This window comes from Aminipila luticellarii, assembly GCF_004103735.1.
GTDB classification, from domain to species: Bacteria; Bacillota; Clostridia; order Peptostreptococcales; family Anaerovoracaceae; genus Aminipila; species Aminipila luticellarii.
Genome location: NZ_CP035281.1, coordinates 1,960,835 through 2,191,520, shown reverse-complemented (window position 1 = coordinate 2,191,520; position 230,686 = coordinate 1,960,835). Strand labels below are relative to the sequence as shown.

At 42.9% G+C, this 230,686-nt stretch carries 226 protein-coding genes, 1 tRNA gene, 2 other RNA genes, 5 pseudogenes, 1 CRISPR repeat array, 1 riboswitch and 1 other annotated feature (2 of these 237 cut by a window edge); of the genes and pseudogenes, 199 read left to right on the top strand and 35 right to left on the bottom strand.

The features are described 5' to 3' along the window. Together EQM06_RS10205 and EQM06_RS10200 are read left to right on the top strand one after the other, a co-directional pair. Positions 1-990, top strand: partial view of an aldo/keto reductase gene (locus EQM06_RS10205; RefSeq protein ID WP_128746340.1) — the 3' portion only. The gene continues 150 nt to the left of window position 1, outside the view; only the last 990 of its 1,140 coding nucleotides appear in the window; the start codon falls outside the window, past its left edge; its stop codon occupies positions 988-990. An 82-nt stretch (positions 991-1,072) separates the two neighbouring features. Then, positions 1,073-1,651 (top strand): O-acetyl-ADP-ribose deacetylase, encoded by a 579-nt coding sequence (locus tag EQM06_RS10200; RefSeq protein WP_128746339.1) that lies wholly within the window; start codon positions 1,073-1,075, stop codon positions 1,649-1,651. 50 nt (positions 1,652-1,701) lie between these two features. Here the strand turns inward: EQM06_RS10200 and EQM06_RS10195 are convergent, their stop codons facing one another. Next, positions 1,702-2,040 (bottom strand): winged helix-turn-helix transcriptional regulator, encoded by a 339-nt coding sequence (locus EQM06_RS10195; protein ID WP_128746338.1) that lies wholly within the window; start codon positions 2,038-2,040, stop codon positions 1,702-1,704. A gap of 144 nt (positions 2,041-2,184) precedes the next feature. Here EQM06_RS10195 and EQM06_RS10190 point away from each other — a divergent pair, with 144 nt between their 5' ends. Both EQM06_RS10190 and EQM06_RS10185 read left to right on the top strand, forming a co-directional pair. After that, entirely contained in the window at positions 2,185-2,871 is a 687-nt protein-coding gene (locus tag EQM06_RS10190) for an SDR family NAD(P)-dependent oxidoreductase (protein WP_128746337.1), read from the top strand. A gap of 93 nt (positions 2,872-2,964) precedes the next feature. Continuing rightward, the gene (locus tag EQM06_RS10185) at positions 2,965-4,467 is read left to right on the top strand and encodes an FAD-dependent oxidoreductase (RefSeq protein ID WP_205666548.1); all 1,503 of its coding nucleotides are present in this window, start codon (positions 2,965-2,967) and stop codon (positions 4,465-4,467) included. Between the two features lie 65 nt (positions 4,468-4,532). On the opposite strand, the gene EQM06_RS10180 is transcribed toward EQM06_RS10185, so the two are convergent. Further along, positions 4,533-5,093, bottom strand: coding sequence for a TetR/AcrR family transcriptional regulator (locus EQM06_RS10180; protein WP_128746336.1), 561 nt, complete (start codon positions 5,091-5,093; stop codon positions 4,533-4,535). A 256-nt stretch (positions 5,094-5,349) separates the two neighbouring features. Between EQM06_RS10180 and EQM06_RS10175 the strand changes: the two genes are divergently transcribed. After that, positions 5,350-6,444, top strand: a complete 1,095-nt coding sequence (locus tag EQM06_RS10175) for a lipocalin-like domain-containing protein (RefSeq protein WP_128746335.1) — start codon at positions 5,350-5,352, stop codon at positions 6,442-6,444. 58 nt (positions 6,445-6,502) lie between these two features. Here EQM06_RS10175 and EQM06_RS10170 read toward each other — a convergent pair whose 3' ends face one another. After that, positions 6,503-7,438: a ketopantoate reductase family protein gene (locus EQM06_RS10170; protein ID WP_128746334.1), complete on the bottom strand. Its 936-nt coding sequence runs from the start codon at positions 7,436-7,438 to the stop codon at positions 6,503-6,505. Positions 7,439-7,709: 271 nt separating this feature from the next. Here EQM06_RS10170 and asnS point away from each other — a divergent pair, with 271 nt between their 5' ends. The 4 genes from asnS to radA all read left to right on the top strand — a co-directional run bounded on the left by asnS (position 7,710) and on the right by radA (position 13,883). Then, positions 7,710-9,107, top strand: a complete 1,398-nt coding sequence (gene asnS, locus EQM06_RS10165) for an asparagine--tRNA ligase (RefSeq protein WP_128746333.1) — start codon at positions 7,710-7,712, stop codon at positions 9,105-9,107. Positions 9,108-9,119: 12 nt separating this feature from the next. Beyond that, positions 9,120-10,133, top strand: coding sequence for an asparaginase (gene ansA / locus EQM06_RS10160; RefSeq protein ID WP_128746332.1), 1,014 nt, complete (start codon positions 9,120-9,122; stop codon positions 10,131-10,133). A gap of 166 nt (positions 10,134-10,299) precedes the next feature. Then, positions 10,300-12,258: an elongation factor G gene (locus tag EQM06_RS10155; RefSeq protein WP_128746331.1), complete on the top strand. Its 1,959-nt coding sequence runs from the start codon at positions 10,300-10,302 to the stop codon at positions 12,256-12,258. Between the two features lie 236 nt (positions 12,259-12,494). After that, positions 12,495-13,883, top strand: coding sequence for a DNA repair protein RadA (radA, locus tag EQM06_RS10150; protein ID WP_128746330.1), 1,389 nt, complete (start codon positions 12,495-12,497; stop codon positions 13,881-13,883). A 147-nt stretch (positions 13,884-14,030) separates the two neighbouring features. Here radA and EQM06_RS10145 read toward each other — a convergent pair whose 3' ends face one another. After that, complete coding sequence (locus EQM06_RS10145; protein WP_128746329.1) at positions 14,031-15,377, bottom strand: APC family permease; 1,347 nt, start codon at positions 15,375-15,377, stop codon at positions 14,031-14,033. A 227-nt stretch (positions 15,378-15,604) separates the two neighbouring features. Here EQM06_RS10145 and EQM06_RS10140 point away from each other — a divergent pair, with 227 nt between their 5' ends. From EQM06_RS10140 to EQM06_RS09945, 41 genes and pseudogenes are all read left to right on the top strand, one after another. Beyond that, positions 15,605-16,276, top strand: a complete 672-nt coding sequence (locus EQM06_RS10140) for a response regulator transcription factor (protein WP_128746328.1) — start codon at positions 15,605-15,607, stop codon at positions 16,274-16,276. A 2-nt stretch (positions 16,277-16,278) separates the two neighbouring features. Further along, positions 16,279-17,715: a sensor histidine kinase gene (locus EQM06_RS10135; protein WP_128746327.1), complete on the top strand. Its 1,437-nt coding sequence runs from the start codon at positions 16,279-16,281 to the stop codon at positions 17,713-17,715. A gap of 135 nt (positions 17,716-17,850) precedes the next feature. After that, the gene (locus EQM06_RS10130) at positions 17,851-18,324 is read left to right on the top strand and encodes a CarD family transcriptional regulator (RefSeq protein WP_128746326.1); all 474 of its coding nucleotides are present in this window, start codon (positions 17,851-17,853) and stop codon (positions 18,322-18,324) included. An 85-nt stretch (positions 18,325-18,409) separates the two neighbouring features. Then, positions 18,410-19,513 carry a PIN/TRAM domain-containing protein gene (locus tag EQM06_RS10125; protein ID WP_128746325.1) on the top strand — a complete coding sequence of 368 codons (1,104 nt, stop codon included), beginning with the start codon at positions 18,410-18,412 and terminating at the stop codon, positions 19,511-19,513. A 7-nt stretch (positions 19,514-19,520) separates the two neighbouring features. Then, a pseudogene (gene ispD, locus EQM06_RS13425) lies at positions 19,521-20,168 on the top strand (2-C-methyl-D-erythritol 4-phosphate cytidylyltransferase); the annotation flags it as partial. 6 nt (positions 20,169-20,174) lie between these two features. Continuing rightward, positions 20,175-20,660, top strand: a complete 486-nt coding sequence (gene ispF, locus EQM06_RS13420) for a 2-C-methyl-D-erythritol 2,4-cyclodiphosphate synthase (protein ID WP_334295836.1) — start codon at positions 20,175-20,177, stop codon at positions 20,658-20,660. 17 nt (positions 20,661-20,677) lie between these two features. Next, entirely contained in the window at positions 20,678-22,405 is a 1,728-nt protein-coding gene (locus EQM06_RS10115; RefSeq protein WP_128746323.1) for a proline--tRNA ligase, read from the top strand. A 3-nt stretch (positions 22,406-22,408) separates the two neighbouring features. Next, positions 22,409-23,017 carry a trimeric intracellular cation channel family protein gene (locus EQM06_RS10110; protein ID WP_128746322.1) on the top strand — a complete coding sequence of 203 codons (609 nt, stop codon included), beginning with the start codon at positions 22,409-22,411 and terminating at the stop codon, positions 23,015-23,017. Positions 23,018-23,027: 10 nt separating this feature from the next. Further along, positions 23,028-23,543: an NUDIX domain-containing protein gene (locus EQM06_RS10105; protein ID WP_128746321.1), complete on the top strand. Its 516-nt coding sequence runs from the start codon at positions 23,028-23,030 to the stop codon at positions 23,541-23,543. Between the two features lie 72 nt (positions 23,544-23,615). Next, positions 23,616-24,104, top strand: a complete 489-nt coding sequence (locus tag EQM06_RS10100) for a peptidylprolyl isomerase (protein ID WP_128746320.1) — start codon at positions 23,616-23,618, stop codon at positions 24,102-24,104. Positions 24,105-24,452: 348 nt separating this feature from the next. Further along, a complete protein-coding gene (locus tag EQM06_RS10095) occupies positions 24,453-25,754 on the top strand; it encodes a M23 family metallopeptidase (RefSeq protein ID WP_128746319.1) in 1,302 nt (433 codons plus the stop codon). A gap of 137 nt (positions 25,755-25,891) precedes the next feature. Continuing rightward, positions 25,892-27,289 (top strand): cysteine--tRNA ligase, encoded by a 1,398-nt coding sequence (gene cysS / locus EQM06_RS10090; protein ID WP_128746318.1) that lies wholly within the window; start codon positions 25,892-25,894, stop codon positions 27,287-27,289. A 90-nt stretch (positions 27,290-27,379) separates the two neighbouring features. Then, entirely contained in the window at positions 27,380-27,793 is a 414-nt protein-coding gene (locus EQM06_RS10085; protein ID WP_128746317.1) for a Mini-ribonuclease 3, read from the top strand. A gap of 25 nt (positions 27,794-27,818) precedes the next feature. Beyond that, the gene (gene thyA / locus EQM06_RS10080; protein WP_128746316.1) at positions 27,819-28,649 is read left to right on the top strand and encodes a thymidylate synthase; all 831 of its coding nucleotides are present in this window, start codon (positions 27,819-27,821) and stop codon (positions 28,647-28,649) included. A 65-nt stretch (positions 28,650-28,714) separates the two neighbouring features. Then, complete coding sequence (locus EQM06_RS10075) at positions 28,715-29,200, top strand: dihydrofolate reductase (protein ID WP_128746315.1); 486 nt, start codon at positions 28,715-28,717, stop codon at positions 29,198-29,200. Between the two features lies 1 nt (position 29,201). Next, positions 29,202-29,957 (top strand): 23S rRNA (guanosine(2251)-2'-O)-methyltransferase RlmB, encoded by a 756-nt coding sequence (gene rlmB / locus EQM06_RS10070; RefSeq protein ID WP_230974954.1) that lies wholly within the window; start codon positions 29,202-29,204, stop codon positions 29,955-29,957. Continuing rightward, positions 29,941-30,555 (top strand): RNA polymerase sporulation sigma factor SigH, encoded by a 615-nt coding sequence (sigH, locus tag EQM06_RS10065; RefSeq protein ID WP_128746313.1) that lies wholly within the window; start codon positions 29,941-29,943, stop codon positions 30,553-30,555. The genes rlmB and sigH overlap by 17 nt, the downstream gene beginning before the upstream one ends. Positions 30,556-30,747: 192 nt before the next feature. Continuing rightward, positions 30,748-31,863, top strand: coding sequence for a hypothetical protein (locus EQM06_RS10060; protein WP_128746312.1), 1,116 nt, complete (start codon positions 30,748-30,750; stop codon positions 31,861-31,863). After that, positions 31,860-32,123 (top strand): hypothetical protein, encoded by a 264-nt coding sequence (locus tag EQM06_RS10055; protein WP_128746311.1) that lies wholly within the window; start codon positions 31,860-31,862, stop codon positions 32,121-32,123. The genes EQM06_RS10060 and EQM06_RS10055 overlap by 4 nt, the downstream gene beginning before the upstream one ends. Before the next feature lie 280 nt (positions 32,124-32,403). Continuing rightward, positions 32,404-32,480 (top strand) — tRNA-Thr (locus tag EQM06_RS10050). Positions 32,481-32,629: 149 nt separating this feature from the next. Further along, positions 32,630-33,823 carry an elongation factor Tu gene (tuf, locus tag EQM06_RS10045; protein ID WP_128746293.1) on the top strand — a complete coding sequence of 398 codons (1,194 nt, stop codon included), beginning with the start codon at positions 32,630-32,632 and terminating at the stop codon, positions 33,821-33,823. Positions 33,824-33,984: 161 nt separating this feature from the next. Continuing rightward, a complete protein-coding gene (locus EQM06_RS10040) occupies positions 33,985-34,887 on the top strand; it encodes a GDSL-type esterase/lipase family protein (protein ID WP_230975051.1) in 903 nt (300 codons plus the stop codon). 16 nt (positions 34,888-34,903) lie between these two features. Beyond that, entirely contained in the window at positions 34,904-35,407 is a 504-nt protein-coding gene (locus EQM06_RS10035) for a DUF4358 domain-containing protein (protein ID WP_128746309.1), read from the top strand. 11 nt (positions 35,408-35,418) lie between these two features. Beyond that, entirely contained in the window at positions 35,419-36,867 is a 1,449-nt protein-coding gene (locus EQM06_RS10030) for an MBOAT family O-acyltransferase (protein WP_128746308.1), read from the top strand. 12 nt (positions 36,868-36,879) lie between these two features. Further along, positions 36,880-38,022, top strand: a complete 1,143-nt coding sequence (locus EQM06_RS10025) for a DHHW family protein (RefSeq protein ID WP_128746307.1) — start codon at positions 36,880-36,882, stop codon at positions 38,020-38,022. 229 nt (positions 38,023-38,251) lie between these two features. After that, the gene (locus EQM06_RS10020) at positions 38,252-38,755 is read left to right on the top strand and encodes a PaaI family thioesterase (RefSeq protein WP_128746306.1); all 504 of its coding nucleotides are present in this window, start codon (positions 38,252-38,254) and stop codon (positions 38,753-38,755) included. A gap of 221 nt (positions 38,756-38,976) precedes the next feature. After that, positions 38,977-39,138: a 50S ribosomal protein L33 gene (rpmG, locus tag EQM06_RS10015; RefSeq protein WP_128746305.1), complete on the top strand. Its 162-nt coding sequence runs from the start codon at positions 38,977-38,979 to the stop codon at positions 39,136-39,138. Between the two features lie 12 nt (positions 39,139-39,150). Beyond that, positions 39,151-39,393, top strand: coding sequence for a preprotein translocase subunit SecE (gene secE, locus EQM06_RS10010; RefSeq protein ID WP_128746304.1), 243 nt, complete (start codon positions 39,151-39,153; stop codon positions 39,391-39,393). Positions 39,394-39,409: 16 nt separating this feature from the next. After that, on the top strand, positions 39,410-40,057 hold the full coding sequence (gene nusG, locus EQM06_RS10005) for a transcription termination/antitermination protein NusG (RefSeq protein ID WP_128746303.1): 648 nt from the start codon (positions 39,410-39,412) through the stop codon (positions 40,055-40,057). Between the two features lie 17 nt (positions 40,058-40,074). Continuing rightward, a complete protein-coding gene (rplK, locus tag EQM06_RS10000; protein ID WP_128746302.1) occupies positions 40,075-40,500 on the top strand; it encodes a 50S ribosomal protein L11 in 426 nt (141 codons plus the stop codon). 68 nt (positions 40,501-40,568) lie between these two features. Further along, complete coding sequence (gene rplA / locus EQM06_RS09995; protein WP_128746301.1) at positions 40,569-41,267, top strand: 50S ribosomal protein L1; 699 nt, start codon at positions 40,569-40,571, stop codon at positions 41,265-41,267. 20 nt (positions 41,268-41,287) lie between these two features. Further along, positions 41,288-41,405 (top strand) — a sequence feature (ribosomal protein L10 leader region). Between the two features lie 52 nt (positions 41,406-41,457). Beyond that, complete coding sequence (gene rplJ, locus EQM06_RS09990) at positions 41,458-41,961, top strand: 50S ribosomal protein L10 (protein WP_128746300.1); 504 nt, start codon at positions 41,458-41,460, stop codon at positions 41,959-41,961. Between the two features lie 85 nt (positions 41,962-42,046). Beyond that, complete coding sequence (gene rplL, locus EQM06_RS09985; protein WP_128746299.1) at positions 42,047-42,415, top strand: 50S ribosomal protein L7/L12; 369 nt, start codon at positions 42,047-42,049, stop codon at positions 42,413-42,415. 315 nt (positions 42,416-42,730) lie between these two features. Next, the gene (gene rpoB, locus EQM06_RS09980; protein ID WP_128746298.1) at positions 42,731-46,426 is read left to right on the top strand and encodes a DNA-directed RNA polymerase subunit beta; all 3,696 of its coding nucleotides are present in this window, start codon (positions 42,731-42,733) and stop codon (positions 46,424-46,426) included. 17 nt (positions 46,427-46,443) lie between these two features. After that, a complete protein-coding gene (gene rpoC, locus EQM06_RS09975; protein ID WP_128746297.1) occupies positions 46,444-50,100 on the top strand; it encodes a DNA-directed RNA polymerase subunit beta' in 3,657 nt (1,218 codons plus the stop codon). A gap of 177 nt (positions 50,101-50,277) precedes the next feature. Next, positions 50,278-50,700, top strand: a complete 423-nt coding sequence (gene rpsL, locus EQM06_RS09970; RefSeq protein WP_128746296.1) for a 30S ribosomal protein S12 — start codon at positions 50,278-50,280, stop codon at positions 50,698-50,700. A 301-nt stretch (positions 50,701-51,001) separates the two neighbouring features. Then, positions 51,002-51,472, top strand: coding sequence for a 30S ribosomal protein S7 (rpsG, locus tag EQM06_RS09965; protein ID WP_128746295.1), 471 nt, complete (start codon positions 51,002-51,004; stop codon positions 51,470-51,472). Positions 51,473-51,518: 46 nt separating this feature from the next. Continuing rightward, positions 51,519-53,582 carry an elongation factor G gene (gene fusA, locus EQM06_RS09960; protein ID WP_128746294.1) on the top strand — a complete coding sequence of 688 codons (2,064 nt, stop codon included), beginning with the start codon at positions 51,519-51,521 and terminating at the stop codon, positions 53,580-53,582. A gap of 30 nt (positions 53,583-53,612) precedes the next feature. Beyond that, entirely contained in the window at positions 53,613-54,806 is a 1,194-nt protein-coding gene (tuf, locus tag EQM06_RS09955; protein ID WP_128746293.1) for an elongation factor Tu, read from the top strand. Positions 54,807-54,947: 141 nt separating this feature from the next. Next, positions 54,948-55,517, top strand: a complete 570-nt coding sequence (gene yfcE, locus EQM06_RS09950) for a phosphodiesterase (RefSeq protein ID WP_128746292.1) — start codon at positions 54,948-54,950, stop codon at positions 55,515-55,517. A gap of 63 nt (positions 55,518-55,580) precedes the next feature. After that, positions 55,581-56,501: a pseudouridine-5'-phosphate glycosidase gene (locus EQM06_RS09945; protein WP_128746291.1), complete on the top strand. Its 921-nt coding sequence runs from the start codon at positions 55,581-55,583 to the stop codon at positions 56,499-56,501. Positions 56,502-56,543: 42 nt separating this feature from the next. On the opposite strand, the gene EQM06_RS09940 is transcribed toward EQM06_RS09945, so the two are convergent. Continuing rightward, entirely contained in the window at positions 56,544-57,407 is an 864-nt protein-coding gene (locus EQM06_RS09940; protein ID WP_128746290.1) for a YitT family protein, read from the bottom strand. 343 nt (positions 57,408-57,750) lie between these two features. Between EQM06_RS09940 and EQM06_RS09935 the strand changes: the two genes are divergently transcribed. The 8 genes from EQM06_RS09935 (at position 57,751) to recR (ending at position 66,804) form a co-directional block, all read left to right on the top strand. Then, a complete protein-coding gene (locus EQM06_RS09935) occupies positions 57,751-60,069 on the top strand; it encodes an ATP-dependent helicase (RefSeq protein WP_128746289.1) in 2,319 nt (772 codons plus the stop codon). A gap of 17 nt (positions 60,070-60,086) precedes the next feature. After that, positions 60,087-62,123, top strand: coding sequence for an NAD-dependent DNA ligase LigA (gene ligA, locus EQM06_RS09930; protein WP_330548325.1), 2,037 nt, complete (start codon positions 60,087-60,089; stop codon positions 62,121-62,123). Next, a complete protein-coding gene (locus tag EQM06_RS09925; RefSeq protein ID WP_128746288.1) occupies positions 62,116-63,120 on the top strand; it encodes an AIR synthase family protein in 1,005 nt (334 codons plus the stop codon). The genes ligA and EQM06_RS09925 overlap by 8 nt, the downstream gene beginning before the upstream one ends. 44 nt (positions 63,121-63,164) lie before the next feature. Further along, a complete protein-coding gene (locus EQM06_RS09920) occupies positions 63,165-63,848 on the top strand; it encodes a hypothetical protein (RefSeq protein ID WP_128746287.1) in 684 nt (227 codons plus the stop codon). A gap of 79 nt (positions 63,849-63,927) precedes the next feature. Further along, positions 63,928-64,137: signal recognition particle sRNA large type (ffs, locus tag EQM06_RS09915), an RNA gene on the top strand. 50 nt (positions 64,138-64,187) lie between these two features. After that, positions 64,188-65,798 (top strand): DNA polymerase III subunit gamma/tau, encoded by a 1,611-nt coding sequence (dnaX, locus tag EQM06_RS09910; protein WP_128746286.1) that lies wholly within the window; start codon positions 64,188-64,190, stop codon positions 65,796-65,798. 18 nt (positions 65,799-65,816) lie between these two features. After that, a complete protein-coding gene (locus tag EQM06_RS09905) occupies positions 65,817-66,179 on the top strand; it encodes a YbaB/EbfC family nucleoid-associated protein (protein ID WP_128746285.1) in 363 nt (120 codons plus the stop codon). Between the two features lie 22 nt (positions 66,180-66,201). Beyond that, the gene (gene recR, locus EQM06_RS09900; protein ID WP_128746284.1) at positions 66,202-66,804 is read left to right on the top strand and encodes a recombination mediator RecR; all 603 of its coding nucleotides are present in this window, start codon (positions 66,202-66,204) and stop codon (positions 66,802-66,804) included. On the opposite strand, the gene EQM06_RS09895 is transcribed toward recR, so the two are convergent. Then, on the bottom strand, positions 66,805-67,065 hold the full coding sequence (locus EQM06_RS09895) for a DUF2508 family protein (protein WP_205666547.1): 261 nt from the start codon (positions 67,063-67,065) through the stop codon (positions 66,805-66,807). Positions 67,066-67,159: 94 nt separating this feature from the next. Between EQM06_RS09895 and EQM06_RS09890 the strand changes: the two genes are divergently transcribed. The 6 genes from EQM06_RS09890 to EQM06_RS09865 all read left to right on the top strand — a co-directional run bounded on the left by EQM06_RS09890 (position 67,160) and on the right by EQM06_RS09865 (position 74,951). After that, positions 67,160-67,426, top strand: a complete 267-nt coding sequence (locus EQM06_RS09890; RefSeq protein WP_128746282.1) for a pro-sigmaK processing inhibitor BofA family protein — start codon at positions 67,160-67,162, stop codon at positions 67,424-67,426. 491 nt (positions 67,427-67,917) lie between these two features. Then, the gene (nifJ, locus tag EQM06_RS09885) at positions 67,918-71,451 is read left to right on the top strand and encodes a pyruvate:ferredoxin (flavodoxin) oxidoreductase (RefSeq protein ID WP_128746281.1); all 3,534 of its coding nucleotides are present in this window, start codon (positions 67,918-67,920) and stop codon (positions 71,449-71,451) included. Positions 71,452-71,595: 144 nt separating this feature from the next. Then, positions 71,596-72,345: an ABC transporter ATP-binding protein gene (locus EQM06_RS09880; RefSeq protein ID WP_128746280.1), complete on the top strand. Its 750-nt coding sequence runs from the start codon at positions 71,596-71,598 to the stop codon at positions 72,343-72,345. Then, entirely contained in the window at positions 72,342-73,349 is a 1,008-nt protein-coding gene (locus tag EQM06_RS09875) for an ABC transporter permease (protein WP_128746279.1), read from the top strand. Before EQM06_RS09880 ends, EQM06_RS09875 begins: the two co-directional genes overlap by 4 nt. Positions 73,350-73,365: 16 nt before the next feature. Beyond that, positions 73,366-74,319, top strand: coding sequence for an HlyD family secretion protein (locus EQM06_RS09870; protein ID WP_128746278.1), 954 nt, complete (start codon positions 73,366-73,368; stop codon positions 74,317-74,319). Positions 74,320-74,336: 17 nt separating this feature from the next. Continuing rightward, positions 74,337-74,951 (top strand): TetR/AcrR family transcriptional regulator, encoded by a 615-nt coding sequence (locus tag EQM06_RS09865; RefSeq protein WP_164914428.1) that lies wholly within the window; start codon positions 74,337-74,339, stop codon positions 74,949-74,951. On the opposite strand, the gene EQM06_RS09860 is transcribed toward EQM06_RS09865, so the two are convergent. Both EQM06_RS09860 and EQM06_RS09855 read right to left on the bottom strand, forming a co-directional pair. Further along, positions 74,921-75,589 carry a prepilin peptidase gene (locus EQM06_RS09860; RefSeq protein ID WP_128746276.1) on the bottom strand — a complete coding sequence of 223 codons (669 nt, stop codon included), beginning with the start codon at positions 75,587-75,589 and terminating at the stop codon, positions 74,921-74,923. The two genes, EQM06_RS09865 and EQM06_RS09860, sit on opposite strands and share 31 nt — an antisense overlap. 90 nt (positions 75,590-75,679) lie before the next feature. Next, positions 75,680-77,086, bottom strand: a complete 1,407-nt coding sequence (locus tag EQM06_RS09855) for a citrate/2-methylcitrate synthase (RefSeq protein ID WP_128746275.1) — start codon at positions 77,084-77,086, stop codon at positions 75,680-75,682. A gap of 256 nt (positions 77,087-77,342) precedes the next feature. Here EQM06_RS09855 and uvrB point away from each other — a divergent pair, with 256 nt between their 5' ends. From uvrB to fba, 7 genes are all read left to right on the top strand, one after another. Then, the gene (gene uvrB, locus EQM06_RS09850; protein ID WP_128746274.1) at positions 77,343-79,319 is read left to right on the top strand and encodes an excinuclease ABC subunit UvrB; all 1,977 of its coding nucleotides are present in this window, start codon (positions 77,343-77,345) and stop codon (positions 79,317-79,319) included. A gap of 67 nt (positions 79,320-79,386) precedes the next feature. After that, on the top strand, positions 79,387-82,227 hold the full coding sequence (gene uvrA, locus EQM06_RS09845; protein ID WP_128746273.1) for an excinuclease ABC subunit UvrA: 2,841 nt from the start codon (positions 79,387-79,389) through the stop codon (positions 82,225-82,227). A gap of 118 nt (positions 82,228-82,345) precedes the next feature. Beyond that, on the top strand, positions 82,346-83,779 hold the full coding sequence (locus EQM06_RS09840; protein WP_128746272.1) for a nicotinate phosphoribosyltransferase: 1,434 nt from the start codon (positions 82,346-82,348) through the stop codon (positions 83,777-83,779). A gap of 204 nt (positions 83,780-83,983) precedes the next feature. Further along, complete coding sequence (locus EQM06_RS09835; RefSeq protein WP_128746271.1) at positions 83,984-84,721, top strand: polyphosphate polymerase domain-containing protein; 738 nt, start codon at positions 83,984-83,986, stop codon at positions 84,719-84,721. Further along, positions 84,714-85,394 (top strand): DUF4956 domain-containing protein, encoded by a 681-nt coding sequence (locus tag EQM06_RS09830; RefSeq protein WP_128746270.1) that lies wholly within the window; start codon positions 84,714-84,716, stop codon positions 85,392-85,394. The genes EQM06_RS09835 and EQM06_RS09830 overlap by 8 nt, the downstream gene beginning before the upstream one ends. A gap of 18 nt (positions 85,395-85,412) precedes the next feature. Then, on the top strand, positions 85,413-87,605 hold the full coding sequence (locus EQM06_RS09825) for a carbohydrate-binding domain-containing protein (RefSeq protein WP_164914427.1): 2,193 nt from the start codon (positions 85,413-85,415) through the stop codon (positions 87,603-87,605). A 70-nt stretch (positions 87,606-87,675) separates the two neighbouring features. Then, positions 87,676-88,605, top strand: a complete 930-nt coding sequence (fba, locus tag EQM06_RS09820) for a class II fructose-1,6-bisphosphate aldolase (RefSeq protein ID WP_128746268.1) — start codon at positions 87,676-87,678, stop codon at positions 88,603-88,605. Positions 88,606-88,653: 48 nt separating this feature from the next. Here fba and EQM06_RS09815 read toward each other — a convergent pair whose 3' ends face one another. Continuing rightward, entirely contained in the window at positions 88,654-89,097 is a 444-nt protein-coding gene (locus EQM06_RS09815) for a hypothetical protein (protein WP_128746267.1), read from the bottom strand. 118 nt (positions 89,098-89,215) lie between these two features. On the opposite strand from EQM06_RS09815, the gene EQM06_RS09810 reads away from it, so the two are divergent. Next, positions 89,216-89,497 (top strand): hypothetical protein, encoded by a 282-nt coding sequence (locus EQM06_RS09810; RefSeq protein ID WP_128746266.1) that lies wholly within the window; start codon positions 89,216-89,218, stop codon positions 89,495-89,497. 85 nt (positions 89,498-89,582) lie between these two features. Here the strand turns inward: EQM06_RS09810 and EQM06_RS09805 are convergent, their stop codons facing one another. Further along, entirely contained in the window at positions 89,583-90,071 is a 489-nt protein-coding gene (locus EQM06_RS09805) for a hypothetical protein (RefSeq protein ID WP_128746265.1), read from the bottom strand. Positions 90,072-90,210: 139 nt separating this feature from the next. Between EQM06_RS09805 and EQM06_RS09800 the strand changes: the two genes are divergently transcribed. The 6 genes from EQM06_RS09800 to ssrA all read left to right on the top strand — a co-directional run bounded on the left by EQM06_RS09800 (position 90,211) and on the right by ssrA (position 93,329). Then, a complete protein-coding gene (locus EQM06_RS09800) occupies positions 90,211-91,179 on the top strand; it encodes an RluA family pseudouridine synthase (RefSeq protein WP_128746264.1) in 969 nt (322 codons plus the stop codon). Positions 91,180-91,190: 11 nt separating this feature from the next. Further along, entirely contained in the window at positions 91,191-91,700 is a 510-nt protein-coding gene (lepB, locus tag EQM06_RS09795; protein WP_128746263.1) for a signal peptidase I, read from the top strand. A 66-nt stretch (positions 91,701-91,766) separates the two neighbouring features. Next, positions 91,767-92,234 carry an SsrA-binding protein SmpB gene (gene smpB / locus EQM06_RS09790; RefSeq protein WP_128746262.1) on the top strand — a complete coding sequence of 156 codons (468 nt, stop codon included), beginning with the start codon at positions 91,767-91,769 and terminating at the stop codon, positions 92,232-92,234. A gap of 17 nt (positions 92,235-92,251) precedes the next feature. Then, complete coding sequence (locus EQM06_RS09785) at positions 92,252-92,548, top strand: hypothetical protein (RefSeq protein WP_128746261.1); 297 nt, start codon at positions 92,252-92,254, stop codon at positions 92,546-92,548. Between the two features lie 162 nt (positions 92,549-92,710). Then, positions 92,711-92,953: a permease of phosphate ABC transporter gene (locus EQM06_RS09780; RefSeq protein ID WP_128746260.1), complete on the top strand. Its 243-nt coding sequence runs from the start codon at positions 92,711-92,713 to the stop codon at positions 92,951-92,953. A 4-nt stretch (positions 92,954-92,957) separates the two neighbouring features. Continuing rightward, positions 92,958-93,329: a transfer-messenger RNA gene (gene ssrA, locus EQM06_RS09775) on the top strand. Positions 93,330-93,396: 67 nt separating this feature from the next. On the opposite strand, the gene EQM06_RS09770 is transcribed toward ssrA, so the two are convergent. The 4 genes from EQM06_RS09770 to EQM06_RS09755 all read right to left on the bottom strand — a co-directional run bounded on the left by EQM06_RS09770 (position 93,397) and on the right by EQM06_RS09755 (position 96,436). Then, positions 93,397-94,551: a tyrosine-type recombinase/integrase gene (locus EQM06_RS09770; RefSeq protein ID WP_128746259.1), complete on the bottom strand. Its 1,155-nt coding sequence runs from the start codon at positions 94,549-94,551 to the stop codon at positions 93,397-93,399. Between the two features lie 153 nt (positions 94,552-94,704). Next, positions 94,705-95,583 (bottom strand): Abi family protein, encoded by an 879-nt coding sequence (locus EQM06_RS09765; protein ID WP_205666546.1) that lies wholly within the window; start codon positions 95,581-95,583, stop codon positions 94,705-94,707. A 219-nt stretch (positions 95,584-95,802) separates the two neighbouring features. Beyond that, a complete protein-coding gene (locus tag EQM06_RS09760; protein WP_128746257.1) occupies positions 95,803-96,027 on the bottom strand; it encodes a hypothetical protein in 225 nt (74 codons plus the stop codon). A gap of 16 nt (positions 96,028-96,043) precedes the next feature. Next, entirely contained in the window at positions 96,044-96,436 is a 393-nt protein-coding gene (locus tag EQM06_RS09755; protein WP_128746256.1) for a helix-turn-helix domain-containing protein, read from the bottom strand. 154 nt (positions 96,437-96,590) lie between these two features. On the opposite strand from EQM06_RS09755, the gene EQM06_RS09750 reads away from it, so the two are divergent. The 3 genes from EQM06_RS09750 to EQM06_RS12905 all read left to right on the top strand — a co-directional run bounded on the left by EQM06_RS09750 (position 96,591) and on the right by EQM06_RS12905 (position 97,266). Then, a complete protein-coding gene (locus tag EQM06_RS09750; protein ID WP_128746255.1) occupies positions 96,591-96,794 on the top strand; it encodes a helix-turn-helix transcriptional regulator in 204 nt (67 codons plus the stop codon). A gap of 79 nt (positions 96,795-96,873) precedes the next feature. Continuing rightward, positions 96,874-97,077 (top strand): helix-turn-helix domain-containing protein, encoded by a 204-nt coding sequence (locus EQM06_RS09745; protein WP_128746254.1) that lies wholly within the window; start codon positions 96,874-96,876, stop codon positions 97,075-97,077. 42 nt (positions 97,078-97,119) lie between these two features. Beyond that, positions 97,120-97,266, top strand: a complete 147-nt coding sequence (locus EQM06_RS12905) for a hypothetical protein (RefSeq protein WP_164914426.1) — start codon at positions 97,120-97,122, stop codon at positions 97,264-97,266. Here EQM06_RS12905 and EQM06_RS09740 read toward each other — a convergent pair. Further along, the gene (locus EQM06_RS09740) at positions 97,263-97,397 is read right to left on the bottom strand and encodes a zinc ribbon-containing protein (protein WP_128746253.1); all 135 of its coding nucleotides are present in this window, start codon (positions 97,395-97,397) and stop codon (positions 97,263-97,265) included. The two genes, EQM06_RS12905 and EQM06_RS09740, sit on opposite strands and share 4 nt — an antisense overlap. 92 nt (positions 97,398-97,489) lie before the next feature. Between EQM06_RS09740 and EQM06_RS12900 the strand changes: the two genes are divergently transcribed. From EQM06_RS12900 to EQM06_RS09525, 45 genes are all read left to right on the top strand, one after another. Then, positions 97,490-97,651: a hypothetical protein gene (locus tag EQM06_RS12900; protein WP_164914425.1), complete on the top strand. Its 162-nt coding sequence runs from the start codon at positions 97,490-97,492 to the stop codon at positions 97,649-97,651. A gap of 11 nt (positions 97,652-97,662) precedes the next feature. Next, entirely contained in the window at positions 97,663-97,929 is a 267-nt protein-coding gene (locus tag EQM06_RS09735) for a stage V sporulation protein S (RefSeq protein WP_128746252.1), read from the top strand. Between the two features lie 9 nt (positions 97,930-97,938). After that, positions 97,939-98,133, top strand: a complete 195-nt coding sequence (locus EQM06_RS09730) for a hypothetical protein (protein WP_128746251.1) — start codon at positions 97,939-97,941, stop codon at positions 98,131-98,133. A 13-nt stretch (positions 98,134-98,146) separates the two neighbouring features. Further along, on the top strand, positions 98,147-98,425 hold the full coding sequence (locus tag EQM06_RS13560) for an AbrB/MazE/SpoVT family DNA-binding domain-containing protein (RefSeq protein WP_164914424.1): 279 nt from the start codon (positions 98,147-98,149) through the stop codon (positions 98,423-98,425). Next, the gene (locus EQM06_RS13270; protein WP_269140031.1) at positions 98,426-98,554 is read left to right on the top strand and encodes a hypothetical protein; all 129 of its coding nucleotides are present in this window, start codon (positions 98,426-98,428) and stop codon (positions 98,552-98,554) included. It begins immediately after the preceding gene. Positions 98,555-98,570: 16 nt separating this feature from the next. After that, on the top strand, positions 98,571-98,903 hold the full coding sequence (locus EQM06_RS09720) for a hypothetical protein (protein WP_128746250.1): 333 nt from the start codon (positions 98,571-98,573) through the stop codon (positions 98,901-98,903). A gap of 14 nt (positions 98,904-98,917) precedes the next feature. Beyond that, positions 98,918-99,292: a DUF3846 domain-containing protein gene (locus tag EQM06_RS09715; protein WP_128746249.1), complete on the top strand. Its 375-nt coding sequence runs from the start codon at positions 98,918-98,920 to the stop codon at positions 99,290-99,292. 219 nt (positions 99,293-99,511) lie between these two features. Further along, a complete protein-coding gene (locus EQM06_RS09710) occupies positions 99,512-100,429 on the top strand; it encodes a recombinase RecT (protein ID WP_230974953.1) in 918 nt (305 codons plus the stop codon). After that, positions 100,410-101,285 carry a PD-(D/E)XK nuclease-like domain-containing protein gene (locus EQM06_RS09705; protein ID WP_164914423.1) on the top strand — a complete coding sequence of 292 codons (876 nt, stop codon included), beginning with the start codon at positions 100,410-100,412 and terminating at the stop codon, positions 101,283-101,285. The genes EQM06_RS09710 and EQM06_RS09705 overlap by 20 nt, the downstream gene beginning before the upstream one ends. After that, complete coding sequence (locus EQM06_RS09700; RefSeq protein WP_128746247.1) at positions 101,269-101,541, top strand: hypothetical protein; 273 nt, start codon at positions 101,269-101,271, stop codon at positions 101,539-101,541. The genes EQM06_RS09705 and EQM06_RS09700 overlap by 17 nt, the downstream gene beginning before the upstream one ends. 22 nt (positions 101,542-101,563) lie before the next feature. Beyond that, positions 101,564-102,370: a DUF4373 domain-containing protein gene (locus EQM06_RS09695; RefSeq protein ID WP_128746246.1), complete on the top strand. Its 807-nt coding sequence runs from the start codon at positions 101,564-101,566 to the stop codon at positions 102,368-102,370. Next, complete coding sequence (locus EQM06_RS09690) at positions 102,354-103,109, top strand: ATP-binding protein (RefSeq protein ID WP_164914421.1); 756 nt, start codon at positions 102,354-102,356, stop codon at positions 103,107-103,109. The genes EQM06_RS09695 and EQM06_RS09690 overlap by 17 nt, the downstream gene beginning before the upstream one ends. Then, on the top strand, positions 103,106-103,774 hold the full coding sequence (locus EQM06_RS09685; RefSeq protein WP_128746244.1) for a hypothetical protein: 669 nt from the start codon (positions 103,106-103,108) through the stop codon (positions 103,772-103,774). The genes EQM06_RS09690 and EQM06_RS09685 overlap by 4 nt, the downstream gene beginning before the upstream one ends. After that, positions 103,749-104,186 carry a RusA family crossover junction endodeoxyribonuclease gene (locus EQM06_RS09680; protein ID WP_205666545.1) on the top strand — a complete coding sequence of 146 codons (438 nt, stop codon included), beginning with the start codon at positions 103,749-103,751 and terminating at the stop codon, positions 104,184-104,186. The genes EQM06_RS09685 and EQM06_RS09680 overlap by 26 nt, the downstream gene beginning before the upstream one ends. Positions 104,187-104,228: 42 nt before the next feature. Then, a complete protein-coding gene (locus EQM06_RS09675) occupies positions 104,229-104,552 on the top strand; it encodes a nucleoside triphosphate pyrophosphohydrolase family protein (protein WP_128746243.1) in 324 nt (107 codons plus the stop codon). A 114-nt stretch (positions 104,553-104,666) separates the two neighbouring features. After that, entirely contained in the window at positions 104,667-105,161 is a 495-nt protein-coding gene (locus EQM06_RS09670) for a hypothetical protein (protein ID WP_128746242.1), read from the top strand. Positions 105,162-105,185: 24 nt separating this feature from the next. Beyond that, positions 105,186-106,208: a hypothetical protein gene (locus EQM06_RS09665; protein WP_128746241.1), complete on the top strand. Its 1,023-nt coding sequence runs from the start codon at positions 105,186-105,188 to the stop codon at positions 106,206-106,208. Positions 106,209-106,210: 2 nt separating this feature from the next. After that, positions 106,211-106,723: a hypothetical protein gene (locus tag EQM06_RS13005; protein ID WP_205666544.1), complete on the top strand. Its 513-nt coding sequence runs from the start codon at positions 106,211-106,213 to the stop codon at positions 106,721-106,723. A 1-nt stretch (position 106,724) separates the two neighbouring features. Further along, complete coding sequence (locus EQM06_RS09655) at positions 106,725-107,069, top strand: hypothetical protein (RefSeq protein ID WP_128746240.1); 345 nt, start codon at positions 106,725-106,727, stop codon at positions 107,067-107,069. Between the two features lie 25 nt (positions 107,070-107,094). Further along, positions 107,095-107,421, top strand: coding sequence for a hypothetical protein (locus tag EQM06_RS09650; protein ID WP_128746239.1), 327 nt, complete (start codon positions 107,095-107,097; stop codon positions 107,419-107,421). A gap of 16 nt (positions 107,422-107,437) precedes the next feature. Then, positions 107,438-107,803: a hypothetical protein gene (locus EQM06_RS09645; protein WP_128746238.1), complete on the top strand. Its 366-nt coding sequence runs from the start codon at positions 107,438-107,440 to the stop codon at positions 107,801-107,803. Between the two features lie 2 nt (positions 107,804-107,805). Continuing rightward, positions 107,806-108,183 (top strand): hypothetical protein, encoded by a 378-nt coding sequence (locus EQM06_RS09640; RefSeq protein WP_128746237.1) that lies wholly within the window; start codon positions 107,806-107,808, stop codon positions 108,181-108,183. Continuing rightward, positions 108,180-108,539 (top strand): hypothetical protein, encoded by a 360-nt coding sequence (locus tag EQM06_RS09635; RefSeq protein WP_128746236.1) that lies wholly within the window; start codon positions 108,180-108,182, stop codon positions 108,537-108,539. The genes EQM06_RS09640 and EQM06_RS09635 overlap by 4 nt, the downstream gene beginning before the upstream one ends. Continuing rightward, positions 108,536-108,745: a hypothetical protein gene (locus EQM06_RS09630; protein ID WP_128746235.1), complete on the top strand. Its 210-nt coding sequence runs from the start codon at positions 108,536-108,538 to the stop codon at positions 108,743-108,745. Before EQM06_RS09635 ends, EQM06_RS09630 begins: the two co-directional genes overlap by 4 nt. A 79-nt stretch (positions 108,746-108,824) precedes the next feature. Continuing rightward, positions 108,825-109,397 carry a hypothetical protein gene (locus tag EQM06_RS09625; RefSeq protein WP_128746234.1) on the top strand — a complete coding sequence of 191 codons (573 nt, stop codon included), beginning with the start codon at positions 108,825-108,827 and terminating at the stop codon, positions 109,395-109,397. Between the two features lie 308 nt (positions 109,398-109,705). Continuing rightward, a complete protein-coding gene (locus EQM06_RS09620) occupies positions 109,706-110,509 on the top strand; it encodes a hypothetical protein (RefSeq protein ID WP_128746233.1) in 804 nt (267 codons plus the stop codon). 54 nt (positions 110,510-110,563) lie between these two features. Beyond that, a complete protein-coding gene (locus EQM06_RS09615; RefSeq protein ID WP_128746232.1) occupies positions 110,564-110,980 on the top strand; it encodes a hypothetical protein in 417 nt (138 codons plus the stop codon). 99 nt (positions 110,981-111,079) lie between these two features. Continuing rightward, a complete protein-coding gene (locus EQM06_RS09610; protein ID WP_128746231.1) occupies positions 111,080-111,310 on the top strand; it encodes a YdbC family protein in 231 nt (76 codons plus the stop codon). A gap of 9 nt (positions 111,311-111,319) precedes the next feature. Beyond that, entirely contained in the window at positions 111,320-111,646 is a 327-nt protein-coding gene (locus EQM06_RS09605; protein WP_128746230.1) for an HNH endonuclease, read from the top strand. A gap of 111 nt (positions 111,647-111,757) precedes the next feature. Then, the gene (locus EQM06_RS09600) at positions 111,758-112,108 is read left to right on the top strand and encodes a P27 family phage terminase small subunit (protein WP_128746229.1); all 351 of its coding nucleotides are present in this window, start codon (positions 111,758-111,760) and stop codon (positions 112,106-112,108) included. After that, positions 112,105-113,934, top strand: a complete 1,830-nt coding sequence (locus EQM06_RS09595; protein WP_230974952.1) for a terminase large subunit — start codon at positions 112,105-112,107, stop codon at positions 113,932-113,934. The genes EQM06_RS09600 and EQM06_RS09595 overlap by 4 nt, the downstream gene beginning before the upstream one ends. After that, a complete protein-coding gene (locus EQM06_RS09590) occupies positions 113,935-115,140 on the top strand; it encodes a phage portal protein (protein WP_128746227.1) in 1,206 nt (401 codons plus the stop codon). It abuts the gene before it with no gap. Next, a complete protein-coding gene (locus EQM06_RS09585) occupies positions 115,137-115,721 on the top strand; it encodes an HK97 family phage prohead protease (protein WP_128746226.1) in 585 nt (194 codons plus the stop codon). The genes EQM06_RS09590 and EQM06_RS09585 overlap by 4 nt, the downstream gene beginning before the upstream one ends. After that, positions 115,712-117,388, top strand: coding sequence for a phage major capsid protein (locus tag EQM06_RS09580; RefSeq protein WP_128746225.1), 1,677 nt, complete (start codon positions 115,712-115,714; stop codon positions 117,386-117,388). Before EQM06_RS09585 ends, EQM06_RS09580 begins: the two co-directional genes overlap by 10 nt. Before the next feature lie 14 nt (positions 117,389-117,402). Beyond that, entirely contained in the window at positions 117,403-117,672 is a 270-nt protein-coding gene (locus tag EQM06_RS09575) for a hypothetical protein (RefSeq protein WP_128746224.1), read from the top strand. A 5-nt stretch (positions 117,673-117,677) separates the two neighbouring features. Continuing rightward, positions 117,678-118,016 carry a phage head closure protein gene (locus EQM06_RS09570; protein WP_128746223.1) on the top strand — a complete coding sequence of 113 codons (339 nt, stop codon included), beginning with the start codon at positions 117,678-117,680 and terminating at the stop codon, positions 118,014-118,016. Continuing rightward, the gene (locus EQM06_RS09565) at positions 118,003-118,407 is read left to right on the top strand and encodes an HK97 gp10 family phage protein (protein ID WP_205666543.1); all 405 of its coding nucleotides are present in this window, start codon (positions 118,003-118,005) and stop codon (positions 118,405-118,407) included. The genes EQM06_RS09570 and EQM06_RS09565 overlap by 14 nt, the downstream gene beginning before the upstream one ends. Continuing rightward, a complete protein-coding gene (locus EQM06_RS09560; RefSeq protein WP_128746221.1) occupies positions 118,391-118,696 on the top strand; it encodes a hypothetical protein in 306 nt (101 codons plus the stop codon). The genes EQM06_RS09565 and EQM06_RS09560 overlap by 17 nt, the downstream gene beginning before the upstream one ends. A gap of 12 nt (positions 118,697-118,708) precedes the next feature. After that, the gene (locus EQM06_RS09555) at positions 118,709-119,530 is read left to right on the top strand and encodes a major tail protein (RefSeq protein ID WP_128746220.1); all 822 of its coding nucleotides are present in this window, start codon (positions 118,709-118,711) and stop codon (positions 119,528-119,530) included. A 10-nt stretch (positions 119,531-119,540) separates the two neighbouring features. Further along, on the top strand, positions 119,541-119,912 hold the full coding sequence (locus tag EQM06_RS09550; protein ID WP_128746219.1) for a hypothetical protein: 372 nt from the start codon (positions 119,541-119,543) through the stop codon (positions 119,910-119,912). A 227-nt stretch (positions 119,913-120,139) separates the two neighbouring features. Continuing rightward, positions 120,140-122,440 (top strand): phage tail tape measure protein, encoded by a 2,301-nt coding sequence (locus EQM06_RS09545; RefSeq protein WP_128746218.1) that lies wholly within the window; start codon positions 120,140-120,142, stop codon positions 122,438-122,440. After that, positions 122,437-122,985: a distal tail protein Dit gene (locus tag EQM06_RS09540; RefSeq protein ID WP_128746217.1), complete on the top strand. Its 549-nt coding sequence runs from the start codon at positions 122,437-122,439 to the stop codon at positions 122,983-122,985. Before EQM06_RS09545 ends, EQM06_RS09540 begins: the two co-directional genes overlap by 4 nt. Further along, complete coding sequence (locus EQM06_RS09535) at positions 122,985-123,383, top strand: phage tail fiber protein (RefSeq protein ID WP_128746216.1); 399 nt, start codon at positions 122,985-122,987, stop codon at positions 123,381-123,383. Before EQM06_RS09540 ends, EQM06_RS09535 begins: the two co-directional genes overlap by 1 nt. Positions 123,384-123,393: 10 nt before the next feature. Beyond that, positions 123,394-123,927, top strand: coding sequence for a phage distal tail protein (locus EQM06_RS09530; protein WP_128746215.1), 534 nt, complete (start codon positions 123,394-123,396; stop codon positions 123,925-123,927). Then, a complete protein-coding gene (locus EQM06_RS09525) occupies positions 123,927-125,774 on the top strand; it encodes a phage tail spike protein (protein ID WP_128746214.1) in 1,848 nt (615 codons plus the stop codon). The genes EQM06_RS09530 and EQM06_RS09525 overlap by 1 nt, the downstream gene beginning before the upstream one ends. Here EQM06_RS09525 and EQM06_RS09520 read toward each other — a convergent pair. Next, positions 125,771-126,265 carry a stalk domain-containing protein gene (locus tag EQM06_RS09520; RefSeq protein ID WP_128746213.1) on the bottom strand — a complete coding sequence of 165 codons (495 nt, stop codon included), beginning with the start codon at positions 126,263-126,265 and terminating at the stop codon, positions 125,771-125,773. The genes EQM06_RS09525 and EQM06_RS09520 overlap by 4 nt on opposite strands. A gap of 79 nt (positions 126,266-126,344) precedes the next feature. Between EQM06_RS09520 and EQM06_RS09515 the strand changes: the two genes are divergently transcribed. The 14 genes from EQM06_RS09515 to cas2 all read left to right on the top strand — a co-directional run bounded on the left by EQM06_RS09515 (position 126,345) and on the right by cas2 (position 137,619). Then, positions 126,345-127,364, top strand: coding sequence for a pyocin knob domain-containing protein (locus tag EQM06_RS09515; RefSeq protein ID WP_128746212.1), 1,020 nt, complete (start codon positions 126,345-126,347; stop codon positions 127,362-127,364). Positions 127,365-127,372: 8 nt separating this feature from the next. After that, a complete protein-coding gene (locus tag EQM06_RS09510; protein ID WP_128746211.1) occupies positions 127,373-127,633 on the top strand; it encodes a hypothetical protein in 261 nt (86 codons plus the stop codon). Between the two features lies 1 nt (position 127,634). Continuing rightward, entirely contained in the window at positions 127,635-127,763 is a 129-nt protein-coding gene (locus EQM06_RS13265) for a hypothetical protein (RefSeq protein ID WP_269140030.1), read from the top strand. 117 nt (positions 127,764-127,880) lie between these two features. Beyond that, the gene (locus tag EQM06_RS09505) at positions 127,881-128,111 is read left to right on the top strand and encodes a hypothetical protein (RefSeq protein ID WP_128746210.1); all 231 of its coding nucleotides are present in this window, start codon (positions 127,881-127,883) and stop codon (positions 128,109-128,111) included. Beyond that, entirely contained in the window at positions 128,093-128,824 is a 732-nt protein-coding gene (locus tag EQM06_RS09500; RefSeq protein ID WP_128746209.1) for a M23 family metallopeptidase, read from the top strand. Before EQM06_RS09505 ends, EQM06_RS09500 begins: the two co-directional genes overlap by 19 nt. 9 nt (positions 128,825-128,833) lie before the next feature. Continuing rightward, positions 128,834-129,040 carry a hypothetical protein gene (locus EQM06_RS09495; RefSeq protein WP_128746208.1) on the top strand — a complete coding sequence of 69 codons (207 nt, stop codon included), beginning with the start codon at positions 128,834-128,836 and terminating at the stop codon, positions 129,038-129,040. Next, the gene (locus EQM06_RS09490; RefSeq protein ID WP_128746207.1) at positions 129,030-129,278 is read left to right on the top strand and encodes a phage holin; all 249 of its coding nucleotides are present in this window, start codon (positions 129,030-129,032) and stop codon (positions 129,276-129,278) included. Before EQM06_RS09495 ends, EQM06_RS09490 begins: the two co-directional genes overlap by 11 nt. Positions 129,279-129,745: 467 nt before the next feature. Further along, positions 129,746-132,088, top strand: a complete 2,343-nt coding sequence (cas3, locus tag EQM06_RS09485) for a CRISPR-associated helicase Cas3' (RefSeq protein WP_128746206.1) — start codon at positions 129,746-129,748, stop codon at positions 132,086-132,088. Between the two features lie 13 nt (positions 132,089-132,101). Beyond that, positions 132,102-132,869, top strand: coding sequence for a type I-C CRISPR-associated protein Cas5c (gene cas5c / locus EQM06_RS09480; protein ID WP_330548324.1), 768 nt, complete (start codon positions 132,102-132,104; stop codon positions 132,867-132,869). Continuing rightward, complete coding sequence (cas8c, locus tag EQM06_RS09475; protein WP_164914420.1) at positions 132,869-134,821, top strand: type I-C CRISPR-associated protein Cas8c/Csd1; 1,953 nt, start codon at positions 132,869-132,871, stop codon at positions 134,819-134,821. Before cas5c ends, cas8c begins: the two co-directional genes overlap by 1 nt. Continuing rightward, positions 134,802-135,635: a type I-C CRISPR-associated protein Cas7/Csd2 gene (gene cas7c, locus EQM06_RS09470; protein ID WP_128746204.1), complete on the top strand. Its 834-nt coding sequence runs from the start codon at positions 134,802-134,804 to the stop codon at positions 135,633-135,635. Before cas8c ends, cas7c begins: the two co-directional genes overlap by 20 nt. Further along, positions 135,632-136,291 carry a CRISPR-associated protein Cas4 gene (cas4, locus tag EQM06_RS09465; protein ID WP_128746203.1) on the top strand — a complete coding sequence of 220 codons (660 nt, stop codon included), beginning with the start codon at positions 135,632-135,634 and terminating at the stop codon, positions 136,289-136,291. Before cas7c ends, cas4 begins: the two co-directional genes overlap by 4 nt. After that, positions 136,288-137,316 carry a type I-C CRISPR-associated endonuclease Cas1c gene (cas1c, locus tag EQM06_RS09460; protein WP_128746202.1) on the top strand — a complete coding sequence of 343 codons (1,029 nt, stop codon included), beginning with the start codon at positions 136,288-136,290 and terminating at the stop codon, positions 137,314-137,316. Before cas4 ends, cas1c begins: the two co-directional genes overlap by 4 nt. 12 nt (positions 137,317-137,328) lie before the next feature. After that, positions 137,329-137,619, top strand: a complete 291-nt coding sequence (cas2, locus tag EQM06_RS09455) for a CRISPR-associated endonuclease Cas2 (protein WP_128746201.1) — start codon at positions 137,329-137,331, stop codon at positions 137,617-137,619. A 166-nt stretch (positions 137,620-137,785) separates the two neighbouring features. Next, positions 137,786-143,254: a CRISPR direct-repeat array (repeat unit 33 nt; unit sequence GTCGCTCCTCGCAAGGGGAGTGTGGATTGAAAT). Between the two features lie 57 nt (positions 143,255-143,311). Here cas2 and EQM06_RS13510 read toward each other — a convergent pair. Both EQM06_RS13510 and EQM06_RS13505 read right to left on the bottom strand, forming a co-directional pair. Next, a pseudogene (locus EQM06_RS13510) lies at positions 143,312-143,905 on the bottom strand (IS3 family transposase); the annotation flags it as partial. 41 nt (positions 143,906-143,946) lie between these two features. Next, on the bottom strand, positions 143,947-144,234 hold the full coding sequence (locus EQM06_RS13505; RefSeq protein WP_408608671.1) for a transposase: 288 nt from the start codon (positions 144,232-144,234) through the stop codon (positions 143,947-143,949). Positions 144,235-144,443: 209 nt separating this feature from the next. Between EQM06_RS13505 and EQM06_RS09445 the strand changes: the two genes are divergently transcribed. The 4 genes from EQM06_RS09445 to EQM06_RS09430 all read left to right on the top strand — a co-directional run bounded on the left by EQM06_RS09445 (position 144,444) and on the right by EQM06_RS09430 (position 150,794). Continuing rightward, a complete protein-coding gene (locus EQM06_RS09445; protein ID WP_128746200.1) occupies positions 144,444-145,703 on the top strand; it encodes an Nramp family divalent metal transporter in 1,260 nt (419 codons plus the stop codon). Between the two features lie 202 nt (positions 145,704-145,905). Then, complete coding sequence (locus EQM06_RS09440; protein ID WP_128746199.1) at positions 145,906-148,275, top strand: glycyl radical protein; 2,370 nt, start codon at positions 145,906-145,908, stop codon at positions 148,273-148,275. Positions 148,276-148,287: 12 nt separating this feature from the next. Further along, positions 148,288-149,223, top strand: a complete 936-nt coding sequence (locus EQM06_RS09435) for a glycyl-radical enzyme activating protein (RefSeq protein WP_128746198.1) — start codon at positions 148,288-148,290, stop codon at positions 149,221-149,223. Between the two features lie 59 nt (positions 149,224-149,282). Further along, complete coding sequence (locus EQM06_RS09430; protein WP_128746197.1) at positions 149,283-150,794, top strand: amino acid permease; 1,512 nt, start codon at positions 149,283-149,285, stop codon at positions 150,792-150,794. 71 nt (positions 150,795-150,865) lie between these two features. Here EQM06_RS09430 and EQM06_RS09425 read toward each other — a convergent pair whose 3' ends face one another. Further along, positions 150,866-152,719 carry an AraC family transcriptional regulator gene (locus EQM06_RS09425; protein WP_128746196.1) on the bottom strand — a complete coding sequence of 618 codons (1,854 nt, stop codon included), beginning with the start codon at positions 152,717-152,719 and terminating at the stop codon, positions 150,866-150,868. Positions 152,720-152,957: 238 nt separating this feature from the next. Here EQM06_RS09425 and EQM06_RS09420 point away from each other — a divergent pair, with 238 nt between their 5' ends. The 5 genes and pseudogenes from EQM06_RS09420 (at position 152,958) to crcB (EQM06_RS09405) (ending at position 155,514) form a co-directional block, all read left to right on the top strand. Continuing rightward, the gene (locus EQM06_RS09420; RefSeq protein ID WP_128746195.1) at positions 152,958-153,845 is read left to right on the top strand and encodes an aldo/keto reductase; all 888 of its coding nucleotides are present in this window, start codon (positions 152,958-152,960) and stop codon (positions 153,843-153,845) included. A 71-nt stretch (positions 153,846-153,916) separates the two neighbouring features. Then, a riboswitch (Fluoride riboswitch) is annotated at positions 153,917-154,016 on the top strand. Between the two features lie 140 nt (positions 154,017-154,156). Then, positions 154,157-154,375: pseudogene (locus EQM06_RS13260) on the top strand (DUF190 domain-containing protein); the annotation flags it as partial. Further along, the gene (locus EQM06_RS09415) at positions 154,361-154,735 is read left to right on the top strand and encodes a DUF190 domain-containing protein (RefSeq protein WP_269140044.1); all 375 of its coding nucleotides are present in this window, start codon (positions 154,361-154,363) and stop codon (positions 154,733-154,735) included. The pseudogene EQM06_RS13260 and the gene EQM06_RS09415, both read left to right, overlap by 15 nt. 19 nt (positions 154,736-154,754) lie before the next feature. Further along, positions 154,755-155,147 (top strand): fluoride efflux transporter CrcB, encoded by a 393-nt coding sequence (gene crcB / locus EQM06_RS09410; protein WP_128746193.1) that lies wholly within the window; start codon positions 154,755-154,757, stop codon positions 155,145-155,147. Further along, on the top strand, positions 155,140-155,514 hold the full coding sequence (gene crcB, locus EQM06_RS09405) for a fluoride efflux transporter CrcB (protein ID WP_128746192.1): 375 nt from the start codon (positions 155,140-155,142) through the stop codon (positions 155,512-155,514). Before crcB (EQM06_RS09410) ends, crcB (EQM06_RS09405) begins: the two co-directional genes overlap by 8 nt. On the opposite strand, the gene EQM06_RS09400 is transcribed toward crcB (EQM06_RS09405), so the two are convergent. Next, positions 155,496-157,184: a S8 family peptidase gene (locus tag EQM06_RS09400; RefSeq protein WP_230974951.1), complete on the bottom strand. Its 1,689-nt coding sequence runs from the start codon at positions 157,182-157,184 to the stop codon at positions 155,496-155,498. The genes crcB (EQM06_RS09405) and EQM06_RS09400 overlap by 19 nt on opposite strands. Before the next feature lie 49 nt (positions 157,185-157,233). Next, positions 157,234-158,958, bottom strand: a complete 1,725-nt coding sequence (locus EQM06_RS09395; protein ID WP_230974950.1) for a S8 family peptidase — start codon at positions 158,956-158,958, stop codon at positions 157,234-157,236. A 160-nt stretch (positions 158,959-159,118) separates the two neighbouring features. On the opposite strand from EQM06_RS09395, the gene EQM06_RS09390 reads away from it, so the two are divergent. Both EQM06_RS09390 and EQM06_RS09385 read left to right on the top strand, forming a co-directional pair. Further along, positions 159,119-159,505, top strand: coding sequence for a BlaI/MecI/CopY family transcriptional regulator (locus EQM06_RS09390; protein ID WP_128746191.1), 387 nt, complete (start codon positions 159,119-159,121; stop codon positions 159,503-159,505). A 4-nt stretch (positions 159,506-159,509) separates the two neighbouring features. Further along, positions 159,510-162,656 carry a M56 family metallopeptidase gene (locus EQM06_RS09385; RefSeq protein ID WP_164914419.1) on the top strand — a complete coding sequence of 1,049 codons (3,147 nt, stop codon included), beginning with the start codon at positions 159,510-159,512 and terminating at the stop codon, positions 162,654-162,656. A gap of 214 nt (positions 162,657-162,870) precedes the next feature. On the opposite strand, the gene feoB is transcribed toward EQM06_RS09385, so the two are convergent. Then, positions 162,871-165,018, bottom strand: coding sequence for a ferrous iron transport protein B (gene feoB / locus EQM06_RS09380; RefSeq protein ID WP_128746189.1), 2,148 nt, complete (start codon positions 165,016-165,018; stop codon positions 162,871-162,873). A 19-nt stretch (positions 165,019-165,037) separates the two neighbouring features. Then, complete coding sequence (locus EQM06_RS09375; RefSeq protein ID WP_128746188.1) at positions 165,038-165,280, bottom strand: FeoA family protein; 243 nt, start codon at positions 165,278-165,280, stop codon at positions 165,038-165,040. A gap of 137 nt (positions 165,281-165,417) precedes the next feature. Here EQM06_RS09375 and EQM06_RS09370 point away from each other — a divergent pair, with 137 nt between their 5' ends. Then, a complete protein-coding gene (locus EQM06_RS09370; RefSeq protein ID WP_128746186.1) occupies positions 165,418-165,909 on the top strand; it encodes a metal-dependent transcriptional regulator in 492 nt (163 codons plus the stop codon). Between the two features lie 15 nt (positions 165,910-165,924). Here the strand turns inward: EQM06_RS09370 and EQM06_RS09365 are convergent, their stop codons facing one another. Both EQM06_RS09365 and EQM06_RS09360 read right to left on the bottom strand, forming a co-directional pair. Next, the gene (locus EQM06_RS09365) at positions 165,925-166,662 is read right to left on the bottom strand and encodes a response regulator transcription factor (protein ID WP_128746184.1); all 738 of its coding nucleotides are present in this window, start codon (positions 166,660-166,662) and stop codon (positions 165,925-165,927) included. A 71-nt stretch (positions 166,663-166,733) separates the two neighbouring features. After that, entirely contained in the window at positions 166,734-167,945 is a 1,212-nt protein-coding gene (locus EQM06_RS09360) for a sensor histidine kinase (protein ID WP_128746182.1), read from the bottom strand. Between the two features lie 293 nt (positions 167,946-168,238). On the opposite strand from EQM06_RS09360, the gene pduB reads away from it, so the two are divergent. Genes pduB through eutM form a run of 5 tightly spaced genes read left to right on the top strand, consistent with a single transcriptional unit; the run spans position 168,239 to position 173,526 of the window. Then, the gene (pduB, locus tag EQM06_RS09355; RefSeq protein WP_128746180.1) at positions 168,239-169,021 is read left to right on the top strand and encodes a propanediol utilization microcompartment protein PduB; all 783 of its coding nucleotides are present in this window, start codon (positions 168,239-168,241) and stop codon (positions 169,019-169,021) included. 15 nt (positions 169,022-169,036) lie between these two features. After that, positions 169,037-169,813 (top strand): MIP/aquaporin family protein, encoded by a 777-nt coding sequence (locus EQM06_RS09350; RefSeq protein ID WP_128746178.1) that lies wholly within the window; start codon positions 169,037-169,039, stop codon positions 169,811-169,813. A 21-nt stretch (positions 169,814-169,834) separates the two neighbouring features. Then, the gene (locus tag EQM06_RS09345; protein ID WP_128746176.1) at positions 169,835-172,381 is read left to right on the top strand and encodes a glycyl radical protein; all 2,547 of its coding nucleotides are present in this window, start codon (positions 169,835-169,837) and stop codon (positions 172,379-172,381) included. Continuing rightward, entirely contained in the window at positions 172,381-173,172 is a 792-nt protein-coding gene (locus EQM06_RS09340) for a glycyl-radical enzyme activating protein (RefSeq protein WP_128746174.1), read from the top strand. Before EQM06_RS09345 ends, EQM06_RS09340 begins: the two co-directional genes overlap by 1 nt. A 48-nt stretch (positions 173,173-173,220) precedes the next feature. Next, positions 173,221-173,526, top strand: a complete 306-nt coding sequence (eutM, locus tag EQM06_RS09335) for an ethanolamine utilization microcompartment protein EutM (RefSeq protein WP_128746172.1) — start codon at positions 173,221-173,223, stop codon at positions 173,524-173,526. A gap of 89 nt (positions 173,527-173,615) precedes the next feature. Here eutM and EQM06_RS09330 read toward each other — a convergent pair whose 3' ends face one another. Next, entirely contained in the window at positions 173,616-173,882 is a 267-nt protein-coding gene (locus EQM06_RS09330; protein ID WP_164914418.1) for a hypothetical protein, read from the bottom strand. Between the two features lie 102 nt (positions 173,883-173,984). After that, a complete protein-coding gene (locus EQM06_RS09325) occupies positions 173,985-175,280 on the bottom strand; it encodes an AraC family transcriptional regulator (protein ID WP_128746168.1) in 1,296 nt (431 codons plus the stop codon). A 205-nt stretch (positions 175,281-175,485) separates the two neighbouring features. Between EQM06_RS09325 and EQM06_RS09320 the strand changes: the two genes are divergently transcribed. The 12 genes and pseudogenes from EQM06_RS09320 (at position 175,486) to EQM06_RS09260 (ending at position 188,661) form a co-directional block, all read left to right on the top strand. Next, positions 175,486-176,133, top strand: a complete 648-nt coding sequence (locus EQM06_RS09320; RefSeq protein WP_128746166.1) for a cobalamin B12-binding domain-containing protein — start codon at positions 175,486-175,488, stop codon at positions 176,131-176,133. Between the two features lie 38 nt (positions 176,134-176,171). Then, a pseudogene (mttB, locus tag EQM06_RS13165) lies at positions 176,172-177,659 on the top strand ([trimethylamine--corrinoid protein] Co-methyltransferase). Between the two features lie 18 nt (positions 177,660-177,677). Next, positions 177,678-179,093, top strand: a pseudogene (mtbB, locus tag EQM06_RS09305) ([dimethylamine--corrinoid protein] Co-methyltransferase). Positions 179,094-179,285: 192 nt separating this feature from the next. Further along, positions 179,286-179,957 carry a cobalamin B12-binding domain-containing protein gene (locus tag EQM06_RS09300; RefSeq protein ID WP_128746160.1) on the top strand — a complete coding sequence of 224 codons (672 nt, stop codon included), beginning with the start codon at positions 179,286-179,288 and terminating at the stop codon, positions 179,955-179,957. 68 nt (positions 179,958-180,025) lie between these two features. Beyond that, positions 180,026-180,745 (top strand): hypothetical protein, encoded by a 720-nt coding sequence (locus tag EQM06_RS09295; RefSeq protein WP_128746158.1) that lies wholly within the window; start codon positions 180,026-180,028, stop codon positions 180,743-180,745. Next, positions 180,742-182,559: an ASKHA domain-containing protein gene (locus EQM06_RS09290; protein ID WP_128746157.1), complete on the top strand. Its 1,818-nt coding sequence runs from the start codon at positions 180,742-180,744 to the stop codon at positions 182,557-182,559. Before EQM06_RS09295 ends, EQM06_RS09290 begins: the two co-directional genes overlap by 4 nt. A 43-nt stretch (positions 182,560-182,602) precedes the next feature. Continuing rightward, entirely contained in the window at positions 182,603-183,625 is a 1,023-nt protein-coding gene (pylB, locus tag EQM06_RS09285; protein WP_128746155.1) for a methylornithine synthase PylB, read from the top strand. Then, complete coding sequence (pylC, locus tag EQM06_RS09280; protein ID WP_128746153.1) at positions 183,622-184,746, top strand: 3-methylornithine--L-lysine ligase PylC; 1,125 nt, start codon at positions 183,622-183,624, stop codon at positions 184,744-184,746. Before pylB ends, pylC begins: the two co-directional genes overlap by 4 nt. 85 nt (positions 184,747-184,831) lie before the next feature. After that, complete coding sequence (pylSc, locus tag EQM06_RS09275) at positions 184,832-185,674, top strand: pyrrolysine--tRNA(Pyl) ligase large subunit (protein ID WP_128746151.1); 843 nt, start codon at positions 184,832-184,834, stop codon at positions 185,672-185,674. A gap of 71 nt (positions 185,675-185,745) precedes the next feature. Then, complete coding sequence (gene pylD / locus EQM06_RS09270; RefSeq protein WP_164914417.1) at positions 185,746-186,558, top strand: 3-methylornithyl-N6-L-lysine dehydrogenase PylD; 813 nt, start codon at positions 185,746-185,748, stop codon at positions 186,556-186,558. Between the two features lie 38 nt (positions 186,559-186,596). Beyond that, positions 186,597-187,097 carry a pyrrolysine--tRNA(Pyl) ligase small subunit gene (pylSn, locus tag EQM06_RS09265; protein WP_330548323.1) on the top strand — a complete coding sequence of 167 codons (501 nt, stop codon included), beginning with the start codon at positions 186,597-186,599 and terminating at the stop codon, positions 187,095-187,097. A gap of 169 nt (positions 187,098-187,266) precedes the next feature. Next, entirely contained in the window at positions 187,267-188,661 is a 1,395-nt protein-coding gene (locus tag EQM06_RS09260) for an MFS transporter (protein ID WP_330548322.1), read from the top strand. A gap of 18 nt (positions 188,662-188,679) precedes the next feature. Here the strand turns inward: EQM06_RS09260 and EQM06_RS09255 are convergent, their stop codons facing one another. Further along, positions 188,680-189,123 (bottom strand): Lrp/AsnC family transcriptional regulator, encoded by a 444-nt coding sequence (locus EQM06_RS09255; RefSeq protein ID WP_128746147.1) that lies wholly within the window; start codon positions 189,121-189,123, stop codon positions 188,680-188,682. Between the two features lie 138 nt (positions 189,124-189,261). Between EQM06_RS09255 and EQM06_RS09250 the strand changes: the two genes are divergently transcribed. Continuing rightward, the gene (locus EQM06_RS09250) at positions 189,262-189,678 is read left to right on the top strand and encodes a carboxymuconolactone decarboxylase family protein (protein WP_128746145.1); all 417 of its coding nucleotides are present in this window, start codon (positions 189,262-189,264) and stop codon (positions 189,676-189,678) included. Between the two features lie 99 nt (positions 189,679-189,777). Here EQM06_RS09250 and EQM06_RS13365 read toward each other — a convergent pair whose 3' ends face one another. Then, positions 189,778-190,629 carry a cell wall hydrolase gene (locus EQM06_RS13365; protein ID WP_330548321.1) on the bottom strand — a complete coding sequence of 284 codons (852 nt, stop codon included), beginning with the start codon at positions 190,627-190,629 and terminating at the stop codon, positions 189,778-189,780. Positions 190,630-190,834: 205 nt separating this feature from the next. On the opposite strand from EQM06_RS13365, the gene pgeF reads away from it, so the two are divergent. From pgeF to dltD, 17 genes are all read left to right on the top strand, one after another. Beyond that, entirely contained in the window at positions 190,835-191,548 is a 714-nt protein-coding gene (gene pgeF, locus EQM06_RS09240; protein WP_128746143.1) for a peptidoglycan editing factor PgeF, read from the top strand. A 150-nt stretch (positions 191,549-191,698) separates the two neighbouring features. Next, entirely contained in the window at positions 191,699-193,000 is a 1,302-nt protein-coding gene (locus EQM06_RS09235; RefSeq protein WP_128746141.1) for a 5-bromo-4-chloroindolyl phosphate hydrolysis family protein, read from the top strand. A 25-nt stretch (positions 193,001-193,025) separates the two neighbouring features. After that, positions 193,026-194,189 (top strand): toxic anion resistance protein, encoded by a 1,164-nt coding sequence (locus EQM06_RS09230; protein WP_128746139.1) that lies wholly within the window; start codon positions 193,026-193,028, stop codon positions 194,187-194,189. 27 nt (positions 194,190-194,216) lie between these two features. After that, positions 194,217-196,730: a DUF4127 family protein gene (locus EQM06_RS09225; protein ID WP_164914416.1), complete on the top strand. Its 2,514-nt coding sequence runs from the start codon at positions 194,217-194,219 to the stop codon at positions 196,728-196,730. A gap of 175 nt (positions 196,731-196,905) precedes the next feature. Further along, positions 196,906-197,754, top strand: a complete 849-nt coding sequence (locus EQM06_RS09220) for an efflux RND transporter periplasmic adaptor subunit (protein ID WP_128746135.1) — start codon at positions 196,906-196,908, stop codon at positions 197,752-197,754. Positions 197,755-197,770: 16 nt separating this feature from the next. Next, entirely contained in the window at positions 197,771-198,430 is a 660-nt protein-coding gene (locus EQM06_RS09215; RefSeq protein WP_128746133.1) for an efflux RND transporter periplasmic adaptor subunit, read from the top strand. A 13-nt stretch (positions 198,431-198,443) separates the two neighbouring features. Further along, on the top strand, positions 198,444-199,982 hold the full coding sequence (locus tag EQM06_RS09210) for a DHA2 family efflux MFS transporter permease subunit (RefSeq protein ID WP_128746131.1): 1,539 nt from the start codon (positions 198,444-198,446) through the stop codon (positions 199,980-199,982). Positions 199,983-199,998: 16 nt separating this feature from the next. Next, on the top strand, positions 199,999-200,475 hold the full coding sequence (locus tag EQM06_RS09205; protein WP_230974949.1) for a MarR family winged helix-turn-helix transcriptional regulator: 477 nt from the start codon (positions 199,999-200,001) through the stop codon (positions 200,473-200,475). 113 nt (positions 200,476-200,588) lie between these two features. Further along, positions 200,589-201,902: a dynamin family protein gene (locus EQM06_RS09200; protein ID WP_164914415.1), complete on the top strand. Its 1,314-nt coding sequence runs from the start codon at positions 200,589-200,591 to the stop codon at positions 201,900-201,902. Between the two features lie 32 nt (positions 201,903-201,934). Beyond that, positions 201,935-204,214 carry a sensor histidine kinase gene (locus tag EQM06_RS09195; protein WP_164914414.1) on the top strand — a complete coding sequence of 760 codons (2,280 nt, stop codon included), beginning with the start codon at positions 201,935-201,937 and terminating at the stop codon, positions 204,212-204,214. A 10-nt stretch (positions 204,215-204,224) separates the two neighbouring features. Further along, the gene (locus EQM06_RS09190; RefSeq protein ID WP_128746125.1) at positions 204,225-205,619 is read left to right on the top strand and encodes a sigma-54-dependent transcriptional regulator; all 1,395 of its coding nucleotides are present in this window, start codon (positions 204,225-204,227) and stop codon (positions 205,617-205,619) included. Positions 205,620-205,798: 179 nt separating this feature from the next. Further along, positions 205,799-207,145, top strand: a complete 1,347-nt coding sequence (locus EQM06_RS09185) for an APC family permease (RefSeq protein WP_128746124.1) — start codon at positions 205,799-205,801, stop codon at positions 207,143-207,145. A gap of 45 nt (positions 207,146-207,190) precedes the next feature. Then, positions 207,191-207,892 carry a cysteine hydrolase family protein gene (locus tag EQM06_RS09180; protein WP_128746122.1) on the top strand — a complete coding sequence of 234 codons (702 nt, stop codon included), beginning with the start codon at positions 207,191-207,193 and terminating at the stop codon, positions 207,890-207,892. Between the two features lie 261 nt (positions 207,893-208,153). Beyond that, positions 208,154-209,674 (top strand): D-alanine--poly(phosphoribitol) ligase subunit DltA, encoded by a 1,521-nt coding sequence (gene dltA, locus EQM06_RS09175; RefSeq protein WP_128746120.1) that lies wholly within the window; start codon positions 208,154-208,156, stop codon positions 209,672-209,674. Continuing rightward, positions 209,671-210,834, top strand: a complete 1,164-nt coding sequence (gene dltB, locus EQM06_RS09170) for a D-alanyl-lipoteichoic acid biosynthesis protein DltB (protein ID WP_128746118.1) — start codon at positions 209,671-209,673, stop codon at positions 210,832-210,834. Before dltA ends, dltB begins: the two co-directional genes overlap by 4 nt. 1 nt (position 210,835) lies before the next feature. Further along, positions 210,836-211,066, top strand: coding sequence for a D-alanine--poly(phosphoribitol) ligase subunit DltC (gene dltC, locus EQM06_RS09165; RefSeq protein WP_128746116.1), 231 nt, complete (start codon positions 210,836-210,838; stop codon positions 211,064-211,066). A gap of 4 nt (positions 211,067-211,070) precedes the next feature. Further along, on the top strand, positions 211,071-212,258 hold the full coding sequence (gene dltD, locus EQM06_RS09160) for a D-alanyl-lipoteichoic acid biosynthesis protein DltD (RefSeq protein ID WP_128746114.1): 1,188 nt from the start codon (positions 211,071-211,073) through the stop codon (positions 212,256-212,258). Between the two features lie 246 nt (positions 212,259-212,504). Here dltD and EQM06_RS09155 read toward each other — a convergent pair whose 3' ends face one another. After that, positions 212,505-213,284: a YibE/F family protein gene (locus EQM06_RS09155; protein WP_128746112.1), complete on the bottom strand. Its 780-nt coding sequence runs from the start codon at positions 213,282-213,284 to the stop codon at positions 212,505-212,507. Beyond that, complete coding sequence (locus EQM06_RS09150; protein WP_128746110.1) at positions 213,278-214,405, bottom strand: YibE/F family protein; 1,128 nt, start codon at positions 214,403-214,405, stop codon at positions 213,278-213,280. Before EQM06_RS09150 ends, EQM06_RS09155 begins: the two co-directional genes overlap by 7 nt. 151 nt (positions 214,406-214,556) lie before the next feature. Here EQM06_RS09150 and EQM06_RS09145 point away from each other — a divergent pair, with 151 nt between their 5' ends. The 6 genes from EQM06_RS09145 (at position 214,557) to epsC (ending at position 220,592) form a co-directional block, all read left to right on the top strand. Next, positions 214,557-215,600, top strand: coding sequence for a LacI family DNA-binding transcriptional regulator (locus EQM06_RS09145; protein ID WP_128746108.1), 1,044 nt, complete (start codon positions 214,557-214,559; stop codon positions 215,598-215,600). Positions 215,601-215,620: 20 nt separating this feature from the next. Beyond that, positions 215,621-216,028: a D-ribose pyranase gene (gene rbsD / locus EQM06_RS09140; protein ID WP_128746106.1), complete on the top strand. Its 408-nt coding sequence runs from the start codon at positions 215,621-215,623 to the stop codon at positions 216,026-216,028. 11 nt (positions 216,029-216,039) lie between these two features. After that, positions 216,040-217,533, top strand: coding sequence for a sugar ABC transporter ATP-binding protein (locus EQM06_RS09135; protein WP_128746104.1), 1,494 nt, complete (start codon positions 216,040-216,042; stop codon positions 217,531-217,533). Between the two features lie 5 nt (positions 217,534-217,538). Then, positions 217,539-218,501: a ribose ABC transporter permease gene (rbsC, locus tag EQM06_RS09130; RefSeq protein ID WP_330548320.1), complete on the top strand. Its 963-nt coding sequence runs from the start codon at positions 217,539-217,541 to the stop codon at positions 218,499-218,501. Positions 218,502-218,574: 73 nt separating this feature from the next. Further along, positions 218,575-219,483, top strand: a complete 909-nt coding sequence (rbsB, locus tag EQM06_RS09125; RefSeq protein WP_128746102.1) for a ribose ABC transporter substrate-binding protein RbsB — start codon at positions 218,575-218,577, stop codon at positions 219,481-219,483. A gap of 206 nt (positions 219,484-219,689) precedes the next feature. Continuing rightward, positions 219,690-220,592 carry a serine O-acetyltransferase EpsC gene (gene epsC, locus EQM06_RS09120; protein ID WP_230974948.1) on the top strand — a complete coding sequence of 301 codons (903 nt, stop codon included), beginning with the start codon at positions 219,690-219,692 and terminating at the stop codon, positions 220,590-220,592. Positions 220,593-220,697: 105 nt separating this feature from the next. Here the strand turns inward: epsC and EQM06_RS09115 are convergent, their stop codons facing one another. Next, entirely contained in the window at positions 220,698-221,795 is a 1,098-nt protein-coding gene (locus EQM06_RS09115; protein WP_128746100.1) for an HD-GYP domain-containing protein, read from the bottom strand. A 182-nt stretch (positions 221,796-221,977) separates the two neighbouring features. Here EQM06_RS09115 and EQM06_RS09110 point away from each other — a divergent pair, with 182 nt between their 5' ends. Then, on the top strand, positions 221,978-222,583 hold the full coding sequence (locus tag EQM06_RS09110; RefSeq protein WP_128746098.1) for a HutD/Ves family protein: 606 nt from the start codon (positions 221,978-221,980) through the stop codon (positions 222,581-222,583). 85 nt (positions 222,584-222,668) lie between these two features. On the opposite strand, the gene EQM06_RS09105 is transcribed toward EQM06_RS09110, so the two are convergent. Further along, entirely contained in the window at positions 222,669-223,682 is a 1,014-nt protein-coding gene (locus tag EQM06_RS09105) for a threonine aldolase family protein (RefSeq protein ID WP_128746096.1), read from the bottom strand. 347 nt (positions 223,683-224,029) lie between these two features. Here EQM06_RS09105 and EQM06_RS09100 point away from each other — a divergent pair, with 347 nt between their 5' ends. From EQM06_RS09100 to EQM06_RS09090, 3 genes are all read left to right on the top strand, one after another. Further along, on the top strand, positions 224,030-225,631 hold the full coding sequence (locus tag EQM06_RS09100; protein WP_128746094.1) for a CTP synthase: 1,602 nt from the start codon (positions 224,030-224,032) through the stop codon (positions 225,629-225,631). A gap of 129 nt (positions 225,632-225,760) precedes the next feature. Continuing rightward, complete coding sequence (locus EQM06_RS09095; RefSeq protein ID WP_128746092.1) at positions 225,761-226,138, top strand: BlaI/MecI/CopY family transcriptional regulator; 378 nt, start codon at positions 225,761-225,763, stop codon at positions 226,136-226,138. 13 nt (positions 226,139-226,151) lie between these two features. After that, positions 226,152-228,683 (top strand): M56 family metallopeptidase, encoded by a 2,532-nt coding sequence (locus EQM06_RS09090; RefSeq protein WP_128746090.1) that lies wholly within the window; start codon positions 226,152-226,154, stop codon positions 228,681-228,683. Positions 228,684-228,728: 45 nt separating this feature from the next. On the opposite strand, the gene EQM06_RS09085 is transcribed toward EQM06_RS09090, so the two are convergent. Then, complete coding sequence (locus tag EQM06_RS09085; RefSeq protein ID WP_128746089.1) at positions 228,729-228,974, bottom strand: helix-turn-helix domain-containing protein; 246 nt, start codon at positions 228,972-228,974, stop codon at positions 228,729-228,731. Between the two features lie 154 nt (positions 228,975-229,128). Between EQM06_RS09085 and EQM06_RS09080 the strand changes: the two genes are divergently transcribed. Continuing rightward, positions 229,129-230,022, top strand: a complete 894-nt coding sequence (locus tag EQM06_RS09080; RefSeq protein WP_205666540.1) for a GGDEF domain-containing response regulator — start codon at positions 229,129-229,131, stop codon at positions 230,020-230,022. Positions 230,023-230,067: 45 nt separating this feature from the next. Here the strand turns inward: EQM06_RS09080 and spoIIID are convergent, their stop codons facing one another. Continuing rightward, entirely contained in the window at positions 230,068-230,325 is a 258-nt protein-coding gene (spoIIID, locus tag EQM06_RS09075; protein ID WP_128746085.1) for a sporulation transcriptional regulator SpoIIID, read from the bottom strand. A 268-nt stretch (positions 230,326-230,593) separates the two neighbouring features. Between spoIIID and EQM06_RS09070 the strand changes: the two genes are divergently transcribed. After that, positions 230,594-230,686 carry the 5' end (the start) of a response regulator transcription factor gene (locus EQM06_RS09070; protein ID WP_128746083.1) on the top strand. The gene runs 612 nt beyond the window's last position, so only the first 93 of its 705 coding nucleotides appear in the window; its start codon is at positions 230,594-230,596; its stop codon lies beyond the right edge, outside the window.

Genomic DNA, 230,686 nt, shown 5'->3' with positions numbered 1-230,686 from the left:
CACTTCGGAGCCTGTGAAAAGGCATTCGGTGAAACCGTTGCAAAGCGTTATCCGCGAGAACAGTTTGATGTAGCAACAAAGATGCCACTTGCAATCTTACAAAGTAAGGAGCAACAGGAGCAGATATTCCAGGAGCAGCTTACACGCTGCGGTGTTTCCCATTTTGATTATTACCTTTTACACAGCGTGGACGTCAAAACCTACAAGACTGCAAGGAAACTGGATAGTTTTAATTTTCTGCGCAGGATAAAAGAATCGGGGAAAGCTAAAAAAACAGGCTTTTCTTTCCATGACACGCCCGATCTGCTGGACGAGATACTGACTGAAAATCCTTATGTAGATTTTGTGCAGCTGCAGATCAACTATTTGGACTGGGACGATATTGCCATCCAGTCGGAAAAATGCCATGCAGTAGCCAAAAAACATGGTAAAGCGATTGTTGTTATGGAGCCTGTAAAGGGCGGAGCACTGGCAAATGTTCCCAAGGATGCCGAGCACATTTTGAGGGAGTATAACCCTACGTTATCCCCGGCTTCGTGGGCGGTGCGATTTGCTGCAAGCCAAGAGAATGTTTTCATGGTGTTATCCGGAATGTCGAACTTGGAGCAGCTGAATGACAACGTGAGCTATATGGAGGATTTCAAGCCGTTATCGGGTGAAGAACAAGCTGTCTTGAATCAGGCCATAGATAAAATCAGAGAAGGCATTAAAATCCCTTGTACCGCTTGCCGCTACTGTGAAACCCATTGCCCAAAAAATATCGCTATTCCTGAATATTTTACCCTATATAATACATTTGAACTGGCGACTGACAAGGATATGGCCATTCAAACCGGTTATTACTTGCAGCTACAGGGCACCCGGGGCAAGCCGGATGATTGCATCAAGTGCCGCAAATGCGAGGAAATTTGCCCACAGCATCTTAAAATCCCCGAATACCTTCAGGAGGTGTCGGAGGGCTTTGCAGGTGCTATGAGATTATGGTCATAAAGTTGAAAAAAATCTGTTATTGAGTTATGATTATCGTAGTTGGAATAAGTTTTTCTTATGGAATAAGGAGCTGATAAAAGTGATGATAGATGAAAATAAAGAGCCAAAGCCAGAGAACCATATATGTTTTGATATTGGTGACATAACGAAGTTAAATTGTGAATGCATTGTAAATGCAGCTAATAAAAGTTTGCTGGGCGGAGGCGGAGTCGATGGAGCAATTCATAGAGCAGCCGGTAAAGAATTGCTTGAGGAATGCCGCACGTTATATGGCTGTGAAACTGGAGAAGCAAAGATTACAAAAGGATATAACCTAAAAGCAGATTACATTATTCATACAGTTGGACCGATTTATTCAGGGAAAGAGCAAGATGAAGTTGATCTGGAAAGCTGTTACAGAAATTCTCTTGAACTCGCAAAGAAATATGGCGTTCATAGTATTGCATTTCCGGCAATTTCAACAGGGGTATACGGATACCCATTAGAAAAAGCAATTCCTATTGCCATTGGTAGTGTGATAAATTGGCTCGCTGAAAATAAAGACTATGGAATGAAAGTCATTTATTCCTGCTTTAATCCGAACACTTATAATATGTTTCAGGAATATCTTACATCAAATGCCATAGAACTGTCAGAGATAAAAAATCGCATAATCGAATAATTGTTAAAAATCAGAGGATGAAAGATTTGTTCACCAAGGGGATGCTGTCCTCAACGCATTTCCTCAGAAGAGCTCTGATGAAGCCACTTCATTCCCCATTCACTCATTTTAATGAAAACCTCTTCGAAGTCACTGCCCTTTTCTGTTAAGGCATACTCCACAGTTATTGGCGCAGCCGAATGAACCGTCCGCGTTACAATACCGTTTGCTTCAAGGTTCTTTAAGACATCGGACAGCGATTTTGTGCTGATTCCTAAATCATTGCGTATTTCATTAAACCGTTTGGGTCCTGTGTGTAATTCACATATGATGGCAAAGGACCATTTGCCGCCAAAAATATCTATAATCTGCCTTATGAATCTTGCACAAGGATGATCCGCGTTTCTCATGCTGCACCTCACAATCGAATGTTTATACAGTAAGTGTACTAAAAGTAACTTAGTTAAAATATTTTGCGTGGTTTACATTTTATATTACCGCGATATAATAAAATTGTCAATAATCCAATAAACGTTTGAAAGGATGGTGTTATAATGAAAACAATGGTAATTGCAGGCGCCGGAAAAGGGCTGGGGTTATCTCTAGCGAAGGTTTTCGGGAAAGGAGATTTTCAAATTGCACTAATAGCGCGAAATGAAGAAAAGCTTCAGTCCATGGTGAATGAATTGAATACTCAAGGAATCGAGGCTTCTTATTATCTTGCGGACCTAACGAAAAAAGAAGCGGTTGAGAAGGCCATGGCTGATATTAAAGCAAAATATGGAGCAATAGACGTTATGGAACTCAGCCCGGTACCGACAACATCCCTTCCTGCCACGGCGGTGGACACGACGGTAGAAAATGCCACAGCTCCCTTTGAAGGGTTTGTAATAAGTGCGATTAATGTAGTCAACAGCCTGCTTCCGGATATGCTGGAACGCAGCGAAGGAGCATTGCTTTTTACCACAGGATTGTCTGCCCTGTATCCAATGCCTATGCTGGGCAACATTGGTATCGCCATGGCAGGATTGCGTAGCTATATCGCTAACTTGCATACAGAATTATCTCCCAAGGGGATTCTGGTGGCGCACCGTTCATTAGGACTGATGATAAAAGCGGGAACAAGTTCTGTAAATGACCCCGACATGATTGCAAAGATGTGGTATCAGGTATATACGGAAAAGCTTGACGGTGAACAGGAATACCCTAAAGGCGTTACCCCGAAAACAATGGTGTTTTGACACGATATTTCGGCCGACAAAGTATTTACGAACTTAAAAAACATAGCGTTTTATTATTGAATTTTCCCTATCAACTTAAGGAGGTTTATTAACATGACAGACAAAATGAATATTTCAACAGGTACTTATACGGAACATGTCCCTTCATTTTTGGAAAAGCCGGCACCAATTAGCGATGTTGCGGGGATAAAAGAATTTGATCTCGTGGTTGTTGGTGCGGGTTCCTCCGGTATACCTGCAGCATTAGCAGCGGCTGAATCAGGGGCCAAAGTTGCCGTTGTTCAGAAAGAAGCTACGGCAGCTGCAAATGGCAATATTGGTGCGGGAATTAATTTAGGCAAAAGTGACTCCGCCGACTTAGCTCATTTAGCAACTCACTTGGAAAAGGATTCTGATAACCGTCCAAAGAGAGAATTGATTGAACTCTGGATTCAAAACTCCGGGGAAGCGATCAGTTGGCTGCTCGAGAAAGGACAGGAGGCCGGTGCACAGATTTTTGACTTGGGCAACGGTGCACAGGCGGAATTAATTAAGGAAAATAACTATAAAATTGATTTTGTATCGTCCTTTTTCGGACCTAAACCCTATGATACAGGTGCGGGAATGAGAGATCTCGCCGAATTGGCCGTTAAAAAGGGAGTCAAATTTTTCTATGATACCCCAGCCAGGCAGCTTGTTAAAGACGGCGATAGGATCATTGGTGTGATTGGCGAACAGGATGGAAAATATATTCAATTCAACGCAAAAAAAGCCGTGATCATCGCAACTGGCGATTATCAAAATGATGAAGCAATGAAGAACTATTACTTGCCTGATGCCATAAATCTGGAGAATAAGCGAACCGGCAGAACGGGCGATGGTCATAAGATGATTGTTTGGGCAGGCGGTAAAATTGAAAATATAGCTCACACAAAAATGTGTCACGACATGGATTCAGGCCCAATGTGGGATATGCCATTCTTACGTGTCAAGAAGGACGGGAATCGTTTCTGCAATGAAACCTTAGGGATGTCAGTAATGTGCAATTATCTGCTGTCCAAAGAAGATAGCGGAAACTATTATCAAATATTTGATTCTGCTTATATGGAAAAAATGAAGGATTTTTCCGGCACATTAACGAATCCGGAAGACTTGAAGAACTTCATGCCGGAAGAAGATATAGAACACAAAGGCGTGATGCCGCAATTAATTGCAACCTTCAAGGCCGATACGTTGGAAGAATTAGCAGATAAATTAAAAATTGATGACAAGACAGCCTTTATAGATACCGTTAAGCAGTATAATGCAATGGCTGGAGCTGGGGAAGATACTGCCTTTGGCGTTCCAGCGAAATATATGAAAGCGATAGATACACCGCCATATTATGGAATCCATAAACACATTAGGTTTACTCATGCTGATTCAGGTGTTGAAGTCAATGGAAAACTGCAGTGCTTAACACCGGAGGGGAAACCAATTCCAGGACTTTATGCAGCCGGTAATGTCGCTGGCAACTTTTATGGAGCTAATGATTATCCTTTAACGATCGGCGGTTTGAACTTAGGCCATAACTATACTGAAGGATATTTTTTGGGTAAGAATTGGACTAACCTTTAGTAATCGTATTCTTTAATTAACGGCTTCTGAATAAGAGCGTATTTCAGAATTATAAAAAGATTAATTTATTTTGTATAAACAAAATCATACAGCCCATATTTAATTACATTCTGAAACAAAGGTTTCATAATATTTTCATCAATACTAAAATCACTGTTATACCAGGTTCTCAGTAATTCAGATGCCCCTGCTGTTACATAAATAAATAACAGATCGGCCTGTTCAGAAGAAATGTTACTTTCCTTCCGCCATATGGGGATGACGATGCTTTTTAAGGAATCCAGAATAAACTGGATTCCTTTTCTGGTACTTTTGTCATGAAACATAAAATAGAATAAATCTTTGTTTTCTTTTATACAATGGAACAATGCATCAGTTACTTCTTCAAAATCCATGTCATAGCGGTACTTTGACATAGCTTCCAAAAAACGCTTTGCCATATCCATTTCAAGGTATTCTAAGTAGTCATAATAGTCTTGATAATGGGTATAGAACGTAGACCGGTTAATATTTGCTTTGTCGCAGATATCTTTTACTGTGATATGATGCAGATCCTTTTCTTTTAGCAATTCGTAAAAACATTTATCAATATTACTGAGTGTTTTTTCTATTCGGCGATCTGCCATAATTACCCCTTCCCCACATATTCCTTTTCGGTGTTGGTTATACTACAGAAATTAGAATATTGCATATTGTTTTGCTTCTGTTATGATTATACAATAATTCTCGAGAGAATCAACAGGTGTTTGATTATGGAAGGAGAATTCTGATGGAGAAAAAATATGAGGTTCTTTTTACAGCTTCGGATATTGGAACCTTAAAGAGTGCTGTTTGGAGAGCCAACGATATTGCGGTAACATTATAGATAGAGGGGTCATCATTATGAGTAAGATAATACCGGCATATTTTGCAGAAACATCAGCAGATTATAAAAAATATGGGATACAGAAAGATTCTGTTGAACAGTGGGAGGATGGACTCCGCACAGAAGGGAAAAAAGGTGAATTTGAATGGTGGTATTTTGATACTAAATTAGAAGATTCCTCTTCTCTGGTTATTACATTTTTTACAGATTCTTATGTATCTGTAAAAGATGGATTTGAACCATACGTATCCCTTCACTTAACGCGGCCAGACGGACTGGAGATTGAAGAAGAGTTTAAGGTAGACCCGAAGAAATGCAGTTTTTCAAAAGAGCATTGTCATGCGGTAATAGGGGATAGTGTATTTGAGGGAGATTTACACACGTATCATATCTTCTATAAATCCGAAAAGGTCAATATCAATGTTACTCTGACCGGGAATGTCCCGGCGTGGAGACATGGAACCGGATATATCGCATATGGAGATAATGACTATTTTGCATGGATTCCATGTGTCCCGGAAGGAGATGTCTATGCAGAAATTACTATGGATGGAAAAACAGAGAAGTTATCCGGTACCGGTTATCATGACCATAACTGGGGAAACACCGCAATGTTCAAATTAATGCATCACTGGTATTGGGGAAGAGCAAAGGTCGGGGAATATCAGGTGATCAGCAGTTATATTACTGCTCAGAAAAAGTATGGATATGAACATTTTCCAATCTTTATGATCGCAAAGGGCGGCAGGATTCTTGGAGATGAGAATAAATATCTTTCGTATAGAGAGGAAGATGCAGCTTTTGATGAGGTGACAGGAAAACATTACTATAAGTCACTGATTTATGATTACGATGACGGCGAGCAGCATTACATTGTAACTTATAAAATGGAAGAACATTTGGAAAAGAAGGATCTTACAGCAGGAATTGATGGAAAGCCGGCATCCAGATTCAAAAGACTGGGAATGAAAATGGCAGGGCTTGCTCCGACTTATAACCGGCTTGGGGGAACCGTTACAGTTGAAAAAATAGAAAACGGTAAAGTGAACGAAAGCGTTTCAGCCCCTTCTATATGGGAACTGATGTACTTTGGTCTGGATGCGGATGTATAGAACGGAGTCAAAAAATAAAAACGTATAGCAATGAAAAAGCAGGAGAGCCATACTATCCTTAATTTTCAATGGGGGTGCTGCTATATTCCGCCTCTATTGCTTTGACCTTGTCATATAAATACTGATTGGCCGGGACGAGGATACCGTGCTTTTTTGCCAGTTTTAGCACTGTTCCGGCAAAGATCTCTAACTCAGAGGGACGTTTTGCCACCCCATCCTGACGCATGGAGGGCATCCCTTCCTTCGACAGGGTTCCAATAAGTGCTACATATTCATTTAAATCCTTCTCCCCGATCTGAACGCCCTCTGCCAGACCAATGGCAATGACTTCTCGCATGGCGGCTATCATGGTTCGGTTTGCTTCTCCTGCGGCCATACAGCCGCCATAATTGGTCTGATACACCATACAGGATTGATTGACGCCCACATTCAGCATAAATTTTCCCCACATCCGTTGAATGATGTCCTCATCCGTCTGATAGGGCATGCCGATTTCATTAAAATAAGCTTGGACTGCCTCTAAATTTTTCCGCTCGCAAGCTTCTTTCACCCCAATGCGCAGCTCGCCCATTTGGGTAAAGGTCAGTTCGTTTCCAAATTTTACAGCATCCATACCTTGAGCCACCGTGTCAATTAAATGCTCTCGTCCATATCTCTTTGCAAGCATATCTTCGCTGGAAATGCCATTGAGCACGGACAGAATAACTGTATTTTCACCGACACAGCCGGCCATCCCCTCTATCGCTGATTCCAGACCGGTATATTTCACGGCCACAATCAGCAAATCCACCGGTTTCATGTCCTTAAAGTCATAAATATGTAATTTATATGGTTTTTTGTTTTTATAAAATATCTGATCTTTATATTTCTTCACCCGTTCCGTATCCATTGCATAACAGACACTCTGAGAACCTTTTTTGTCCATGATATAAGTACCGTATAAAAGCCCCAGGGCACCCATTCCCACAATGGCGGTGGTCTCAATTTTCTTCATATTCCATATCCTCCTATATCAGCTGCAATTATATTATATATAAACTGTCGGCACAGTTCAATTTTTTTACTGAAATTGAGGCCGGCATAATTTGATTGACCTTTTGCCTGCCATAGCAACTATATATTTTACGTAATTTTATATTCCCGGGATTTATGCCGGGAATACAGGACATAATGATTAGATAGCCCTTGCACAAGGACTCTTTTTCATATACAATAAATCTATACAGCCTTTTAAGGCACAGAAAAAGAACGAGGAGTTTAGAGAAATGGAAAAAGATATACAGATCAGAGAGCTTTACAGAAACACAGACGCTTATGCCGACAAAGAAGTGCTTATAAGAGGATGGGTAAGAACGAACAGAAGCTCCAATAAATTTGGATTTATCGAGCTGAACGACGGCTCATTTTTTAAATCCGTTCAAATTGTTTATGAACAGGATGGGATAGAGAATTTTGATAAGATTGCCAAAGCACCGATTGCTGCAGCTTTAATGGTCAGAGGAACGTTGGTTCGGACCCCGGAAGCAAAGCAGCCCTTTGAAATAAAAGCGAAAGAAGTGGTTATAGAAGCTGGGGCTGATGCGGATTATCCCCTTCAAAAGAAGAGACACAGTCTTGAATTCTTAAGAGAAATTGCACATTTGAGACCCAGAAGCAATACCTTTTCTGCGGTTTTTCGAGTGAGGTCTTTAGTGGCTTATGCCATTCACCAGTTTTTTCAGGAACAGAATTTCGTATATGTTCATACCCCTATCGTGACGGGAAGCGACTGTGAGGGTGCCGGAGAAATGTTCCGGATAACGACTTTGGATATGGAAAATCCCCCTAGGACTGAGGATGGAAAGATTGATTACAGTCAGGATTTCTTTGGCAAGGAAACCAGTTTGACCGTGAGCGGACAATTAGAAGCGGAGACCTTTGCATTGGCATTCCGAAACGTATATACCTTCGGACCCACATTCCGGGCGGAGAATTCCAATACGGCCAGACACGCTTCCGAATTTTGGATGATCGAACCGGAAGTAGCCTTTGCAGACTTGACGGATAACATGGATTTGGCAGAAGCTATGATTAAGTATATTATTCATTATGTTCTTGAAAATGCTCCGGAAGAGATGGAATTTTTCAATAGCTTTGTGGACAAAGGGCTGATCGACAGATTGACCAATATTATCAGTAATGATTTTGCCCGTATCTCTTATACGGAAGCAGTGGATCTACTGCTTCAATCCGGAAAAGAGTTTCAATATCCGGTGGAATGGGGGATTGACTTACAGACAGAGCATGAACGGTATATTACGGAGGAAATCTTTAAAAAGCCTGTATTTGTAACAGACTATCCAAAAGAGATCAAAGCCTTCTATATGAGATTAAACGATGATAATAAAACCGTTGCTGCCTGTGACCTTCTGGTTCCGGGCGTGGGGGAAATCATCGGCGGAAGCCAGAGAGAGGAACGATACGATGTTCTTGTGGCACGTATGAAGGAACTTGGTCTTAAGGAAGAAGATTACTGGTGGTATATGGATCTCAGAAAATACGGCGGAGTGAAGCATGCGGGATATGGCTTGGGATTTGAAAGAATTATCATGTATGTGACCGGCATGGGCAATATCCGAGACGTACTGCCGTTCCCTAGAACGCCAAAAACAGCTGAATTCTAAAGGAGAAATGAATTGAAAAATAGAATCTGTATTATTTATACAGGCGGTACGATCGGAATGAAAGAAACACCCTACGGCTATGCTCCCGTACCCGGATATATGGAGAAAACCTTGCGGAGCATGCAGGAGTTTAAAGAAGCGGAAGTGCCTGACTATGATTTTATTGAATATGCGCCGCTTTTGGACTCCTCTAACATTACGGTTGAAAATTGGAATCAGATCGGAAAGGATATACGGGAACGGTACTGCGATTACGACGGCTTCGTCGTGATGCACGGAACAGATACCATGGCGTATACGGCGTCCGCTTTATCCTTCATGCTGCAGGGCTTGTCAAAGCCTATTATTCTCACGGGCTCACAAATCCCACTCTGTAAAGTTAGGAGCGATGCCAGAGAGAATTTGATCACTTCTATGATTATTGCGGCGGAGTACAGTATTCCGGAGGTGTGTATTTATTTCGGCGGAAAGCTGATCAGAGGGAATCGGTCTACGAAAGTCAGCTCCGATATGCTCATTGCTTTTGATTCACCTAATTACGGTCCCTTAGCTGAGGCCGGTGTAAATATTACACTGCATCAGAAACGAATTCGGGCGGAGAGCAAAGAACTGACCTTCTGTCCCTTCGAGAACAATCAAATTGCCGTATTGAAGATTTTTCCGGGCATCCAGTTTGAAATCTTTGAAAATATTATGACGGATAAATTGAAAGGTATTGTAATAGAAGCCTTTGGTGCAGGAAATATACCGCAAAACGATGATTCCATGATCCGAATGCTGCAAAAGGCAAAATCCAATGGAACCTATATCATTGTATGCACCCAGTGCCCCAGAGGATCGGCGACAATCGGACAGTATGAAACCAGCAAGCACCTTGCGGAAGCCGGAGCTATCTGCGGTTTCGATATGACCGTAGAGGCAGCGGTCACCAAATTATATTATCTGCTGAGCAGGCAGTATGAGCCGAAGGAGATTCGGATTCTCATGGAAAGCGATATTCGGGGCGAGCTGTCCCGCGACGTCTAGAACACAACAACTGAACAGAAGTATCGAGCAAAATCGTCAGATAAATCAAATATTCTGACGATTTTATTTGCCATATATAAGCTCCAATGTTATAATGAGGGGGTAATGGGTCGTGTATACAACACGGCAGACATTGCAAAAAAATAAATTTTGGGAGGACTTATTTATGAAGGGCTATACGAGCGATACTATTAGAAACGTTGCACTTGTTGGACATGGCGGATGTGGTAAGACTACATTTTTGGAATCAGCTTTATTGGCAACAGGCGTAATTAACCGACTTGGCAGAGTTGAAGACGGAAATACAGTATCTGACTACGACAAGATGGAAATTGAAAAAGGCTATTCAATTAACACTTCTGTCGTTCCGATTGAATGGAAAGATAGCAAGATAAACTTTATTGATACCCCAGGATATTTCGATTTTATTGGTGAAGTCAATGCGGCACTGCGAGCTGCGGAAGCAGCTGTGATCCTGGTGGATGCAGGTGCAGGTATTCAGGTAGGAACCGAGCAGGCTTGGAAAGCTTGTGAACGATATAAGAAACCAAGATTTATTGTTATAAATAAAAGAGATAAAGATGAGTTTGATTTTTATAAGACCTTTGATGAATTAAAAGCAAAATTTGGCGATACACTGATTCCTTTCAGCTGGCCGCTTTCAGCAGAAATCGATGAAGGCCTGAAAGAAGCCATTGCCATGACGGATGATGCATTAATGGACAAGTATTTTAACGGAGACGAATTTACAGATGATGAGATCAGAAAGGGCTTGAGACACGGCATTGCTGACGGAGTTATCGTTCCCGTCTGCTCTTCGGCTTTCTCGCTGGGGCATGGGATCGAAGGTCTGCTTGACCTGCTCATTACATATGTACCGACTCCTTTGGAGCACGGCCCTTACTATGGATTTAATGATCAAAATGAACATATAGAAAGAGTATCTGTGGTGGATGCTCCCATGTCGGCCTTTGTGTTTAAGACCATTGTTGACCCTTTTGTCGGTAAGATTTCCATCATGAAGGTTATCACGGGCAAGATCAATTCCGGTACGGAGGTTTTAAACGAGAGAACAGGCAAGGTTGAAAAATTGGGGAAGTTGTTCTTCCTCAGAGGAAAGAACCAGTTGGAGCTGAATTATGCGGAGGCCGGAGATATCGTTGCCGTGGCAAAGCTCCAGTACACTCTATCAGGAGACACGCTGTGTGATAAGAGTGATGTGATAAGGTATCTACCTTTGGACTATCCGGAACCTTCCTATTTTATCGCTATTGAAGCGGTAGACAAAGGAGATGAGGAGAAGATGGGAACCGGGCTGAACAAGCTGAGAGAGGAAGATCCGTCTTTTATGGTCACCAGAAATAATGAAACGCATCAGACGTTGTTGGGGGGCCAGGGAGAAATTCAGCTGGGGATCATCATCGCGAAACTGAAAGACCGATTTGGGGTTTCCGTAAAGACCGTCCCTCAGAAAATTGCGTACAGAGAAACCATTAAAGGACAATCGGACGTTCAGGGCAAACATAAAAAACAATCCGGCGGAGCAGGACAATATGGGGATGTACACATCCGGTTCTCTCCTTCCGATCAGGAATTTGAATTTTCTGAGCAACTATTTGGCGGTTCTATTCCTAAAAATTATGTTCCCGCCGTTGAGAAAGGCTTGATTGAGTCCTTGCAGAAGGGACCGCTTGCAGGCTGTAAAGTGGTCAATGTAAAAGCGGTGCTTTACGATGGATCGTATCACGATGTGGATTCAAACGAAATCTCCTTTAAAATAGCTGCTGCCTTAGCCTTTAAAAAGGGAATTGTGGAAGCAAAGCCTTGTCTTTTGGAGCCGGTCATGCATCTGGAAATCACGGTTCCCGATGACTATATGGGAGATGTCATGGGCGATATGAACAAGAGAAGAGGAAAAATCCTTGGAATGGAGCCGATTCAGGGCGGCGGACAGAAGCTTCTGGCAGAAGCTCCGCAGGCAGAGGTCTTTGATTACTCCGTATCCTTACGAGCCATGACACAGGCAAGAGGATCCTTTACACAAAGATTTGAACGGTATGAAGAAGTACCGGCACATTTGGCAGAAAAAATTATTGCAAAACATAAAGCGGAAATGGAAGCATAATAGAGTAGTAGGTTTAAAATTTTTTCATTTACATTCCTCGTTTATAAATAAACAGGTCAAAAAGGGAGCAACAAGGTTTGCTCCTTTTTTGTGTTGAAAAGTATCCTTTCCGATCAGGGAAATCCACTTTTCCCTTGGCATTTTATTCAATATAAATTATACTGAAAGAATAAAACCAATAGAATGACAAAAGTAAAAACAGCATGGCAGCTGCTTAGAATATAAAGAGGTAAAAAATGAAAAAGGCAAAAACAGTATTTGTATGTCAGGAATGCGGATATGAATCGGCAAAATGGATGGGACAGTGTATTTGCGGAGCATGGAACTCCATGGTGGAAGAAAAGGTTCTTCCGGTCAATGAAAATGACAGCCGAAGCCGAAGCATATCGGGAGCGGGCGGGCATACCGGACAAAGAGTAAAAGCAACAAAGCTTTCAGACGTTCAATCAGGAAGCTTTTCCAGAATGGATACCGGTATTCGGGAGCTGAACCGGGTCTTGGGAGGAGGCTTGGTGAAAGGCTCCCTCACCTTGATATCCGGCGAACCCGGCATCGGAAAATCGACGATTATCATACAGGCAGCTTCTAACATCGCCGAGCGGTATGGAAGGGTCTTATATGTGTCCGGAGAAGAATCTGAGGAGCAGATAAAAATGCGCGGTGACAGAGTATGCAAAGGGGATATGACCAACTTATTTTTGCTGGCTGAAACCAGTATGGAAAACATTGCGGCTGTTACAGAAGAATTAAAGCCGGAATTTATGATCATAGATTCCATACAGACCATGTACTCACCAGAACTGGATTCGGCTCCCGGGAGTGTTTCGCAGGTTCGTGCCTGCGGAAATGAATTGATGAAAATGGGAAAGGTAAAAAATATTCCGATTTTTATCGTAGCCCATGTGACGAAATCGGGAGAATTAGCCGGACCGAAAATCGTGGAGCATTTGGTAGACTGTGTTTTAAATTTCTCCGGAGAGAGAAATCAGGAATTAAGAATACTGAGATGCTTTAAGAACCGATTTGGTACAACCAGTGAGATCGGTGCTTTTGAGATGATGGAGGAAGGACTGGTTGAAATTGAAAACTTATCCAAGACCTTTCTGGAAGGAATGGAGGATGGAGCAGAGGGAGCTGTCGCTACGGCAGTTTACGAAGGGACGAGACCTCTGCTTTTAGAGATTCAGGCCTTGACCGCTCCCACGAATATTGGATTTGCAAGAAGAACGGCCATCGGCATCGATACCAACCGGTTAAATATGCTGCTGGCTGTTCTGGAAAGAAAAGCGGGCTTGTCCTTGATCAATCAAGATGTCTATGTGAATGTGGTGGGGGGTATAAGACCCGAGGGAACTTCTACAGATCTGGCGGTCGCACTGGCTATCTATTCTTCCTTCAAGGGACAGGTCGCTTCCGGCAAGACTTTGGCATTGGGAGAAATCGGCTTAACGGGAGATTTAAGATCCGTTCAGAACTGTGAGAAAATTGTAAGAGAAGCCAGCAGAATGGGATTTTCAAAAATTATTCTGCCGAAAAAAAATGAAGCGGCAATGAAAGAGCCGCCTGAGAATGTAAAGCTTGTAGGAGTTGCCAACATCCGGGAAGCCATTTCCCAGTTTGCATAAGATCCGGTACAGCCTGGCGTAAAGAAGCGAGTTTACCGCTTTGGTCTTTTCGACCTCCAATTTTAATCCTTTATATACAAAAGAGCGGGATAGGAAACCATAGCGTTCCTGTCCCGCTCTTTTGTATGAAACTAAAAGCAATTCTGCCTATTTCTTTTTGTTAAGTACGGCTCCGATAAGCATGATAATCGCAAATACGATCAAGTATGCAACAACGGCGATGCCGTGGGAGAAACAAGCAGCAACGATCATAAACACGCATCCGATGATAGCCAGTATCGGCATAAGGAAACGTTTAAATGCAGATAAATCGGTTTCCTTTTTGATCATCATAAGGAAGATCGGAACATACAGTGCGTAAATAGATACGATCGGAAGCTCCGATGAGTCGAAGCAGAAAAATCCGAACCATTTGGGGTCTGCCAGGTTTGCACCATAAAAGTACAGCAGCCAGCCGGCACATAACAGTACGCCTAAAACAGAAGAATTGGTAGGCATGTTGGTCACTTTATCCACCTGTCCGAACACCTCTGGATGAGGTCCTTCATTTCTCGAGGCGATGGAATAAATCCCTCTGGAACAGCCCAGCATTAGCCCGTTCAACGTGCCCAGACATGAAATAATGACAAATACAAAAATCAGTGTTCCGCCGACATTCGTAAACAGTGTTTCAAATGCAAGCTTCGCTCCTGCTTCTCCTCCGGCCATCATGACTTTATTGGTAACAGCTCCCGCAAGGCCTACATAGTAAAGAATGTATACGGCCATAATAATAAAGGTTCCGCAGACTAAAGCAATCGGTAAGTTCTTTTTAGAGTCTTTTAATTCGGCATTAATGCTGGTAGCAACGATCCAGCCTTCATAGGCAAAGGCTGTGGCAACAACTGCTGTAAACAGGGCATGTGACTGATTCACCTCTGTTACCACGTTTGTGAAATTCTGTGCAGTCATTCCGGTTTTCAGCCCTACGATGGTTCCGATAACGGCCATTAAAAATAACGGAATTAACTTGATAACTGTGGTCGACACCTGAAACTTACCGGAAAGCACAGGGGATAAGGTATTCAGCGCATAGCTGGCAATCAGGAAAAAGCATGCCATGGTCATACAGGGACCGCCCACAATGTCAAAGCCAAACAACACGCAGGTATATCTGGCAGATACCCAGGCCAGCACGGAGGTAAGCGTAGGGTAATAAATGAGTGCCATGAACCAGCCTACATAATATCCGTAGGTGCTGCCCATGGTGGCCTCTGCATAATCCACGATACCATTTACGTATTGATATCTTGTTGCCATAACGGCAAAGGTATATGCGCAGGCAATCATGATCAGGCCTCCGATCACCCAGGCAAGAATACCAAGAGGAAGGTTGCCACCAGTGGCATTAAGTACCTTTTCTGCTTTAAAAAAGACACCGCTTCCTATGACTATTCCTACAACCATTGCAATGGCAGTAATGAGGCCATATTTCTCTTTTAATTCGGTTTTCATTTTTTTCTCCCATTTCTTAAAAATATTAGTTTAAAAAACAAATAATAATAAAATTATTTTAACATTCAGACAAAAAATAAACAACAAAAAATTTGAACAATTCTGTTAGAATATGTGATAAAATTACATAGAATATCTTTATTTTTATCACAAATCCATCACTTTAAACCTTTAAGATATTTATAATAAAAGCAGATGGAGATGAAAAATAATAAAAGAGGTACATGATGAGTAAATTGTTAGTCGTGGATGACGAAGTTAAAATCCGAGAAGTCATAAGAGAATATGCTGAATTTAACAACTATGAGGTGGATGAAGCTGCAGATGGAATGGAAGCAATAGGACTTTGCAAATTAAACGAATATGATTTAATTATTCTTGATGTGATGATGCCGAAGCTGGATGGATTTTCCACCTGTAAGGAGCTTAGAAAGTTTAAGGATACACCGGTGATCATGCTTTCAGCCAGAGGGGAGGAGTATGACAAGTTGTTCGGCTTTGAATTGGGGGTAGACGATTATGTAGTTAAGCCATTCAGTCCCAAGGAACTGATGGCAAGAGTCCATGCAGTGCTGACGAGGAAGGCTTCCGCACAGCCGGAGGAACAGGATGTTCTTAATTTTAAAGGGTTATCCATCAATATTCCTGCAAGGACGGTTCTTGTAGACGGTGAAAAGATTGAACTGACCCCAAAGGAATATGACCTTTTGTTTTATTTGGCTAAAAATTGCAATCTGGCATTGTCCAGAGACAAGCTGTTATCGGATATCTGGGGATATGATTTCTTCGGTGATGATCGGACCATCGATACCCATATAAAAAACTTAAGAAATAATCTGGGACCATATAGAGATTTTATTGTTACTTTGCGAGGCGTGGGATATAAATTTGAGGCGTAGAAATGAAAATAAAGCTATCGAAAATACATTTTGATAAGAATAGCATAAACTTTAAGCTGTGGGCTTATTTTGTTCTGTTTGCTGCTTTATTGCTATCTCTTTTATGGCTTTTGCAGATTTTCTTTTTAAATACGTATTATCAGGAAATGAAGATAACGGAGACCAACAGAGTGGCCAACGTCATTGCGGAGAAATATGGAAAGGAAGACTTTGTGGACACCATCAGATCCCTGTCCGTATCCAATGATATGTATATCCAGATCGAAACGGATGACGCCATCTTGTTTTCTCCGGGGAATGAGTCGGGCAGGATGCCGATTTATATGTATCTGCCCGAAATGAGCACGGTTCGAAAAATGTTGTTTCAGGACAACCGCGAGAGCGCTTCTGTGATTATACCGGAAAAAAATCCCGGTCATGGAGATAAAAAAACCTTAGCTTATGCAAGCTTTTTAAAAAAATCACCGGATGAGAAAGTTATTCTGTATATTTTCTCTCCTTTGTTCCCGGTGGATTCCACAGTGGGAATCCTAAGGAACCAACTGATGTATGTGACCATTATTTCCTTGGGAATTGCTTTCAGCCTATCCTTATATCTGTCTAACAGGATTTCAAAACCAATACGGAGCATCACAAAATCTGCGGAAAGGCTGGCGGCGGGAGAGTATGGCGTTCCTTTTTCAGGCGGTCACTATACCGAGATCATACAGCTGGCAGATACCCTAAATATGACATCGGTTGAACTAAAGAAAACGGATGCGCTTAGAAAGGATTTGATTGCCAATGTTTCCCACGATTTAAGAACTCCTTTGACCATGGTCAAATCCTATGCGGAAATGATCCGGGATATTTCCGGAGATAATCCGGAAAAGAGAAATGCCCATTTGGAGGTCATTATTGAAGAGGCAGATCGGTTAAACCTACTGGTTACGGATATGCTGGATCTTTCCAGACTGCAGACGCACGTAACTCCTTTGGAGAAAAGGGAATTTGATCTTTCTGAGGCGGCTCGAAGCATTGTAAACGCTCTGGGAATCTATGAAAGCCGGGAGGGGTATCGATTCATTCTGGAGAGCCCGGAGGAGAAAGTTCTTGTCAAGGCGGACGAAAATCAAATAAAGCGGGTCATATCCAATTTGCTTAACAACGCCGTCAAATACTGCGGGGAAGACAAAGAGGTTCATGTAAAGATCTTAGATGAAGGCGGTGCGGTAAGGTGTGAGGTTTCCGATCATGGGATGGGTATTGCTCCTGATGAGCTGGATCAGATCTGGGAGCGATATTATAAAGCCAGCACCAACCACGTCCGGGAGGTAAAGAGTACAGGGCTCGGCCTGTCCATCGTCAAAGAAATTATCCTTTTGCACGGTGGCCGTTACGGCGTAGAAAGTGAAAAGGGAGTAGGCAGTACCTTTTACTTTGAATTGGATAAAGCGTAAGGTAAATTTTTGCAGAGGAATTAGCAATTTTATTATTGACAAAAAAAAAACGGTGTGATAAGATTAAAAATTCATATACTTGACATAGACCGAGCCGATAATATATACTAGAGGTATATATTGGAGGGATTGTTTATGTATACCGTGGGAGATAAAGTCGTATATCCGATGCATGGCGCAGGAGTCATAGAAAAAATAGAAGAGAAAAAAATTCTAGGCGAGACAAGAAAATATTACATCTTGAAGTTGCCTTGCGGGGATATGAAAGTAATGATTCCTGTAGAGAACAGCAACGACGTTGGGGTGCGTGAAATTATTTCTGAGGAAGAGCTAAAGGGGGTTCTTTCCGCCTTAAAAGATGATTCAAGCCAGATGCCAAGCAACTGGAACCGAAGGTATCGTGAAAATATGGAAAAATTAAAGACAGGCGATGTTATGGAAGTCGCCGAAGTCGTCCGAAACTTGGTTCGCATGGACAGACAAAAAAAGTTGTCTACAGGGGAGAAAAAGATGCTGACCAATGCAAAGCAGATTTTGCTCAGTGAAATTATTCTGGTTAGGGATATCGGACAAAACGAAGCAAACGATATTATTGACAGGGCAATTTAATCTTCGCCGGATTCGATACTATCTTGAGCTATAAAACCTCAAGCTCTCTTGAGGGAAAAACAGATTTGAAGGGGGGTGAAACAGGATGTTGAAGAAACTAATACGGATCATTCTGACTGTCGTTGGTGCCATGGTGGGATATGGTGTGTTCTTATTAAGTGAATTTATGTATGGCTTATCAGGAACTTCTTTGGAAAGTAAATTCACAGAAACACAGTTAGCGGTAACTGCGCTATGTTTTGCTATTATTTTTGGAATTTTATTTTTTAGAGCAGCCCCTAGTCTCGGCAAGCACAGCGTCAAGGTTGCAAAAGGAATTGAGTCCGATCTGCAAGGTGTTTCTACAAATGAAATTGTATCAGGAACTTTTGGATTGATCGTCGGTCTGGTCATTGCTTTTTTAGTGAGCCAGATTTATGCAACCATCCAATTTTTTTATATCGGTACCATTTTAAGCATCGTTACGTATCTCATCATGGGATATCTAGGTGTGATCATTGCGACCAAGCGGTTCAAGGATATAACTGGGGCGTGGCTGGCAAGGAGCAAAGGAGGACAATCCTCCAAATCTAAAAGTAAGCTGGCGGATGCCACTCCGAAGATTCTGGATACAAGCGTAATCATTGACGGAAGAATTGCTGACATCATGAAAACGGGATTCATTGAAGGAAATATTGTGATTCCGGAGTTTGTATTGCTGGAGCTGCAGCATATTGCAGATTCATCAGATGGACTGAAAAGAAACAGAGGTCGCAGAGGCCTGGATATTTTAAATAAGATTCAGGAGGAATATGGTATTGATATTTACAATACCGCCTCAGAAAAATCTCTGGATGAAATTCCCGAAGTGGATGTCAAGCTTTTGAAGCTTGCACAGATCATGAATGGCAAGGTTGTTACAAATGACTTTAATCTGAACAAGGTGGCGGGGATAAAGGGAGTAAAGGTCCTGAATATTAATGAACTGGCCAACACGTTGAAGCCGGTAGTGCTTCCCGGGGAAGATATGAAGCTTTTCATGGTAAAGGAAGGAAAAGAAAGCAATCAGGCAGTCGCTTATCTGGATGACGGAACGATGATTGTTGTTGAAGACGGAAGAAGATATATCGGACAGAATATAACGGTTACTGTAACAAGCGTACTGCAAACGTCCGCGGGACGTATGATCTTTGCAAAACCAAAGAGATAAGATATATATGTATAAAAATCAAAAGATAGCTGTAATAATAGCCGCTGCCGGATTTGGAAAACGGATGGGCAGCGGTATTCCAAAACAATTTTTAGAAATAGAAGGGAAGCCTGTGCTTGTTAAGACTGCTCTAGCTTTTAGCCGGAATCAGTATGTTGACGGCTTTTTTGTCGTTACGGCAAAAGAATTTGCAGAGAAGACCCAAGAACTCTTGAAAGGCATAGAAAAATTTCAAGGAGTGGCCGAAGGGGGAGCCGAACGGCAGGATTCTGTATATAATGGACTAAAGCTTCTTCCTGAGGATATCGGTTGTGTGCTGGTGCATGACGCAGCCAGACCTTTCGTGACGCAGGAGATTATTAATGCTGTCATTGAAAAGACAGTGGAAGAAGGTGCGGCCGTAGCCGCTGTTCCTGTAAAGGATACCATAAAGATGGTGAATGAAAGCGGCCGGCTGTCCTGTACCTTACCCAGGAATCAGCTAAAAAGCATACAGACTCCCCAGGGCTTTCAGAGAGAATGGATTGTAAAAGCGTACAGTCAGGCTTTTTCTGAGAAATTTTACGGCACGGATGATGCCGTATTGGTTGAACGGGCCGGATTTCCCATATGTCTGGTGGATGGAGACTATACCAATATTAAGATTACAACGAAAGAGGATATGCCGATGGAATACAGAGTGGGCACTGGATATGACGTACATCGATTTGATAAGGAGAGACGCTTAATTTTGGGAGGAGTGGACATTCCCTTTGAGTTGGGTCTGGCCGGACATTCCGATGCGGATGTTTTAGTGCATGCGGTTATGGACGCCCTGCTGGGGGCAGCGGCACTGGGTGATATAGGAAAACATTTCCCGGATACGGATGAAAGATATAGAGGCATTTCAAGCATGAAGCTGTTGGAACAAGTCTTACAGCTCTTGGAAGCAAGTGGATATTGCATAGGCAATATCGATGCGACCATCATAGCACAGGAGCCTAAGCTGATGCCTTTTATAGAGGATATGAAAATAAATATTGCTGAAACTTTAAAAATAAGTCATAATAAAGTGAATATAAAAGCGACGACAACAGAGAGGCTGGGCTTTACCGGACGAAAAGAAGGTATTGCTTCAGAAGCTGTATGCATATTGAATAAAATTTGAAGGAGATCTTATAGAAAATGAAATTATCGAACATGCATTTGAAGACTTTAAGAGAAGTGCCAAATGAAGCTGAAATTGCCAGCCACATTTTACTTTTAAGAACAGGGATGATTCGAAAGCTGGTATCGGGAGTATATGGATTTATGCCTCTCGGCTGGCGTTCCGTAAGAAAAATCGAGGAGATTGTCAGACAGGAAATGGATGCCAAGGGCGCACAGGAAATACACATGTCTGCGGTACAGCCTGCGGAACTTTGGATGGAATCCGGCCGATGGTTCAAATATGGGCCGGAGCTTTGGAGATTGAAAGACAGAAACGGCAGAGAATTTTGCCTGGGGCCGACTCACGAAGAGATTTTTACAGATATTGTAAGGAGTGACGTAAATTCTTACAGGCAGCTGCCGTTAAATTTGTATCAAATTCAGACGAAGTACAGAGACGAAGCCAGACCGAGATTCGGATTAATGAGAAGCAGAGAATTCGTTATGAAGGATGCGTACTCTTTCGACAGAACGTTTAAGGATCTGGATAAGAGCTATGACGATATGTATGATGCCTATGAAAAGGTCTTCACCAGGTGCGGATTAAATTTCAGACCGGTGGAAGCAGACACCGGAGCCATAGGGGGGAGCAATTCTCATGAATTTACAGCATTATCAGAGGTTGGAGAAAGTGAGATCGCATACTGTGAAAAATGTAATATGGCGGCGACCACAGAAAAAGCAGCATGCGTAGATGCTCCGGCGTCAAATGAAAAGGAACTGCCTTTGGAGGAAGTTCATACTCCGGGAACCAAGACCATTGAAGAGGTCGCTGATTTCTTAAAGCTGGATAAGACCCAGACCCTGAAAGCCTTACTTTTTGTGACCTATGATGACGATGGAAAAGAAAAGGGCTATGTGGCAGCTTTTATACGAGGCGACAGAGAATTGAACAGGACTAAGCTGGTAAATGCCCTGAATATTCCGGAGCATGCCATTGAATTTGCAGATGAAGCTAAAATGGCGGCAGTAACCGGGTGCGTAGGAGGATTTACAGGTCCTGTAGGTCTGCACGACTGTAAGATCGTAGTAGACAGTGAGATACCCGGCCTTAGGAACCTTTGTGCCGGTGCCTGCAAAGCGGATTACCATATGAAAAATGTCAATTACGGCAGAGATTATAACGCGGATATCGTTGCGGACATTAAGCTGCTGAAGGTTGGAGATCCGTGTCCAGTATGCGGAGCACCTGTGAAACATGCCAGAGGAATTGAAGTCGGGCAGGTATTCAAGCTGGGAACAAAATACAGCGAATCTATGGGGGCATATTATAAAGATGAAAATCAAAAAGATCAGCTGATTGTTATGGGATGCTATGGTATTGGTGTGACAAGAACGCTGGCTGCCATTGTAGAGCAGCATCACGATGAGAACGGTATTATTTGGCCTATGTCCGTTGCCCCATATCATGTGATCATTACGCTGGTCAATCCGGAGGATGAAGTACAGTCCAAGGTGGCTGACGATATGTATCAAAAGCTTTTAAAAGCCGGTATCGAAGTGCTTCTTGACGACAGAAAGGAAAGACCCGGCGTAAAGTTCAAGGATGCGGATTTACTTGGGATCCCGATCCGAATCACGGTAGGCCGCGGGGCTGCCAGCGGACAGATTGAATATAAGCGAAGAAGTGAAACGGAAAAAGAAGAGATTTCTGCAGCAGAGGCCATCGCCAGGGCCATCCGGACCGTTGAGGAGGAGAAGTAAGGAATGGAATTCCTTTCTCTGATGGAACTAATAGGAACTGTAGCTTTTGCAGCGGCAGGGGCACTGACAGCCATTGACAGAGAGCTGGATTATTACGGCATATCCATTTTTGCCATCGTAACGGCAGTCGGAGGCGGAATCGTCCGGGATGTGATAATCAACGTTCCGCCTGTTTCTCTGGTGAATCCCCTTTATGTTATTATCAGCCTGATTACAACGGTCATTGTTATTACAGGTTATAACAAGATTGTTCAATATCAAAACGTAGTCATGTTTTGCGATGCGATCGGTCTGGCAGCCTTTACGGCTATCGGTGCGGAAGCAGCATTGATGAACGAGGTGTATATGCCCCTTGTGGTCATAACATTAGCTGTTTTGACCGGAACAGGCGGTGGTGCTATAAGAGATGTAATATGCGGAGACATTCCATATGTTTTCAGGCAGGAAGTATATGCGGTAGCCTCTATTTTCGGAGCGGTAATTTTTATGGCGGTATATCCGTATTTCGGAAAATTTGCGGCGGTATATGTTTCTTTTGGTGTGACGCTTGCTACCAGATTAATATCCATGAAGTTTGATCTACATCTAAAAAAGGTTGCGAAGCAAGGATAGGAGTACAGTTATGTGGACCGGTGGAGTACGAGTAATTATATTTGATGAGGATAAAAGGATCTTAATGGTCAGACAGCATCATGAAAACAAAGATATCTGGATGCTGCCGGGAGGTGCTATCGAGGATTACGAGGATGCACGGCAGGCAGCAGCACGGGAAGTGAAAGAAGAGACCGGTCTGGATGTGACCATCGAAAAAATGGTCTGGCATGTAGAAGAGGTTTCGGAAAACCGGGGACAACGGTTCGTAAACTTTTTCCTTGCAAAAAGATGCGGCGGAAATCTGGAGCTTGGATATGATCCCGAACTTTTCGGTCAGGAACAGGTGATGAAGGAAGTAAGGTTTATTTCCAGAGAAGAGCTTAAGAATTTAGAAAATGTGTACCCGGATTATCTGAGGGAAGAGATTTGGGACTTTACCGATTATTTTTTCGGACTGGAAAAGTTTGAAGGACATTTGGAAAGTGAAGTGCTGTCGGTTTTAAAAAAGAGAGATAAAACATATGACAGCTTTAAGTTAAGATAACAAAAGATGGATAAAGACCTGACCGACGGTCAGTGCTATGACCATAAATATATTGTAGTAGGAGAAAAATGTATGAAAAAAATTGTCACGATTGAAATGGAAAACGGAGATATCATGAAAGGAGAGCTATATCCTGAAATCGCACCGGAGACCGTAAAGAACTTTGAGACTCTGGCAAAGGATGGATTCTATGACGGGCTTATTTTTCACAGAGTCATTCCGGGCTTTATGATTCAGGGCGGAGATCCTACCGGCACGGGTATGGGCGGTCCGGGTCATACGATTAAAGGAGAATTCGCGGCGAATGGTTTTGAAAACAATTTAAAACACACAAAGGGCGTTTTGTCTATGGCACGGGCTATGGATCCGGATTCAGCAGGATCCCAGTTTTTTATCATGGTCGAGGATGCACCTCATTTGGATGGACAGTATGCTGCTTTCGGGAAAATCACAGAAGGATTGGATGCTGCGGATAAAATCGTGCATACAAAAAGAGACATTTCAGACAAGCCAATGGAAAAACAGGCTATGAAAAAAATCACGATTGAAGAAATGGAATAATTTTATACTTTTCAGAGGATTAAAAAGGAAAATACCGCAAATAAGTGACAGGATTGTTACACTATTGTAATATATTAATACTTTGAGAAGCTTATTAAATTTTTAACGATACGGCTTGGTGAAAACCTTGTGCATATTGAATTTACAATATGTACGAGGTTTTTTTTATAAGATGTTTCTGTGAAGAAACAAGCATAAGGCTTGACTTTGTTGTAACAATCCTGTAACATGGCAAGGTAGCTGAAAATAATATGCTATAAGAGATTCTAAAAATACGGCACATCTCTTTGAAAGGGGATAATAGAAAAAAGCTAGGAATAACTAGTAAGGAAAAAAGGAATTTAGACTATGAATGTAAAAATAAAAAATGCCATGAGTGTTATGAAAGATAATTGTACCTTAGAAAAAATGAAACAGGTCACTAAAGATTTTTCAAAGCAACAAAAGACCATTGCCGGCGGAACAGTGGGCGTACTGGTCATTGCAGCAATTCTTTCCGTGGCACCGATCCCTCAGGGGTTATCGGCAGACATGGGAAGTAAGGCTATTGTTCAGCAAAAGACTGTCGGTCTTGAAAAGGCCGCAGATGATATACAGTGGCTGATCCGTATCGGAGGGAAAACCGTGTTGGCGGTAGATACGGAAAAGGATGCCAAAGCCGTTTTTGAAGGCGTGAAATCCTATTATCTAAGTAATAAATCGGATCCGAACGCAACGGTTGTTTTTGATAAGGAGTTTGGCTGGGATTCCTATGATGCCAAGGCACAAGGCGGAGAAGCCGCTTGGGTCATGAATGTTCCAGATGCAATCGCTTATATCATAAAAGGAACAGCCACCCCTAAAACGTATGTTGTTCAGGGCGGAGATACCGCTTGGGATATCGCTGTAAAAAATGGAGTGTCTCCGGAAGAACTGGAAAAGATGAATCCTGGAATCAGCACTTCCAATTTACAGATCGGTTCGGTAGTCAATTTATATGAATCCAAACCTTTTATAGCGATTACGACAACGGAAACTGTAGTAGGAACGGAAACCATACCGTATGAGACGACGTATGAGGACAGCTCTTCTTTGTATAAAGGCCAGTCTAAAGTAAAGACGGCCGGCGTAGCGGGAAGTAAGCAGGTCACTTCTCAGGTAGTCAAACAAAATGGCGTAATAGTTGCATCTAATGTGCTAAGCGAACAGGTTTTAGCTCAGCCGCAGAATCAGGTTTCCTTAAAGGGAACCGGGGCTGCTCCGATTTATCTGGCAAGTACAGGAGCTACAGGCAAATTCAGCGGTGTATTGAGTGCTCCGATGAGCCATATTGAGGTATCTTCCGGTTATGGAGCAAGCAGAGGCAGCAGGAGGCATGCCGGAGTGGATTTAAGAAATCCGGCAGGCACACCGTTTGGAGCTGCTGCAGATGGCGTAGTTATTTATGCAGGGTATTCCGGGTCGTATGGTAATATTGTAAAGGTAGATCACGGCGGCGGTCTCCAGACGTATTATGCACATTGCAGCAGCATGTGCGTTTCCGCCGGACAAAGGGTTACGAAAGGTCAGACCCTCGGCACAGTGGGAAGTACAGGAAATGCCACAGGAAATGTCCTTCACTTTGAAGTCCGAGTCAATGGTGCAGCACAAAACCCACTCAATTATATTTAAACTTGTTTTAATTGTAGTGAAATGGGTATACAACTTAAGAAGATTATTGTATAATTTTAGGGCAGGTTTACCTGCCCTATGTTTTTATCCAATAGGAAAAATCGCTGAAAGCGATGGGAAGGAAAAGGAGTGCCACTATGAAAATATATAATACATTAACGAGAAAAAAAGAGGAATTTGTTCCGATTGATGAAAATGAGATCAAGATATATGTTTGTGGACCGACAGTGTATAATTACTTCCACATAGGAAATGCGAGACCTTTTGTAGTGTTTGATACCCTGAGAAGATACTTGGAGTATAAGGGTAAAAATGTAAAATTTGTTCAAAATTTTACAGATGTTGATGACAAGATTATTAATAGAGCGAAAGAAGAGGGCATAAGTCCGGGAGAAGTAAGCGAAAAATATATTCAGGAGTATTTTAAGGATGCTGCTGCTCTGAATGTCAAAAAAGCTTCCGTACACCCTAAAGTAACGGAAACAATGGATGACATCATTCAATTTGTTGAAGATTTAATAAAAAAAGGATATGCGTATGAAGTGGATGGAGACGTATATTATAGTACAAGAAAATTTAAAGAGTATGGTAAGCTTTCCAAGCAGAATATAGAAGATCTGGAATCCGGTGCGAGAATTGAAGTCGGTGAAAAGAAGCAGGATCCCCTTGATTTTGCTCTTTGGAAGGCAAGAAAGTCGGAGGATGAAATCGCATGGGAATCCCCATGGGGCATGGGAAGACCGGGCTGGCACATTGAATGCTCCGCCATGTCCAAAAAGTTTTTAGGAGAAACGATTGATATTCATGCAGGCGGACAGGATCTGTCCTTCCCGCATCATGAAAATGAGATCGCTCAGTCAGAAGCGCACAACGGCAAACCGTTTGCCCATTACTGGATGCACAACGGATATATCACCATTGACAATGAAAAAATGTCCAAGTCAAAAGGAAATTTCTTTACGGTAAGAGACATTCTGGCTAAATACAGCGGAGAAGTTATGCGGTTTTTCCTGCTGTCCGGACATTACAGAAATCCGATCAACTTTAGTGATGCCCTGATGGAACAGGCAAAGAATGGCCTGGCAAGGATGCAAAATGCCAAGTCCAACTTAAAGCATTTAATGGAAACCGGCACAGACACCATGACGGATGCGGAGCAGGAAGCTGTTGCAGGCTTTGACCAATACAGGCAGGGATTTATTGACTCTATGGAGGATGACTTGAATACAGCAGATGCAATAACCGCTGTGTTTGAGCTGATTTCTTTTATTAATACTACCGTTAAGGACGGAGCATCTAAGGAATTTGCAAAGAAGGCGTTTGATGTATTAATCGAACTGACTGGTGTTCTGGGCTTACTGCAGCAGGAAGAGGATGACGAGGTGGATTCCGAAATCCAAGCTTTAGTAGATGAAAGACAGGAAGCCAGAAAGAACAAGAATTTTGCGAGAGCAGATGAAATCCGGGATATTTTAAAAGCAAGGGGCATTGCTTTGAAAGATACGCCTCAAGGTGTACAGATTATAAAGGAATAAAAACGGAACAATTTATATTATCGGCTGAATACCTTTTTGAATTATTGACAAAGGGTATTTCCCCTGTTAATGAAGAATAAGGATCTGTAAATGGATAGAAGTAAAATGAACACAACGGCGCTGGCCTATATAGGGGATGCGGTCTATGAAGTGTATGTGCGTAAGTACGTTTTGGAAAAGGATGCAGTCAACGTAAATAAGCAGAATAAATTGGCGGTTCGATTTGTTCGGGCAGAGGGACAAGCTCTGGCCATAAAAAAATTAATGGACTCCTTGCCGGAGAACGAGCTGGCTTTGGTCAAGCGTGCCAGAAACAAAAAAATTACCTCAAAGCCGCAGAATGCGGATGCCGTTACCTATAAACTGGCAACTGCATTTGAAGCGTTGGTGGGTTTTTTGTACTTATCAGAGCAGACGAAAAGGTTGGAGGAGATTATTCATCAGGCCGTGGAGCTGATTGATGCGGCAGAGTTTGATGATGTCAGAAAAAAGATAAAAAAATAGTTTTGGTTATATGGAGGAGGAACAAATGAGTAAAGCCGATGTATTATTTGTAAATATGTGTAAAGACATATTGGAAAATGGATATTCCTCAGAAGGGCAGATCGTCCGGGCAAAATGGGAGGACGGAACGCCTGCGCATACCATTAAACGGTTCGGAGTGGTAAACAGATATAACCTTCAGGAAGAATTTCCGGCCTTGACGTTGAGGCCTACGGCCATTAAATCTGCTTTTGATGAATTGCTCTGGATTTGGCAGAGAAAATCAAACCGGATTTCAGATCTGAACAGCCACATCTGGGATGAATGGGCGGATGAGCAGGGAACCATCGGAAAGGCTTACGGATACCAGTTGGGCAAGAAATATAAATTTGCTCAAGGGGTAATGGATCAAGTGGATAATGTGATCTGGCAGCTGAAAAATACGCCGTATTCTAGACGGATTCTTACGAATATCTTTAATTTTGATGATTTAACGGAAATGAATCTGGAACCGTGTGCGTACAGCATGACCTTTAACGTGACAGGAAATAAGTTAAACGCTGTTTTGAATCAGCGCTCTCAGGATATTTTGGCGGCAAATAACTGGAATGTGGTTCAGTATTCCATCTTAGTTCATATGATGGCTCAGGTGTGTGGTTTTGAGGCCGGAGAATTCGTCCATGTCATAGCGGATGCACATATTTATGATAGGCATGTGCCGGTGATAAAAGAGCTGATTGAAAGGCCGCAGTTTCCGGCTCCTACCTTTTCATTAAATCCAGAGATCAAAGATTTCTATCAGTTTACTGTAGATGATATCAAGATTGAAGATTACCAAAAGAATCCACAGATCAAAAATATTCCCATTGCAGTATAAATAATGGCTTACAGTTGTGATGCTTATCACATAAGCACGGGAAGAGCCTGAGAGGAGGAGTATGCATGAAGATGATTGCAGCGGCAGATAATAAGTGGGGTATCGGTAAAGACAATGAATTACTGGTGCATATTCCGGGGGATTTAAAGTATTTTAAAGAGAAGACCATGGGAAAAGTAGTTGTAATGGGCAGAAAAACGCTGGAATCATTACCGGGTCAAAGACCTTTACCGGGGCGGACTAATATTGTTCTTTCCTCAAATAAGGATTATCCTGCGGGATGCAGCGTATGTCATTCCAAAGAGGAACTCTTTAAAGAGCTTGAGAAATATGATTCGGATGATATTTATGTCATCGGAGGAGCTAAGGTTTATGCAGATCTGTTCGATGACTGCGATACCTATTTTATAACGAAAATTTTGAAAACCTTTCCGGCAGATCGGTACTTCAACAATCTGGATGAGTGCAAAGAAGTAAGTCTGGTCTGGGAGAGTGATATGCAGGAATCCAATGGACTGGAATATAAATTTACGGAGTACAGGAGAAAATAGTTTGGAATCAGAAAACACGAATAAGAATATTATTGTAGGCAGAAATCCGGTTTTGGAAGCATTGCGAAATGACAGGGAAATTGAAAAGATTCTGGTAGGGAAAGGAGCCGAAGGTTCCATCAAGAAAATTGTCGGCATGGCAAAGGATAAAAAGATTCCTGTTACCATGGCGGATAAACCCATTTTGGACAGGCTGGCCAACGGGAGCCCTCATCAGGGCGTGGCTGCTTATGTTTCCTCCTATGGCTACTGCGATGTAGAGGATATTCTCCAGATAGCAAAAGAGCGGGGGGAAGCTCCTTTCATAATCCTTTTAGACAATTTGGAAGATCCCCACAATTTGGGAGCGATCATGCGTACGGCGGAGGTCTGCGGTGCTCATGGAATCGTCATACCGAAGAGAAGGTCTGTGGGCATTACGGATGTGGTCGTTAAGGCCTCTGCCGGTGCGGTAGAATATGTTGCCTGTGCTAAGGTTTCTAATCTTGCACAGACGATAGATGAATTAAAAGAAAAAGGGATATGGATCTATGCCTGTGATATGGACGGGGAACCGTATTACAAAACAGATTTAAGGGGGGCGGCAGCTGTTGTGATCGGCAGTGAAGGCCATGGCATAAGCCGGCTTGTAAAAGAGAAGTGCGACTTTGTTGTATCCATACCGATGGCCGGTAAAATTACGTCACTGAATGCCTCTAACGCTGCTGCGGTTTTAATGTGCGAGGTAAGAAAACAAAGAGATGCAGGAAAATTATAATCAGACGAGCGACGAACAGCTTGCAGCTTTGGCACAAGCCGGTGACGAACTGGCTGAAGAAAATCTGATTCGGAAGTATAAAGGCGCTATAAAAAATAAATCCCGCCTGTATTTTGTTACAGGTGCGGATGCCGAAGATGTTATGCAGGAAGGGATGATTGGCCTTTTCAAAGCGATTCGCAGTTATAGGGAAGGTCGGAACGCAAGCTTCCGGACTTATGCGGAGCTTTGTATAAATCGGCAGATCTTATCTGCGGTAAAACAGGCGGCCAGAATGAAATATTCTCCTTTAAATACATCTATCTCCATAGAGAACAAGTTCTTTGATGAAAGTCACGAAATAAGTATTGCAGATACTTTATATTCCAGTTTACAGGAAAACCCGGAGACGATTATCATCATGAGAGAAAAAATGGAAGGATTGGAGAGTGAGGGGAAAAGCTTTTTCAGCGAATTAGAGAGCAAGGTCTTAGTAGAATTTCTTCAAGGAAAAAGTTATAATGAAATCGGCAAGTTAATGAATAAATCGCCGAAATCAATAGACAATGCGGTTCAGCGCATCAGAAAAAAATTAGAAAATCATTTAAATAGAGGCTAAAAAGAAAAGGATTCCTTCCGTAGCATTGACAGAGGGATCTTTTTTTGTTAAAAATTGGATTTCATAATTTTGAAAAAACTTGAAAAAGGTTATTGACATTCCCCTATAGGGGAAGGCGTAAAATGACTTTTGTATTAAAAAAGCATGCATAAAAATACACAAAAAAGTGATGAAGTGGTGAGGAGAATTTTTATGAAGGAAGTTTTTTCGGTAGGTGCAGTCTCAGATTCAGACCTGGTGGCTGCCAAGGATAAATTATCAACCGGTTTCTTTAAGCGGGGAGTTACGATTGGATTGCTTTCGGGCCTCTGCTATGGCTTTTATTCCTCTTTTTTGACATTAGGTATGTCGACAGGGATCTGGTCCGAATGGTATGGTCCCAATACTGTCTTGCCGGCCATAGCGATTACATACATGCTGGCGGCTTTAGGCAGTGCGATCAATGATACGATCAGCGCCATATGGGCACTGATTATTGCGGCAGTAAAGGGAAAGTTAGGTGACTTTTTTAGAACGGTTAAAACGAAGCCCGGCAGAATGATTGCTCTGGCAGCGTTAGCCGGAGGACCGATCGCCGGAACCGCTTATGTTGCATGTTTGCAGCTGGCAGGTTCTATTGTTATTCCTATTACGGCTCTATGTCCTGCGATTGCAGCGATTTTAAGCCGAATTTTATACAAGCAGAAACTGACGCCGCGTACTCTGTTGGGCATTCTGATTTGTTTCGCAGCGAGCATTATGATTGCAAGCACAGGTTTTGGGGGAGAGGCTCCAGACGGACTTGTACTGGGCATGATCGTGGCCTTCGTTGCAGCGTTGGGCTGGGGAATTGAAGGCTGCGTGGCAGGCTATGCGACTTGTATGGTGGATTATGAAATCGGAATCACCATCAGGCAGATTACCTCAGGATTGACAAACTTAATTGTTTTAGTTCCTTTGTTCGGTATTTTTGCAAGCGGCGGTCTTGGTCTTTCTTTTGACCTTATTCCAGCTGCGCTGTCAGACGGACATGCAATGATCTGGTTTGTAATCAGTGGTTTGTTCGCAGTATATTCATTTAACTTATGGTACAAAGGAAACAGCATGTGCGGCACGGCTCTCGGCATGGCCTGCAATGCTACTTATTCCTTCTTTACACCTTTGATCTCATGGATCATTCTTGGCTTGATCTTTGGTCAGGACGGATGGGCGATACCTCCTATCGCATGGATGGCTGCTGTAGTCATGTCCTTAGGAATCTTCATTATGGCTGTAAATCCGTTGGACTTCTTTAAAAACAATAAAGAAAAGGGAGGTATTTCAGCATGATGCCACTAAACTATGCTATTTTGAAATATTTTACTGGGGTGAACGAAGCCTGCGCAGATGATGTCATAGAGGCATTAAAAGGCCAATATGGACGCTTTAAAGGTTTAAAAAAGCCTGCGGTAATCGAAGCAGTTATGACTGCAGAGGCAAATGGTCTTCTGGAAGAAACACGATACGATTTCGATAAAAATAGAAAATTAAGAGTGTATTATCACGCACACAAAGAGGGTGCAGACGCTATTAATGCATACATTAAGTAAAAATAAAAATGAGTGTATAAATATGCAAAAACAAGCGAATCCTTTAAATTGATAATAAATTAAAAAACTGTCTTAGGATAGATCAGCAATATACGCTTATTTGTTTTAGGACAGTTTTTTAATATAATGACCTTTGTACAGCACATGAATGGTTTACTTCCCAATTTGAGGAGAATTAATGGATGCAGCGGGCTAAAAAACAATTTTAAAAAAAGTGGTCCGCGTATTGAATTTGTCCTATTGACTAACCCTTTGTAATATTGTAAAATAGACCTAACGTGCTGTTGTAGCTCAGTAGGTAGAGCACTTCCTTGGTAAGGAAGAGGTTCGGCAGTTCAAGCCTGCTCAACAGCTCCAACTTATAAAGATCTGTCCCAATTACGAATTACGAGGATTTTGGATGACAGATCGACAAAGAGTTTCTGCAAATCGATGGTTTGCAGAAACTGCAACATAAAAAAGAAATTATTTGCAAGGTTAAAATGCAAAGGGGAGGAAAAATAAAAATGGCAAAGCAGAAATTTGAGAGAACAAAGCCACACGTAAATATCGGAACAATCGGTCACGTAGACCACGGTAAGACGACACTTACAGCAGCAATAACCAAGACATTGAACCAGAGATATGGATTAGGTCAGAAGGTCGACTTTGACATGATCGATAAGGCACCGGAAGAAAGAGAAAGAGGAATCACGATTTCAACAGCGCACGTTGAATATGAGACACCGAACAGACACTACGCGCACGTAGACTGTCCGGGTCATGCTGACTATGTAAAGAACATGATCACAGGAGCAGCGCAGATGGACGGAGCGATTCTGGTAGTAGCAGCAACAGACGGACCAATGCCGCAGACAAGAGAACACATCCTGTTATCCAGACAGGTAGGCGTACCATATATCATCGTATTCTTAAACAAATGCGACATGGTAGATGACGAAGAATTATTAGACTTAGTAGAAATGGAAGTAAGAGAACTTCTTGACGAATATGAATTTCCGGGAGATGACACACCGATCATCAGAGGATCCGCATTAGGAGCCTTAGAAGATCCGGCAGGTCCATGGGGAGATAAGATCATCGAACTGTTTGAAGCAGTAGATACGTATATCCCAGAACCGGAAAGAGATAACAGCAAGCCGTTCATCATGCCGGTAGAGGACGTATTCTCCATCACAGGCCGAGGAACAGTAGCAACAGGAAGAGTAGAAAGAGGAACGTTAAAGGTAGGAGATGAAGTAGAAATCATCGGAATGACCGAAGAGAGAAGAAAAGTAGTGGTAACGGGAATCGAAATGTTCAGAAAGCTGTTAGATCAGGCAGAGACCGGAGATAACATCGGAGCATTGTTAAGAGGCGTACAGAGAAATGAAATCGAAAGAGGACAGGTACTGTGTGCACCGGGAACGATTCATCCGCATACAAAGTTCACGTCACAGGTATACGTATTAAAGAAGGAAGAAGGCGGAAGACATACGCCATTCTTTAACGGATACAGACCACAGTTCTATTTCAGAACAACAGACGTAACAGGAGATCTGCAGTTACCGGAAGGAACAGAGATGTGTATGCCGGGAGATAACATCCAGATGACGATCACATTGATCACACCGATCGCAATCGAAGAAGGCTTACGATTTGCCATCAGAGAAGGCGGAAGAACAGTAGGTTCTGGCGTAGTTGCTTCTATTATCGAATAATTAAAAATGTAAAAAAAGAAATTTTAGGCAATGGGAAATTTCCCATTGCCTTTTTTCGCTTCAGGATTTAGAATATATGGAGAAAGAGACAAATCTATAAACAAAAAATGTTAATTATAGGCAATTTAGTATAAATTTTAGGTGGGTGGGCAGCAGTTTTGATGAGAATAAGCAATAAAAAAAGATTTAAAACCTCTATAATAATCAGCGCAATTTTGCTGATTGTTTTAGTTTGTTGTATGTTGGGGATCAGTGCCGCGGCGAAAGAACATTTGAAACGACAAAATCCGCCAATGAACGAGAGTCCTGTCAATTCCGGCCTAAATATAGAGGAACCGAAAGAAGATGCGGAGCCGGCTTCGGATCAGGGGAAAGAAACACCGAAAGCCGGACAAGAGGGCGAAGGAGATAAAACAAATGAAAAGCCGGCCGCTACAGAAACCAAAGAGAGCAGCAAACCGGTGGTGAAACCCGAAGAACTTCCCCAAGATCAGCTATATGCGGTATATAACGATACGCTGATTATAGGAGACTCCAGAGTGGAGGGCTTTAAGCTTTATTCCGGCGTAAGAAATGCTTCATACTTTTGTATGAAAGCTATGACCATAGATAAAATAGAAGAGGGCAAAACGGTTTCTGTTAACGGAAAGTCTCTTTCGGTGTATGATATGCTGGATGCGGCAGCTTACGATAAAATCATTGTAGGAGTGGGATTGAATGAGCTGGGCTGGAATCACATAGAAACCTTTTTAGAAGACTACGGCCAATTAATCGACCGGATCAAAGAAAAACAGCCAAACGCTACCATATATCTTCAAGCCGTACTGCCTGTTTCAAAATCAAAAAATGACAGCGATAAAATACATAATAACGCACAGGTATACTGGTATAACGAAAATATTATTAAATTGGCTTCCGATAAGGGAGTACAGTTTGTGAACCCGGCTGCAGCTCTGGTAGATGCAGATGGATATTTGGTGGCAGAGGCTACTACGGACGGAGTACATTTAAATGCTCAGTATTGTAAAATTTGGGCGGAATATTTAGCAGAGTTAATAAAATAGTAGGGGGAAATAAAAGATGAAAAATGTAAGAATGTGTGTAGTAATGGTACTGGCAGCTTGTGTGCTTCTTGCCGGATGCGGCGGCGGAGATGTAAAGGAAGCATCAGGAAATGAAAAGGTTCTGGAACAGGCGGATGTAGAAGCTTTAGGTGCCTACCTGGTTAAGAACACTGAATTTAAAGATTATATGAGCGAAGTCGATGAGCAGATCTTTTACAGTCTGTACAACCTGAATGATGATCTGGTGGAGGATGCTGTTTTGTATTCAAGCACAGGTGCGACGGCAGAAGAGGTTGCTGTGATCGAGGCGGAAGACGGTAAGGCAGAAGATGTGGTAAAAGCCTGCGAAGAAAGAATTCAGGCGCAAAAGGAAGGGTTTGAAAATTACGTGCCCGCAGAACTGGATAAATTGTCGAGGCCGGTTCTAAAGACGTATGGAAACACTGTTATATTAATGGTATGTAATGACAGCGACGCAGCAGAAAAGCTGATCGCAGATTATGACGGCAAAGATGTATAGGTGAAGAATAGATGGTTTTTAGCAGCATTTCATTTCTGATATATTTTTTGCCTGTTGTAATTGGTTTATATTATCTGGCTCCGGCAAGATCAAAAAATTTGGTCTTGCTGATTTCGAGCCTCTTTTTTTATGCGTGGGGCGAACCGGTATATGTTTTTCTGATGATTTTTTCTGTGATTTTCAATTATTGTTTCGGCCTTTTGCTGGACAAGAGCTTGAGCATAAAAGGAAGGACTGCGGCCGCCAACTGGATTTTTGCAGCCGGTGTGGCGGTGAACCTTGGGATTTTAGGATTTTTTAAATATGCAGGCTTTTTAGCGGATAATATGAATCTGGCTTTTGGAACTCATTTTTCCGCTGCGGATTTACCTCTTCCAATCGGTATTTCTTTTTATACCTTTCAGGTCATGACGTACGTGATTGATTTGTACCGACGAAAAGTAAAGGTGCAGAAAAACTTTCTGACATTTGCCACCTATGTGACCTTGTTCCCGCAGCTTATATCGGGGCCGATTGTACGCTACGAAACCATAGAAAGTCAGCTCGTGAACAGACGTGTGGATATGGAACTCTTTGCTTCCGGTGTCCGAAAGTTTATTATAGGAATGGGAAAGAAAATGCTTCTCGCAAACAATATAGGAATTCTGTGGGACAGCATCGCAAAAATGAATCCCGCAGAATTGCCGGCAGGCACTGCATGGCTCGGGGCAGTGGCGTTTACATTGCAGATTTACTTTGACTTTTCCGGATATTCGGATATGGCCATCGGACTTGCCAGAATGTTCGGCTTTACCTTCTTAGAAAACTTTAATTACCCGTACATCTCCAAATCGATAACTGAATTTTGGCGCAGGTGGCACATTTCTCTGGGTACTTGGTTCAGAGAGTATGTATACATCCCTTTAGGGGGAAATCGCCGTGGAGCCGGACGTCAAATGCTTAATATTTTTATTGTCTGGGCCCTGACCGGTCTGTGGCATGGAGCAAGCTGGAATTTTGTCCTATGGGGAATGTATTTCGCGGTCATCCTTGTGATCGAGAAGCTGGTACTGGGAAAAGCCCTGCGAAGATTTCAAGAAAGGTTTCCTGTTATAGGCAGTATTGCTGCAGGAATCTACACCATGGTGCTTGTAACCATCAGCTGGGTCATCTTTGCCATAGAAGATTTAGATTCCATAGGGGATTATGTGGTCAGCCTAATGGGACTTCACCACACCGGATTTGCAGATAGCTATACCTGGTATTTGCTGAGCAGCAACTTCATTTTACTAATACTCTGTATCATCGGTTCAACGGATGCTCCGGCTCGATTATGGAAAAAATTTTATGAAGCCAAGCTGCAAGAAAGCCCGCTGGCAGGTGCTGTTGTAGAAAATGCAGGTCTGCTGATCTTATTTATAATGAGCTTTGCTTATATCGTTGCATCGACTTATAAAACATTTATATATTTTAGATTTTAGCGAGGAGGCATTATGAGAGACAAAAAGGCGGCGGTTACCGGCATTGGGTTTGTATTAATTTTAAGTTGTCTTCTGGTGCTGTGCGGCATGATACCGGATAAAGCTTTTTCGGACAATGAAAACAGACAGCTGCAGTCCTTACCTAAATGGAAAATTTCAGATGTTGCCAGCGGTGCCTATATGAAAAATTTTGAAGCCTATGCTTCCGACCAGGTGATTGGCAGAGATGGGTGGGTAAAAATTAAAAATATAGCAGATATCGTTTCCGGGAAAAAAGACAATGGAAGTGCTTATTTTGGGAAAGACGGGTATCTGTTTCCAATGGATACTATTGATGAAAATCAGTTTAAGAAAAATTCGGATTATGCAAAGACCTTCATAGAGAAAGTGAAAGGAATGAACCGTAAGATAAATATTTCTGTTATCCTTGCACCTACGTCTCAGGAAATTTATAAAGATAAGATGCCTCCATATGCTCCGGAATCGGATCAAGGGAAGGTTTTAAAAGAAGCAGAAGAATGTTTTGGTGAAATGCTGGTCAATCCAGGCGCAGCTTTGTCTCAGCATAAAAATGAATATATTTATTATAAAACGGATCACCACTGGACAACGTTAGGAGCCTATTATACATATCGGATATGGGCAGAGCAAAATCAGTTAGAACCACTGGATAAGAAGGATTTTGACATAGAGACAGTAAATCGCAATTTCTATGGAACCACCTATTCAAAAGCAGCAGGCTATCCTGCGGAACCGGATTCGATTCAGAAATTTACCAATAACGCCATAGAGCATACAGGGATGAAAATAGAATCGTTAAAAGGTGTGAAAGAATTTCCAAGTTTATATAATGAACAATATCTGAACACAAAAGACAAGTATTCATACTTTCTGAGCGGGAACAATCCCATGACTACTATAAAAGGAACCGCTACAAACGGACAAAACATTCTTGTCATTAAAGACTCCTATGCCAACTGCTTTGTGCCGTTTATCACAGCGCATTTCCAGAACATTTATGTGGCTGATTTACGTTATTATAAACAGAGCCTGCAGCAGTTTGTAAAAGAAAACAATATAACAGATGTACTGTTTTTATATAATATAGTACAATATTCAAATGACAGAAACCTGGTGTACTTATTAAAAGAGTAAGAAATATTGCTGAGATAAAAGCAGAATCTATTTATTGAAGGAATGCGAACGCGTACCGGTGGACATTCTTAAGAAAATCTATTGACGGCACTACAAACTGGGAATAAAATATAAATATACGATTTAAACTGCGGGCTTTTAGGTTCGCAGTTTTAAAATGGAGATTCTGCCCCCATCTGTGATGCGGCACCGCAGGTCTCATACAGTTAAAGGATGAAGGGGTGACAACATGAATTATAAGGTGACCAAAAAGCAGAATAACAGTGCAAGATGTGTAGTCTGCGGAACAAAAAACAAGTTCAGCTTAAATACAAGATTTTATGAGACGGAAAATGGACAACTGACTTGTACTTTCAGAACGGAGGACTGGCACCAGAGTTATCCCGGAAGAACTCACGGCGGGCTTTCAGCTGCCGTTTTAGATGAGCTGATAGGCAGAACTGTCTGCATCGAAGAGCCGGATTGCTGGGGAGTCACTGTTGAGCTTACTTTAAAATACAAAAAACCCGTACCAACAGAGGCCAACTTAAAAGGCGTAGCCCATATGACCAGAAATACCCGAAAGATTTTTGAGGGAGAAGGACAGATCCTGCTTCCTGATGGCAGTGTGGCAGTAGAAGCTTGGGGGAAATATATGAAAATGCCGGTGAATCAGATCGCAGAAGGCGATTTTGTCCACTCGGAATGGTATTTACTGGATGAAGAAAATGATCCGGCAGAAATAGATCTATAACTTTTGTCCGGCATTTCGTTGGAATCATAAAAAAAACTTGACATAGACAAGGGCAGATGTTATCCTTAATGAGCGACTTTATGATATTTAGTATGATATAATCGTGTATATAGTGTGGAAATATACGTGATTACGTTACAAAATATGAGAAAAATACGGAGCCTGAAAGAGTGCTCTGAATTTAAATTGAAAGCAGAAGGCACAAATAGGAGGTGGATAAAGTGGCAGCAGGAGCTAGAGTGAAAGTTACATTGGCATGTACAGAGTGCAAGCAGAGAAACTACAATACTATGAAGAACAAGAGAAACGACCCGGATCGTATTGAGTTGGATAAGTATTGCAAATTCTGCAAGAAGCACACTCTTCATAAGGAAACAAAATAAGGAGTGAGTAATATGGAAAATGAAAAGGCTAAAAAAAAGCCGACAGCTGCTCCTAAAAAACAAAGAGCTGGTATAGGAGAGTATTTCAGGGGCATTAAAACTGAAATGAAAAAGGTTGTTTGGCCCACTAAGAAAGAGCTTGGATCATATACAGTCGTTGTGTTATTTACTTGTGCGTTTTTTGCAGTTGGATTTTGGCTGGTTGATTTAGGCGTTCTTTCTGCGCTTAAAGCAATATTAGGCATTACTTTATAATAAGTAGAGGTATAAGATGTCAGATTTAGAAAACAACTTAGACCTAGATAAGGAAGAGCTTGAGGAAGAAGCTCCAGCTGAAGCTCAAACAGTTTCTTCTAGTTCTGGAATTGCATACGATGAAAATCAGGGATATGTAAATAATTCGGATAGCCCTGCAAAATGGTATGTTGTTCATACTTATTCCGGGCATGAAAACAAGGTTAAAGTAAATATTGAAAAAATTGTTGAAAACAGGGGTATGCAGGACTTGATTCTGGATATCGTTGTTCCTACCGAAGACAGCGTGGAAGTGAAGAACGGACAGCGTAAGGTGAAGACCAGAAAAATATTTCCGGGTTATGTTTTGGTGAAGATGATCGTCACCAACGAATCGTGGTATCTTGTCAGAAACACTCAGGGTGTCACGGGATTCGTAGGACATGGCACAGAACCTATTCCGCTTACTAATGAAGAAGTAAGGAGAATGGGCATTGAAAAGGTTCACGTTGAAATCGATGTAGAAGTAGGCGACAATGTGAAAGTTATCAATGGTCCTTTTGAAAGCTTCATGGGTGTGGTTGAGGAAGTGAATATGGAAAAAGAAACCCTAAAGGTGAAAATTTCCATGTTTGGCCGAGATACGCCGGTTGAACTTGAATTTGGACAAGTAGATAAAATCTAACAGAAAGGAGAAAGAATATGGCAAAGAAGGTTGAAGGTCTTATTAAACTTCAGATTGCGGCAGGAAATGCTACACCAGCACCTCCAGTAGGCCCGGCATTAGGACAGAAGGGCGTAAATATTATGGACTTCTGTAAGCAGTTTAATGCCAGAACTCAGGATCAGGCAGGAATGATCATTCCGGTTGTAATCACTGTTTATGCGGACAGATCATTTACATTCATTACAAAGACTCCTCCTGCAGCAGTATTGTTAAAGAAAGCAGCTGGTTTAACAGCAGCATCAGGCGAACCAAATAAAAAGAAGGTCGCTACTTTAACAGAAGAACAGGTGAGAGAAATCGCAAAAACCAAGATGCCGGACTTGAACGCAGCAGATTTGGATGCAGCAGCATCTATGGTCAAGGGTACTGCAAGAAGCATGGGTATTGTAATAGAAGGTTAATAACAGATGGGAGATCGTGCTGAGAAAAAACTGCAGCAGATCGTTTGTACCACAAGGAGGTAGAAAATATGCCAAAGAGAGGCAAGAATTACAGAGAATCAGCTAAATTAGTTGATAAAACAAATTTATATGAAGTCAGTGAAGCAATGGATTTGATCACAAAGACTTCAAAAGCTAAGTTTGATGAAACGATTGAAGTTCACATCAAGCTGGGCGTTGACGGCAGACATGCCGACCAGCAGGTCAGAGGTGCAATTGTACTTCCTCACGGAACTGGTAAATCAAAGAAGGTTCTGGTATTTGCTAAAGGCCCTAAAGCGCAGGAAGCGGAAGCAGCCGGTGCAGACTATGTAGGAGCTGAAGAAATGGCTCAGAAGATTCAGACTGAAAACTGGTTCGACTTTGATGTAGTTGTAGCAACTCCGGATATGATGGGTGTTGTTGGTCGACTTGGTAAGGTACTTGGTCCTAAGGGATTAATGCCGAACCCTAAATCAGGAACCGTAACAATGGATATTACAAAAGCTCTTGAAGAAATCAAAGCCGGTAAAGTTGAATACCGTCTTGACAAGACGAACATTATCCATACTCCAATCGGAAAAGCTTCTTTCGGAGCACAGAAACTGGAAGAGAACTTTAAAGCTTTAATGGAAGCTGTTGTAAAAGCAAAGCCGGCAGCAGCAAAAGGACAATATTTGAGAAGCGTAACGGTTGCTTCCACAATGGGTCCCGGAATAAAGCTGAACTCTATGAAGCTTTCAAACTAACAGTAGGTTCAGATTGGAACAATTAAATAGAATTATCACCGTAGACAGCGGGTGCAAATGCTTAATTTCCCGCCGAGGTACAATATAAATATGTTGTCCTTGCCAGTCTATGATTGGCAGGGATTTTTTATGGAGTACCCTATGATCTATTATCATCTGCCAACAGGGAAGATGAAGAAAGGAGTCGTAAATGTCAATAGAAGCACAGAAAGAAAAACAAGTAATCATTGACGAGATAAAAGATAAGCTGGAAAGAGCTCAGTCAGCAGTAGTTATCGACTATATCGGAACTACCGTTGCAGAAGCAGATGCCATGAGAAAGAAACTTCGTGATGCCAACGTAGACTATACAGTTTACAAGAATACTCTTGTAAAGAGAGCTGTTCAGGGAACGAAGTACGAAGGTCTTGCTGAAGTATTGGAGGGACCGAGTGCTGTGGCAATCAGCTATGATGATGCAGTTGCTCCTGCAAGAGTACTGAACGGAGTCATCAAAGAATATAAAAAGATGGCCTTCAAAGCCGGTGTTGTTGAAGGAAGCTTCTTCGATGCAAAGGGTATGGAAGCGATCGCTTCTCTTCCTTCAAGAGAAGAACTTATTGCTAAGTTCTTGGGAAGCATTCAGTCCCCTGTATCCAAAGCGGTTAGAACCTTTCAGGCTATCGCAGATGCTAAGGCAGGCGCTGAAGCGTAAACAAAGGGCTGCATTTTATCGAACAAAATGTGCCTTATCCATTTAGAATGTTAAGAAACAGATAAAAATAAAAAGGAGAATAAAAATGAATAAAGATCAGATTATCGAAGCTATCAAAGCGATGACAGTTTTAGAATTAAATGAATTAGTTAAAGCATGTGAAGAAGAATTCGGAGTATCCGCAGCAGCTCCAGTAGCAGTTGCCGGTGCAGCAGGAGCTGGTGAAGCAGCTGCTGAAGAACAGACAGAATTCACAGTAGTACTTACAAGTGCTGGTGGAGAAAAGATCAAGGTCATCAAGGTTGTTAGAGAACTGACAGGTCTAGGTCTAAAGGAAGCTAAGGAATTAGTTGACGGAGCTCCTTCAAATCTTAAAGAAGGCATTGAAAAGGCAGAAGCAGAAGCTGTTAAGAAGCAGTTAGAAGAAGTTGGTGCTTCCGTAGAATTAAAGTAAGCTCTACTAAAGGGAAACTACACGAGAGACGGCGAATCTATCGCCGTCTCTTTTAGCATAATTTATAAATTATACCCAAAATCGTATGAAATATAAATGGAAAGTACATAATAATTTTGTAAAAACTAGAAAAAATAGCTTGACTGGATTTAAATATTGTGATAGTATAATAGACTGCCATACAATGTTATTTGTTAAAGAAATAATGAACGTGCTGCGAATTATGGCCATGAAATAGGAAACGTTCATTGAATCAAAGAATCTGAGTTTGAGTGAATCTTTTAAGGAAGATTCATGATATAAGGAGTGATGAATATGCCAACACCCGTTACAGTAGGTAGAAAACAGCGCATGAGCTTCTCAAAAATCCATGAGGTAGCAGAAATGCCTAATCTTATCGAAATTCAGACCGAATCTTATGACTGGTTCATCAGAGAAGGTCTATATGAAGTTTTTGAAGATATTTCGCCAATAAAGGATTATGCAGGAAACTTAGTATTAGAATTTATCGATTACTCGCTAAGCGACCCTCCAAAATATGGACAGGAAGAGTGTAAAGAACGAGATGTAACATACGCGGCTCCGTTAAAAGTAAAAGTTAGATTGATTAATAAAGAAACAGGAGAAGTAAAAGAGCAGGAAGTGTTTATGGGAGACTTCCCGCTGATGACAGAAAAAGGTACATTTATATACAATGGTGCAGAGAGAGTCGTAGTAACTCAGTTAGTTCGTTCTCCTGGACCTTATTATGACGTAACTGTGGATAAGTCTAATAATAAATTGTTTTCAACCACCATTATTCCAAACAGAGGAGCATGGCTTGAATACGAAACAGACTCCAATGAAATTATTTCAGTAAGAGTTGACAGAACCAGAAAACAACCTGTTACAACTTTGCTGAGGGCGTTAGGCTTTGGTTCGGATCAGGAGATCATTGACATTTTTGGGGATGATCCGAGATTACGAAAATCTTTGGACAAGGATCCAACGGATAATTACGAGGACGGACTGAAAGAAATTTATAAGAAATTGAGACCGGGAGAACCTCCTACCGTTGAAAGTGCAAAATCTTTCCTGGATGCCCTGTTTTTTGACCCAAAGAGATACGACCTTGCAAAAGTTGGCAGATATAAATATAATAAAAAACTTGGATTATCAAATCGAATCATAGGTGTTGTGGCAGCCGAAGATGTTTTTGATCCGAATACAGGTGAAATTCTGGCAGAAAAGGGCCAGAAGATTTCAAGAGCATTGGGATTTCAGATTGAGAATGCCGGTGTAAAGGAAATTTATGCATACGGCAAAACAGATGAAGAATATGTTACCAAAATCATTGGTAACCGATTTGTTGATTTGAAATTGTATGTGGATTTTAATATCACAGGACTTAAAGTAGAAGAAAAAGTATATTATCCTGTACTGATGGAGATTCTTTCAGAGTGCTCCACAGAAGATGAGATAAAAGAAGCTTTGGTCATGAGAAAAAATGACTTATCGCCGAAGCACATTATTATAGATGATATTATTGCTTCCGTCAGCTATATTCTGAACTTGAATTATGGCATCGGCAGCGTGGATGATATCGACCATTTAGGAAACAGAAGACTTAGAACGGTTGGTGAACTGTTACAGAATCAGTTCAGGATCGGTCTTGCCCGTATGGAAAGAGTCGTAAAGGAAAGAATGACGATTCAGGACATTGAGGTGACGACGCCGCAGGCCCTCATGAATATCAGGCCGGTTACGGCTGCCATAAAAGAGTTCTTTGGCAGTTCTCAGTTATCTCAGTTCATGGACCAGACAAATCCCCTTGCTGAATTGACTCACAAAAGGAGGCTTTCTGCATTAGGCCCAGGCGGTCTGTCCAGAGAAAGAGCAGGATTCGAAGTTCGAGACGTACATCATTCTCATTACGGAAGAATGTGCCCGATTGAAACGCCGGAAGGTCCGAACATTGGATTGATCGGATCGCTGACCACCTATGGCAAGATTAATGAATATGGTTTTATAGAAGCTCCTTACAGACCAGTGGATAAAAAGACGGGTATTGTTCAGGATTACATTGAATATTTGACGGCTGATGAAGAAGAAATGCTGATTATTGCTCAGGCCAATGAGCCTCTTGATTCAGAGAGCCGATTTGCTAATCATAAAGTTGCATCCAGAGGGGTGGGCGGTGAAATCGACCTGGTTCCGAGAGAAATGATCGATTACATGGACGTATCGCCGAAGCAGGTTGTATCTGTTGCGACGGCCATGATTCCGTTCCTTGAAAACGACGATGCTAACAGAGCCCTGATGGGATCCAACATGCAGCGTCAGGCTGTGCCTCTTTTAATACCGGATGCTCCATATGTTGGAACCGGTATGGAGTATAAGGCGGCCAGAGACTCAGGCGTTGTGATCCTTGCTAAGAATGCGGGTACCGTTGAGTATGTAGATGCGACCAAAATTAGAATCAGACGGGATGACGGCACAGGCACGGACGAATACACCATGTTAAAGTTTAAGCGTGCGAACCAGAGTACTTGTATCAACCAGAGACCGATCGTAAATCACGGGGAACACATTGAACAAGGTGAAGTCATCGCAGATGGCCCTTCTACAGATCTGGGTGAAATCGCACTGGGAAGAAATCTTCTGATCGGTTTCATGACATGGGAAGGCTACAATTATGAGGACGCTATCGTTCTGAACGAGCGTCTGGTCATGGAAGATAAGCTTACGACGCTGCATATTGAAGAATATGAAGCAGAAGCAAGAGATACAAAGCTTGGGCCGGAAGAAATCACAAGAGACATTCCAAATGTCAGCGAAGAAGCCTTAAGAGACTTGGATGAGGAGGGTATTATCCGAATCGGAGCTGAGGTGGAACCGGGAGACATCCTGGTAGGTAAAGTGACCCCTAAGGGTGAAACGGAGCTGACCGCAGAGGAAAGACTGCTGCGGGCCATCTTTGGAGAAAAAGCCAGAGAGGTGAGAGATACTTCTCTTAAAGTACCTCACGGTGAAACCGGTATCGTCGTAGACGTAAAGATTTTCTCAAGGGAAAACGGCGATGAACTTCCGCCGGGAGTCAACAAGCTGGTTCGATGCTATATCATCACCAAGAGAAAGATCAGCGTAGGAGATAAAATGGCCGGACGTCACGGTAATAAAGGTGTTATTTCCAGAATCCTTCCGGAAGAAGATATGCCATTCATGGAGAACGGCGAACCGCTTCAGGTCATGCTGAACCCACTTGGCGTACCTTCCCGTATGAATGTTGGGCAGGTACTGGAAGTACATTTAGGTCTGGCAGCTAAATTTAAAGACTGGTACATTGCGACTCCGGTATTTGACGGTGCCAATGAAAAAGATATTATTAACCTTCTGGGTGAATGCGGATACCCTGAAACCGGTAAGCTGCAGCTTCGCGACGGAAGATCCGGAATGCCGTTTGACAATCCGGTAACCGTTGGATACATGTATATGCTGAAGCTGCACCATTTGGTAGACGATAAGATTCATGCGAGAAGTACAGGTCCTTATTCTCTGGTAACTCAGCAGCCGCTTGGAGGTAAAGCTCAGTTCGGCGGACAGCGTTTCGGAGAGATGGAAGTATGGGCTCTGGAAGCCTATGGAGCAGCCCATGTATTACAGGAAATACTGACTGTAAAGTCCGATGACGTGGTAGGTCGTGTAAAGACCTATGAAGCAATCGTAAAAGGCGAAAATATTCCTGAGCCGGGTATTCCTGAATCCTTTAAGGTTCTCATCAAGGAAATGCAGAGCTTGGGCCTTGACGTGAAGGTTCTGACAGATGAAGATGAGGAGATTGAAATAAAGGAATCAACTGATTTTGAAGGTATTTCAAGCCTTGAGAACATCATTGATCTGGAGGATGAGGCAGAACCTGAATCCTTTGAGGAGGAATTTTTAGAAGAAAGCCTTGAAGAGTCGGATGAAGACGACGAGGATTTGGATATCACAGATCTCGAAATAAGCGAAGAGCTTGATGATGAGTTATAGAAAGGGGGAGGGACTCCTTGAGCGATAATAACAACTATGAATTAAACAATTTTGAAGCATTACAGATTAATTTGGCTTCTACGGAAAAGATCCTCAGCTGGTCACACGGTGAGGTAAAGAAGCCCGAAACAATCAATTACAGAACATTGAAGCCTGAAAAGGACGGTCTGTTCTGTGAACGAATCTTCGGACCTACCAAGGACTGGGAATGCCATTGCGGTAAGTATAAAAGAATCCGATATAAGGGTATTGTATGCGACCGCTGCGGAGTAGAAGTCACGAAGGCAAAGGTCAGAAGAGAGAGAATGGGTCATATTGCCCTGGCGGCTCCGGTCTCCCATATTTGGTATTTCAAAGGGATTCCGAGCAGAATCGGACTTGTACTGGATATTTCCCCCAGAAATCTTGAAAAGGTGCTTTACTTTGCAGCATATATCGTAACGGATCCGGGGAACACAAGCTTTGGCTACAAAGAAATTCTGACAGAGCAGCAGTATAGAGAAGCCAGAGAAAAGCATGGAAATGACTTTAAGGCGGGTATGGGTGCGGAAGCTATCCGAGAACTTCTTACTCAGATTGATTTGCCTGTATTGTCAGAGGATTTAAGAAAAAAACTAAAAGAAGCCTCCGGGCAGAAAAAAATCAGGATTGTCAGAAGGCTGGAAGTGATAGAAGCTTTAAGAATTTCACACAATAAGCCTGAATGGATGATTTTAGAGGTCATTCCGGTCATTCCGCCTGATTTAAGACCGATGGTTCAGTTGGATGGCGGCAGATTTGCCACTTCGGACTTGAATGACTTATACAGAAGAGTAATAAACAGAAATAACCGTTTGAAGAGATTGCTGGAACTGGGTGCTCCGGACATCATCGTAAGAAATGAAAAGAGAATGCTTCAGGAAGCAGTGGATGCTCTGATCGATAACGGCAGAAGAGGAAGACCGGTGACCGGTCCGGGTTCCAGACCGCTCAAATCTCTGTCCGATATGCTAAAAGGAAAACAGGGACGATTCAGACAGAACCTTCTGGGCAAGCGTGTAGACTATTCCGGACGTTCCGTAATCGTAGTCGGACCGGAGCTTAGATTCTATCAGTGCGGACTTCCTAAAAAAATGGCTCTTGAGCTGTTTAAGCCGTTCATCATGAAGAAGCTGGTTCAAAACGGACACGCCCACAACATAAAGAGTGCGAAGCGAATGGTTGAAAAGGTAAAGCCGGAAGTTTGGGACGTTTTGGAAAGCGTTATTAAGGAGCATCCGGTTATGCTGAACCGTGCTCCGACCCTTCACAGATTGGGTATTCAGGCCTTTGAACCTGTACTGGTAGAAGGAAAGGCCATCAAGCTTCATCCTCTGGTATGCACAGCGTTCAATGCGGACTTTGACGGCGACCAGATGGCGGTTCACGTTCCGCTGTCTGTGGAAGCTCAGGCGGAAGCCAGATTCCTGATGCTGTCCGTAAACAACATCCTTGCACCAAAGGACGGATCCCCGATTACCATACCTACACAGGACATGATTCTGGGCAGCTATTATCTGACTCACCCTGGGTTGGAAGACAGAAGTACTGCGGCGGAAAAAGGAGACGGAAAGGTATTTACAGACTATGACGAAATGATGATGGCATACCAGAACGGCATCGTAGGAATTCATGCAAGGGTTAAAGTAAGAAGATATCTTGACGAAGAGGATCAAAGAGGTAAAATAGTCGAATCTACTGTGGGAAGGTTTATCTTCAACTCCAATATTCCGCAGGATCTTGGATTTGTGGACAGAAAAATTGACAAGTATGCCCTTGAGATCGACTTCCTGTGCGATAAGAAAAAGCTGGGTCAGATTATTGACAGATGCTATCGAGTACACGAAAATACCGGTACAGCGCTGATGCTGGATGCGATCAAGGATATGGGCTTCCATTATTCCACGAAGGGTGCGGTTACGATCAGTATCTCTGACATGGAGATTCCGGAAGAAAAAGCGGAAATCCTTGCAAAAGCAGAAGCACAGGTCGATAAATATGAGAAGGCGTATCGAGCGGGTCTTGTATCCAATCAAGAAAGATATGAAAAGGTTATCAGCATTTGGAATAAGACCACAGATGACGTGGCCGACGCCCTGATGAATTCCCTGGGACCATTAAACAACTTGTTTATCATGGCGAATTCCGGTGCCCGAGGAAGTAAGAATCAGATCAAACAGGTCGGTGGTATGCGTGGACTGATGGCTAATGCCTCCGGTAAGACTATAGAAATTCCTATTAAGGCAAACTTCCGTGAAGGACTTTCCGTATTGGAATACTTTATTTCAACGAACGGTGCCAGAAAAGGTCTGGCCGATACGGCTCTTCGAACAGCCGACTCCGGATACCTGACTCGAAGACTGGTTGACGTATCCCACAATGTGATCGTCAGAGAGGTAGACTGCGGTACGGATGAAGGAATCGAAGTACGGGCCTTCACAGACGGAAAAGAAGTCATAGAAGCCCTGAAATTGCGTATTGTAGGCAGAACTTCACTGACAGATATATACGACCCGAATACAGGGGCCTTAATTGTGGAGCAGAATGAAGAGATCTCAGAAGCTGCTGCCGAGCATATTGAGAACTGCGGTATCGAAGCCGTAGCAATCCGATCCGTTATGACCTGCCACAGTACCTCCGGTATTTGTGCAAAGTGCTACGGAAGAAACCTGGCAACAGGTGAACCGGTGAATATTGGCGAAGCAGTCGGTATCACGGCGGCTCAGTCCATCGGTGAACCGGGTACTCAGCTGACTATGAGAACCTTCCATACGGGCGGTGTAGCCGGCAGCGACATTACACAGGGTCTTCCGAGGGTTGAGGAACTTTTCGAAGCCAGAAAGCCGAAAGGTCTTGCCGAGATCTGCGAAGCGGACGGTACGGTTATCTCTATAGAGGCCAGAAAGGACAATAAGACAGAAGTAAAAGTCCGAGGAGAGGAAGAACGCTCCTATGTTGTTCCTTACGGCGCACGATTAAATGTGCGGGAAGGCGACTATGTTCTGGCCGGCGGATCTATTACAAAGGGTCCTTTGAATCCACACGATATTTTGAGATTAAACGGTGTGGAAGGTGTATATCAATACCTGCTGAAAGAAGTACAGCGTGTATATAAGCAACAAGGTGTAGACATCAATGACAAGCACGTGGAAGTAATCGTAAGTCAGATGCTTTCCAAGTGCAAGATCGAGGAGGCAGGGGATACTTCACTGCTTCCGGGAGGTCTGTACAGCATATATGAAATTGACGAAGCAAATGCGGCTGCCCTTGCAAGCGGCGGAGAACCTGCTGTTGGAAAACGAGTGCTGCTCGGTATCACAAAGGCATCTCTTGCGACGAATTCCTTCCTGTCAGCGGCATCCTTCCAGGAAACCACAAGGGTTCTTACAGATGCGGCCATTAAGGGAAAGAAAGACTGTCTTCTGGGACTTAAGGAAAATGTTATCATTGGTAAACTGATTCCGGCAGGAACAGGAATGAAGCGCTATAAGAACATTGAACTGGATTATGGCGTGAATACAGAGCTGATGGAGTCTTTCTCTACAAGCAATGAGGAAGACGAGGAAGAGGATTTTGAAGATTTGGCCGATATGGAATCTGTAGTAGATACAGATTTTTCCGGAGCAGATATCGTTGAGCTGGAAGATATAGAATAATTCACTTGACATGAAATCTTTGAATGTGATAAAATATTTATCGATTCTGAGCCTTATTTTATAAAGAAATTTGTAAAATTTTGGGCATTCAGATATATAATCTACGAATAAACTTGTGCATCTGGGAAAGAATACCCTCGTGCACAAGTTTAAAGTGTTTAAAGAAAGGAGAAAATAATGCCTACTATTAACCAATTAGTACGTGAAGGCAGAAAATCTGCAGTTAAGAAGTCCAATTCACCAGCATTGTTAAAAGGTTTAAACTCCATTAAGAGAGTTCCTACAGATATTGCTGCTCCTCAGAAGAGAGGCGTTTGTACTTCCGTAAAGACTGTAACACCTAAAAAGCCTAACTCAGCGCTTAGAAAGGTTGCCAGAGTACGTTTGACAAATGGTATCGAAGTAACAGCTTACATTCCTGGTATAGGTCATAATCTTCAGGAACACAGTGTGGTACTGATCAGAGGCGGAAGAGTAAAAGACCTTCCGGGTGTAAGATATCATATCGTTAGAGGAACTCTTGACACTGCCGGTGTGAACAACAGATTACAGGCTCGTTCAAAGTACGGTGCAAAGAGACCAAAAGCTGCAAAAAAATAAGAATCGGATCATAGAGGCCATGATATAGATGTTAATAGTATGTAATTATTTTTAAATATATATCAAGTGCGCCACGGCATTCAGAGGCTGAGCCTTATGTAATGTCGAGTACCGACAAAGCAAAGCTGTCATGCCTGTGCTTTTGGGTATGAACAGAGTAACTTTTTGCGAAAATTTTGATGTAAAAAGCGAAGATTAGTTAGCAGCTGACATATAAAAAAACAAAAAATCAGCTGCGCGGAGAATTTTATAGGATGCGGTAATGCAGAACATAAAATTATCAAGCAAGGAGGGAAGAGAAGTGCCAAGAAAAGGTAATACACCAAAGAGAGAAGTACTTCCGGATCCGGTTTACGGAAACTTAGTTGTTGCGAAATTGATCAACAGCATTATGTTAGACGGTAAGAAGGGTGTTGCTCAGACAATCGTTTACAAAGCGTTCGATATGATCAAGCAGCAGACCGGCGAAGAACCGATTGAAGTATTCGAGAAGGCTATGAATAATATTATGCCAGTTGTAGAAGTTAAAGCGAGAAGAGTTGGCGGTGCCAACTACCAGGTTCCGGTCGAAGTCAGAGCCGAAAGACGTCAGACGCTGGGCTTAAGATGGCTTACAAAGTACACAAGAGCCAGAGGCGAAAAGACCATGTGTGAAAGACTGGCGAAGGAACTGATGGATGCAGCTAACAATACTGGCGGTTCAGTAAAGAAGAAGGAAGATACACATAAGATGGCAGAAGCTAATAAGGCTTTCGCACATTACAGATGGTAATTCCCGATAAAAAATTTTAGAAAGAATAGCAGAAGGGAGGGTTATTATGCCTAGAGCTTTTTCGTTAGAAAATACAAGAAATATTGGTATTATGGCGCATATTGACGCTGGTAAGACCACTACAACAGAAAGAATTTTGTTCTATACAGGAAGAACGCATAAGATTGGGGAAACTCATGAAGGCGCGGCAACAATGGACTGGATGGAACAGGAACAGGAACGTGGTATCACAATAACCTCTGCTGCTACTACAGCACAATGGAAGGGTCATAGAATTAACATAATCGACACACCGGGACATGTGGACTTTACAGTTGAAGTAGAGAGATCTCTAAGAGTTCTCGACGGAGCTGTAACAGTACTTTGCGCTAAGGGCGGGGTAGAACCACAGTCTGAAACGGTTTGGAGACAGGCTGATAAGTATGGAGTTCCTAGAATGATCTTTGTCAATAAGATGGACATTTTAGGAGCAAACTTCTACAGAGTTGTCGGCATGGTTAAAGATAGATTGAAGGCGAACGCAGTTCCTATTCAGTTGCCTATCGGTGTTGAAGATAGTTTCATTGGAATTATCGACTTAGTAGAAATGAAAGCAGAGATATATAAGGATGATTTAGGTAAGGAATTCGATATTACAGATATTCCGGAAAATATGATGGATACAGCAACGGAGTGGAGAGAAAAGATGATCGAAGCTGTTGCTGAATGTGATGAAGATCTTACTATGAAATTCTTAGAGGGTGAAGAACTGACCAAGAAAGAAATCAAGGATACCATCAGAAAAGCAACGATTTCTGGTGAGATGGTTCCTGTAACTTGCGGTTCCGCATACCGAAACAAGGGGGTCCAGATGATGCTGGATGCCGTTGTGGACTATATGCCGTCACCTCTTGATATTCCACCTATTAAAGGAACCATTCCTGGAACGGAGGAAGAAGATGAAAGACCGGCTGATGACAATGCGCCATTTGCAGCGTTAGCATTTAAGATCATGGCAGACCCGTTTGTCGGCAAGCTTGCATTTTTCAGAGTATATTCAGGTACGGTCACATCCGGATCTTATGTATATAACTCCACAAAGGGCAAAAAGGAAAGAATCGGAAGAATTCTTCAGATGCACGCAAATAAGCGACAGGAAATCGATCAGGTTTACTCCGGAGATATTGCGGCAGCAGTAGGCTTCAAGGATACGACAACAGGAGATACGATTTGTGATGAAAAGCACGAAATCATTCTGGAATCCATGGAATTCCCGGATCCTGTTATCGAAATTGCCATTGAGCCTAAAACAAAGGCAGGACAGGAAAAGATGGGTATCGCTTTAGCAAAGCTTGCTGAAGAAGATCCTACCTTTAAGACTTATACAAATGCAGAAACGGGTCAGACCATTATCGCCGGTATGGGTGAGCTTCATCTTGAAATCATTGTAGACAGACTTTTGAGAGAATTTAAGGTAGAAGCTAACGTTGGTAAGCCTCAGGTTTCCTACAAAGAGACTATTACACAGCTTGCTGATGTGGATCACAAGTATGCGAAGCAGTCTGGTGGTCGTGGTCAGTACGGTCATGTTAAGATCAGAATTTATCCGAGAGAACCGGGTGAAGGCTTCGAATTCAAGAACGCAATCGTCGGTGGTGCCATTCCGAAGGAATACATCCCTAAGATTGAAGAAGGTGTTAAAGAAGCTATGCAGACCGGTCCTATTGCAGGATACAACGTTGTTGACGTTGGTGTTGAGCTTTATGACGGTTCATACCATGAAGTGGACTCTTCTGAAATGGCATTTAAGATTGCAGCTTCCATGGCATTTAGAGAAGCTTGCAAAAAAGCTAAACCAGTACTTCTTGAACCAATCTTTAAGGTTGAGGTTACTGTTCCTGAGGAATACATGGGAGATGTAATCGGTGATATCAGTTCAAGAAGAGGCAGAATCGAAGGTTCTGATATGAACGCCGGTGCAGTTGCAGTAAGAGGTTTTGTTCCTCTGTCAGAAATGTTTGGTTATGCAACAGACCTTCGTTCAAAAACTCAGGGTCGAGGTGTATATGTTATGCAGATGGACCACTTCGAAAAATTGCCGGACAGCTTAATTGAAAAGATTAACAAATAAGTTTAGATTTGTATAAAGGAGAATATAAAAATGGCAAAGCAGAAATTTGAGAGAACAAAGCCACACGTAAATATCGGAACAATCGGTCACGTAGACCACGGTAAGACGACACTTACAGCAGCAATAACCAAGACATTGAACCAGAGATATGGATTAGGTCAGAAGGTCGACTTTGACATGATCGATAAGGCACCGGAAGAAAGAGAAAGAGGAATCACGATTTCAACAGCGCACGTTGAATATGAGACACCGAACAGACACTACGCGCACGTAGACTGTCCGGGCCATGCTGACTATGTAAAGAACATGATCACAGGAGCAGCTCAGATGGACGGAGCGATTCTGGTAGTAGCAGCAACAGACGGACCAATGCCGCAGACAAGAGAACACATCCTGTTATCCAGACAGGTAGGCGTACCATATATCATCGTATTCTTAAACAAATGCGACATGGTAGATGACGAAGAATTATTAGACTTAGTAGAAATGGAAGTAAGAGAACTTCTTGACGAATATGAATTTCCGGGAGATGACACACCGATCATCAGAGGATCCGCATTAGGAGCCTTAGAAGATCCGGCAGGTCCATGGGGAGATAAGATCATCGAACTGTTCGAAGCAGTAGATACGTATATCCCAGAACCGGAAAGAGATAACAGCAAGCCGTTCATCATGCCGGTAGAGGACGTATTCTCCATCACAGGCCGAGGAACAGTAGCAACAGGAAGAGTAGAAAGAGGAACGTTAAAGGTAGGAGATGAAGTAGAAATCATCGGAATGACCGAAGAGAGAAGAAAAGTAGTGGTAACGGGAATCGAAATGTTCAGAAAGCTGTTAGATCAGGCAGAGACCGGAGATAACATCGGAGCATTGTTAAGAGGCGTACAGAGAAATGAAATCGAAAGAGGACAGGTACTGTGTGCACCGGGAACGATTCATCCGCATACAAAGTTCACGTCACAGGTATACGTATTAAAGAAGGAAGAAGGCGGAAGACATACGCCATTCTTTAACGGATACAGACCACAGTTCTATTTCAGAACAACAGACGTAACAGGAGATCTGCAGTTACCGGAAGGAACAGAGATGTGTATGCCGGGAGATAACATCCAGATGACGATCACATTGATCACACCGATCGCAATCGAAGAAGGCTTACGATTTGCCATCAGAGAAGGCGGAAGAACAGTAGGTTCTGGCGTAGTTGCTTCTATTATCGAATAATTAAACAGTTGAAAAACGAATGATAAAAAGGCGGTTTCATGCGAAACCGCCTTTTTAAATCGAGTAGGTGCATTTTAAAAACATTTATGGTAAAATAAAATCTGTGGTATTGATTTGTTGCAGCGTGCAAGGAGGATTTGTATGAAAATAATGATCGCATCAGACATACATGGCTCATCTTATTATTGTGAGAAGATGATAGAAGCTTATAAGGAAGAAAATGCAGAGAAGCTGTTACTTCTTGGAGATCTTCTTTATCATGGCCCCCGAAATGATTTACCCAGAGACTATGAGCCTAAAAAGGTGATTAAAATGCTTAATAAAATGAGCAAGGATATTTTATGTGTCAGGGGAAACTGTGAGGCAGAAGTAGATCAGATGGTTCTGAATTTTCCGGTATTGGCGGATTACTGCATTTTATATGTGGGTTCCCGGATGATGTTCGCCACCCACGGGCACCAATTTAATCCTGAAAATCTGCCGCCGCTCCATAAGGGGGACATTCTTTTAAATGGGCATACCCATGTACCGAAATGTGTGGGATATGGGGAAGCGGGACGGATTGATTATATCTACATGAATCCGGGTTCTGTTTCCATACCCAAGGAGAATAGCCCTGAGAGCTACATTATAGTGGAAAACAATACCTTTACATGGAAGGATTTTAAGGGAAATGCTTACATGGAATATAATATAAAATGCTGCTGTTAACATTCGGTTTCACGCCTTTGGTATAATGGGCAGAATGTACAACAGAAAATGGAGGATTAAAGAATGAAGAACTTAAATAAATATCTGGACGTTGCGCGGGAAGTAGAAAAGGCACTGGAAGCAGGTAAGCCTGTTGTGGCTCTGGAATCGACCATCATTTCTCATGGAATGCCGTATCCGCAGAATGTGGAAACAGCACTTCAAGTAGAAAAGATTATCCGTGACCACGGTGCAGTTCCGGCTACCATCGCCATTATAAAGGGCAGACTCAAAGTAGGAATTTCTCCCGAAGAAATAGATTATCTGGGCAAGAAGGGTCTGGACGTAATCAAGGCCAGCAGAAGAGATGTTCCGGTTCTGGTAGCCGCTAAGGAGGATGGTGCGACTACAGTTGCAACGACTATGATTTTGGCTGCTATGGCAGGAGTGAAGGTGTTTGCCACAGGAGGAATCGGAGGCGTTCACCGGGGGGCTGAGGTTACCATGGATATTTCAGCCGACCTTGAAGAATTGGGTATGACTCCGGTCATGGTCGTATGCGCAGGTGCCAAGTCTATTTTGGATTTAGGCCTTACCCTTGAGTATCTGGAGACAAAGGGCGTGCCTGTTATCGGCTATCAGACGAAAATGCTTCCGGCATTTTATACCAGAGACAGTGCGTTCAAGGTGGATTACCGTATGGATACACCAAAGGAGATCGCAGATGCCTGGGTGGCAAAGCTGGAGCTTGATTTGAAGGGTGGAATGCTGGTAACCAATCCTATTCCGGAGGAATACGCCATGGATTCTGCTTATATTAACAAGTGCATAGAAGAAGCCGTGGAAGAGGCAAAGGAAAAGGGCATAAAAGGAAAAGAAACCACCCCATTCTTACTGGCTAAGATCAAGGACATTACGGGCGGGGAAAGCCTCGACGCCAACATACAGCTGGTATTTAACAACGCAAAGCTTGCGGCACAGATCGCATGTGAAATGTGTAAATAATCCAAGAAAAAGGAACCGTATTCTTATGCGGTTCCTTTTGACTTAATGGACATGTTCTCGGTCAAGGCTGAATCCCCGCCCTTTTACTTCATTAATACTGCTGATGGTAATGAATGCGTAGGGATCAATTTTTTGAACGATGGCGTTCACACTATATACTTTTCTGCTGGTGGTAACACATAAGACGGCCATTTGGGGAGTCTGTGTCATGGCGGTTTCCATAGAAATCAAGGAAACGCCTAAATTTAAATCGTAAAGAAGGGTATCTCGGATTTTGCTGTATTCCTTTGAAATAATAAATAATTGAGAGCGCTGTGTGCCGGAGAGGATCACCTTATTGACAATAAAGCTGGTGAGAATCGTGAACAGGATTCCATATAGAATCTGCTCTGTGCTGGAAAAGCCCGTCTGGGTCAGCAGGATACAGGTATCAAAGGTATATAAAGACAGAGCGACCGGGATATGAAATTTCTTATTTAAAATAAGCGGAGGGATGTCCATGCCCCCTGTTGAGGCGCCCATTCTCAGGATCAATCCCATTCCGACACCTAAAAGGATTCCGCCCAGGATGGTAGAAAGTAATATATCGTCCGTAAGGGCGGACAGGGCTTTAAACGATAAAAAGATACTGATAAATAGCGGGTAAAGAAAGGTACTCAGTATGGTGGTCAGTGCAAATTTTTTACCCAGAAAAAAGAATCCTAAAAAGAACAGGGCTATGTTTAAACAGGTCAAAGCAACGGAAAGGTTGAGTCCCAGATAATGTTCCAGAGTAAGGGATAAACCTGTTGCTCCGCCCATGATGATTCCGTGGGGACGGATAAAGCAAGCCACTGAAAAAGCCAGAATAAGGTTTGCACCTACAATAATTAAAGAAGTTGAAATAAGCTGTTGATATTTTTTCATTCTAAACAAATCTCCTTACAGTATAAATGACTTCCGATCTATTCTGATCCGGCGCAGAAAGCACCAGTTCTTATCATACCACAAAATTATACATAATATTACCTTTTTTTAGAAAAATTTACCTTATTTAAAACAATACCTGAAATGGTGAATATGGAAGAGGATTTTTAACGTTTTTCAGATGGGTCTGGAAAAGGAAAGGTAAATTGTGATATAATATAACTCATAGGATATTATAAAAAGCTGCCATGAAAATACAACTGAATGGGAGCTCATCGCCTCACAGAGGCTTTTTTTATTCAAGCAGAAGTAGTGGTACAGCCACTTTTTTACAGGAGAAGAGATGGATTATTTAAAAGGATTGAACGATAAGCAGCGTGAAGCTGCCTTACATAAAGACGGCCCTTTATTGATACTCGCCGGTGCGGGCAGCGGGAAGACCAGCACCATGACGCGAAGAATTGCCTATTTGATCAAGGAGGAAGGTGTATCTCCGTACAGCATATTTGCCGTAACCTTTACCAACAAAGCAGCGAAGGAAATGCGGGATCGGGTGGAAAGCCTGATTGGAGAAGGTCTGAACATGTGGATATTGACCTTCCATTCCGCCTGCCTTCGGATTCTGCGCAGACATGCGGAGCTTTTAGGATATATGAACGGTTTTGTCGTATATGATCCGACAGATCAAAAAACGGTCATTAAGAGCTGCATCAAAGCGGCCAACATCGATGATAAAAAATACACGCCGGCTTATGTCTTGAGCGTTATCAGTGATAATAAGGAAAAGGCGGTGACTCCGCAGGAATTTATGAGACTCAATGAAGGGGACTTTAAGGGAAAGATTCTGGCACAGCTTTACAGTGAATACTGCAAGACCTTAAAGAAAAATAATGCCATGGATTTTGATGATCTCATTGTGAATACCGTCCGATTGTTTGAAGAAAATGAAGAGGTCTTAGCCCATTATCAGAATCGGTTCAAATACATTATGGTGGATGAATATCAGGATACAAACTATATGCAGTATCGCTTCATTAAGCTTCTGGCAGAAGCACACAATAATATTTGTGTGGTCGGAGACGATGACCAGTGCATCTATCAATGGCGCGGAGCAGACATTACCAATATTTTGGACTTTGAGAAGGATTTTAAGAATACCAAGGTCATCAAGCTGGAGCAGAATTACCGCTCCTATGGAAATATACTGGCTGCGGCTCACAGTGTAGTGGAACGAAATATGCAAAGAAAGCATAAGAAGCTGTGGACGGATAAGGAACCGGGAGAAAAAGTGACTTATTACAGGGCAGATGATGAGAAGGATGAGGCCAGATATATCGCTCAGGAGATCGACCGGCTTAAAACAGGAGAGAGGCAGTATAAGGACTTTGCTATTTTATACAGAACCAACGCTCAGTCCCGAAACTTTGAAGAGGCTCTGTCTTCCCGGGAAATTCCCTACAGAGTTCTAGGCGGGCTTCGGTATTATGACCGAAAAGAAATCAAGGACATCATGTCCTATATGCGACTGGTGCAGAACCCTTCGGATGACGTATCCTTTGTGCGCATCATCAATGAACCGAAGAGGGGAATCGGAGAAAAAACCGTAGAAAAGCTGAGAACACTGGCGGAAGTACGCGGAGAAAACCTGTTTGAGACTCTTAAGGATGAGGAAGTGGTTATGGGACTGCCCTCAAAGGCTGTGGACAGCGTGCGCAGGATGGTGGATACAATTCTGAAATACAGTGAAGAAAAGGATAACTTGAGGGTATCGGATATCTATGACGGCCTTCTTGTGAACACCGGCTATTTAAAGGCACTGGAAGATGCAAAAACCGTAGAAGCGGAAGGGCGAATCGAAAATATTATGGAATTCAAATCCGTTATCTATGACTATGAAAAAGAAGATCCGCAATTATCTCTGTCGGACTTTATGGAAAAGATTGCGCTGGTCGCGGAGGTAGATAATCACGATGAAAATGAAAATGCAGTGGTTCTGATGACTATGCACAGTGCTAAGGGATTGGAATTTCCTGTTGTATTTCTGCCCGGCATGGAGGATGGTCTGTTCCCGGGGTGGAGAGCTTTGGAAAAGCCCACCGGGCTTGAAGAGGAGAGAAGGCTTTGCTATGTAGGCATGACCAGAGCAAAGGAGCGTTTGTTCATGACCAGTGCGCAGATGCGTACATTATATGGTAAGACAGAATATACCAGAGAATCTCAGTTTATGAGAGAAATTGATAAAAAGCTTCTGGCGGGAGACGGAGTGTATGAGAAGAAACCGTCTGGCTTTGGAGGCGGTGCCGGAAGCAGCTTCGGCAACAGCTGGGGCGGCGGATCCGGTTTCGGCGGTACGGCAGCGCAAAAAGCACCGGCTTCCAGAATAGGCAGCAGTTGGGGAGGCTCCATGTCAGCCGGAGGAAACGACGGGTTCGCCAAAACCAATCCCGCTATGCCCTTTGATCCGCTGGCAGCCGCTAAACGAGATTCAAAGCAGAGTGCGGCCGATAAAAACCAGGACTTCCAGCCGGGGGATCGTGTAAACCATGCAAAATTCGGAGAGGGTATGGTTATTTCCGCAGATGGAAAGACTATTAGTGTCATGTTCGATTCTGCGGGCCTTAAAAAGCTTGCCAAGGACATTGCACCGATTAAAAAAATATAGATATAAGGGGAAAGAAGATGGAAAGTCCGGTTGAAAGCAGTATGGATTCAAAAGTAGAGGAGATGAAAGAAAAAATTGCACGCCTAAATAAGGCGGCGAAGGCTTACTATCAGGAGAGCCGGGAAATCATGCCGAATATAGAGTATGACAGGCTGTATGATGAGCTGGAGGCACTGGAAGCCGAGACTGGCGTGACCTTAGCGAGCAGTCCTACGGTGAATGTAGGGTATGAGGTATTGAGTGATCTGCCCAAGGAAGCCCATGCTTCCAGAATGCTGTCTCTCGACAAGACGAAAGAGGTGGATACCTTAGGCACTTTTTTGGGTGATAAGACGGGCGTGCTTTCGTGGAAGCTGGATGGGCTGACTATCGTGCTCACCTATGAAGCCGGGAAAATGGCAAAAGCCGTTACCAGAGGAAACGGAGAAATCGGAGAGGTCATAACAAACAATGCCAAAGTGTTTGCCAATATACCCGTCAGCATACCGTTTAAAGGAAAGCTGGTTCTCCGAGGGGAAGCGATCATCTCCTATTCGGAGTTTGAAAAAATCAATGCACAGATCAGTGACGCGGGCGCGAAATATAAAAACCCCAGAAATCTATGCAGCGGCAGTGTCAGACAATTAAATAACCAGATTACAAGGGAAAGGAATGTACAGTTTTTTGCTTTCTCATTGGTTCAGGCAGAGGATGCTCCGGGAAATCCCATTTCAGACAAGCTGTCTGAGAAAGCTCCATGGACAAATTCCAGAAAAGAGCAGTTCGACTGGTTGAAGCTTCAAGGGTTTGATGTGGTACAGCACAGGCTGACTACGGCAGAGACGATCCATCAGGATGTGGAATGGTTTGCGTCGCATATTGGAAACAACGATTTCCCATCGGATGGATTAGTATTGTTAATAGACGATATACAATATGGCGAAAGCCTTGGAAATACAGCAAAATTTCCAAGAAATTCGCTGGCATTTAAATGGCGTGACGAACTGAAAGAGACCACCTTGCAGAAGATTGAATGGAGTGCTTCCAGAACCGGTCTCATCAATCCGGTAGCGATCTTTGATCCGGTGGAGCTGGAGGGAACCACCGTCAGTCGTGCCAGTGTGCACAATATCAGTATCATGCGCCAGCTGGAGCTTGGGAAAGGGGATACCATAGAGGTTTATAAAGCCAATATGATCATTCCGCAGATTGCGGAAAACCTGACTCGAAGCGGCATTGACGACCTTCCGGAAACATGCCCTGTGTGCGGAGAGCCTACCTCCGTAAAGAACGACAATGGAGTAGAGGTTCTTTTTTGCACGAATGCAGAATGTCTGGCGAAACAGATTAAATCGTTCACGCACTTTGTCAGCCGTGACGCGATGAATATAGAGGGTCTTTCAGAGGCGACTATTGAGAAACTAATTGCAAAAGGATTGATCAAGGAACTGGCCGATGTATTTCATGTGGAGCAATTCAAATCTGAAATTGTTGAGATGGAAGGCTTTGGTGAAAAATCTTTTAACAACCTAGTCTCTTCTGTTAAAAAGGCCAGTGTGACAACGCCTGTACGGCTTCTTTACAGCTTGGGAATTCCAAACATCGGCGTGGCAAATGCGAAGAATATCTGTCGGTGCTGCGGGCATGACTGGGAAAGACTTCAGAAGCTGTCCATAGAAGAACTGATGGAGATGGATGGAATCGGCGGTATTATGGCGGAGGCTTATGTCAAGTTCTTTGCAGATGAGAAGAAACAGAAAATCATTCAAGATATATTGAAGGAAATTACTTTTGAGGACGTCCCTCTCCATGCGGAGGAAGAACAAGTTTTGAGCGGTATGGTTTTTGTCATTACGGGGACCTTGAACCATTTTGAGAATCGGGATGCATTGAAAGCGTGGATTGAAAGCAAGGGCGGAAAAGTGACCGGATCGGTTACTTCCAAAACAAGTTATTTGATCAATAATGATGCTTTGTCCGGTTCGTCTAAAAATAAAAAGGCGAAAGAGCTGGGAATTGAAATAATAACCGAAGAAGAATTTATGGAAAAATACGAGGTGAAAGGAAATGCTTAAAGTCGGAAAATTGGACAGTGATCTGCTTAAAAAAATAGTGTTTGAAAAGATAACCTATAAAAGTCCGGAGGTTCTGACACGGCCGGGAATCGGAGAAGATTGCGCTGTAGTCGATTTTGGGGAGTACGAATGTGTGCTGTCTACGGATCCCATTACGGCAGCCGTCAACGAAATAGGCCGGCTTGCCATACACATTACTTGCAACGACATTGCGTCCAACGGCATCCAGCCTTTAGGAATCCTGCTGGCGGTAATGCTGCCGGTAGGCACAACAGAGGAGGACATCAGCCTGATGATGGAGCAGGCTGGGCAGACCGCAGAAGAGCTGGGAGTAGAAATCATAGGCGGTCACACAGAAATCACCTCCGCCGTCAACACGCCGGTCATCGTGTCCACAGCTATCGGAAAGGCTGAAAAGGGAAAGTCTCAGCAGGCAAAGGAGATGAAGCCCGGGGATTTCATTATGATGACGAAATCGGCCGGAATGGAAGGGACGGGCATTATTGCTTCTGATTTCGGGGAGCAGCTGAAGGAATTTTGCACGGAAGCAGAAATAGAGGAAGCAAAAAGCCTTTTAAATAAAGTAAGCGTGGTAAAAGAGGGGGTAATAGCTGGGAAAGTAGGGACCTCAGGCATGCACGACATTACAGAAGGAGGCGTCCTTGGAGCAGTTTGGGAGATGTGCCAGATTTCGGGAACCGGATGTGAGCTTTGGGCGGATAAAATTCCGGTGAAGAAAGTCACGAAAAAAATTTGCAGTCATTTTGGAATAAATTATTTGAGGTTGATTTCCAGCGGATGTATGCTGATTATTGTGCCGCCGTCCCATAAAAATCAACTGGAAGAGGCTGTGCAGGAAGTCGGGATTTCTATAAGCTGTATTGGCCGGATTAAGGAAAAAGCTTGCGGAATCTTATGCCGTGATGGTGAAAATGAAAAATTGTGCGAAATATTTCCGCCCGAAAGCGACGAATTATATAAAGTTGTAGGCAGGTAATGTCGATATATTATAATAGCAGATAAAATGAGGGGGGAAATGACATGAGTTATACATCAGGAACAAACTATCGAAACATAAAGAGTTTTTCGGGAGGACGGGGCATAGTCAGTCGACTGAAAAGTTCTTCTGTAACCAGATACAGCAATAAGAACACGGCGGTAACCTCATCCCAAACGGCATCTTCTTCCGGTACGAGCAATGCCGCATTGACGGTTCAGCTTAAAACCTACAGTAAAATCGCGCAGAGCAGCACTCAGGGCATTCAGAAAAGCGGAGAACGGCTGACAGCCACAGGAGACAGCTCCTTATTTGCCGGTGCAGAAAAGCTTGGGAGTACAAAAACAGTGGTCAGTGAAGCAACCGACTTTGTGAATCATTATAACAATATGCTTTCCAGTATCTCCAAGCTGGGCGGTTCGGAAAACAAAAAGTTTGCGTCCCAATTAAAGCAGTATGCGCAGGATAACCAGGACGCTCTGAAAAGTGTGGGAATAACCGTACTTACGGACGGAAGTCTGACGATGAATAAAAATGAAATGAAAGAAGCTTCTTTAGAAGATCTGAAAAAGGTGTTTAACGGAGAAGATTCTTTTGCAGATAAAGTAACGAATTTAAGTTCGGACATTGAAAAAAATGTACAGGAAAAGTTGAAGGAAAATCTGATTACCTTGGGAGCCAGTTCAAATACTGCTTCTTCGGGGAATTATTTCAATCTTTTTGTATAGTGACGGCAATGCCGCTGACTTAATAGGAGAACAAACTGAGCCAAGAGCAGCCCGCTCTTGGCTCATAATTTTCCGTTGACTTTACAAAACAAAGCTTGTATACTATATAAGTATGAATTGCCTTTTAAAAGCTCCGTCTGATCAGGTTAGGGTCCTGCGCAATAAGACTCTGTGAACCTTGTCAGGTCCGGAAGGAAGCAGCAATAAGTGGAAGCTCTTATGTGCCGCAGACAAGCCTTCTCCAAAGTCGGCGGAGCTTTTAAAGGGCATTTTTCTTTTTATTATATAGGAAATTAGGAAATATCGTTTGCGATATGACGGAAGAGGGGAAATGAAAGTATGTATACCGCATTATATAGAGCGTATCGCCCTGAAACCTTCGATACAGTCTTAGGACAAGAACACATTGTAAAAATTTTAAAAAATCAGATCGCTAATGATGCCACAGGCCATGCGTATCTGTTCTGCGGAACCAGAGGAACGGGTAAAACCACTACGGCAAGACTCCTGGCAAAGGGTGTGAACTGTACATCAGAAAATATTCGGCCTTGCGGGGTCTGTGATAACTGTAAGGCCATAAAAGAAGGCACCTTTATGGATGTTATTGAAATTGACGCCGCTTCTAACAACGGTGTGGACAACATCCGTGAATTAAAGGAAAGCGTAAAATATCCTCCGGCCATCGGAAGGAAAAAAGTTTATATTATCGATGAAGTGCATATGCTGTCGTCGGGAGCTTTTAATGCTCTGCTGAAAACGTTAGAAGAACCGCCGGAAAATGTCATGTTCATATTGGCTACCACAGAACCCCAGAAGCTTCCGGCTACTATTCTCTCAAGATGTCTGAGATTAGATTTCAGGCGGGTGCCGGAGACCGTCTTAAAATCCGGAATGAAAAACATCTGCAAGACCATGGGCATCCATATTGATGACGGGGCACTGGCTCTTGTGGCGGCTAATGCAGACGGTTCGGTCCGGGATGGATTGAGTATACTGGATCAGTGCTTGTCTGCAGGCTCTAAAGACATTTCAAGAGAAGATGTCTTGGAGATACTGGGGACTGCCGGAGAAGAAGTGTTTTTGGAAATCACAGATGCTGTGATACGGCATAATGTGGCAGAAGCCTTACTGCTGCTGGATCGGGTATTGGCAGACGGAAAAGATGTCCGGCAGTTTATGAAAGACTGGGTGACACACTATAGAAATCTGTTGATCACCAAATTTGTGAACCATGCAGAGGATATGCTGAACATGTCCTGTGAAAATTTGGACAGAATCTGCGGCCAGAGCCAGAGGCTGGATGTGATGGAAATCAATAATGGCATCATCGAGCTTTCCAAAACCATGGCAGACGCAAAGTGGTCTACTCAGCCCAGAGTCCTGTTGGAGCTATGTATTGTCAAAATGGCTACGGGAATGCTGCAAAAAACAGTCTATACGCAGCCGGCTCAGCAGGAGGCACCACCCCAAGTATTGAGAACCGCAGGGGCAAGTGTGGGCAAAAGCGTAGCGCCTGCGGCGTCCGCCAGACTGGGGCTGAATGTTGCCGGTGAAACCGGCGGGCCTTCTCAAGCTGAAACCGCAGAAGAAAATGCAGCTGCGGCAGGTATGGATACTTCTGCAGAGGTGGATAAGGATGCCCTATGGCACTCTATTTTTGAGGAAGGGGAAGCTTCCAGTGCGAGCTTTAATCTGATCCGAACAGGAACGGATCTTATAGAGATTCATTCAAAACATTTTGTGGTAATGGCGTCCAGTTCTACGATTGCAAGCTATGTAGAGAAGAAAAAGAAAGTACTGGAGGACATTATGGCAGAACATACGGGCGTTCGCAGAGAATTGACCTGCAAGATAAAGGGAGAGACCAGCGGAAAGCCGGATGGAATGGATATAGAAAGTATAAAGAAAAATGCGGAGAATGCCTTGGGCATTCACATTGAATTAGTATAGTTTATAGGAGGAAAACAAATGGGAAAAGGTATGAGAGCCGGGAAAAAGCCTAGTACAGGCGGCGGCATGGGCGGTAATATGCAGAAACAGCTTCAGCAGATGCAGGCTATGCAGAGAAAAATGGAAGAAACGCAGGAAGAAATCGAAAAAATGGAAGCGACAGCCACAGCAGGCGGCGGGGCTGTTACAGTTACTGTCAGCGGTGCAAAGCAGGTTACCAATATTGCGTTAAAGCCGGAGGTCGTGGACCCGGATGACGTGGAGATGCTTCAGGATTTAATTATGGTTGCGGTAAACGAGGCCTTGAGACAGATGGAAGAAATCTCTCAGAATGAAATGGGAAAAATCACCGGGGGATTGAATATTCCTGGACTAATGTAATAAAAGATTGGATGCCAAATACATGAAATATTATGCAAAACCGTTAAATAAGCTGATTAATGAGCTCTCTAAGCTGCAAGGGATAGGGAATAAGACCGCTCAAAGACTTGCCTTCAATATTCTTGCTATGGAGGACAAAGAGGCTCTTGCCATTGCTCAGGCCATTATTGACGCAAAGACGAACATGAAATATTGTTCTGTCTGCGGGAACCTGACAGATACGGATCCCTGCGCCATTTGTTCCGACCCGGGCAGGGATCAAAGCGTTATCTGTGTGGTAGAAAGTCCTAAGGAAGTAGCCGCTATGGAAAGAATCAGAGAATTCAAAGGACTTTACCATGTGCTGAACGGAGCCATTTCTCCGCTGGAGGGCATCGGTCCGGAGGATATTAACCTGAAATCTCTCATTAAGCGGCTTCAAGAGAACGACGATGTACATGAAATTATTTTGGCAACAAACCCCAATATTGAGGGGGAGGCTACCGCTATGTATATTGCCAGATTAATTAAGCCGTCCGGTATAACCGTGTCTCGAATTGCACACGGCATCCCTGTAGGCGGAGATTTAGAATATACGGATGAGGTAACGCTTTCCAAAGCTATGGAGGGACGCAGAAACTTGTAATTAAAAGTGCAGGTTTCTTTTTTTTGCCTGTTTGATCAGGTAGGCATACCGGGCTTTTTCGGCCAGAATATCATAAGTGGCATAGTCTATCAGATCGTTGTCCGTCAGTTCATTGAACATGGATTCTGAACAGGCAATCTTATTGTGTACTTCTTTTAGATTTGAGATAATCCGCTGATTTTCGTCAGGCGGCTCCGGTACGCCCGTAAGCTTCTTATAAAATTTTCCGGCATTATCAACCAGTCCGCTGAATTGAATCATATGTATTTTTCCTTTCTCTGATTTATTAATTAATTCTATTTTGTTCCTGTCTGACATATTCTATACAAAACATTACAAAGGATGTGAGAAAAATATGGACACAGGAATGGAAGTGATTATATTTCTAGCTTATGCAGCAGGGCTGCTGATTATATTTCTTTTAGCGAGATTTTTTGCATTTTCGGGCAGATTTTTATTAAAAATAGTCATAAATAGCTTTTGCGGCGGCATCGTATTGATTGTCATCAATCTAATCGGAACCGGATTTGGAATCCATTTGCCGGTCAATATCTGTACGGGCTTTGGAATTGGTACGTTAGGCGTTCCGGGTATCGTTCTCCTTTATCTGATAAGCGGGTAAGATCAGAAACCGCGGTCACAGGCAGAGCATAAGTTTTCTTGAAGATTATCCATAGGAAAAAACTATGGTATGATTAGTTTGCTATATCCCATTCAAAAAATAAATTGAAATGGGATATTTTTTTATGGAAAGGTTTTTAGAAGCAGCCGTCTGATGTGGAAGACAATTGTTTGTGAATGTTCACTATCAATTCTATTGATTTTGTTGATATTCACAAATAAGTACGCTGAGTTCGACAAGAAAAGAACAAGGTAAAAGTAATAAATGCTTGAAAATAAGTAGTTTATAAATGTTTCTTGTATATTGTATTATTTTTTGTACATGTTGACATTTACGCCGATATAGGATAAAGTAAATACATTAGCAAAAATGATATGTTTAAAAATAGATACAAAAATAATAACTATTTTGCTGGCATAGATGAATTTAAATAATGGATTACATAAAAGGTTTAATAAGTCGCAGATCAGACTTAGTGATAGGAGGGCAAGATGACACAGAGTAGAATGAGAACGATGGATGGCAACACCGCAGCAGCGCATGTATCTTATGCATTTACTGAGGTCGCAGCGATCTATCCCATAACGCCGTCATCAACGATGGGCGAAGTCGTTGACGAATGGGCTGCTTATGGCAGAAAAAATATTTTTGGACAGCCTGTAAAGGTAGCGGAGATGCAGTCAGAAGCCGGAGCAGCGGGAACGGTTCACGGATCCCTTGCGGCGGGAGCTTTAACCACTACATATACAGCATCTCAGGGATTGCTGTTAATGATTCCAAATATGTATAAGATAGCAGGAGAGCTGCTGCCGGGCGTATTCCATGTGGCGGCGAGAACCGTTGCAACACATGCCCTGTGTATTTTTGGAGATCATTCGGATGTAATGGCTACGAGGCAGACCGGTTTTGCCATGCTTGCTTCCGGTTCCGTGCAGGAAGTCATGGACTTAGGAGGAATTGCACACCTTGCTTCCATTAAGTCCCGTGTTCCTTTTCTTCATTTTTTTGACGGATTCAGGACTTCCCATGAGATTCAGAAGATTGAGGTCATCGGATATGAGGACTTCAAGAAACTGGTAGACTGGAAAGCCATACAGGAGTTCAGAGACAGAGCATTAAATCCTGAGCATCCGGTGATCAGAGGAACAGCTCAGAATCCGGATATATTCTTTCAGGCGAGGGAATCTGCAAACAAATTCTACGAGGCGGTTCCGGAGATTGTTGTGGAATATATGGATGAAATCAGCAAGTTGACGGGAAGAAGCTACAAGCCGTTTGACTATGTGGGTGCTCCCGATGCGGAGATCATCATCGTGGCCATGGGATCCGTCTGCGAGACCATAGAGGAGACGATGAATAAGCTGATTCTGGAAGGACACCGGGTTGGCTTGATCAAGGTAAGATTATATCGGCCGTTTGTTAAAAAATACTTTATGGACGTACTTCCAAAGACTGTTGAAAGAATAGCTGTGCTTGACAGAACAAAAGAACCGGGAGCACTGGGAGAACCTTTGTATCAAGATATAAAGACCATGTTATACGGTGAAAAAAATGCTCCGGAAGTATACGGCGGACGATATGGTCTGGGTTCAAAAGACACGACACCGGGCATGGTTCACGCCATATATGATAATCTGTATCATAAAAAGCCAAAAGACCACTTCACCATCGGTATTGAAGATGATGTGACAGGAAATTCACTTCCTTATACAGAGGGAATTGCAAGAGAACCGGAAGGAACCATTAAATGTAAGTTCTGGGGACTTGGCTCGGACGGTACAGTAGGCGCAAATAAGACCGCTATTAAAATTATCGGAGATAAGACCAACTTATACGCACAGGGATATTTTGCATACGATTCAAAAAAATCCGGCGGTGTGACGATTTCTCATTTAAGATTTGGAGAACATCCAATACAATCCACTTACCTGATCAATCAGGCCGATTTTGTTGCCTGCCACAATCAGGCTTATCTAAGGCAGTACGATATGCTGAAAGACCTGAAAAAGGGCGGCACCTTCTTATTGAACTGCTTATGGGAGGATGAAAAGGAAGTAGAAGAACATCTTCCTGCCAAGATCAAGAGAGAGCTGGCAAAGAAGAAGATCAACTTTTATGTTATAGACGCCTGGAAATATGCGGAGGAGATTGGTCTTGGCAGCAGAATCAACATGATCATGCAGGCTGCATTCTTTAAACTGACCAATGTTATTCCAATGGAACAGGCTACAGAATATCTGAAAGAAGGCATTGAAAAGACCTATAAGAAAAAAGGCCAGAGCATTGTTGAAATGAACTGGAAGGCTGTAGACGCCGGCATTATCGGTATTAAAAAAATAACGGTGCCTGAAGAATGGAGCAATGCGGAGGATCCGAAAGGAAAAGCAGAAATACTGCCGGAATTCATAGAAGAAGTATTGATTCCTATGAACAGGCAAGAAGGAGAGGATCTTCCTGTCAGCACATTTAAGGGACGAGAAGACGGTACTTTCCCTTCGGGAACCAGCGCATATGAGAAGCGCGGAGTGGCCATTCATCTTCCGGAGTGGAATAAGGAAGTTTGTATTCAGTGCAATCAATGTTCTTTCGTATGTCCGCATGCGGCGATCCGTCCGGTACTTCTTTCCGAAGAAGAAAAAGAAAAAGCACCGGATTCTTTTGAAACCGTTCCGGCAATCGGGAAAGGCATGGAAGGATATCATTTCAGAATGCAGCTTTCCGCATTAGACTGTATGGGCTGCGGAAACTGTGCAGATATTTGTCCTGCTAAGCAGAAGGCATTGGTCATGAAAGACTATGCCGAAGTAGTAAAAGAGGCCGAAAATTGGAAGTACGGTAAGGATATACCGGTAAAGGACAAATTGGCAGACAAGGATACGGTCAAGGGCAGTCAATTCGCAAAGCCATATATTGAATACTCAGGAGCCTGTGCAGGCTGCGGAGAAACTCCATACATAAAGCTGGTAACCCAGCTTTACGGCGACAGAATGCTGATCGCTAATGCGACGGGATGTTCTTCCATTTGGGGAGCATCCGCACCATCCATGCCTTATTGCAAGGATGAAAACGGCAGAGGTCCGGCTTGGGCGAACTCCTTGTTTGAGGATAATGCAGAATACGGATACGGCATGCTGCTGGCATCCAAGCAGATGCGTGAAAAAATTGAACATACGATGAGAACGCTGATCGAACTGGATATTCCGGAAGATCTGAAAGAAGCCATCGAAGAATGGCTGGAATATAAAGAGGACGGGGAAGAGTCCAGAGCCAAGAGCGATAAGGTCATGCAGTGCATCCGGAATCTGAACACCTCCGACGAGGTCATCAAGATGCTGTGCCAGAAGATTGCAGACAATAAAGATTATCTGGTGAAGAAATCTGTTTGGGCTCTTGGAGGAGACGGCTGGGCGTATGATATTGGATATGGCGGTCTGGATCACGTACTGGCTTCCGGAGAAAATATCAATGTCCTAGTATTTGATACAGAGGTTTACTCCAATACCGGCGGACAGGCATCCAAAGCTACTCCGGCAGCAGCGGTGGCTAAATTTGCAGCAGCAGGAAAGAGAATTAAAAAAAAGGATTTGGGTATGATGGCTATGTCCTATGGCTATGTATATGTGGCTCAGGTAGGCATGGGTGCGGATAAGGCACAGCTCCTGAAAGCCATAAGGGAGGCAGAGGCTTATGACGGACCATCCTTAATTATAGCTTATTCCCCTTGCATCAATCATGGATTGAAAAAGGGCATGGGCAAATCGCAGGAAAACATTAAGGATGCAGTAGAAGCCGGATATTGGCACCTATACCGATTTAACCCGGACTTGAAGAAGCAGGGTAAAAATCCGTTTATTCTGGATTCCAAAGCACCAACGGCAAGCTTCAAAGACTTCATTATGGGACAGATGAGATATTCTTCCCTGACCAGAGAATTCCCGGACATAGCCGACAAGCTGTTCGATATGACGGAGGAATATGCAAAAGAAAGGTATGAAGGCTATAAAAAGCTGGCTGAACAAAAGTAAACAATTCTAAAATAGATAGAAACTTCAACAAAAACAGGTAAATTGTGTATTTTAATTTGCCTGTTTTTTTTATATGATTAAAACATAACAACATGTTGTCATGTTACGGCGTTAATAAATTTAGTTTTAAAGGCGGTATACCCAATGGAAAAAGAAAGCTGCATTGTACTCAAGCATATGGATAAAAGCTTTGGAAAGCACCAGATTTTAAAGGACATTAATATAGAAGTACCCTATGGAGATATTTATGGCATGTTGGGTCCTTCCGGCTGCGGAAAGACAACTACTGTAAAAATCATTGCCGGAATCTCAGAAGCGACCTCCGGCGAAGTTCTGCTCTTAAATAAAAGAATGCCGGATTTGGAGCTTATGAGGCAGGTGGGGTATATGGCACAATCAGATGCTCTTTACGGAGACTTGTCAGCCAGAGAAAATTTAGTGTTCTTTGGGCAGCTATATGGAATAAAGGAGGCAGAGCTTAAGGAAAGGATAGAGGAGGTCATGGAAGTCGTCAATCTTTCCCAAAGTCTGGATACCTCTGTTTTAAATTTTTCGGGCGGGATGAAGAGGAGAGTGTCTTTAGCTATGACCATCCTGCACAGACCAAAGGTGCTTATTCTTGACGAACCAACGGTGGGAATAGATCCTTTGCTCAGAAAAAATATATGGAATGAATTATACCAGATGACGGAGAAAGGCACCACAATTCTGGTGACTACTCACGTTATGGATGAAGCCGAAAAATGCACCCATTTATCCATGATGAGGGAGGGGATGCTGTTGGCAAAGGGGACTCCTGCGGAGATACAGGAACAGGCAGGTGCGAAGAATCTTGAAGAAGCCTTCTTATATTTCAGCGGTGAAAGGGAGGAAGGGGAGGAGGTAAGGCTATGAAGGTAAGGGCTGTGGCTAAAAGAATTTTAATGCAGCTTAGAAATGACAAGCGTACGTTGGCTTTAACGCTGCTGGCACCTTTGCTGCTTCTTACTTTACTGTATTTTGTATTTGAAACAGCTGAAGATACCCTTCCCATTGGCATTATAAATGTCCCTCAGAAGTTCATCGAAGAATTGTACCAGAACAATGCTGTACCAATACGATGCCAGAGTCCGTCTGACATAGAAAAAGGGGAGGTCACGGCAGTTGTCACAATGGAAAGCGGACGAGTGCATGTCTGGATCGATGGAAGTAATTCATCAAAAGCAGGGAATGCAATGAAGGCCATTGAGGCTGCCGGAAAAGGAATGAATCAGAGACGTTCGGATTTAATACCGGATGTAACGTATGTTTACGGGGCGGAAGACATGTCCTTATTTGATAGCTTTGCCTCTATACTAATGGGGCTTTTAGTATTTTTTTTCGTATTCTTGATTTCCGGTATTTCATTTTTAAAAGAACGGACCACGGGTACTCTTGAAAAGGTATTATCCACGCCTATAAAGAGGTGGGAGGTCGTCGCCGGATATGTGCTGGGATTTGGAACGGTAAATGTAGTACAGTCGGCGGTCATCTGTTTTTATCTGGTATATGTCCTGCGGGTCCTGATGGTAGGCTCTATATGGCTTGTGTTGCTTATTACTCTGGTGACCGCCATATCCGCACTGACGCTGGGAATCCTGATTTCTACAGCGGCCAATTCAGAATTTCAGATGATACAGTTCATTCCTCTAATCATTGTTCCCCAAGCCGTTTTTACAGGACTGTTTACCCTTCCTCCCGAACTGGAAGCGGTGGGGAGAGCTATGCCGCTTTATTATACGGCAGATGCTTTAAAGGCTGTTATGCTTAAAAATGCGGGATTTATGGATATACTGCCGGATTTGGGGATCCTTACTGCTTTATCGATTGTTTTCGCGATTATTAATACGAATTTGTTAAAACGATACAGAAATATATAAGGGAGGTTGGCTCATTATGATAAAATCCAAAAAGAAGATCATACCTGTTATAATAGTTTTATTGATTGGAATGGGTCTGTTTTATGTTTATGGAAAGGACAGCCGTGAATATACAGGCCAGGTGGAAGGGATCCTGGTATCGCATTGTTCGGAAGTATCGGGAAAAATCGTAAAGTGTCCCGTTGAGCTTGGAAGCCCGGTCAAAAAGGGAGATACGGTGGCGGTAGTAGATGATACAAATCAGAGATATGTAGTGGAACAGCTGGCATTAAATTTACAGAAGGCAAAATTAGCGGTCAATAACAGCAAGGTGGGAAAAGGCGGCATAGCAGATAATAATTACAGTGCAGCGAAAGCCAACTATGACAGTGCAGTGGCAGTCGAGACAAAAACAAAAGAAGATTACCATAAGGCGAAGGCTTTGTATGAACAGTCTGCTATTTCGCAGGATGCGCTGAACAGTGCAAAAGTAGCTTATGAAACAGCGGCAGGCGCAGTGGAAGATGCCAGTGCCAGAATGAAGAATGTATCCGACAGAACAGCAGGCAATTCCGCTGAAATTGATGTGGCTGTACTGGAGAGCCAGCTGAACCAGCAAACTGAAATATTAAAAAAATATACGATTACAGCGGGATGTGACGGCATAGTCATGAGTAAAAATTATGAAGAGGGAGATGTCATAGGCGCCGGATATAATATAGCGGATATTTCATCCTCCAAGGAGCGGTATGCTGTGATTTATTTCCCGGTGGATCAATTAGACCGGATTAAATACAATCAGAAGGCTGCGGTGAACCTGGGAGAGACTTCTATAGAAGGAAAAATAAAATATATAGACGTAAAGGCACAATATACGCCAAAAGAAATGCAAAGTGCGGCTAACCGCAACCAGGAAAGCATCAGAGTAAAAATCCTGCTTCCGGCAGAATGCAAAGTCAGCATTGGGCAGAGGGTAAAGGTGGCGTTATAGCTATAGAGGAGGAGAATATGGATTCTAAGAGAGTACAGGAAACGAAAGGAAAAATAAGAGATGCTTTTTTAGAGCTTTATAAACAAAAACGAATGGAAAAAATCAGTATAAAGGAGATCACCGATAAGGCTGGCATCAACAGGGGAACCTTTTACGTATATTACACGGATATATATGATCTGAAAGAAAAGGTTGAAGCGGAAGCCATTGAAAGAATAAGGGAACATGCTATCCCAGTTGTCAGAGGATTAATTCGCAGCCAGAAAATAGATATGAAACTGCTGCCTAAGGAATTTTTCTATGAAGAGCAATCGATACTGGAATTGTTTTTTGGTGAAAGTGCAGAAATAAACAGTGTAAATAAATTAAAAAAGATCATGCAGGATACGGTGACAGAAATGTTCGGACTGAAAAAAGATGTAGTCGATTGGGAAAAAAGCAGCCTGAAATATGCACTGGAATATGTATCAGCGGCACAGCTGGGAGTCATAGGGTACTGGTTTAGACATAAGATGGAGCTTCCTATGGAGGAATTGGGAAAGAGATTGGAAGAAATTAATTTGACCGGCTGCATAACGTATATGATTAAAGAGTTAAAAGTTCAAGAGGATAGAGAGAAAAAACCGGTATAAAAAATAAAGGACAAACTGATAAAAGGAGCCAGGGGCAGAACCAGCGGAAGATTTCTCTCCTTTTTTAAGGTAAGCCCCAAAATCAGCAAAACAGAAAACAGTCCGCTTAGAAGACTGCTGAGGATATATACAGAAAAAACGTCTGTACCACCCATAAAAAAGCCTAGAGCAGACAGGAGCTTGATGTCTCCGAAGCCAATATACTCCTGATTTCGCAGCAGGACACCGATCGTGAGCAGGAATATAAAGGGCAGTGCTCCGGAAAGGAGACCCTCCAATTTATACCATATGTTTGGGGAGTCCGAATATAGGATACCCAGCAAGAAAATCAAGATAATATGCTGATCCGGTATGATTCTATAAAGATTGTCCGATAAACAGATGTGAGCCAGAAGCAATATCATAAGAAGTTCTGTTAAGGTGTTCAGCGGGGTATGCGTTTCATGGAAAAACAGAAACAGGCTGAAGGAGGTAAACAAAAATACCGGGAAGAAATACATAGAAAAGGATAAAGGCGTTTTCTCCGGCTGGATTATAAGATCAGCATCATAATCGCACAGCCAGGAATACGGAATGCAATCGAAGCTGTAAACGATAGTGAGGGAATAAAGTGCGCTGGCAAAAAAAAGAAACAACATAAAAAGCCTCCTTCCAATATATGTAATATCATAGATGAATTTACATATATTGTCAAGCGGCTTTTGTTTTTTAGTCTATTCCACGGGATCTTATCTCTTCGCTATGGGAACATATTCCAAATAAGGCTGTACTCCGTTGTAGGCCGGACGCATCAGACGTCTGCCCGTAATGATTTCCTCCAGCCTGTGAGCGCACCATCCGGAAAGTCTGGCGGTGGCAAACAGAGGGGTTGCGATGTCTACCGGAATGTTTAAAGCTCTGTACACAAAACCGGAATAGAGGTCCACATTAGCCGGCATAGGCTTGTCGATGCCCTTGACCTCTTTATACAGGGAGGCTCCGCGGTTTTCTATAAATTCATACAGGTGAAAGGAATCCTCCAATCCTTTGCTTTCAGCCAGCTTTCTTGCCATGCTTTTCAGCAGAGTGGCTCTTGGATCGGAAATGGTGTAAATCGCGTGACCCAGTCCGTAAATTAATCCGCTCCTGTCATTGGCGTCTCCTTTTAGAACCTTTACCAGATAATCCTCCACCTGAGCCTCGTTGGTAATATCCTTCACGTGATGAACCAAATCGTGCATCATATTGATAACAGCAATATTGGCTCCCCCGTGCCGAGGACCTTTTAAGGAGCCTACAGCTGCGGAAATAGCCGAATATGTATCCGTACCGGAAGAGGAGACCAGGTGAGTCGTGAAGGTGGAATTATTACCGCCTCCATGCTCTGCATGCAATATCAGAGACAAATCCAGCAGTTTTGCTTCAATATCGGTGTATTCGCCCGTGGGGCGAATCATTCGTAAAATGTTTTCTGCCGTACTCAACTCCGGAATTGGATTGTGCAAATGCAGGCTTTCATTATCAAAGGAAGAACGCTTTGCCTGAAAACCATATGCGATCAGTGCCGGAAAATGTCCGATAAGGGATATGGATTGGCGCAGTACGTTTTCTATGGAGGTATCGTCCGGGTTGTCATCATAGGAATACATGGCTAAAACACTTCTGGCCAGCTTGTTCATAATGCTTTTGGAAGGTGCCGTCAAAATCATGTCTCTGGCGAAGCCCTTTGGAAGCTCTCGTTTAGCTCCCAGCAGCTTGGTAAATTCGGATAATTCCTCCTTGCTGGGAAGTTCTCCGAATAGAAGGAGGTATGTTACTTCCTCAAATCCAAAACGGTTCTCTTTTACACAGTTATTAAAAAGATCTTCCACATCGTAGCCCCGGTAATACAGCTTCCCGTCAATGGCAATCTTGTTTCCCTGTTCGTCAAAATCATATCCGATTACGTCCCCCACCTTAGTGAGCCCCACAATAACTCCGGTTCCATTGGCGTTGCGGAGTCCTCTTTTTACATCCTTTTCAATGTATAAAGAATCCGGGATTATATCGGTCTTGCTTAAAATTTTTGCTTTACTCCTGTAAAAAGCCTTTTCCTCTGATAACTTGTCGATTAATCGATCGTTTTCCGCAGTAAAAGCCTCATAGTTGTCACCCATAATCATCACCTCAATCTATTTTATGTTTGGAATACTCCAAAATGTATAACCGTATACAATTATATTTTTAATAAAATCGATATCACAAAAATATCGATTCAACTTGCCAAAACAAAAAATTTATACTTTTACAGTATATCATGATAAAAGGATAACAACAAGGGTATAAATAAAAATAATCACATCTGGACAATAAAAGTTGTGTGTGATATGATAAAATAAACAAATGTTCTTATATAACAAAAGAGGCAGATAAATGGGTGAATTTAAAATAGTTTCGGATTTTAAGCTGATGGGCGATCAGCCCCAGGCGGTGGAACGCCTTGCAGAGGGCATTTCTAAAGGTAAAAAACATCAGACTCTGCTTGGGGTGACGGGATCGGGAAAAACGTTTACAATTGCAAATCTTATTGAACGGGTTCAGAAACCTACACTGGTGATCTCCCACAATAAAACACTGGCAGCTCAGCTGCACGGTGAGTTCAAAGAGTTTTTTCCGAACAATGCGGTAGAATACTTTGTCAGCTACTATGATTATTATCAACCGGAGGCCTATGTGCCTTCTACGGATACGTACATTGAAAAGGATTCGGATATTAATGATGAAATAGAGAAACTGCGTCACTCTGCCACGGCGGCTCTCGCCGAGCGGAAGGACGTTATTATTGTTGCCAGCGTTTCCTGTATATATGGCTTGGGAAGTCCGTTTGATTATGAAAATCAAATGCTGTCCCTGAGACCGGGGATGGAAAAGAGCAGGCAGGATATATTAAGGAAGCTGGTGGATATTCAATATACCAGAAATGATATGAGCTTTACAAGGGGAACCTTCCGGGCAAGAGGAGACACGATAGACATCTATCCCGCCGGAGCGGAAAGTGCTGTTCGGGTAGAGCTTTTTGGCGATGAAATAGAGAGCATCAAGGAAATGAATCCGGTAACGGGAGAAATCCTGGGAATAAGAAACCATGTGGCCATATTTCCGGCGTCCCACTATGTTACCTCAAAGGAAAATATGGATCGGGCGCTGGTTACCATTGAAGAGGAATTAAAGGATCGGGTGACCTGGTTCAAGGATCGGGGAAAGCTTTTGGAAGCTCAGAGAATAGAGCAAAGGACCCACTACGATCTGGAAATGCTTAGAGAAGTGGGAAGCTGTAAGGGAATAGAGAACTATTCGAGACATATAAACGGACTGCCGGCGGGGAATCGGCCGTATACTTTAATCGACTATTTTCCGGAGGACTTCCTGATTGTAATAGATGAATCCCATGTTATGCTGCCCCAGCTTCACGCGATGTATGCCGGAGACCGTTCAAGAAAATCCTCCCTGGTGGAGTACGGGTTCAGGCTGCCTTCCGCTTTGGACAACAGGCCTCTTAAATTTGAAGAATTCGAGAACATGGTGAACCAGATCGTATACGTCAGTGCGACCCCGGCAAAATACGAGCTGGAGAACAGCGGAGGAATTTCGGCGGAACAGGTGATTCGTCCGACGGGTCTGTTGGATCCTAAAATCGAAATCCGAAAGACAGAAGGACAAATCGATGATCTGATAGGCGAAATTAATAAGGTGGCGGAGCAGGGAGAACGGGTATTTATCACCACTTTAACGAAAAAAATGTCGGAAAGTCTGACCGATTACCTGAAAAATGTGGGAATCCGGGTACGGTATCTGCATTCGGAAATTGATACACTGGAACGAATGGAAATCATACGGGACTTGAGATTGGGTGTTTTTGATGCGCTCGTGGGGATCAATCTGCTCCGAGAGGGACTGGATATTCCGGAGGTTTCGCTGGTGGTCATTTTAGATGCGGACAAGCAGGGATTTTTGAGAACAGAGACTTCCTTGATTCAGACCATAGGCCGTGCGGCAAGAAACGCACAGGGCCGGGTCATCATGTACGCAGACGGAATGAGCGACGCTATGAAAAAGGCGATTGAGGAAACTGAGAGAAGACGAGGTATTCAGCAGTCCTATAATGAAAAGCATGGCATTACACCAACTACTGTGAAAAAAGCGGTACGGGATGTAATCGAAGCCACAAAAGTCGCAGAGGAAGAGATGGAATACTATGCGGGAAAGAGTCCGCTTGAATTGACCAAGAAAGAACTGACGGAATATATCAAGAAGCTTGAAAAAGAAATGAAGCAGGCTGCCGCCGATTTACAGTTTGAACGAGCGGCTCAGTTAAGAGACCAGATCTTTGAATATAAGTTGAAGCTTTAGTTAGAAAATCAAGGTATATCGTTCAATAGCGATACACCTGTTACACAAGGTTACAAATGGAGAAAAAATGGCAAACGAAATTATTATAAAAGGTGCCAGTGAGCACAATTTAAAAAATATAGATATTACGATACCAAGAGATCAAATGGTGGTTCTTACAGGGCTCTCCGGTTCGGGAAAATCCTCCCTGGCCTTTGATACCATCTATGCGGAAGGGCAGAGACGATATGTGGAAAGCCTGTCCTCCTATGCCAGACAGTTTCTGGGTCAGATGGAAAAGCCGGATGTGGAGTATATCGAAGGACTCTCCCCCGCTATTTCTATCGACCAGAAGACCACCAGCAAGAATCCCCGTTCCACAGTAGGCACTGTCACAGAAATTCATGATTATCTGCGTCTGATGTATGCGAGGATAGGGATTCCTCATTGCCCGGTATGCGGGCGGGAAATCAAAAGCCAATCCGTAGACCAGATTGTGGACAGCCTAATGTTGTTAGACGATGGGACGAGAATTACAATCCTTGCGCCTGTTATCAGAGAGCGTAAGGGCGAGCATGAAAAGATCATAGAACGAATTCGGAAAGAAGGCTTCTCCCGAGCCAGAATCGACGGCGAACTGGTAAACATTACAGAAGAAGAAGTAAAACTGGAGAAAACCTTTAAACATACTATAGAAATCGTCGTAGACAGGATTATTATAAAGGAAGGTGCGGAAAGCAGGCTGGCCGAAGCTGTGGAACTTTCCATTTCTCACGGCAACGGTTTAGTTGTAACCCAGATTCAGAATAAGGAAACCGGAGAGGTGCACGACAAGATCTTTTCTACCAAGCTGGCTTGTCCCGAACACGGCGTCAGCATAGAAGAACTGGAACCGAGAATGTTTTCCTTTAACAGCCCCTTTGGTGCGTGTCCCGAATGTAACGGACTGGGATTCAATCAGAGGATCGATCCGGATCTGATCATTGAAAATCAGGACTTAAGTATTGCGGGCGGCTGCCTTGGCAATATTTTTGCGTCCATGGAAATAACCGGATTTTACAGGCAGATGATCGAAGCCCTGGCCGAAGAGCATGGTGTTGACTTGGATACGCCGTACAACAAGCTTCCGGCCAAGTTCAAGAAAGAACTTCTCTATGGTACAGGGAACAGGCATCTGAAATATTATTATAAGAGCAGAAACAATCAGTCGGAGTCTTACCGGGATCACCCCTTTGAAGGGGTCATTAACAACCTGGAACGCCGTTATCAGGAAACAAATTCGGAATTTATAAAGGACAAGATGCAGCAATATATGCGCATCACGCCTTGCGAGGCCTGTCACGGAAAGAGATTAAAGCCGGAAGTGCTGGCTGTTACTGTGGGAGGAAAAAATATTGCAGAGATTTCAGATATGCCTATCCGGGAAGCGGTAGCCTTTATGGAGGGCTTACAGCTCAGCGGGAAGGAAGAGAAGATTGCTCATCAGATCTTGAAGGAAATTAAATCAAGACTGGGCTTCCTGATCGATGTGGGCTTAGACTATCTCACTTTGTCCAGAGCCTCCGGAACTTTATCGGGAGGGGAATCTCAGCGAATCCGCCTTGCCACGCAAATCGGCTCCAGCCTGGTGGGGGTGCTGTATATCTTGGATGAGCCGAGCATCGGCCTTCACCAGAAAGATAATGAAAAGCTGCTAAAGACCCTGAGACATCTGACGGATATAGGAAACACGCTGCTGATAGTAGAACATGACGAGGATACCATGTATGCGGCGGATCATATCGTGGATATCGGACCGGGTGCCGGTATTCATGGAGGAGAAGTGGTTGCACAGGGGACGGTAGAGGACATCAAGAAGTGCAAACGATCCTTAACGGGACAATATTTGTCGGGAACGAAGGTTATAAAAGTGCCGGAAGAAAGGCGGCCGGGCAACGGGCAGTCCGTGAAAATAATCGGGGCAAGGGAAAATAACCTGAAAAATGTGGACGTAGAGATTCCGCTGGGCAAGCTGGTATGTGTGACCGGTGTGTCCGGATCGGGCAAAAGCAGTCTGGTCAACGAAATTTTATACAAAGGGCTGGCACAGAAAATCAACCGATCCAAAGAACGACCCGGAGCGTATGATAAGATCCTGGGACTGGAGAATATTGACAAGATCATCGACATCAATCAGTCTCCTATCGGAAGAACACCGAGATCTAATCCGGCAACGTATACGGGCGTGTTTACTCCTATTCGAGATTTATTTGCTCAGCTGCCGGAATCCAAGGTCAGAGGCTACGAGAAGGGAAGATTCAGCTTTAATGTGAAAGGCGGAAGGTGTGAAGCCTGCAGCGGAGACGGCATCATAAAGATTGAGATGCATTTTCTTCCGGATGTATATGTTCCTTGTGAGGTATGCAAGGGAAAGCGTTACAACCGAGAAACGCTGGAAGTGAAGTATAAGGGAAAAAGCATATACGATGTGCTGGATATGAATGTATCCGAAGCAGCTGAATTCTTTAAAAATATTCCGACGATCGCAAGACAGATGGAAACGCTTGAAGAGGTAGGCCTCGGTTATATCAAATTAGGGCAGCCTTCCACCCAGCTTTCGGGCGGAGAAGCTCAGAGAATAAAACTGGCGTCGGAGCTTTCCAAAAGAAGTACGGGAAAAACCATGTATATTCTCGACGAACCGACCACCGGACTGCATTTTGCCGACGTGGATAAGCTGATTCAGGTGCTGGAAAAATTAGTGGATGCGGGAAATACGGTGGTCGTCATTGAACACAACCTTGAAGTCATTAAAATGGCGGATCATATTATCGATCTGGGGCCTGACGGAGGAAACAGAGGCGGAACGATCATAGGAACCGGCACGCCGGAACAAATTGCGGAAAATCCCAATTCATACACAGGTGAATTCCTGAAAAAGCTGTTATAGGCTGATTTTGAATAAATTCAGTCTTTACACCTGACGTGATAGGTGGCATAATGGAAAATAACAGAAAACGATGTATAGGGAATATACATGAATATAAAGTAAACGGAGGATAAATCCAATGACAAAGAGTCTTAATTTGACCATGTTGACTGATTTCTATGAAATCACTATGGCCAACGGCTATTTTGAAACCGATATGGCAAATGACATTGCATACTTTGACATGTTTTTCAGAAAGATACCGGATGGCGGGGGCTTTGCGATTATGGCAGGCTTGGAGCAGGTCATCGACTATCTGAACGATTTGTCTTTCTCGGATAAAGATATCGATTATTTGAGAAGTAAAAAGATGTTCAGTGAAGAATTTTTGGAATACCTGAAAGCATTTAAGTTTACCTGTGATGTCTGGGCTGTCCCGGAAGGAACCCCTATCTTTCCGGGTGAGCCGCTGGTGACTGTACGAGGTCCGCTTATGCAGGCTCAGTTTGTGGAAACGATGATCTTGCTTCTGATAAATCATCAGAGCTTAATAGCGACGAAAGCCAGCCGGATCGTGCGGGCTGCCAAGGGACGGGGCGTCATGGAGTTTGGAACCAGAAGGGCACACGGGGCTTCTGCGGCAGTTCTGGGCTCCAGAGCAGCCTATATCGGAGGCTGCATGGGAACGGCCTGTGCTATTTCTGAAAGAGATTACGGAATTTTGGCTCTTGGAACCATGGCCCACAGCTGGGTGCAAATGTTTGACGACGAATATCAGGCCTTTAAAAAGTATGCGGAGATTTATCCCAATAATTGCGTGCTTCTGGTGGACACATACAATGTGCTCAAATCCGGTGTGCCAAATGCCATTCGGGTCTTCAAGGAAATGAAACCTGAAAAGATGGGAATTCGTATAGACAGCGGAGATGTGACGTACCTGACCAAGCGGGCAAGAGCCATGCTGGACGAAGCGGGCTTGCAGGAATGCAGTATCGTCGTATCCAATTCTCTGGATGAATTCATCATACGGGATGTGATACTGGAAGGTGCCTGCATTGACTCCTTCGGCGTGGGCGAACGGCTGATTACCTCCAGATCCGAACCGGTATTTGGGGGAGTATACAAGCTTTCGGCTCTGGAAAAAGACGGAGAAATGATCCCTAAAATTAAAATCAGCGAAAATGTGGAGAAGATTACCAATCCCGGGTTCAAGACGGTGTACAGATTGTTTGATAAGGATACCAACAAGGTGATTGCGGATGTCATTACGCTGGATGGGGAGGTCATTCCGGAGGACGAGCCTTACGAAATTTTTGATCCGCAGGCTGTATGGAAACGAAAGACTATTTATAATTTTTATGCCAAGAATTTGAGAGTTCCCATCTTTAAAGCGGGTAAGTGCGTTTATAACAGTCCGTCCATTGATGAGATCAAGGAATATTGCCAGCAACAAATTGGAACCTTGTGGGATGAATTGCTCCGATTTGAAAACCCCCAGATATATTACGTAGATTTATCTCCGAAATTATGGCAGACAAAGCATAAGCTGATTGAGGAGCATCAGAATTTTTAAAAACCTTATATGGGACAGAAGCTAAAGACCAAATGCGGAAGCGTTTGGTCTTTTTAAATCCTTTTTTTCACAAGTTCTTCACTTGTTCTTTTGATTCATTTCACATAACAATTCCATATATTACACATTGCTCAGGCATAATAAGAGCATAGTTCATGGGAAATATTACAGAGGCCATGCGTGGGAGCAGAAAGGAGAAAAATTATGGCTAAAGAAGTTTTTAACAGATTTGAAAAGAAATATTTTGTGACCGAAGAACAGATGCCAAGGGTACTGGAGGAAATTGAAAAGCACATGACTCCTGATAAAAATAATATAAATAGAAAGTTATATTCCATTTCTAATATTTATTTTGATACAGCAGATGATTATTTGATACGGAAATCCTTATCCAAGCCGGTATATAAAGAGAAGATCCGGCTCAGGGCGTATGGAGTACCGGAGAAAGAGGATATTGTTTTCTTAGAGATCAAGAAAAAGGTGGATGGACTTGTCAATAAGAGAAGAACCAAAATGGCACTTGAAGATGCGTTCCGGTTCATTGAAAACGGCGGGAAGATTGCGGTGGAAGACTATATGAATCCGCAAGTCTTAAAGGAATTATCTTATATGGTCGGGCAGTATAAGCTGTATCCAAAGGTGCTGATTGCGTATGACCGCATGGCTTATTTTGAGAAAGGAAACAAGGATTTAAGAATATCCTTTGACACCAATATCCGGTCAAGGCGGGATAATGTGAGGCTGGAAGCAGGAAATTACGGAACACCGCTGCTTCAGCCGGGACTGTGGCTGATGGAGATAAAGACCTCAAAAGCGATGCCCCTCTGGTTGACCAATCTGCTTGCCAGGGAGCAGATCAGAAAAATGAGTTTTTCAAAATACGGTACAGAATTTAAAAATTTTATAAACAGCAGAGAAGATAGGAGGGTTATTTATGCTTGATTCCATTACACAAAACTTAACAGCAGTGACCTCAAGCACGGAAGTCAGCAATACGGAGGTCGTTCTGGCGATGATTGTCGCTTTGGGACTAGGTATTATCATTGCAGCTACATATTTAATATCCAATAAACACGCATTAAATCGAGGCGGGTTTTCCCTGACCCTGATTATGCTTCCCATTATTTTAGCCGTCATCATCCTGTTCGTAGGAAGCAATGTGGCACGAGCCTTTTCACTGGCAGGAGTCCTGTCCATTATCCGGTTCAGAAGTGCTCCCGGTGAATCCAAGGATATCGGTTACATCTTTTTCGCTACAGCTACCGGAGTAGGCTGCGGGGTAGGTATGTATCTTGGAAGCAGTATATTTGTCGTATTCATGGCTCTTGTCCTGTTGATATTGGAAAGGCTGAGCCTTGGCGGAAAAGGGAAAGGCCGAAAATTAAAAGTCATCATACCGGAGGACTTGAACTATGAAAAAGTATTTGATGAGGTCTTTGAGAAATATACCAGCAGACATGCGCTGCAGAAGATAAAAACCACGGATTTGGGCTCTTTATATGAAGTAGATTATGAAGTGACTTTAAAACAAAGTACGCAGGAAAAAGAATTTATAGATGAGCTCAGAGTGAGAAATGGAAATTTAAATATTACGCTGACCATGCATGGAGAGTAAAAAGAAAGGATGTTTAACATGAAAACAGAAATGCTGAAAGAGGGTAAGAAAAAGGTAATCGTTGGAGCACTGGCCGGAGCCATGGTGTTTTCCAGCTTTGGGATCTCTGTATTGACGGCTGAGGCTGCAGATGTATCCGGTACGGACAGCAAGGTTGTTCTTTATGAAAAAGATACCCAGTTAGCCGCCATGGCCGCTAAGGCTGCCGAGACGAAAACGTATACGGATTACACGGCTGGTGACTACCAAAAAGTCACCTTGAACGGTGGCAGTATAACCTTTGACGGAACCGGGGCTGAGGTCAGCGGAAGCAATCTGCTGATTAACGCCGCAGGAACGTATGTAATCAGCGGAACGCTGAACAACGGCGCTATTATTGTGGACAGTGCGGATGAAGCCAATGTAACACTGGTTTTGAATAATGCCAATATTACCTGCAAGAACGGAGCGCCTATCTATGTAAAAAATTGCGGGAAAAATGTGATTATTTCACTGCCGAACGGAACAGCCAATACCGTTACGGACGGTTCAAGCTATACGTATGAATATGCGGCAAAAGAAACAGACAGCGAAACCGGTGAAGTTTCCACAGAACCGAGTGCGGCGATTTTTTCAAAGGATGACTTAAAAATAAACGGAAGCGGAACTCTGACGGTGAACGCCAATTACAACGACGGCATTACCGGAAAGGATGATGTGGAAATCACCGAAGCCACACTGGTCATCCAGGCAGCAGATGACGGCATTGTAGGAAAAGACAGTGTAGTAATCGGAAGCGGAAGCGTTACCATTAAAGCCGGGGGAGACGGAATCAAGTCGACCAATTCCGAGGACGCCACAAAGGGATATATTGCCATTGCAGACGGCGCCTTTAACATTACCAGCGGAAACGACGGAATTCAGGCAGAATCCATCCTGCTGACCTTGGGAGGCGACTATACCATCAAGACCGGAGAAGGGGCAGCTGCGGCTAAGGCTAAGACTTCACAAGACAATATGCGAATGCCGCAAGGCAACATGCAGATGCCGCAAGGAACGACTCAAGGTGGCATGCAGATGCCACAAGGAACAACTCAGAGCGGTATGCAGATGCCGCAGGGCGGATTTCAGGGAATGCAGCCCCCTCAGAACACATCCGATTCCGCTATTAGACCGGAAAGAATCAGACCGGATGCAGTAAGCGGGGCCACACAAAAGACAGGGCAAGATGCAGCCTCTTCCGGTACAAATAAAACCACAAAAGCAGCGATTACCGGTACGGCAACAACGGCAGCAGCTGTAACGGAAACCGAAACAGAAAGTGCAAAAGCACTGAAAGCGGGAACGAAAGTCGTTATTCAAGACGGAACCTTCAAAATAGACAGCGAGGATGACGCAATTCATTCCAATGATTCCGTAGCAGTGGCTTCCGGAGACTTTGAACTGGCAACCGGAGATGACGGGATTCATGCGGATAACACCTTAGATATTTACAGCGGAGATATTAACATTACAAAAAGCTATGAAGGCCTTGAAAGTACAGAAATGAATTTAAACGGAGGAACGATCCGAATTGTAGCAAGCGATGACGGCATCAATATTTCAGGCGGAAATGATAACTCCGGACTTAGAGGGGCGTGGGGAATGAATGCAACACAAACGGCATCCACGTCCACAGCAGCGGCTTCGGCGGCATCTACTTCGGAAGCCTCCTCCAAATTGACAATCAGCGGCGGCAAGATCAATGTGAATGCCGGCGGGGACGGAATTGATGTAAACGGTTCGGGATACATGACAGGCGGTACTGTAGCGGTAAGCGGACCTACGGACAATGGCAATGCAGGCCTGGATTATGACGGTGTGTTTGAAGTGACAGGCGGCACGCTGATCGTGGCCGGTTCATCGGGAATGGCACAGGCACCCAGCTCCGGAACGACAGTAAATACCATCGCCACGGCAGTTGCCACTCAGGCGGCGGGAACAGAGCTCAAACTGGTGAGCAGCTCCGGAACGACAGTGATGTCCTTCACTCCGGAAAAACAGTTCTCCCACATTGTTATAAGCTCCCCATTGATTCAAAAGGGATCAACCTATAAGCTTATGGCGGGAAGTACGGAACTGGCAAGCTTTACAGCAGATTCTATTGTAACAAACTTATCGGGAGATGGGTTCTCCGGCGGTATGATGAATCAGGGCGGACGTCAAAATATGCAGAATGGGCAAAATAATTAATAGTGTAATCTCCGTTAAGATGGTATATAATGTTAGTATATTATGAGATTAACAATATGGAGGTACGGAGATGGCTTTAATCACTTCGAAAGAAATGTTTGCAAAGGCTTTGACTCAGGATTATGCGGTTGGAGCATTTAATGTGAATAATATGGAAATCATACAGGGGATCGTAGATGCGGCCAAAGAGGAAAATGCACCGCTTATCCTTCAAGTTTCAGCAGGAGCAAGAAAATATGCACGACCTGCATATCTTTTAAAGCTCGTAGAAGCGGCTATGGAGGATTCCGGTTTAGACATCGTTTTGCATCTGGATCACGGGGAGGATTTTGATATTTGTAAAAAGTGCGTGGATGACGGATTTACTTCTGTAATGATTGACGGTTCCAAGCATGCCTTTGAAGAAAATATTGCACTGACCAAGCAGGTGGTGGAATATGCTCACAGCAAAGGGGCAGTTGTAGAAGCTGAACTTGGAAAATTGGCAGGAGTGGAAGATAATATAAAGGTAGATGCCCGTTCTGCCACTTTTACAGATCCGGACGAAGCCGCCGAATTTGTAGAAAGAACAGGAGTGGATTCTTTAGCGATCGCTATCGGAACCAGTCACGGAGCCTATAAATTTAAAGGTGAACCGTACCTGGATTTTGAAAGGCTTAAGCAGATTCATGAGCTGATTCCGGATATACCATTAGTACTGCACGGAGCGTCCACCGTTCTGCCGGAGTTTGTTGCCAAATGCAATGAATATGGAGGAAATATTCCGGGAGCGCAGGGCGTTCCGGAGGATATGATCAGAACGGCTGCCGGACACGGTATCTGTAAAGTAAACATTGATACGGATTTAAGGCTGGCTATGACGGCCGAAGTGAGGAAGCTCTTAATGGAAAAGCCCGAAGAGTTTGATCCGAGAAAATATCTTGGACCGGCCAGAGATGCAATCCAAAGAATGGTTCAGCATAAAATCAAGAATGTGCTGAATGCGTCCAACCAAAGATAATATATAAAGAGCGTACAACTTAAAACAGGGAAATTGCAAAGAGGATTCTTATAAGTAAGGATCCTCTTTATTTTCTATGAGCTGACTGTAATCACGGGAATCCGTGTCATCTGTTTCAGAAAATGAACCGGTAGGCATGTTATTTAGCATGTTGAGCATAGGGCCAATATTTTGAGCCATTTTCTGGAGGTTGCCTATTTTTTTAAAGCTTTCAATGACCGATTCAATCGTATCCAGATGTTCCTGAGGTTTACCATCCGGGAATAACGGCTTTACAGTATGTATGGAGTCTTCGATGGTGTGGGTTATATTGCCCTTTACAAACGGTTCGTGAGCCAGTTCATTTAAGTGGTTGATCCGGTCAAGGGAAACGACCGCATGATTCAGCTGATCTAAAAGTTTCTCTAACCCGAATGTATCAAAATGATTGGGAAAATGATTGTTCTCTTGATATAGAAGCATAAAAAGAACAAAGACAATAATTGGGTTCATAATATACCTCCGATGAACAAGTCTTTATTGTGATCAAAATCTTATGTATTATAATATGAAATAATAGCTTGCTTTGTGCATATAGTATAGAGAAAACCTTAATGACGGAGGGTATAATATGAGTATAGATGATAAAATGTTAATGGATCTGGCAAACCAAATCGGACTGGGAGGAAAAAACTCTCAAAAGACTTCAGATATGATTTCCGAGGCTACACAAAACTTTTCAGGAAAAAGCGATGACCAGCTTTTGCAGGAAATACTTAAATTGAAGCAAGTGCTGAAAAAAGACAGAAAAGCTTTTGACAAGCAGATGGAAATGATTAAATCCCTTAGACCGATGATGACTGCAGAGCAGAGAAAAAAGTTAGACGGACTTTTGAAAATGCTGGATGAATAAGAAAAAGAAGCTAAAAAAGTGGCTGCGCCACTTCCGCTTGGATAAAAAACAACCGCAGTAGCTGCGGTTGTTTTGATGTCAAAAATTATGCACCCGGCGAGGTCGTAATTTTTTTAATAACTTCCTCCGGAGTTGCATTGGCAGGAATAATGAAGTTTCCGGCTTTGATCGATGACGCCGCATTCATTTGCGTAACCAGAGTGTTAAATTGTTGAACGGAGTCGAACAGGCCTGCATCTACAAATTTTTGAGCGATCACAGTAGTGGACTCCCCATAATTGATGTATATGGAATAAAGCTCCACAGCAGAATCGCTGGTACCTTTACCGCCCACGGCACTGCCTGTGGATGCATTACCGGTCACTGCGCCTTCGCTGGTCGTGTCGTCTCCCACGGGAACGGCCAGCCCAAAGTTTGTGTTTTCCTGATTCTTCTGAGATTCGGCAGCTACCATGGACGGATATTCCATAATATGTCCAATACTGACCCAAATCACAATACCTGCAACGACGACGATACAAAATGCCGTCAATATATCACTAATATCATATAATATATCTTTAACCTTTCCCATAGATAAAGCCCCCTAAATAAAAGTGTAATAAAACATGCTATATAAATAATTTATCATATTTTGCAGAATAATAGTATACTTTATTTATTAAATTTTTGTTACGTTGTATATTTAATGGAGAATATGTTATAATGATTTCATGATTAAATTGGTAATAACAGATAATGAAGATAAACAGAGATTGGACAGGTTCCTGAAAAAATACTTAAAAAATGCACCGCTGAGTTATATCTATAAAATGATCCGAAAAGATATAAAAATTAATGGCAGGCGCGGCAGTGCGGAGACGGTTTTGAATCAGGGAGATGAACTGACTCTGTATATTCGTGAAGAGGATTTTGGCACTCTTACGAAAGCGAAAAAAGCACAAAAAGCAAAACGACAGTTCAATATTGCTTATGAGGATGAAAATATTATCGTAGTGGAGAAGCCCTTTGGTTTGCTTACTCACGGAGATTCCCACGAAAAGAAAAACCATCTGGCAAATCAGGTCATTTCTTATCTCATTGAGAAGGGGGATTACAGACCCGACCGAGAACGGACCTTCGTACCTTCTCCAGTAAATCGATTGGATAGAAACACCACTGGATTGGTTATGTTTGGAAAAAATAGTAAAGCCTTACAGACTCTTAATTTAATGATCCGGGAAAAAGGGTATGTGAGCAAATATTATCTGACGGTTGTATCCGGAGAATTAAAAGAAGAATTAGTCTTAAAGGACAAAATGGAGAAAGACAGCAGTAAAAATATGATTAAAGTGATGCCCATGGATGAAGACGGGGGTAAAGTCATGGAGACGATTGCCAGACCTCTGATTTCAAAAAATGGGTTTACTTTGGTTGAGGTTGAGCTTGTAACGGGTAGAACGCATCAGATACGGGCACATTTGGGCGGTGCGGGGTATCCGGTCATAGGTGATACAAAGTATGGGAATCCATCAGCAAACAGATGGATTGAAAAAAAGTTTGGATTGACAACACAGTTCCTTCACGCATATAAATTATCCTTTCATAAGGCAGAAGAGCCGCTCCAATATATGATAGGAAAAGAGATAGAAGGCAAGCTGCCGGAAAATCTGGAAAACATCAGACAAGAATTATTCGATTAGGGGGATTAGAAATGAAAGGATTCATTAAGGAAATAGTAATAGCGGTCATCATCGCATTTGTCATCATGCAGTTCATCAAACCGACCATCGTAAAGGAGTCGTCCATGCAGCCTACCCTGTATGAAAATAACTATATTTTATTAAATAAGCAGGCCTATCATTTCGGAGAGCCGAAAAGAGGGGACATTATTGTATTCCATACGGGGTTAAAGCTGGAAAACGGTAAAGAAAAAATGCTGATCAAAAGAGTCATCGGACTGCCCGGAGAGACTATTACCATTAAAGAAGGCAATGTTTATATTAATGATAAAATGTTAGATCAAAGTTTTACCAAAGATGGATATACAGACGGAGACATTGAAAATCTGAAGATTCCAGAGGGTGAGCTCTTTGTGATGGGAGATAACCGGCTCGTAAGTATTGACAGCAGGCTGGCCGAAGTAGGATGTGTAAAGATTGATGACGTGCTGGGGAAGGCTTTTGTAAGGCTGTATCCGTTCAATGAAATAAGAACGTTTTAAAGTCGGGGACGTTGTTTAAGAAAAACAAGCAGGCAGAAAACGCCCTTCGAAAGGAGAGCAGATAGTATGAAAGAAAAAAAGATAGTTGCTAATAATAAGAAGGCAAGACATGAGTATTTTATAGAGGATGTTTATGAAGCCGGAATTGTTCTTACCGGAACAGAAATCAAATCGATTCGAAAGGGTAAGATCAATATTAAAGAGAGCTATGCGAAGCTTGAGGGTGGTGAGCTGGTCATTTATGGAATGCATATAAGCCCCTATGAACAGGGAAACCGATTTAATGTAGATCCGATCAGACCCAGAAAATTACTGCTCCATAAACAGGAAATACGCAAACTGATTGGGTTAACTACGCTAAAAGGGTTGACTTTGGTTCCCTTGAATGTGTATATCAATCAGCAGGGCAGAGCGAAGATGGAATTGGCTGTGGCCAGAGGAAAGAAAAACTATGATAAGCGGGAAGATATGGCCAAAAAAGACGCAGATCGAAAAATGCAGCAGGCTGTCAGGCGGGAATCTAAAACGTATTAGAAGGTGGGGACATATCCATGAGAAAAATTAAGCTGATACCAGATGCTCCTTTTTATACAAATTGCGACATTTCAATCGTTGATGTAACAGACGATCCTGAAAAGAAGCGATGCAAGATAAAAGTAGAATACGCAGAATCCGACGTGGAGCAGATGAAAAAAAGAGGATGCTCTTCAAAGGAAGAGGTGTTAGAAGGCTATAAAGACTTGATCTATGACGTTGTAAAGTTTTATATCGCAGACGATTGGGAGTGCGTGGGCGGTTACGGTTCGGTACTTGAAATAATAGGCGAGAAAATAAAGCAGTATTTTTAGCAGAAATGTATGTTAAATTTTATATAAATTTTTATGTAAAATTCATGTTGCTTTTGAACATTTATTGTGTATAATTAGTATGAATATAAATAAAACAGAATAGCTTAGCGCATAATAATCCATATAAGTTACATGTTGATCCGAAAAGAAATGAGGGTGACTATGAAAGAGTTATTGGATTGTGCAGATCGATATATGAAAAAAGTCGACTGGAAGGATAGGGTTCTGATGCAAGTAGCATTATGCTCTATGGGCGTGATGATTGGAACCTCTGCTTCCGATAAAGCGAAAAAACCGGTACGGTTTGGTGCTAAGTTTTTATTTGTTACAACCTGTGTCCCACTGGCAATTAAAACAGCTTCTGTATTTCTGGAAGTGAAGCCGGAATGTAAGAAGATCTATTGAATGTGGGGATGTAAAGGTTTCGACGGGGGTGTAGAAGCCTGATAAGCGAGCCGCAGTTTGCCAAGTCTGCGTTAAAAATGGCACGTTAAATATAAACGCTAAAAATAATAACAATTACGCATTAGCTGCATAGTTCAGCGCCGCGCACAGCGGTAGCGTCGTCGGCCTGCATTCACCCGTAGGTGCAGAATCCGGCGTCGACATACGGGAAAACTCTGTGTGAGCTCCTAGTAGCACGGAGGACTTATAGGATAGCTAATTTAAGAGCCTGCCAACGGGCGCTTAAAGAGGCGAAGCAATAAAACATTGGCTGCGCTCGGAGAAATTCATGTGGAAATGCTTTCGGACAGGAGTTCGACTCTCCTCATCTCCACCACAAAACCGTTGAAATTTCAACGGTTATTTTTTTAGAAATGCCATTTGTCGTAAAATTGTCGTAAAAATTATTTTTGGTTGATGAGTTTTGAGAAATAATCATCCATCTTTTGTGCGGCTTCCTGATCAGAATTATTGAAGATATGAGTATAAGTATTTCTGGTCGTGGATAGCTGACTGTGTCCTAATCTTTTACTGATTTGTATTTCACTTACGCCCAGATAATCCAGGATAGATGTGTGAGTATGTCTTAGTTGATGAAAGGTAATTTTCCTAAGGCCTTCCCGCTTTATGAAATTTGGGAACCATCTGTTTATGTTTCTCGGGAAAATTGGCTCCCCAAATTCATTGACAAAAACATAGCCTGAATTATTCCATTTTGAGCCCAGTCTGATTTTTTCTTTCTTCTGGTACAATTGATACTCTTTCAGTAGATTTATACATAATACCGGTACAGAAATTGTTCGCTGGCTTTTTTTAGTTTTAGGTGAATCTTCAACAACTCCAAATCCGTGCACATAAGATCTGTTTCTTTCAACAGTCAGGCTTTTCTCACCCCAGTAAATGTCTTCCCATTTTAATCCGCATATTTCACTTGCTCTCAAGCCGGTAAACAGGTCCAGCATGACAGCTACTTTGTAGGTCAGTTCATCGTTGCTGAGAGCCATGATTTTATCAATTAGAATAAATACTTCATCCCTATTATAAAAATCGGCCTCTGCGGGTCTCAGCGGCTTCAATGTCACATCTTCACAGGGATTAGCAGATATAAGCTGCCATTTTTTCACTGTGGTAAATATAGTGCGTAAAAGCGAAAAAGCACAATGGACACTTTTGTTAGAAAGTCCGCTTTCATACAGATCATTAATCCATTGCTGCAGCTGCAGCACAGTAATCTTATTTGCCTTCTTTTTTCCTATGTATGGCTTGATCTGATTTTTAATTAGTACAGCATACTTGCTATAAGTGGATGCTTTTACGCTGTGCTTGGCATGCTCTTTCATGTAAAGGTCGCAAAGCTGACTTATGGTAAGCGTACTTTCTTTGGCATAGTTGCCAGCCTCACAATCGGTATAAAATTTAGCGAGTGCTTTATCTGCTTCCCTAGGTGATTTGCAATGCACCGTTTTATTATACCTGATTGGCTTACCGGTATAGTCCGCGCCTATGCATACTTCCAAAAGATAAGAATCTTTACCTCTCTTTCTATAAGTTCCTGGCATGTCATTACCTCCTTTGTATTGATTTGGGGTACAAAAATACCCTTAAATGCTTGTGCTTTAAGGGCGGTAATGATACAATATGCTTGCGAGACATGGGTTGTATCATTACAACCTATATACATTAGCTCCCAGAGATGGGGGCTTTTGTTTTTTTTACGGTATAGTTTGTTCTTCTAATAGCTTAATCCAGTTCTCAGGGAACCCCATATGCTTTTCTTGTGCAAAAGGATATCTTTTAAAAAGCGAGATTAACTCCTTCTTGAAAGCGAGACGAAGCTTATTTGAGGGTAAAAGCTTATATATGGCAAATACAAAAGCAAATGGGGACATAGAATCAAACCTCCCTTGCATTTTCTTATCAAGCTTTACGGGGCATGAACGTATTTTCCTATTATAAAATCTGCTACCATGTGCGGATATATTTCTTGCAAGCACAGTAGCTTGCAACCAGTTTTCAACGTATTCTCGGTGAACTTTATAATACTTTTTTGAGATGTAAGTACGCTCATCTGTATGTAAATTTTTAAAGAGTTTAGATAAAACACCGAAGGTCGTCACTTCTATTGCCACCCAAAAGGGATAAACGCTGTTAAGATCTTTGCGATGATGGTCTATAAAAGTGTCATCTGACCGTGATATTTCACGATCTAATTCTTTCAGAAAAGAAGCATGTAAAAGCTTATTATCAAAGTTATCATTTAGTATATATCCTAATGGACCATATTTCTCCGAATGATGATATGAAATGTAAGTTCTAAAAGCAATTTCAATAAAAGATGTGTATTGCATGATTAAGCTTCGAAAGTTATCATCAAATAAATATAGCTCAACAATATTATCTAGGGTAATTTCATCATAGAAATGATTACTTTTTCGTAAAGTAAGCGAATATGCACTTAGTCGATAGTAATTAGTCGTGAGCAGAATATGCAAGGCTTGCTCTTCATCATCTATGATAAGCCCTCGTTCTTTTAAGATTTTCAATTGTTCTTCAATTGTTTTAAATTCTTTTGTTTTTCCTTCGTTTAACATAAAAACCTCAAAAACCAAAATACTCGCCATGTTACGCATATTACAAAAGCAATAGAGGCTCGGCGAGTTCCGTTGTACTTTATATTATGCCCCTAAACCTAATTTGTCAACCATATTCATTCACAAAAAGTGAAAATTTTCTACATTATTTTATACAATACTACTATAATATTGAACTTTTTTACTCCTTTATGAATGAATATTCATTTTAAATGTATATTATCCCACGTTATATTCTGCTTGTTCCTCTAACACCTTAATATCTTCATATCTATAAAAATGCCCTTGTCTGACATGCTCTACTTCGTGCCTAAAAGCATCTGCTTGACTATCATATGAGAGCCTGGAATTTAAATATATGTTATAGTCACCATTTTCATCAAGTACAGTGATCCCATCAACTTCGATCGGAAGATCTACCTTCCTGATTATCATTGAATCCAACCTTATCAATCTCCTTTTAAATATCATCTTCGTCTGAACTATGATTTCTAAACATTTCTATAATCTTAACCGCTTTTTCAACGTCTTCTTTTGTTGCACCCTTGGCCACTTTGAAAAGCATCTTCATCTCTGGCCGCTTGTGGAGCTCGTCCAGATATTGGGTGAGCTCGTCTTCTTTATCTAGCAATTTCGACTTATCTTCTATTAGATCGGACTTTTCGACGCCGAAATAGTTTGCTAACATTTCTATTTTATCAATGCGGGGGTATACATTGCCATTAGTCCAATCTGTGAAGGTTGAATATGGGAATCCTAGATCGTTGCAGATATCATTTCTTGCCTTGCCATTTAAATCCATATAATAGTTTAGATTTTTAGCGAATATTTCTTTATTTCCTAAATCACTCATTTTGGTACCTCCGACCATTTATTATTTAGATTATACGGCTTTATCGTAAAAAAATCAATTATTTTTTTATAAAATTACGAAATAATCGTTTACAAAACGATTTAGTCGTGATAAACTAAAGCTACAAAATATAAAAACGAGAGGAGGAAATTGTATGGGAGTGACCCTTAAAGCGGCTAGGATAAATGTTGGACTTACACAAGTCAAGGCCGCAAACTGTTTAAAGATCAGCAAGGATACGCTAAGCAACTATGAAAGGGGAGTATCATATCCTGATGTGCCCATTATTAAGCGCATGGAAGAAGTTTATAAGATAAAGTATGATGATATTATTTTTTTACCCAACAATAACGGTTAAACCGTAATAGGCATTTGCAAACATCAATAACTTTCACAGGCACCAATCAATAAAATCAACAGAAAGGAGGCATAGCCACATGGAAAACACAGTATTTGACAGCCACGAAACAGCAGTGTATTTACACATTCATTACGACACCGTGATTAAGAGCGCCCGCCGTGGCGAGATCCCGCACTTCAAGGTGGGAAGGAAGTTGCTGTTTAGAAAAGATAGTCTTGATGAATTTATCAGAAGGCAGGAAGAAGGTGCTTCGGCTGACCTACTAGCAGCACAGCCCTAAACGGCGCGGATCTCGGACGAGCAGAGAGGAGGTGAAAAGAAAATGAAAGAGTTACTTTTTAAAATTAAACAATTACTGCCATTAATGTATTGGAGCAAATACAAAGACGCCAACGGCAATAGTCAGATCGCAGTGTGGCGTCAGTGGTTTGGTAAGGTGGTATGGTCTAAACATTTTCAGACATATTAAGGCCTGTAAGTAGTACCACCACATTTTGGACATGGAGGAAGAGTATCTGTATTATCATCAAGAACTACAACCTGCCCACATGTTTTGCATACATATGTACCTTTTCCGGGTTTTTCTCCAGTCTTTGCCATAAAAGCACCTCCTTTCTAAGGAGATTATACAACAAAAAGTAAAATATTACCAATTATTCATAAATAGTTATTTTAACAAAAGGAGGAACATTATGAATAAGTATGGAAACAAGACCGGAATCCGTTATTCCAGAGCGAACAGTACCTTACACATCGTCTTTGGAAAATTCCATATAAAGGCGAACCTAAGGGCTCTTGTCATCGAGAATGCAAGAACCGGTAATGCAGCTTGGCTGTATGGATGGAGCGAATAAGGAGGAACATCATGAACACAGAAATTTTAAAAGTATCATCAAAGTCGAGCCCCAACGCTGTGGCCGGAGCACTGGCGGCAGTAGTAAGAGAAGGTAAGCCAGCAGAGGTACAAGCTATTGGAGCAGGAGCGGTAAACCAGGCAGTAAAGGCCGTAGCCATTGCAAGAGGATATGTGGCGCCGATAGGTATAGACCTGGTATGTGTGCCGGGGTTTAGAGACATCGAACTTGATGGAGAGCCGCGGACGGCCATGGTGCTATATGTGGGGAGGAGGTAAGTCTTGGGTGTGAACATATATCAACAGCTTATGGTAGAGACCGAGCAGATAAAGCAAGGAGACAAGATGCCAAATCGAGAGCTTTACAGGATATACGGTAAGGCTCAAATGGCTCGTCAGCTGGGAGCGTTAACGATCGAAGAGTTCATGACGCTAAATCATGAAATTATAGCAGAGGGAATAAATAATCCCAAGTATTTTTAGGAGGTAAAGAAAAATGAAAGCAACAGGAATCGTTAGAAGAGTGGATGATCTAGGCAGGGTGGTTTTGCCAAAGGAGCTTCGCAGGGTATTGGGAATCAAAGAAGGCGACCCGCTTGAAATATTCGTAGACAATGCTGGCGAGATTATTTTGAAAAAATATGATACCCGCCGGGAGGTAAGCGAGAAGATTTCAGACCTGATTGACTACATAGAGGAGACTCAGGATGCACCGGATCAGGAAGTTCTTAGTCTACTAAAACAGGCAAATGTAGTCGTAGGAGGTAAGAAGTAATTGAATACCAAGATTTTAAAGGCTTACATGGATAGCTGTATCCGGTTCGGCTGGATACCGACTTTTGAGGGGCTTAAGGCTTACAAAGAGCAGACCAATAAAGGGCTGCGGGAGTTGTGGGCATCATGATAGGAGGCGATTGTGTATGAGTGAATGGCAGGGAGATATCAAGATATATAAAAAAGGTCTTGAAAAAGTATTAAAGCCGTTACTCCGCAGAAGGACTGATTTAAAGGTTAAAAGTGAAGTAAGACAGCAAAGCAAGAAAATTATGATTGGTGGATTTGAATCTATCGATGATATACAGGATGCATTTGGATATGGAAGCATAAATGATGCAGAGCGCAGAAAGCTGACAGAACAGTTTGAGAAAAAACAAGAGCTTGCGTTAACTCCGACTACAGTGCTAGATGCAGAAATATTCACGCTGAACTGGATAATAAAAGCGCTTAAAGATGAATTGGAAAATTGTGAGTAAGGAGGTAGTTGTTTATGAAAGCATTAAGAAAAAGACCAGGTGAAGCTGCAGAAGAAATTCAAATTGATAATACCCTAGAGGCTCTTCAAAAAGAAGTAGGCGGATATATTGAGTCAGTTACCATCGCAACTGATCTGGTAATCCTTTGTGATGAGGAAGGACGTTTAAAGGGAAAGGCGCATAACTGTAACCTACTTGGAGTGGATTTTGTGGGTAGCATCATAGTGGCAGGAGTTAACGGTGATGAATTTTCTGATGTTCCAAAAGGAATTTTAGAATTATTGTTTAGAAAAGAAAAAGCACCTACCGAGGCGGCAACCTCAGACGTAAGTGCATTTACAAATAATCAAGTTAAGAGTACATCAGATTTCGGGAATTGTCAAGAATGACAAGCTGGGAACAAATGGCCAGAATGCATGGACACATATATTGCATGGCTAAAGAGTGTTGGTGCAGCAATGTTAATTGGCATGATGGTACATGCAGTGTTGGTACATGTAATAGAGAAAAAAGAGAGGTAAAGCGTATGTATTGTAAGTATATGGGGCTTATGTGCTCCCTTGTAGATAGTGAAGATGGAACCTGCGGGGCTGCGGGGAGATGCCCTTATGAAAGTGAGGATAAATAGGATGGGAAATGAAGTTGCAAAAAAAGAGAGAAATATAACAGATATGGTTTTAGGCAGAGTAAGTCAGCTTACATCGAGAGGGGAACTGATTACTCCTGCAGACTATTCACCTGAAAATGCTTTAAAATCTGCATGGCTGATCCTTCAGGAAGTAAAGGACCGCAATCAGAATTTAGCATTAAATACATGCAGTAAAGAAAGCATTTGTAATGCACTCCTTGATATGGTAGTGCAGGGATTAAGTCCTGCAAAGAAGCAATGCTATTTCGTGCCATACGGCAATCAGCTCCAGTTAAGCCGAAGCTATATGGGTACTGTAGCTGTAGCCAAGAGATTCAGTGATGTAAAAGATGTATTTGCTAATTGCATTTATGAGGGAGACTTATTTGAATATGAGATTGATGTGAACACTGGGAACAGGAAGATCGTTAAGCACACTCAGTCTTTTGAGAATATAGACATTACTAAGATCAGGGGAGCCTATGCGGTAGTGATCCGGGAGAATGCAGATAACTTTGTTGAGATTATGACCATGGAGCAGATTAGAAAAGCATGGGGTCAGGGTGCGACAAAAGGAAACAGCGGAGCCCATAAGAATTTTACCGAGGAAATGGCCAAAAAGACTGTAATCAACAGAGCTTGCAAAATGTTTGTCAATACTTCCGATGACTCCGCTATTTTGACAGAGGCATACAACAGAACTACTGAGTCTGACTATTCAAAAGAAGACAGGCTTATATATGATACGGACGCGGAGGTGATCGTTGACGTTGAGGATGCCAAGAAGATAGAGGAAATGAACGAAAATATCTTTGCCGGAACTCCTTTTGAAGATGAGCCTATAGAAGCGGGCGAAGATGAAGAAAGGGGCGAAACTGATGAAGCTAACCAGGGATAACTATTATACCAATGAAGCGGATAAAGAGTATTTGTCCTGTTCCCAGTATGATGCATTTATGGAGTGTGAGGCTAAAGCATTAGCCTCCCTTCAGGGCAGATTTCAGAGAAAGGAATCTGAAGCGTTCTTGGTGGGAAATTACTTTCATACCCATTTTGAGGGTGAAGAAGCACACCAGCAGTTTTGTCAGGAGCATTTTGGTGATATTTATAAGACAAAGACCACAAAGGCTAGAGGGTTAGAAGTCGTTGGGAAATATGCTCCTTTTGAACTGGCCGATAAGATGATCGCAACAGCAGAAAAGGATCCTGCCATAAAAAGGCTCATTGATATGCCGGGAGAAAACGAGAAGATCATCACTGGCAAGCTCTTTGGAGTTTATCCATGGAAGATAAGGCTTGACAAATATATACCAGATACAAGGATGATCATTGACTGGAAAACCGTTGCAAATATTTGGGAAACCGCATGGAATCCTGAGTATGGTAAAAGAGTGACATTTGTTGAGAACTATGGCTATCTGATGAGAGCTGCAGTCTACATGGAGATTGAAAAGCAGTTTACCGGGAAAAATGTGGACCCGTATTTCATATTGGTGTGCCTTTCCAAACAGGATCCGCCAGACAAAGAGATTGTTTGCCTAAATCACAGGCAGCGGCTAGACCTTGAACTGGATAAGTTATATGAGCGTATTGGACATATCCAGCGTATCAAAAGCGGGGAGATCAAGCCGAAACGGTGCGGCGTATGTGATTATTGCAGAGGCACCAAGAGGATTACCGGTGCGATAGAATACTTCAAGCTGGAGCCGGGACATCGTGATCCAAGGGTTGAGGATTATGCGCTTAACGGATAGGCATCGGGGGCCAGACTTCTGCCCTGACTGCGGAGAAAAGATCAAATGGGTGAGACTGATATCTGATATGTGGATTGCAGTGAATGAAGAGCCGGTACTTTTTATCCCGGGTGAGGGCAGGCGGTGGCTTGTAGAATATTTGAACTGGGATGCAGTGATTTTAAAAGACTGTTTGATATATGAGCCTTTTAAAGGCATGAACAGAACTAAGGTAAAAAAAGGTTATATGCCGCATGTATGGACTTGCGGAAAGTAAAGAATGTGGGAGGTGATAACTTTTGGCGCGACCAACTAAAGATGGAATTGATTACTTCCCTCTTGATGTGGGTTTCTTGCAAGATAAAAAAATAAAGCTGATTAAAGGTGAATTTGGAGCAAAAGGATTAATGGTAGCACTGCAAATCTTTTGTTCCATCTATGAAGAAAGAGGATACTTTACAACATGCGATGACGATGACTGCATTCTTATGGCGGAAGCTGTTGGGTGTGGTTGCGATCCAAACTTCATAAGGCAGGTAGTGCAGGGGTGCCTCCGACGTTCTTTGTTCGATCAAAGGATTTTTGAGGTGTTCGGTGTGCTGACCTCCCGGGGTATCCAGCGGAGATACTTAAGAGCATTAAGTACACGAGATAATATCAACATAGTAGAGGAATACTGGCTGCTGAACATCAATGATAAAGAGGATGTTCCGGCAAGTATTTCTAAAAAAATTACCTTCAAAAAGGTTTCTTTGCAAAATAACCCTGTTTCTTTACAAAAAAACGAAGTTAATTTACAAATTAATCCCCAAAGTAAAGTAAAGCAAAGTAAAGAAAAGAAAAGTAAAGTAAAGAATACATTTAAGCCTCCGGTTTTGCAGGAAGTGATCGCTTATGCAAAAGAAAGAGAAAGTCCTGTAGATCCAAAGCAATTTTATGACTTCTTTACTGCAGGGGATTGGCATGACAGTAATGGAAAACCGGTGAAGAGCTGGAAACAGAAGTTTATTACTTGGGAGAAATTTACAAAGAAAGGTGATGGAAATGGAGATAAAGAGCCTGCAAAACCTGAGGGAAATACACAAGCCTATGGAAATTACCTATGAGCAGCGATTGCAGCGATTTGTAGATAAGTTTAACGAAGAAGAAGGAGATCTGACGGACTATGATTGCAGAAAGTGCAGGAATAAAGGTGTGGTCGCTATCATAGAGGATGGAATTGAAAAGCACCGTGATTGCGAATGTATGGCGATAAGAAAATCTTTAAGGCTGATCAAGAAAAGCGGGCTCGGACATTTGCTGAAGATGTGCACTTTTGAATCGTATGATGCTGAAGAACCTTGGCAGCAGCAAATCAAAGAAAAAGCACAGGTCTTTATCAAGAGTAAGAATAAAGTATTTTTTATTGGTGGTCAGGTTGGAGCTGGAAAAACGCATATCTGTACAGCGATAGTAGGAAAGTTCCTGCAGACATCGAAAGCTGCCAGATATATGATGTGGCGTGATGTGTCAACAAGGCTAAAGGCGGTTGTAACAACAGATGAATACAGCAAGCAGCTGGATGATTTTAAGAGAGTAGAGATACTTTACATAGATGATTTATTTAAAACGGAGCAAGGGAAATTTCCTACAGCCGCAGATGTAAATATTGCATTTGAATTGCTCAATTATCGCTACAATAACGAATTAATAACCATCATTTCCAGTGAGAAAACAGTTGATGAAATATTGGAAATTGACGAGGCTTGTGGCAGCAGAATCGTTCAGAGAGCGGGAGAATTCTGCTTTAATATCAGCAAGGATACGTCAAAAAATATGAGATTAAAGGGAGGATTAAAAAAATGACAGATTTAAGATTATTTATAGATAATGAAGAGCGCGAAACTATTCCGCTTGAAAGTGCAACCTTCATGGTTGTTAAAAATGGAGACATGGGAGCTATCTGCTGCAGAGATAGACTTAGATATTTAAAGCTCGATGAAAAGCATGTGATCAGTCAGGGATACATAGAAACGATAAAGCAGCTCGCAGAAAGGTACAGCCCATATCTGTATCAGATCTGGCCCGAGCAGATATGCATTTGCATAGATGAGGCATGGGAGCCATCAGAGAAAGCCAATCCAAACAGCAGTTGGAAGATCGATATTCAGAAAGCCCCTTTGTGGCTCAGGCTGATTACAAATTTTGAGTACATGATAAAGATGAGACAGCACTGGATCGACAAGTGGAGCGAAGCGCAGCTAAACGCAGCCATCATGAGCCAGCTCCTTCGAATCAATCCAAAGGATGGAAACATCTATAAATACACAGAGGATTTCCACAGCCGTTTAGTTGCAACTTTCGGACTTGGTTATCTGGAACCGAACACTGTGATCCCGAACCTGCTTGGGGAGGAAGAGATAAAACTTCATGCGTTCAAGATAGCTTCTGGGCAGATCAGCATGGATGAGGTGATGGCAAATCAGGATGAAGGTGATGAAGGTGATGATGAAGAAGATGGAGAGTATTAATTTTACCATTCCTCTGGATCCAAAAACAAAAAAGAACAGTATGCAGCCCAGGCTTGCCCGAAATGGAAAGTTCCTTGGAATGATGCAAAGTGAAACTTATCAGAGATATGAGAGGGACTGCCTTAAGGCGATCCCTCCAAAAGTAAGGATACATATTGGGGAGCCGGTGAATATAAAAGCCATTTATTACAGGCAGACAAAGCGCAAAGTGGACATTACTAATTTGCATTCAGCCTTGCATGATGTATTGGTAAAGGCCGGAGTAATAGTGGATGATAATAGTCTGATTGTGATCGGTACTGATGGCAGCAGGGTGAAGTATGATAAAAACAATCCGAGAACGGAGGTATTTATAGAGCCGGCAATGGATGAAACTTGCCAGGTTGCTATGAAAATGGAGGAGGACTGGTAATCGTGAATAATGTAGTTTTAATGGAAGGCTGGGAGTGTAAAGATGGAATTAAATAAATACCAAAAATCTGCATTAAGAACAGCTGACAAATTGGAAGATGATGAACTAATATTGAATGGCGTTATGGGATTAAACGGAGAAGCTGGAGAATGCATTGACATTGTGAAAAAAGCTTTATTTCAAGGTCACCTACTGGATGATGAAAAGTTACTTGATGAACTGGGTGATGTACTGTGGTATGTAGCAATAACGGCAGAGGGAATAGGAGCAACGCTCGATGAAGTAGCACAGCATAATATCGACAAATTAAATAAAAGATACCCTGAGGGATTTGATATACAGCATAGTGTCAACCGCGAGTTTTGAAAATAATACCGGCAACCCTAACAGGTTGCATTCTTAAAAGCAACTGAAAACGGTTGCAGAGTCAGGAGTGAATTAGCATTTAGCTGTGAAGCGGAAAGGGATGGGATAAAACATATGAAATTTTTTATTTATTCAAATGATAAGGGATATGATTACGGATGTAATTATTACACGGGGAAAACCTATGTTGTAAACCACGAGAAATACGCTGTTACAGATGTAATTGAAAATGCAAAGATATATACCAAACAGCATTTAGCATATGGGGCTTGTGATTCACTGAATACGAATACTGCCTCCAATTGGGATGTAGGAGTAATGGAGGACGATGGTAAAATAATTTACATTAAAAGCACTCAAAAGAATGACGGCAACAACAAAGAAGCCGAACTTGACTTTAATGGTGGGGATAATATAAAGCCGTTAAGTCCCAAAATTATAGATGGGAAAAAGTTGGTACAAATTCGTGAGCTAATGGAACAGGCAGAAAATGAAATGAACTATTTTTTAGAACATAGTTCTTCTGATAGCTGTATATATAATCAATCGGATTTATGGGAACGAAGATATAAAACATTATGCGAAGTTGTTGAAATATTAGTAAGCTAAACTAAAACATTCAGAGGTAAAACTATGGGAAAAGGAATCAAAGCGGGAAGATCAAAAGAAATTAGGCATGGTAAGAACTTCGTGCTGATGGAACAGGCCTACCGGGACGGCTACGGTAAAGGATACTGCCGGGGAAAAGATGATTACCTGGGTTTATCGAATTTACTTTTCCAGACAGCCACGGCCAAAGAGTTCGGCTGGGGACCGGAAGAGTTTCAGATATTAAAGGATTGTATCGACCAGATCACGTCAGATGCCAATAAGCGCGATGTGGTGGAGCTTCAGAGGGAACTTCAGGAGTTTTTAGAAAGTGAGGATGAAATGGCAAATAAAGCGAAATATACAGAAGCAGCCCTGATAAAGGGTATCGAAGATGGACTGGATAACAATCAGATCATGGACAGGCTGGATACGGCCAGGGGCAGCAGGCCCACAATTAATTCCCGGCTGAATAAGCTTAGGATCAAGCACGGGGCGTTAGAGATCAGGACTAAGAAAGAGTTTGACCTGAAACTGTATGATACACTTACCAGATACGGGAAATGGTATCGGGTGACGGAGATCGGTGGGAACTGTTTCACAGTGACTAATACAGGCGGACAGAAAAATTCTGAGGTGATAACCAAAGAAGATTACCTGTCTGGGAAGACTGCTTTTATCAAAAGGGACCTTCCGGAGGTGAAGTGCTATGTGGATGAGTCCCTAAAGAATAAGCCGGAGGAAGTCAAGCCAACTGCAGAGGATGTAGCAGCAGCTATTAATGGTAATTGGGGCCCGGCATACGGTTTAAAAAATACTTCGGATGCACCGAGTCCAGAAGCGGAAGCTGTTGAGAGCGATATAGACCCGGCATACAGCTTCGATAAAGCTGTTCAGGTACATACTGATTTCTTACGACAGGCAGAATTAAGTTTTAAGGCGGACATGGAGATCTACTTAAAACATGTGTCTAAGATCAAAGGCGAAATGGATAGAGGGGAGATTGTAGATCTCACGGACGTATCCGAGTACAACAGGATTGCGGATAAATACAGAGGGGTGATGTGAGGATGAAAATGATTAAAGTTATCAATCCGGAAACTAAGGTTAAGCAACAAGAACGGTTAGATTTACTTATCGCAAGGCGCTTAAAAAAGGCTATTGGCAACATTGCCCCGGACCGACTAAACGAGATCTGTCAGGCTTACCATGAGAACCGACTGTTAATTCTCCCGGTACCGATCGGCGAAAAAGTATATATCCCGGGGAGCTTCGAAGAGACCGACGGCAGCGAAGTATTTTGCATTGATGAGGCTCACCTATCTGGGTACATAAACGAAAACGGCAGGGAGTTTTACACGACATACGATGAGAGCTGCGGAACGATGGACGTTGAGAAAAATGTGCTTTGCATAACTCGGGAAGAGGCAGAAAAGAAGTTGGAGGGGCTAAAAAACCGTAAATGTAGAGTATGTGGATGCACACAGGATCATGCGTGCCCGGGAGGCTGCTATTGGGTAGAGGATGACTTGTGCAGCAAGTGCGCCGGAACGGAGCAGATACAGGAGATAGCGGAGGGATAAAATGAAAAGTTATATTGATGAGTATAAAGACCTTAGACAACTTATAGCAGAGAATCCGGAGCTGCCACTAATCTTCATGGCAGCTGATGATTGCACCAACCCGGACTATGCCTGGACTTTAGCCAACGCTAGGGCAGAGAAAGGCATTTATCTAGCAAGCATGGGGCCGAATGACGAAAAAATGTATAGTAGCGTGGACGACCTCCGGGAAGACATAGAAAGCTGTATCTTCAAAGACCACGGAGACTGGACCAAGGAGAAGATTTTAGAAGAGACAGAAGAAGAGTTGAAAAAATACGAAGGCGACTGGATAGACGTCATCTATGTATACGTAGAAACCTATTGAGCTGAGGAGATAGCGGAGGGATAGCATGAACAAACATATCGAAAAGGCCACCTTAAAAATTATTGAGAGGATGGAAAAGAACAGACACGAGTACAACGAAGCCAAAGAATGGCTCGATGATACGGGTTATGACCGATACTACAAGAAAATGGAACGGCTGGATGCAGAGTATGAAGAACTAAAGAACTTCATCAATCCCGAGCCGGAAGGGGCGACCGCAGCGGAGCTGATTGAACTGGATAGGCTGCGACGCACCTTAAAAGATGTGAAAAGCAAAGTGTTTTATATGGAGTGCGACTTTCCTTCAAGCTCGCACCTGATTGGGCTGAAGGATTTGCTTAGAGATGTTTAATCGGAGGAGGTAATCCATGAATGATACAGAAGCGATACAAAGGATAAAAGAGTTTGGACTACACCATGCAATACAAGACTTGCCACACTCTAGCCGCACAGTGGAGGCCTTTGAGACGGCCATCCAAGCCCTACAGGAAAAAGCAGCCCGGGAGAACCCTATACCCCTTACGCTGGAGCAGCTGAAAGAGCGGGTAGGCAGACCAGTTTACGCGCAATCCGAGCTTTTGCCAGGAGAAAGCCATTGGTGCATACTAGATGAAACCCTGGCTTTTGGGGGAGGTTTTACACTAGTAGCGATTTATGGACGAAATCTGACGCTGGCGGAGAGCGATTACGGCAGAACATGGTTTGCATACGACCATGAACCAAAGGAGGTATAAAGATGACTGAGAATGCGTATGCCAACGCTGAAAAAGCACATGAAAACGTCAAGTATCACCTTGAACAGGACATCAAAAAATACGCTCCTTACGTTCCGGAGGTTCAGACTTTATTGATACCGCCAAAAGGCAACTACTGCAATGCAGATTATACATTTTGTCCACATTTGCTGTATGGAGGATTTTGTGCAGAACTTTATACGGAGTTAAGGGCGGTTGATGGATGTCAATTTACCACCATCACGGATGAGCAGTTTTGGGACTGCCTGGGAGCAGGGGAAAGACCACATAAGACGGTACCTCATGGTGTTGCGGTTGGCTCTTATAAAGTTTTTAAAAAGCAGTGCGGCAAGCCGAGGACGAAAGGAGGCCGCAGATGATAGATAAGATAATAGAGAGACTGGAAGCTGAATACATCCCCGAAATAGAAGATGAGTACGACGTAGGAAGAAACCGTGGCATAGATAAAGCTATCCAGATAGTCAAGCAAGTAGCGGCAGAGGGCGGCTGGATACCTTTTAAGCTAGAGTATGACGAAGAAGAGCAGACCGAGAGGCTACAAGCACCTCTGCCGGATGATGAGCAAGAAATTTTAGTGACAGACGGTAAAACTACTTGGCAAGATACCTTTTTAAGAGACGATGGATGCTACTTAGACAGCAGGTTTGAGCTAGTAAGCCAAGTTATCGCATGGCAGCCGCTACCAGAGCCATTTAAGGAGGACACCCAACCATGAGAGAGTGTAAAAAATCCTTTATAAATAACACCCAGCAAACCCAAACCCCAGGTAAAGACTTTAATCCTATCCCAACAGTAAGATATATACATACCTGTAAAGCTGCCAAGATAGGCCTTATAGTCCTACCGGAAACAGAAGATAGCAAGCAGGAGCTATCCAAAGCAACAAGCAAAACCTGTAAAGAGCATTGTAAGAAAATATAATAGTAAACCAGTTAATCTTACTTCAAGTAACAAATAAATGTCTCTAATAATATATTGTATTAAAAAAGGAGGTTTAAGAATGGTATCTATTAAGCAGTTAACAGACTCTAATATTCCATCAAGCCAAATGACTCTGGTCTTCGAATCAAGGATGCTTTGGAGAGATTTAGTCACTTGGCTTCAGGCATATTTAGCAAGCGTATTTGCTGGCTTTGGCAATCAAGATTCAATCGAAGTAAAATTAAAAGAGGTTGCCACAAAGTTTGGCAATGTTTTAAGTACCGTTTTTGGAGGAGAAGTTGGAGAACAATATATTACCCTTATAAACAATTGGATTAACACATTTAAATTATTGGTAGATGCACAAATGAATGATGATGTTAATACAGTAAATGAATATACAAATCAGCTATACGAAAATATAAATCAAATATCTGTTCTTCTATCAGCGGTTAATCCGTTTTGGACTGAAAGTGAGTGGAAAGCTTTACTATACCGATTCAATGAAATGATGATTGAACAACTATCCGCATATTTGTATAAAGAATATACGAGAAATATAGAGTCGTTTGATAGAATTTTAAATCTTACTTCAATTATTGGTAACTATTATTCAAGAGGTTTACTCAATTATTTAGCTTATTCAAGATGATACATAATTAAGAGATTAAAGGAGATATCTTAATCTCTTAAAGCAAAATAAGGACAAGCTTTAAACAAAACTAAATAAAAGGTTTCCTACTATATATGTAGGAATAATACAAGCCTCCGGCCAGCACCGGAGGCATAGCTATCGGAACAATCCTTTCTATTATATGTGCAATCGCACAGCTTGTTCCCGGATATGATTAAATGTAAGAATATGTAAATTAAATTATGGTATGTTGAAGAGCTCGGGTAAGAGCATTCGAGCTTGTACAAAGTAGTAACAAGTGAAGCGTTTATTAAAAGGAGTTTATTATGTGGAGACAGAAGAAGTATCCTTGCGGAGAAATATTAGATATAGAGATATTTACCAGACCGGAAAAAGCAAAGGTATTTAAAAGAGCAAGAAGAGAAAAGGAATCTTCTCCTGCACAGAAAAATTTAAATAATAAAAATTCCAATAAATATTTTGTCAGACTCGTACACAAAAATTTTAAGAGAAAAGACCTGTCAGTGGATTTGACAATTGCAGATCAGTTTATGCCTAAGACCAGGGAAGCGGCACAAAAGATGTTTAAAAATTACATAGCAAGAGTAAACAGGTGGCGAAGAGCCCAAGGACTTAAAAATTTAATATATGTTTATGTTTTATCAGAGCATACGGAGTTAGGTAAAGCTACAAGGTTTCATTTTCATCTCTACGCAGAAAAAATGGATAGAGAAGTTTTAGAAGATAAATGGGGAATGGGATATGCAAATACAGACAGATTAGATTTTAACGAATTAGGTGTACAGGGAAAAAGCCAGTACATGGCAAGACAATCATCATACAGTGGATGCCGTACATGGGGAAGTAGCATAGGATTAAAAAAACCGGAAGCAATTACCTCAGACAAAGCAATCACAAAAGCTGACATAAACAGAATTGTAAGAAATCCAGAAGATCGGGCATGGTTTGAACAAAAGTATAAGGGATGGATTTTTACATCATGCGAAGTTGAAGAGAATTTAATTACCGGGACCAACATCCTAATCAAAATGAGAAAAGAGGAAATCCCGGACTACATAAGCAAAGCTCGTAAAAAAGAATATATGGAGCATATAGACATACCATTTTAGCCTACATGAAGAGGCTTATTTATAATGCACAAAAGAAGGGAGCGTGAAGAGGTTATGACAAAAGAAGAACTTGAACAGATATATCACCTCAACAATGAAATTAAAATGTGGCAACGTGAACTTGAAAGGCTGAGATGCAAAAGCATAGTAGGCAGCCCGGAGATAACGGGAATGCCAAGAGGAAATAATACAAGTGATCCTACGGCCGGACTGGTGGCATCCATAGAAGAGTGCGAAAAGATTATAGAGGGCAAACTCGCAGAGATACAGTTTACCAGAAAGAAGGTTATCGAATACATAAACAACATTGAAGATAGCTATATGCGCCAAGTTGTTTTTTACAGAAACTGTTCGTTGATGACCTGGAAACAAGTAGCACATGAGATTGGACAGGGATATACTTCTGAGAGCGTTAGACAATCATATTGCAGATTCATCGAAGAAAGTGTCACACATGTCACAACCCAATAAGTATAATATAGTATGTGAAGGAGCAGCTCAAAAGGGTTGCTCTTTTGTTATGCAACTAAAACAGGTTGCTTTTATTATATCTAAACAAGGAGATGAACCATGCAGAGAAAAGATATAAAATGCGAAATAATAGAACAACATGGAGTTCTATCCACTTCACCGGCAGGATGGACTAAGGAGATCAATCTAATCCGCTGGAACGATAAACCGGCCAAGTGGGACATAAGAGACTGGAGCCCTGATCATGAAAAAATAGGAAAAGGAATAACTCTCACGGACGAAGAGATGACGCTATTGCTGGAAGTATTACAAAGAGAAATGCAATTATAGGTAAAGGACATGAACTTTTATAAAAAACCTGCATGGATACATAGACGGGAATCCGTACTGCAAAGAGATAATTATATATGCCAAGAGTGCAAAAGATACGGAAAGAGTAAGTCGGCATCTATCGTCCATCACATTATACCATTAGCCTGGTGCCTGATTCACAATCCGGCATTAGCACTCGATCCAATCAATCTTATCGCTCTTTGCCCTAAATGCCATAACGAGATGCATGACAGAGACAGCAATAAATTAACAGCAAAAGGCATTGAATGGGTAAAAAGGATGGGAACCATGGGTCTTAATTGGATAGAAAAATATTTTAATAAAGAAAATTAGAAAAAATATCCCCCCTGGCATCAGAATTAAAAATCTGATGGTTGAGGAACGGTAGGTGGAACCCTTTCCAATAGAGCGGGTCTGGAAAAATTTTTTTTGGGAGGTGAGGACATGGCAAGAACAGCCACAAAAGGTACGGTGAAAAATGCAACGATAGCCGATATGAAAAAGCTTGGAGTGTATAAGCCGCAGTACAACAGAATCATTGATATTTATGCGGAATTGGTATCACAATACCTCACCTTGACAAAGGAATTTGAAGAGGGAGGATATAAATATGAGGTAGAGACAATGCAAGGCGGTAGCAAGAAATCCCCTATTGTTGCGACACTGGAAACGCTCCGAAAAGATATTTTAGCATATTCCGATAGACTTTGTTTAAATCCAAAAGCCTTAGAATCGGTAACCGTTGAAAAGGCAGGAAAATCGACACTGGCAAAGGTACTTAGTGAATTACAATGAACCAAAACAAAAACTATGATGTTGTGATGGAGTATGCAAGCAGCATAGTAGAGGGAAGAAAAGCTGCCTGTAAGGAAATTAAGCAAAGCTGTAAACGATTTTTAAAAGATTTAAAGAACCCTGCCTATGACTTTAATCCTAAAAATGCAGAGTTTGTGATCCAGATAATCGAAACGACATTCGTACATCAAAAAGGCGAAAGCATGGAAGGTATCCCGCTCAGGGGGACGCCTTTTTTATTGCAGCCATGGCAAAAATTTATTGTATACAACCTGTTAGGATTTTATCACAAAGGAACCATGCTAAGACGATTTAAAGAAGCTTTTGTGATGATCCCAAGAAAGCAAGGAAAGACTCCTTTTATGAGTGCTCTGGCTTGGGGACTTGGATTACTGGAAAGAAAGTCGGGTGCAGAAATTGTTGTTGTAGGCGCTGTATTAAAACAAGCCTTGCAAGGTTTTAATTTTATTAAATACAACCTAAAACACATGGGAGAAGAAAAAAACTTCCGAGTACTGGACAATAATCAGGAACACAGCATCAGCGGCGAATTCCAGGATGGATACATGAGAATTGAAACGATTGCCGGAAACAGCGATCGAATGGATAGTTTGAATACCTTGATTCAGATTTTGGATGAGCTGCATCTATATAAAAGCGCTAGCCAATACAACACCATAAAAGAAAGCGGAAAAGCTTACAGAAATAGCCTATGCATCGGAATAACCACAGCTGGCGATAATATGAACACCTTTTGCTATAAACGAATGGAGTACGGCCAAAAAATATTGAATGAGACCGTTACCGATGAGCAAATGTTTGTATTTATCTCAAAAGCAGATGAAAACCCGGAGACTGGTGATGTGGATTACCTAAATCCGATAGAACATGAAAAAGCAAATCCAAACTATAACGTTAGCGTTTCCGGAAGAGAACTGATGAATGATGCACTTCAGGCACAAAACGATCCACAGCAGCGAAAAAGTTTTTTAGCAAAATCGCTTAACATTTATACAAGTGCCATAAAAGCCTATTTCATCATAGATGAATTTAGACGTTCCAACAAAAACGCAGAAATTAAACTTGGAATTAATCCGGCATGGACGATTACAGAGAAGATCGCATTTTTAAAGAATTTAAATATCCAGTGGTACGGTGGGGCCGACCTCTCCAAGCTTCACGATTTAACAGCCGCAGCACTGTACGGGAGTTACAAAACGGGGCGCACCATAACCATAACGACCGAAAACGGAGAAGAAATAAAGATACCGGAAGAAATTGATATAGCTATCACTCATGCGTGGTTCCCGATTGTAATGGCTGCCCAAAAAGCTGAAGAGGACGGAATACCACTTTTTGGCTGGAAGGATGACGGCTGGTTGGATATGAGTAATAGTCCTACGGTCAATCACGCAGAAATAGTGAACTGGTTCGTAAACATGAAGAGGAAAGGGTTTAAAATCAAACAGGTCGGACATGATCGAAAATTCTGCCGAGAATATTTTATCGGAATGAAACAAGCCGGATTTTCTATTGTGGATCAACCGCAATATTTTTACAGAAAGTCAGAAGGATTCAGGCACATTGAAGCAAAGGTAAAGGCAGAATGCTTTTATTATTTAGGTTCAGATGCTTTTGAATACTGCACTGAAAATGTCGGCGCAATAGAAAAAACGGATGATATGATCCAGTATGAAAAAATTATGCCGGAACGCCGTATTGATATTTTTGATGCTACCGTATTCGGAAGTGTCCGAAAATTAGAATCTATGGAGAAATCATCGGAAGCGAGCACATTCTTAAAGTCCATGAAGGGAGGAACATAAATGAGCAAAAGAAGCAAGAAAAATTGCAGCAGGGCAAGGGCAGAGCCGCAAGCCAGGGAAAATGCGACAACGACATGGCTATTATCGGACGATGCATATAATTCCCTTTGTGTACAGGGATATACCAGAATGTCGGACAATCCAGAGGTAAGGATAGCTGTAGATAAGATAGCAGACCTCATATCGAGCATGACTATACATCTGATGCAAAACACAGAAAACGGAGACGTAAGAGTAAAAAATGAATTATCAAGAAAACTGGACGTTGAACCATACAGCTTAATGACTCGAAAAACATGGATGTATAACATTGTTTATACCATGCTCCTTGATGGAAAAGGGAATAGTGTAGTATTTCCGAAAACAGAAAACGGATACTTAAGCGAACTGATACCGCTTAAGCCGTCCGGAGTTACGTTTTATGATACAGATACATCCTATATGGTTGGATATAACGGCAAATTTTATAATCACGATGAGGTACTCCATTTTGTAATAAATCCAGATCCGGAAAAACCTTATATGGGCAGAGGATACCGGGTAGTACTTAAAGACGTTGTAGGCAATTTAAAACAGGCAGCCAAAACAAAGAAAGCATTTATGTCGGACAAATGGAAACCATCTGTAATTGTGGCGGTAGATTCCTTGGCCGACGAATTGACAAGCGAAGAGGGCAGAGACGAAATTTTAAAAAAATATATAAGTGAGACAGGAGAGGGCAAACCGTGGGTAGTTCCAGGCGGCCTGATAAAAGTGGATACGGTAAAACCGTTAAGCCTTACAGATTTAGCCTTAAATGATGCTGTTGAACTTGATAAGCGTACCATTGCGGGGATTATAGGCGTACCTGCTTTTTTCTTGGGTGTAGGCAGTTTTGATAAAAATGAATATAACAGCTTTATCAACTCCAAAATCCTCCCTATGGCAAAAGGAATAGAGCAGGTTCTTACCAAAGGGCTTCTTTACAGTCCTGAGCTATATTTTAAATTTAATCCACGCAGCTTATATTCATACGACATCAAGGAGCTGTCCGAAGTCGGAGCTAATTTATTTGTGAGATCCCTGATGCTGGGTAATGAGGTAAGGGACTGGTTAGGCCTGCCGCCTCTGGAAGGGTTAGACGAAAGAATAATCCTAGAAAATTATATCCCTGCCGGAATGATCGGAGATCAGAAAAAATTAAACAAAGGAGGTGAAGAGGCATGACGAGAAGCGACCTACAAATTAGGAATTTCCAGACTAAATTTACGGCGACCAGAGCCGAAGATGAAAACGGAGATTTATCTATTGAAGGATATTTTTCTGTAACAGGACAGGAGACCGAACTTTGGACTGGAGCCTATGAAGAAATTTCAACAGGGGCTTTTGACGAAACTCTTGGAAATGATATACGGGCGTTAACAAACCATGATACAACACTGGTGCTCGGAAGAAATAAGGCTGGCACGCTTGAATTAAAAGCCGATAGTCATGGACTTTGGGGTAGAATTAAAATCAATCCGAATGATACAGATGCCATGAACCTATATGAAAGAGTGAAACGGGGAGACGTAGATCAATGCTCATTCGGGTTTAATATTTTAGAAGAAATTACGGATTGGCGGGACGATGGGACGGTTAAATGGACCATTACAAAAATTGACCTTCATGAGGTTTCTGTATGCACATTTCCGGCATATGAAGGAACCGGAGTACAGGCAAGACATACGGAGGTGGAGCAACACCACCAGAAGCAGTTAGAACAAAGAAAACACAAAATGAAAGAGAGGTTGAAAAAATGGCATTAAGACAATTGATGTTAACCAAAAAAATTGATCAAAGGAAAAAGGCGCTGGAAGAACTTTTAAGAGACAATGAGGGCCTTAAGACCAGAAGTGAAGAACTGGAAACAGCACTGGAAGAAGCTAAAACAGATGAAGAAATAGCGGCCGTGGATGAGGAGATAACCAAACTGGATGCCGATCAGGCGAATTTCGACGAAAAAAAAGGAGTGCTGGAGGGAGAAATTGCAGACCTGGAAAAAGATCTGGAACAACTAAACAGCAAAGCACCCTCAAACAACCAGAGAACGGCAGAGCCGGAAGCAGAAAAAAGAACTATTTTAGGAACTGGAGGAACAATGAAGATGATAGAAAGAGGATTTTTTAAAGGGTTTTCCCATGAACAGAGAAGCGCGCTAATCGCACGGGAAGAAGTGCAGGAGTTCTTGCAAAGAACCAGAGAGCTCGGAACGCAGGAACGGTCTGTTACAAATGCAGAGCTGCTGATTCCGGACGTGCTGCTCGGCGTCTTAAGGGACAACCTGCATAGATATAGCAAGCTGATTAGCAAAGTGTACCTAAGAAATGTACCGGGGACAACGAGGACCAATATAGCCGGAGAGATACCGGAAGGTATCTGGACAGAAGCCTGCGCCAAATTGAATGAGCTGACTATCTCATTCAGCCAGATCGAGACCGATGGGTACAAAGTGGGCGGATATATAGCTATCTGCAATGCGACTCTTCAGGACAGCGACATTAACCTGACGAATGAAATCATGGATAACATCTCGCAGGCTATAGGACTTGCACTTGATAAAGCCATCCTGTACGGCACAGGAAAGAAAATGCCAGTCGGAATCGTGACTCGTCTGTCGGAAACGGAGCAGCCACCATACTGGGGGACAAAGGCCCCAACATGGACAGATATGCACCAATCAAACTTAAAGAAAATTACATATGAGGGCTCTACAGCAGAGGCCTTTTTTAGCGCTCTTATTCTTGCACTTGGCACGGTCAAAGCAAACTATAGCACTGGTCAAAAATTTTGGGCAATGAACAGCAACACCTTTGCGAAGATACAGGCAAAAGCATTATCCATTAACGCAGCAGGGGCCATCGTAAGCGGTATGAATATGACTATGCCGGTTGTCGGTGGAGACGTAGTGATTTTAGAATTTATCCCGGATAATGACATTATTGGAGGATACGGCTCTCTATACCTGCTAGCAGAGCGCGAAGGAATAAATTTATCACAATCGGAACATGTTCAGTTCATCGAAGACAATACTGTATTTAAAGGAATTGCCAGATATGACGGAAGACCGATATTTGGAGAGGGATTTGTTATAGTGAATATTAACAATCAGGATCCAACAACAACTATGACATTTGCTCCGGATACTTCAAATCCGGAAGACGCATATCTATCTAGTTTAGCAATAGGATCTCTAACATTGTCACCGGCATTTAGCGGCGCAACCGGAAAATATACCGCAGCCACAGCTAATGCATCTAATACGGTAACGGCAGCAGCAGCAAAGACAGGCGCGTCCGTAACGATAAAAGTCAATAACGTTACTCAGGAAAGCGGCGCTTCAGCCACTTGGACAGCCGGAGAAAATACGGTAGAAATAACCGTGAAATATGGCACTACCACAAAAGTATATACCGTAATTGTGACTAAATCTTAATAAGGTGATTAAAAATGAACACCGATACTGTGATGCAACTTGTAAAGGCAAGGCTAGGAATCTCCACAACGGTTAGAGATACATATTTAACCGCCATCATAAACGGCGTAATAGAAGAATTAGAAGATGAAAAGGGATTGTTACTCGAAGGGGACAATCCCAATCATTTAATTTTTGTAGTGGATTACGCTGCGTGGAGATACCAGAGCAAGGACAGCTCCGGAGATATGCCAAGACATCTACAATTTAGAATGCACAATATGTTTATACATACAGGGAGGTAAGCAGGATGACATATGATCATGAGCTCACTCTAATAAAACAGGATTTTGAAAATGATTCCGTTGGAAATCAAATCCCGGTAGAAGCAAAGAACAATATTCTTTGTGGGAAAAAATCCGTAACCAGGGCTGAATTTTATAATGCCGCCGTAACAGACCTGAAGCCGGAAATTGTACTTGTAATACACGGATATGAATATGCCGGAGAAAAAGAAATTGAATTTGAAAATCTTGGATATAGGGTGATCCGAACCTACGGCGCAGATTTTGAAGAACTGGAACTTGTTTGTGAAAGAATAGGCGCCGATAGCGGACAGGAAGGGGATGAAGAGGTTGACGGGAATTGACACCAGCCAGCTTGCCGGTGAAATTACAAGAGGCTTAGAAAAATATTCAAAAGATGTTGTAAAAGCGGTAAATGTCAGCAGTGAAAAAATAGGAAAAGCTGCCGTTAAAAAGCTGAAAGAGACCTCCCCAAAACGACAAGGAAAAGGCGGCGGCGATTATGCTAAAAGTTGGAAGATGACCACGGAACCAGCGGTCGGACAGCCAGATAATCGAATTATTCACGCTGGAAAACCGCACTACCGCCTAACGCATCTTTTAGAAAATGGCCATGCAAAAGCCGGAGGCGGCAGAGTAGCAGCAAGGCCGCATATCGGAAAGGTTGAAGAGGAGGTAATAAAAGATTTTATGACAGAAGTAGAGGAGGAAATCAATAATGGAGGAGCTTCTTAACCTGCTAAAGACCACAGGACTAAAAGCAGCATATCACCATTTTGAAAAAGCTCCGCCACCGCCGTATATTATCTACCTCTTTTCAGGATCTGATAACTTTGGAGCAGATAACAAGGTATATAACAAAATTCAAAACTATCAAGTGGAGCTTTACACTAATAAAAAAGATATTAACTCAGAGATGCTCATCGAAAATTTATTCGATGAGCATGATGTTTTTTACGACAAAGATGAGACTTATATTGAATCAGAAAAGTTATATCAAGTAACTTATTATATAGAATTTTAAAGGAGAAAAACGATGGGAAATAAAGTAAAGTTTGGCCTTAAAAATGTCCATTATGCCGTAGTCATGGAAAACAACGACATAGTTACATACGGCACACCAAAAGCGATGCCGGGCGCGGTAAACCTGGTACAGAATTCTTCAGGAGATCCGGTCACGTTTTACGCTGACGATACGGCATACTTTGAGGAAAACACCAATAACGGATATGAAGGAACATTGGAAATGGCCCTCATTCCGGATGAATTTAGGGTTGATGTGCTTGGAGATGAAATCGACGCAAACGGAGCCTTGATTGAAAATGCCGACGCAAAACCGAACAAAATTGCACTGATGTTTGAATTTGACGGAGACCAGAAAAAGACAAGGCATGTTAATTACAGGGTCTCTGTAGCAAGACCAAACATAGAAGGATCTACAAAGACCAACACGAAGGAACCAAAGACAGAAACCTTGAACATTACCGTAAGGCCTGCACTGGACACCAGCGACGTTAAGACAAAAATCGAACAGGGACAAACCGGGTACGACACTTTCTATTCGGCCGTATACCTGAAGAATGCCGTTATCAATACGGCGGCTTCTACTGCAGCCACATTCAGCAAGGCCGCGCCGGATGATCTGGCGATTGATGTAACATCATCCGCCGCCGACAACGCTGTTAAAAATGTAAAACTTGACGGCACATGGATCCCCGGAATCCATTTGACTGTATCCGGAGTAGACGTAACGATCGCAGATGATTATATCGCCGCGCTGGAAAATGGCAGCTATACGGTCATAGTCGAATTTAATAAAGGCAATGCCGTTGCAGTAGTTTTGACCGTAACAGCGTAAGAGGTACATCATGGAAAAAATATTATATATTGACGGAAAGCCGGTGAAGTTAAAATCCACCGGCGCTTTTATGCTCAGATACAAACAACAGTTTCACAGGGATGCACTAAAAGATCTATATAAATTACAGGAGGCTGTTGAGGAAGAAACAAACGAAGAAACGGGGGAAACCGTCCAGATAATAAAAGATATTGAAGCCTTAAATTTGGAAATATTTTTTGATATGATCTGGACTTTGGCGAAAACGGCAAATCCACAGATACCGCCGGCCATGGAGTGGCTGGACACTTTTGATGAATTTCCACTGGAAGAGATCCTTCCGGAAGCTCTCAAACTGATAATGGCAAGCATGGGCTCCACGGTTGAGAGTAAAAAAAAATAGAAAATGAGATTGAAAACAATGAATTCAATCTGACGACAGAATTAGTGCTGCTAAGAGCCATAGAAAGAGGCTTAACCATATCGGAATTCGAAGAGATGACATTCGGAATGGTTATGGATTACGTAATCACCTTCAACAACGAACATTTGTCGGATGAAGAAAAAGAGGATTCGACCGTTTCAATGGCGACACAAGCAGATTTTGACCGATATTAGGAGGTGAGGAAATTGGCAGGGAAAATAAAAGGAATAACAATCGAAATCGGCGGTAATGTGCAGCCTTTAAACAAAGCACTCGGAGAAGTAAACACCAAGTCAAAAGACCTTCAAAGCGAATTAAAACAGGTGGAAAGGCTGCTGAAGCTGGACCCGAAGAATACTGAATTATTAGCCCAAAAGCAAAAACTCCTTACCGATTCGGTTGAAAATACCAAACAAAAGCTAGATACCTTAAAAGAAGCTGAGAAGCAGGTACAACAGCAGTTTAAAGAGGGGAAGGTAAGCGAAGATCAATACAGAAATATCCAAAGAGAGGTAATCAACACTGAACAAAGTCTAAAAAAGATGACCGATCAACTGGATGAAACAAACAACAAGTGGAAAACAGTAGGAGACAACCTGAAAAGCACTGGCGAAAAAATGCAGGACATCGGCGGCAAGATGACAGACGTCGGAGAAAAAATGACAGTTGGTGTCACTCTTCCAATCGTGGCAGCAGGAGGGGCCATCCTTAAAGGAGCGATTGACGCTGAAAATGCGCAGGGAAAACTGCAAGCCTCCCTTGGAGCGACCAAAGCAGAAGCAGAGGAATTAGGAAATACCGCAGAAGAAGTATGGAAAAACGGATTCGGAGAAAATATCGGAGAAGCGTCAGATGCGGTTGTTTTAGTAAAACAAAACCTTTTACTGGCAGGAGACGCCTTAACCAAAGCGACTGAAGGGGCCATGACCATAGCCGACATATTCGGAGAGGATGTGAATGGCGTAGTAGCTACCACAAAAACCATGGTAGACAATTTCGGGATCTCAGCCCAGGATGCCCTTGACCTTATAACGGTCGGATTTCAGCAGGGAGGTAACTACTCCGGAGAGCTGTTAGATACGCTGCGTGAATATTCGCCGCAGTTCGCAGACATGGGATTTTCCGCAGATAAAATGCTCGGAATCCTTATATCAGGAGCGCAGGCGGGCGCATTTAACCTGGACAAGGTTGCGGACGCAGTAAAAGAGTTTAATATCCGTGCTCAGGACGGCTCTGATACAACGGCGCAGGGATTCGCCATGATCGGGCTGAATGCTAAAGATATGGGATCTGCAATCGCAGAGGGTGGAGAAGCCGGAGAAAAAGCCTTTATGGCAACAGTAGCCGCACTTGCGGCAATGGATGATCCAATAAAGCAAAACGCAGCAGGTACAGCGTTATTCGGGACACAATGGGAGGATGTAAGATCTAAAGTCGTTTTAGCTATGGCAGATGGCGCTGATGGCGTGAAAAACTTCCAGGGAGCTACAGAAGAGGCCACTGCAGCCATGTATGAAAATAATCCAGGCCAAGCCATGGAAAGCGCTTTAAGAAATCTGCAAAGTGCCATTGGCCCTGCGCTTCTGACGCTTGCAGATATTATAACCAATTCTGTAGCACCCGCCCTGAAGTCACTGGCGGATTGGTTTTCCAAACTGTCCCCAGGTGCACAAAAAATAGTTATTGTTATCGCAGGAATCGTGGCAGCAATAGGACCGCTTATTGTTATAATAGGCAGCCTCATAAGCAACGTCGGAATAATAATGACGGTTCTCCCGGCACTTGGAGAAGCATTTACAGCATTAGCAGGCCCAGTGGGAATCGCAATCGGCATCATAACAGCGCTTATTGCAATCGGCATAGCACTTTATAAAAATTGGGACGAAATTAAAGCAAAAGCGACAGAAATATTCGGATATGTAAAAGACTTTATAGGAAAGGCCATTGATAGCGTAAAAGGATACTTTAACAGCGTAATAGATTTTGTAAAAAATAATTGGCAGGGCTTACTACTTTTAATTGTAAATCCTTTCGCAGGGGCCTTCAAGCTCCTGTATGACAATCTGGACGGTTTTAGAAATAAAGTTGATAGTATATTCAGCGCAGTTAAAAACGCCATATCTGGTGCAATATCCACCATAAAAGGCTATTTTAACTTTGAGTGGAAATTGCCGAAAATAAAGCTACCACACTTTGATATTAAAGGCAAGTTTAGCTTAGCGCCGCCATCCGTACCAGACTTTAGCGTAAATTGGTATAAAACAGGCGGCATTTTCAATACTCCAAGCATTATCGGCGTCGGAGAAGCCGGAAGAGAAGCCGTACTTCCGATCGAAAAACTTGACGGGATTATCGCAAGCGCTCTACAAAAGGCCGGAAGCTATAATAGGACCGGCACACCGATAACAGTACAGAACATGTACGTTAGAGACGACGATGATATTAAAAAAGTAGCCGCAGAACTGAACAATTTGCAAGAGCAGGCAGATCGGAGGAAACCAAAATGATAGGGCTCAGCTTTAGAAATATACATTCATCATTTTTTGGAATCGGAGTAAGAAGTGATGATCGAAGCGTGATTCCAGAACTCCGGAAAAATGAATTTACAATACCGGGAAAACATGGGGCTACCGATTATGGGATGAATACTTATGAAAAAAGGACTATATCTGTAATACTCGGCCTGATGGAAAACGCAAACCACGAAGAATTAAGATTAAAGGCAAGAGACATAGCAAAATGGCTAAGCGGGCAGGGAATGCTCATATTTGATGATGAACCGGATAAAGCATATGAGGCGGGCGTGTATGGATATATCGGGATTGAGCAAATAGAACTCGTTCCGGCCGGGATATTAACTGTTAATTTCGAATGCCAGCCATTCGCGGAGAGTCTTGAATATAGACAGGTAAACACTCAGTTAACCGCAAGTCCGGCGGAAGTAAACACCCAGGTAAACGGGAGCATAGAAACGTGCTGCATCATTACCATAAAAAATATGGGAGATACAGATATAAAGGATATAAATATTAAAAGAAAGGCGGCGATATAATGGCACAGGCTAGCAACTGGCTTGAAGAGGCTATGTTAAATTATTTCTTTAGAAATCAGTCCGTAGCACAACCTACGGCTGTATATTTGGCTCTGTACATAAACGATCCCACGGATGCCGACACCGGGACCGAAGTAAATGGCGGAGGATATACGAGACAGCAAACGACGTTCGGCGCACCGGTACAGACGGGGGATAAAGGGGTTATTTCAAACAATCAAAAAGTTGAATTTCCCATTGCTACAGCAGATTGGGGAAGCATATCACATTGGGGAATAAGATCCGCGCTAACAGGAGGAAATCTTTTGTGCAGGGGCACATTCTCCAAAGTGGAAAATGTACAATCTGGAAACCGGTTCACCATAGAAACAGGGAGCTTACAAATAACCATGGAATAAGGAGGGCAAGATGTTCAATAGGCAACCTTTTAATCGCGAAGGATTTAACAGAAGCTCCGGGCAAAGCTCCGGAGCAAGCGGAATTGCTCTCCTGAAATTAACCGCCGCATCCGTGGAGGCTCGAAGAACTATAGCGGCCAGCGGCACATCCAGTATGAAGATGCAACAAACATCTGTCGCAACTGTTATAAAATATGCCGCCGCACTGGCGGCATTGGTCTTAAAAGGAACTGGAAAAGGAACGAAATATTTTATAGCACAGGCCGATCCGGGGAACATGGCTTTAAAGACTGCAGCAAGCCAAACACTAACAGGAGAAGCTTCTATTAATCTTACCGGGATCACGCTTAAACCGGGGGATGAATTAATAATAAATACGTGCGATATGTCTATAACCTTAAATGGAGAGAGCGTAATGGAATATATGGACGCCAATAGTGAGTTTTTTAATTTATTAAGTGGGTTGAATACGTTGGAATATACAGACGGCAGCGAAGAAAGAACTGCATCGTTTGACGTAATATGGAAGGATAGGTGGTTATAATGGATCCGATGGATAGCATCATAAGAGTATATGATCAAAACATGAAAAAGCTTGCATATTTGCAAAATGCTTTTGATATTGGATACGATCTTGCTTTAAACGAGCTTTGGCTGGCAAGCTTCTCGCTGCCGGCCGATGACCCCAAAAACATCTATTGCCAGCCGTTTAATTATGTAGAAATATTTGACGGAAAAGAAAGAATTGAATTATTTAGGATTATGCCATCTTCCCTGACAAGGAATATGAAAGGTGTAATCGCTTACCAGTGCGAACATGTACTGGCGACACTGCTCGATGATGTAATGTTTAAATACCATCAGATCGGTGGAGACAGTATCGGCACGGTGCAAGTATTAAGATACATATTGGACAGGCAAACAACGGGTAGATGGCAAATCCAAGAATGCGACTTTGACCGAAGATTTGAATATAAATGGGAGAATGAGAATCTGCTCGCCGCTCTATACTCGGTCCCGGAGGTTTTTGACGAAGCTTATAGATGGGAGTTTGACACGACCGGAACGATCTGGCGTTTGAAATTAAAAAAACTGCCAACAAAGTTTAAAGCAGACATCATGTACAGTAAAAACATGCTGGAGATCAAAAAAACAGTAGACTCTACAAAAGTAGTAACGAGGCTTTATTGTCTTGGATACGGAGAAGGGGATAACCAACTTGGAATAGAAAGCGTAAATGGCGGTGTGCCATATCTGGAAGCCAATACAACAACCTACGGCATTAAAGCAAGCATTTTAACGGATCGGCGCTTTGAAAGCCCTGAAACCTTAAAAGCATATGGACTAAGCGTGTTGAACGAACTTAAGAACCCATATAAATCATATCAAGTCAAGGCTATTGACTTGCACCGAAAAAGTCCGGAGAAGTTTGAAAAGTTCTTTCCTGGGGATATTGTAAGGATTGTAGATAAGCAGGATGACATCATCGAGGACCTACCAATCGTATCGGTCGTAAAATCCGATGTAAGAGGTAATCCGGGAGCGATAAATATAGAAGTTGCTAATAAATCGAAGGACATAGCGGGAACCATAACAGACCTCGCAAGCAGAACCAGGATCAATGAAGTCTATGCCCAGGGAGCGACCAATCAAATGGTAATTCCGTTTGCGGACAATGCCGATCCAGATCATCCGGCAGTAATGAAAGTTTACATACCGGATACCATGGTAAGGATAAATAAATGTATCCTTAATTTTCAGTTTGAAGCGTTCAGAGCTTACTCAAAGGCAGTCGGGGGCGGAGGTGCAAGCACAGAGTCCACTTCAGCCGGAGGAAACAGCTCACAAACATCATCGGCATCATTGGGTAAAATACAAACATCAATAAACACAGAATGGGGCATCACCTTACCAGGGACACCGGACATAATACATGATTCGGGAGAGCATAACCACGGCATACGAAACGGATCTAAACTTGCCTTAGCTGACGGAGGCTATGTTTATTTTTACGAAAGCGGGAAACACGGGCATCTTTTAGATACTCCGCACGAACATGATATAGAAATACCAGAACATGAACACACAGTTGATATACCGGCGCATACCCACACAGTGACATTTGCAGATCATACGCACGATCTTGAATTTGGGATTTATCAGGGAGAGACGGCGGATATGGTATCTATTAGAGTAGATGGAAATTTATTACCGGACATTGAAGAGGATCAGGATATAGATGTTGTGCCATACATGAGCGTGGACAGCAGCGGAAAAATAAACAGGAATACATGGCACACCATAGAAATCATCCCAGACAAAATGACCAGAGTGGCAGCCAATATATTCCTGCAAATATTTACCCAAAGTAGGGGCGGCGGAGATTATTAATTAATACCCAATTCTGCCAAAATACCTTTGTTAAAATACCCCTTGGCATCAATAGTTATATACTCCGTTTTTTCGATAGATTTACCGTTATATGTCAAACGAACGCCATTAAATCCCTCGCCGGAACAAAACGATATATCCACACCATATTTGTCGTGTAAATCACGCATGCTAATCAGATCAGATGTATCGGTGCTCGTATTTGTAACATTAGTTTGATCGTCTACTGGTGCCGGTTGACTTGCGTCTGATAATTCGATCGTTCTGCTGTCTGCCTTATAATTAACGGTATATCCTAAAAGGTTAGAGATTTCTCGCACTGGTAAATAAGACGTACCGTTATATACAATAGGCTGCGTACTAACTGTTTTGGCTTGTCCGTTTACTACAAAATTAAAGTTAGAAAATACGGCGGAGATACTATCTCCGGCAAAGGCAAAAGTGTTTGTAAATAAAAGGCCAATAACAAGGCCTGCAATAAATTTTTTCATGACATTTTTCTCCTTTTTATTTTAATAATATCATAGAAATGAGGAAAAACAACTAAAATTTGGAAAGGAAGGTGATGTTATGCAGGAAATGTATAAAGGCATGGTAAACAGTCCGGAAACAACTATTACAAATAGTATATCCAACTCTGACACTTTAATTTATGTCTTAGATCCAACAAGGGTTCCGGATCAGCTCCCGAATTTGATGACCTTAGGCACGGGAACCAACGCGGAGACTATAAAAGTATTATCTATAGACGGAAACACTCTGACGGTAGAAAGAGGATTCCAGGGCAATCCTGCGGCGTGGAGCACAGGAACTATAATCGCCAGAAATTTTACAGAATACGATTATAGAGCATTTAAAGAGAATATCGAAGATTTAGAAGCAAATAAAGCAACAAAAACTGAAGTCCAAGAAACTTCCAATAAAATAGGAATCTTAAGCAATCTTACTACTACTGAAAAGAGTAATTTAGTTGGTGCAATAACCGAGGTTAACGCTTCATTAAGCAAGGCAATTAAAAGCATGGGGGATTTAACCTCAACACATGATTTAAATAATTTTGTCATACCTGCAATATATACTTGTACAAGTTGCATAAATAGGCCTAGTGGCTCGACTTATGGAATTGTAGAGATATTATCAAGCGGAACGGTGTATGCAACACAAATTTACCATGATATACAATTCAACAAAACATACGTTAGGTATACAGCAGATGCAGTAAACAAAACATGGTCAGCTTGGCAAGAAATAGCAACTACCAAACAAGAGGATTGGATTGCACCAACACTACAGAATGGCTGGACTAATCAAGGGACTTTGCCTTGTGGATATTATAAAGATTCGTTTGGGGTAGTTCGTTTAAGAGGTAGAATTACAGGCGGAACATTTGCTAATGATACTACTATATTTACTTTACCAGTAGGCTATCGCCCATCTTGTGACGAAACTCATTATACATTTTTTTATAATGGTTCATCAAATCTTCTTGCTGCACTTAATTTTCATGCCGATGGGAAAATTGGGCTATGGGGAGTAAGTGCAAATAATTTCTTAGACCTCAATGGAATTACGTTTAGAGCAGGGGCATAGGAGGAAATATGAAAAAGGTAATTAAAATAGACGAAAACGGATTATTTGTTGAAGATGTTATTATTCAAGACGGCGAGAAAATTCCAACAAAGTGTATTGAAACTCTTTGCTCTGATGGATTTTATAAGCCTAAATGGGATGGTTCAAAATGGGTTGAAGGGCTAAGTGAAGAAGAAATAAATGCTCTTGTAAATATTATACCTGAGCCAACAGAAGCAGAAAGACTTGCAAGTGCTGAAAAAGCTATAGCAATATTGATGGGGGTGTAATATGTACGATTTTATATTAAACCAATGGATATTGGGTAATTTTGATGCTACAAGAGTTAATAAGTGCGTACCTAAATGGATTGACCAAAAACAAGCCGATGCTATTCTTGCAACACCACAAGTTTCTTAACTTAACATTTGATTAAGCGCAGAAAATATAAGTTAAATAATTTTGATAGGAGCACGCACGATGCGTGTTTTTTTAATACATTTTTAAAGCCGGTAACGGCAGAAGGAGAGGACAATTATGAAAACTAAGAGAGCACAATTTGACAAGAAGTATATGGACAACGGAGTATACACATTTATGCAGAAGAACAACAGAAATCCTGAAACCGGGGAAACTTATGGAACAAATGAAGTATTCAGAGCCATGCTGATCGAGGTGACAAAGGGCAATAAAGATCATTATAAAATTCCGGACGATTTAAATTTAGCAGAATTGCATAATGATGTAGCATGGCTGGAAGAAAAATAAACCACACAGGGGCAGAAATGCCCCCTTTTTCATTTGCAGAAAGAAGGGATAAAATGATTAATTTAAAATGCCTGCCGGTTGATAACTTAAACCTGGACGCAGTTAAAGGTACCGCTGCTTACGGGCCCAGGGTAAACCCAATAACCAAAAAACAGCAGATACACCACGGGGTGGACCTGAACAAGCTTACCACGGGACAGGCTGTTAACAATAAGCCAGTTAAAGCTACAGCTGGCGGCATAGTAATAGTATCAAAGATGCAAGGTAACGGCAAAGGCTATGGAAATTACATAGTGATAGACCATGGCAACTTTTATACTCTCCATGCGCATTTAAGTAGCCGAAAAATAACAGCAGGCCAGAGCGTAAAAGCAGGAACTGTTATAGGCGCGGTAGGCAGCACCGGAAACAGCACAGGGCCACACCTGCATTTTGGAATCTGCACAAGTTACAGCATGGCTGATCCCGATGGTAAAAGTTCATGGCTGGATCCGCTGCCATATTTAAAAGATCTGTTAAAAGTTGAAGAGGAGGAAGAGGAAATGAAAAGATATAACAAGGTAGAAGAATTACCAAAAAGTTTACAGCAGGAAGTTCGGGCACTGGTCAATGCCGGCGCATTGAAGGGTGATGAGAATGGGAATCTGGATATAACAGAAGATATGGCCAGGTGCATGATTATTAATAAAAGGTACGCAGATAGCAAGAAATAGGAGGCATCAATGACAACAGAATTTTGGATACAGATGATCGTATACGCTGTATCACTTGGCAGCTTCGGAGGAATGGTCATTACGAAGTTAAATAATCTCGAGAAGAAGCAAGATAAGCACAACGGGCTCATGGAAAGAATGGTAGTAGTGGAGCAGTCTGTAAAATCTGCCCACCACAGAATAGATGAAATTAAGGAGGAATACCATGAAAATTAACTGGAAACTTAGATTAAAGAATAAAACCACTCTGGCGGCTTTGGTTGCCTGTGTAGTGGCTTTTGTGTATCAGGTGCTGGGTATTTTAGGGATTACTGCTCCGATCTCTCAGGATCAAGTCGCACAGGGCATAAGTATAGTTATTAACCTTTTAGTTGCCGTTGGCGTGTTGGTGGATCCAACCACGTCCGGGACTGGAGACAGTACAAGAGCACTTACTTATAAAAAACCGAATTAAACACCTCATATTTTGGCTGCCCAGAAGTGCCATTGGACAATTTTTTTGTCGTAAAAGTTGTCGTAAAACTATAAAATCGGCTAACATTCATAAACATTTTTAAGCATTAATAAAAAGGCTCAACATGTTCAAATTAACACGTTTGAGCCTTTAATAACATATTATATCATTATCAAAAATTTGAGTTCGACTCTCCTCATCTCCACCAGACATAAAAAATGAGGCCTTGTGTCTCATTTTTTTATGTCTTTGATCAGAAAGGGTGAGGAGGGTCGAACTCGAAAGAAAAGAAAAACATCGAGGAGGTAATAAGGCTGATTCTTGCAAAACTATTTAGTCTTTGTCGTATTTTGACATAAATAACAGGTTTGGATTAGTTGTAATTTATCTTTTTATGTGATATTTTATTCTAAATAGGATATATTTGTTTAATTAGAAATATTAAACTTTCATATGAGGTGTTGAACATGTATGAAACATCAATTGCCAGAAAGAGTTCAGAGGGTAAAGTACAAAGTTTATGGGAGCATTCAACGAATGTAGCTGAAATTTCAAACGATATGTCCCATTTTCCAAATACCTCTAAACTTTTAGCCTATCTTCATGACTTGGGAAAGGTATCAGCAGAATTTCAAGAATACATAAATAAAGGAGGCGAACCCGGCAGCGTGATTCATGCTTGGCAAGGAGCCTTTTTATCCAATGAATGGCTTCCAACGGATTGTGCATCTGAAATCTTGATAAAAGAAATAATTGGGTTTTGTGTAACAGCACACCACAACCACCTTGCTGACGGAGTTGCGCCTGATGGCACCACCAATTATTTTGATAAGTTTTTAAAGGACAGTGATCCCAAGTATTTTTTAGACGAGATAAAAGGGAAGATCAGCGAAAGTGAAAAAGCTGAACTACAAAGGTTGTTTGAACATGCGAAGCCGGAGGTCAATGGCTTGTTGGCTCAAATTAAAGAAGTCTATAAAAATAAAAGTAGCGCAAACTTCGCACTGGGACTGTTTGTGAAGTATTTGTTTTCTTGCCTTGTAGATGCAGACAGACTGGATGCGTATTTGTTCGATATAAATGAAACCTATTCCAATCAGCCCTTTGACTGGGAGCCCCTTATCCTTATATTTGAAAATGAACTCTCCGAGTTTCCAATCGATTCAAACATATCTATCATACGAGGGGCTGTATCCGATAAATGCAAAGCTGCGGCAGATAAGGAAACCGGCATCTATCAGCTATCTGTACCAACAGGCGGAGGAAAGACTCTGTCCTCTTTTCGTTTCGCTCTCCACCATAGCAGACAATATAATAAAAAACGAATCATATATGTCATACCCTACCTTTCTATTATTGAGCAGACGGGGAACACGCTGCAGGATATTTTGAATTTACCAGATGATAATAACGTGATCTTTGAACATCATTCCAATATTGTGGAGCCGGAGGATGACAAGGCTTCAGAAATAAGAAAGCTAAGTGCCGCTAGGTGGAGCAGCCCGGTTATTCTCACGACTATGGTGCAGTTTTTGGAGTCCGTCATGTCAGCAAAAAGTGGTAAGCTTCGCAAGTTTGCTTCTATGGCAGATTCGGTTATTATCTTTGATGAAATTCAGTCCATGCCTATAAAGGCAATCCATTGTTTTAATGAAGTCGTCACCTTTTTATCTAAAATATTGAACGCCACTATTATCCTTTGCTCAGCCACCCAGCCGACTTTGGAATCCACTCAACGCACCAATTTACTGCTTCACGAGGAGGCTAAGCTTATTGACTGTACGGAGGAATTTAAAGGCATGAAGAGGGTAACCGTTTCGGCGGAAAGTGAGAAAGATTGTGAGACTGCTTCGGACTTTATTCTTGAAAAGGCCAATGTAAACGGCAATTGTCTGATTATCGTGAACACAAGGAAATCTGCGCTGGAAATATACAATCGACTAAAAAGTAAAACAGCATCTTTTAAAATCTTGCACCTCAGTACCTCTATGTGCCCAAACCATAGAGTGCAGATCATCCATGAAATGAAAACCTATTTAAAAGAGAATGAAAAAGTCATCTGTGTTTCTACCCAGCTGATTGAAGCTGGCGTTGACATTTCCTTTGCTTGTGTTGTGCGGGCAATGTCCGGTCTGGATTCCATAGCCCAAGCGGCAGGAAGGTGCAATAGAAATGGGGAAAGCGCTGTGCCGAAGATCGTATATACTTTCCCATTGAAAGATGAAAACTTGGATAGACTCATGGACATAAAATCTGGAAAAGAAATAACGGAGCAGATTATTCACGGCAAAAATGATGAATTAGATTTGTTGGATGAGCGGGTCATGGCGACCTTTTATCAGCGCTACTTTTCTGGGAAAGATGATCAAATGGACTATCCCACGGCAGAAGGTGAATGGATTTATGAAATGCTTTCCGGAAATGGCTATGGAAAGCGAAATTATAAAAATAGAACCGGCACCCTTTTTTCCCATTGTATTCCTCAGGCCTTCCACTCTGCGGGGGAAAACTTTAGCGTGATAGACAAGAATACAAAATCGGCTATTGTAATATTTGGTGAATCTGAAAGTCTCATCGAAGATTTCCGCAAGCAGCCTACTGGAATCCTTACAAAACAAAAGGCTCATATCATGAAAAAGCTTCAAAAATACAGTGTTTCTTTATATGAATGGGAGTGGAAGAAGTTATCCGAACAAGGTGCTTTAGATATCCTTGATGAGGAAACGGCCATCTTACTTCTTAGCGGAAGTTACTATTCCGAAGAAACAGGCGTTGTTTTAGAGATCATTCAAGATGATCTTATCATATAGAGAGGAGGAAAAAATGAAAGATGAAATGTTGGAAGCAATGATAAAAAAGCGAAACTCGGTAGAGTTTGAAGTCTATGGAAAGTATGCATTGTTTTCAGATCCCATCACCCGAGTTGGGGGTGAAAAGTTTTCCTATCAGGTACCCACGTATCAGGCGTTGAAGGGTATACTAGAGTCCGTTTATTGGAAGCCCACGTTTATCTGGGTGATTGATGCCGTTCGGGTCATGAATAAAATTCAAACGGAGGGAAAAGGCATTCGACCCATTAAAATGAATGGTGGAAATGATTTGTCCTATTATACTTATCTCAAGGAGGCCCGATATCAGGTGCTGGCTCATTTTGAATGGAATGAAAATCGACCCGGATTACAAAACGACCGCAATGAAAATAAGCATCACAACATCGCAAAGCGCAGTATTGGAAAGGGCGGTCGGCGGGATATATTTTTGGGCACACGGGAATGCCAAGGCTATGTTGAACACTGTGAGTTTGGGCGTGGAAGTGGATTTTACGATGATTATGGAGAGCTGAATTTCGGTTTTATGTTCCACGGAATTGATTATCCTGATGAAAATCCAACAAAAAATGAGGAAGGAATACCGTTACGGAATTTCGATGTGCGTTTTTATAATTGCACAATGAAAGATGGGATTATTCTTTTTCCGGCGCCTAGCGATTCTTCTCTTAAACGGAGAACGGTGTTTGAAAACCAGCAGATGAAAGAATTTGTCATAGGACAGAATCTATTGCCTGTGGAAACTGAAGGCGGTGATGAATAGTGGGATTATTTCAGAATTTACTTGAAACCTATGAGAAATGTTCAGAAGCAGTGGGCATCGTCCAGGTGGATGCTGACGGCAATGCCAATGAAAAGAAAACGTTGCTGCCCATTGGGCATATGACATTTAAGTCTCAAATTTGTGTGACAATTGACGAAGATGGAGTATTTGTTCGTGCAAGCCGCGACAATAAAGAAACGACGATTATTGCACCGTGCACGGAAATCTCAGCAGGGCGTTCTTCCGGAATAGCTGCACATTCCCTTTGCGATCAACTGGATTATGTGGGCGACATAAATGAGGGTAAAATAGCAGCTTATCTCTCCCAGCTGAATTCATGGAAAGGGAATATTCCTGAGCTTAATGCAATCTATACTTATGTATCAGGCAAAACCATGATGGATGATTTACTGAATAGCCGTATTTTTAAAGAGAGTGAGTATCAAACAAAAACGGACGAGCATGGGGAAAGCCAGCTCGATAAGGAAAAAATACGGAAGCTGGGGGTACGCTTTATTGTACAGATGACGGACAATATGGTAAAGGTTTGGGAAAGCACCGAGTTGCGCAATGCCTGGATCGACAATATGAGTAGCAATTCAACTTTCAACGAGGAAGCCTTTGATTATTTAAGCGGAGAGGTGGTTCATCAAGTTGCAGCACAGCATCCGAAGAATATTAATTCCCTTACAGGAAATGCGAAATTACTTTCATGCAATGATACAAGCGGCTTTACGTTCCGAGGGCGGTTTGCAAAACAAAACGATGCGGTAATCGTTGATTACATCCAATCTCAAAAAATGCATCAGATGCTGCGTTGGCTCATTGCCAATTATGGTTATGCGGCTGATTCTCAGGTTATTGTAACCTGGGGTGTGGATCGTGACACAGAGGTAAAAGCAAAGGTACAAGATAATTCCTTGGACTTTTTCGAGAATATGGAAGAGGTTAAAACAAAAGCGGACATTCTATCGGGAACAAAAGGAGGAATTTACGCGGATTATGCCGATAAATTGAAAAATCTTCTGCAAGGATTCGGAAATGCAAAGGATATAAAACAGCATTTTTGTAAAATTTGTATTGCCGTCTTCGATGCGGCGACCACCGGTAGGATGGGATTAGTGTTTTATCAGGAGCTTCCCAAGAATACATATCTTGAAAACATCGTCAACTGGCATAGCGATACCTCTTATTTCTTAACTGCATGGAAAAAGGAAAGAGATGAACATGGTAAAGACAAAAATACGCCGATCCATTACATCGGAGCGCCATCTTTTGATGACATAGTGTTTGCAGTTTATGGGAAGTCCCATGGGGATAAATCCTATGAAATACTAAAAAAGAATACGCGCAAGCAGCTTTTGGAGTGCATGTTTGGAAATTTTGCGTTTCCCAAGAATATGGTTGAAATGGCGGCAAATCGAGCTTCAAATCCCATGGGCTTTATGGATTTAAACGGCAAATTTAGTGAAAATGATTGGAAACGAGCCCTAAGCATAACGTGTGCATTAACACGAAAATTTTACAAACAACAAAAGGAGGAGATACCATTGGAACTAGACACGGACAGAACGAACAGAGACTATCTGTTCGGCAGATTGCTGTCGGTTGCGGACAAGCTTGAAAGCGCAGCCCTTTACAAAGCCGATAAGCAGAATACAAGACCGACAAATGCAACAAAACTCATGAGTGCCTTTCGGGTAAAACCGCATTCCACCTGGGGGATACTGTATGATCAACTGATTCCTTACAGGAACCAGCTGAATGGGGCAGGTTATTATCAGTCTTTGATTGACAACATTCTGGTTTTATTTGAAGAGGGTGATTACGAAGATAATTCTCCACTTTCTCCGCTATACCTTCTGGGCTATGCGGCACAGAACAGGGCATTCCTTAAAAATAATAATAATGAAAAAACGGAGGGAACAGACAATGGCTACATTACAGAATAAAATTGATTTCGCACTGATCTTTACGGTGAAGAATGCAAACCCCAACGGAGATCCCTTGGGTGGCAACCGGCCCCGTACAACCAGTGACGGATTGGGTGAGGTTTCAGATGTGTGCTTGAAGCGCAAAATCCGCAATCGATTACAGGAGCTTGGCAGCGATATTTTTGTTCAGATGGATGAAAACAATAGGGATGGGAAAAAATCACTTTCCGAGAGATTCAACGATTTTCTTTCAACGTTAAGTAAAGATGAACAGAAGGTTAAAGACACCGTCGCTGCAAAAGCCTGCGAAAAATGGATGGATGTTCGCTCCTTCGGTCAAGTCTTTGCATTCAAGAAAGGCAGTACCACCGCAGAGGTTTCAATGGGCATACGGGGTCCGGTTACCATACAATCTGCGTTCAGCAAAGAACCTATTGTTATTGAATCCATTCAAATCACTAAATCTGTAAATGGTGATCCAACATCTGATGGCAAGAAATCTTCCGATACTATGGGAATGAAGCATCGCGTTTCCAAGGCTGTTTATGTGACCTACGGCAGCATCAGCCCTCAGCTTGCGGAAAAAACTGGTTTCTCCGATGGAGATGCAGATGCCATTAAAAATGTACTTGTCTCCTTGTTTGAAGGGGATGAATCGTCGGCCCGTCCAAGCGGATCTATGCAGGTGCTTAACGTCGTATGGGTTGCTCATAACAGTAAATCCGGGCAATATTCCTCGGCAAAAGTCCATAACAGCATAAACGTAGGGGAAGATGGGTCTGTAACCATTGAAGAGCTTGATGGATTGTCGTATGAAGTTTTAGAATCATGATATACGAAGAAGAGGATTACTTATTGTTATCGGGTATTCAGCATTATGCTTTCTGCCCTCGTCAATGGGCACTTATTCACATAGAGGATCAATGGAACGAGAACTATTTAACGACTGGGGGCAGGCTGCTGCACAGCAAAGCGCATAATGGGGAGTCCGTTGAAAAACGCGGCAATTTGATTATTTTTCGTGGGCTGAAGGTGCGGTCGTCTGAACTGGGCATATCAGGTGAGTGTGACATCGTTGAGTTTCATAAATCCCATGACGGTGTATCCCTGCACGGTTATTCAGACCTGTGGAGCCCCTATCCGGTGGAATACAAGCGTGGCAAAAGTAAACTGGATGATTGCGATAGACTGCAGCTTTGTGCGCAGGCCGTATGCTTGGAAGAGATGTTATGCGTGAAAATCGAAAACGGCGCATTATTTTATGGGGAACCGCGAAGGCGGGAAGTGGTTGCATTTACGCTGGAGCTTCGGACCACGCTAAAGGATACGGTGACAACTATGCATCAACTATTTATGCAAAAATATACGCCAAAAGCTGTTAAAGGAAAATACTGTAAAAGTTGCAGTATCAAGGAGCTATGTTTGCCCAACCTCGGGAAAGCGGACAAGACCTCTGTGAAAAGGTATATGGAGGCGCACTTGGAATGAAAAAACTATTAAATGTTTTGTTTGTGACCCAAACCGATGCAAAGGTTTATCTTGAAACGGAAAATGTCTGCGTCAGAAAAGAAGATGAACTATTGATTCGCGTCCCGTTGTTGAATTTAGAACAAATTGTTTTATTCAATTATTATGGGGCTACTCCACAGCTATTGGGAGAATGTGTAAAGAGGAAAATTTCTGTCAGTTTTTTGAGTGAGTATGGCAAATACTATGGCACCTTTCATGGGGAATCAAGCGGGAATGTACTCCTGAGGCGGGAACAGTATCGCATTGCTGATGATAATCGTGGATTGGAATATGCAAAAGCCTTTATATTTGGGAAGCTGCATAATCAGAAATGGGTGATTGAACGAGGGATCAGAGATTACTCTTTAAGGATTGATACGCCATTGCTAAAAAAGCAAAGCAGCTTTATCAGCGAACAATTAAAACAGGTTTTGAGCGTTGATAGCGGTGAAACCCTTAGAGCCGCTGAAGGAAATGCCGCACACTATTATTTCTCTGCATTTGATGAACTGATATTGCAAAACAAAGAATTCTTCACTTTTAAAACTCGAAATCGTCGCCCGCCAACGGATGCGGTTAATGCAATGCTGTCCTTTGCCTACACCTTGCTTGCAAGCGAATGTCGACATGCTCTTGAAGTCGTTGGTTTGGATAGCTATGTGGGATTTTTACATGCAGACAGGCCTGGCCGGGCTTCGCTTGCGCTGGATTTGATGGAAGAACTTCGTCCACACGTTGCAGATCGGTTCGTACTTTCCCTGATAAATCGAAGCGAAGTAGCAGAAAGCGATTTTGAAGTTCAGAGTTCAGGGGCGGTATACTTATCGGCACAGTCTCGTAAGAAGTTTTTATCCTCATGGCAAAATCGGAAGAAAGAGGAAATCGTCCACCCGTTTTTAAAAGAAAAGATTGAATGGGGATTGGTTCCATATTGCCAAGCCTTATTGCTGGCTCGAACCATACGCGGCGATTTGGATGGTTATCCGCCGTTTCTATGGAAGTAAGGAGGAAAGGGCATGCTTGTATTAGTAACTTATGATGTTTCAACTGAAACCATGGCAGGGAAAAAACGGCTGAGGCATGTTGCAAAAAAATGTTTGTCATACGGACAGCGTGTTCAAAATTCAGTCTTTGAGTGCAATATTGACTGGAGTCAATATCTCAATTTGCAAAACGAATTGAAAACAATTATTAATACAAAAGAAGACAGCTTACGATTTTATAACCTGGGTAATAATTACTCAGAAAAAGTCATTCATATTGGGGCTAAACCTAGTATTGATTTAGAAGGAGATTTAATCATATAGAGTGGTAGGTGGAATTGGTGCGAAACACAAGCGAACATGAAATCGGTGAAAGGTTCGCACCAGAAGTCCAAAAGTTTTCTCTGTGAACTCGGCATTATTGGGCAACCGATAATCTGCCAAACACAAGATATGCTTTTAAAAACTATTTTTTTGAGCAAGTCTTGCGGTCGCTCCTCGCAAGGGGAGTGTGGATTGAAATAATCCATATATGTTAAAGATTGACAATATGCTAATGGTCGCTCCTCGCAAGGGGAGTGTGGATTGAAATAAAGTGGGAACAGTTTAAATGAAACATTAGATGAAGTCGCTCCTCGCAAGGGGAGTGTGGATTGAAATATGTAATGGAAGTTGTAACAGAGATTGAGATACGTGTCGCTCCTCGCAAGGGGAGTGTGGATTGAAATTGAAAAGCTTGAAAGAGAAATCGAACTAGAAAAGGTCGCTCCTCGCAAGGGGAGTGTGGATTGAAATTTGTTCCCCTGCAATTTCTGTAATCCAGTCTACGTCGCTCCTCGCAAGGGGAGTGTGGATTGAAATAGCATGAATACGACCATTTACAAGGTGTATTATATGTCGCTCCTCGCAAGGGGAGTGTGGATTGAAATATGTAAAATTACTTATTGGTCACGCTCTAAAGGAGTCGCTCCTCGCAAGGGGAGTGTGGATTGAAATATCATAGTAGTAAATATATTGTTAAGTGGTGTATAGGTCGCTCCTCGCAAGGGGAGTGTGGATTGAAATATTAGATATGTTGACTTCAGCTATGAAAGCTAATGTCGCTCCTCGCAAGGGGAGTGTGGATTGAAATTATTGGAACAGAAAGTGGTTTATTAGTTGATAGTGTCGCTCCTCGCAAGGGGAGTGTGGATTGAAATTTAAAAATACATTCTTTATCTTTAATTATTGCTTTGTCGCTCCTCGCAAGGGGAGTGTGGATTGAAATTGTTGGAGTGTATAAAGAGGATAGCCTTGTAGGCGTCGCTCCTCGCAAGGGGAGTGTGGATTGAAATAATTTTATTTGGGATTAATTGCAATTTTCCACTACGTCGCTCCTCGCAAGGGGAGTGTGGATTGAAATCATGAACTTATCGAACTTATCTAAATACATTATAGTCGCTCCTCGCAAGGGGAGTGTGGATTGAAATAGCTTAGCCATCCAAGCCCTACAAGAGAAAGCCGCGTCGCTCCTCGCAAGGGGAGTGTGGATTGAAATAGTTTGTGTTAAATCGTTAATTTCTCTTAAAAGGTCGCTCCTCGCAAGGGGAGTGTGGATTGAAATCTTGCACTAGATTAGAACAGGTGCAGGAGATTGCGTCGCTCCTCGCAAGGGGAGTGTGGATTGAAATTATGTTATAATGATTAAAAGTGAGGTGAAATTAGGTCGCTCCTCGCAAGGGGAGTGTGGATTGAAATATTGTTTACATATTTTTCCTGATGGTTTATAATTGTCGCTCCTCGCAAGGGGAGTGTGGATTGAAATTTAGAGCTGTATGATATTTTGTGTGCTCATCACTAGTCGCTCCTCGCAAGGGGAGTGTGGATTGAAATCAATTGAAATAGATTCGGTGGATGAATTTATAAATGTCGCTCCTCGCAAGGGGAGTGTGGATTGAAATTGCCACAAATACAATTTATACAAAATATATGGTGTCGCTCCTCGCAAGGGGAGTGTGGATTGAAATTTAGTCGGGGGTGGATATGACGGAGCTGCAGGAAGTCGCTCCTCGCAAGGGGAGTGTGGATTGAAATAAGAATTGCTTGCTTATAATGCTACTTTAATAGAGTCGCTCCTCGCAAGGGGAGTGTGGATTGAAATCCTCCCTTTTATTATTTAGAATGGAGGTTAGGTGTCGCTCCTCGCAAGGGGAGTGTGGATTGAAATGGTTACAATAAAGGTTATTGGGAAGGTGATTTTAGTCGCTCCTCGCAAGGGGAGTGTGGATTGAAATTATAGAATTAATTAAAGTAATGATGACTAATATGTCGCTCCTCGCAAGGGGAGTGTGGATTGAAATTTGTTTATACAAAAATAATTCAAAACAATACAGGTCGCTCCTCGCAAGGGGAGTGTGGATTGAAATATAAGAGAATTAAGAAGAATTGCAAATGAAGATGGTCGCTCCTCGCAAGGGGAGTGTGGATTGAAATATTACATAAAAGGAGGTGAGCCGTATGGCTAAAGTCGCTCCTCGCAAGGGGAGTGTGGATTGAAATAGTATCTATAATCTGCTGTGCGACTAATGGTTCTGTCGCTCCTCGCAAGGGGAGTGTGGATTGAAATATAAAGTCGCTGGCCTCTCGAAAGGTTATAGGTCTGTCGCTCCTCGCAAGGGGAGTGTGGATTGAAATGCCTTTGTACTCATAGGGCAGCCTATACAGCCAAGGTCGCTCCTCGCAAGGGGAGTGTGGATTGAAATATTGGAATTGCTCCAAGTGCTTTTAAATTTTCCTCGTCGCTCCTCGCAAGGGGAGTGTGGATTGAAATTTTGATGAAGTAGCACTACAACCAGAATCCTTTGTGTCGCTCCTCGCAAGGGGAGTGTGGATTGAAATCACATGTTTAAAAAGCTATCTACGGCTTTATTTTGTCGCTCCTCGCAAGGGGAGTGTGGATTGAAATACCTTTGTTATGAAAAGCCAACAAGATGATACAGTCGCTCCTCGCAAGGGGAGTGTGGATTGAAATTCTTTCAACTTCCTGTTGAATTAAGGTAACAATGTCGCTCCTCGCAAGGGGAGTGTGGATTGAAATTCACAGTCATTTTGGACACCTCTTTCTATATAGTCGCTCCTCGCAAGGGGAGTGTGGATTGAAATCAGTCAGTGAAGCAGATGGCAATAAATTATGCTTTGTCGCTCCTCGCAAGGGGAGTGTGGATTGAAATACCAATCCAGATGTGCGTGCAGCTGCGCAACAGAGTCGCTCCTCGCAAGGGGAGTGTGGATTGAAATGGTCTTATCGCGTCAGTTACGGCGCGTAAACACGTCGCTCCTCGCAAGGGGAGTGTGGATTGAAATCTCCCGAAATGCGCCCCTTTAAATGAACGATACCGTCGCTCCTCGCAAGGGGAGTGTGGATTGAAATACTTTCCACTAAAAACTTTAGTGCCACAAGTAAAGGTCGCTCCTCGCAAGGGGAGTGTGGATTGAAATTAAATTAGTGATAGCAGACATAGGGTGCGCGTCAGTCGCTCCTCGCAAGGGGAGTGTGGATTGAAATGCGAAAACAATAAATGTAATAGCCATTAGTCCGAGTCGCTCCTCGCAAGGGGAGTGTGGATTGAAATAAGCCAACCATCGGGGGAAGTATTAAAAAATCCGTCGCTCCTCGCAAGGGGAGTGTGGATTGAAATCGATTGCGGTAACGTCAATCATAAATGAATTTGTGTCGCTCCTCGCAAGGGGAGTGTGGATTGAAATTTACGAATAGACGGGGAAGAAACCGACGCAACTTGTCGCTCCTCGCAAGGGGAGTGTGGATTGAAATCTTTGCTCCGGTCGGTCGCTCTCTTCCTCTATAATGTCGCTCCTCGCAAGGGGAGTGTGGATTGAAATTCTATGACCTCCCCGTCCAGTTTAGGATCCATATGTCGCTCCTCGCAAGGGGAGTGTGGATTGAAATCTCCCGAAATGCGCCCCTTTAAATGAACGATACCGTCGCTCCTCGCAAGGGGAGTGTGGATTGAAATATAACCCACATATTTAAAATAAAATTATACATCGTGTCGCTCCTCGCAAGGGGAGTGTGGATTGAAATGTATGAAACGGGCGTGTTATTCATTAGCCGTAAGTCGCTCCTCGCAAGGGGAGTGTGGATTGAAATAGTAGTAACGAAGAAAAGAACACAAGTCCGGCGATGTCGCTCCTCGCAAGGGGAGTGTGGATTGAAATGGCTTTAAACTAACAGACTTCGGAGCATCGACTGTCGCTCCTCGCAAGGGGAGTGTGGATTGAAATAATGAGAATGACGAGGTATAAACATGAATGTAAGTCGCTCCTCGCAAGGGGAGTGTGGATTGAAATGTATTGATAGAATCACGGAGTTAGTTCTCTTAGTGTCGCTCCTCGCAAGGGGAGTGTGGATTGAAATATCTGCAATATTACCAATACCACAAGAAGGCTCGTCGCTCCTCGCAAGGGGAGTGTGGATTGAAATCTGTTCAAATTCAACATTACAAAATATTAAAAGGTCGCTCCTCGCAAGGGGAGTGTGGATTGAAATCTTTTTACAATGGATTAAGCAAGCCGAAGAATTGTCGCTCCTCGCAAGGGGAGTGTGGATTGAAATTATTATAACAATAGTTTTTATTTATGGTATTATGTCGCTCCTCGCAAGGGGAGTGTGGATTGAAATATTTACTTTGATTAAAATTATATTTTGTTTACAGTCGCTCCTCGCAAGGGGAGTGTGGATTGAAATCAACTTGAATTATATTGTCTTCTGTATCTTGTAGTCGCTCCTCGCAAGGGGAGTGTGGATTGAAATAAATGTCCATTTTAGATTGTGTTTATCTAGTTTCGTCGCTCCTCGCAAGGGGAGTGTGGATTGAAATGTTATAACATGGAGCAAGTTGGTGAAGTCTTACGGTCGCTCCTCGCAAGGGGAGTGTGGATTGAAATCTTTTTACAATGGATTAAGCAAGCCGAAGAATTACGTCGCTCCTCGCAAGGGGAGTGTGGATTGAAATCTTTTTACAATGGATTAAGCAAGCCGAAGAATTAGTCGCTCCTCGCAAGGGGAGTGTGGATTGAAATGTCATAACATGGAGCAAGTTGGTGAAGTCTTACGAGTCGCTCCTCGCAAGGGGAGTGTGGATTGAAATACTGACAGGTTTATCAATTACACATCCAGAACTGTCGCTCCTCGCAAGGGGAGTGTGGATTGAAATTCGTATACGCCTTGTTGCGGAATAAACTGCATAGGTCGCTCCTCGCAAGGGGAGTGTGGATTGAAATGGTTGCGGTACTCCGTTGTCTATGGAGGATTCTAGTCGCTCCTCGCAAGGGGAGTGTGGATTGAAATACTATACTTATCCACAGATAATCATAAGTTATCCGTCGCTCCTCGCAAGGGGAGTGTGGATTGAAATACTTCAGACTTTGAAGCACTAACCAAGCGAATAAACGTCGCTCCTCGCAAGGGGAGTGTGGATTGAAATACAAACTGGATGCACCAACGACAAATATATTAAAAGTCGCTCCTCGCAAGGGGAGTGTGGATTGAAATTTTAAATCACATAAATTTACAAATGACTTTTGTAGTCGCTCCTCGCAAGGGGAGTGTGGATTGAAATATATTTTTATCGGCATAACATGGAACCAAGAGGTGAGTCGCTCCTCGCAAGGGGAGTGTGGATTGAAATGTACCATCTCCCATATTAGCAACACCAATTGCAAGTCGCTCCTCGCAAGGGGAGTGTGGATTGAAATCATCTTTAGCACCTCTTTTCACATTTTGAGTGTGTGTCGCTCCTCGCAAGGGGAGTGTGGATTGAAATGAAAAAAGCAAACTGCTATATTTAGCTGGGGATGATCGTCGCTCCTCGCAAGGGGAGTGTGGATTGAAATAGAGCTGATGGGAATCTATGAGGATGATAAAGACGTCGCTCCTCGCAAGGGGAGTGTGGATTGAAATTTTGGAGTAATCGGTTTTGATGATTTTAAATGTTGCTTCTGCCACTGCATTGTCATAGGGACAGCCTTTCATGCTCAAAGAACGGCGGATGTGAAAGGTCTCAAGTGTTTCCTCCAGAGTCTTGTTCTTAAATTCATTTCCACGGTCTGTATGGAAAATCTGTATTTTATCCAGATTAACATTGACTCTGGAAAAAGCTTTGCTTACCAGTGCAGCATCTTTGTTCTTTCCTGCACTGTAACCGATGATTTCCCGGTTAAACAAATCAACAAGCACACAGATGTAATTCCAGCTGTTTCCTGCCCTTACATAGGTCAAATCACTGACTACTACGTTATATTGCGGCTGGTCAGAAAATTCCCGGTTTACTATGTTATGCACTTTGGATTCATTGCATTTATCAATATGCGGCTTATATTGTACCACCGTATAGGAAGAAACAAGCCCTTCCTGTTTCATGATCCGCCCAATGCGCTGGCGGGATACTACGAAGCCCTTTTTGAAAAGCTCCACCTTGATTTTCCGGGTACCATAATTATTCCGGCTCTGCCGGAATATCTCCCGGATTTGGGCAACCAGATTGTCCTCCTGTGGTTTTTGCTTTGCTTCATAATAATAAGAACTTCTTGGAATGTTTAGGACTTTACACATTGCTGATACACAGTATTTGTGGGCGTTTGCTTTTATCACATTTACTTTCGTCCTAAAATCAGCGCTGCTTGTTTTAAAATGTCGTTCTCCATCTCCAATTGTTTATTGCGTTTACGCAGTTCCATTAACTCCTGCTGCTCTGTGGAACGGTTATCTTTCTCGTGGAAAGAACCAGAGGCAGCAGACTGCTTAAGCCATTTATCCAGCAATGAGGTGGCGATATCGTATTCACGGCAGATATCACATTTACGTTTTCCATTCTGATACAGTTGAACTAGCTGCTGCTTAAATTCATCTGTATAGGAACGAGGCTTTCTTCTTTCGGTCATGATAGTAACTCCTTTTCTACTTTTTATTTTACATGACCTTAAAATATCTGTCCAACTTATTGTAGCCTATCCATATCAATCCCCATAAACATGGAGCTGAGCACAAGCGAACTAAATCGCTTGTACTCAGCTTTGTTAATTTTTGTTTCACATTAAGGGAAATAATGTTAAAATTAATACATACAGAATGCTATAAGGGGGACATATACATGAATTGGTTTCAGAAAAAATTTAACAGAGAATTACACGATCCGGTAAAAGAGGCAAAGGATTTTATCAAATATATTGGTCCGGGACTGCTGGTAACGGTAGGCTTTATCGACCCCGGAAATTGGGCTTCTAATCTGGCAGCGGGTTCAGACTATGGCTACAAGCTTCTCTGGATGGTCACGCTTTCCACCATTATGCTGATCTTACTGCAGCATAACGTTGCTCATCTGGGGATTGTTACCGGGGACTGCCTTTCAGAGGCCACTGCAAAGCATCTCAAACCCGCCCTTTCAAAGATTTTGCTGTCTACCGCAGTACTGGCTTCGATTTCTACAGCTCTGGCGGAAATCTTGGGAGGAGCTATCGCTCTGGAATTGCTGTTTAAAATTCCTATCAGGCTGGGGTCTTTGATTGTTGCCGGTTTTGTTACCTGGATGCTGTTTTCCAGCTCCTATAAGCGGCTGGAAAAGTGGATCATTGGTTTTGTTTCCATTATAGGGGTTTCCTTTATATATGAGCTCAGCATTGTCCACGTCAACTGGGGGGAAGCCGCAGCAAGCTTTGTGACTCCCAGTATGCCCGCCAACTCCATGCCCATCATTATGGCAGTTTTGGGGGCTGTAGTCATGCCCCATAATTTGTTTCTGCATTCCGAAATTATTCAGAGCCGCGAATGGAACAAGGAGGACGACGCTGTCATAAAAAAACAATTGAAATATGAATTTGGAGACACGTTGATTTCTATGCTTATCGGCTGGGCCATCAACAGTGCCATGATCATTCTGGCGGCGGCGGCCTTTCATGCAAAAAATATTCAGGTCAGTGAGCTTGGACAGGCACAACAGTTACTTCAACCCTTGCTTGGACAGGCTTCTGCTGTCATATTCGGCATAGCGCTTTTAATGGCAGGCCTGGCTTCGACGACAACGGCAGGAATGGCAGGAGGCAGCATTATTGCGGGAATGTTTCAGGAACCCTATGACATCAAGGATCTTCATACGAAGGTAGGTGTGGGAGGAATTTTCGCAGTTGCCACAGCAGCCATTTTTTTAATCTCAGATCCCTTTAAAGGGCTGATTTATTCTCAGATGCTGTTGAGTATCCAGTTGCCCATCACGGTGTTTCTGCAAATATATCTGACGTCCTCTGCCAAGGTGATGGGAAAATACAAAAATACTTGGCTGGATAAGATCCTTCTTGGAATAATAGGAATTGTGGTCTCGATATTGAATATTATGCTGCTGATCAGTCTGGTATAGAAAATAAAAAAACATGGAGCTGAGCACAAGCGAATAAAATCGCTTGTGCTCAGCTCTTTTTGTCGTTTTCTGTCGTTTTTTATACTATATCGCAATCAAATTAACTTTTTAAACAATCAAATAGTTGAGTTCGACCTAAGTAAATCATATGATACAGTAAAATAGTAATTATTTCTTATGCATCATGAACAGGAGGTTTGAGATGTTAAACGAAAGACTTCAAAGAATGAAAAATAAATATTTTGATACCACTCCAAGTATTACTGCGGAGAGACTGGTACTGGCAACAGAGGCGCACAAAAAATTTGCGGGTGATGCCATTCCAATTTTTAGAGCAAGGATTGCGCAATATGTCATGGAAAATATGACGACCTTGGTTCTTGCGGATGAGCTGATTGTGGGAACCCCAACTAACGAATATCGGGGAGCCAATTTATTTCCGGAGTACACATCCAGTTCATGGCTGATAGAAGATATAGATGATTTTCCAGTCAGAAAGACCGATCCGTATAACATTAAGCCAGAAGATCGGGAGACTATTCTGGAAACCTTGAAGTATTGGAAAGGCAGAGCGCTTGAAGACCTAGCTCCTGAAATCCTTCCGGATTATATCGAAAATGCAAGGCAAAAGGATTTGATTTCTGTGGGATGCAGAAACGGCGTATCGGGAGAAACCACGCCTAATCACAAAAAATTCTTGAACTTAGGACTAAGAGGCTTTATCGCAGAATGCCGGGAGAATATTGACAGAGTCAAGGGCGGAACGAAAGAGAAGCAGGAGCAGGTGGATTTCTGGAAAGCCTGTATCATCATTTGCGAAGGCATGATCACGTATGCACACCGTATGGCGGAGGAAGCCGAAAAACAAGCCGGAGCGTGCACGGATCAAAAGAGGAAAGCAGAATTGATGCAGATTGCGGAAAATTGCAGAGTTGTTCCGGAAAATCCGCCTCAAAGCTTCCATCAGGCTGTGCAGATGATCTGGTTCATTCAGGTTGCCTTCCATATTGAAGCACCTACCACGGCGTGCGGATTCGGCAGATTCGACCAATATATGTATCCGTTCTATCAAGCAGATCTTGAAGCCGGAAAAATAACGGAAGCAGAAGCACTGGAATTAATTGAATGCTTCTATTTGAAGTGCTGCGAGGTATATGAGGTCAGAGACCGATGGTATTCCAAATCCTTTGCGGGCTATCCAATGTGGGAAATTCTGATGGTCGGCGGACAGACTACGGACGGAAAAGACGCAACAAATGATTTGTCCTATCTGTGTCTGGAAGCGGGATCTGATCTTCAGACGACCCAACCGGTTCTCGCAGTCAGAGTACATGAGGGAACGCCGGAAAAACTTTTCCGAAAGGGTGCGGAAATGATGCAGGCGGGAATGGCAAACCCCGGATTCTTTAATGACGATGCAGCGATTCCAATGGTCCTGGGAAAGGGCTGCACCATGGAAGAAGCCAGAGATTGGAACATTGTAGGCTGCATACAGCCGGCACCCGGAGGCGGAACTACAGACAGCTCTCCCGACGCGGGATATGTAAATGCGCCGAAGGTATTAGAGCTGGTGCTCCATAACGGAAGAGATCCAAAGACCGGTGAACAGCTGGGTCTTCAAACAGGAGAGGCAAAGGATTTTAAAGACGTCAAAGAATTGACAGAAGCCGTTAAAAAACAACTTATTTACTTCTATCAGATGATTAAGGACGGATACGATTTAATGGTTCCTTACCACATGCTGAGGCTGCCGGTCATCTTTGCTTCCATGGCAGTGGATGGCTGCGTTGAATTAGGAAAATCAGTTCAGGAAGGCGGAGCAAAATACAGTACAGCTGGAATGTTCATTACCGGAGCGGCAAATCTGGCAGACTCATTGGTTGCTATAGAAGAAGTGGTATACAAAGATAAAACTATTTCCATGGATGAATTAATTACAGCTTTGGATAATAATTTCCAAGGCAATGAGAGATTGAGACAATTATTGATCAATAAACCGCCTAAATTTGGTAATGACAACGAGTATGTGGATGGCGTTGCCAGAGATATTCTGGGATTTGTTGCCGAAACCGTACAGCAGTGGGAAGACTCCAGACACGGACATTATTCCTTCTGCAATTTGTCCCAGACGGTAAATATTTCCCATGGTGAAGTATGCGGAGCTACTCCGGACGGAAGACTGGCAGGTCAGCCATATTGCGATAATTCCTCTCCGACTATGGGCAGAGATATATGCGGTCCTACGGCAACGGTGAAATCGGTAGCGGCAATCGATCAGAAAAAATTCCATGACGGAGCTCTGTTCAATATACGGTTTGATCCCAAAGGAATTTCCGGAGAAAAGGGACTCCAGACGATTGAAGGTGTGATAAAAACGTATTTTAAACACGGCGGAGAGCATATCCAGATTAATGTGGTGGATGATGAGACTTTGAGAAAAGCACAGGAAAAGCCGGAAGATTATAAAGGACTGATGGTCAGAGTGGCCGGATATATGGCGTACTTTACAGAACTGGATAAGGCGGCACAGGACACGATTATCGACAGAACAGCTCACTTGAAAATTAGCTAGCAAGGAGAAAGTATGAAAAAAGAATCTTTATCTGTATTGGTAGGAGGCATTCAAAAGTTTTCAACGGAGGATGGACCGGGAATCCGAACCACGGTTTTTTTAAAGGGATGTCCGCTGAATTGCGTATGGTGCCACAATCCTGAGCTGATTAGCTTTGAGCAGGAGGTCATCGAATCTCCCAACAGCTGTATCCAATGTGGTTATTGTATCCCTGCCTGCCCGGACAAAGCCATTTACCTCGATGAGCAAGGTCGTATCCGGATTAACAGAGAAGCCTGCAGCAAGTGTTTGACGTGTACGGAGGTCTGTTATTCCAAAGGCTTGCAGCCGGTAGCGACACATATGACGGTAGAAGAGGTGCTCTATCAGGTTGCACAGGATAAAGGCTTTTATGATCATACAAACGGAGGGCTGACCATAAGCGGAGGTGAGATGCTGTCTCACCCTCGCTTTGTGGAGGCTCTTGTGGATCAGGCCGCAGAGAAAGAAATCAACGTTTGCCTTGACACATCAGGCTTTGGTGATGGGAATGTGTTAGAAAAGCTGTCAAGAAAAGAAAACGTTGATTTTATTTTATATGACATGAAGTTCATGGATAATGAAAAACATGTAACGTATACGGGACAGGAAAATACGAAAATTCTGGAAAACCTATGCAGACTGACTCAAATACCTGAAGTCGTTGGAAAAATTGTAATGAGAATGCCTTTGATAAAAGGGATGAATGACAGCTGGGAGATGATGAAAAAGACAAGTGATTTCTATAAAAAAAATAACATAAAGAGTGTGACGTTACTTCCTTATCATGATTTGGGATTATCTAAAATGAATCGAATCGGAGGAGTTCAACAGAGATATGAACCGCCGTCGGAGGAATATGTTTTAGAAATTAAGAAGCTTTTTGAGGAAGAGGCAGCAATGGAAGTGGAGATTCTGGGGAAAATCTAATTACTTTGGAAAATCGAAATAATCGGATGTTTTAGATAAACATTGAAAGGAGAATACCAATGGGTAAGGATGGAATTCACGAAAGAGAGAACCTGGAGAGAGGCTTGAAAAGCCGACATCTCACTATGATAGCTATTGGAGGTACCATTGGTACCGGGCTGTTTCTGGCCATGGGCGGCACAATCCATGATGCAGGCCCCGGCGGTGCTGTTCTGGCTTATGCAATTATGGGCGTTGTCGTGTATTTTATGATGACGGCCTTAGGCGAAATCGCAACGGAACTTCCGGTGCCCGGAGCATTTACTGCCTACGCCGATCGCTTTATTGATCCGGCATGGGGTTTTATGAATGGGTGGTCGTATTGGTTCGGCTGTGCTATGACGGTAGCGGCAGAGTTGATTGCAGGCTCCATTATTATTAAGTACTGGTTTCCGGGCACAAATTCCTCGTTATGGGCCATGTTGTTTCTGGCAATCTTGATGGCTATTAATTTATTTTCAGTCAAGGGCTTCGGTGAAGCAGAGTATTGGTTTGCCGGTATAAAGGTAGTTGTAACCATTATTTTCTTAATTGTCGGGGTACTGATGATTGCGGGTATTATGGGCGTTGGCGGACATGAAGTGGAATTTTCAAACTGGGTCCTTGACGGCGGAGAAGCCGGAAAAGCTCCGTTCCCCAATGGTGCAGGCGGCGTGATTTTAGTTTTCCTGGTAGCCGCTTTCTCCTTCTCCAATACAGAAGTAATCGGATTGACGGCGGCCGAATCCGAGAATCCTTCCAAGGATGTTCCCAAGGCAATCAAAAGTGTATTTTGGAGAATTTTAATTTTTTACATTGGAGCAATTCTTGTCATCGCAACCTTAATTCCTTTTACGGAACCGACTTTGCTTGATGCAGCGGAAGATAACATTGCGGCATCACCGTTTACGATTGTATTCAAAAATGCCGGTTTTGCTGCGGCAGCTTCCCTTATGAACGCTGTTATTTTGACCTCCGTATTATCCTGCGGAAATGCCTCCTTGTATTGTGCATCGAGAACGATTCAGGTCATGGCTAAAAAGGGGGCGGCACCGAGCTATTTTGCAAAATTAAACAATAAAGGGGTGCCGGTGAGAGCAATCGTTTTAACCGGACTTATTGCCTCCTCTGCATTTATCGCTTCCCTTGTCGGCGATGGGGTTGCCTATACAGCTGCATACTATCTTTGCGGAGTTGCGGGGATAGTCAACTGGCTGACTATCAGTCTGGCTCATTATCGATTCAGAAAGGGCTGGATCAAACAGGGACATAGCTTAGATGAATTAAAATATAAAGCACCATGTTATCCGTATGGAACCTTGTTTTCCATTACAATCTGCACTTTCGTTTTGATTACATGTAATTATTGGGTATTCTCGGACTTTAGTTGGTTTAATTTTATTACCAGCTATGGGTTGATTCCTCTTGGATTTATCTTCTTCTTCGGATATAAAAAGAAAAAACACACAAAATGGGTAAGATATGAGGATATGGATTTCACACCGCCGGAAGGCGCAGACAGACATTCCATATCAGCCATTGAAATGGATTGATAAATAGGTATGATATTTTAAACGGCGGCTCGCAAGGAGCCGCCGCTTTTTCGGTATAATGGACAGCTGAGCTAGGATAGATGCTGTTGTATCCGGATGAATTGAATGCCCAGACCATTCAATGAAATATGAAGGTTTAGATCCTGTGTTACCTTTTCCGTATAGATTTCTAAAAAAGGTACGGTATATAAAAGTGCCGTTTTATGGTTGCTTAAGTTCAAGCTGTCGGGGAAATTCAGCTTTGACATATAATCAAAGAGATTGTTGTGATGGTCTATAGAATAACGGGATATCAGATAGTCTCCTGATAAATGGTTCAATATGAAATGAATATCCAGCTGATCATTAAAGCTATGCAGCACGTCCTGTGTTTCGTGAACCGTAGCATTTCTGGTACACAGCCTGTCTATTTCTTCATTATAATTAAAGACTACAATAAAGTAATCCGGATGTGTTCCGCAAGCGCGTATGACCGCGTAATGCTTTCCACGGCAGATGAGGGTGCCCCGCAGTATAGAAAGCAGCCAATAAGCATAATAGGAAGGCTTGGGTATGCCACCTGAGGTCAATATGGAAGGCATTCCCTTGAGAATGGTTTCTTTGTCTCCCAAATCTATGAGATTGATGGAAATCCGTTTATTTTGACCAAATAGGTTCTCTTTTAAAATGTGAATCCCATGGGCAGCCGAATCTAAACCAAATGACGTGAAGCCATTTAAAACCTCAGTAGATTTGACAGCTGTTTTGTATCCTTTTTGTTCCAGTTCGCGTTTCAGAATAAATACCGGACTGTCTGAACTGGAAGAGTTTGTTTTAATGGTGACTTCCTTACAATTAAAATTGGACAGATGATCATACAATCTTATCCCCAAGGTATCATAGCCCGCCGGTGTTAAGGCTATTTCAAATTCAGGCTCCAATGTGCGAAGCGGTTCAGCTGCTGCGTCCACAGAAATATCAAGGGATAGCTTCTGTACTTGATTGGTGTTTTTATCCTGTGAATTCATGGAAGATAAATTCTGTTTTATGATATGGATTGCTTGGTTGATTGGAATGATATCAAATTGTGTAGAACGAATATTGCTCGCCATGGGAGCATAGATTTTTCTGTGCTCTTCCGGTGTTTTTTTGAACCATTTTATAAAGTGGGTTTCATAAAATGCCGTGGTGGAAAAGCCCACCTCTCTGGCAATGGAAGCAATGGTCTTATCTGTATTCAGAAGATAGATTTCCGACCATTCCACCCGTGCAAAGCACAATAATTCCCGGAAGCTCATGCCGGTGAATTCTTTGATGAGGTGAGAAATGTAGTATTCGTTCAGGTTTTCCAGTTTGGCAAGATCCTTTAATGTAATTTTTTCTGAATGATTTTCGTAAATATAGTTTATGATCCTGCTCATCCTCTCCATAAGGACAGCGTTATTGTTCTTTACTTGGACAACCACTTGATCTTCAAAAGCAAATAAATTAAAATTGCTGTTGAGATATTGGATAAATTCTAACATAGAATGGATGCACTGCTGCTCATAGTTCCTGCTCTTTTTCAGGTAATCTAAAAGAATCATCAAGAGCATCTTTTTTAATTTATCATAGCGGGGATCATATTCTTTTGCCGTATACGTTCTATAACAGCTTTTACATAAATCGGGAACGTATTGCGTGAAGAACAGATTGCTGACTTGAATCACCGCAACTATATTTTCCCCAAGGCCTTCGTATATGGCATGAACCTCATGGCCATTGTTCGTAAAGATATCTCCTTCTTTCAGAGTATAGGTATAATACCCGTTTTTTAACTTGATTTCGCCCTTGAGGACAAAAACAAATTCAATGTCATAATGATAATGAATGGGATATTCTTTGAGGTTTCCAATACGGATATTCATTGGAAAATCATCGGGATAGAAGTTTTTCTCCAGTAACATAATGGCACTCCAATCTACTTCTTAAAACTGATTACTTTCATTATAACCGAAATGAGGGAAGATGTTGTGAGAAACGGAACGGTTTATTCGCAAACAAATCAATTTTTATCGCAAGCTTCTGGCTGCTTCTGAATCAAATGGAAATTATAATGGACATATGATAAAATAATTGGCGTACAGTGGAAAAGAATGTTTATTCTGTAGAACAAACAGGAAAATAAGGAGGCTGCTGAAAAACATGGAAATATTGAAGCAACAAAGAGTAAAATTGCCGGATGGCTCCTATATGCCTAAGTTAGGCCAAGGCACCTGGTTAATGGGAGAAGATGATTCCAACTATGAAAGGGAAATAAACGGTCTCAGGCATGGAATTGATATGGGAATGACCCTGATCGATACGGCTGAAATGTATGCAGACGGCAAAGCGGAAAATATCGTCGGCAATGCCATAAGAAACGTTGAAAGAAAAGATGTTTATCTGGTCAGCAAGGTCTACCCGAAGAACGCATGTAAAAAACATATTTACAGCAGTCTGGAACGCTCTCTCAAATTATTGGAAACGAATTATCTGGACTTATATCTTCTGCATTGGCGAGAAGATACCGACCTTTCTGAAATGGTATACTGCATGGAGGATTTGAAACAAAAAGGCAGAATTAAGCGGTGGGGCGTTTCAAATTTTGATGTGGAGGATATGGAAGATCTGTGGAAGGTACCGGATGGCAATCAATGCAGCACCAATCAAGTTTTATATAATCTGGGGACAAGGGGAATTGAGTATGATCTGCTTCACTGGCAAAGAGAACGGCAGATTCCTTTTATGGCATACAGCCCGGTAGGCCAGGCAGGAGGCTTGACCACCCAAGACGGCATATCAAAAGCCATACTGATGAAGGATCAAAATGTTTGCCAGGTAGCAAAAAAGCATGGGATTTCAGTAGTTCAGCTGCTACTTGCCTTTGTCTTAAGGCTGGAGGATATGGTTGCCATTCCAAAGGCGGTGGGAGTAGAGCACATAGAGGAAAATGCGGCGGCAAGCCGTATCATCCTGACGGAGGAGGATCTGGAGCAGCTTTCCAAATCCTTTCCGGCACCAACAGAAAAAATAGATATGGAAAAATATTAAAGCAAAGTAAAAGCAAAAGTAAAATTAGTTGAAATTTTTCTTCATCAATGGTAATATGAACTATAAGCTTGATATTGAAGGGTGATGGAGTTCGCCTTTGAAGTCCTGCGTGCCCAGATGTGGTATGCAGGATCGCAAAAACGCTTTTTAGCTGATGACTCCTACAGGTGTATTTCACTATGTAGGAGTTTTTTTTTATTCAATAGGAAACGATATTTCCTATTGAATAAAAAGGGAAGGAATCCGATGGAATGGACATGTATTTAATGAGAATTGTTGTAAATGAGTAACAGCATGAAAAACGGGAGCAGACCTTTAAGACGGTATTGAATTATTTGTGGGAGCATGAAATACCCGGTGTCACTATGCGAAGGGGAAACGCCGGAATAGATGAACAGGGCAGTATCCAGTATGATATATTGGAAGACGCCTATTTTAATAATTTACCCATCATCATAGAGACAGTCATTCCTAAAGAATTGGCTGACAAAGTGAAAGGAGGACTGAAATCACTGATGAAGCACGGACAGATCAGTATAACAAAAGGCTTGGAGGAAGATGAAATACAGGAGCACGAATATTTTGTCATAAAGGTATATACCAGAGAAAATAAGAAGAAATTGCTGAAAAAGGATGAGTATGAAAAAATATTGACCTTCCTGCAAGAGAAGAATGTTCTCTGGGCTACGGTAACCAAAGGCATAGCCGGTTATGGAAGGGATCATGTCATATATAGCCAGCATCTGTTTCCTTTGAGCGAAAATCTGCCGCTTGTGATAGAGTGTATGGTGGAGAGAGAGCAGCTTTCAGGAATACTGGAAGAGTTAAAACAAATTGTAACGGATGGGGTAATCTTTACCCTTCCGGTTCAGGTAATACTTAACAGATAATGGACTTTAGGAGAATAAAATGTATTATTTATATATTGCTGTATTTGGAGCAATTGGTGCTGCTGCCCGGTATTGGATAAGCATAACCTTTGAAACAGGGGACTTCCCATATGACATCTTGTGTATTAATATTTTGGGGAGTTTTCTTTTGGCAATCACCCTAAGATATTTAGCCACGGTTTCAAGGTTTTCCCATTCCCTTATTACCGGCATAGGGATCGGATTGATCGGTTCTTTTACCACATTTTCAACGTTTAGTGCACAGGTTATGGATCTGCTTCTGAGAGAACAGTATATAACGGCAGCTGCTTATATCTTGTCCAACCTGATAGGAGGATTTTTGTCAGCTGCTTTAGGCGTTTACGTCAGCAATAGGCTGATAACCCGAAAGGAGTTGAAAGAAAATGCTTGAATCCCTGATAGTCATGATAGGCGGCTCCTTCGGAGCGGTATGCAGATTTGCAGTATCTTCTTTTATTAAAAAGGCTTTTTCTACAGAATTTCCCATATCCACCCTGTTTATTAATGTGGCGGGCTGCTTTTTAATGGGCGGCTTATTGGCCTCTCATCCGGGCAATTTAGATCAGCTGCTGCTTGGAACCGGATTCCTTGGAGGTTTTACTACATTTTCCACCTTTGAGATGGAAAACGTTACGTTATTTCAGCAGAAGGAATATGGGAAACTCTCAGTATATGTACTGTGCTCCTGTGTAATATCTGTTTTTGCAGTTTTCTTGGGAGCTTATGCGGGACATGCTTTTTACAGTTCCCGCATATAGAAGAAGGTCTGCAACAGGTTCAGCGTTCCAAAGCCCCATTGGGGATTGGGATAATCCATGACGTCGGTACGCTGGCACCCCCGAATCAGATAAGCCCGGATCAGGGGAGTACTGAACCCTAAATCATTGCTTTCCACAATTCCCCATTGAAGCATGAGGGCGCAGGCTCCCGCCGTGATGGCCGCTGCCACACTGGTGCCATCCATGGTGCCATAACCGGTTGGATAGAAGCCGCCTACCTGATATCCCGGAGCCACAAAATCCGGCAAATCCAGCGGCAATATAGTAGAGCCCCAAGAAGAATTCGGATACAGGCTGTTTCGAAAACTGTTGTAGGCGCCGCAGTGTACACCACCGGGAGCATTGGCCGGAGAGGTAATGGTGTTATAAGGAGTAGAGGATAAAAATTCCACGGTGGGAGAAACAAAGCCTGTTAAAGGTAACCAGGCATTGAGACTGCCGTTCAGTACGATGTCCCCATACGCCGTGATTGTCCATATACCCGGAGTGGCATCCAGAATTCGGATGATCGTGATTTGATCTCCGCTTCCCTCCAGTGGGTAGTAATAGGATACGGTGACCTGCGAGCGTTCCAGCACGAGCTGAGAATTAAAGGTATATCCGGATATGGGAGTGACTCGATTTACCAGTTCGCCTGTTGGGGAGCGGACCGATACGGAAATCCGGTCGCTGATTGTGTTCCCTATGAGAACAAATATATCTCCTGCATTTTCTCCTACCATGATATCAATGTTTTGAGGAGCTCCGTCCGAGGAAAATTGCTGAGAAAAGTGATGCCTTGCTTGGCTTTCATTGCCGACAGCAATACATAAGCAAACCCCCGGGTTGTTGGAAATATTATATAAGTATTCCGCAAAAATACCATAGCCGTCGTGGCTGTCATAATTGGAGCCGAGACCGATACAGATGACCACCGGCCGGTTCAGTTTTTCCGCTTTCTGCAAAATGTATTCAACGCCCAGCATAACAGCAGTAGCCGAAAAGGCATTTTCCTGTTCCTCCGGTACACAAAATCGGTCCAGATAAAAAGGGTACGATTTTTTTAGCTTCACCATAATGATTTCTGAATCAGGAGCGGCACCTGTGAAATTGTCAGCGGGCCGTCCCGCAGCAATAGAAGCCAGAAAGGTACCGTGACCTGCGGTATCCATATGGGGAACTACCTCGTATGGAGTATCGGAAGATAAAGCCGTCTGAATATTTTCATTGGTATATTCAGTTCCTAGGGGAAAGCCTTCCGGAGGATTTCCCGGAATACTTTGGTCATATATAAACCGGATCTTGCTCCGCCCGTCCTCATATCGAAAAGCAGGCTGTGTATAGTCGATACCGGTATCCACAAATCCGATTAAGACATTTGACCCGTTCAGGTTTAAGTATGGCTGCTGCTGGACCTGAATGATGCCGGCAGCTTCCAGACTTGCGCGGTCCAGAAGACCCAGAATGGTGGGAACGGTATTGATGTAATCGCTCCCCACATACTCCATCATCTCCAGATAATCTTCCGTTTTTGCATAACAGATAAAATACATGCCAATGGAGTGTGCTGCGATCAGTCCGGGATGCGCCAGTATCTGCGGCGCATAGGAAGCACTTTTTCGGATCATAAAATCCACGACATCCGGAGAAAATAGGATATCCTCATTCAAATAAAATACACCTCCTGCTTTCAGCCTGTCGGCTGATGCTTAGCATGATTCAGACTTGACGCATGTAGACAAAGGATTGCATCAAGTCCAGTGTGCCAAAACCCCATTGCACATTCGGATATTGTATGGTATCACTGCGCCGGCAGCCTCGAATCAGGTAAGCTCGGATTGCAGTGGTGTTAAACCCTGAATCATTACCGTCTACAATCCCCCATTGAAGCATCAAGGCACAGGCTCCCGCCGTAATGGCAGCAGATACGCTGGTACCGTTCATCGTGCCATATCCCGTAGGAAAGAATCCGCCCACCTGATATCCCGGTGCCACAAAATCCGGTACATCCTGCGAATGTCTGGTTGGCCCCCAGGAAGAATTCGGATAAAGGCTGTTATTGAAGCTGTTATAAGCTCCGCAGCGTATAGGACCCAGATTGATGGCAGGCGACGTGATGGTGGTATAAGGGGTATAGGATAAAAATTCCACAGTAGGGGAAACAAAACCGGTCAGCGGCAGCCATGCGTTAATTTGACCGTCTATAATAATGTCCCCATAGACGATAATGGTCCACACGCCGGGAGTGGCGTTTCGTATTCTTACTATAGTAGCTTGATTTCCGCTGCCTCCCACCGGAAAATAGTAGGACACGCTGACCTCGGAGCGTTCTAGGATCAGCTGAGTCGTAGAAGTCCGCCCCGCTTTGGCGGGAACACGGCTTATCAGTTCCCCAGTAGGCGAGCGGACGGAAACAGAAATTCTGTCACTATATTTATTCATAATAATAACAAAAATATCTCCTGCATTTTCCCCCACTCTTATGTCAATATTGACAGGTGCCTCATTTGGCGTGATCTGCTGAAAAAAGTGGTGCCTTGCCTGGCTCTCATTTCCAACTGAGATACAAGTACAGACGCCCGGTATACTGCAAGTATTGAATAAATAATCCTCTAAAAGAGATTCTCCGTCATGACTGTCGTAATTGGAGCCGATGCCAATGCATAAAACTACAGGGCGATTCAATTCCTCCGCTTTTTGCAAGATGTACTCCACACCGAGCATGACAGAGGTAGAGGAAAAGGCATTTTCCTGCTCCGGCGGAACGTAGTAATGATCCAGATAAAAGGGATAGGATTTTTTCAATTTTACCATGATAATTTCAGAGTCAGGGGCAGCCCCGATATAGTCCTCAACAGGACGTCCGGCAGCTACGGAAGCTAAAAATGTGCCGTGCCCTGCTGTGTCCACATGCGGCACCACTTCCTGCGGATTATCTGCTGACAGTGCCGCATTGATCTGTTCGTTGGTATATTCGGTTCCCAGAGGGAATCCGACAGGCGGTGTGCCCGGAATACTCTGATCATAAATAAATTTAATTTTACTGGTTCCATCCTCATATTTAAATACAGACTGCGTATAGTCAATACCGGTGTCCACAAAACCAATCAGTACATTGTTGCCCCTCAGATTCAGATACGGCTGCTCTTGAACCTGTATAATGCCGGAATCCTCCAAAGCGGGCTGCTGTGTAAGCCCAAAAACATTTGAAATACTATTTATAAAATCAGAACCCATATAATAAACCATATCGGGGAAATCATTTACGTATACATAGCAGATGACATAAAGACCTGCAACGGTGTGACTGGCGATTAGTTTGGGATTCGATAGTATCAAGGGTGCGTAATAAGCATCTTTTCTTATGGTGAAGTCAACAATATCTGATGAAAATAAAATATCATCCGGGATAAGAATGCACCTCCCTTTTGACTGTTTGGGCAAAAATAATATACTTCAAATATATGCATCTTATTTATATGGAATACATTGTATTCTGCATATTAAAAATTTTTGCAAATATATTTAATTTATTGACAATTTCATTCTTCAAATGTAGAATGAAATTAATAGTTATTCTTCAAATGTAGAAAGAAGTGAGAATATGAGTAATACAAGAAGGCGTCTGCCTGATTCGGAGCTGGAGATCATGATGATTATATGGGAAGCGAAGGAACCCGTTACTTCCGCCTATGTCAGCGAAAAACTTAAGGATAAAAAGCAATGGAAGATTACGTCCATTCTGACTTTTCTGGCTCGGCTTGCAGAAAAAGGATTTATTACGAGTAAACGGGAGGGTAAAAACAATGTGTATGCTGCTGTAATCAGTGAACAGGAATATCTTGAAAATGAGGGAAAAACTTTTTTAGAAAAATTGTACGGCAACTCCCTTACAAGTTTTGTCGCATCTCTTTATAAAGTCAATGCCATAAACGATGAAGATCTTACGGAATTACAGCAATTTATTGATAAAACAACAAAGGGGGACTGACCTTATGATAGAGAATCTATTTTGGAATACGATCAGGGTATCCGTTACCACATCTGCGGTTATCGTGCTTTTGCTGCTTTTGCAGCCTCTGATTCACAGACACTACAATGCTAAATGGCGATATTTCGTATGGCTTATTTTGGCCGTCCGGCTGCTGATTCCATTCAGTCCGTCATTACCTCAGACACCTGTACCGATCATGCAGATACCCCAGCAGGTAGAATTTAAACTGCCGGTACAAAACAACATGGATTCCCCGCCCAAGAACGATCCGACTGATGTGGGGAAGGGGGAAGAAAATACTGCAATATCCCCTTCCGTATCCTCTCCAATACCAAATAAAATGAGTCTAGGTGAAAAGGCCTGCACGGTATGGGTTCTGGGTATGAGCTTTTTTCTGCTCTACCATTTAACCGGATATTTTATATTAAAAAAATCCATTGTACGATTTTCAAAAACAGTTGAAGAGGAACACACGGCAGAACTTTGGCGTGAAGTAAAGAAAGAAATGAATAGGGAACGAAATATTCCATTACTGATTTATAAGAAAGGGCAGAGCCCTATGATAACCGGATTTTTCAGACCGGTTCTTCTCTTACCAGATGTACCATATGGAGATGAAGAATTAAAGCTTATTCTCAAGCATGAGCTGATTCATTACAAACGAAAAGATATCTGGTATAAGCTGCTGCTGGTATGTGCCAACGCAATGCACTGGTTCAATCCGCTGGTCTATCTCATGAGAGGGGTATCCAATAGGGATATTGAAATGGTCTGTGATTCGGAACTGATCAAGGGTTCGGACAGCACTTTCAGAAAACAGTACAGTGAAGCCATCTTATCAGCTATTCACCGGGAGAATCATTGCAAGACTGCATTTTCTACTGATTTTTACGGGGGTAAGAGGACAATGAAGGAAAGGCTTACAAACATTTTTGATAGGAATAAAAAACGAAAAGGAGTACTCGCCTTATGTGCAGTTGTTCTCCTCACAGGTATTTCCGGAGCATCCGTGGCTTACGGTGTTGACAGCGGCAAGGAAGGAAAGGAAATTGACAATATTGCTCTGTTGGATGCCGGAACTTCAAATGATCTGCAGCAGGGTAAATGGATCCTTTCTTATGGAGATGGAGATTCTGCCATAGTGCCTCTGGAGCCGGATACAGATAATCCGTCTGCTTATTTGGAGGATAAGGCGGTGTACATATCAGATGAAGTGACCGCAGTGGCGTATAGCGGCGGGGCGGGTGAGAAATCCCCTGTGTCCGTATTGATCAGCAGGGACAAGGGACAAAATTGGGAAAAATATGATCTGCCGGGCATAAAAGCGTACGATTACCCGTATAAATATATCGGTTTTTCTACCCAAAAGGACGGCTGGATGCTGTTAGCGGGAGACGTTGCCATGGGTCGGCAGCAAAACCGGATTTTTCAGACATCAGACAGCGGAAAGACGTGGACAGAAATCGGAAATACAAACGGCGTTTATGAGCGTGTTGTAACCGGAGCAGGCTTTGTCAACGAAAATGTCGGCTTTGTTTCATTCCGATATGATATGGACACCAATCCTGTAGTATACCGTACCGAAAACAAGGGAAAGACTTGGACAAAATGCTCTTTGGAAATCCCGGGATCCTTTAGGGATATTACCTCCTATGCCACAGCATTGGCACCTGTTTTTAAGGGAGCCAAGGGTGTTCTTCCTGTTACCTTCCGCAATAATGACTGGAAGGGCGATCCTGTAGATGTAACCGTGCGGTATGAAACTTCTGATTACGGGAAAACATGGAAATTTAACGAGAAGTATAACCTTGCTTTGATTTGGGGGAATGCCTGGGTCACCAGGGACGGAAGGGCACGTTATGAGATCATGGACAGTAAAATGCAGGAGGATTTTCGCAGTCAACAGTTTTCACCGGATAATTTTGTAATCCGCTGGTCCAGCCCGTGGGTAGAACGTTATGATGTGGCTCTGGACGGGGAACAGGCAGTCATTACCTATTGGTATACCGATTCTACGCAGGCGACCTACAAGGGCGTTGAACGCCTTACCTTTACAGAGGAAAACAGCCGGGGCGTTATAAAGGACTGCCGGACAGAAGTAGATATGGAGGAATATGCAGATATATCTAATTGGAAATCTGTGGATACCGGATTATATACTTTTTCCGTTCCGGACGAATGGGGCGTAAACGTTACCTCCAGCGATTCGGTTCGCTTTATCTATGAAGCGAATGGTCAGCAGGTTGGAACCCTGTCCACTTTAGGCTATGATCCGTCAAGACCTTTCTCTCAGTTAGAAGGGAATCATGCGCAGACTTTGAGCACAGAAAAATTAAAAGACTGTAAATATCCCGCAACGAAAGTAATAATTCGAAAAACCCTTCCCGCGGCGGCAAAGGATGATTCCTATGAGGATGAACTGCATATTTATTTGATCCCTCAGAACAGCAAGCTTGCTTATGACTTGTGCTTTGATGCTTCCTGGGGAAATGCCAAGGCTGTTGAGGTGGCCAAAAGCATGGAGATACAGGAAAGTCCTGATAAATTTTATCAGCTTGCTTGTCTGGAACAGGGACGCACATGGCTGTCGGCAGCAAAGCTGCAGGAGGGAATGTTTTCCGATATGAGTCTTTCTGCAAATGGGAAGATAAAGCATTTTTCATGGGAGACCTACAGTAATCCTACGTTCCTGCCGGAGCTTACTTATGCGGACGTTGATGGAGATGGAAAGAGCGAACTTCTTGTTATTTTATGCAAGGGAGAAGGCACCGGTTTCCTGGAAGAGGAGATTCATGTTTTGAATCCGGAGGACTTATCGGAGATTGCAGTTGAAAATCCGCTGACAGCCCTTTCGAATCGCATGGTATCCAAAATAGATCAAAACGGAGTAAAAATTCAGGTGGATAAAGGAGAACCCCTTGTATTTTCTGAAAAAGATATTACTGCAAAGGTGGCGGAAAGAAAAAGCTGGTTCAACAAGCTGGAAACCGGAAATATCGTAGACTATTCCGTTCAGGGAAATGCCGTAATGGTGTCCGTAGAAGCACAGCTTTCCCCCGTAGGATATTTGGGCAGCTTTAACTTGACCTATGAATACAAGAATAACAAGCTGAAGGTAAAGGATATCCGTTTTTCTTCAAGACTATAATATAGCCATTACCATATTTGCTATTCTCAGCAGACCGAAAAATAAAGCCACAAGAACAAAGTTATAGTATATAATACGTTATGTAACGGATAAAGACAGTAAGTTATTAGCAATGCCAAAATGAGTAAAATAAAACATAAAATGAAAATTGCCTTGCTGCCGCTAAAAAAACGAGTACCATATAGGAATAGCTTCCTGTATGGTACTCGTTTTGTTACGCAAGCCCCAGAAGAGTTACTCCCTGTGCCACGATAAAGCACAGGAGGATTCCGGTAAGTGTGGGAACCAGAAAAGCAATACCGGTCCACTTCCAGCTCTGTGTTTCTTTCCGTATGGTCAATAGTGTCGTAGCACAAGGCCAGTGATTCAGTGAAAACAGCATCATACAGACTGCTGTCAGCCAGGTCCATCCGTTGTCAATAAATAAGTCCTTCATCTGGCTCAAGCTTTCCAATTCCAGCATGGAACCCTTCGCCATATAACTCATAATTAAAATCGGTATGACGATTTCATTGGCAGGCAAGCCTAAAATAAAGGCCATCAGGATGTAACCGTCCATCCCCAGCAGCTTTGCAAATGGGTCTAAAAACAAGGCGCAATGGGTCAGCAGGCTTCCGTCTGCGATTGTAATATTTGCCATTATCCAAATGACCACTCCGGCCGGAGCAGCCACCATAACGGCGCGGCCCAATACGAACAAGGTTCGGTCAAAAATGGAACGGACAATGATTTTGATGATCTGCGGTCTTCTGTACGGCGGCAATTCTAAAGTGAAGGAAGAGGGCAGCCCCTTTAAAATCGTTTTTGATAATAATCGGGATATGAAGAGCGTAATGAAGACGCCTAATACGATCACAGCCAATATGCACAAGGTCGCGGCCAGAGAGCGGAACCGGCCGGCACCGCCGGCGATGAATAGGCTGGAAAGCGCGATCAGCATAGGAAATCTGCCGTTACAGGGAACAAAATTGTTGGTGATAATGGCAATTAACCGCTCTCTTGGGGAGTCAATAATTCTGCAGGCAATGATACCGGCCGCATTGCATCCGAACCCCATGCACATGGTCAGAGCTTGCTTTCCATGGGCACAAGCCTTCTTAAAGCAGTAATCCAAATTAAACGCAATCCTTGGAAGGTATCCCAAATCCTCCATGAGTGTGAACAGCGGAAAGAAAATAGCCATGGGCGGGAGCATAACAGATATGACCCAGGATAAGGTTCGGTACATTCCTAATACGACAATATCATAAACCCAGTGGGGAGCATGAATCCACAGGAGAAAACCGGACAGCTGTACTTCGAGCTTGGCGAAAAGTTCGGACAGCAGAGCGGAAGGGTAGTTGGCGCCGATTATGGTAATCCAGAAAACGACCCCCAAAAGTCCGATCATAATGGGAATGCCAAATATTCGCGAGGTCAAGATACGGTCAATATTGCGGTCCCGCTGATTATAATTCTTGTTTTCCACACAGACCACTTCCTTGCAGATACCTTCTGCAGCCGTTACAATGGAGGAAACGACCCGCTCCTGCAAATCCTTTGTTGTGATCTGGTAGTCCTCCAGTTTATCAGAAGCAGTCTTCAATTTATCCTGCAACAGAAGGGTCTTGGACAGATCCAGCTGGAGATGATCCCGGATAGACTGGAGAAGCTGGTTATCGGCATCGATGAGACGCAGGGACGCCCATCTGCTGTTCATTTGATTTCCTGTAAGCTCCTGAACACACGGTACCAATTCCTTCAATACTTCTTCCAGCTTCGGATCGTATTGAATCCTTACAGGGGATGTATGAATTTCCTCGTGTGCAACCTTTTCAATTGCTTCCTTAAGCTTCTCCAGTCCTTTCCCGCTTCGCGCGGAAGTGCCCACTACGGGAACGCGTAAAATACTGGACAGCTTGCTCAAATGAATCGTGATCGCTTTCTTTTTGGCTTCATCTAGCAGGTTTACGCAGACGACCACCTTGCTGGTGATTTCTAAGATTTGCAGAACTAAATTCAGATTTCTTTCTAAACAGGTAGCATCTGTTACTACCACGGTCACATCGGGTCTGCCGAAACAGATAAAATCTCTCGCGACCTGCTCTTCCACCGAATTGGATAATAAGGAATAGGTTCCGGGAAGATCGACCAGAACATATCTTTTCTCTTTGTATATGTACTTTCCCTGTGCATTCGTTACCGTTTTGCCGGGCCAATTTCCCGTATGCTGGTTCAGTCCGGTAAAGCTGTTGAATAAAGTACTTTTTCCTGTATTCGGATTTCCTGCAAGTGCGACTACAATATCCTCCGGTGATTCCAGTTGAATTTGAATCATTTCATTTAGGGCGCCGCTGCCTGTGGATTGTTTTGTCAGTCCCATTTAACCTCTCCTCTATATATTAATGCAAAGATTCAACCAATATTTTGGATGCCTCTTCCGAGCGCAGGGCAATTACAGCCCCCCGGATTTCATATGCAATGGGGTCACCCGCCGGGCTTTTCCTTATGGACTCCACTACGGTGTCCTGAATCAATCCCAAATCTAACATTCTTCTTCGCTCATTTCCCTCAGAGTCCAAGCTTTTTATTCTGCCAAATGTGCCGGAGGGCAGCTGATTCAGCGAAATTAAATTTTTATTCATAAAAAAACTCCTCATTTTCTAATTTTTTAGCAAGTCGCGTAATAGATTAGTGGTACGAAACATTTTTTCCCACGACTAATTTATAGGTATGAAATAAGTCTTGTTTTGGTTACATAAATAAGGAGCGTTTTATTGAAATGAATAATAAGGATTTTTATACGGTCAGAGGATATCAATTATTAAATGAAAAAGAGAACGTACTGACCTCCAGCATGGAGGACTATTTGGAAATGATATACCGGATCTGTTCCAAGGAAGGGTTTATACGAATGAATGAACTGGCCAGTCATTTAAACGTCCGGCCATCCTCCGCCACGAAGCTCGTTCAAAAATTGAGAAGTGTTGGATTTGTAAATTATCAGAAATACGGGATGATTCAGCTGACGGAAGAGGGACGGGAAATCGGAGCCTTTCTTTTAAAAAGGCATCGTATCATAGAAAATTTTTTGCATACGATTGGGGTAGAGGATACCCTGAGAGATACGGAGATGATAGAACACGATATCAGTCCAGGTACATTGGATAATCTTCACATATTCAATAATTTTTTTCATGAAAATCCGGAAATTTTAAAACGGTATGAAATATATAAAGACCAATGGAGCCAAACAAAAAAGAACAGGGGCTGAACAGGCATAGAGAACTTAATTTTTAGCAAATTGCTGCCTGTATTGGCTTGGCGTAAGTCCTTCATGCTTAAAGAACACCTTGGTAAAATAAGCGGAATCCGAAAATTTTAAGTCCATAGCAATACGAAAAATTGGTATATTCGTGTCCAGCAATAAAGTCTTTGCACGGTTTATTTTCAGTATCTGAATATACTGCGTGAAGGTATACCCGGTCTTCATTTTAAAATATCGGCTGAAATACTTTTCGCTTAGATGCACTTGCTTGGCGATACTGGATAAGGTCAGGTCATTCAGATAATTTAATTCAATGATTTTGAGACATTGGGTAATGACCTCCTGGCTGAAAGGTGTTTCTGTGGTATGAGCAGAAGCCGCCGCCTCTTCCGCAGAAGAAAGGATAGATTGGATACAACTGCATATAACATCAGGAGAGACCGGCTTTAACAAAAAGTCATACACGTTGTATTTAATGGCTTCTTGAGCATACACAAATTCACTGTGCGCAGTAATAATGATGGTCTTTATAGCGGGATGAAATTTAATAATCTGTTTATGTGCTTCAATGCCGTTTTTCACCGGCATACGAATATCGATCAAAAGAATATCCGGCATGTGAATACGGGCAAAGTTCACAGCTTCTTCTCCGTTTTTTGCGGGCTTAATGACATTAATATTGGAAAAGTTACGTTCAATAATTTTCTTTAATGCCATTCTTTCTAATTCTTCATCTTCTGCAATTAACAATTTATACATCGCGTATACCATCCTTTAATAGTTTATCCGTTGTTTCAGCACGGCGGCAGAGTTCCTGCGTATGATGGGAATTACTTTATACAGGGAAGCTTAATGGTGACACAATTTGAGATCAGAGGCTCACTTTCAATCGTCACCCCATATTCTGAACCAAATTCGTACTGGATTCGTGCGTGTGTATTTAACAAGCCTAAGCCCAGGGTATCTCCGTTTATATGGCAGTTGCTTTTAAACAGTTCTAAAATATGTTCCGGAAAACCGACGCCATTATCTATGATAGAAAAACAAATGGTGGAATCTTCTGGGTTCTTTTCCCCTTTGACTGTAATTTTTCCCCCTTCCTTTAACAGCTCCACTCCGTGGATGATGGCATTTTCCACAATGGGCTGCAGCGTCATGGAAGGAATCTTATAGTCGAGAATATGCGGATCTATATCAATAAAAAAGGAAATACGGTCGCCAAATCGGGTCTTTTGGATAGCAATATAATGCATCAGGTTATCCAGCTCCAGCTTAATAGAGGGCAGCTCTTCTACATTTTTTATCGTATATTTCAGATAGTCAGACAGCTCGTATATGAGCTGTTCTGCCTTTGGGGCATCCTCAAGCAAGGCCATCCTGGCAATAGAATTCAGCGCATTGAATAGAAAATGCGGATTCATTTGAGCCTTCATACGTTTGAGCTCCTGCTCTTTAATTAATTGAAGCAACTTAAAATTTTCACTGGTTTCTTGAGCTAACGATTCCTGCGTGACTTTTTTTATGATGATTTCTGCCAGATAAGTTCCCATAAAGCTATAGAATTTTACACAGCGCTGTAAGTATTCTTCGGAAACAACCTCCAGTTTTGCTATGCATTTTTTTAGATCCCGTTTGGGAATATCAAACTGCTCAGATAGCCTGTCCACATCAATTTTACTTCTTTCCTCTTCTGATGTAAGCACCTGCCCGCCCAATACACTTCCTAAATATTGACCTTCCACAATAATGGGAGCCGCACAGTCCCGGAGCCCGCAGTGACATATATAGCTCTGAGGAACACCTAGCTCTATGGCTTTACGGCTTGCCTTCCGATCACATTCCACACATTTTTCATATCCTTTTTCCGAACTGCGGATCAAATGACAAAAATCTGTAAAGTTATTCCAATGGCCGATGGGAACGCCTTCTGTATTTACCGTGATGACCGAAAATTGCAGTAAATTGGACAGCTCATCCTGAACAGCCATAAATTCGTCCTTATCCAGAATATCCTCCAGAGACTTACCGATGAAATCTTGCATATAAGTACCTCTTCTATCTGCTGATCGTTTTAAACATTGTTATATTGTTATCATATAACAAGTAAACAGGTATTTACAATTGTAAATTTTCCTTTTATGTATTTTTTGAAAATGCTTAAAAACAAGGAATATTCAGTGATTTGGAAAATTTTGAGGTGGAAAAAATACTATTTCCTAAGTGGTATTATTTCTATTATTAGTGGATTTTATGAAATAAAGTCTTTCCTCATAAGAGTAAACTAAGGCTAAATTGTAGATGATTTACCAGTAAAAATAGGATGGAGGTAGAAAATATGGAAGGAGATCTTTTAAAAAAGATTATGGAAGCGGTAGAAGACGCGGGCGGCAGAGATGAAAAGGCTGTCGGTCCTTCGGAAGCTTCAAATCAATGTGAACTGCCGGAATTTGTAGGGGCAGGAATCGGCGATACCGTTGGACTGGTTATTGCTAATTTAGATGCCAGCCTGCGTGAAAAGATCAATCTGGATCCGAAATATCGGTCTATTGGTATTGTAAGCTCCAGAACCGGAGGGGCTCCCCATGTAATGTCTGCGGATACCGCTGTCAAGGCGACAAATACCATTATAGCGTCCGTAGAATTTGCAAGAGATACAAAGGGCGGTGCAGGACACGGAAGTACAATTATCTTTGCTTCAGAAGACGTTTCAGATTCCAGACGGGCTGTGGAGGTCATGCTTGACGAGTTGGATGAGAACTTTGGAAACGTATATGGGTGTGACGCCGGGCATATTGAGCTGCACTATACGGCAAGAGCAAGCTTTGCTTTGGAAAAAGCCTGGGGGGCTCCAATAGGAAAAGCCTTTGGTATTACCGTAGGAGCACCTCCGGCTGTAGGAATGCTGATGGCAGATGTGGCACTTAAAACCGCAAATGTAGACATTGTAACTTATGCAAGCCCTTCTTCCGGAACCTGTTATTCCAGTGAAATTATCATTACCTTTACCGGGGATGCAGGTGCTGTCAAGCAGGCGGTTCTACAGGCCAGAGAAGCAGGCCTGAGCGTGCTGAGAGGGATGGGGCAGAATCCGTTATCTACCACCTCGCCGGCATGGTAACGGAGGGCGTACCAGATGAAAAAAGATTCTTTAGCAGCTCAGTGCCTGGCTGAATGGTTCGGTACATTTTTCTTTCTGACTATAGGGATTGGCTCTGTAGCCGTTTTGGTCCTCGGATTAAGCGACATCAATTATCCGTGGATGGCTGCCTGTTGGGGGGTAGCGATCACATTAGCTATTTATATAGTAGGCGGTATAAGCGGTGCTCATTTAAATCCAGCGGTGACCATCGCTTTGGCCGCATTCGGCGGATTTGAAAAAAGAAAGATCATTCCGTACATAGCCGCTCAGGTGCTGGGGGGAATAACCGCAGCAGCATTAATATATTTTCTGTTCAGGGCAAATATCGTGTCCTATGAAAGTGCAAACGGAGTAGTAAGAGGCATGACGGAAGGCTTGGGATGCGGCGGTATATTTGTTACACAGGCAGGAGCATCGGTCAGTATGCTGACTGCTTTTATGAATGAGATGTTTTTAACGTTTGTGTTGGTGCTGGTCATCTTTGCTGTTACCGATACAAGCAATGGTTCAGCTCCTGCGGCTGGTCTTCCGGCGGTTGCCATTGGTGCAAGCGTCACGTTCGCCGGGATTGCATTGGGGCCGCTGACCGGCTTTGCCATGAATCCGGCAAGGGATTTAGGACCGCGTATATTTTTGCTTCTAAGCGGCTGGGGAAGCAGTGCGTTGGGAGAACAGTACTACGGATTGATCGTGCCGATATTTGCGACCATTTTGGGTGGCCTGATTGCAGGTGCTTTTTATAAAAAAGTTATAGCGAAACATTTTATTTAACAGATAATATGGAGGTAAAGGATGAATAGGAACTTAGATATATCCAATGTTAGTGTTAGCCCAAGAATTCAGGGGCTGGTAGATGAATTATTCAAAGGAAAACCTCAGGTCGAATGGGAGAGAGCGGTTTTAGTAACAGAATCCTTTCGCATGACGGAGAATCTGCCTACCATTTTAAGAAAAGCAAAGGCTTTAGAGCATGTATTGCATAATCTGCCTATTGTAATCAGAGACAACGAGCTGGTGGTAGGAAATCTGACGAAAGCCCCTTTCTCCACTCAGGTCTTTCCTGAATATTCGTATAAATGGCTGCTGGATGAATTTGAAACCTTGGCGCTCCGAAAAGGAGATGTGTTTGAAATCAGCCAGGAATCAAAGGAAAAGCTGAGAGAAGCTTTTGTTTACTGGGATGGAAAAACAGTAAATGAGCTGGCCACTCAATATATGTATCCCGAGACAAGAACGGCCATTGAACACAATGTGTTCACAGTGGGAAATTATTATTTTAACGGCGTAGGCCATATCGGAGTAGATTATGAAAAGGTATTAAAGGTCGGATTTAACGGCATTATCAGGGAAGCAACAGAGGAGCTGGAAAATTCAGATAAAAATTGCCCGGATTTTATTAAAAAAAGAAACTTTCTGGAAGCAGTGATCATCACGGCAAATGCAGCCATTTATTTTGCCCATCGTTTTGCGGAGCTTGCGGAAAGGCTGGCGGCACAGACCAGTGGGGCAAGAAGTCAAGAGCTGCTTAAAATTGCTCAGAACTGCAAGAAAGTACCGGCAGAACCGGCAGGAGACTTCTATGAAGCAATTCAGTCGTTTTGGTTTGTACAAGCCATTATACAGATTGAATCAAACGGACATTCGATTTCTCCTCTTCGCTTTGATCAATACATGTATCCCTATTATATAGCCGATATCGAATCTCATAAGCTGACAAAAGAAAGTGCACAGGAACTGCTGGACTGCTTATGGGTCAAGTTCAATGACATTAATAAGGTAAGAGATGAAGGATCTACTAAGGGATTTGGCGGATATCCATTGTTCCAGAACTTGATCGTAGGCGGACAGGACGTATCGGGAGCGGATGCCACGAACGAATTATCCATTGCCTGCCTGGAAGCCACCGAGCATACAAAATTGCCGCAGCCATCCATTTCAGTGCGTATATGGAACAAGTCTCCGGATGAATTCTTAATGAAGGCGGCGGAAGTGAGCCGAGTCGGATTGGGCATGCCGGCTTATTATAACGACGAAGTGATCATTCCTGCCCTTGTAAGCCGGGGACTGACCATGGAGGATGCGAGAGATTATGGAATCATTGGATGTGTAGAACCCCAGAAAGGCGGAAAGACAGAGGGCTGGCATGATGCCGCATTCTTCAATCTGGCAAGAGTCATGGAACTGACCCTGAACAATGGATTAGACAACGGCGTCCAAATTGGTCCAAAGACGGGGGATGTATCAGAATTTACTACTTTTGAACAGCTGATGGAAGCCTATAAGGCTCAGATGGAATATTTTGTATCCTTACTGGCCAATGCGGACAATGCGGTAGACATTGCCCATGGAGAGAGAGCTCCGCTGCCTTTCTTATCTTCTATGGTATCGGATTGCATCGGAAGAGGAAAATCCGTGCAGGAAGGCGGAGCGGTATATAACTTTACAGGCCCGCAAGGGGTAGGTGTTGCCAACGTGGCGGACTCCATGGAAGTATTGAAGGAACTGGTCTATGATAAAAAGCTCTATACTATACAGCAGATTAAAGCAGCAATGGCCGCTGACTTTGAAGGTACGGGAACAACAAGCCTAATGGGCGGCCTTACGAGACGGGATATTGAAAATATGGTCGGCAAACTAACGGACGGCGGAAAGAAGATTACTACAGAGCAAGCCACTGTGCTGACAGCGTTAGTGGAGGGTCTGTCGAAGGTGGGGAATACTTCCGGACAAAGCGTAGAATGTTCAAAGTTAATAAACGATATTAAAGCAGTTCCTAAGTTTGGCAATGATATGGAGGCTGTTGATCTGATGGCGAAAGAGGTCGCTCTGGTTTACTGCCGGGAAGTTGAAAAACATAAAAATCCAAGAAACGGTTCCTTCCAGCCGGGCTTATATCCGGTTTCTGCCAATGTGCCTATGGGGGCGCAGACCGGGGCTACTCCAGACGGAAGAAAAGCAGGAGAACCGTTAGCCGACGGCGTATCTCCTATTTCCGGACGAGACGTACACGGCCCGACAGCTGCCGCCAATTCAGTAGCCATGCTGGATCATGCCATTGCTTCCAACGGGACCTTGTTCAATCAGAAGTTCCACCCATCTGCTTTAAGCGGTCAGTCCGGACTGGAAAAGCTGGCTGCATTAGTAAGAGGTTTCTTCGATCAGAAGGGTATGCATGTTCAATATAATGTAGTGGGCAGAGAGACGTTATTGGAAGCTCAGAAAAATCCGGATGCCTATAAGAATCTGGTGGTACGGGTTGCCGGCTATAGCGCACACTTTGTAGCGCTGGACAAGACATTACAGGATGATATTATTGCAAGGACAGAGCAGGTGTTTTAATGAATCAGACACTTTATAATACAAGGGGAATCATAACGGAGATTCAACGGTTTTCCGTTCACGACGGACCGGGCATAAGGACGCTGGTATTTTTAAAAGGATGCCCTTTAAGGTGCAAGTGGTGCTGCAATCCTGAAACGCAGGTCATGGAAAGCCAGAACGTTATGGATTCCGGCGATCCTAAAATAGTCGGAAAAACGGTGACTGTGGCGGAGATTATGGAAGAAGTGAGAAAAGACAGTATCTACTATAGACGCTCAGGAGGCGGTATTACGTTGTCCGGGGGAGAGGTGCTGGCTCAGCCTGACTTTGCCAGAGCCATTCTGGAAGCGTGCAGTACAGCTGGCATCAATACAGCTATAGAGACCAGCGGATTTGCCAATTTTGAAATCATAGAGTCCCTGATCCCGTTTGTCAACTTGTTCTTATATGACGTAAAGCATATTGCGGAAGAAAAGCACAAGGCGTTTACAGGGCAGTCCAACAGCCTGATTTTATCCAATCTAAAGAAGCTTGGGGAGAAAAATGCTCCGGTGATTGTTCGAATTCCGGTCATACCCACTTTTAACCATACTTCAGAGGAAATAGGGGAGATTACCAAATTTGCGGCAAGCGTAAAAGGTGTGAAGGAGATTCATTTACTCCCTTATCACAGGCTGGGAGAAAGTAAATATCGAGAGCTGGATCGAAATTATGAGTTTTCCTCCATTGAACCATTGGAAAAAGAAGAAATGGAAAATTTACTCGAAATAGCCCAGAAAACTGGATTGCACTGTCAAATCGGAGGATAAGTGAAAGAAAATAAATCAAAATGAAAGTTCATGTAGGAGGATTTAAACATGAGATATGATGCATTAGGTATGATTGAAACAAAAGGTCTGGTTGGTTCCATTGAAGCAGCAGATGCTATGGTAAAGGCAGCAAATGTTACCTTGATCGGCAAAGAATTTGTAGGCGGCGGACTGGTTACCGTTATGGTACGAGGCGATGTGGGTGCCGTAAAAGCAGCCACAGATGCGGGAGCTGCCGCGGCCCAGAGAGTCGGTGAATTGCTTTCCGTACATGTTATTCCAAGACCACATGCGGAGGTGGAAACCATTTTGCCGGCCGTGAAACCTGAAAAAACGGCAAAAGTTGAAAAATAGGCGGATGTAGTAATAAAAGGGCGGCTCAATGGTTGAACCGCCCTTTTATTAATGACGTTGTATTTCTTTTATAAAACTTTGCTGCTCTGTTAGTGAAGACGGAACAGGATATATCCGGCTAAAAAGACGAATCCGGCGATGACCACCAGAGGAGGTGCAATGGACTTTCCTTCTTTCCTGTTCGTGATGATTTCAATGACCGAAGCCAGAATAAACAAACCAACGGTAGAAAAGGTCGTGATCAGGCTAAACGTCAGACCGTAGTACGAGTGCTGCGTATAATACAAGAAAGCCGGCAGAAGAGCCACCATAATTCCTAAAGCAACCAATATATTTCTTAGTTTTTTCATATTCATAATCGTAATCTCCATCACAAAATAATTATTGATACTATTATAGCGTAAAATAATGTAAAATTCAAGAAAATGAGAAAAGTCTGCATTAAAGACTTCCCGATTTTAATTTGTCGGAATTTTGACCGCAGAATTGGCACTGCGGTATTGCTTGGGCGTCACGCCTTTGGCCTTTTTAAACACTTTGGTAAAATAGCTTTGATCGTCAAATCCTGCGGACAAGGATATATCGATAATGCTGAGATTTGTAGTGGATAAAAGGTCACTGGCGTGTTCTATTTTTAATTCGTTGAGATAGTCCGTAAATGTCACGCCCATTTCATGCTTGAATAGAGTAGAGAAGTACGAAGCATTTACGTGAAGATTCTGTTCGATATCTTTTAATGTGATTTTTTCTTTGTAATGCTTATTGATAAATTGAAGGGCCTTTACAATGATCTGGGAGTGGCCGTTATAGATAGAAGAAAGCATATTTCTTGTAATCAGCTCGATCAGATTCTCTGAAATATTTAAAAGTTCAGTAAAGGATGCCGCTTCGCTGAGTTTATTGATCACGTCCAGATCCGTATCCAGCACACTGCTGATATTTTTTTCATTTTCATTTGCAATTCGCATAATAATGGCAAAGAGCCACAGGGATTTGGCTTTGATCCCTTCCAGATCGCCGACCTCCAGAATAGAGAATTTATTTAAAAGCTCTCGAAGATTTTCCTTGGCAGTCTGAATCTGTCCGTTTGTTACATTTGTAATCAGTATATTTTCCAGATCATAGGGATATTCCATGGGATTCAGTGTTTTCTTATATTTTTGTATAACGGTGTTGATTTGATTCTGCTGACCGTACTGGGTCCGCAGGGCATTGTAGTCGTTCTTGTCAGAGACTGCGGTAATAATGCAGTTATAAAAGAGAAGAGCCACCTGTGAGACTTGATTGGGGTGGTATACCTTCATTTTGTTTACAAAGGCTTTGACGGTAGAAAGAGACAGATCGTTGAGATCGTTCAGCAGGGAAAACCTGCTGGCCGTGCTGTTCCTGAATTCTCCCATTATCATAGGACCGGCAATGAAATAACCCACAAAAACACCATCGATGATAAGAGAGATCGCGATATTGGTCAGACCTGATTTGCAAAGAAAGATATAAGGTTCTCCTAATCTGGACGCAAACTGACCGGAAGAGGTCAAATTCTTTCTGCAAGGTCCCGAGCATTGCTTATACACATCAAAAAAATTACAGATTTTATCCTCGGCCTTAAATTCCTTTACAATTTCATTCTTATTATTGAAGTATGTAACAGAAATCCCCGTAATATGGGAAAATGCTTCCATAGAGCTGTTCAGGTACTCGGAAAGCGTCTCTCCGTTTGGCTTATCTAAATTGGGTATCACAAAATTCTTCATAGCTGTTCTCCCCGACACATAAAAATAATCCTAAATCTTATAAAAATTTTCATTTGAATTCTAGCATAAGAAGCTTGAAAGTGCAATAACAAAAATATCACTAAAATTACTAAAATACTTTATATATATTACGCGAGGGGAACTATTACAATGAAATCATAGGAATGTATTAAAATTTCATTTAATTTTAATGGAGGGAACAGGAATGAGTAAAGAAGCAATACTAGAAGCGGCAAAGCAGTCCATTATTGAAGCGGACGAAGACATGGCCATGGAAGCACTGGCAAATGCCGAAGCGGAAGGAATTGACCCGATTGAGTTACTCGGCAGCGGATACAGTGCGGGCATGAAGGAATTGGGAGACCTTTTCGGAATGGGAGAGGTCTTTCTGCCGGAGCTGATTTTTGCCACAGAGGTGATGAAGCAAGTGACCGCTGATATTGAAAGCAAAATGGATATGACATCCGTGAAATCCAAGGGTACTTTCATAATCGGTACGGTAGAAGGCGATGTACACGACATTGGAAAAGGGATCGTGGCGTCGCTGGTGAAAACGAATGGGGTCGAAGTATACGATCTGGGAAGAGAAGTACCGGCTCAGAAGTTCGTAGATGCCGCCATGGAGCACAATGCGCAGTTCGTAGGAAGCAGTGCGCTGCTTACCACCACCATGACGGTTCAGAAGGATATCGAGGAAGCATTAAAAGCGGCTGGTATCCGGGATAAGGTAAAGACTCTGGTGGGAGGTGCTCCGGTGACCAATCGCTGGGCAGAGAAAATCGGTGCGGACGCATACTGTGAGGATGCTTCCGATACGGTAAACTTTATTTTGAAATGGATTGATGAGCTGTAAGAAAACTCACCTATTCTCAAGGTATAGGAGGTTACATAATGGCTAAATTTACCCACGAAACGGATATATACGGGTACTGCATCCTGCGGAATGAAGATTTGGATGCCATTCATGAAGCCACATTGGATCTGATGGAAAACTACGGCCTTCAAATTCATGGAAAAGAGGCGCTGGATATTTATGCGGGAGCCGGCTGTGAAGTCGATTATGAAAACGACCGAGTGAAATTTCCCAGAAGCCTAGTGATTGATTCCATCGAAGCCTGTCCGGCGGAGTTTACTCTTTGCGGCAGGGATCCTAAGAATGATACGGTAGTCGGCGGTAAGCGGGTCGCTTACAAAAATTTTGGTACGGGTGTGTTTATAATGGATCCGTATACTCATCAGGTCCGGGAGACCACGAAACAGGATCTGTGCGATGTAGCTAGGTTCTGTGACTCCATGGAGGAATGTGATGTTTTCTCCATTGCGGTCACAGCAGGGGATGTCAATCAAAAGGTTCGATCGCTTCATGAAGCAGAGGCCGTGTTGAACAATCTGACCAAAAATTTTGCACACGATCTGGAAGGTGTGAAGAACACAAAGCGGTTCATTGATATGGCGGCGGCCATTCAGGGCGGATATGATAAACTGAGAGAACGCCCTATTATTACCATGGGAGCCTGCCCCAACAGTCCGCTGGAAATCAACGAAAATGAAACGAGCATTATTAAGCTGTCAGCAGAATACGGTCTGCCTATTGATATTTTGTCCATGGGACTTTGCGGAGGAACGACTCCTGCAACGCTGGCCGGAACCTTAGTATGCACCAATGCTGAAATTCTGGGAGGAATCGTTCTGGCTCAGATCATAAATAAAGGCAATCCGATTCTTTACGGCACCTCTACTACGATTATGGATATGAAAACAGCGCAATCGCCGGTGGGTGCTCCGGAGCATGCCATGTGCGGCGCCGCAGTCGGTCAGATCGGACATTACTACGGAATACCTACTAATGTAGGCGGCACGTAGGGGGACAGTAAGTGTCTGGATGAACAGCTGGGGCATGAAAAGACCCTGACGAGTCTGCTTCCTGCGGTGACCGGAAGCAATGTAATTTATGGAATGGGCATGCTTGAAATGGGCATGACGATGAGCTATGAGCAGCTGCTTATCGATCAGGAAATCGTGAAGATGACGAGGAGAATTCTTCAAGGTATCCCGGTAAATAAGGATACGCTGGCTCTGGATGTAATTAAGGCCGTAGGACCTGCCGGAAATTACTTGGCTCAGAAGCATACCAGAAAATACATGAAACAGGAGCTTTCCACCACGAATCTGATCAACCGAAGGATGCGTGAAAACTGGGAAGCAAATGGATCAAAGCCGATAGATCAGGTAGCCAACGAACAGGCTCGGAGCATATTGGAAAATTATCAAGTGACGCCGCTTCCCGATGCGGTAAAGAAGAAAATTCATGATATCGTAGCAGAAGGGGAAGAGGAAGCTGAAGAATTAGCCAGATTCAAGGCAAGGAAAGAAATTTGACACAATCTATAGGAAAGGATGAGTGACATGAGTGAACAGAAAAAATTCTTCACTCGTATGGGCGACGGATCAATCGTTCATATGACAGAAGAAGAAATCAGGGCCGACATCAAGGAAGGCATCGAGGATGCGGTCCGCAGGGGTAAGATTGATCCGCTTACAGCGGAAGAGACGGAATATCTCTATGAAATCGTTACGATGCCCGGAAACTTTGTAGGCGTTACGCCGGGAATGGAAGTCGTTTCTTCAAACGATTCCGGGTCGGACAAAATCAGCACAAAGTGCGGTATCCCTACCTCAAGAGATACAAACGCGATGATTCATGAAAGAGTTCTGGGCGCCGATTCGGTGGATATCGGATACAGTGACTACAACTATAAAACAGTGAAGGGGGTTGCCAAGAGGGAAGCGACCATTCTGAAACAGGCCTTGGGCAGATGCACCATGCCGCTGTTTTACGGAGCTATGCCAAATCTGGGGTTCTACACGAAGCCGGATGGCCCTGTGGACAACTGGGCGGTATTGCTTCCGGAAGGAAAAATTCAGGAAGCCATGGCGGCGCAGGAAGAGGCGGTGGATCACGCTGTGCGGGATATTGTTTATGTGGCGGAGCAGATGAACGATGTAGGTGCGGACGGTTTCATGCTGGATACTTCCGGAGCGGCAGGAGACGCAGATTTTCTGGTATCCTTGAAGGCCACCGAAATCATGCGGGAGAAGTTCCCCGATATGCCTATCGAAATCGGTATGGCTGGTGAATTCGTTTTAGGGATGCACGGCAAATTAAAATATAACGGGCAAAGGCTTGCGGGCCTGTACCCTCATAAGCAGGTCAAATTGGTGGAAGAAGCCGGAGCCAGCATTTTCGGTGTCGTAGTCAATACCAACTGCAATAAGTCCTTCCCTTGGAATATTGCAAGAGTATGCACCTTTGTGAAAGCGTGTACGGCCGTGGCGGAAATACCGGTTCATGCCAATGCCGGAATGGGCGTCTGCGGTATTCCAATGTGTGAAAACCTTCCGGCAGACGTGGTATCCAGAGCAGATAAAGCCTTGATTGAGATCGGCAAGATCGACGGCTTGTAGATAGGCGTAGGCGATCCTTTAGGTGCTGAAGCTGCACACGCTCTGGCCGCTTGTATGGGCGGTATACGCACTGCCGGAGATCTGGTGATGCGTCTACAGCTAGCTAAGAAGATGAAGATCAACGAAGCGAAAGCATACGTGGCAGAGAAGCTTGGAGTATCTTTAGAAGAATTATGTGACATCGTTACCATGTCAGAAAAGAGAGAGGAGCTTGGACTCGGATTAGCTCACGTCGAACCATGTGCAGGTGCAAATGCGGGGATGGAGGCGAAGTTCAGAATTCAGGAGCTTCTCGGAATTAAGATCAATTCCGTAGAACGGTTTAAAGAGAGAGCCGGATTGAAATAAGCTGCAAGGAGTAGTTTATTTCACCGATCCATTTAAATGGGTTTACGGATAAAAAAGATATACAGACCAGACCCCTAAAATAAAGATTACTTATGGCAAAATTCTGAAAACTATGGTAAAATATTTGGGTATGAAAGAAACAAATAGTTATTTTACCATTGCTGGCTGTCAAGGATTTTAGGAGGCATGGATTTGGAAAAGCAGGAATTGTTAGATAAAGCAAAAGAAGCCATTGTAGATGCTGATGAGGAAGAAGCATTTCATTTGATTCTTGAAGCTGAAAATCAGAAACTGGATCTGTTGGATCTCCTGCTGCTGGGATTTGGTGCAGGAAATCAGGAAATTGGCGATCGTTTTGACCGGGGACTTTTATCCCTTCCTGAGTTGATTTATGCCGCTGAAGTAATGAAGAACGTGACCAACAGGATTTTAGGCATACTAAATTCGGATGGGAGAGAGGCTTGTTCCTTTTCGGCAAAGGGCACCATATTGCTTGCAACTGTGGCCGGTGATATCCACGACATCGGAAAAGGCATTGTTGCTTCCACCTTAAGAACCGCCGGCTTTGAAGTCATCGATCTGGGCTGTGAGGTTCCGGTAGAAAGCATATTGGAAGAGGCTAAGAAAAGAAGAGTGGACATTATCGGAACAAGTGCGCTGCTTACTTCTACCATGATTGAACAAAAGAAACTGGAAAAGCTTTTAGTTGAAACCGGAGAAAAGAAAAATTTCCGGACCATGGTGGGGGGAGCACCCTGCACACCGAGGTGGGCAAAAAAAATCGGAGCGGACGGATACAGTGAAGATGCGGTGGAGGCGGTGAAGGTCGCCGCTAAACTGATCGAGGAAAAATGGAAAAAATAAAGAAATAGAAATGTAGTGGTAAGGTGGTAGGCCGGAAGGTTTATCACCTTATTTTGCAAGAGGAGCGTATGAAAAATCAGAAAATACAACTGGACGAGGAAATCGTATATCCGCTGGCAGAACAGCGGTTCATAAAAACCTGCGGTTTTGACCTCAACCGGGAGAAGCATCAGAGAATGATGAAAAGAGGTCAAAAGGTAAGGGAAGACGGGATCGGCGGGATTCGCATTCAGGCACTGGTTTCTTTTTATGATTCGGAGATTTTTAAAGACGGAAGGATAAGGGCAGGAGATGCGGAAATCTGCTGCAATTATTTTGAGCAGATACCGGAGAATGCGGTAAAAGGAATCTATTTCTACATGCTGACAGCCGGGGAATGCTATTTTTCCAGTGAGGATAATATCATGGATTTTCTGTATGCGGATATCTGGGGCACAAATTATGTAGATGCCGGTATTGAGATATTAAAGGGAAAGATTGAAGAGGATATGAAGAACAGGCTGAAAGGCGAAAAGCCTGTTTATCTGTCCGAAGAATTTGGACCGGGATACTTCGGCATGCCCATTATGGAGTCTAAAAAATTTTTTCAAATACTGAATGGAGAAGAGATAGGCGTATCCGTGAAAGACAGCGGATTGCTGATACCGCAGAAGACTTGTTCAGGACTTTTTTTTGTATTGAACGACCCGGACATTAAGACGGAGCCGGAATGCATGAGATGTTTGGGAAATCCGTCGGGATGCCGTTTCTGTAAAATCCGGGCAAGAATGGAAGAGGTGCAGGAATGAAAATAACTTTTTTACCTCAGGCTTTGACAGGCGAAGCGGAGGAAGGGGAAACAATCCTTCAAGCTGCTATAAAAGCCGGTGCCAGTATAGACGGAAATTGTGCGGGAATGGGAACCTGCGGAAAATGTAAAGTCAAAGTCCTGTCCGGGAATAAAGAGGTCTGCCGGGATCCTCACCGCAAGCTTTCTGAACAGGAAATAGAGCAGGGGGTTCGGCTGGCCTGCTGCCAGCCTGTTTCCGATGGAATGGTCGTTGAAATCCCTGATTCAGAGACCACTGCGGCAAGAAAAAAGAGACTGATATGTCTGCCGGAGGGATTTGTGCGGAACGCTGCTGTAAAAAAGATCTTTCTATCCGTTCCTAAGGCTTCCCTTTTGGATCAGAGGAGCGATGAGGTACGGATCAGAGAGGTATTGGACAAAGAGGAATTGACCTTTAGCGGTTCTGTATTGCGCCATATGCCAAAGGTACTGAAAGAGAGCAGGGACGTGACACTGACCATCCGAAACAACCGGGTCCTATATATAGAGGCAGGCGATAAGGCGAAGGAAAATTACGGAGTCGCGGTAGATATTGGAACAACTACGGTGGTTGTCCTGCTTTGGAATCTGGAAACGGGTGAACTGGTTCAGGCAGAATCCGGTACAAATCCACAGGGCGCCTATGGAGCAGATGTTATTTCCAGAATAACGTATGCAATGGAACAAGTGGAAAATTTGGAGACCCTCCATCAGGCAATCCTTCAGTATATCAATAAAGCAGTGGAGAAATTCCAAAAAGAAGCCGAAATTGATCCGGAGCATATCTATCAATATGTGGTCGTAGGCAATACGACCATGAGCCACCTGTTCCTTGGGGTGGATCCGTCTCAGTTGGCGGCGTCTCCTTTCGCACCGGTCTTTACCGGAAGCGTTCAAATAAAAGCAGAGGAATTGGGACTTAAAGCAAACAAAAATGCGGTAGTGTATTTGGCGGCCAATATAGCAGGGCATGTAGGCTCGGATATTACGGCGGGGATTATAACAACGGATCTGATGGACTGTAATAAGGGCCACCTTTTTATCGATATCGGAACCAATGGAGAAATCGTGCTGACCGGAAAGGGTAGGGCGGTAGCGTGTTCTACAGCCGCCGGACCGGCCTTTGAAGGAAGCTCTGTGAAACAGGGAATGAGAGCGGCCGGCGGAGCCATAGAGCGGGTGGAGCTTTCAGAGGAGGAGGTTCAGATCGCTGTGATTGGAGGTGGAAAGCCTATCGGAATCTGCGGTTCCGGTATCATCGATGCGCTTGGAGAAATGCTCCGGTTTGGAATCGTAGATAAATCCGGCAGACTGCTTTCCGGAGAGAAGCTGGCGAAAAAAGGCGTTTGTGAAAAACTGGCAGAACGTGTAAGGCCGAGTGAAAAGGGCAGTGAATTTGTACTCTATTTCAGCCCCGACGGAAAAAGTGATGTGGTTCTTTCTCAAAAAGACGTGCGGGAGGTTCAGCTGGCTAAGGCGGCTATTTCTGCGGGCATCTCCATTCTAATGAAGGAAGCGGGCATATCTGCTGATGATTTAGAGCGAATAAGCATTGCCGGTGCCTTTGGCAGTTACATCCGAAACACCAGTGCCATACATGTAGGGCTCCTTCCTCCCATAGAGGAGGATAAAATTGTGTCTCTGGGAAACTCGGCGGGAATTGGGGCATCCATGATGTTATTGTCGGCAGCTTGTCTGGCCGCCTCTGAGCGGGCCGCCGGAAACATTGAGCATATAGAATTGGCTGCAAGGGAGGATTTTCAGGAGGAGTATATGGCCGCCATGATGTTTTAAAGGAGATACTATAATCGATAAGATATGGTAGTAGGAGGGGAACATGCTAGATTTAAGAAAAAGAAATTTTACAAAAGCGGAACTGGTACAGATGCTAAGCGAGGAGGATCCGGAGGAGCTGGATATTCTCTTTGATACGGCACGTACAATCCGGGAGGATGTGCAGGGCGATAAGATTTTTGCCTATGGCTTTGTGTATTTTACCACCTTCTGTAAAAACAACTGCAATTTCTGCTATTACAGAAAATCCAACAACATTGAACGGTATCGAAAGACCCCTGAAGAAATTCTTGCCACCTCTAAGGAGTTGATTGATTCCGGGGTAAATCTCATCGACTTGACTATGGGAGAGGATCCGGAATACCGCCGGGAAGAATTTAACACCGTGGCTGACATCATCAGAACGATTAAAAAGGAATACGATACGCCGGTCATGATTTCTCCCGGAGTGGTAGAAAAGCACATCATAGATAAGCTGGCGGAGGCCGGAGCCGATTGGTATGCCTTATATCAGGAAACCCACAACAGAGAGCTTTTTAAGAAGCTGAGGGTGGGCCAGGACTATGATGAACGGATGAATGCCAAGCTGTATGCAAAGGAAAGAGGCATGTACATAGAAGAAGGACTGCTGGCCGGTATCGGTGAAAGCAGTCAGGACATTGCCGATTCTTTGCTGACCATGGGACAGATGGGGGCAAAACAGGTTCGTGTGATGAGCTTTGTCCCGCAGGAGGGAAGTCCTATGGAAAGCTGTCAGACTCCTGATCGAACGGAAGAATTGAAAATTATAGCTTTAATGCGAATTTTGTATCCTCACGCACTGATTCCCGCGTCTCTGGATGTGGATGGAATCGGCGGACTAAAAGATCGGATTCGGGCAGGAGCGAATTTGATTACCTCTATCATACCGCCCCGGTCGGGATTCATGGGCGTGGCTCAAAATACCATGGATGTGGATGAAGGCGGAAGAACCGTAGAAGAAGCCAGAAATATTTTGTCTGAAATGGGGCTGCGCATTGCTTCAAAAGAGGAATATAAAAGGTTTATCCGTGAGGAAATGAGATGAAAATAGCAATAATAGGCGGAAAACTGCAAGGGACAGAGGCCGTATATTTGGCCAAGCTTGCCGGCATACAGAGCATTTTAATCGACCGGAACTCCAGTGCTCCCGCTTCCGGTATATGTGATCGGTTCGTATGCGGCGACATTGTTCAAAAGGAGCAGAAGGTCATCGATGCCATGAAAGAGGCTGATTTTGTATTGCCGGCCAATGAGAACGATCTGGTTTTAAAAGCGGTAAGAGAAATCTGTGAAGAAGAGAATCTAAAGCTCGCCTTTGATTTTAATGCGTATGAGATTACGTCCTCAAAGATCAAATCCGATAAGCTTTTTCACCGGAACCACATACCGGCTCCTCTTTATTATCCTCAGGGAAAAGCACCCTACATAATAAAGCCTTCCGGCGAAAGCGGTTCCGTCGGCGTGCTGCTGGCGGAAACGGAACAGCAGGCAGAGGCATTTTTAAGGAACCGGGCGGACAGAGAAAACTGGATTGCAGAGGAATATCTGGAAGGGCCGTCTTATTCCATAGAAGTAATTGGAAATGAGAAGGAATACAGAACGTACACAGTAACGCAGATTCATATGGATTCTGTTTACGACTGCTGTAAGGTGACAGCACCTTGTCCGGAATTGACGGAGGTTCAGAAAGAGGAATTTTCAAGGCTTGGTATCACCCTTGCCAAGCTGATTCATCTGAACGGGATCATGGATGTGGAGGTAATCCTGCACGAGGGTCAGCTCAAGGTGTTGGAAATCGATGCGAGGATTCCCAGTCAGACCCCTGTGGCCGTTTACTATTCCTCCGGCGTAAATCTGCTTTCCGAACTGGCAGATATGGTGCTGTATGGCAGTTTCTGCCGGGAAAAGCGTGATGACGGAAGGTATTGTGCATATGAACACTATAAATTAGAGCAGGGAGAAATCCTTCAGGAAGGGGAGCATATGATGAGCAGTGCAGAACCCTTGCACCTTATGGAAGGCGCCTTTGGATCGGATGTGATTCTCTCAGATTATGCGGAAGGGTGCAGTCAATTCAAAGGGATTTTTGTCAACAGTGCCTCCGACCCGGAGCAGCTGGAAGAAAAACGGGCATCCGTGGCCGCTCGGCTAAAACAGTTACCATAAAAGCAAATAATAGTATTAAAATAAAAGGATGGAATGTGATACAATACGTCTATAGAGATATTGATTGCAGAAAGAGGGCATACCAATGGAAAAGTTCACGGTTACACAGCGGGAAAGAATTGGGGAATTGAACGGAACGACAGAGAGGATGGAACTGGAATTTGAGACCATCGAGGACAGAGACCGTTCTTTCAGGGAAATGGAAACATCTATGGTGAAGGAGAGCCGGGCGAAGATTCGAACGCTTCTCCATGAAAAACATGTGACCGGAACCGTAGAGACCGGAAGAAAGCTGGAACAGTGGCTTACGGGCGAAGGCTTTACCAAGGTGGAGACTCCCACTATCATAACCAAAAAAATGCTGGCTCAGATGACCATTGACGAAGGCCATAAATTAAACGATCAGGTTTTCTGGCTGGACAGCAAAAAATGCCTGAGACCTATGCTGGCACCGAATCTTTATGTGGTCATGAGAGAACTAAAACGGATGACCAATGAACCGGTAAAAATTTTTGAAATCGGATCATGCTTTCGCAAGGAATCTCAGGGGGCTCAGCACATGAATGAGTTTACCATGCTCAACTGTGTGGAACTGGCTTATGTGGAGGACGGGCAGCAGCTTGAGGAATTGAAAAGGCTGGCTCATGCGGCGATGGCGCAGCTTGGTGTTCCAAAAGAGGAATATCGTTTGGTGGTGGAAGAATCTGTGGTATACGGCAGTACGGTGGATATTGAAATCAATGGATTGGAAGTAGCCTCCGGTTCCTATGGACCGCATTTTTTAGACAGCCAGTGGGGCGTATTCGACACTTGGGTAGGCATTGGTTTTGGCATAGAGCGGCTGACCATGGCTCTTTCCGGGAGCAAAACGATTAAGCGTTACGGGAAAAGTATCTCCTTTATAGACGGACAGCCGTTAAATATATAAAATGCACTGGACAGCCTTATACAAAAATGTGGAGAGCAAGCAGGTATAAAGATGTTGGAAGAGGTAATGAAATGACCAGATTAAAGACAGAGTGGATTGAATATATGCTGGAAGGCATGGATGAATACAACAGGCAGCTGAAAGCCAGAACGGATATGAATCTGGCGGAGCTGATCAAAACGACCTTTCATATGAAAGACGAAGCCTTTGAACAGGCCAAAGCAGTGAATAAGATTGCCGTGATTCCCATCACGCAGGGAGAAGGGATCATCGGCTCTTTCAGTGAATCTGTGGCAGCCATTCTTGAATCCATGGGGTTTGAAGCCTTGGTAATGGAGCATACGGATATTGACGGGATTTATGAAGCCAGCGAAAGAGGCTGTGACCTATTGTTCTTTGCAGATGATGTCCGGTATCTGGCACTGAATATAAAAAGCGGGAAGGTATCGGATAACAATTATGCTACCGCTTTGGGGTTTATCCAAGGGCTTCAGGCCTTAATGAACAAGCATGGAAAAGATATTCATCAGGAAAAAATTCTTCTGATTGGATATGGCATCGTAGGCAGGGAAGCAGAAAAGATTCTGGCAAAAGAAAAGATTGATTTTGATATATTTGACAAGGATGATACCGCAATAAAGGGGTTACCTTATCCGGTACTGACAGAAAGAAATCAGATCAAGAATTATCCCTATATATTAGACTTTACAAACGAAGGCGAATGGCTGAAAAAAGAATTTCTTCACGCAGATCTTTTATATGCCAGCCCCGGTGTGCCGTATTCCATGGATGAGGAAGCAAAGACCTGCTTTGAGGAACGATCCATTCATGACAATCTGGAAATCGGCACAGCTGTTATGCTGGGACAGATCTTAGCCGATTAAACCGTAAATTTTTATTGCGCAGGGAATATTGCCGCAATATGGCGGAGTATCATAAAAAGCTGCCATTTCATACATGGGGTGTGGATCGTATGGATCACATGGACTCTAAATCCATGAAGCCGGGTGAGACTCCCGGACACCTCGCCATTATAAAGAAGAAATGGCGCTCTTATCGGATGCTCGGTGACAGGCGGAAAGGAAGGCTGTATAGGATGTCAGATAGTAAGAAGAGATATTATAGAAAAAACATCGAACTGTTTGTTCTGCTGAATAAAATGAAACTGTGGCCCTCCAGAAACGGCGTGCTTCATGGCATTAAAAATATAGAGCTGCACGGAGAATATGCGACGATTACCACCCACTGCGGCAAGACCTTTCAAGTCTACAATTCGAGAAATTCCAGAGCCGCAAGGTGGCTTCGGAATAAGTGGGCGGAAAAGCCCTGTACGGATTGCCGTGTACCGGAATGGAAGCTGGAAAAGTACTCCAAGACTTTTTTTGATTCCCATTACGGCAGCGATTTAATTCATAAAGGATAGACCACTAAAAAATAAAAACTCTTTCTGTCGGCGGGTTACTTGCCGGCAGTTTTTTTTATTGCCTGTAAATATTTTCTTGATTGTTTTGCAGTCCTGTGATAAACTGTCCAATATGACAAGACACATATATATTTATGTAAATTTACATTGATAAAAAGGAGCGATTTTTATGGAACAGATTGCAAAGCTTACCAATCGGATTGACAGGCTGCCGTCAACCCCTATGCTGAAAAAAATTTTGTTTTTAACCGGGCTTGGCTGGATGTTTGATGCCATGGATCAGGGAATGGTATCAGGGGTCATGGCGGCTATCGGAACAGATTGGAATCTGAGCACCGGTCAGATCGGATTATTGGGAAGCTCAGGAATGCTGGGCATGATTTTAGGAGCGGCATTATCGGGTATGGCTGCGGATAAGTGGGGCAGAAAAAATATTGTCATGTACACACTGGTCCTATATGGTGTGGCAAGCGGATTAGCCGGATTTGCCGTAAACTATCCCATGCTGCTGGTCCTGAGATTCTGCACAGGATTTGGATTGGGAGGCGAATTACCTGCGGCATCTACCTTAGTCAGTGAGTATTCACCAAAGAAAATCCGCGGGCGTAATGTTATTATTCTGGAAAGCTTTTGGGCTTGGGGGTGGATTCTGGCAGCATTGGTCGCGTACCTGCTGATACCGGTCTATGGCTGGCGCATAGCGTTTTGGGCAGGAGCTGTACCGGCCTTGTTTGCGGCTTATTTAAGAAAAGCGGTGCCGGAATCCCCCAGATATCTGGAAGAAGCAGGCCGATATGAAGAAGCAGAGCATTTAGTTCGAATCATGGAAAAACAGGCCGGCAGAGAAGCTTTATCGGAACAGGCAGAGTGTGAAGGACTATCCGAGCAGACATGGAAATCTCACCGGGACGGCGAAGCCTTACAGGAACGGCAGCTGAAAAAAAGCCCGTCTTTGGGAGAGCTGTGGTCAAAAAAATATATAAAGACCACGGTGGTGCTCTGGACGATTTGGATCGGTATAAATTTCGGGTATTATGGTTTTGTACTGTGGACTCCGTCTCTGTTGATGGCACAGGGGTTTGAGCTGGTCAAGAGCTTTGAATTTACCCTGATCATGTGTTTGGCTCAGCTGCCAGGGTATTTCAGCGCGGCATATTTTGTGGAAAAGATCGGACGAAAAAAGGTACTGACGATTTACTTTGCGGGAACCGCCTTAGCGGCGTGGCTTTTCGGACATGCAGACTCCGCCGCTCTTGTTCTGATCTACGGCTGTATGCTCTATTTCTTTAGCTTGGGAGCTTGGGGATGTGTATATACCTATACACCGGAGGTTTATCCGACCGCGGCCAGAGCCAGCGGTGCCGGATGGGCGGCGGCGTTTGGACGAATCGGTGCGTTTATCGCTCCGCTTATCGTACCGGTGATATATGATACTTATGGAAACGAAAGGGGATATACCTATATTTTTATTTTACTCACCGGAGTATTTGCTGCCGTAGCCGTCGTGGCAGGTATTTTCGGAAAGGAGACCATGGGAAAGTCCTTAGAAGAAATCAGCGGGTAGCATTCGTATCTCAGATCGTTATAAGAACTTGTCTATTGCATTATTGACCTCCACTTTTGAAAAAACGATGGAGGTCTCCGTTAAGGCGTAGGGGGATATGGCATTTATGAACTGCTCAATATCCCCTAACGAAGCAACGGACAATTTGACTATAAAGCACGCAGCTCCTGCAATCCTATAGCACCATTCACTGTGCTTATAATTCTTAATAAAATTTTTAAATCTCTCATGCTGCCCATCCTTCATGGTGACTTCGACGATACAATCAATGACGAAGCCAAGCTCCTTTTTGTTTAAAAGGATGGTATATCCTTCAATAATGTGGTTGTCCTCAAGCCTTCTCACCCTTTCGGTAACGGAAGGCGGGGAAAGATTTACTCGCTTTGATAGTTCTCTTATGGAGATTCGGCTGTCTGTCTGTAATTCTTTCAAAATCCGCACATCAATTTCATCAACTTTCATTTGAAATGCCTTTCTTAAAAATATATATCAATAGAAACATAAAACATAATAATATTGTTTTATACGAAATACAATTTTCATTATATACTTGATATAATAAATCTGTCAACAAAACAAATGATTGAAGGAGGACGATTTATGGCAGGTATTTCTTTTTCACAGAATGGGCTGACACCGTTTCAGCAACTATTAGGACATAATAAGGACATATTGGATAAGTGGGTATCCCTGGAAGACTGTATTTTTTCCAGTGAGACCTTTTCAGCAGAATTAAAAGAGGAGGTGCGGCGCACTCTGGCCTTTAATAACGGCTGTGAATATTGCAAGGCAAAGGGAGCACCGTCGGAAAGCATAACGGATTTGCAGACACAATTAGCCGCTTATGCGGCAAATCTGTCCGGCCAAAAAACCCATATCAGCCCGGATGAATTCAGGCCGCTTAAGGAAACATTTACAGACAGTGAGCTTTCGGAGCTGCTGGCACTTATCTGCTTTATAACAGCATGCCAAAGATTTGGGGCTTTACTGGGCTTAGAGGCGAGCTGTCAAATATAATGGCTCCGGTCTATTGATAGGCGGCAGTCAAAGGCCCTCTCATTAGTAAGAAATGAGAGGGCCTTTGCTTCCGTAGCAGATTATTCGATACGCATAAGCTTAATACGCATAGATCATATGGCCGATTTGAACGGCAACAGTTTTGGATAGGATCCACGCATTGGTGGCGGAGTCATCATAATAGAACTGCGCCCCCTTGGTGGGATCGGCTCCCGCTATAGCCTCTTTTGCTGCCTGAATGGATTCCGGCTCAGCGGGGCGGTCAATCCATCCGTTTACTACAGGAGTAAATTGATAAGATCCATTGATATTCTGGTAGATTACCTCCCGGATGCTGTTTGCCCATAAGCCGCTCTGTACTCTGTTTATGACCACAGCTCCTACGGCTACCTTGGCTTGGTAGGGCTCTCCTTGTGCTTCTGCTGTAATCAGTCTTGCCAGCAGATCGGCTTCTTTGCCGGCTGGGTTTTCTGATTCCGAAGCTGTACTTGGAGCTGTTTGGGCTGAATCAGCCGGCAGGTTCGCTGAAAGGGCTGTTTGAGCGGAAATGCCCGAAGAAATGACCGGCATCGTTTCGTTTGATTCCGTTTTAGCAGGAGATACGTCTTCTGCTTTTTTAATTTTTGTTCGAGCTTCAATTCCTGTATTTCTTGAAGCTAATCCTCTGGATACCCCTTGCTGCTCCTTGTCCGTTCGCGCATACAGGGTGGCTTCTTGCAGATTTGTAATCGGCTGAGAAGAAACCTCGGGTAAAAATTTGTCAGCTGAAATGTTTTTTTGAGGCTTCTTTGGAGTCTCCCTGACCTCTTCGGAGCGGGATGATTGGTCTCCCTTTAAACTGGAAAGCTGGTCAGATGGAGTGGCTGTTAAGGTATCGATAAAAAGTAAAGCAATAACGAAAATTAGACACGTGATCCACTGCTTTAAACGATTTTTTTTAAGCTGGTTCATAATTTTCCTCCTTATGCCTACCAAGTTCGTTGACGGATTCGAATATAGTATTATTTTAATAGGATACCGACCAATAAGCTAATGGAAAATTTATGAAGCCCCATTGGGCAGGAATGCAGATAGGCATTGTAATCCACCTCAATTTATTGTAACATACAAGCAGTATCAACGTATGATGTGATAAAATAAAAGAAGGGGTGATTTTTTGAGCACATTATATTTACCAATATTTGAAGAGAAAGAGGGGGTAAGGGCTTTTTTCTCCACTAAGGCGGGAGCAAGCCTTCAAAGCCCATATTATAACAAAAAAGTTTTAGAGGAATTATCTTTACAGAATTGCAGGCTGGTATGGCCGGAACAGGTGCACCAGACCCATATCGAAGTTATAAGGGAATCAGCGGAAAGCAGGGAGCCTGTCAGAGCCGCGAAAACAGATGGGATTATTACCAATAATCCGGATATTTTGCTGACCACCGTTCATGCAGATTGTCTTGCCGTATTTTTTTATGACAAAAAGAAAAAAGCAATTGGATTGGTACATGCGGGGTGGAGGGGGACCGTGGGAGGCATTGTTGTAAAAGCCGTAAAACAGATGGAATCGGAATATGGAAGCAAGCCGGAGGATATAGCGGCCTTTATCAGTCCGGGTATCAGTAAATGCTGTTTTGAAACGGGAGAAGAAGTCTATGACCTGTTTTTAGAAAACTGGAAATGGGCAGATGCTTTTGCAGAAAAAAAAGGATCAAAATATTATATTGATTTAAAAGGGATCAACGAAAGACAGCTTTTAGAGGCCGGGGTCAGGGAAATTCAAGTCAGCGGATATTGCACGTGTTGCCGACCGGAAATGTTCTGCTCCTATCGGAGAGAGCAGGGAACGAAAATGCGGATGGGCGCAGGGATTTGCCTGAGCAGATAAAAGCGTTGATCTTTTCATGTGATAGGCGCAGAACTATAAAACCCGTGTAAATTTGCAGCTTGCATGGTATAATGAACGCAATAATTGGAGCCGGCGTTGCCGCAGGGAAGCGTTCATTGCATCACACTTCGACGCAGCTTGTGTGGTATAATGAACGCAACGATTAGGCGGCGTTGCCGCAAGGGAGCGTTCATTGAAACTGAGGATTATGGAGTGGAAGAGATTATGCGAAATGACAATTTTATAGATTTTGGGGAAGAAATAAGTAAAACGATTAGAAAAGTATTGAACAATCAGGATTTTTATGACTTAAGAAATACCATAAACCGCACGATGAATCACGTGCCGGGAATGGGAGGATACCCATTCTTTCAAAATCCTCCAGGCAATGATGGATTCCCGCATTTGTCGAAGGAGTATCAGGAGAATGTTCAGAAAAATGCTTCCGGAGATTACGATCCCTTTGGGGCGCAGAATATAAGTGCCTATCCTAAGAAGCAAAAAGGAGTAGGTTCGATTGCAGGCATTCTGCTGCTGACTTTCGGTACCATTGGATCCACTATTTCCGGGCTGACCGTCTTGACTGGAATGGTGACGGAACTTACTGTGGGGAATATTCCGGCATTATCGGTGGTCACGGAAGTATTTGGCATACTTTTTTTCGCTTTTCTGACTATGATTATTTCAGGGCTTACCCTGAGAAAGCGGGCAAAACGATTTCAACGTTATCAAAAGGTGCTGAATGGACGTACTTTTTGTATGATACAGGAATTGGCAGTTGCAACGGGAAAAGAAAACAAGTTTATTATCAAAGACCTTCGGAAAATGGTCAAAGCCGGGCTATTCACGGAAGGGTATTTGGATGAACAAGAAACCTGTCTGATAACAGACTATAAGACTTATATGCAATATTTGGCTACTGTGGAAAATGCAAAGGAACGGCAGAAAGAAGAAAAAAGAGAACAGGAAAAGTGGGCAGGACGGCAGGACGGAGCCGTATTAAAAGACACAATAGAAGAAGGAAAAAGCTATATTTGTACTATAAAAGCGGCCAATGATGCTTTACCGGAAGCTGAAATTTCAGAAAAGCTGGATCTTTTGGAAAGAGTGACAACGAAAATATTTGATTATGTGGAAGAGCATCCGGAAAAACTTTCAGAAATTCGTAAATTTATGTGTTATTATATGCCCATTACATTGAAATTAGTTAAGGCATATCAGCAGTTCGATCAACATGCGTTCCCTGCAGGGGAGATTGCAGATACGAAGAAAGAAATCAAGGATACACTTGATACGATTAATCTGGCGTATCAAAATTTATTAAAAAGGTTAATGCAGACTGATATTTTAGACGTTTCTTCGGATATTTCCGCATTAGAGACCATATTGGCACAGGAAGGGCTGACTGAAGACGATTTTATGCAAGGTCATACAAGAAATCAAGAGGAATAAGACAAGGGGAGGAAGAAAATAAAAGATGAGTGAACAGATAAAAGAAACAGAAATGCCGGCACCGACTTTGACCTTTGAACCGTTTGCAGAGGAAGAAGCTGCACAGTCCGGTTCATCGAGTATGCATCTAAATGATGATATGGTGCAGAAATCTGCCCGGGTGCAGGAAATACCGCTGACCGAAGAGGAAGAGAAAATCATTGAGGAGTTTGCGTCAAAAATAGAACTTAGCAATTCCAACATGATTATACAATATGGCTCCGGCGCACAAAAGAAAATTGCAGATTTTTCGGAATCCGCATTGGATAATGTACGAACAAAAGACTTGGGGGAAATTGGCGGAATCCTCTCAAATGTTGTAATGGAACTAAAAAATTTTGAAGCAGAAGATAGCAAAGGATTTTTGGGAATTTTTAAACGCACATTCAATAAAATTGCAAATATGAAAACAAAATATGACAAGGCTGAGATTCATGTGACTAAGATCTGTACCGTATTGGAAAACCATCAAATCCAATTATTAAAGGATGTAGCCATGTTAGATAAAATGTATAATATGAACAAAGTATATTTTAAAGAACTGTCCATGTATATTCTGGCAGGGAAGAGAAAATTGGATGAGGTACGGAATACAGAGCTTCCGGTCTTGGAAGAACGGGCAAAAATCAGTGGACTGCCGGAGGATGCGCAAGCTGTTAACGACTTATCAGCTTTATGCAGCCGTTTTGAAAAAAAGCTTCACGATCTGGAATTGACGAGGATGATTTCGATTCAGATGGCACCGCAGATCCGCCTTGTGCAGAATAATGACACGTTAATGTCAGATAAAATTCAATCTACGCTGGTCAATACGATTCCTCTCTGGAAAAGCCAGATGGTTCTTGCGCTGGGAATTGCTAATTCAAAACAGGCAGCAGAAGCACAGCGTAAGGTGACAGATATGACAAATGATCTGTTGCGAAAGAATGCAGAAACCTTGAAAATGGCTTCTATTGATGCGGCAAAGGAATCAGAACGTGGAATCGTTGATATAGAAACACTGGCGAATACAAACCAAAGCTTGATTTCTACCTTGGAGGAAGTAACCAGAATTCAGGAGGAAGGCAGGCGGAAACGGGCTCAGGCAGAGACGGAGCTGCTCCGCATGGAGGGAGAACTGAAACAAAAATTGCTGGAAATACGTAAATAAACAGCTTAGACAGAAGGGATGGAGAAGATGAAAAAAAAGACTGTGAGCTTACTGCTCTGCATAGCAATGATACTGACCATGATACCGGGGGAGGCGGTGACCGCGTGGGCTGATACCGACGCCTCTCCCCAGAATGAAGCACAGCCTTTGGAAAAAGAACCGATTTTGGCATACATACCGCTGGATAACAGACCGGTCAATGTAGACCGGGTGATCTACGAGGCAGAATCTGCGGGGTTTCAGGTCATGATGCCGGAGGAAGATTTATATGCCACCAGATTAGACGGGCAGCCGCTGAATTCCAACGGAACCCCGTATGGAGACAGTAAGAAGCTGATGGAATGGCTGGAAGAGATGGATAAAAAAACCGATTACTTTGTGATTTCTTTAGATCAGCTGCTTTCCGGCGGTCTGGTAAATTCCCGTACCTTGTACAGCAGCAAATATTTTGACGAATATCAAATGATTGACAAGCTGGTGGAGCTTTCCCAGAACAATCATATCTATATCGTCGATACGGTCACCCGGCTGGCATCCTGCACGGTGGGATATCAGGGAGCGACTCTTGAAACGTATAACTATCTGAGACAGTATAATTTAACACCCAGATCTGTATTGAATCAGAAGAATCTTACCGTAAAAAATATTATTTCAGATTATACGCGGGATGAGCAGGGAAAGAAAATTCCGGTGAGTTCCCAATATTCCAAGGAAGTAAGTCAGTCCTTAAAGACCCGGGAGAGGAAATTAAGCATGATTGATTATATTCTTTCCATGGATTCGGCCGGAAAAATGAAATATTTTATCGGGATTGATGACTCCAACCCACAGAATACCATTCAGACCAATGAAGTCAACTTTATAGGAAAGAAATTGGGCGATAGGGGATTGATCTACTCCGGTGCGGATGAGCTGGGCATGATGGCCGTACTGAATCTGATGATCGACTATTATGGGAACGATGTCAAGGCATCCGCCGTGTATTTCGGCAACACGGAAAGCTCAGGCTCCGGTTCTGTGTACGATATGGAAACGGTCAAAGAAAATGTGGAAAAGCACCTGCAAAGTATCGGGGTCAAATTGGTGGATAAAGATAAAGCCGATATGGAAATCGTCGTATTGACTTCTCCCTCCACGGCAATCCTGAATTCAAAGTATATCAGCCAGATGATCGATTACATTAATCAGAATATTGCGAAGGGAACGCCCACCATCGTTATTAACTCAGCCCCTTCCGCATATGGGGGCAATTTGGAGTACCGGATGATTCGGGAGTGTGAAATGAGCATGCTGCTGGCTTACAGCAGCTGGGGAACCGTGGGAAATTCTATTGGATTATCCTTATGCAACGGGATTTCACGATATTTGTATTTACACAGCAGAGATAACAGCAGCGATAAAGCCGATATTGCATTCCTGAAAGGATTGATTTTCTCCTATGAAAAGGATATAAGCTATATCAGAGGGGGAGGAAAGACGTTATTTAACGATTATCTGACTTCCAAGGGCTGGTCTGCCAGCAATTTTTATCAGAGCGATGAACAGGTAAAAACGGTCAATGCGGATTTGGAAAACATGCTGAAAACCTCTGAATATAATGTGACGGTAAACGACATCGTGAATAACCTGACCGACTGCCGGTATTTAAAAGGCTTAGGCGGGGAGTGCGGTATCATTGGAAAGATCAATCTGAACCATTACTCGGCACCATTCTTCCGAACCTATGAAATTCGATTTGACATCGGCGTGAAGCTAAGTGATATTACCTTAAAAGGGTTCAAAGATTCCCTGACTGTCAACATGCCATATGCACCTACTGAAGGGCAGCTGACATACTCGCTCAACCTGTATTATCTGGATGCTTCCGGGAAGCTGCAGAAACTGCCGTGCGTGTATGATAAAAATACGGGAACCGTACAATTTGCCACCAATATGCTGCCGAACTTCTTTACGGATACCCGAAGCATGGAGGCGGATAAGGCGGAATCTCTATTTGCAGATGTTCCGGTATCGGCCTGGTACTTCGATTATGTTATGTATGCGTACGAAAAGGGCATGATGAATGGAACGGGCGGCAGCCTGTTTCAGCCGAAGGCTCCGATGACGCGTGCCATGATGGTCTATACCCTTTATAAGATGGCGGGAGCGCCGGAGGTAAAAGGAAATGTTTCGGTTCCGGAAGATGTGGGAAGCAGCTGGTATAAGCCGGCAGTGGAATGGGCACTGGAAAATGGCATTGCTTCAGAAAATTGGGAAAAGAAGTTTGCGGGCAACGATTCGGTGACCCGTGAGCAGCTTGCGGATATGCTGTGGAAATATGCAAAATATAAGGGAATGGACGTTACAAAGGGCAAATATGCGGACGTATATCATTATGCGGATGTCTTTGCTGTCTCCCCGCAGTTGAGAGATGGTGTGGACTGGGCGTGCAGTGCGGGCATCCTGACAGGAACCGGCACGGGGACGATCCTCGCCCCTCAGAGCCCGGCGACCCGGGGAGAAGTAGCTGCCATGCTGAAACGTTTTGCCGAAATAGAATAACAGTCTTTATCATTTAAAGTTTAATGAGACCGTAAAAGTACAAAGTTGTATTTTTACGGTCTTTTAAATTTTTTGGCAAAATGAAACAAATTTATTGACTTTTTTTATAAAGTGTTTTAGTATTGATAAGAACAGTTCGCATGCGAACTAAACACAGCTAAAGAAAGGTGACAATATGGAAAAGATAAACAAAAAAACTTTGATGATTATCATTGGTATTATTTTAATAATCCTTCTAGTAGTAATAGGGGTAAAGGCAATGGGAACAAAATCATCTGAGGCAAATCAGGATGTTTACAGTCAACAGCAGCCCGATGAACTTTCGTTTATTATGGCGGGAAAGGTGGAAGCCATAGAAAGTGCGGACGTGTCGGTAAAAACGCCGGGAAAAATTGCAGAGCTCAATGTGGATGTGGGGGATGCCGTACATAAAGGGGATGTCCTTGGCAGAATTGATATGAAAGAAATTCCGGCACAGGCCAATCAGGCGCAGTCTACTATAGATATAGCCAACGTGAATTTAACCAATGCCCAGAGCAATTATGACAGAACACTCCAGCTGTATCAATCCGGAGCGGTGGCCAAGGAAGCTCTGGAAAGTGCGGAAAAACAGCTCAATACAGCTTCGGCACAGGTAAGGCAGGCACAAGCCGGCTTAGAGATCATCAATGCCAACTCTTCGAACGGAGTCATTGTGGCTCCTGTTTCAGGAATCGTTGCGTCGAAAAACGTAAATGAAGGTGAGATGGCCGTGGCAGGCGCTCCTCTGATGAGCATCGTCAATCCGGATCAAACATATATCAGTGCATACCTGCCGGCACGGCTTTCCGATTCTGTCAAACAGGGACAGAAGGTGACCATCAAAATTTCCGAGCTTCAGGACAAATTGTTTGATGGGCAGATATCACTGGTGGATCCTGTCGTGGATTCACAAAATAAAAATATTCTTGTGAAGGTGAACATGCTGGAAAACGATCCTGCGGTGAAGGTGGGTATGTTTGCTGAAATTGCATTAAAGAAATAAGGCTGGTGAGGAAGATATGGAATCAAAAAGAAAAGTATTAATGCTGTCTGTTCTTGCCGTGATGCTGGTGGTCCTTGGAATAATAGGAGCGTATTATTGGTATCAGGGTAATTTTTTTGTGGCGACTGAAGATGCCAAGGTAGCAGGAGATATCGTCAAAGTTTCCCCGCAGATGACAGGGAAGCTTTTGGATCTTGATGTAGAGGAAGGTCAGAGTCTGGAGAAAGATCAGATCATAGGCAGACAGGAAATGGGAAGTTTGGCAGATGCCAATTTAGAGCAATCTGTTATCCGATCCCCTATCTCCGGATTTGTACTGAAAAAGCAGGTAACTCCGGGAGAACTGGTATCTACCGGCCAAACGCTCATTATGATGGTCGATCCGGATAAATTGTATATAAGTGCCAATATTGAAGAGACCAATCTGGCAGAACTGAAAATCGGTCAAAAGGTTGAAATAACAGTGGACGAATTCAGCGGACAGAAAATGTACGGAAGAGTTGCATCCATTGGAAAGGCTTCTAATTCTGCCTTTTCTCTGCTATCCGGGGCTACGAGCGGAACCTTTACAAAGGTGGTGCAGCGAGTGCCGGTAAAAATCGTATTTGAAAAAAATCAGAATCATGACGGACTTTTGCTTGGAACCAATGCCACAGTGAAGATTCATATCCGATAAGAGGTGGTTTTAAGTGAAAAAACATGATAATGCTTATAAATGGCTGGCATTGTTTGTCGTCTTGATCGGAACGTTCATGAGTGTTTTGAGCAGCAGCCTGATTAATCTGGCTCTGCCTAAAATGATGTCCGTCTTTGGTGTGACCTTATCCGGGATCACCTGGGTGGTTACGGCATATACGCTGGCTATGGGAGCTGTGGTTCCCCTGACCGGATTCTTAAGCGATACCATTGGAATCAAGAAGCTGTATATGATTGCTCTTTCTATGTTTACGCTGGGCTCAGCCCTGTCCGGCATGTCCTGGAGCCTTAGTGCAATGGTCATGTTCCGTGTGGTGCAGGCCATAGGCGGCGGATTGATGAGTCCGGTGGGCATGTCTATCGTTTATGCTATTTTCCCCGTTGAGGAACGGGGAAGAGCACTGGGGCTATGGGGAGTAGCGGCTTTGGCGGCTCCGGCTTTGGGGCCTACCTTGGGCGGATACATCCTTTCCCACTTGGACTGGCGGCTTCTTTTTTATATTAATGTTCCCATTGGGATTTTTGGTGTTATTTTTGCAGCCTTTCTGCTGAAAGAGACAGAGAAAAAGCCTTTTGAGGGAAATTTTGATATGATAGGATTTGTTACTTCGGTAATGGGTATTGTATGCACGTTATATGTGCTTGGAAAATGGTCCACCATTAATTGGCAGGAGGCCCATTATCCGATTTTGCTGACGATTGGTATCTTTAGCTTGATTTTATTTGTGGTGAATGAACTGACCCATACCAATCCGCTGCTGGATTTAAGAATTTTTAAGCTGTACGATTATGCCCTGAGCCAGATCATCAGCTGTGTTCTGGTACTGGCTTTAATGGGGGGAAGTTATATTCTTCCGTTATATCTGCAAAATGCAAAGGGCCTGTCAGCCATGCAGAGCGGTCTTATCATGCTACCGTCAGCTCTTTCGGCAGCCATAACAATGCCTATAAGCGGAGCTTTGTTTGATAAGTTCGGGGCAAAGGTCGTATCCATACCGGGATTGTTCATACTATTGTGGGGATCGTATCACCTGACTTATTTAAGTGCGGATACGGCCAATTCCACCATCATGCTCGTTTCCTTTATTCGAGGCTTCGGATTGGGACTGGCCATGATGCCGATCAATACGGTGGGCATGAATGCTGTTCCGCTGCATTTGACGGGCAGGGCTTCTGCTCTTACCAATACGGTCAAGAACATATTCAGTTCCATCAGTGTAACGATTGTGGCAACCCTTATGACCACAGCAACAAATAATAACTATGCCAGGTTATCAGAGGATATGACCTTGTCAAATCAAGCTGTTGCTGATACAATAAAACAAATGCAGGGACTTTACATGACATCGGGAATGTCCAGTGCGGATGCTCAGGCATCGGCCATGTCGTCTATTGCAGGCTTATTGCAAAAACAGGCGTATTTGGATGCTGTTAACTATACGATTGCATTTACAGTAATAGCCATATTAATAACGATCTTTCTGGCTTTTATGATGAAGGCCAGAAAACAGAAAGAGATCTATAAAGCGTAGGTGTCAGGAGGGCATCATGGAAACAAGCAAAAACTCAGAGAAGGTAAGGTTCAATTATGGGGAAAAGATGGTTCGGCTTTTGAAGACCGCTAAAAAGGAGCTGAATGACTATTCTTTTGAAAAGGCAAAGCAGTATGGGTTTACCGGTCCACAGTTGTTTTTGGTTTTGATTCTTGAGCAAGATCCGGGAATCAGCCTTCAAGAATTAAGTGAAAAATTGCGCTTGTCCAAGAGCACCGTATCCGGCATAGTGGATCGTCTGGTATGTCAGGGAGATGTGGTGCGGGAAATCCCTTCAGAAGACCGCAGGAGCGTGAAGCTGTTCCTGTCCTCTGATTTCTCTGAGAGATATGACCTGATGGAGATCAGAAGATCCTTTCTGACAGATCTGATAAAAGACGCATCCATTGAAGATTTGGATATTGCGATTGAAGGTCTTGAAAAAACATATGAAATTATTGAAAAGGCCAAAATAAAAGATACAAAAAGGTAAAAAAAGATCCCCCTTAGATGAGAATCTGCCCCATGTGGCAGCAGAGATGCATCCGAGGGGGATTTGTGGTACAATAACAAATGAAAATAAGTATGATATGGGAGATTAAAAATATGAGCAATTCAATTATCGATATAGCAAAGCAGGCGGAAGAATTATTGAGCACCTCCGAAATATGCCGGGAAGAACGGCTGCGGGTAAAGGGACTTCGCCATAAGCTGGAATCGCAGGACATAACTGTTTCCGTAATAGGTCAGTTCAAAAGAGGAAAGAGCACCCTTGTAAACGCAATTTTAGAAGAAAAGCTCTTACCTGTGGGAATTATTCCCGTTACCTCTGTGGTGACCAGAATACAGTACGGAGACCGGTCGGCGGCTGTACATTTTGACAATGGTGTAGTGAAGCCTATTGGGTTTGAAGAACTTTCGGAATATATCAATGAGCAGGAAAATCCGGGAAACAAGCTTTGTGTGTCCTCTGTGACCTTGCATACGCCGGTCTCTTTTTTGAAAAACGGTCTGACCTTTGTGGATACACCGGGAGTAGGCTCGGCGCATAAGCACAATTCGGATGCAGCCTACGCCTTTGTAAAGGAAAGCGATGCCGTGATTTTCATGCTTTCGGTGGACAGCCCGATCAATCAGATCGAAATTGATTTCCTGAGTAATGCCAAGGAGTACGCGGCTAAATTTTATTTTGCGGTAAATAAAATCGATTATGTAGAAGCGGAAGAACTTACGGCATATCTGGAGTATTGCCGTAAGCTGCTTTGCAGCTTAATGGAGGTGGAAAACATCCAGCTCTTTCCGGTAAGCGCCAAATACGGAAATGGATTGGAGGAGTTGAAAAGCAGGATTCAAACGGATTGCAAAACGTCCGTAAAAGAAATTTTGGAGGATTCCGTGGAGATGAAGCTGAAAGATATCCTGCAATCCGCTATGTCGAGGCTGGATCTCTATTGGAACGCATTAAAGATGCCTATCGGAAGGCTGGACAGCTGCTTTGAACAAATGAAACAATTCCTGTCGGAGCTGAAATGCAAAAGTCAAAAAATTGCGGCGGAGCTGGATCAGGAGGAGAATAACGATAAATATTTTGAAATCTCCAATCGTCTGGAGCTGGAATTGAACCAGATGCGAAAGGAGCTGTCCGCCTCTGTTTCGGAGCTGTTTGGAATGGAATATCATTATGAATTGACAGAACTGAATATAACAGAGAATTATAGATTTGACAATTCGCAGGACAGTATAGAAAATTTAAAAAATAAATTTTTAAGCCGGACAAAACAGCTTTGCGATGAATTGGATCATACATTAAATCTGATTCTTTTATATCGAGAAAAAAATACGATTACCGTGGCGAGAAGAATTGATGATCTAAATAAATTGAACCGACAGCTGAGAAAGCTGCAATCACTATTACACTGAGATAATCATAGAAACAGAGAATGGACAAGCACATGAAAAATTCCTTTGTAAAAAGAACAATTTTAACCGTATTGATTATTAGTATCATACCTTTTGCTATTTTTACGGCTATTCTGATTCATACCGTACAGTCTTTTGAGGGAGAAAGGCTGGAAGACAGTTTGAATATGGTCATTTCTGAGAAGGTGCAGACGATGAAAAAAGATCTGCAAAAAGTGGAGGGAGATGTGTATAATCTCGCTCAGTGGGCGCAGTCCACAGAAGCGTATGAGGTAGATCCGTCCAAGCTCTCCAAAGACTATAAAAGAAATGAAAAAAATGTTCTTGAGGCACCGGGAAAGAAAACGAGTACGTATCTTCCAAACAACATAGCGTTGGATCGGGATATTGCCAGAGAAATTATGCAGACGGAAGCCGTTGTGCCGGCTATGAAGAGCATGGTGAATAATAATGAAGAATTGGCTTATGTGTATATCGTTACAAGCAGGGGGTTCATGCGGGTCTACCCCTATCTGGATAACGCTATTTTTGCACCGGATCACGACCAGCGGATTGATCCGTTCTACACCATTGCAAATCAAAAACCGAAAGGCTCCGGTGCGGGTTGGACAAAGCCCTATTATGATTACGGCGGAAATGGATGGATCGTAACCTGTTCCCAGTCGTATTATAAAAATGACGGGACAACAGGCGGAGTGGTATGTGCCGATGTTATCCTCAATAAGCTGGTTCAGTCTATTGTGGATTTTCGCATAGGAGACAGCGGATTTGCTTTTGTTATAGACGAAAACGGCGGTGTTATTTATCATCCGGACATGCAGGACATTAAAGGCAAAATGGGAGCGACCTTTCAGACAAAGTATGCGGAGAACTATAAGAAAAGTCCTGTAAGGACTCATATTTTGAAAGAAATGCAGAAAAACCCTTCCGGACTGATAAACTTTACGGAGGATGGAAGGAAAAAGGCTGTTGTCTTTGAAAAGCTGGATACGATAGACTGGATCATCGGTATTGAGATCGACAAGGAGGAATATTCCGTGGGCAGAGAATATTTGACCATCGGTGTATGGGCCGCCATATTGATTCTGTTTCTGCTGATGATCGTCCTTGGGTCCGTTTTATCCAGGCGCATTAGTGCGCCTATCTTACAGCTGACGGAGGATGTTAAAAAAATGGATGAAGGAAATCTGGTTCCGCTGCCTGTAAACACGGAAGATGAAATCGGTATGCTTGCCGAAGCCTTTAACCATATGAGTGAAAAAATCAGCGAATATACGGGGGAATTGATTTACAGTAAAAATCAATTGGAATCTGTTTTTAATAGTATAGATGATACCATGATGATTCTGGATCGGGACTATCAGATTAAGAAAATTAACAAGGAAAGGGTGGAACAACCGGGGAACGAGCCTTGCTATAAGTCGGTCAGAGGTCTGGAAGTGCCTTGTAAAAATTGTCCGGTAGCGGAAACCATAGAGCATCTTTATCAACATAAGGCGGAAGTGGTATGTAACCGAGATATTTTTCAGGTAGCCAGCTATCCTGTCCTGGATGAGTGGGATCAGCTGAAAGCAGTCGTGGTGTTTGAAAAAAGTGTGACCAATGAAAAAATTATGGAGAAAGAACTTTTCCAGACGGAAAAAATGGCGGTAATCGGACAGATGGTAGCCGGCGTTACCCATGAATTAAAGACGCCGCTTTCTGTGATAAAGGGTGCTTCTTTTTTATTGAAAAACGGCATAAAGGGAGAAGAGCAGGCAGAAGTGATCTGTGAAATCGATGCCAATATTACCAGAGCCGAAAGAATTGTATATAATATGCTGGAGTTTTCTAAATCCTCCTGGGGAGAAAGCCAGGTGCACAACAGCAGAAAGCTGATCGATCAGATCTATATGCTGGTAAGGCAGGAGTGCGTAAGAAAAGGAATTAACGTCGATATAAATATAGAGGAAGATCCCGTTACGATTTTTGGCAACGGAGACTCTTTTAAAAATATTTTCCTGAACATCATCACGAACGCTATGGAAGCCATGGAAGAAGGCGGAAACCTGACCATTACAGCGTACTATATCGGAGACAACAGGACGTGCCTTTGTTTTAAGAACACGGGAGACCGGATTCCGGAAGAGAATCTTGGTAAAATATTTGAACCTTTTTTTACCACAAAGGAAAAAGGAACCGGGCTTGGACTGTGGCTGGTCTATAAAGAAATCATGAGGAATAAGGGGAGCATAAAGGTGAAAAATAAGCTGGACGGTGTGGAAGTAGAAATTATTCTACCGGCAAAGCCTTTAGAGGTAAAAGAAGGATAAAGGGATTTATATGTATAAAATATTAATGATAGACGACGATAAAAGCTTTTTAAATATTTATTCAAGGATTATTGCAAGCAATGGATATTATGTTCAGGCGAAGACGAACATACGGGAAGCCATGGAGCTGTTGGATAAGGAGAATTTTAACATTGTCATTCTGGATGTGGTGATGCCGGAAATGAATGGGGTGGATCTTTTAAAAAAAATAAAGGAAAAAAATTCAGAACAGCTGGTCATGATGCTGACAGGAGAGGGCTCCATTGCCGGGGCTGTAGAATCTATGGAAAACGGTGCGTATACCTATATGATAAAGCCCTTTGAAATCGATCAGCTGATTTTAAACATCAAAAAGGCAGAAGAGTTTTTGAAGCTGAATGACGAAAACGTCAAGCTCCGCACCCAGCTGAACGATATGACCCGAAATATGGAGGTGGTGGGCAGCTCGGAGGCCATGAACTCCTTGAAAGATCAGATAAGCCAGATCGCACCCACTAATTCAAGCGTACTTATTACCGGAGAAAGCGGTACAGGAAAAGAGATTGTTGCGAATTTACTGCATTATAACAGTGAGCGCAGGGATGGTCCTTTAATCAAGGTGAATTGCTCGGCCTTGGCCAAAAATATATTGGAAAGTGAATTATTTGGTCACGAAAAGGGTGCTTTTACGGGCGCGATAGCCACTAAAAAAGGACGTTTTGAAATGGCCACCGGAGGAACCCTGTTTCTGGATGAGATCGGGGACATGCCTTATCCGCTTCAGAGCAAGCTTTTGCGTGTACTGCAAGAAAAGGAAATTGAGCGGGTCGGCGGAACGAAAACGATAAAGGTTGATTTCAGGCTGATTTGTGCTACGAATAAAGACCTGCGGAAAGAGATTGAGAAGGGACATTTCCGGGAGGATCTGTATTTTAGAATCAATGTAGTACCGTTGGTAACAACGCCATTAAGGGAAAGGAAGGACGATATTATCCCTCTGATGGAATACTATCTGGATTATTATGCCAATGAAATGAGCAAGAGCCGGGTCAAAATAACCGGGCAGGCAAAGCGGGTGCTGCTGTCGTATTCATGGCGGGGAAACGTGAGGGAGCTGAAAAATATGGCTGAAAGATTAATTGTATTTTCCAGTGGAGCGGATATTCAGGAAGCAATGCTTCCCAAAGAAATCAGACAGCCGATTCGCACGGACGAAGAGGAAAACGGATCTTTAAAAAATACGAACCTTCGCATGGCAAGAGAGCAGTTTGAAAAACAGTTTATTACGGAAACGCTGATAAAGAATAACGGAAACATAACGGCAACGGCGAAGGAGCTGGAAATCGCGAGAAAAAATCTGCAAGCCAAGATGAAGCATCTAGAGATAGACAGGACAGCTGTCAAGCAGGAGACAGAACAGATATGAGATGCAACTGATACGTAAAGGTAGCAGTTGGGTATAAAAAGGTAGCGGTTTAGGCGGGCTGAACTCCTTTCAAGTAAGAAAAATGAAGAGAAGTGAATATGGCATCAATCTTGCTATTTACTATGGTGTAAATTTTTTCACTATTATTTTTATTTTTTTATGAAGAAAGGAGAATTTTCATGAGTGAGCAGATAACGAATGCAGATTCCGGTCAGCACCTTAAACGGGTGCTTAAACTGAAAGACCTGGCTATTTATGGAATTGCATTTATGACGCCGATTGCACCGGCCTATATTTATGGGAGTGCATCCGCAACGACCGGAGGTACGCTGGCGATGTCCTATTTGATAGCCATGGTCGCCATGCTTTTTACCGCCGCCAGTTATGGCAGAATGGCCGGAGCTTTTCCTGTGGCCGGATCCACTTATTCTTATACCCAAAAGGGTATTAACCATCATCTGGGATTCTTTGCGGGGTGGGCAATTTATCTGGATTATGTACTCGTACCGTTAATTGTGTTTATTACGGGAGCCCTCTATGCCAATGCGGCAGTACCGGAGGTCCCTTATTTCGTATGGGTGCTGATCATAGCGGGGGTCGTAACTGTTGTGAACTGCGTGGGCGTGCAGATGGCAGCCAAGACCAATTTGGTACTGGTAGCTGTAATGGGCGCGATCGTCATGATGTTCATCGTCGTATGCGCAAAAGCGGTTCTCGGCGGTGCAGGAGAGGGAACCCTGATTTCCTCCAGACCTTTTTTTAATCCGGGTGTGACCAATGTGAATGTACTGGTTGCCGGCAGTGCTTTAGCCTGCTTTTCTTTTCTTGGATTTGATTCCATTACCACCATGGCGGAAGAAGCCGTACACCCGAAAAAGGATATCGGGCGGGCTGCAATTATTGCCTGCGTTGCGGGAGGACTTATATTTGTGGTACAGGCCTATGTAGCTCAGCTGGTATGGCCGGATTATACAACCTTTGGCAGTGCGGATACAGCCTTGTTTGAAGTGGCTCAGCTGGCAGGGGGGACGGTCATGTCCGGACTTTATACCTTTGCAGTTATTTTATCTACCTTTACAGCCGGGATCGCAGGACAGTCCAGCGCAGCGAGACTGATGTACGGAATGGGACGGGATGAAGTCCTTCCAAAGAAGTTCTTCACCTATTTGCATCCAAAATTCCAGACCCCTGTATTAAATATTCTTATCATGTGTGTGATCGGTATCGCAGGCTCTCTGCTTTTAAATCTGACCTTGGTGTGTGAATTGATGAATTTCGGCGGATTGTTTGGCTTTATGTGCGTCAATCTGTCTGTAATCGTTTATTTCTTCTTCCGTCAGAAAGAAAGAAATGTGGTCAAGTATTTGATTTTACCTGCACTGGGCTTCATCATCTGTTTCTATTTGTGGCTGCACCTGTCCAAGCTATCCTTTATCGTAGGATTCAGCTGGCTGCTAATTGGATTGATATTTGCCGCGGTTTCAACAAAAGGCTTTAAAATCAAGCCTAAAATCTATGAAGAATAAACCAATAAAATAAATTGAAAAAGGAACAAAATAAGGAGGACAAAAATGAAACCTAATCCTAAATATGTATCTTATTATTATGAAACCATGACGGAATGGCCGGATCTCGTAGTTGATCCTAAAAAAACGGCTCTCTTGATCGTAGATATGCAGAAAGAATTTGTTTCAAGGGAAATCGGCGAATCCATTACCTTTAAAGAAATGGGTGAATGGGAAAGATGGCTGCCGTTCCATGACCGACTGGATGACATAGTTATTCCCAACAATGTTAAATTATTGGAATATTTCAGATCGAAGGAGCTGGCCGTTACCTTTGGGCGTATTGCCTGCCTGAGACCGGACGGAGAGGATCGCACACCCGTACAGAAAACCGACGGCTGGAATGGAATTTTTCTCTATGTGAACACGGAAGAAGCCGACATGATTAATGAATTGAAACCGCTGCCAAGCGAAATCGTAGTAAATAAAACTACAGACAGCGTGGTAGCCGGGACAAACTATTCCAGACTGATTCGGAATATGGGAATTGATACCGTAGTAGTGACCGGTATTGTTACGGATCAGTGCGTCGCAGGAACGGTAAGAGGCCTTGCCGATGACGGATTTAAGGTCATCTGTGTGGAAGATGCCTGTGCCGCCTCTTGCATGGAGCTTCACGATGCGGAGCTTAAAATTATGAATAATTTATATTGCAATGTATTGAGCACAGAAGAAACGATTGCTGTTTTAGAAGGGAAATTGAAATAGAGGATAACAGCAGAAATTTTTAGGCCTTGAGAAGAAGACCGAATGATGCGGTTGACAGAAACCCCTTTTGTTAGATAAGAAATCTAATAAAAGGGGTTTTCGTTGTATTGGACAGTCTTCTATCTAAAAACTTACGACAGCTTTAGATAAAATTAAGATAAACGTAAGAATTGATAAATATTGGCTTAAGAATTGAGCGTTATAGTAATAAAAAGAATAAAAAATACTGGGAAAGAGTTTTAAGAGGGGGAAAATGACAAAATGAATATACTTGAACAGGTAAAACAGTACGCATGCACAAAACCTCTTGCAAAGGCCATGATTTCAGACGGGGAAGAAATCACGTATCAGCAGCTCGATCTGTTCTCCGATTATCTGGCAGCTTATTTAGATCAGACTTGCGGGGAGAACAGGGATCCGATCGTTGTCTACGGACATAAATCGGTGTATATGCTTGTCTGTATGCTGGCTTGTGTAAAATCAGGCAGGGCTTACTGCCCGATCGATGTATCAGTTCCGGAGCTGCGTACACGGCAGATACTGAACCGGATTGGTGCTCCTGTGATACTGGCTACGGAAGAGCTGAACGGGGATTTCCAACAGGTCATTAAAAAAGAGGAAATCAAGAGGATTATTGCGTTGCAGTCGGAGAGCATTTCACCGGAAAAATGGGTGAAGGATCAACAAGTCTTTTATATTATTTTTACTTCCGGCAGTACGGGCGAGCCGAAAGGGGTACAGATTACGGCGGATTGTTTGAACCACTATCTGGAATGGTCTGTTACGCTTGGCAGTGAGCAGAGGGAGAAGACTGGAAAGCGTTTTCTGAATCAGGCTCCCTTTTCCTTTGATCTATCCGTCATGGATGTATATACCTGTCTGGCCGGCGGAGGAACCCTGTGGGCCTTGTCCAGAGAGGTGCAGCAGGACTATAAAAGGCTAATGCAAGCGTTAGGAAGTTCGCAGGTGAGCATATGGGTCTCTACGCCTTCCTTTGCGGAAATCTGCCTGTCTGACAAACAGTTCGGCGAACATCTGATGCCCGAACTGGAACTTTTTTTATTTTGCGGAGAAACCTTAACGAAAGCTGCGGCCGCAAAGCTTAGGGAGAGGTTCCCTCGTGCTCAGATCATCAATACATATGGGCCGACGGAGTCAACGGTTGCAGTTACCGGCACCGTCATCACCCAGAAGGATCAGGCGGCGGACCGTTCCCTTCCTGTGGGAAGAGTAAAACCCGGAACTTTTATCGAGATCAGAGATGAAGAGGGGGGGCTGCTGAAAGATGGAGAAAAGGGTGAAATTATTATTCTTGGAAATACGGTAAGCTCCGGATATTACAAATCACCGGAGCTGAATCAGAAGTTCTTTTTTGAAGCTGAAAGAAACGGGCAGAAGGTAAGGGGATACCATACGGGAGATGAGGGATATCTAAGGGACGGAATGCTCTATTATTGCGGCAGGCTGGACTTACAGATCAAGCTGCACGGCTATCGGATCGAGGTGGAAGATATTGAAAAGAATCTTCTAAAGCTAAAAGAGATTGATAAAGCGGTGGTCCTGCCCAACGTAAAAGAAGGAAAAACAAAGAGCTTATCTGCTTATGTGATATACCGAGGAAAAATAACGGAACCGTTTGATACGGCTCTCATTTTAAAGAAAAAACTGAAAGAATTTCTTCCGGATTATATGATTCCTAAAAAGTTTATTTTTGTAGAAGAATTTCCTCTTACCGGTAATGGTAAGATAGACAGGAAGCTCTTGGGGAGGTTGGCAAAGTGACGCTGTATGGAGGCTATCTGTTCTATATCTGCCTGATCTTTGCCCTGCTTCCGGCAATCGCTCTTGGCGTTCTGCAAAAACCCCTAAGATTTTATACCTTAGGTATATCCATAGGCTTTATTTGTATGGTCTTAGCAGACGACATTCAGCAATTTTTATGCTTTATCGGATTCTTTTTAGCTGAATTAGCCCTTATAAAAGGATACCAACGCATAAGAATACGATACGGGCGTAATGAAAAGCTTTATTACGGTGCCGTACTGCTGAGTATATTGCCGCTTGTTTTAAATAAATGTTCTCCAATTTTTGATTGGAATATCATGGGGATCTTGGGCATTTCCTATTTGACCTTCCGAACGGTGCAAATGATCATAGAGATGTATGACGGCATTATTACGGAGGTGCCTGTCTTGGAATATTCGGGGTTTATCCTGTTTTTCCCGGCGTTGAGCTGCGGGCCTATCGACAGGAGCAGGCGATTTCACGAGGACTGGGTCAAGGTCTATGGCCGGGAAGAATATTTGGAAATGGCCGGAACCGGTATTTATAAAATTTTACTTGGTCTGATCTACAAATTGATACTGGCCGTACAATTTTATAAATGGATGGGTTTCTTTGATGGGAGTCAGTGGTACTGCGCAATCGGGTACGCCTATTTGTATGGCTTTTACCTGTTCTTTGATTTTGCGGGATACAGTTTAATGGCTGTGGGAACCAGCTATATTTTGGGCATACGGACGCCGGATAATTTTAGAAAGCCCTTTGCGGCAAAGGATATGAGAGATTTTTGGGATCGCTGGCATATCACATTATCCTATTGGTTCAGAGATTTTATCTTTTCCCGTTTTATCATGAAATGTGTAAAGAAAAAATGGTTTCATACCAGACTGCAAAGAGCGTCCGCAGGCTTTATGGTAAACATGTTCATTATGGGTATGTGGCATGGGCTTACGCCGTCTTACCTGCTGTACGGTCTTTATCACGGAATGCTGCTGGCATTGACGGAGATCTATCAGAAAAAATCATCATTCTATAAGAAAAATAAAGATAAAAGGGCTTACAAGTTGGCGTCTTGGTTTGTAACGCTGCAGCTTGTGATGTTTGGATTTTTGATCTTCTCAGGGAGATTATTGGAACTATTAAATGTAGGGGGACACTAAAATGAAAGAAAAAATTTTGAATATGTTAGCAGAAATATGTGAGGATGATATCGTAAAAGAAAATCTGGAGATCGATTTATTGAAGACAGACTTGCTGGATTCTTTAGGGTTTGCAGAGCTGCTGGCTCTGGTAGAGGAGGAATTTGGCATTGTGCTGTCCCCTTCTGAATTTCAGAGAGAAGACTTGAGCACACCGGCGAAAATCATTGGGATCATTCAGGCAAGAGGATAGGAACGTGAGCAAGATAAAAGCTTTTGTGATGGCACTTCTGCTGTTTTCCTTTACTGTGTATGGATTGCATATATACAGCGTTCAGGCAATAGCACTGGATAACAATGCCTTCAGCACATGGCCCAATAAAGCAAAATTTAATTCGCCGGAGGCCATCCGAGCCAATTTAAATAAGCATTCCATAGTGGTTTTCGGGTCTTCGGAGTTTGAACACGGACAAAAAACCATCTATCATCCTAAGGCGATGTTCAGGGATTTTGAGTTTAATCCCATGCTGATCGGAGCAGGATATTATCAGTGTTTAGAACATGCTATTACTCTGGCGGCCGTTGGGGACAGCGTGGAGACCAAGAAGGTCGTACTACTGCTGTCCCCTTCCTGGTTCAGAAAAGAAGGAGTGATAGACACGGCTTTTGCCTCCCGATTCTCCGAAGGCAGTTACATTGAAATGCTCCAAAACGGTAATCTGTCACCGGAAACGAAGCGATACATTGAAAACAGAACAAACCACCTGCTTCAAGTGGATCCAGCTACACTGAAACGGGTTCATATATATGACCGGGTTCTCACGGAGGATAAGAATTCCTTAATGGATGGGGTGAGCTACCGCGTCTATGAAAATTATTTGAGGGAAAAAGACCGGCAGAGCGTAATCCTGCAGGCGAAGCTCTTTCATTTGGAATCCGATCAAAATAAAGGAAATGAAGATAAAGAGATTGACTGGAGTGCCTATATGAACCGGGCAGAAGCACAAGGAGAAAAGGAAAATCAAAATCCGTTCTATATGAGCCCTAAAGGATTTACAAGGGCAGAGTATAAGCTGCACGGCAGAGCTGTCCCGGAGAAGAGAAAGGTAAGAAACTGCTATACTGTTTCTCCCGAATACGATGATTTCAAATGCTTCTTGGATATTTGCAGGCAGCTTCACATAGAACCTTTGGTCGTGGCTCTCCCTGTCAATGGATATTATTACGATTATACAGGATTTCCCGCTGACACCAGAACAAAATATTATGAGAATATAAGAGCCCTCACAAAGGAATATGGGGTTCAGCTGATAGATTTGTCAAATGAAGAATTTACAAAGTATTTTTTCGAGGATGGCATACACCTTGGAGGAAAGGGATGGGTTACGGTCAATGAAGCACTTTACAACTTTTATGATGAAAATAAAAAGCAGCCGGAAATGTAGGACAGCCGGCTGGGTGGTCACTTTTTATCTGCTGTTGATGGTGATCTACTTATATCTGATCAATGCCAATTTATCTACGGCACCGGTATATGTGTATTCACAATTTTAAGAAGAACCATTTTAAAGCGGTCAGTTCCTGAACTTATTAAGTTTAGAAACTGACCGCTTTTTTATTCAATAGGAAAATCGTTTCCATTGGATAAAAAGGGAGTGTAGGAGGAGTACCCCTCGCCGATAAGGGGGTTATTAATTATTAAGTTCTGATTCAACCGGCGCAATTTTATGCCTTTTATAGAACCATGAACCCAGAAAAGCAGTAATAGGAATAATCAGAACACAGCCTACACCGCTCAGTGCAATCGATATAAATTCCTGACAGAACTCCTTGGAATTTATCATTTGTACAAAGGTAGAGTCGTCTACAAATTGTATGAATAAGGTCAGGTACTCGGCAATGTATATGAAGAACAGCGTATGAACGGTAGAACTCAATATATCTCTTCCGATATGAATACCGGATTCAAAAATCTTTTCCTTTGACAGATCCGGATTGTTCAGATGGATTTCATAAAGGGCGGAAGCCACGGCAAGGGCCGTATCAATGATCGCACCGATAAAGACCATCAGAATAACGGAGATCTGAATATACATCATATTTCTGCTGATGTTGCGGGAATAGCCGTTGGAATCCTGAATGGAAAGCTGATCCTGAGGGAAACCCTGAATATTGGACATGGAAACAATTTTAAATATCAACAGAAAAAGAATGGCAATCACAATGAGGACAGAGATAAACGCCACTTTTGTTTTGATGTTGATATCGTTTTGGTAAAAAAGGGTGATGAGACTGATGACAACACAGGAGATCACTGTGGATATCAGCGGATTCAGCCCCATATTGATGGCAAAGATCGTACACAAAAGTATGAAACAGTTAAACGATAAGGTGACCAGAGATTTTGCGGTCTTGTCACCTCCCACCAAAAGCATTAAAACAATAAGGATAAGAACTAATACAATCAGCATGTTGAATCTCTCCTCCCGTATACCAGATAAACCGCCAAAATTGAAACAGGTATAGCGGCGACAATTCCGATACTTCCGGTCAAGAACCGGCAAACTTCAAAAAATACATTATATCGAATGACTGTCATAAACTTTATTTCGTTCTGTATGGATAAAATGAACAGGGGAATACAGGAGGATACATTCGTAAAAAACACGGTGTTGATCATCGTTCCCGTAATATCCTCACTGACCTCTCTGCAAGAGGAAATCAGGGCTTTTTTTGTTATAAAAGGATCCTTTCTCAAAAGCTCCGACGCACAGGAGGTAATGGTCACCGAAATATCTATAATGGCCCCCACACAGCCCATCAGGATTTCTGAGAGGAAGAGCATGTCCGCATCGGAACGCTCGTAGGGATGAATCAAATATTCTAAAAATTCATAGTCGATATCCGGTGTAAACCGCATGACCACAAACGACAGTGCCGTCACAAAAAATATAGACGCCAAGGTGGCACAGAGCGCGATAACGGTGGTTCGGCTTCTTCCGTTGATAAGAAACAGCACAATGCTTGAAAACAGTACGGACATAATGGAGGAAAGAAGTAAAATATTCAGTCCGTTATAGTGCAGAAGGAGCATTGCGTAGAATAAAATAATGTTTACGGAAAGGCACAAAATCGTGAAAAAGCCCTGCAGACCCCCTACCATAATGAGCAGATCCACCAGAATCAAAACCACTGCCGCTACATAATAATCCCGTTTGACTCCTGAAATATTGGCGGTCAGATCCTTGTCACCTTCGGTAAGGTTCTCAATAAAAAGAGATGTTCCCGAAGAATATTTATTGTCGTACACCAGGGATTCTCCATATGTGTTTTGGAGATGTACCAGCTGCCCCTTGTGGGGACCGTTCTTTACAATGGCTTGAATCTGCTGTTTATAATAGTTTTCCGTATTTCCTTTTGTGGAATTTTTGCTGTCTAAAAAGGTGTTCTGCACCGTTGTTACTTTTGCAATCGTAGAATCGTATAAACTATAATTGTTATAGATTAGAAAAAAAAGCAGTAAACTGAGCAGCACAACGGCAGAGCCCTTGATAATCGTTGTTTTTTTCATATGAAATTCATTTTTATACATGTTGTCTAAACCCTCACCCTAAAAAGATATACAAATTATATATCTCTCGGATGAAGATGTCAAAAATCTTTAATCCATTGACACTGGAGTCTATTTAAAGTAAAATGTATGTAACAATTGGGTTAAACGTTTAACCGAAAAGGAAACTGCTATGAAGAAAAGCATTACAATAAAAGAAATCGCAGAAGAAGCGCAAGTTTCCATTGCTACGGTTTCTATGGTTCTAAATAAAAAGGATAAAAAAATCAGCGAAGCAACGAGAAAAAAAATTCATGCTATCGCACAAAAATATAATTATACGCCGAACACCATGGCGAGAAGCCTCATTACACGGCAGACCCGCACCATCGGACTGATCATACCGGATATTGTGAATCCGTTCTTCCCTGAGATCGCAAGGGGAGTAGAGGATAAAGCCAGTGAATTTGGATATAGCGTCATATACTGCAATACAGATGACAAAATCAAGAGAGAAGATAAATATATCAACGTATTGACAGAAAAAATGGTGGATGGCATTATTTTTGCGCATTCTTCGGACAGACAACTGGGCTTTGACAGCCTGGACAAGTGCAAGGTTCCCATCCTGCTTATAGACCGGGACTATGAAAACCGAAATGTGATAGGCAGAGTGGTAGTGGATAACAGAGAAGGGGCTTACATGGCTACATCTTATCTGCTGGACAGGGGATACCGAAAAATAGCCTATATTGCCGGCTCCATTACGACCACTACTGCCCGGGGAAGACTGGAGGGGTACAATCAGGCCCTTGCCGAAAGAGAAATTCCTGTCAATGAGCATTACATAAAGGTCGGGGAGTATAAACTGCAATGGGGTGTAGAGGCGGCTGATCAGCTGCTTCATGAGAAAGAGCCCATCGATGCGATTTTCTGCGGAAACGATTTAATTGCCATCGGTGCGATCCGAAAGCTAAAGGAATGCGGTCTACGTGTACCCGAAGATATAGGTATTGTAGGTTTTGATGACATCTATCTGGCCAGCTTGGTGGAGCCGCCGCTTACCACCATAAAACAGCCGAACTATGAAATGGGCTATAAGGCTGCGGAATTATTGATTAAAAACATAGAAAAGCTTCGGCAGGATAAAATAAAACACGAAAATAACAGCGTATTGGTTGAAAAAAACACCGTGTTCCTTCCAACCGAATTGATTGTCCGCCGATCGGCGAAATAATTTAAAAGAGGTGCAATAAAATGAAAAAAACTTCCTTACTGCATTCTGAAATATCGTACTGTATTTCAAAGCTTGGGCACAAGGATCGTTTGCTTATAGGCGATGCGGGCCTGCCGGTTCCGGACGGAGTAAAGCGCATAGATCTGGCCGTATCGGAAGGAATTCCTTCCTTTATGTCTGTGCTGGGGGCGGTTCTGTCCGAACAGAAAGTAGAAAAGGTTATTTTGGCAGAAGAAATTAAAACAGCCAGCAGAGAGCTTCACAATGAGATTTTATCTCTGCTCCGCCAATCAGAGAGCAGGCTTGAGGTGGAATATATGCCTCATGAAGAGTTCAAAAAGAATACGGAAACCTGTAAATGTGCCATAAGGACGGGAGAATTTACGTCCTTCGCAAACATTATTCTGATTTCAGGCGTGGTTTTCTAAGGAGGATATCAATGCAGAAAAAGATTGTGACCATGAAAGGGATCACCAAGGAATTCTCCGGTGTTACTGTGTTAAATCAAGTGGATTTTAACATTTATGAGGGTCGGATCATGGCACTTTTGGGTGAAAACGGAGCGGGCAAATCTACTCTGATGAAAATCCTGACCGGTGTGTATGAAAAGACTGCAGGGGAAATCTATTTAAACGATCAGCCGGCAGAGTTTAAAAACACAAAGGAATCTCAGGAAAACGGCATAGCGATCATCCATCAGGAATTAAATCTGATAGGGGATTTATCCATAGGTGAAAATATATTTTTAGGCCGGGAACCGGTCAATAAACTGGGTAAAATAGATTGGAAAAGGTTGTACAAGGAGTCCGAAAAATGGATTTCCATGCTGGGCCTTTCCGAAAATCCAAAAGAGCTTGTAAACAATATCAGTGTGGGGAAACAACAGCTGGTGGAAATAGCGAAAGCTTTGTCCTTAGATGCAAAAATTATCATTATGGATGAACCCACCGGAGCTTTGACTATTTCGGAGACAGAAAAGCTTTTCAGTGTCATCCGAAAGCTCAAAGAGCAGAATCACAGCATGGTCTACATTTCTCATAGGTTGGAAGAAATCTTTAAGATCTGCGATGACATAACGGTCCTGCGAGATGGTGAACGGATCGGAGAGGTTCCGGTATCAGAGGTCACTGAAGATAAGCTGATCGAAATGATGGTGGGAAGACGATTGGAAGAGCAGTATCCAAAAGCGGATTCTGAGATTGGTGAAGTGATTTTTGAAGTGAAAAATTTGACCAACAGTTTTGTGCAGGAGGCTTCTTTTACGCTGAGGAAGGGCGAAACACTGGGAATCGCGGGCCTGATGGGTTCCAGCAGAACGGAACTGGCCAGAACCATTTACGGAATTTATAAGATGGATCGGGGAGAAATCTTCATCCACGGGAAAAAGGTTCATATAAACAGCCCCAGAGATGCTATTAAAGCGGGAATTACTTATGTATCCGAGGACAGGAAAACCAACGGAATCGTTTTAGGCATGAACGTGGGGGAGAACATTACCCTGACTTCTTTAAAGAGCATATGCGGAAGATTTGGGCACGTTTATAAGTCAAAAGAAGAAGAGGTCAGTCAGGAATATATTAAAAATTTATCCATAAAGACCAGCGGAACAAAGCAGCTGGTTAAATATTTGAGCGGCGGAAACCAGCAGAAGGTGTCCATTGCGAAAAATCTATTTGCGGAGCCCAGCATTCTCATTTTGGATGAACCCACAAGGGGCGTTGATGTAGGGGCTAAGAAAGAAATATATAATTTGATCAATAAATTTAAAAAAGCAGGTGTAAGCATTATTATGATTTCTTCAGAAATACCGGAGATACTGGGGATGAGCGACAGAGTTCTGGTGATGCATGAAGGATGTATAAGCGGTATTTTAGACACGGAACAGGCTGATCAGGAAGGTATCATGAGTCTGGCTGTAGGGAAGGGTGTGTAATAAAATTGAAATGGACGTCTAACAGAAGTATAAAGGATGTGGTACAAAAAAATAAGCCGTTGATCGTACTGCTGATCTTATGTATTGCTATGGCATTTTTAAGCGATAGTTTCTTTACCTGGAGGAATTTTCTTACTGTGCTCAGGCAGACCTCTATCAACGCAGTTATAGCAACGGGCATGACTTTTGCCATTCTGATCGGAGGCATTGATCTTTCCGTGGGCTCCGTATTGGCGATTTGCGGTGCCATTGCCGCCAATTTGATCGCCTCCGGTGTGGATATGATCTTAACGATACTTATTACGTTATTTTTAGGGCTGGCCATAGGCATCGTAAATGGCCTGCTGATAAGCAAGGGAAGACTGCAGCCGTTTATCGCGACCCTGGGTACGATGACACTGCTGCGGGGCTGTACATTAGTTTATACACAGGGAAAGCCTATTGGCACCGGCGGCGGAGCAGACAGTCTCCTGTTCGGGAAGATCGGGTCGGGATACATTTTTGCACTGCCCGTTCCCGTTTATATCATGATTATCGTATTTATCGCCGCATACTATATTTTAAAGCATCTGCGAATGGGAAGATATATCTACGCCCTCGGGTCTAATGAAGAGGCAACGGTTTATTCAGGGATTAAAACGGATAAAGTGAAGATCTTTGTATATGGAGCCTCCGGGCTTCTGGCTTCTTTGGCCGGAATTATCGTAACAGCCAGACTGGGTTCAGCTCAGCCGAATGCCGGGTCCGGATATGAACTGGATGCCATTGCTGCTGTCGTTCTCGGCGGAACCAGTATGTCGGGCGGCATAGGCTCTATTGGGGGCACGGCTATAGGTGCATTGATTATCGGTATTTTGAATAATGCCTTGAATTTATTGCAGGTTCCTTCCTACTATCAGAATGTGGCAAAGGGCGCGGTCATTCTGTTTGCTGTTCTGCTGGACAGAAAACAAAAAGCTGCCAGATAACTGTTTTGTTGTTATTTAATCGATGGGCGATTAAATATATATTGTGTTAATTGTTAATTTAGGAGGATGAAACATGAAAAAGATTTTAGTGGTTTTGCTGGTGCTTGTTTTGGCACTGGGAATGTTCGGATGCGGCAGCAAAGATGCAGCCTCAGATGACAAGGAAGATACAAAAGCAACAATTGGGCTGATTGTATCCACCCTGAACAATCCTTTCTTTGTAGACCTTAGAGATGGTGCACAGGCAAAAGCAGATGAACTGGGAGCTGAATTGATTGTTCTGGATTCACAGGATGACTCCGCAACAGAGCTTTCAAACATGGAAGACTTAATCACAAAGGGCGTAGACCTGATCTTGATCAATCCTACGGATTCAGAAGCAGTAGGAAGTGCTGTAACTGCAGCTAATGATGCCGGCATTCCGGTCATCACGCTGGACAGATCAGCCAATACGGGAGACGTTGTCTGCCATATCGCTTCCGATAACGTGGCCGGCGGTAAGCTTGCCGGAGAATTTATTATCGATAAGCTCGGCGGAAAAGGCAAAGTCGTAGAATTGGAAGGTGTTCCGGGTGCTTCTGCAGCGATTGACAGGGGCAAAGGCTTCAATGAAGCCATTGCTAAAAGTGATATTGAAGTAGTTGCAAAGCAGACGGCTAATTTTAACAGAGCAGAAGGTCTGTCCGTAATGGAAAACATTTTACAGGCACAGCCGGAAATTAATGCAGTATTCGCTCATAATGATGAAATGGCACTGGGAGCATTGGAAGCAATCAAAGCGTCCAAGAGAGACATCATGGTGGTTGGATTCGATGCTACGGACGATGCGGTAAAAGCCGTTAAAGCCGGTGAAATGGCGGCTACTGTGCAGCAGCTGCCGAAAGAAATCGGAGCTGCCGGTGTAGATGCAGCCATGAAGGTGATCGCCGGAGAAAAAGTGGATAAATCCATTCCGGTAGATCTTTCCCTGGTAACCGAATAAGAGCCGGGGAAGAATCAGCATAAACACGACATAAAACAGGTCAAAAGCCGTCGGGGCATATCGAATCAGATATTCTCCGATGGCTTTTTATATAAAAGGATAAGCGGTAAAGCCACTTTTTTAAGTAAAAAACTGGACTCTTGGGAATACACTGTAGTATAATAAAGTTTAGACTATGCATTTTTTTAAGAGAGGATGTTATAAAATTGAAAGATCAATTTAAGCAAAATGTTCAGGATATAGTGGAAGATATTACCACAAATTATTTAACAGAAGAATTATTTTTAGCAAAGGATTCTATGAGACTGCCCGATAGAAGCATCATTATTCAATTAATAAAAGAGCTCCGAACGATTATGTTTCCCGGGTATTTTGGAACGGATAGGCTGGACTGCACCTTGGCTCCGTATTTCATAGGGCAGAGGCTGACCAATGTCTTTGACCAGCTTTCCACGCAGATTGAGCTGGCTCTCGCATATCAGAATAACCAGCAGAGTTCGGAAACAGCGGATCAGGCAGAAACCATAACCGTTGAATTCCTGAAACAGCTGTCCAAGATCCAGAAAATCCTTCTGACGGATATACAGGCGGCGTATGACGGAGACCCTGCGGCCGGAAGCAAGGAGCAGATCATATTTTCTTATCCGGGTCTGTATGCGATTTTTGTTTATCGGATGGCACATGAGCTGTATATCAGAGAAGTGCCTTTTATTCCGAGAATTATGACCGAATATGCACACAGCCGTACGGGTATTGATATCAATGCGGGAGCATGTATCGGAAAGTATTTCTTTATAGATCACGGTACCGGAGTAGTCATTGGGGAGACGACCATTATTGGCGATAATGTAAAGCTGTTCCAAGGGGTGACAATTGGGGCGCTATCCACACGGGGCGGTCAGGCTCTGGCGGGAATCAAGAGGCATCCTACCATTGAGGATAATGTAACGATTTATTCCGGGGCTTCCATTTTAGGCGGGAGCACAGTAATCGGCCACGACTGCGTGATTGGCGGAAGTGCCTTTATTACGGAATCCATAGCACCGCATACAAAGGTCAGCATGAAAAATCCGGAATTATGCATGATTGGCGACGGCTGTGAAGTGTAGCCTGCCATAAAATAAAAGACGAACTGAAAAGAACCTGATTCTCATGCCGCTTTTACTGCGTGAAAATCAGGTTCTTGTTATTTTATCATACATTTATAGTATTTATTACTCAAAAATCTCCATTGGGATTTCGCTGTCCGCATCGATAGATTTTACGATATGCAGATCCGCAGTTTTAGCAAGGTCAAATTCTGTCCCCATATCGCTTCTCTTGGAGGAAAGAATTCGTACCACCGGGTCGAGCATGCACCCCGGGGTATTTTTTATAACAAGTGCAATAGAGTCATCTGTCAATTTGACCATGGTTCCTACCGGATAAACAGAAATCGTTTTAAAGAAAGCGTTCAGAATGTCCGGATCGAAATGGGTTCCCGAATTGCTGGCCATAAAATCCAAGGCGTCTTTTGTCTGCCATGCGGGTCGATAGGAACGGGCTGTGGTCAATGCGTCATAAACATCCGCAATGGCCAGTATCCTGCCGCACAGTGGAATATTTGCTCCGGAAAGACCGTTTGGATAACCGGTTCCGTCATACTTCTCATGGTGGCTTGCAATGCCGTCTAAAACAGTCAGTGAGATTTTCATGGAACTTTTCAGCTTGTTCACAGCCAGAGTCGGGTGCTTTTTCATCACAGCAAACTCTTCCGTAGTCAACGAAGAAGGTTTGTTCACAATGCCGATAGGAACCTCCAGCTTACCAAAGTCGTGCATTAGACCGGCTGAGGTAAGTTCTTGAAGGGATACCCGGCTGTACCCGAGCTGTATGCCGATCAGGGTAGCCAGACTGGCAACATTAATGCTGTGGGAATATGTATAATTATCAAAGGTCTTTATTTCGACCATGTTTAATATATATTCATCCTTTGAAAGGATATGATCCATCAAAGAGCTGGAAACATCGATCAACGTATTGGCCATACTCGAAGTGATGGCTGACTTGGATACAAAATTTCTGCATACACTCTTTAAGTCCGCCGTGATTTTCTGCTTTAAAGCAGGGTCAACAAAACCTTGAGCAACAATATCCTCGCTGTATTTTGTTTTGATGTATATTCCGGGGACATTCATAGCCCTTAGCTTTCTGATGTAACGTATCGTTAATTTTTGATCGGTAAGCAGAAGCGGAATAACCGACACGTCATTCATAACAGCTTGACCAACGATCATGCCCGGCTTAAGCTGATTTGTTTGTACAAAAATCATCTGGAACCTTCCTTGCTAAAAGTCTTGAAGTTCATTGCATTTTACGAAATATTCTAATAACTTCCTAAAATAACAAAGCTAAGCTATATATTACCACATATTATCAAAATTTGCAAATAAAGATCGGCTAATGTATAATAGAAAAAAATAGTGTCAAAAACAGATTTTTATGAAGGTGTAAAATGAATCATATTGAATGTAAGGCGTATAAAAAAGAAGAATATAAAGAGGGAAAATGGTCGGGAGGTACAACAACGGAATTGGCCATTTATCCGAAGAACTCTGTATATAGTGACAGAAATTTCATCTGGAGGCTCAGTTCGGCAACGGTTGAGTTAGAGGAATCCGATTTTACTCCTCTGCCGGATTATGACCGGATTTTGATCGTTCTTCGCGGAGAAGCGGTGCTTTCCCATAAGGAGGTTCGCGTAATTCGGCTGGCAGCCTACGAACAGGATCGGTTCAGCGGGTCGTATCAGACCAGAAGCTTTGGTCAAATAACTGATTTTAATCTGATGGTGCGAAAGGGCAATCAGGGTTTTGCCGAAGTGATGACAGTGACCGGAGCCGGTACAGCCATTCCTGTAGAAAGTTGGAAGGAATATCATAAAATGAGCCAGAGCTTTTTCTGCGCAGAGGGATTTTGCACCATCTATTTCAATAAAAGGATCTGTCAGTTAAACGCAGGCGAACTGCTGGTCATAAACTGTGACAGCGGTGATATTACAAAATTACGTATCATGGGAAAGGGGAAGATCATCCGAACTCATATGTACTATAATGAATAACAAAAGAAAGGGACACACTCCGAATACTAAGACCGGAGTCTGTCCCCTTTTTGTCCGCTGCGGCTGAGTTTTAACGACTTCTCACTTACAGCATAGCCAGTACTTTTTCGATATCTTCCTTTGGTGTAGCCCAAGAGGTCACAAAACGAATGCAATATTCGTTGTCGCCCACCGGGCATTCCTTTTCAAAGGAAATTTTTTCTTCCAGTTCTGAGACCAGTTTATTTGGGAAGATCGGAAAAATTTGATTGCTTGGGGAATCCGTAAGGAATCGATATCCTTTTGCCGCAATACCGTCTCTCAGCAGTTTGGACATATCGTTGGCGTGCTGCCCTAATTCGAAGTAAAGATTGTCCTTAAAGAATTCTTCAAATTGGACGCCCAGCAATCTTCCTTTTGCCAGCATGGAACCGCTCTGCTTCATGATCCATCGAAATTCTTTTTTTAATTCAGGATTTAAAAGGATCAGTGCTTCTCCGAACAGTGCACCGTTTTTTGTACCGCCGATATAAAAGGCATCTGTCAGATGGGCAATATCTTCAATCGTCATATCGTTTTCAGGAGAAGTCAGGGCAGATGCCAGTCTTGCTCCGTCTAAATATAAATATAAGCCGTATTTTTCACATCTTTTTTTGATTTCCTGCAGCTCCGATTTTTTGTAAAGGGTACCCAGCTCCGTGGTGTCGGAGATAAAGACCATTTTCGGTTTTACAAAATGTTCATCCTCGTGATATCGGATGGTTTCGTCGATCTGGTCGGGATCCAGCTTGGCATCCGTCGTAGGCACGGTAACAATTTTATGCCCCCGGGCTTCCACGGCTCCCGTTTCGTGCACGCAGATATGCGCTCTGGCAGGAGCGATTACGGCCTCATGCGGTCTGAGGAAAGCTGTGATAGAAGTAAAATTCGTCTGTGTTCCTCCTACGAAGAAGTGCACATCTGCGTCCTCTCTTCCAATTCTCTTCCGAATCATTTGAGCGGCATTTATACAGTGAGGATCTTCTCCATAACCGACAGTCTGTTCCATATTCGTTTTAACCAGTGCTTCTAAAATCTGGGGATGAGCACCTTCACTGTAGTCACATCTTAAAAATATCATTGAATAGTCCTCCTAAACATAAATTTGTAATACTGTAAGTTTTACCTACATTATATATGAAATTGTTCGGATGGGGTAGATAAAACGGCAAATTAAAAAATTTCATTAATTTAAAAAAATAATAGATTTTTTCTTAAAATTGTAGTAGAATAATTCAGTAAATATTTATAGTATTTAAAGTGCACAAGAACAAAATAGTAATAAGGAAGACGGCGAAGAGGGGTCTTGTATCTCTTTCTCTCTAAAATGAGCTGTTGAACCTTATTTTTTTAGTTTTTGGGCACTTTTTTTAAGTAGGAAAGTATCGTTTCCTATGTATAGCGTGTTTTTAGAAGGAGGCGAGTGAGATGAATAAGAAGTATATTTTTGTGACAGGCGGTGTCGTATCCGGTCTGGGGAAAGGAATTACGGCAGCATCCCTGGGGAGGCTTTTAAAGTCCAGGGGCTTGAAGGTCGCTGCTCAGAAGCTGGATCCGTATATTAATGTGGATCCGGGAACCATGAGCCCATATCAGCATGGTGAAGTCTTTGTAACCGAGGACGGTGCGGAAACAGACTTGGATTTAGGGCACTATGAACGGTTTATAGATGAGGATTTAAACCAGTTCTCCAATTTGACCACCGGTAAAGTATACTGGAATGTTCTGACAAAGGAGCGTAATGGCGAATATCTGGGAAGCACGGTTCAGGTCATCCCTCACATCACCAATGAGATCAAAAGCTTTATATATAAGGTGGGAAAAACCAGTCAGGCCGAAGTGATCATAACCGAGATAGGCGGAACCACCGGGGACATAGAAAGCCAGCCATTTCTGGAGGCCATCCGTCAGGTATCTTTAGAAGTGGGGAAAGAAAACTGTTTATTCATCCACGTGACGCTGGTTCCGTATATCAAAAGCTCCGGAGAACATAAATCAAAGCCTACTCAGCACTCGGTCAAAGAGCTGCGCTCCCTTGGGATTTCTCCGGATATTATCGTGATGCGCGCCGATGAGCCCATTGACGAAGGTATCCGTCAGAAAATCTCCCTGTTCTGCAATGTGAAACCGGATTGCGTTATTGAAAATATCACCTTGCCGGTGTTGTACCAGGCACCGGTCATGCTGGAGGAAAGTAATTTTTCGTGGATTGTATGCAGAGAATTGGGAATCAATGCAGGTCCTTGCGATATGACAGAATGGAATCAGATGCTGGAACGAATCGAAAAGAGAAATCGGGATGTGAAGATCGCCATCGTCGGCAAATATGTGAAGCTGCACGACGCATATCTTTCTGTGGCAGAAGCACTTTGTCACGCCGGTTATGAAAATGGCAGCCGAATTCAAATAAAATGGGTGGATTCGGAAGAAGTAACGGAAAAGAATGTTATATCGCAATTAGGCGATGCTGCTGGGATTTTAGTGCCGGGAGGCTTTGGGGATCGGGGTATAGAAGGAAAGATCTGTGCCGCCCGGTATGCCCGGGAAAAGGATATTCCGTACCTGGGAATATGCCTTGGCATGCAGATTGCCGTGATTGAATTTGCCCGGCATGTACTCGGAATAGCCGATGCTCATTCCAGTGAATTTTTACCGGAGGGAAAACATTCCGTGATCGATTTTATGCCGGATCAGTCCGGTGACATTCCAAAAGGCGGTACTATGAGGCTTGGTGCATATCCGTGCAGGGTGAAAGACCATACGATTCTGGCTCAGGCCTATGGAAAGGAAATCGTACAGGAAAGGCACAGACACAGATATGAATTTAACAATGACTACAGAGACCGCTTCTTGAAAGCCGGGATGGAGATCAGCGGAACCTCGCCGGACGGACGGCTGGTAGAAGCAGTGGAGCTTCCGGGAAATCTCTTCCATATAGGCGTTCAGTACCACCCTGAATTTAAAAGCCGGCCCAATAAGGCGCATCCCCTGTTCCGGGAATTTGTTAAAGCGGCACTAAAAATAAAATAAGGTTGACAAACGAGGACTACAATTGTAAACTAAAATAAAAAGATTACATTTGTAGTCCATTTTCTTTCCTATTTAGCATTCAAGAAAAAAGGAAAGGGCATAGTAGGACAAAGCAGGGGGAGGTTTTGTATGAGAAACAGCAGCATGAGTATCAGTGATTCGGAATGGAAGATCATGAAAATCCTTTGGGATTCACCCCATATCACCTTAAAAGAGATTGCCGGAAAAGCCGGCGGGTCCGGCTGGAGCTATACGACGGTCAGAACGCTGGTCAATCGATTGGCAGAGAAGGGCGCCATAGCGGCCGATAAATCTGCCGCCAATACCTTTCGGTATTATCCGGTGGCCGTTGAAGAAGAATGCCAGATGAAGGAAGTAAAATCGCTTCTTCGAAAGGTGTTTGACGGATCTGCTTCCATGCTGGTCTCTGCCTTGGCAAAGGATTCGGATTTATCGGAAAGGGAACGGGAAGAGCTCAGAAGCATTATAGATAAGATGGATAAATGATAAGGGGTGGAATATGGATTTTTTAATACATATGACGATGATTTTTTCAGTGACGACCATTTTGATTCTGGCAATAAAATTAATTTTTAAAAATAAATTTACGCCCGGATGGCATGTATTTATCTGGGTCATACTGATGGTGAGACTAGCGTCTCCCATGCTGCCTGAAAGTGATGTCAGCGTCTTTAATTTTGTTCCGGACTGGTCGGAAACATATGCGGATTTTATAGATCATAAAACGGAGCAACAAATAAGTCCAGGGCAGGAGGCAATCCGTCCGGATCAGGGGAATGCGGAAACCGGCCTTGATGAAAATACGGCAGCAGCTTCGGACGGCAGTTCAGGTACGGCTGGCGGGGCTGACCAAAAGGCTTTCGGTGAATCTCCTGAAAGTAGCTGGTTTCGGTTTGGAGAAAAGTGGATCCTGACCCTGTACTGGGCAGGCGGAGCCGTACTTGCGGCAGGCTTGCTCCTCTCCTACGGACGGCTGCTCAGGCGGTTGAAGCACCTGCCCTTGTGCCGGGATGCGGAAGTGCTGGGTATTTTAAATGAATGCCAAGAACAAGCCGGAATCGGCGGTAAGCAGATTCTTTTAAAAGAAGGGGCAGACTCTCCCATCTTGGCGGGAATATTCAGGCCGGTCATTTATATATCCGAAAAATATGAACCCGAAGAAATAAAGCATGTTTTTTACCATGAGCTTTGCCATTATAAGGGGAAAGATAATATATGGAATGCCCTGGCTATTGCGGTGCTTTGCTTTAACTGGTTTAATCCGCTGGCATGGTATGCTTTTAAAACCTTTAAATATGACTTGGAAGTATACTGCGATTATAGAGCGGTAAGGCTTACGGGAGAACGAAAGGCCTATGCCGAGCTTCTCTTGAAAACTGTTTCAGCCAATTCCCCGGCCTTTTTTGTAAACGGCTTAGAAAGCGGAGAGAAAGAAGTGAGCAGGCGCATCAAGAAGCTGGCGTATTTTAAAAGTCCTAAGCTTTGGGGAAGCATCGCCGGTCTGTTGCTGATTGGAATATTGTCTGTTTTTTGTTTGACGAACGCCTCGGATATTTCATCGAAAAAGCAGCTTATCAGCGTATGTGGGCCTGCTAACGAATGGGGCGCCTATATGCTGGAAGTGCCGCTTTCCTGGGGAAAAGATTATGAAGAGGTGATACCGGAACAGCCGCCCTACAGTGAAAATGTGGTGTTTCATGATAAAAACGGAAAACAGACAGTGGAACTGACGTATAAAATGTTGGATCTTGCTGAAAATGAAACCACTTTGCCTGATTCCAATGTGAAAAGTTTGTCCGGCAGTGTAGATTACGAACAAAAAATCAACCAAGTGATAAAGCAGTCCGGAGCGTATTCTGGAAAGGCGGATCAGATAAAGGTTAAAAAACTAGAGGTAGATTCTTCTGAACTTTGGGAGGCCTATCAAGTAAAATATTGGAAGGCTTCCAAGCTGATCCGAACAGAGATCTATTTGATTGCGGGTAAGTATACGAGGATTGTGCCCGTTCTTTGCACGGAAAATGATAAAATTACCGGAAAAGAACTGATACAGACCGCTCTGACTTTGAAAAAGGTGGAAGATCCTTCTCAATACAGACCGAAAGAGAAAGCGGATATGCTTACGGATGCGAAAACGGGCATCGGCGTACCCGGCGGGGCATACGATGTCTCCAAATTGATTCAGGATTATCTTCAACATTATGTTGACACTAAAATGCCGCCGGATCGGGCTGTTAAAGCTTTTAAAATATACAGCTTGAAGGAAATAACACCGGCAAAGGACATTCCCGGAATAATAGACGAGGGTGTGATTTCGGGAGAAAGTGTGCCATGGCATATCATTTACCCCACCGCCAGAGTGTATCAGGTGGATTACGAACTTATCCCGGAGGATAAAGACAAATATGCGGATACAGCGGGAGGCGGTTTCGAGATGACTAAGGAAGGGCATAAGCATTACCAAAAGAGCTATGCCGTATTTTACAGTTATTTGGCAGAGGGATCCTATGAAGCTGTATTTTTGGGCTTTCTTCACGAAAGCTCCTTGGCGGAATATGGAATGGATTATTCCGTATTGAGCCGGATTGACGGCTATTATGAGCAGGAGATCCTGCCTCAGGTGCTGGAAGATGCCCGGGTTCAATATGTGGGAGATCCCAGTGCGGTAGGAAAGCTGCTGGGTCTGCTGCCGCTGCACGAGTATACAAATGGGATGGAGCTGCAAACGAAGGAAGAGCCCTATGGGATCACGGTGAATTATAAAATCGGGAGGGCGGAGCCCTATGATATGGAAGCCGGCGGAGCTTTAAGTGCATGGCCTGAAAAGGACGGAGATCTTTCCGGAATTTACAGTAAAAGAGCACCGTCCGAATTGAATTTCTATATAGAAAGGCAGCTCCAGAAAAATACACAGTACCTTTTTTCCGGGATAGATAATGTAAAATCCGTCAATATTATCTGCGAAAGTCCTTATTTAAAACACAATTATAAACTGGTCTACAAGGATCCTTATAATGAGGGAAGCAAATAAATCAGAAAGCCTTACTAGGAACTTTAACAAGGTTTTTAGTAAGGCTTATTTTAATAAATCATCACAGGATATGCCCAATATTTTTGCAAATACCTTCAATTCAATATCGGTGACAAAACGCTCTCCGCTTTCAATACGTTGAATGACGTTTTTGTCCATGTCTACCCCGTTGCGCTGCATTTCGTCGGCCAGCATCCGCTGCGAATACCGCATTGGCTGAGACTCCCTAAAGGCACGAATTTTTTTACCACAGATATTATTTGATCCATCTTTACTTCTGGTATGAAACATATTTTTCCTCCAATAATAGTGTGTTCATCTTAATAGACAAAATACATTGTGTATGCAAAAAGTATATGATATAATCATGTGCATAATGACATATAGTATAGGTCAAAAATATATGCTGTTTAATAAAAATCAAATTCAGATGGGGATTGTTTCAATGATGGATATGAAGAACAAAATAGTACTTATATGCAATAATCCGGTCTTTTTGACTGCCATATCAAAGACTTCGAAGAAGGATTGCTATATCGTTGAACAGGCAGATATTATCCAGAATGAAAGCGCATTGGAAAAATACGGAACCAACATGAAATTGGCTGTTGTGGAAGCAAATAAGTGGGGAAATGAACCCGCAGACCTTTCCCGTTTCATTAAAAATTTTAAAGAGGATGAGAATTTCCTGTTTTTACTGATCTGTGACCAAGGACAGCAGAAATTGGCTGTTCAGGCAGTTCGCATGGGAGCCATCGATGTGATTCTGATGCCGTGTGAGTCCGAGATCATTCAAAAAAGAGTGAATAATATCCTCCGGCTCCTTCATTTAAGGCAACAGGTACTGAGGGATCCGCTGACAAAGATCTATAACCGTGCGGCATTTGAAAATGCCGTGCGCCGGTTGATGAAGCAGGAGAAGGCTCAGGCCGCATTTATTATGATTGATCTGGACGATTTTAAATATTTAAATGATACATATGGCCATGATGTGGGGGATATGGTTTTAATACGAGTTGCCAGAATTTTGACAGAAGTGCTGGATCAAAAAGATGTGATCGGAAGAATGGGAGGAGATGAGTTCGCTGTATTTGTTCCTTCTATTTATTCAAAAGAGAATTTCCTGCAAAAGGTTGAAGTGATTTTCAGCAGGCTCAGAATTAAGTTTACAAAGAAAGGAAAAGAAGTAAATGTGAGCGGCTCCATTGGAATTGCATTTTTCCCTGAGTATGGGATAGACTTTAACAGACTCTACAGAAATGCGGATAGGGCCCAATACCAGTCAAAAAATAATGGAAAACATAGCATTAAAATTTACGGATCTGATAAAACGCATTAAAAGGCTGTTTAAAAATATTTTGTTTTTAAACAGCCTTTTAATTTCCTATTTGGATGATCTGGAATGATATTTTTCCTTTGTTGCGAGACCGCCTCGTATATGTCGTTCCGCTTTGTTTGTGTCCAGAACTGCCTTTACTTCAGCGGCGAGCCCCGGATTGATCTCCTGCAGTCTTTCCGTAATATCTTTATGTACCGTACTTTTGCTGACCCTGAACTTTTTAGCAGTAGCCCTGACCGTAGAATTTGTATCAAGAATGTACCTGGCCAGTTCCAGGACTCTTTCCTCTATGTAATCCTTCATATTAAATACTTCACCGCCCCTATCATTTATTGGATTCAATCTAATGAGTTCGATATCACAATATATGCGGGAGAATTTGGAAGTATGAGAATTGTTTTGGAACATTGCCGAACAGATGATAAAATAAATAATAGGATTCCTTAATTTTAAGAAATCTTAAGGTTAGATAAAGAAAGAATTAAGAATAAAAGATTAACATGGACGGAGGTCTCGGATCAAAAGGAAGAACAGGAGAGACCATCCGAAAGTCATAAGGAGGCGTGCAAATATGAGGTATAAGATTCTTGTAGCGGAGGACGACGAATCCATAGTGGAACTTTTAAAACTGTATTTGGAGAATGAGGGCTATGAGGTATATGCC

Bases quoted from the DNA above. Each gene is read 5' to 3' on its own strand.
- EQM06_RS10145 (WP_128746329.1), bottom strand. From the start codon at position 15,377: ATGAAAACCGAATTAAAAGAGAAATATGGCCTCATTACTGCCATTGCA.
- pylSn (WP_330548323.1), top strand. From the start codon at position 186,597: ATGGCGGAGTATCATAAAAAGCTGCCATTTCATACATGGGGTGTGGAT.
- EQM06_RS10085 (WP_128746317.1), top strand. From the start codon at position 27,380: ATGGATAGAAGTAAAATGAACACAACGGCGCTGGCCTATATAGGGGAT.
- EQM06_RS10185 (WP_205666548.1), top strand. From the start codon at position 2,965: ATGACAGACAAAATGAATATTTCAACAGGTACTTATACGGAACATGTC.
- EQM06_RS09570 (WP_128746223.1), top strand. From the start codon at position 117,678: ATGACATATGATCATGAGCTCACTCTAATAAAACAGGATTTTGAAAAT.
- EQM06_RS09390 (WP_128746191.1), top strand. From the start codon at position 159,119: ATGAGTAATACAAGAAGGCGTCTGCCTGATTCGGAGCTGGAGATCATG.
- EQM06_RS09735 (WP_128746252.1), top strand. From the start codon at position 97,663: ATGAACACAGAAATTTTAAAAGTATCATCAAAGTCGAGCCCCAACGCT.
- EQM06_RS09550 (WP_128746219.1), top strand. From the start codon at position 119,541: ATGGAAAAAATATTATATATTGACGGAAAGCCGGTGAAGTTAAAATCC.
- EQM06_RS09810 (WP_128746266.1), top strand. From the start codon at position 89,216: ATGAGTATAGATGATAAAATGTTAATGGATCTGGCAAACCAAATCGGA.
- EQM06_RS09670 (WP_128746242.1), top strand. From the start codon at position 104,667: ATGAAATTTTTTATTTATTCAAATGATAAGGGATATGATTACGGATGT.
- EQM06_RS09095 (WP_128746092.1), top strand. From the start codon at position 225,761: ATGAGAAACAGCAGCATGAGTATCAGTGATTCGGAATGGAAGATCATG.
- EQM06_RS13560 (WP_164914424.1), top strand. From the start codon at position 98,147: ATGAAAGCAACAGGAATCGTTAGAAGAGTGGATGATCTAGGCAGGGTG.
- EQM06_RS09600 (WP_128746229.1), top strand. From the start codon at position 111,758: ATGGCAAGAACAGCCACAAAAGGTACGGTGAAAAATGCAACGATAGCC.
- thyA (WP_128746316.1), top strand. From the start codon at position 27,819: ATGAGTAAAGCCGATGTATTATTTGTAAATATGTGTAAAGACATATTG.
- EQM06_RS10095 (WP_128746319.1), top strand. From the start codon at position 24,453: ATGAATGTAAAAATAAAAAATGCCATGAGTGTTATGAAAGATAATTGT.
- EQM06_RS09920 (WP_128746287.1), top strand. From the start codon at position 63,165: ATGAGTTATACATCAGGAACAAACTATCGAAACATAAAGAGTTTTTCG.
- EQM06_RS09515 (WP_128746212.1), top strand. From the start codon at position 126,345: ATGCAGGAAATGTATAAAGGCATGGTAAACAGTCCGGAAACAACTATT.
- EQM06_RS09895 (WP_205666547.1), bottom strand. From the start codon at position 67,065: ATGATTCAATTCAGCGGACTGGTTGATAATGCCGGAAAATTTTATAAG.
- EQM06_RS09195 (WP_164914414.1), top strand. From the start codon at position 201,935: ATGAAAAATTCCTTTGTAAAAAGAACAATTTTAACCGTATTGATTATT.
- EQM06_RS09525 (WP_128746214.1), top strand. From the start codon at position 123,927: ATGGATCCGATGGATAGCATCATAAGAGTATATGATCAAAACATGAAA.
- EQM06_RS09530 (WP_128746215.1), top strand. From the start codon at position 123,394: ATGTTCAATAGGCAACCTTTTAATCGCGAAGGATTTAACAGAAGCTCC.
- EQM06_RS09880 (WP_128746280.1), top strand. From the start codon at position 71,596: ATGGAAAAAGAAAGCTGCATTGTACTCAAGCATATGGATAAAAGCTTT.
- EQM06_RS10025 (WP_128746307.1), top strand. From the start codon at position 36,880: ATGAGAGACAAAAAGGCGGCGGTTACCGGCATTGGGTTTGTATTAATT.
- EQM06_RS09540 (WP_128746217.1), top strand. From the start codon at position 122,437: ATGATAGGGCTCAGCTTTAGAAATATACATTCATCATTTTTTGGAATC.
- EQM06_RS09490 (WP_128746207.1), top strand. From the start codon at position 129,030: ATGAAAATTAACTGGAAACTTAGATTAAAGAATAAAACCACTCTGGCG.
- pylC (WP_128746153.1), top strand. From the start codon at position 183,622: ATGAAAATAGCAATAATAGGCGGAAAACTGCAAGGGACAGAGGCCGTA.
- rbsB (WP_128746102.1), top strand. From the start codon at position 218,575: ATGAAAAAGATTTTAGTGGTTTTGCTGGTGCTTGTTTTGGCACTGGGA.
- EQM06_RS09605 (WP_128746230.1), top strand. From the start codon at position 111,320: ATGAACTTTTATAAAAAACCTGCATGGATACATAGACGGGAATCCGTA.
- EQM06_RS10170 (WP_128746334.1), bottom strand. From the start codon at position 7,438: ATGAAGAAAATTGAGACCACCGCCATTGTGGGAATGGGTGCCCTGGGG.
- EQM06_RS09870 (WP_128746278.1), top strand. From the start codon at position 73,366: ATGATAAAATCCAAAAAGAAGATCATACCTGTTATAATAGTTTTATTG.
- EQM06_RS09940 (WP_128746290.1), bottom strand. From the start codon at position 57,407: ATGAAAAAATATCAACAGCTTATTTCAACTTCTTTAATTATTGTAGGT.
- EQM06_RS09675 (WP_128746243.1), top strand. From the start codon at position 104,229: ATGGAATTAAATAAATACCAAAAATCTGCATTAAGAACAGCTGACAAA.
- EQM06_RS09445 (WP_128746200.1), top strand. From the start codon at position 144,444: ATGAATTGGTTTCAGAAAAAATTTAACAGAGAATTACACGATCCGGTA.
- EQM06_RS09505 (WP_128746210.1), top strand. From the start codon at position 127,881: ATGAAAACTAAGAGAGCACAATTTGACAAGAAGTATATGGACAACGGA.
- rpsL (WP_128746296.1), top strand. From the start codon at position 50,278: ATGCCTACTATTAACCAATTAGTACGTGAAGGCAGAAAATCTGCAGTT.
- EQM06_RS09770 (WP_128746259.1), bottom strand. From the start codon at position 94,551: ATGCCAGGAACTTATAGAAAGAGAGGTAAAGATTCTTATCTTTTGGAA.
- EQM06_RS09225 (WP_164914416.1), top strand. From the start codon at position 194,217: ATGAAAAAAAAGACTGTGAGCTTACTGCTCTGCATAGCAATGATACTG.
- cysS (WP_128746318.1), top strand. From the start codon at position 25,892: ATGAAAATATATAATACATTAACGAGAAAAAAAGAGGAATTTGTTCCG.
- EQM06_RS09575 (WP_128746224.1), top strand. From the start codon at position 117,403: ATGAACACCGATACTGTGATGCAACTTGTAAAGGCAAGGCTAGGAATC.
- EQM06_RS09105 (WP_128746096.1), bottom strand. From the start codon at position 223,682: ATGATATTTTTAAGATGTGACTACAGTGAAGGTGCTCATCCCCAGATT.
- spoIIID (WP_128746085.1), bottom strand. From the start codon at position 230,325: ATGAAGGATTACATAGAGGAAAGAGTCCTGGAACTGGCCAGGTACATT.
- EQM06_RS10130 (WP_128746326.1), top strand. From the start codon at position 17,851: ATGTATACCGTGGGAGATAAAGTCGTATATCCGATGCATGGCGCAGGA.
- EQM06_RS10180 (WP_128746336.1), bottom strand. From the start codon at position 5,093: ATGGCAGATCGCCGAATAGAAAAAACACTCAGTAATATTGATAAATGT.
- EQM06_RS09205 (WP_230974949.1), top strand. From the start codon at position 199,999: ATGGAAACAAGCAAAAACTCAGAGAAGGTAAGGTTCAATTATGGGGAA.
- EQM06_RS09685 (WP_128746244.1), top strand. From the start codon at position 103,106: ATGACAGATTTAAGATTATTTATAGATAATGAAGAGCGCGAAACTATT.
- EQM06_RS09595 (WP_230974952.1), top strand. From the start codon at position 112,105: ATGAACCAAAACAAAAACTATGATGTTGTGATGGAGTATGCAAGCAGC.
- rpoB (WP_128746298.1), top strand. From the start codon at position 42,731: ATGCCAACACCCGTTACAGTAGGTAGAAAACAGCGCATGAGCTTCTCA.
- EQM06_RS09320 (WP_128746166.1), top strand. From the start codon at position 175,486: ATGAGTAAAGAAGCAATACTAGAAGCGGCAAAGCAGTCCATTATTGAA.
- EQM06_RS09345 (WP_128746176.1), top strand. From the start codon at position 169,835: ATGAATAGGAACTTAGATATATCCAATGTTAGTGTTAGCCCAAGAATT.
- EQM06_RS09815 (WP_128746267.1), bottom strand. From the start codon at position 89,097: ATGAACCCAATTATTGTCTTTGTTCTTTTTATGCTTCTATATCAAGAG.
- EQM06_RS09325 (WP_128746168.1), bottom strand. From the start codon at position 175,280: ATGAAGAATTTTGTGATACCCAATTTAGATAAGCCAAACGGAGAGACG.
- EQM06_RS09640 (WP_128746237.1), top strand. From the start codon at position 107,806: ATGACTGAGAATGCGTATGCCAACGCTGAAAAAGCACATGAAAACGTC.
- recR (WP_128746284.1), top strand. From the start codon at position 66,202: ATGAAATATTATGCAAAACCGTTAAATAAGCTGATTAATGAGCTCTCT.
- EQM06_RS09430 (WP_128746197.1), top strand. From the start codon at position 149,283: ATGGGTAAGGATGGAATTCACGAAAGAGAGAACCTGGAGAGAGGCTTG.
- EQM06_RS09220 (WP_128746135.1), top strand. From the start codon at position 196,906: ATGGAAAAGATAAACAAAAAAACTTTGATGATTATCATTGGTATTATT.
- cas1c (WP_128746202.1), top strand. From the start codon at position 136,288: ATGAAAAAACTATTAAATGTTTTGTTTGTGACCCAAACCGATGCAAAG.
- EQM06_RS09375 (WP_128746188.1), bottom strand. From the start codon at position 165,280: ATGAATAAAAATTTAATTTCGCTGAATCAGCTGCCCTCCGGCACATTT.
- smpB (WP_128746262.1), top strand. From the start codon at position 91,767: ATGAAAGAAAAAAAGATAGTTGCTAATAATAAGAAGGCAAGACATGAG.
- EQM06_RS09440 (WP_128746199.1), top strand. From the start codon at position 145,906: ATGTTAAACGAAAGACTTCAAAGAATGAAAAATAAATATTTTGATACC.
- EQM06_RS09435 (WP_128746198.1), top strand. From the start codon at position 148,288: ATGAAAAAAGAATCTTTATCTGTATTGGTAGGAGGCATTCAAAAGTTT.
- EQM06_RS09615 (WP_128746232.1), top strand. From the start codon at position 110,564: ATGACAAAAGAAGAACTTGAACAGATATATCACCTCAACAATGAAATT.
- EQM06_RS09840 (WP_128746272.1), top strand. From the start codon at position 82,346: ATGACAAAGAGTCTTAATTTGACCATGTTGACTGATTTCTATGAAATC.
- cas2 (WP_128746201.1), top strand. From the start codon at position 137,329: ATGCTTGTATTAGTAACTTATGATGTTTCAACTGAAACCATGGCAGGG.
- EQM06_RS09080 (WP_205666540.1), top strand. From the start codon at position 229,129: ATGATGGATATGAAGAACAAAATAGTACTTATATGCAATAATCCGGTC.
- EQM06_RS09290 (WP_128746157.1), top strand. From the start codon at position 180,742: ATGAAAATAACTTTTTTACCTCAGGCTTTGACAGGCGAAGCGGAGGAA.
- ligA (WP_330548325.1), top strand. From the start codon at position 60,087: ATGGAAAGTCCGGTTGAAAGCAGTATGGATTCAAAAGTAGAGGAGATG.
- tuf (WP_128746293.1), top strand. From the start codon at position 53,613: ATGGCAAAGCAGAAATTTGAGAGAACAAAGCCACACGTAAATATCGGA.
- EQM06_RS09865 (WP_164914428.1), top strand. From the start codon at position 74,337: ATGGATTCTAAGAGAGTACAGGAAACGAAAGGAAAAATAAGAGATGCT.
- EQM06_RS09340 (WP_128746174.1), top strand. From the start codon at position 172,381: ATGAATCAGACACTTTATAATACAAGGGGAATCATAACGGAGATTCAA.
- EQM06_RS09680 (WP_205666545.1), top strand. From the start codon at position 103,749: ATGATGAAGAAGATGGAGAGTATTAATTTTACCATTCCTCTGGATCCA.
- EQM06_RS10030 (WP_128746308.1), top strand. From the start codon at position 35,419: ATGGTTTTTAGCAGCATTTCATTTCTGATATATTTTTTGCCTGTTGTA.
- EQM06_RS09905 (WP_128746285.1), top strand. From the start codon at position 65,817: ATGGGAAAAGGTATGAGAGCCGGGAAAAAGCCTAGTACAGGCGGCGGC.
- rplJ (WP_128746300.1), top strand. From the start codon at position 41,458: ATGTCAATAGAAGCACAGAAAGAAAAACAAGTAATCATTGACGAGATA.
- EQM06_RS09555 (WP_128746220.1), top strand. From the start codon at position 118,709: ATGGGAAATAAAGTAAAGTTTGGCCTTAAAAATGTCCATTATGCCGTA.
- EQM06_RS09945 (WP_128746291.1), top strand. From the start codon at position 55,581: ATGAAGAACTTAAATAAATATCTGGACGTTGCGCGGGAAGTAGAAAAG.
- EQM06_RS09585 (WP_128746226.1), top strand. From the start codon at position 115,137: ATGACGAGAAGCGACCTACAAATTAGGAATTTCCAGACTAAATTTACG.
- EQM06_RS09250 (WP_128746145.1), top strand. From the start codon at position 189,262: ATGGCAGGTATTTCTTTTTCACAGAATGGGCTGACACCGTTTCAGCAA.
- tuf (WP_128746293.1), top strand. From the start codon at position 32,630: ATGGCAAAGCAGAAATTTGAGAGAACAAAGCCACACGTAAATATCGGA.
- EQM06_RS09580 (WP_128746225.1), top strand. From the start codon at position 115,712: ATGGCATTAAGACAATTGATGTTAACCAAAAAAATTGATCAAAGGAAA.
- ispF (WP_334295836.1), top strand. From the start codon at position 20,175: ATGCCGATGGAATACAGAGTGGGCACTGGATATGACGTACATCGATTT.
- EQM06_RS09350 (WP_128746178.1), top strand. From the start codon at position 169,037: ATGAAAAAAGATTCTTTAGCAGCTCAGTGCCTGGCTGAATGGTTCGGT.
- EQM06_RS09535 (WP_128746216.1), top strand. From the start codon at position 122,985: ATGGCACAGGCTAGCAACTGGCTTGAAGAGGCTATGTTAAATTATTTC.
- rplK (WP_128746302.1), top strand. From the start codon at position 40,075: ATGGCAAAGAAGGTTGAAGGTCTTATTAAACTTCAGATTGCGGCAGGA.
- EQM06_RS10155 (WP_128746331.1), top strand. From the start codon at position 10,300: ATGAAGGGCTATACGAGCGATACTATTAGAAACGTTGCACTTGTTGGA.
- crcB (WP_128746193.1), top strand. From the start codon at position 154,755: ATGTATTATTTATATATTGCTGTATTTGGAGCAATTGGTGCTGCTGCC.
- EQM06_RS13505 (WP_408608671.1), bottom strand. From the start codon at position 144,234: ATGACCGAAAGAAGAAAGCCTCGTTCCTATACAGATGAATTTAAGCAG.
- EQM06_RS09655 (WP_128746240.1), top strand. From the start codon at position 106,725: ATGAAAAGTTATATTGATGAGTATAAAGACCTTAGACAACTTATAGCA.
- EQM06_RS13005 (WP_205666544.1), top strand. From the start codon at position 106,211: ATGAAAATGATTAAAGTTATCAATCCGGAAACTAAGGTTAAGCAACAA.
- EQM06_RS09855 (WP_128746275.1), bottom strand. From the start codon at position 77,086: ATGGGTGACAACTATGAGGCTTTTACTGCGGAAAACGATCGATTAATC.
- EQM06_RS09690 (WP_164914421.1), top strand. From the start codon at position 102,354: ATGGAAATTACCTATGAGCAGCGATTGCAGCGATTTGTAGATAAGTTT.
- EQM06_RS09935 (WP_128746289.1), top strand. From the start codon at position 57,751: ATGGATTATTTAAAAGGATTGAACGATAAGCAGCGTGAAGCTGCCTTA.
- secE (WP_128746304.1), top strand. From the start codon at position 39,151: ATGGAAAATGAAAAGGCTAAAAAAAAGCCGACAGCTGCTCCTAAAAAA.
- EQM06_RS09785 (WP_128746261.1), top strand. From the start codon at position 92,252: ATGAGAAAAATTAAGCTGATACCAGATGCTCCTTTTTATACAAATTGC.
- EQM06_RS10060 (WP_128746312.1), top strand. From the start codon at position 30,748: ATGAAGGAAGTTTTTTCGGTAGGTGCAGTCTCAGATTCAGACCTGGTG.
- EQM06_RS09420 (WP_128746195.1), top strand. From the start codon at position 152,958: ATGGAAATATTGAAGCAACAAAGAGTAAAATTGCCGGATGGCTCCTAT.
- EQM06_RS09510 (WP_128746211.1), top strand. From the start codon at position 127,373: ATGAAAAAGGTAATTAAAATAGACGAAAACGGATTATTTGTTGAAGAT.
- rbsD (WP_128746106.1), top strand. From the start codon at position 215,621: ATGAAAAAAACTTCCTTACTGCATTCTGAAATATCGTACTGTATTTCA.
- EQM06_RS13365 (WP_330548321.1), bottom strand. From the start codon at position 190,629: ATGAACCAGCTTAAAAAAAATCGTTTAAAGCAGTGGATCACGTGTCTA.
- EQM06_RS09215 (WP_128746133.1), top strand. From the start codon at position 197,771: ATGGAATCAAAAAGAAAAGTATTAATGCTGTCTGTTCTTGCCGTGATG.
- EQM06_RS10135 (WP_128746327.1), top strand. From the start codon at position 16,279: ATGAAAATAAAGCTATCGAAAATACATTTTGATAAGAATAGCATAAAC.
- asnS (WP_128746333.1), top strand. From the start codon at position 7,710: ATGGAAAAAGATATACAGATCAGAGAGCTTTACAGAAACACAGACGCT.
- EQM06_RS09610 (WP_128746231.1), top strand. From the start codon at position 111,080: ATGCAGAGAAAAGATATAAAATGCGAAATAATAGAACAACATGGAGTT.
- EQM06_RS09150 (WP_128746110.1), bottom strand. From the start codon at position 214,405: ATGTATAAAAATGAATTTCATATGAAAAAAACAACGATTATCAAGGGC.
- fusA (WP_128746294.1), top strand. From the start codon at position 51,519: ATGCCTAGAGCTTTTTCGTTAGAAAATACAAGAAATATTGGTATTATG.
- feoB (WP_128746189.1), bottom strand. From the start codon at position 165,018: ATGGGACTGACAAAACAATCCACAGGCAGCGGCGCCCTAAATGAAATG.
- dltA (WP_128746120.1), top strand. From the start codon at position 208,154: ATGAATATACTTGAACAGGTAAAACAGTACGCATGCACAAAACCTCTT.
- EQM06_RS09665 (WP_128746241.1), top strand. From the start codon at position 105,186: ATGGGAAAAGGAATCAAAGCGGGAAGATCAAAAGAAATTAGGCATGGT.
- rplA (WP_128746301.1), top strand. From the start codon at position 40,569: ATGCCAAAGAGAGGCAAGAATTACAGAGAATCAGCTAAATTAGTTGAT.
- dltC (WP_128746116.1), top strand. From the start codon at position 210,836: ATGAAAGAAAAAATTTTGAATATGTTAGCAGAAATATGTGAGGATGAT.
- EQM06_RS09625 (WP_128746234.1), top strand. From the start codon at position 108,825: ATGGTATCTATTAAGCAGTTAACAGACTCTAATATTCCATCAAGCCAA.
- crcB (WP_128746192.1), top strand. From the start codon at position 155,140: ATGCTTGAATCCCTGATAGTCATGATAGGCGGCTCCTTCGGAGCGGTA.
- EQM06_RS09890 (WP_128746282.1), top strand. From the start codon at position 67,160: ATGGACACAGGAATGGAAGTGATTATATTTCTAGCTTATGCAGCAGGG.
- EQM06_RS13265 (WP_269140030.1), top strand. From the start codon at position 127,635: ATGTACGATTTTATATTAAACCAATGGATATTGGGTAATTTTGATGCT.
- EQM06_RS10040 (WP_230975051.1), top strand. From the start codon at position 33,985: ATGAGAATAAGCAATAAAAAAAGATTTAAAACCTCTATAATAATCAGC.
- EQM06_RS10100 (WP_128746320.1), top strand. From the start codon at position 23,616: ATGAAAAAAATTGTCACGATTGAAATGGAAAACGGAGATATCATGAAA.
- EQM06_RS09200 (WP_164914415.1), top strand. From the start codon at position 200,589: ATGAGCAATTCAATTATCGATATAGCAAAGCAGGCGGAAGAATTATTG.
- pylB (WP_128746155.1), top strand. From the start codon at position 182,603: ATGCTAGATTTAAGAAAAAGAAATTTTACAAAAGCGGAACTGGTACAG.
- EQM06_RS09330 (WP_164914418.1), bottom strand. From the start codon at position 173,882: ATGAATATGAAAAAACTAAGAAATATATTGGTTGCTTTAGGAATTATG.
- cas4 (WP_128746203.1), top strand. From the start codon at position 135,632: ATGATATACGAAGAAGAGGATTACTTATTGTTATCGGGTATTCAGCAT.
- EQM06_RS10195 (WP_128746338.1), bottom strand. From the start codon at position 2,040: ATGAGAAACGCGGATCATCCTTGTGCAAGATTCATAAGGCAGATTATA.
- EQM06_RS09645 (WP_128746238.1), top strand. From the start codon at position 107,438: ATGAATGATACAGAAGCGATACAAAGGATAAAAGAGTTTGGACTACAC.
- EQM06_RS10035 (WP_128746309.1), top strand. From the start codon at position 34,904: ATGAAAAATGTAAGAATGTGTGTAGTAATGGTACTGGCAGCTTGTGTG.
- EQM06_RS09520 (WP_128746213.1), bottom strand. From the start codon at position 126,265: ATGAAAAAATTTATTGCAGGCCTTGTTATTGGCCTTTTATTTACAAAC.
- EQM06_RS09800 (WP_128746264.1), top strand. From the start codon at position 90,211: ATGATTAAATTGGTAATAACAGATAATGAAGATAAACAGAGATTGGAC.
- EQM06_RS09650 (WP_128746239.1), top strand. From the start codon at position 107,095: ATGAACAAACATATCGAAAAGGCCACCTTAAAAATTATTGAGAGGATG.
- pylD (WP_164914417.1), top strand. From the start codon at position 185,746: ATGACCAGATTAAAGACAGAGTGGATTGAATATATGCTGGAAGGCATG.
- EQM06_RS10055 (WP_128746311.1), top strand. From the start codon at position 31,860: ATGATGCCACTAAACTATGCTATTTTGAAATATTTTACTGGGGTGAAC.
- EQM06_RS10175 (WP_128746335.1), top strand. From the start codon at position 5,350: ATGAGTAAGATAATACCGGCATATTTTGCAGAAACATCAGCAGATTAT.
- EQM06_RS09630 (WP_128746235.1), top strand. From the start codon at position 108,536: ATGAGAGAGTGTAAAAAATCCTTTATAAATAACACCCAGCAAACCCAA.
- EQM06_RS09740 (WP_128746253.1), bottom strand. From the start codon at position 97,397: ATGGCAAAGACTGGAGAAAAACCCGGAAAAGGTACATATGTATGCAAA.
- EQM06_RS10075 (WP_128746315.1), top strand. From the start codon at position 28,715: ATGAAGATGATTGCAGCGGCAGATAATAAGTGGGGTATCGGTAAAGAC.
- EQM06_RS09750 (WP_128746255.1), top strand. From the start codon at position 96,591: ATGGGAGTGACCCTTAAAGCGGCTAGGATAAATGTTGGACTTACACAA.
- EQM06_RS09110 (WP_128746098.1), top strand. From the start codon at position 221,978: ATGAATCATATTGAATGTAAGGCGTATAAAAAAGAAGAATATAAAGAG.
- EQM06_RS09295 (WP_128746158.1), top strand. From the start codon at position 180,026: ATGAAAAATCAGAAAATACAACTGGACGAGGAAATCGTATATCCGCTG.
- EQM06_RS09715 (WP_128746249.1), top strand. From the start codon at position 98,918: ATGAAAGCATTAAGAAAAAGACCAGGTGAAGCTGCAGAAGAAATTCAA.
- EQM06_RS09825 (WP_164914427.1), top strand. From the start codon at position 85,413: ATGAAAACAGAAATGCTGAAAGAGGGTAAGAAAAAGGTAATCGTTGGA.
- EQM06_RS09115 (WP_128746100.1), bottom strand. From the start codon at position 221,795: ATGATTTTTGTACAAACAAATCAGCTTAAGCCGGGCATGATCGTTGGT.
- EQM06_RS09255 (WP_128746147.1), bottom strand. From the start codon at position 189,123: ATGAAAGTTGATGAAATTGATGTGCGGATTTTGAAAGAATTACAGACA.
- yfcE (WP_128746292.1), top strand. From the start codon at position 54,948: ATGAAAATAATGATCGCATCAGACATACATGGCTCATCTTATTATTGT.
- EQM06_RS09765 (WP_205666546.1), bottom strand. From the start codon at position 95,583: ATGTTAAACGAAGGAAAAACAAAAGAATTTAAAACAATTGAAGAACAA.
- EQM06_RS10115 (WP_128746323.1), top strand. From the start codon at position 20,678: ATGAAATTATCGAACATGCATTTGAAGACTTTAAGAGAAGTGCCAAAT.
- EQM06_RS09260 (WP_330548322.1), top strand. From the start codon at position 187,267: ATGGAACAGATTGCAAAGCTTACCAATCGGATTGACAGGCTGCCGTCA.
- EQM06_RS09620 (WP_128746233.1), top strand. From the start codon at position 109,706: ATGTGGAGACAGAAGAAGTATCCTTGCGGAGAAATATTAGATATAGAG.
- EQM06_RS09635 (WP_128746236.1), top strand. From the start codon at position 108,180: ATGATAGATAAGATAATAGAGAGACTGGAAGCTGAATACATCCCCGAA.
- uvrA (WP_128746273.1), top strand. From the start codon at position 79,387: ATGGCAAACGAAATTATTATAAAAGGTGCCAGTGAGCACAATTTAAAA.
- nusG (WP_128746303.1), top strand. From the start codon at position 39,410: ATGTCAGATTTAGAAAACAACTTAGACCTAGATAAGGAAGAGCTTGAG.
- rplL (WP_128746299.1), top strand. From the start codon at position 42,047: ATGAATAAAGATCAGATTATCGAAGCTATCAAAGCGATGACAGTTTTA.
- cas7c (WP_128746204.1), top strand. From the start codon at position 134,802: ATGGCTACATTACAGAATAAAATTGATTTCGCACTGATCTTTACGGTG.
- EQM06_RS09720 (WP_128746250.1), top strand. From the start codon at position 98,571: ATGAGTGAATGGCAGGGAGATATCAAGATATATAAAAAAGGTCTTGAA.
- EQM06_RS10125 (WP_128746325.1), top strand. From the start codon at position 18,410: ATGTTGAAGAAACTAATACGGATCATTCTGACTGTCGTTGGTGCCATG.
- EQM06_RS09925 (WP_128746288.1), top strand. From the start codon at position 62,116: ATGCTTAAAGTCGGAAAATTGGACAGTGATCTGCTTAAAAAAATAGTG.
- EQM06_RS09180 (WP_128746122.1), top strand. From the start codon at position 207,191: ATGAAACCTAATCCTAAATATGTATCTTATTATTATGAAACCATGACG.
- EQM06_RS10020 (WP_128746306.1), top strand. From the start codon at position 38,252: ATGAATTATAAGGTGACCAAAAAGCAGAATAACAGTGCAAGATGTGTA.
- EQM06_RS09500 (WP_128746209.1), top strand. From the start codon at position 128,093: ATGGCTGGAAGAAAAATAAACCACACAGGGGCAGAAATGCCCCCTTTT.
- EQM06_RS09155 (WP_128746112.1), bottom strand. From the start codon at position 213,284: ATGCTGATTGTATTAGTTCTTATCCTTATTGTTTTAATGCTTTTGGTG.
- EQM06_RS10200 (WP_128746339.1), top strand. From the start codon at position 1,073: ATGATAGATGAAAATAAAGAGCCAAAGCCAGAGAACCATATATGTTTT.
- EQM06_RS09235 (WP_128746141.1), top strand. From the start codon at position 191,699: ATGAACGCAACGATTAGGCGGCGTTGCCGCAAGGGAGCGTTCATTGAA.
- EQM06_RS09830 (WP_128746270.1), top strand. From the start codon at position 84,714: ATGCTTGATTCCATTACACAAAACTTAACAGCAGTGACCTCAAGCACG.
- EQM06_RS10190 (WP_128746337.1), top strand. From the start codon at position 2,185: ATGAAAACAATGGTAATTGCAGGCGCCGGAAAAGGGCTGGGGTTATCT.
- EQM06_RS09365 (WP_128746184.1), bottom strand. From the start codon at position 166,662: ATGTATAAATTGTTAATTGCAGAAGATGAAGAATTAGAAAGAATGGCA.
- fba (WP_128746268.1), top strand. From the start codon at position 87,676: ATGGCTTTAATCACTTCGAAAGAAATGTTTGCAAAGGCTTTGACTCAG.
- EQM06_RS12905 (WP_164914426.1), top strand. From the start codon at position 97,120: ATGAAAGAGTTACTTTTTAAAATTAAACAATTACTGCCATTAATGTAT.
- pylSc (WP_128746151.1), top strand. From the start codon at position 184,832: ATGGAAAAGTTCACGGTTACACAGCGGGAAAGAATTGGGGAATTGAAC.
- radA (WP_128746330.1), top strand. From the start codon at position 12,495: ATGAAAAAGGCAAAAACAGTATTTGTATGTCAGGAATGCGGATATGAA.
- EQM06_RS09875 (WP_128746279.1), top strand. From the start codon at position 72,342: ATGAAGGTAAGGGCTGTGGCTAAAAGAATTTTAATGCAGCTTAGAAAT.
- EQM06_RS09425 (WP_128746196.1), bottom strand. From the start codon at position 152,719: ATGTTACTGGAGAAAAACTTCTATCCCGATGATTTTCCAATGAATATC.
- EQM06_RS09370 (WP_128746186.1), top strand. From the start codon at position 165,418: ATGAATAATAAGGATTTTTATACGGTCAGAGGATATCAATTATTAAAT.
- EQM06_RS09835 (WP_128746271.1), top strand. From the start codon at position 83,984: ATGGCTAAAGAAGTTTTTAACAGATTTGAAAAGAAATATTTTGTGACC.
- EQM06_RS09700 (WP_128746247.1), top strand. From the start codon at position 101,269: ATGCGCTTAACGGATAGGCATCGGGGGCCAGACTTCTGCCCTGACTGC.
- EQM06_RS09755 (WP_128746256.1), bottom strand. From the start codon at position 96,436: ATGAGTGATTTAGGAAATAAAGAAATATTCGCTAAAAATCTAAACTAT.
- EQM06_RS09560 (WP_128746221.1), top strand. From the start codon at position 118,391: ATGGAGGAGCTTCTTAACCTGCTAAAGACCACAGGACTAAAAGCAGCA.
- EQM06_RS09230 (WP_128746139.1), top strand. From the start codon at position 193,026: ATGAGTGAACAGATAAAAGAAACAGAAATGCCGGCACCGACTTTGACC.
- EQM06_RS09495 (WP_128746208.1), top strand. From the start codon at position 128,834: ATGACAACAGAATTTTGGATACAGATGATCGTATACGCTGTATCACTT.
- EQM06_RS09590 (WP_128746227.1), top strand. From the start codon at position 113,935: ATGAGCAAAAGAAGCAAGAAAAATTGCAGCAGGGCAAGGGCAGAGCCG.
- EQM06_RS09190 (WP_128746125.1), top strand. From the start codon at position 204,225: ATGTATAAAATATTAATGATAGACGACGATAAAAGCTTTTTAAATATT.
- nifJ (WP_128746281.1), top strand. From the start codon at position 67,918: ATGACACAGAGTAGAATGAGAACGATGGATGGCAACACCGCAGCAGCG.
- lepB (WP_128746263.1), top strand. From the start codon at position 91,191: ATGAAAGGATTCATTAAGGAAATAGTAATAGCGGTCATCATCGCATTT.
- pduB (WP_128746180.1), top strand. From the start codon at position 168,239: ATGGAAGGAGATCTTTTAAAAAAGATTATGGAAGCGGTAGAAGACGCG.
- EQM06_RS09090 (WP_128746090.1), top strand. From the start codon at position 226,152: ATGGATTTTTTAATACATATGACGATGATTTTTTCAGTGACGACCATT.
- EQM06_RS09780 (WP_128746260.1), top strand. From the start codon at position 92,711: ATGAAAGAGTTATTGGATTGTGCAGATCGATATATGAAAAAAGTCGAC.
- EQM06_RS09145 (WP_128746108.1), top strand. From the start codon at position 214,557: ATGAAGAAAAGCATTACAATAAAAGAAATCGCAGAAGAAGCGCAAGTT.
- EQM06_RS09185 (WP_128746124.1), top strand. From the start codon at position 205,799: ATGAGTGAGCAGATAACGAATGCAGATTCCGGTCAGCACCTTAAACGG.
- EQM06_RS09860 (WP_128746276.1), bottom strand. From the start codon at position 75,589: ATGTTGTTTCTTTTTTTTGCCAGCGCACTTTATTCCCTCACTATCGTT.
- EQM06_RS09705 (WP_164914423.1), top strand. From the start codon at position 100,410: ATGAAGCTAACCAGGGATAACTATTATACCAATGAAGCGGATAAAGAG.
- eutM (WP_128746172.1), top strand. From the start codon at position 173,221: ATGAGATATGATGCATTAGGTATGATTGAAACAAAAGGTCTGGTTGGT.
- EQM06_RS09805 (WP_128746265.1), bottom strand. From the start codon at position 90,071: ATGGGAAAGGTTAAAGATATATTATATGATATTAGTGATATATTGACG.
- EQM06_RS12900 (WP_164914425.1), top strand. From the start codon at position 97,490: ATGAATAAGTATGGAAACAAGACCGGAATCCGTTATTCCAGAGCGAAC.
- EQM06_RS10140 (WP_128746328.1), top strand. From the start codon at position 15,605: ATGAGTAAATTGTTAGTCGTGGATGACGAAGTTAAAATCCGAGAAGTC.
- cas3 (WP_128746206.1), top strand. From the start codon at position 129,746: ATGTATGAAACATCAATTGCCAGAAAGAGTTCAGAGGGTAAAGTACAA.
- EQM06_RS10110 (WP_128746322.1), top strand. From the start codon at position 22,409: ATGGAATTCCTTTCTCTGATGGAACTAATAGGAACTGTAGCTTTTGCA.
- cas5c (WP_330548324.1), top strand. From the start codon at position 132,102: ATGAAAGATGAAATGTTGGAAGCAATGATAAAAAAGCGAAACTCGGTA.
- EQM06_RS09135 (WP_128746104.1), top strand. From the start codon at position 216,040: ATGCAGAAAAAGATTGTGACCATGAAAGGGATCACCAAGGAATTCTCC.
- uvrB (WP_128746274.1), top strand. From the start codon at position 77,343: ATGGGTGAATTTAAAATAGTTTCGGATTTTAAGCTGATGGGCGATCAG.
- dnaX (WP_128746286.1), top strand. From the start codon at position 64,188: ATGTATACCGCATTATATAGAGCGTATCGCCCTGAAACCTTCGATACA.
- EQM06_RS09385 (WP_164914419.1), top strand. From the start codon at position 159,510: ATGATAGAGAATCTATTTTGGAATACGATCAGGGTATCCGTTACCACA.
- EQM06_RS09745 (WP_128746254.1), top strand. From the start codon at position 96,874: ATGGAAAACACAGTATTTGACAGCCACGAAACAGCAGTGTATTTACAC.
- EQM06_RS09085 (WP_128746089.1), bottom strand. From the start codon at position 228,974: ATGTTTCATACCAGAAGTAAAGATGGATCAAATAATATCTGTGGTAAA.
- EQM06_RS09415 (WP_269140044.1), top strand. From the start codon at position 154,361: ATGAAGCACGGACAGATCAGTATAACAAAAGGCTTGGAGGAAGATGAA.
- EQM06_RS09710 (WP_230974953.1), top strand. From the start codon at position 99,512: ATGAAAGTGAGGATAAATAGGATGGGAAATGAAGTTGCAAAAAAAGAG.
- EQM06_RS09360 (WP_128746182.1), bottom strand. From the start codon at position 167,945: ATGCAAGATTTCATCGGTAAGTCTCTGGAGGATATTCTGGATAAGGAC.
- EQM06_RS09100 (WP_128746094.1), top strand. From the start codon at position 224,030: ATGAATAAGAAGTATATTTTTGTGACAGGCGGTGTCGTATCCGGTCTG.
- sigH (WP_128746313.1), top strand. From the start codon at position 29,941: ATGCAGGAAAATTATAATCAGACGAGCGACGAACAGCTTGCAGCTTTG.
- EQM06_RS10105 (WP_128746321.1), top strand. From the start codon at position 23,028: ATGTGGACCGGTGGAGTACGAGTAATTATATTTGATGAGGATAAAAGG.